The 230089-nt window shown below is 61.0% G+C and carries 202 protein-coding genes, 4 tRNA genes, 2 other RNA genes and 3 pseudogenes (2 of these 211 cut by a window edge); 115 read left to right on the top strand and 96 right to left on the bottom strand.

Going from position 1 to position 230089, the window contains the following annotated elements; genetic code table 11:
* Positions 1 to 1637: the 5' portion of a transcriptional regulator NosR gene (gene nosR / locus BM267_RS04965; RefSeq protein WP_083392356.1), read on the bottom strand. 532 nt of this gene lie to the left of the window's left edge; the window shows 1637 of its 2169 coding nt (coding positions 1-1637); it begins with the start codon at positions 1635 to 1637; the stop codon falls past the left edge of the window.
* Positions 1638 to 1705: 68 nt separating this feature from the next.
* Complete coding sequence (gene norR / locus BM267_RS04960; protein WP_063607982.1) at positions 1706 to 3340, bottom strand: nitric oxide reductase transcriptional regulator NorR; 1635 nt, start codon at positions 3338 to 3340, stop codon at positions 1706 to 1708.
* A 155-nt stretch (positions 3341 to 3495) separates the two neighbouring features.
* Here norR and BM267_RS04955 point away from each other — a divergent pair, with 155 nt between their 5' ends.
* Positions 3496 to 3864 carry a hypothetical protein gene (locus BM267_RS04955; RefSeq protein ID WP_036989211.1) on the top strand — a complete coding sequence of 123 codons (369 nt, stop codon included), beginning with the start codon at positions 3496 to 3498 and terminating at the stop codon, positions 3862 to 3864.
* Here the strand turns inward: BM267_RS04955 and BM267_RS04950 are convergent.
* The 3 genes from BM267_RS04950 to BM267_RS04940 all read right to left on the bottom strand — a co-directional run bounded on the left by BM267_RS04950 (position 3850) and on the right by BM267_RS04940 (position 9124).
* Entirely contained in the window at positions 3850 to 4620 is a 771-nt protein-coding gene (locus BM267_RS04950; RefSeq protein WP_051610772.1) for a phytanoyl-CoA dioxygenase family protein, read from the bottom strand. The two genes, BM267_RS04955 and BM267_RS04950, sit on opposite strands and share 15 nt — an antisense overlap.
* A gap of 323 nt (positions 4621 to 4943) precedes the next feature.
* Positions 4944 to 8021: an efflux RND transporter permease subunit gene (locus tag BM267_RS04945; RefSeq protein WP_036989212.1), complete on the bottom strand. Its 3078-nt coding sequence runs from the start codon at positions 8019 to 8021 to the stop codon at positions 4944 to 4946.
* Positions 8022 to 8023: 2 nt separating this feature from the next.
* Complete coding sequence (locus BM267_RS04940; RefSeq protein WP_036989214.1) at positions 8024 to 9124, bottom strand: efflux RND transporter periplasmic adaptor subunit; 1101 nt, start codon at positions 9122 to 9124, stop codon at positions 8024 to 8026.
* An 85-nt stretch (positions 9125 to 9209) separates the two neighbouring features.
* On the opposite strand from BM267_RS04940, the gene BM267_RS04935 reads away from it, so the two are divergent.
* The 4 genes from BM267_RS04935 (at position 9210) to BM267_RS04920 (ending at position 12582) form a co-directional block, all read left to right on the top strand.
* Positions 9210 to 9854: a TetR/AcrR family transcriptional regulator gene (locus BM267_RS04935; RefSeq protein ID WP_036989215.1), complete on the top strand. Its 645-nt coding sequence runs from the start codon at positions 9210 to 9212 to the stop codon at positions 9852 to 9854.
* Between the two features lie 71 nt (positions 9855 to 9925).
* Positions 9926 to 10153, top strand: coding sequence for a hypothetical protein (locus BM267_RS04930; protein WP_036989216.1), 228 nt, complete (start codon positions 9926 to 9928; stop codon positions 10151 to 10153).
* Positions 10150 to 10419, top strand: coding sequence for a cell division protein ZapA (gene zapA / locus BM267_RS04925; protein ID WP_036989217.1), 270 nt, complete (start codon positions 10150 to 10152; stop codon positions 10417 to 10419). Before BM267_RS04930 ends, zapA begins: the two co-directional genes overlap by 4 nt.
* Positions 10420 to 10707: 288 nt before the next feature.
* Positions 10708 to 12582, top strand: a complete 1875-nt coding sequence (locus tag BM267_RS04920; RefSeq protein WP_074777623.1) for an alpha/beta fold hydrolase — start codon at positions 10708 to 10710, stop codon at positions 12580 to 12582.
* A 28-nt stretch (positions 12583 to 12610) separates the two neighbouring features.
* On the opposite strand, the gene BM267_RS04915 is transcribed toward BM267_RS04920, so the two are convergent.
* Complete coding sequence (locus BM267_RS04915; RefSeq protein WP_036989218.1) at positions 12611 to 12895, bottom strand: hypothetical protein; 285 nt, start codon at positions 12893 to 12895, stop codon at positions 12611 to 12613.
* 104 nt (positions 12896 to 12999) lie between these two features.
* A complete protein-coding gene (locus BM267_RS04910) occupies positions 13000 to 15177 on the bottom strand; it encodes a malate synthase G (protein ID WP_074777625.1) in 2178 nt (725 codons plus the stop codon).
* Between the two features lie 180 nt (positions 15178 to 15357).
* On the opposite strand from BM267_RS04910, the gene bipL reads away from it, so the two are divergent.
* A complete protein-coding gene (bipL, locus tag BM267_RS04905) occupies positions 15358 to 16290 on the top strand; it encodes a phospholipase BipL (RefSeq protein ID WP_036989220.1) in 933 nt (310 codons plus the stop codon).
* Positions 16291 to 16322: 32 nt separating this feature from the next.
* Here bipL and BM267_RS04900 read toward each other — a convergent pair whose 3' ends face one another.
* Complete coding sequence (locus BM267_RS04900) at positions 16323 to 17075, bottom strand: DUF2059 domain-containing protein (RefSeq protein WP_074777627.1); 753 nt, start codon at positions 17073 to 17075, stop codon at positions 16323 to 16325.
* Positions 17076 to 17219: 144 nt separating this feature from the next.
* On the opposite strand from BM267_RS04900, the gene BM267_RS04895 reads away from it, so the two are divergent.
* Entirely contained in the window at positions 17220 to 17864 is a 645-nt protein-coding gene (locus tag BM267_RS04895) for a 2OG-Fe(II) oxygenase (RefSeq protein WP_407920263.1), read from the top strand.
* Positions 17865 to 17870: 6 nt separating this feature from the next.
* Positions 17871 to 18350: a 2-thiouracil desulfurase family protein gene (locus BM267_RS04890; RefSeq protein WP_036989223.1), complete on the top strand. Its 480-nt coding sequence runs from the start codon at positions 17871 to 17873 to the stop codon at positions 18348 to 18350.
* Here BM267_RS04890 and BM267_RS04885 read toward each other — a convergent pair.
* The 3 genes from BM267_RS04885 to BM267_RS04875 form a co-directional block, all read right to left on the bottom strand.
* Entirely contained in the window at positions 18304 to 19236 is a 933-nt protein-coding gene (locus tag BM267_RS04885; RefSeq protein ID WP_051610775.1) for an SdiA-regulated domain-containing protein, read from the bottom strand. The genes BM267_RS04890 and BM267_RS04885 overlap by 47 nt on opposite strands.
* Before the next feature lie 79 nt (positions 19237 to 19315).
* A complete protein-coding gene (locus BM267_RS04880; RefSeq protein ID WP_074777631.1) occupies positions 19316 to 19984 on the bottom strand; it encodes a fumarylacetoacetate hydrolase family protein in 669 nt (222 codons plus the stop codon).
* Positions 19985 to 19993: 9 nt separating this feature from the next.
* Positions 19994 to 21388: an FAD-binding oxidoreductase gene (locus tag BM267_RS04875; protein ID WP_074777633.1), complete on the bottom strand. Its 1395-nt coding sequence runs from the start codon at positions 21386 to 21388 to the stop codon at positions 19994 to 19996.
* 171 nt (positions 21389 to 21559) lie between these two features.
* Here BM267_RS04875 and serA point away from each other — a divergent pair, with 171 nt between their 5' ends.
* The 4 genes from serA (at position 21560) to BM267_RS04855 (ending at position 25729) form a co-directional block, all read left to right on the top strand.
* Positions 21560 to 22789, top strand: a complete 1230-nt coding sequence (gene serA, locus BM267_RS04870; RefSeq protein WP_074777634.1) for a phosphoglycerate dehydrogenase — start codon at positions 21560 to 21562, stop codon at positions 22787 to 22789.
* 224 nt (positions 22790 to 23013) lie between these two features.
* Entirely contained in the window at positions 23014 to 23619 is a 606-nt protein-coding gene (locus BM267_RS04865; RefSeq protein ID WP_074777636.1) for an outer membrane beta-barrel protein, read from the top strand.
* 80 nt (positions 23620 to 23699) lie between these two features.
* A complete protein-coding gene (locus BM267_RS04860; RefSeq protein WP_036989228.1) occupies positions 23700 to 24377 on the top strand; it encodes a response regulator in 678 nt (225 codons plus the stop codon).
* Positions 24374 to 25729 (top strand): ATP-binding protein, encoded by a 1356-nt coding sequence (locus BM267_RS04855; protein ID WP_074777638.1) that lies wholly within the window; start codon positions 24374 to 24376, stop codon positions 25727 to 25729. The genes BM267_RS04860 and BM267_RS04855 overlap by 4 nt, the downstream gene beginning before the upstream one ends.
* A 145-nt stretch (positions 25730 to 25874) precedes the next feature.
* Here the strand turns inward: BM267_RS04855 and rpiA are convergent, their stop codons facing one another.
* Positions 25875 to 26555, bottom strand: coding sequence for a ribose-5-phosphate isomerase RpiA (gene rpiA / locus BM267_RS04850; protein WP_036990183.1), 681 nt, complete (start codon positions 26553 to 26555; stop codon positions 25875 to 25877).
* 127 nt (positions 26556 to 26682) lie between these two features.
* On the opposite strand from rpiA, the gene ilvA reads away from it, so the two are divergent.
* The gene (gene ilvA, locus BM267_RS04845; RefSeq protein ID WP_036989230.1) at positions 26683 to 28203 is read left to right on the top strand and encodes a threonine ammonia-lyase, biosynthetic; all 1521 of its coding nucleotides are present in this window, start codon (positions 26683 to 26685) and stop codon (positions 28201 to 28203) included.
* Positions 28204 to 28546: 343 nt separating this feature from the next.
* Here the strand turns inward: ilvA and BM267_RS04840 are convergent, their stop codons facing one another.
* The 4 genes from BM267_RS04840 to BM267_RS04825 all read right to left on the bottom strand — a co-directional run bounded on the left by BM267_RS04840 (position 28547) and on the right by BM267_RS04825 (position 29887).
* Entirely contained in the window at positions 28547 to 29143 is a 597-nt protein-coding gene (locus tag BM267_RS04840; protein WP_036989231.1) for a 5-formyltetrahydrofolate cyclo-ligase, read from the bottom strand.
* 4 nt (positions 29144 to 29147) lie between these two features.
* A non-coding RNA gene (gene ssrS, locus BM267_RS04835) (6S RNA) lies at positions 29148 to 29326 on the bottom strand.
* A 52-nt stretch (positions 29327 to 29378) separates the two neighbouring features.
* Positions 29379 to 29681, bottom strand: a complete 303-nt coding sequence (locus BM267_RS04830) for a cell division protein ZapA (protein ID WP_036989232.1) — start codon at positions 29679 to 29681, stop codon at positions 29379 to 29381.
* Positions 29678 to 29887, bottom strand: coding sequence for a TIGR02449 family protein (locus tag BM267_RS04825; protein WP_036989233.1), 210 nt, complete (start codon positions 29885 to 29887; stop codon positions 29678 to 29680). Before BM267_RS04825 ends, BM267_RS04830 begins: the two co-directional genes overlap by 4 nt.
* Before the next feature lie 190 nt (positions 29888 to 30077).
* Between BM267_RS04825 and BM267_RS04820 the strand changes: the two genes are divergently transcribed.
* The 10 genes from BM267_RS04820 to mgtE all read left to right on the top strand — a co-directional run bounded on the left by BM267_RS04820 (position 30078) and on the right by mgtE (position 43535).
* Positions 30078 to 30650 carry a UPF0149 family protein gene (locus BM267_RS04820; protein WP_051610776.1) on the top strand — a complete coding sequence of 191 codons (573 nt, stop codon included), beginning with the start codon at positions 30078 to 30080 and terminating at the stop codon, positions 30648 to 30650.
* A gap of 10 nt (positions 30651 to 30660) precedes the next feature.
* Positions 30661 to 32001: a Xaa-Pro aminopeptidase gene (gene pepP / locus BM267_RS04815; protein ID WP_036989234.1), complete on the top strand. Its 1341-nt coding sequence runs from the start codon at positions 30661 to 30663 to the stop codon at positions 31999 to 32001.
* Positions 31998 to 33191: a 2-octaprenyl-6-methoxyphenyl hydroxylase gene (gene ubiH, locus BM267_RS04810; RefSeq protein WP_268873965.1), complete on the top strand. Its 1194-nt coding sequence runs from the start codon at positions 31998 to 32000 to the stop codon at positions 33189 to 33191. Before pepP ends, ubiH begins: the two co-directional genes overlap by 4 nt.
* A gap of 23 nt (positions 33192 to 33214) precedes the next feature.
* Entirely contained in the window at positions 33215 to 34477 is a 1263-nt protein-coding gene (locus tag BM267_RS04805; RefSeq protein WP_074777640.1) for an FAD-dependent monooxygenase, read from the top strand.
* A gap of 87 nt (positions 34478 to 34564) precedes the next feature.
* Positions 34565 to 35566 (top strand): extracellular solute-binding protein, encoded by a 1002-nt coding sequence (locus tag BM267_RS04800; protein WP_074777642.1) that lies wholly within the window; start codon positions 34565 to 34567, stop codon positions 35564 to 35566.
* A gap of 110 nt (positions 35567 to 35676) precedes the next feature.
* Positions 35677 to 37305 (top strand): ABC transporter permease, encoded by a 1629-nt coding sequence (locus BM267_RS04795; protein WP_036989238.1) that lies wholly within the window; start codon positions 35677 to 35679, stop codon positions 37303 to 37305.
* 68 nt (positions 37306 to 37373) lie between these two features.
* The gene (gene gcvT / locus BM267_RS04790; RefSeq protein WP_074777644.1) at positions 37374 to 38459 is read left to right on the top strand and encodes a glycine cleavage system aminomethyltransferase GcvT; all 1086 of its coding nucleotides are present in this window, start codon (positions 37374 to 37376) and stop codon (positions 38457 to 38459) included.
* Between the two features lie 27 nt (positions 38460 to 38486).
* Positions 38487 to 38867, top strand: a complete 381-nt coding sequence (gcvH, locus tag BM267_RS04785) for a glycine cleavage system protein GcvH (RefSeq protein WP_074777646.1) — start codon at positions 38487 to 38489, stop codon at positions 38865 to 38867.
* Positions 38868 to 38907: 40 nt separating this feature from the next.
* Positions 38908 to 41802, top strand: coding sequence for an aminomethyl-transferring glycine dehydrogenase (gene gcvP, locus BM267_RS04780; protein WP_074777649.1), 2895 nt, complete (start codon positions 38908 to 38910; stop codon positions 41800 to 41802).
* Between the two features lie 110 nt (positions 41803 to 41912).
* Positions 41913 to 43535: a magnesium transporter gene (mgtE, locus tag BM267_RS04775; RefSeq protein WP_083392358.1), complete on the top strand. Its 1623-nt coding sequence runs from the start codon at positions 41913 to 41915 to the stop codon at positions 43533 to 43535.
* A gap of 18 nt (positions 43536 to 43553) precedes the next feature.
* Here the strand turns inward: mgtE and BM267_RS04770 are convergent, their stop codons facing one another.
* Positions 43554 to 44108, bottom strand: a complete 555-nt coding sequence (locus BM267_RS04770) for a glycine cleavage system transcriptional repressor (RefSeq protein ID WP_051610777.1) — start codon at positions 44106 to 44108, stop codon at positions 43554 to 43556.
* A 189-nt stretch (positions 44109 to 44297) separates the two neighbouring features.
* Here BM267_RS04770 and BM267_RS04765 point away from each other — a divergent pair, with 189 nt between their 5' ends.
* A complete protein-coding gene (locus tag BM267_RS04765) occupies positions 44298 to 45491 on the top strand; it encodes a class I SAM-dependent rRNA methyltransferase (protein ID WP_036989242.1) in 1194 nt (397 codons plus the stop codon).
* 94 nt (positions 45492 to 45585) lie between these two features.
* On the opposite strand, the gene BM267_RS04760 is transcribed toward BM267_RS04765, so the two are convergent.
* A complete protein-coding gene (locus tag BM267_RS04760; RefSeq protein ID WP_074777651.1) occupies positions 45586 to 46242 on the bottom strand; it encodes a histidinol-phosphatase in 657 nt (218 codons plus the stop codon).
* Positions 46243 to 46387: 145 nt separating this feature from the next.
* Here BM267_RS04760 and rppH point away from each other — a divergent pair, with 145 nt between their 5' ends.
* Together rppH and ptsP are read left to right on the top strand one after the other, a co-directional pair.
* Positions 46388 to 46879 (top strand): RNA pyrophosphohydrolase, encoded by a 492-nt coding sequence (gene rppH, locus BM267_RS04755; protein ID WP_036989244.1) that lies wholly within the window; start codon positions 46388 to 46390, stop codon positions 46877 to 46879.
* Between the two features lie 2 nt (positions 46880 to 46881).
* Entirely contained in the window at positions 46882 to 49149 is a 2268-nt protein-coding gene (gene ptsP / locus BM267_RS04750; protein WP_074777653.1) for a phosphoenolpyruvate--protein phosphotransferase, read from the top strand.
* Positions 49150 to 49161: 12 nt separating this feature from the next.
* On the opposite strand, the gene BM267_RS04745 is transcribed toward ptsP, so the two are convergent.
* A complete protein-coding gene (locus BM267_RS04745; protein ID WP_074777656.1) occupies positions 49162 to 49908 on the bottom strand; it encodes an NRDE family protein in 747 nt (248 codons plus the stop codon).
* Positions 49909 to 50064: 156 nt separating this feature from the next.
* On the opposite strand from BM267_RS04745, the gene BM267_RS04740 reads away from it, so the two are divergent.
* The 6 genes from BM267_RS04740 (at position 50065) to BM267_RS04715 (ending at position 54306) form a co-directional block, all read left to right on the top strand.
* Entirely contained in the window at positions 50065 to 50847 is a 783-nt protein-coding gene (locus BM267_RS04740; protein WP_036989247.1) for a sulfite exporter TauE/SafE family protein, read from the top strand.
* A gap of 13 nt (positions 50848 to 50860) precedes the next feature.
* Positions 50861 to 51667, top strand: coding sequence for a prolipoprotein diacylglyceryl transferase (gene lgt, locus BM267_RS04735; RefSeq protein WP_036989248.1), 807 nt, complete (start codon positions 50861 to 50863; stop codon positions 51665 to 51667).
* Positions 51651 to 52445, top strand: a complete 795-nt coding sequence (locus tag BM267_RS04730) for a thymidylate synthase (RefSeq protein WP_036990189.1) — start codon at positions 51651 to 51653, stop codon at positions 52443 to 52445. Before lgt ends, BM267_RS04730 begins: the two co-directional genes overlap by 17 nt.
* Positions 52446 to 52530: 85 nt before the next feature.
* Positions 52531 to 53304: a ParA family protein gene (locus BM267_RS04725; RefSeq protein WP_074777661.1), complete on the top strand. Its 774-nt coding sequence runs from the start codon at positions 52531 to 52533 to the stop codon at positions 53302 to 53304.
* Between the two features lie 37 nt (positions 53305 to 53341).
* Positions 53342 to 53857: a dihydrofolate reductase gene (locus BM267_RS04720; protein WP_083392359.1), complete on the top strand. Its 516-nt coding sequence runs from the start codon at positions 53342 to 53344 to the stop codon at positions 53855 to 53857.
* A 77-nt stretch (positions 53858 to 53934) separates the two neighbouring features.
* A complete protein-coding gene (locus tag BM267_RS04715) occupies positions 53935 to 54306 on the top strand; it encodes a DUF1090 domain-containing protein (protein ID WP_074778685.1) in 372 nt (123 codons plus the stop codon).
* A gap of 39 nt (positions 54307 to 54345) precedes the next feature.
* Here the strand turns inward: BM267_RS04715 and ilvD are convergent, their stop codons facing one another.
* Both ilvD and argA read right to left on the bottom strand, forming a co-directional pair.
* Positions 54346 to 56184 (bottom strand): dihydroxy-acid dehydratase, encoded by a 1839-nt coding sequence (gene ilvD / locus BM267_RS04710; protein WP_074777665.1) that lies wholly within the window; start codon positions 56182 to 56184, stop codon positions 54346 to 54348.
* A gap of 187 nt (positions 56185 to 56371) precedes the next feature.
* Positions 56372 to 57655: an amino-acid N-acetyltransferase gene (gene argA / locus BM267_RS04705; protein WP_036989252.1), complete on the bottom strand. Its 1284-nt coding sequence runs from the start codon at positions 57653 to 57655 to the stop codon at positions 56372 to 56374.
* Positions 57656 to 57800: 145 nt separating this feature from the next.
* Here argA and amn point away from each other — a divergent pair, with 145 nt between their 5' ends.
* Positions 57801 to 59273 (top strand): AMP nucleosidase, encoded by a 1473-nt coding sequence (gene amn / locus BM267_RS04700; RefSeq protein WP_036989253.1) that lies wholly within the window; start codon positions 57801 to 57803, stop codon positions 59271 to 59273.
* A 63-nt stretch (positions 59274 to 59336) separates the two neighbouring features.
* Here the strand turns inward: amn and argE are convergent, their stop codons facing one another.
* From argE to BM267_RS04685, 3 genes are read right to left on the bottom strand one after another with little or no spacing between them, the layout of a single operon-like run.
* Positions 59337 to 60482 (bottom strand): acetylornithine deacetylase, encoded by a 1146-nt coding sequence (gene argE / locus BM267_RS04695; protein ID WP_074777667.1) that lies wholly within the window; start codon positions 60480 to 60482, stop codon positions 59337 to 59339.
* A 58-nt stretch (positions 60483 to 60540) separates the two neighbouring features.
* Positions 60541 to 61791, bottom strand: a complete 1251-nt coding sequence (locus BM267_RS04690) for an inorganic phosphate transporter (RefSeq protein ID WP_074777670.1) — start codon at positions 61789 to 61791, stop codon at positions 60541 to 60543.
* Positions 61792 to 61829: 38 nt separating this feature from the next.
* Positions 61830 to 62507 carry a TIGR00153 family protein gene (locus tag BM267_RS04685; protein WP_036989256.1) on the bottom strand — a complete coding sequence of 226 codons (678 nt, stop codon included), beginning with the start codon at positions 62505 to 62507 and terminating at the stop codon, positions 61830 to 61832.
* 127 nt (positions 62508 to 62634) lie between these two features.
* On the opposite strand from BM267_RS04685, the gene BM267_RS04680 reads away from it, so the two are divergent.
* The 6 genes from BM267_RS04680 (at position 62635) to BM267_RS04655 (ending at position 67981) form a co-directional block, all read left to right on the top strand.
* Complete coding sequence (locus tag BM267_RS04680; RefSeq protein WP_036989257.1) at positions 62635 to 64038, top strand: CYTH domain-containing protein; 1404 nt, start codon at positions 62635 to 62637, stop codon at positions 64036 to 64038.
* A 45-nt stretch (positions 64039 to 64083) separates the two neighbouring features.
* On the top strand, positions 64084 to 65880 hold the full coding sequence (locus BM267_RS04675; protein WP_143063020.1) for a type IV pilus assembly ATPase TfpB: 1797 nt from the start codon (positions 64084 to 64086) through the stop codon (positions 65878 to 65880).
* Positions 65881 to 65989: 109 nt separating this feature from the next.
* The gene (locus BM267_RS04670) at positions 65990 to 66832 is read left to right on the top strand and encodes a 23S rRNA (adenine(2030)-N(6))-methyltransferase RlmJ (protein ID WP_036989258.1); all 843 of its coding nucleotides are present in this window, start codon (positions 65990 to 65992) and stop codon (positions 66830 to 66832) included.
* Positions 66833 to 66901: 69 nt separating this feature from the next.
* Entirely contained in the window at positions 66902 to 67264 is a 363-nt protein-coding gene (locus BM267_RS04665; RefSeq protein WP_036989259.1) for an ElaB/YgaM/YqjD family protein, read from the top strand.
* Positions 67261 to 67731, top strand: a complete 471-nt coding sequence (locus BM267_RS04660; protein WP_036989260.1) for a phage holin family protein — start codon at positions 67261 to 67263, stop codon at positions 67729 to 67731. The genes BM267_RS04665 and BM267_RS04660 overlap by 4 nt, the downstream gene beginning before the upstream one ends.
* On the top strand, positions 67688 to 67981 hold the full coding sequence (locus BM267_RS04655) for a hypothetical protein (RefSeq protein WP_074992194.1): 294 nt from the start codon (positions 67688 to 67690) through the stop codon (positions 67979 to 67981). The genes BM267_RS04660 and BM267_RS04655 overlap by 44 nt, the downstream gene beginning before the upstream one ends.
* 74 nt (positions 67982 to 68055) lie before the next feature.
* On the opposite strand, the gene BM267_RS04650 is transcribed toward BM267_RS04655, so the two are convergent.
* The 10 genes from BM267_RS04650 to nudE all read right to left on the bottom strand — a co-directional run bounded on the left by BM267_RS04650 (position 68056) and on the right by nudE (position 76854).
* Positions 68056 to 68469, bottom strand: a complete 414-nt coding sequence (locus tag BM267_RS04650; RefSeq protein ID WP_036989261.1) for an HPF/RaiA family ribosome-associated protein — start codon at positions 68467 to 68469, stop codon at positions 68056 to 68058.
* 148 nt (positions 68470 to 68617) lie between these two features.
* Positions 68618 to 69007 carry a monovalent cation/H(+) antiporter subunit G gene (gene mnhG, locus BM267_RS04645; RefSeq protein WP_235818220.1) on the bottom strand — a complete coding sequence of 130 codons (390 nt, stop codon included), beginning with the start codon at positions 69005 to 69007 and terminating at the stop codon, positions 68618 to 68620.
* A complete protein-coding gene (locus BM267_RS04640; RefSeq protein WP_407920267.1) occupies positions 69004 to 69234 on the bottom strand; it encodes a K+/H+ antiporter subunit F in 231 nt (76 codons plus the stop codon). Before BM267_RS04640 ends, mnhG begins: the two co-directional genes overlap by 4 nt.
* A gap of 44 nt (positions 69235 to 69278) precedes the next feature.
* Entirely contained in the window at positions 69279 to 69776 is a 498-nt protein-coding gene (locus tag BM267_RS04635) for a Na+/H+ antiporter subunit E (RefSeq protein WP_074777675.1), read from the bottom strand.
* Positions 69773 to 71410 (bottom strand): monovalent cation/H+ antiporter subunit D, encoded by a 1638-nt coding sequence (locus BM267_RS04630; RefSeq protein ID WP_036989264.1) that lies wholly within the window; start codon positions 71408 to 71410, stop codon positions 69773 to 69775. Before BM267_RS04630 ends, BM267_RS04635 begins: the two co-directional genes overlap by 4 nt.
* Positions 71407 to 71748, bottom strand: a complete 342-nt coding sequence (locus tag BM267_RS04625; protein ID WP_036989265.1) for a Na+/H+ antiporter subunit C — start codon at positions 71746 to 71748, stop codon at positions 71407 to 71409. Before BM267_RS04625 ends, BM267_RS04630 begins: the two co-directional genes overlap by 4 nt.
* Positions 71748 to 74654 carry a monovalent cation/H+ antiporter subunit A gene (locus tag BM267_RS04620; RefSeq protein WP_074777677.1) on the bottom strand — a complete coding sequence of 969 codons (2907 nt, stop codon included), beginning with the start codon at positions 74652 to 74654 and terminating at the stop codon, positions 71748 to 71750. Before BM267_RS04620 ends, BM267_RS04625 begins: the two co-directional genes overlap by 1 nt.
* A gap of 166 nt (positions 74655 to 74820) precedes the next feature.
* Positions 74821 to 75462, bottom strand: a complete 642-nt coding sequence (gene msrA, locus BM267_RS04615; protein ID WP_036989267.1) for a peptide-methionine (S)-S-oxide reductase MsrA — start codon at positions 75460 to 75462, stop codon at positions 74821 to 74823.
* Between the two features lie 25 nt (positions 75463 to 75487).
* On the bottom strand, positions 75488 to 76291 hold the full coding sequence (gene cysQ, locus BM267_RS04610) for a 3'(2'),5'-bisphosphate nucleotidase CysQ (RefSeq protein WP_036989268.1): 804 nt from the start codon (positions 76289 to 76291) through the stop codon (positions 75488 to 75490).
* Positions 76288 to 76854, bottom strand: coding sequence for an ADP compounds hydrolase NudE (gene nudE / locus BM267_RS04605; protein ID WP_036990195.1), 567 nt, complete (start codon positions 76852 to 76854; stop codon positions 76288 to 76290). Before nudE ends, cysQ begins: the two co-directional genes overlap by 4 nt.
* 66 nt (positions 76855 to 76920) lie before the next feature.
* On the opposite strand from nudE, the gene yrfG reads away from it, so the two are divergent.
* Positions 76921 to 77595 (top strand): GMP/IMP nucleotidase, encoded by a 675-nt coding sequence (yrfG, locus tag BM267_RS04600; RefSeq protein ID WP_036989270.1) that lies wholly within the window; start codon positions 76921 to 76923, stop codon positions 77593 to 77595.
* A 42-nt stretch (positions 77596 to 77637) separates the two neighbouring features.
* Here yrfG and rimK read toward each other — a convergent pair whose 3' ends face one another.
* The gene (gene rimK, locus BM267_RS04595) at positions 77638 to 78543 is read right to left on the bottom strand and encodes a 30S ribosomal protein S6--L-glutamate ligase (RefSeq protein WP_036989272.1); all 906 of its coding nucleotides are present in this window, start codon (positions 78541 to 78543) and stop codon (positions 77638 to 77640) included.
* Between the two features lie 10 nt (positions 78544 to 78553).
* On the bottom strand, positions 78554 to 79024 hold the full coding sequence (gene rimB / locus BM267_RS04590; protein ID WP_074777680.1) for a retropepsin-like aspartic endopeptidase RimB: 471 nt from the start codon (positions 79022 to 79024) through the stop codon (positions 78554 to 78556).
* A 192-nt stretch (positions 79025 to 79216) separates the two neighbouring features.
* Between rimB and BM267_RS04585 the strand changes: the two genes are divergently transcribed.
* From BM267_RS04585 to BM267_RS04575, 3 genes are all read left to right on the top strand, one after another.
* A complete protein-coding gene (locus BM267_RS04585; RefSeq protein ID WP_036989278.1) occupies positions 79217 to 79624 on the top strand; it encodes an RNA-binding S4 domain-containing protein in 408 nt (135 codons plus the stop codon).
* Between the two features lie 36 nt (positions 79625 to 79660).
* On the top strand, positions 79661 to 80542 hold the full coding sequence (gene hslO / locus BM267_RS04580; RefSeq protein WP_036990196.1) for an Hsp33 family molecular chaperone HslO: 882 nt from the start codon (positions 79661 to 79663) through the stop codon (positions 80540 to 80542).
* A 163-nt stretch (positions 80543 to 80705) separates the two neighbouring features.
* Positions 80706 to 82250: a phosphoenolpyruvate carboxykinase gene (locus BM267_RS04575; RefSeq protein WP_036989279.1), complete on the top strand. Its 1545-nt coding sequence runs from the start codon at positions 80706 to 80708 to the stop codon at positions 82248 to 82250.
* Between the two features lie 227 nt (positions 82251 to 82477).
* On the opposite strand, the gene BM267_RS04570 is transcribed toward BM267_RS04575, so the two are convergent.
* The 5 genes from BM267_RS04570 to BM267_RS04550 form a co-directional block, all read right to left on the bottom strand.
* Positions 82478 to 82553: transfer RNA gene (locus BM267_RS04570), tRNA-Lys, on the bottom strand.
* Positions 82554 to 82567: 14 nt separating this feature from the next.
* Positions 82568 to 82644 (bottom strand) — tRNA-Pro (locus BM267_RS04565).
* 12 nt (positions 82645 to 82656) lie between these two features.
* Positions 82657 to 82732 (bottom strand) — tRNA-Asn (locus BM267_RS04560).
* A 202-nt stretch (positions 82733 to 82934) separates the two neighbouring features.
* Complete coding sequence (locus tag BM267_RS04555) at positions 82935 to 84251, bottom strand: NAD(P)/FAD-dependent oxidoreductase (RefSeq protein ID WP_036989281.1); 1317 nt, start codon at positions 84249 to 84251, stop codon at positions 82935 to 82937.
* Positions 84252 to 84293: 42 nt separating this feature from the next.
* Positions 84294 to 84470: a DUF3094 family protein gene (locus BM267_RS04550; protein ID WP_036989283.1), complete on the bottom strand. Its 177-nt coding sequence runs from the start codon at positions 84468 to 84470 to the stop codon at positions 84294 to 84296.
* A 181-nt stretch (positions 84471 to 84651) separates the two neighbouring features.
* On the opposite strand from BM267_RS04550, the gene BM267_RS04545 reads away from it, so the two are divergent.
* A complete protein-coding gene (locus BM267_RS04545) occupies positions 84652 to 85332 on the top strand; it encodes an energy-coupling factor ABC transporter permease (RefSeq protein ID WP_074777681.1) in 681 nt (226 codons plus the stop codon).
* 8 nt (positions 85333 to 85340) lie between these two features.
* Here the strand turns inward: BM267_RS04545 and BM267_RS04540 are convergent, their stop codons facing one another.
* Complete coding sequence (locus BM267_RS04540; RefSeq protein ID WP_051610778.1) at positions 85341 to 86039, bottom strand: SIMPL domain-containing protein; 699 nt, start codon at positions 86037 to 86039, stop codon at positions 85341 to 85343.
* 164 nt (positions 86040 to 86203) lie between these two features.
* On the opposite strand from BM267_RS04540, the gene BM267_RS04535 reads away from it, so the two are divergent.
* Entirely contained in the window at positions 86204 to 87466 is a 1263-nt protein-coding gene (locus BM267_RS04535) for an ATP-binding protein (protein WP_074777683.1), read from the top strand.
* A gap of 55 nt (positions 87467 to 87521) precedes the next feature.
* Positions 87522 to 88076 carry a response regulator transcription factor gene (locus BM267_RS04530; RefSeq protein WP_036989287.1) on the top strand — a complete coding sequence of 185 codons (555 nt, stop codon included), beginning with the start codon at positions 87522 to 87524 and terminating at the stop codon, positions 88074 to 88076.
* A 122-nt stretch (positions 88077 to 88198) separates the two neighbouring features.
* Here the strand turns inward: BM267_RS04530 and BM267_RS04525 are convergent, their stop codons facing one another.
* From BM267_RS04525 to BM267_RS04505, 5 genes are all read right to left on the bottom strand, one after another.
* A complete protein-coding gene (locus BM267_RS04525; RefSeq protein WP_074777685.1) occupies positions 88199 to 89062 on the bottom strand; it encodes a Tim44 domain-containing protein in 864 nt (287 codons plus the stop codon).
* 92 nt (positions 89063 to 89154) lie between these two features.
* Positions 89155 to 89985, bottom strand: a complete 831-nt coding sequence (locus BM267_RS04520; RefSeq protein WP_074778689.1) for an SDR family oxidoreductase — start codon at positions 89983 to 89985, stop codon at positions 89155 to 89157.
* Between the two features lie 21 nt (positions 89986 to 90006).
* Complete coding sequence (locus BM267_RS04515; RefSeq protein ID WP_074777687.1) at positions 90007 to 90477, bottom strand: hypothetical protein; 471 nt, start codon at positions 90475 to 90477, stop codon at positions 90007 to 90009.
* A 56-nt stretch (positions 90478 to 90533) separates the two neighbouring features.
* Complete coding sequence (locus BM267_RS04510) at positions 90534 to 91331, bottom strand: TatD family hydrolase (RefSeq protein ID WP_074777689.1); 798 nt, start codon at positions 91329 to 91331, stop codon at positions 90534 to 90536.
* Positions 91332 to 91449: 118 nt separating this feature from the next.
* Positions 91450 to 91908, bottom strand: a complete 459-nt coding sequence (locus tag BM267_RS04505) for an EVE domain-containing protein (RefSeq protein WP_036989296.1) — start codon at positions 91906 to 91908, stop codon at positions 91450 to 91452.
* A 222-nt stretch (positions 91909 to 92130) separates the two neighbouring features.
* On the opposite strand from BM267_RS04505, the gene BM267_RS04500 reads away from it, so the two are divergent.
* Positions 92131 to 93468, top strand: a complete 1338-nt coding sequence (locus BM267_RS04500; RefSeq protein WP_074777690.1) for a DUF1329 domain-containing protein — start codon at positions 92131 to 92133, stop codon at positions 93466 to 93468.
* A gap of 31 nt (positions 93469 to 93499) precedes the next feature.
* Here BM267_RS04500 and BM267_RS04495 read toward each other — a convergent pair whose 3' ends face one another.
* The 5 genes from BM267_RS04495 to nrdA form a co-directional block, all read right to left on the bottom strand.
* Entirely contained in the window at positions 93500 to 94108 is a 609-nt protein-coding gene (locus BM267_RS04495) for a flavodoxin family protein (RefSeq protein WP_036989299.1), read from the bottom strand.
* A gap of 78 nt (positions 94109 to 94186) precedes the next feature.
* Positions 94187 to 94726 carry a DUF3087 domain-containing protein gene (locus tag BM267_RS04490; RefSeq protein WP_074778691.1) on the bottom strand — a complete coding sequence of 180 codons (540 nt, stop codon included), beginning with the start codon at positions 94724 to 94726 and terminating at the stop codon, positions 94187 to 94189.
* Positions 94727 to 94734: 8 nt separating this feature from the next.
* Positions 94735 to 94989: a class I ribonucleotide reductase maintenance protein YfaE gene (yfaE, locus tag BM267_RS04485; protein WP_268873966.1), complete on the bottom strand. Its 255-nt coding sequence runs from the start codon at positions 94987 to 94989 to the stop codon at positions 94735 to 94737.
* Positions 94990 to 94999: 10 nt separating this feature from the next.
* Complete coding sequence (gene nrdB, locus BM267_RS04480) at positions 95000 to 96145, bottom strand: class Ia ribonucleoside-diphosphate reductase subunit beta (protein WP_177173371.1); 1146 nt, start codon at positions 96143 to 96145, stop codon at positions 95000 to 95002.
* Between the two features lie 3 nt (positions 96146 to 96148).
* Positions 96149 to 98425 carry a class 1a ribonucleoside-diphosphate reductase subunit alpha gene (gene nrdA, locus BM267_RS04475; protein WP_036990205.1) on the bottom strand — a complete coding sequence of 759 codons (2277 nt, stop codon included), beginning with the start codon at positions 98423 to 98425 and terminating at the stop codon, positions 96149 to 96151.
* A 132-nt stretch (positions 98426 to 98557) separates the two neighbouring features.
* On the opposite strand from nrdA, the gene BM267_RS04470 reads away from it, so the two are divergent.
* A complete protein-coding gene (locus BM267_RS04470) occupies positions 98558 to 98815 on the top strand; it encodes a DUF1289 domain-containing protein (protein ID WP_036989302.1) in 258 nt (85 codons plus the stop codon).
* Between the two features lie 89 nt (positions 98816 to 98904).
* On the opposite strand, the gene BM267_RS04465 is transcribed toward BM267_RS04470, so the two are convergent.
* The 10 genes from BM267_RS04465 to glpD form a co-directional block, all read right to left on the bottom strand.
* Entirely contained in the window at positions 98905 to 100488 is a 1584-nt protein-coding gene (locus BM267_RS04465; protein WP_074777691.1) for a peptide chain release factor 3, read from the bottom strand.
* Positions 100489 to 100634: 146 nt separating this feature from the next.
* Positions 100635 to 101330 (bottom strand): urea ABC transporter ATP-binding subunit UrtE, encoded by a 696-nt coding sequence (gene urtE / locus BM267_RS04460; protein ID WP_036989304.1) that lies wholly within the window; start codon positions 101328 to 101330, stop codon positions 100635 to 100637.
* A gap of 4 nt (positions 101331 to 101334) precedes the next feature.
* Positions 101335 to 102114: an urea ABC transporter ATP-binding protein UrtD gene (gene urtD, locus BM267_RS04455; protein ID WP_074778693.1), complete on the bottom strand. Its 780-nt coding sequence runs from the start codon at positions 102112 to 102114 to the stop codon at positions 101335 to 101337.
* A gap of 53 nt (positions 102115 to 102167) precedes the next feature.
* Positions 102168 to 103265, bottom strand: coding sequence for an urea ABC transporter permease subunit UrtC (gene urtC, locus BM267_RS04450; protein WP_074777692.1), 1098 nt, complete (start codon positions 103263 to 103265; stop codon positions 102168 to 102170).
* Positions 103266 to 103307: 42 nt separating this feature from the next.
* The gene (gene urtB, locus BM267_RS04445) at positions 103308 to 104975 is read right to left on the bottom strand and encodes an urea ABC transporter permease subunit UrtB (protein ID WP_074777693.1); all 1668 of its coding nucleotides are present in this window, start codon (positions 104973 to 104975) and stop codon (positions 103308 to 103310) included.
* A gap of 102 nt (positions 104976 to 105077) precedes the next feature.
* The gene (urtA, locus tag BM267_RS04440) at positions 105078 to 106373 is read right to left on the bottom strand and encodes an urea ABC transporter substrate-binding protein (protein ID WP_074777694.1); all 1296 of its coding nucleotides are present in this window, start codon (positions 106371 to 106373) and stop codon (positions 105078 to 105080) included.
* Positions 106374 to 106479: 106 nt separating this feature from the next.
* Positions 106480 to 107187 carry a GntR family transcriptional regulator gene (locus BM267_RS04435; protein ID WP_036989310.1) on the bottom strand — a complete coding sequence of 236 codons (708 nt, stop codon included), beginning with the start codon at positions 107185 to 107187 and terminating at the stop codon, positions 106480 to 106482.
* Positions 107184 to 110801, bottom strand: coding sequence for an urea carboxylase (uca, locus tag BM267_RS04430; RefSeq protein WP_074777695.1), 3618 nt, complete (start codon positions 110799 to 110801; stop codon positions 107184 to 107186). Before uca ends, BM267_RS04435 begins: the two co-directional genes overlap by 4 nt.
* 13 nt (positions 110802 to 110814) lie before the next feature.
* Positions 110815 to 112602, bottom strand: a complete 1788-nt coding sequence (atzF, locus tag BM267_RS04425) for an allophanate hydrolase (protein WP_074777696.1) — start codon at positions 112600 to 112602, stop codon at positions 110815 to 110817.
* 267 nt (positions 112603 to 112869) lie between these two features.
* Positions 112870 to 114405: a glycerol-3-phosphate dehydrogenase gene (gene glpD / locus BM267_RS04420; RefSeq protein WP_074777697.1), complete on the bottom strand. Its 1536-nt coding sequence runs from the start codon at positions 114403 to 114405 to the stop codon at positions 112870 to 112872.
* Positions 114406 to 114822: 417 nt separating this feature from the next.
* On the opposite strand from glpD, the gene BM267_RS04415 reads away from it, so the two are divergent.
* Together BM267_RS04415 and BM267_RS04410 are read left to right on the top strand one after the other, a co-directional pair.
* Complete coding sequence (locus tag BM267_RS04415) at positions 114823 to 115986, top strand: type III PLP-dependent enzyme (RefSeq protein WP_036989320.1); 1164 nt, start codon at positions 114823 to 114825, stop codon at positions 115984 to 115986.
* Between the two features lie 78 nt (positions 115987 to 116064).
* Positions 116065 to 116709 (top strand): LysE family translocator, encoded by a 645-nt coding sequence (locus BM267_RS04410; RefSeq protein ID WP_074777698.1) that lies wholly within the window; start codon positions 116065 to 116067, stop codon positions 116707 to 116709.
* A 13-nt stretch (positions 116710 to 116722) separates the two neighbouring features.
* On the opposite strand, the gene nagB is transcribed toward BM267_RS04410, so the two are convergent.
* Positions 116723 to 117445 (bottom strand): glucosamine-6-phosphate deaminase, encoded by a 723-nt coding sequence (gene nagB / locus BM267_RS04405; protein WP_036989327.1) that lies wholly within the window; start codon positions 117443 to 117445, stop codon positions 116723 to 116725.
* Between the two features lie 129 nt (positions 117446 to 117574).
* The gene (locus BM267_RS04400) at positions 117575 to 118480 is read right to left on the bottom strand and encodes an SDR family oxidoreductase (RefSeq protein WP_036989329.1); all 906 of its coding nucleotides are present in this window, start codon (positions 118478 to 118480) and stop codon (positions 117575 to 117577) included.
* Between the two features lie 232 nt (positions 118481 to 118712).
* Here BM267_RS04400 and BM267_RS04395 point away from each other — a divergent pair, with 232 nt between their 5' ends.
* On the top strand, positions 118713 to 119741 hold the full coding sequence (locus BM267_RS04395) for an acyltransferase family protein (RefSeq protein WP_051610781.1): 1029 nt from the start codon (positions 118713 to 118715) through the stop codon (positions 119739 to 119741).
* Between the two features lie 6 nt (positions 119742 to 119747).
* On the opposite strand, the gene BM267_RS04390 is transcribed toward BM267_RS04395, so the two are convergent.
* Together BM267_RS04390 and BM267_RS04385 are read right to left on the bottom strand one after the other, a co-directional pair.
* Complete coding sequence (locus BM267_RS04390; RefSeq protein ID WP_074777700.1) at positions 119748 to 121628, bottom strand: methyl-accepting chemotaxis protein; 1881 nt, start codon at positions 121626 to 121628, stop codon at positions 119748 to 119750.
* Positions 121629 to 121762: 134 nt separating this feature from the next.
* Positions 121763 to 122941, bottom strand: a complete 1179-nt coding sequence (locus tag BM267_RS04385; RefSeq protein ID WP_036989332.1) for an acetyl-CoA C-acyltransferase — start codon at positions 122939 to 122941, stop codon at positions 121763 to 121765.
* Between the two features lie 201 nt (positions 122942 to 123142).
* Between BM267_RS04385 and BM267_RS04380 the strand changes: the two genes are divergently transcribed.
* Both BM267_RS04380 and BM267_RS04375 read left to right on the top strand, forming a co-directional pair.
* Entirely contained in the window at positions 123143 to 124825 is a 1683-nt protein-coding gene (locus tag BM267_RS04380; RefSeq protein WP_074777702.1) for a fatty acid--CoA ligase, read from the top strand.
* Between the two features lie 171 nt (positions 124826 to 124996).
* Positions 124997 to 126241 carry a dicarboxylate/amino acid:cation symporter gene (locus BM267_RS04375; protein WP_083392362.1) on the top strand — a complete coding sequence of 415 codons (1245 nt, stop codon included), beginning with the start codon at positions 124997 to 124999 and terminating at the stop codon, positions 126239 to 126241.
* A 61-nt stretch (positions 126242 to 126302) separates the two neighbouring features.
* On the opposite strand, the gene BM267_RS04370 is transcribed toward BM267_RS04375, so the two are convergent.
* Positions 126303 to 127685 carry an amino acid permease gene (locus BM267_RS04370; protein ID WP_074777704.1) on the bottom strand — a complete coding sequence of 461 codons (1383 nt, stop codon included), beginning with the start codon at positions 127683 to 127685 and terminating at the stop codon, positions 126303 to 126305.
* Positions 127686 to 127862: 177 nt separating this feature from the next.
* Here BM267_RS04370 and BM267_RS04365 point away from each other — a divergent pair, with 177 nt between their 5' ends.
* Positions 127863 to 128507, top strand: coding sequence for an MBL fold metallo-hydrolase (locus tag BM267_RS04365; protein ID WP_036989341.1), 645 nt, complete (start codon positions 127863 to 127865; stop codon positions 128505 to 128507).
* A gap of 118 nt (positions 128508 to 128625) precedes the next feature.
* On the top strand, positions 128626 to 129279 hold the full coding sequence (locus BM267_RS04360) for a YiaD family glycine zipper/OmpA-like lipoprotein (protein ID WP_036989343.1): 654 nt from the start codon (positions 128626 to 128628) through the stop codon (positions 129277 to 129279).
* Positions 129280 to 129477: 198 nt separating this feature from the next.
* Here the strand turns inward: BM267_RS04360 and BM267_RS04355 are convergent, their stop codons facing one another.
* From BM267_RS04355 to BM267_RS04345, 3 genes are all read right to left on the bottom strand, one after another.
* Positions 129478 to 130383, bottom strand: a complete 906-nt coding sequence (locus BM267_RS04355; protein WP_036989345.1) for an acyltransferase — start codon at positions 130381 to 130383, stop codon at positions 129478 to 129480.
* A gap of 76 nt (positions 130384 to 130459) precedes the next feature.
* Positions 130460 to 132595, bottom strand: coding sequence for a phosphate acetyltransferase (pta, locus tag BM267_RS04350; RefSeq protein WP_036989347.1), 2136 nt, complete (start codon positions 132593 to 132595; stop codon positions 130460 to 130462).
* A 3-nt stretch (positions 132596 to 132598) separates the two neighbouring features.
* On the bottom strand, positions 132599 to 133819 hold the full coding sequence (locus BM267_RS04345; RefSeq protein WP_036989349.1) for an acetate kinase: 1221 nt from the start codon (positions 133817 to 133819) through the stop codon (positions 132599 to 132601).
* Between the two features lie 147 nt (positions 133820 to 133966).
* Here BM267_RS04345 and BM267_RS04340 point away from each other — a divergent pair, with 147 nt between their 5' ends.
* Both BM267_RS04340 and BM267_RS04335 read left to right on the top strand, forming a co-directional pair.
* Positions 133967 to 134452, top strand: a complete 486-nt coding sequence (locus tag BM267_RS04340) for an FKBP-type peptidyl-prolyl cis-trans isomerase (protein WP_036989351.1) — start codon at positions 133967 to 133969, stop codon at positions 134450 to 134452.
* A gap of 201 nt (positions 134453 to 134653) precedes the next feature.
* Positions 134654 to 135763 carry an NADH:flavin oxidoreductase gene (locus BM267_RS04335; protein ID WP_036990214.1) on the top strand — a complete coding sequence of 370 codons (1110 nt, stop codon included), beginning with the start codon at positions 134654 to 134656 and terminating at the stop codon, positions 135761 to 135763.
* Between the two features lie 12 nt (positions 135764 to 135775).
* Here the strand turns inward: BM267_RS04335 and BM267_RS04330 are convergent, their stop codons facing one another.
* Together BM267_RS04330 and cysZ are read right to left on the bottom strand one after the other, a co-directional pair.
* Positions 135776 to 136981, bottom strand: a complete 1206-nt coding sequence (locus tag BM267_RS04330; RefSeq protein ID WP_051610782.1) for a glycosyltransferase family 4 protein — start codon at positions 136979 to 136981, stop codon at positions 135776 to 135778.
* Positions 136982 to 137040: 59 nt separating this feature from the next.
* Positions 137041 to 137787 carry a sulfate transporter CysZ gene (cysZ, locus tag BM267_RS04325; RefSeq protein WP_036989353.1) on the bottom strand — a complete coding sequence of 249 codons (747 nt, stop codon included), beginning with the start codon at positions 137785 to 137787 and terminating at the stop codon, positions 137041 to 137043.
* 351 nt (positions 137788 to 138138) lie between these two features.
* Between cysZ and trxB the strand changes: the two genes are divergently transcribed.
* Entirely contained in the window at positions 138139 to 139086 is a 948-nt protein-coding gene (trxB, locus tag BM267_RS04320) for a thioredoxin-disulfide reductase (RefSeq protein WP_036989355.1), read from the top strand.
* A gap of 130 nt (positions 139087 to 139216) precedes the next feature.
* Here trxB and BM267_RS04315 read toward each other — a convergent pair.
* Positions 139217 to 139303, bottom strand: a tRNA-Leu gene (locus BM267_RS04315).
* 121 nt (positions 139304 to 139424) lie between these two features.
* Here BM267_RS04315 and queA point away from each other — a divergent pair.
* Genes queA through secF form a run of 5 tightly spaced genes read left to right on the top strand, consistent with a single transcriptional unit; the run spans position 139425 to position 144854 of the window.
* Positions 139425 to 140474 (top strand): tRNA preQ1(34) S-adenosylmethionine ribosyltransferase-isomerase QueA, encoded by a 1050-nt coding sequence (gene queA / locus BM267_RS04310; RefSeq protein WP_036989357.1) that lies wholly within the window; start codon positions 139425 to 139427, stop codon positions 140472 to 140474.
* A 5-nt stretch (positions 140475 to 140479) separates the two neighbouring features.
* Positions 140480 to 141598, top strand: coding sequence for a tRNA guanosine(34) transglycosylase Tgt (gene tgt / locus BM267_RS04305; RefSeq protein WP_036989359.1), 1119 nt, complete (start codon positions 140480 to 140482; stop codon positions 141596 to 141598).
* 59 nt (positions 141599 to 141657) lie between these two features.
* Positions 141658 to 141993 carry a preprotein translocase subunit YajC gene (gene yajC, locus BM267_RS04300; protein WP_036989361.1) on the top strand — a complete coding sequence of 112 codons (336 nt, stop codon included), beginning with the start codon at positions 141658 to 141660 and terminating at the stop codon, positions 141991 to 141993.
* A gap of 58 nt (positions 141994 to 142051) precedes the next feature.
* Positions 142052 to 143932, top strand: a complete 1881-nt coding sequence (secD, locus tag BM267_RS04295; protein WP_074777707.1) for a protein translocase subunit SecD — start codon at positions 142052 to 142054, stop codon at positions 143930 to 143932.
* Positions 143933 to 143942: 10 nt separating this feature from the next.
* A complete protein-coding gene (secF, locus tag BM267_RS04290; RefSeq protein WP_074777708.1) occupies positions 143943 to 144854 on the top strand; it encodes a protein translocase subunit SecF in 912 nt (303 codons plus the stop codon).
* A 145-nt stretch (positions 144855 to 144999) separates the two neighbouring features.
* Here secF and suhB read toward each other — a convergent pair whose 3' ends face one another.
* Complete coding sequence (suhB, locus tag BM267_RS04285; protein ID WP_036989367.1) at positions 145000 to 145815, bottom strand: type III secretion system regulator SuhB; 816 nt, start codon at positions 145813 to 145815, stop codon at positions 145000 to 145002.
* Between the two features lie 147 nt (positions 145816 to 145962).
* Between suhB and trmJ the strand changes: the two genes are divergently transcribed.
* The 14 genes from trmJ to BM267_RS04215 all read left to right on the top strand — a co-directional run bounded on the left by trmJ (position 145963) and on the right by BM267_RS04215 (position 159671).
* Positions 145963 to 146742 (top strand): tRNA (cytosine(32)/uridine(32)-2'-O)-methyltransferase TrmJ, encoded by a 780-nt coding sequence (gene trmJ / locus BM267_RS04280; protein ID WP_036990218.1) that lies wholly within the window; start codon positions 145963 to 145965, stop codon positions 146740 to 146742.
* Positions 146743 to 146744: 2 nt separating this feature from the next.
* Positions 146745 to 147557, top strand: a complete 813-nt coding sequence (gene cysE, locus BM267_RS04275; protein WP_036989370.1) for a serine O-acetyltransferase — start codon at positions 146745 to 146747, stop codon at positions 147555 to 147557.
* 9 nt (positions 147558 to 147566) lie between these two features.
* On the top strand, positions 147567 to 148721 hold the full coding sequence (locus BM267_RS04270; RefSeq protein WP_074777710.1) for an IscS subfamily cysteine desulfurase: 1155 nt from the start codon (positions 147567 to 147569) through the stop codon (positions 148719 to 148721).
* Between the two features lie 116 nt (positions 148722 to 148837).
* On the top strand, positions 148838 to 149269 hold the full coding sequence (ndk, locus tag BM267_RS04265) for a nucleoside-diphosphate kinase (RefSeq protein ID WP_036989372.1): 432 nt from the start codon (positions 148838 to 148840) through the stop codon (positions 149267 to 149269).
* Between the two features lie 36 nt (positions 149270 to 149305).
* Complete coding sequence (gene rlmN / locus BM267_RS04260; protein WP_036989374.1) at positions 149306 to 150454, top strand: dual-specificity RNA methyltransferase RlmN; 1149 nt, start codon at positions 149306 to 149308, stop codon at positions 150452 to 150454.
* Between the two features lie 23 nt (positions 150455 to 150477).
* The gene (pilW, locus tag BM267_RS04255) at positions 150478 to 151236 is read left to right on the top strand and encodes a type IV pilus biogenesis/stability protein PilW (RefSeq protein ID WP_036989376.1); all 759 of its coding nucleotides are present in this window, start codon (positions 150478 to 150480) and stop codon (positions 151234 to 151236) included.
* The gene (locus BM267_RS04250; RefSeq protein WP_074777712.1) at positions 151236 to 152213 is read left to right on the top strand and encodes a RodZ domain-containing protein; all 978 of its coding nucleotides are present in this window, start codon (positions 151236 to 151238) and stop codon (positions 152211 to 152213) included. Before pilW ends, BM267_RS04250 begins: the two co-directional genes overlap by 1 nt.
* A gap of 11 nt (positions 152214 to 152224) precedes the next feature.
* Positions 152225 to 153337 carry a flavodoxin-dependent (E)-4-hydroxy-3-methylbut-2-enyl-diphosphate synthase gene (gene ispG, locus BM267_RS04245; protein WP_036989380.1) on the top strand — a complete coding sequence of 371 codons (1113 nt, stop codon included), beginning with the start codon at positions 152225 to 152227 and terminating at the stop codon, positions 153335 to 153337.
* 27 nt (positions 153338 to 153364) lie between these two features.
* Positions 153365 to 154648 carry a histidine--tRNA ligase gene (gene hisS / locus BM267_RS04240; protein ID WP_036989382.1) on the top strand — a complete coding sequence of 428 codons (1284 nt, stop codon included), beginning with the start codon at positions 153365 to 153367 and terminating at the stop codon, positions 154646 to 154648.
* A 34-nt stretch (positions 154649 to 154682) separates the two neighbouring features.
* The gene (locus tag BM267_RS04235) at positions 154683 to 155327 is read left to right on the top strand and encodes a YfgM family protein (protein ID WP_074777714.1); all 645 of its coding nucleotides are present in this window, start codon (positions 154683 to 154685) and stop codon (positions 155325 to 155327) included.
* Positions 155328 to 155332: 5 nt separating this feature from the next.
* Positions 155333 to 156469 (top strand): outer membrane protein assembly factor BamB, encoded by a 1137-nt coding sequence (gene bamB / locus BM267_RS04230; RefSeq protein ID WP_036990222.1) that lies wholly within the window; start codon positions 155333 to 155335, stop codon positions 156467 to 156469.
* A gap of 94 nt (positions 156470 to 156563) precedes the next feature.
* Positions 156564 to 158009, top strand: a complete 1446-nt coding sequence (der, locus tag BM267_RS04225; protein WP_036990224.1) for a ribosome biogenesis GTPase Der — start codon at positions 156564 to 156566, stop codon at positions 158007 to 158009.
* 217 nt (positions 158010 to 158226) lie between these two features.
* Positions 158227 to 158667: a nuclear transport factor 2 family protein gene (locus tag BM267_RS04220; protein ID WP_074777716.1), complete on the top strand. Its 441-nt coding sequence runs from the start codon at positions 158227 to 158229 to the stop codon at positions 158665 to 158667.
* 38 nt (positions 158668 to 158705) lie between these two features.
* Positions 158706 to 159671 carry an NAD(P)H-dependent flavin oxidoreductase gene (locus BM267_RS04215; protein WP_036989388.1) on the top strand — a complete coding sequence of 322 codons (966 nt, stop codon included), beginning with the start codon at positions 158706 to 158708 and terminating at the stop codon, positions 159669 to 159671.
* A gap of 124 nt (positions 159672 to 159795) precedes the next feature.
* Here BM267_RS04215 and BM267_RS04210 read toward each other — a convergent pair whose 3' ends face one another.
* From BM267_RS04210 to xseA, 4 genes are all read right to left on the bottom strand, one after another.
* A complete protein-coding gene (locus BM267_RS04210; protein WP_074777718.1) occupies positions 159796 to 160323 on the bottom strand; it encodes a PadR family transcriptional regulator in 528 nt (175 codons plus the stop codon).
* A 109-nt stretch (positions 160324 to 160432) separates the two neighbouring features.
* Positions 160433 to 162103, bottom strand: coding sequence for a 2-isopropylmalate synthase (gene leuA / locus BM267_RS04205; RefSeq protein ID WP_074777720.1), 1671 nt, complete (start codon positions 162101 to 162103; stop codon positions 160433 to 160435).
* A 326-nt stretch (positions 162104 to 162429) separates the two neighbouring features.
* Complete coding sequence (locus BM267_RS04200) at positions 162430 to 163704, bottom strand: mechanosensitive ion channel family protein (RefSeq protein WP_036989393.1); 1275 nt, start codon at positions 163702 to 163704, stop codon at positions 162430 to 162432.
* Between the two features lie 87 nt (positions 163705 to 163791).
* Positions 163792 to 165171 carry an exodeoxyribonuclease VII large subunit gene (xseA, locus tag BM267_RS04195; protein WP_036989395.1) on the bottom strand — a complete coding sequence of 460 codons (1380 nt, stop codon included), beginning with the start codon at positions 165169 to 165171 and terminating at the stop codon, positions 163792 to 163794.
* A 120-nt stretch (positions 165172 to 165291) separates the two neighbouring features.
* Here xseA and guaB point away from each other — a divergent pair, with 120 nt between their 5' ends.
* From guaB to BM267_RS16990, 6 genes and pseudogenes are all read left to right on the top strand, one after another.
* Complete coding sequence (gene guaB, locus BM267_RS04190; RefSeq protein ID WP_036989399.1) at positions 165292 to 166764, top strand: IMP dehydrogenase; 1473 nt, start codon at positions 165292 to 165294, stop codon at positions 166762 to 166764.
* 80 nt (positions 166765 to 166844) lie between these two features.
* Positions 166845 to 168422: a glutamine-hydrolyzing GMP synthase gene (gene guaA, locus BM267_RS04185; protein ID WP_036989401.1), complete on the top strand. Its 1578-nt coding sequence runs from the start codon at positions 166845 to 166847 to the stop codon at positions 168420 to 168422.
* A gap of 277 nt (positions 168423 to 168699) precedes the next feature.
* A pseudogene (locus BM267_RS04180) lies at positions 168700 to 169212 on the top strand (tyrosine-type recombinase/integrase); the annotation flags it as partial.
* Between the two features lie 95 nt (positions 169213 to 169307).
* On the top strand, positions 169308 to 173108 hold the full coding sequence (locus BM267_RS04175) for a hypothetical protein (RefSeq protein WP_074777722.1): 3801 nt from the start codon (positions 169308 to 169310) through the stop codon (positions 173106 to 173108).
* Between the two features lie 55 nt (positions 173109 to 173163).
* Complete coding sequence (locus tag BM267_RS04170) at positions 173164 to 174873, top strand: hypothetical protein (protein ID WP_074777724.1); 1710 nt, start codon at positions 173164 to 173166, stop codon at positions 174871 to 174873.
* 2374 nt (positions 174874 to 177247) lie between these two features.
* Positions 177248 to 177334: pseudogene (locus tag BM267_RS16990) on the top strand (SEC-C metal-binding domain-containing protein); the annotation flags it as partial.
* A 299-nt stretch (positions 177335 to 177633) separates the two neighbouring features.
* Here BM267_RS16990 and BM267_RS16875 read toward each other — a convergent pair.
* From BM267_RS16875 to BM267_RS04155, 3 genes and pseudogenes are all read right to left on the bottom strand, one after another.
* A pseudogene (locus BM267_RS16875) lies at positions 177634 to 177901 on the bottom strand (IS3 family transposase); the annotation flags it as partial.
* 8 nt (positions 177902 to 177909) lie between these two features.
* A complete protein-coding gene (locus BM267_RS04160; protein ID WP_074777728.1) occupies positions 177910 to 180447 on the bottom strand; it encodes a DEAD/DEAH box helicase in 2538 nt (845 codons plus the stop codon).
* Positions 180444 to 182207: a site-specific DNA-methyltransferase gene (locus BM267_RS04155; RefSeq protein WP_074777730.1), complete on the bottom strand. Its 1764-nt coding sequence runs from the start codon at positions 182205 to 182207 to the stop codon at positions 180444 to 180446. Before BM267_RS04155 ends, BM267_RS04160 begins: the two co-directional genes overlap by 4 nt.
* Before the next feature lie 664 nt (positions 182208 to 182871).
* On the opposite strand from BM267_RS04155, the gene BM267_RS04150 reads away from it, so the two are divergent.
* Entirely contained in the window at positions 182872 to 183582 is a 711-nt protein-coding gene (locus BM267_RS04150; RefSeq protein ID WP_074777732.1) for a phosphoribosylaminoimidazolesuccinocarboxamide synthase, read from the top strand.
* A 111-nt stretch (positions 183583 to 183693) separates the two neighbouring features.
* Here BM267_RS04150 and BM267_RS04145 read toward each other — a convergent pair whose 3' ends face one another.
* The 3 genes from BM267_RS04145 to BM267_RS04135 form a co-directional block, all read right to left on the bottom strand.
* Entirely contained in the window at positions 183694 to 184149 is a 456-nt protein-coding gene (locus BM267_RS04145) for a MarR family winged helix-turn-helix transcriptional regulator (RefSeq protein WP_074778695.1), read from the bottom strand.
* Positions 184150 to 184179: 30 nt separating this feature from the next.
* A complete protein-coding gene (locus BM267_RS04140) occupies positions 184180 to 185196 on the bottom strand; it encodes a zinc-dependent alcohol dehydrogenase family protein (protein WP_074777734.1) in 1017 nt (338 codons plus the stop codon).
* A 396-nt stretch (positions 185197 to 185592) separates the two neighbouring features.
* Entirely contained in the window at positions 185593 to 186051 is a 459-nt protein-coding gene (locus BM267_RS04135; protein WP_074777736.1) for an SRPBCC family protein, read from the bottom strand.
* 271 nt (positions 186052 to 186322) lie between these two features.
* On the opposite strand from BM267_RS04135, the gene BM267_RS04130 reads away from it, so the two are divergent.
* Positions 186323 to 187228, top strand: coding sequence for an AEC family transporter (locus tag BM267_RS04130; protein ID WP_074777738.1), 906 nt, complete (start codon positions 186323 to 186325; stop codon positions 187226 to 187228).
* Positions 187229 to 187357: 129 nt separating this feature from the next.
* Here BM267_RS04130 and BM267_RS04125 read toward each other — a convergent pair whose 3' ends face one another.
* The 5 genes from BM267_RS04125 to BM267_RS04105 are packed head-to-tail and all read right to left on the bottom strand — an operon-like array spanning position 187358 to position 191315.
* The gene (locus tag BM267_RS04125; protein ID WP_074777740.1) at positions 187358 to 187975 is read right to left on the bottom strand and encodes an ABC-type transport auxiliary lipoprotein family protein; all 618 of its coding nucleotides are present in this window, start codon (positions 187973 to 187975) and stop codon (positions 187358 to 187360) included.
* Positions 187972 to 188889, bottom strand: a complete 918-nt coding sequence (locus tag BM267_RS04120; protein ID WP_036989409.1) for an MlaD family protein — start codon at positions 188887 to 188889, stop codon at positions 187972 to 187974. The genes BM267_RS04125 and BM267_RS04120 overlap by 4 nt, the downstream gene beginning before the upstream one ends.
* Positions 188889 to 189695 carry an ABC transporter ATP-binding protein gene (locus BM267_RS04115; protein ID WP_235818221.1) on the bottom strand — a complete coding sequence of 269 codons (807 nt, stop codon included), beginning with the start codon at positions 189693 to 189695 and terminating at the stop codon, positions 188889 to 188891. The genes BM267_RS04120 and BM267_RS04115 overlap by 1 nt, the downstream gene beginning before the upstream one ends.
* On the bottom strand, positions 189692 to 190825 hold the full coding sequence (locus BM267_RS04110; RefSeq protein WP_074777744.1) for an MlaE family ABC transporter permease: 1134 nt from the start codon (positions 190823 to 190825) through the stop codon (positions 189692 to 189694). Before BM267_RS04110 ends, BM267_RS04115 begins: the two co-directional genes overlap by 4 nt.
* 37 nt (positions 190826 to 190862) lie before the next feature.
* Positions 190863 to 191315, bottom strand: coding sequence for a Z-ring associated ZapG family protein (locus tag BM267_RS04105; protein WP_036989414.1), 453 nt, complete (start codon positions 191313 to 191315; stop codon positions 190863 to 190865).
* 174 nt (positions 191316 to 191489) lie between these two features.
* Between BM267_RS04105 and BM267_RS04100 the strand changes: the two genes are divergently transcribed.
* Both BM267_RS04100 and zapE read left to right on the top strand, forming a co-directional pair.
* On the top strand, positions 191490 to 192113 hold the full coding sequence (locus BM267_RS04100; RefSeq protein WP_036989415.1) for an alpha/beta hydrolase: 624 nt from the start codon (positions 191490 to 191492) through the stop codon (positions 192111 to 192113).
* 63 nt (positions 192114 to 192176) lie between these two features.
* Positions 192177 to 193271, top strand: a complete 1095-nt coding sequence (zapE, locus tag BM267_RS04095; RefSeq protein WP_074777746.1) for a cell division protein ZapE — start codon at positions 192177 to 192179, stop codon at positions 193269 to 193271.
* Between the two features lie 68 nt (positions 193272 to 193339).
* On the opposite strand, the gene BM267_RS04090 is transcribed toward zapE, so the two are convergent.
* Entirely contained in the window at positions 193340 to 194380 is a 1041-nt protein-coding gene (locus BM267_RS04090) for an NADP(H)-dependent aldo-keto reductase (RefSeq protein ID WP_074778697.1), read from the bottom strand.
* 304 nt (positions 194381 to 194684) lie between these two features.
* Between BM267_RS04090 and rplM the strand changes: the two genes are divergently transcribed.
* From rplM to BM267_RS04055, 7 genes are all read left to right on the top strand, one after another.
* Positions 194685 to 195113 carry a 50S ribosomal protein L13 gene (gene rplM, locus BM267_RS04085; RefSeq protein WP_036989420.1) on the top strand — a complete coding sequence of 143 codons (429 nt, stop codon included), beginning with the start codon at positions 194685 to 194687 and terminating at the stop codon, positions 195111 to 195113.
* A 12-nt stretch (positions 195114 to 195125) separates the two neighbouring features.
* The gene (gene rpsI, locus BM267_RS04080) at positions 195126 to 195518 is read left to right on the top strand and encodes a 30S ribosomal protein S9 (RefSeq protein ID WP_036989423.1); all 393 of its coding nucleotides are present in this window, start codon (positions 195126 to 195128) and stop codon (positions 195516 to 195518) included.
* Between the two features lie 270 nt (positions 195519 to 195788).
* Complete coding sequence (petA, locus tag BM267_RS04075) at positions 195789 to 196382, top strand: ubiquinol-cytochrome c reductase iron-sulfur subunit (RefSeq protein WP_036990232.1); 594 nt, start codon at positions 195789 to 195791, stop codon at positions 196380 to 196382.
* Entirely contained in the window at positions 196382 to 197605 is a 1224-nt protein-coding gene (locus BM267_RS04070) for a cytochrome b (RefSeq protein ID WP_036989427.1), read from the top strand. Before petA ends, BM267_RS04070 begins: the two co-directional genes overlap by 1 nt.
* Entirely contained in the window at positions 197605 to 198387 is a 783-nt protein-coding gene (locus BM267_RS04065) for a cytochrome c1 (RefSeq protein WP_036989431.1), read from the top strand. The genes BM267_RS04070 and BM267_RS04065 overlap by 1 nt, the downstream gene beginning before the upstream one ends.
* 156 nt (positions 198388 to 198543) lie before the next feature.
* The gene (locus BM267_RS04060; protein ID WP_036989432.1) at positions 198544 to 199173 is read left to right on the top strand and encodes a glutathione S-transferase N-terminal domain-containing protein; all 630 of its coding nucleotides are present in this window, start codon (positions 198544 to 198546) and stop codon (positions 199171 to 199173) included.
* A 42-nt stretch (positions 199174 to 199215) separates the two neighbouring features.
* Entirely contained in the window at positions 199216 to 199608 is a 393-nt protein-coding gene (locus BM267_RS04055) for a ClpXP protease specificity-enhancing factor (protein WP_036990234.1), read from the top strand.
* Between the two features lie 54 nt (positions 199609 to 199662).
* Here BM267_RS04055 and BM267_RS04050 read toward each other — a convergent pair whose 3' ends face one another.
* From BM267_RS04050 to BM267_RS04035, 4 genes are read right to left on the bottom strand one after another with little or no spacing between them, the layout of a single operon-like run.
* On the bottom strand, positions 199663 to 200229 hold the full coding sequence (locus BM267_RS04050) for a BON domain-containing protein (RefSeq protein ID WP_074777748.1): 567 nt from the start codon (positions 200227 to 200229) through the stop codon (positions 199663 to 199665).
* Positions 200226 to 200819, bottom strand: coding sequence for a phosphoheptose isomerase (locus BM267_RS04045; protein WP_036989435.1), 594 nt, complete (start codon positions 200817 to 200819; stop codon positions 200226 to 200228). The genes BM267_RS04050 and BM267_RS04045 overlap by 4 nt, the downstream gene beginning before the upstream one ends.
* A 12-nt stretch (positions 200820 to 200831) precedes the next feature.
* Positions 200832 to 201197, bottom strand: coding sequence for a YraN family protein (locus tag BM267_RS04040; protein ID WP_051610941.1), 366 nt, complete (start codon positions 201195 to 201197; stop codon positions 200832 to 200834).
* Positions 201198 to 201202: 5 nt separating this feature from the next.
* Positions 201203 to 203023 carry a penicillin-binding protein activator gene (locus BM267_RS04035; protein WP_177173372.1) on the bottom strand — a complete coding sequence of 607 codons (1821 nt, stop codon included), beginning with the start codon at positions 203021 to 203023 and terminating at the stop codon, positions 201203 to 201205.
* Positions 203024 to 203164: 141 nt separating this feature from the next.
* Here BM267_RS04035 and rsmI point away from each other — a divergent pair, with 141 nt between their 5' ends.
* The 18 genes from rsmI to lpxC all read left to right on the top strand — a co-directional run bounded on the left by rsmI (position 203165) and on the right by lpxC (position 222491).
* Positions 203165 to 204013 (top strand): 16S rRNA (cytidine(1402)-2'-O)-methyltransferase, encoded by an 849-nt coding sequence (gene rsmI / locus BM267_RS04030; RefSeq protein WP_036990238.1) that lies wholly within the window; start codon positions 203165 to 203167, stop codon positions 204011 to 204013.
* Between the two features lie 102 nt (positions 204014 to 204115).
* Positions 204116 to 204466: RNase P RNA component class A (gene rnpB / locus BM267_RS04025), an RNA gene on the top strand.
* A gap of 309 nt (positions 204467 to 204775) precedes the next feature.
* Entirely contained in the window at positions 204776 to 205231 is a 456-nt protein-coding gene (gene mraZ, locus BM267_RS04020) for a division/cell wall cluster transcriptional repressor MraZ (RefSeq protein ID WP_036989437.1), read from the top strand.
* Positions 205228 to 206169, top strand: coding sequence for a 16S rRNA (cytosine(1402)-N(4))-methyltransferase RsmH (gene rsmH, locus BM267_RS04015; RefSeq protein WP_074777752.1), 942 nt, complete (start codon positions 205228 to 205230; stop codon positions 206167 to 206169). The genes mraZ and rsmH overlap by 4 nt, the downstream gene beginning before the upstream one ends.
* Entirely contained in the window at positions 206166 to 206480 is a 315-nt protein-coding gene (gene ftsL / locus BM267_RS04010; RefSeq protein ID WP_036989440.1) for a cell division protein FtsL, read from the top strand. The genes rsmH and ftsL overlap by 4 nt, the downstream gene beginning before the upstream one ends.
* Positions 206477 to 208222, top strand: a complete 1746-nt coding sequence (locus BM267_RS04005) for a peptidoglycan D,D-transpeptidase FtsI family protein (protein ID WP_074777754.1) — start codon at positions 206477 to 206479, stop codon at positions 208220 to 208222. The genes ftsL and BM267_RS04005 overlap by 4 nt, the downstream gene beginning before the upstream one ends.
* Complete coding sequence (locus tag BM267_RS04000) at positions 208222 to 209670, top strand: UDP-N-acetylmuramoyl-L-alanyl-D-glutamate--2,6-diaminopimelate ligase (RefSeq protein ID WP_083392424.1); 1449 nt, start codon at positions 208222 to 208224, stop codon at positions 209668 to 209670. The genes BM267_RS04005 and BM267_RS04000 overlap by 1 nt, the downstream gene beginning before the upstream one ends.
* A complete protein-coding gene (locus BM267_RS03995; RefSeq protein WP_074777758.1) occupies positions 209663 to 211036 on the top strand; it encodes a UDP-N-acetylmuramoyl-tripeptide--D-alanyl-D-alanine ligase in 1374 nt (457 codons plus the stop codon). The genes BM267_RS04000 and BM267_RS03995 overlap by 8 nt, the downstream gene beginning before the upstream one ends.
* A 5-nt stretch (positions 211037 to 211041) precedes the next feature.
* Positions 211042 to 212124 carry a phospho-N-acetylmuramoyl-pentapeptide-transferase gene (gene mraY / locus BM267_RS03990; RefSeq protein WP_036989446.1) on the top strand — a complete coding sequence of 361 codons (1083 nt, stop codon included), beginning with the start codon at positions 211042 to 211044 and terminating at the stop codon, positions 212122 to 212124.
* Between the two features lie 10 nt (positions 212125 to 212134).
* Entirely contained in the window at positions 212135 to 213484 is a 1350-nt protein-coding gene (gene murD / locus BM267_RS03985) for a UDP-N-acetylmuramoyl-L-alanine--D-glutamate ligase (protein ID WP_074777761.1), read from the top strand.
* On the top strand, positions 213481 to 214659 hold the full coding sequence (gene ftsW, locus BM267_RS03980; protein ID WP_083392364.1) for a putative lipid II flippase FtsW: 1179 nt from the start codon (positions 213481 to 213483) through the stop codon (positions 214657 to 214659). The genes murD and ftsW overlap by 4 nt, the downstream gene beginning before the upstream one ends.
* On the top strand, positions 214649 to 215722 hold the full coding sequence (gene murG / locus BM267_RS03975; RefSeq protein WP_074777762.1) for an undecaprenyldiphospho-muramoylpentapeptide beta-N-acetylglucosaminyltransferase: 1074 nt from the start codon (positions 214649 to 214651) through the stop codon (positions 215720 to 215722). Before ftsW ends, murG begins: the two co-directional genes overlap by 11 nt.
* A 22-nt stretch (positions 215723 to 215744) precedes the next feature.
* Positions 215745 to 217163, top strand: a complete 1419-nt coding sequence (murC, locus tag BM267_RS03970; protein ID WP_218144709.1) for a UDP-N-acetylmuramate--L-alanine ligase — start codon at positions 215745 to 215747, stop codon at positions 217161 to 217163.
* Complete coding sequence (locus BM267_RS03965; protein WP_036989450.1) at positions 217163 to 218080, top strand: D-alanine--D-alanine ligase; 918 nt, start codon at positions 217163 to 217165, stop codon at positions 218078 to 218080. Before murC ends, BM267_RS03965 begins: the two co-directional genes overlap by 1 nt.
* Before the next feature lie 12 nt (positions 218081 to 218092).
* Complete coding sequence (locus BM267_RS03960) at positions 218093 to 218956, top strand: cell division protein FtsQ/DivIB (protein ID WP_036990242.1); 864 nt, start codon at positions 218093 to 218095, stop codon at positions 218954 to 218956.
* Positions 218957 to 218958: 2 nt separating this feature from the next.
* On the top strand, positions 218959 to 220191 hold the full coding sequence (gene ftsA, locus BM267_RS03955) for a cell division protein FtsA (RefSeq protein WP_036989452.1): 1233 nt from the start codon (positions 218959 to 218961) through the stop codon (positions 220189 to 220191).
* A gap of 103 nt (positions 220192 to 220294) precedes the next feature.
* The gene (gene ftsZ, locus BM267_RS03950; RefSeq protein WP_036989453.1) at positions 220295 to 221467 is read left to right on the top strand and encodes a cell division protein FtsZ; all 1173 of its coding nucleotides are present in this window, start codon (positions 220295 to 220297) and stop codon (positions 221465 to 221467) included.
* A gap of 112 nt (positions 221468 to 221579) precedes the next feature.
* Positions 221580 to 222491, top strand: coding sequence for a UDP-3-O-acyl-N-acetylglucosamine deacetylase (lpxC, locus tag BM267_RS03945; RefSeq protein WP_036989454.1), 912 nt, complete (start codon positions 221580 to 221582; stop codon positions 222489 to 222491).
* A gap of 42 nt (positions 222492 to 222533) precedes the next feature.
* Here lpxC and BM267_RS03940 read toward each other — a convergent pair whose 3' ends face one another.
* Positions 222534 to 222995: a DUF721 domain-containing protein gene (locus tag BM267_RS03940; protein ID WP_036989455.1), complete on the bottom strand. Its 462-nt coding sequence runs from the start codon at positions 222993 to 222995 to the stop codon at positions 222534 to 222536.
* 72 nt (positions 222996 to 223067) lie between these two features.
* On the opposite strand from BM267_RS03940, the gene BM267_RS03935 reads away from it, so the two are divergent.
* The 3 genes from BM267_RS03935 to argJ all read left to right on the top strand — a co-directional run bounded on the left by BM267_RS03935 (position 223068) and on the right by argJ (position 228304).
* On the top strand, positions 223068 to 224000 hold the full coding sequence (locus BM267_RS03935; RefSeq protein ID WP_036989456.1) for a M23 family metallopeptidase: 933 nt from the start codon (positions 223068 to 223070) through the stop codon (positions 223998 to 224000).
* A 187-nt stretch (positions 224001 to 224187) separates the two neighbouring features.
* On the top strand, positions 224188 to 226935 hold the full coding sequence (secA, locus tag BM267_RS03930; RefSeq protein WP_036990244.1) for a preprotein translocase subunit SecA: 2748 nt from the start codon (positions 224188 to 224190) through the stop codon (positions 226933 to 226935).
* A 151-nt stretch (positions 226936 to 227086) separates the two neighbouring features.
* Positions 227087 to 228304 carry a bifunctional glutamate N-acetyltransferase/amino-acid acetyltransferase ArgJ gene (argJ, locus tag BM267_RS03925; RefSeq protein WP_036989457.1) on the top strand — a complete coding sequence of 406 codons (1218 nt, stop codon included), beginning with the start codon at positions 227087 to 227089 and terminating at the stop codon, positions 228302 to 228304.
* Between the two features lie 42 nt (positions 228305 to 228346).
* Here argJ and BM267_RS03920 read toward each other — a convergent pair whose 3' ends face one another.
* Positions 228347 to 230089, bottom strand: partial view of a DUF6351 family protein gene (locus tag BM267_RS03920; RefSeq protein WP_083392366.1) — the 3' portion only. Its footprint extends 648 nt past the window's final position; the window shows 1743 of its 2391 coding nt (coding positions 649-2391); its start codon lies off the right edge, out of view; its stop codon occupies positions 228347 to 228349.

Genomic DNA, 230089 nt, shown 5'->3' with positions numbered 1-230089 from the left:
TGGGGAATCTTCAGTTTGCGGGCGATCTCGTTGATCAGCTCCTGCAATGCACCGAAGGGGCACAGCCAGCCGCAGAACACCCCGCGACCCCAGAGCAGGATACTGGCAGCGGTGAAGGTCCAGATGATGAAGATGACCGGGTCGCTGAGGAACAGCTCCCAACGGAACTCGGTTACCAGCGCATGGACGAAGGTCAACACGTTGACGATCGACAGCTGGCCCAGGGCGTACCAGCCGATGAACACCACGGTGAAGGTCAGGTAGCCATGACGCAGCCAGCGCAGGAAGTTCGGATGCCGGGCGAAGTTGTCCTGGAAGAACAGGATCACCGTCAACAGCAGCAGGGCGGCCAGGACCACCCCGACCTGGAAGCTTTTCTGATACCAGATGTTGACCCACACCGGCCGATTGGCCTCCTCGATGGCACGCAGCTCCTCGGGCGTGGGTACCGGGCGTTCGATGTAGTGCTCGGGCGTTTCATAGGGCAGCTCGAAGCTGACGAAGATACTGTCCACCGGGCCGGTCTGGCGGCGGACCAGCAACTCCAGGGTCCAGGGCGTGCCGGGATCGAAGCCGGCATCTTCACGGAGGATGAAGATGGCCATTTCCTGGAATGGCGGGGCGCCCTCGGCCATCACGTCATACAGGCGGATATGGTCCAGGTCGCGGAAGCTGTGGATGTTGCCGAACTGACGAATCTGTACCCGGTCGAAGATGCCGCCGCGCACATAGCCCGAGCCCTTGAACGAATACTGGCCGCTGCCCAGCACCGCGAAGGCATGTTCGCCGGGCTTGAGATCGTCCATCAGGAAGCGATACTGGTTGTCGCCCAGCACGGCGCGGCCGATGGTCGGCGCGTTCAGCCAGGTGGTATACAGATCAATGAAGGTTTCCTCGCTGCGTTCCGCCGGAGCCTCGTCGACACCCTCGGCTTCAGTGCCCTGGAAGGCGCGGTTGATATCCGCGTTGCTCAACAGCAGTCGGCGGATCGAGCCGTCGCCGGTCAGCTCAGGCCAGCTGGCCTCCTGGTAGACATCCTCACGGACGGTCGCCGGCTTGCCGCGGGCGGTGAGATTGCCCTTGACCAGGCCCAGCGATGCGGCCACGTCATGCGCCGCGCGCATGACGATCTCGTTGACCACCATCACCGTCACCGTCGCGCCGGACACGGCATCGACGGTAATGGCGTTCTCATCCCTGGAGCGGCCAACCACCACCCGCTGGTCCGCCTTGACGCCGGCATACAGGGCAGTGAAATCATGCAGTTTCTGCTCGGGAATACCGATCAGCAGGATAGGTTCGTGGTGTTCCAGCACGTAGGCGTCCTGAATTACCCCGTCGGTGTCCATCAGCACCAGCATATTGATCGGCTTGCCGGAATAGGCAGGAATGTTGAGCACGTTGATGCTTTCGAAGGCGTAACCGTACACCGTGCCGACGGCATCGCTGAGCGTGCGCACCCCGTAGTCGCCTTCCGGTTCGGAAATGACGGTCGCCTGGGGGAAGAACTGTTCGATCCGTTGATCGATGAGGGATTGATCGGCGGCCAACACGGGTGCCAGTGACAGGGTCGCGAACAACAGGCCGATGGCCAGCATCCATCTGCTGAGAACCGCGGCAACTATCGACAACTTCATAGCAGTTCTTTCCATATCAAGAGTATTTTCATTCTAATAACCCCCAGTTAAAGAAGACTTGATCAGTATCAACATCCTGTCAAATACGGGGCAATTTTCTGATGAGTATCGCTATCACTTCCGGAGCCAGCGCGGCGATCGGGTCTGCCTGTGACTACCAGCCCGAGCCGCCGGACCAGCCGGTGCAGATTGCCGCGATCGATCTGCAGGGCACGGGCAGTCGCCGACAGGTTGCCGTGATTGTGGGTCAGTACGGTTTCGATGAGCTGGCGCTGATAGGCGTCTACCGCCTGGCGCAGCCCGTAATGCGGCAACTGTGCATTGGCGATCTGCGCGGCGACGCTGGCGGGAGCGACAACTGCGGCCAGATCCAGATCCGCCGCAGACAGCTGCAGCGGTAACGGCGCGCCCGCGCCCCTGGCCCGGGCTCGGAGAATGGCCCGACTGACCAGGTGCTCCAGCTCGCGCACATTGCCCGGCCAGTCATAGGCCAGCAGGGCGTCGCGAGCCGCCTGGCTCAACCCCAGCCCGGGAGCCTGGAGCCGGGTGCGGCCCTGTTCCAGAAAGTAGCCGGCCAGCAACAGCACATCGCCGTCGCGCTCACGCAGCGCGGGCACACGCAATGGATAGGCGCCGAGACGGTGGTACAGGTCGGCGCGAAAACGCCCGGCGCGCACTTCCTCTGCCAGATCCCGGTTGGTGGCGGCGATGATGCGCACGTCCACGTGCAGTTGCTGATCCGACCCCAGACGCTGCAACTGGCCGTTCTGCAGTACCCGCAGCAGCTTGGCCTGCACGCTCAGCGGCAGTTCGCCGACCTCATCGAGAAACAGTGTGCCGCCATCGGCCAGCTCGAACTTGCCACCGCGGGTGCCGGTGGCGCCGGAGAATGCGCCGCGCACATGACCGAATAGCTCACTCTCGACCAGCGACTCGGGCAGCGCGGCGCAGTTGAGGCTGATCAACGGCTTGTTGCGGCGCTCGGATCGCTGATGGACCGCCTGGGCGACCAGCTCCTTGCCCACGCCCGTTTCGCCGCTGATCAATACCGAAAGATCACTTCTGGCTACAAGATCGATTTCTTTCAGCAGATGCCGGTGGGCCTGGCTGGCACCGATCAGCTCTCGGGAAGTAGCGCAGCTGGCGACCTGGCGCCAGGTTTCCGCGAGCTTTCGCCCATCCTCGGCCTGACGCGTCAGCCTGTTCATACGCTCGCACGCCTTGACCGTGGCTGCCGCCAGGCGGGTGAATGCTTCCAGGCTGGGAAGATCGATATGGCCAAAGCGGGCTGGGTCCAGCGAATCCAGGCTGAGCAGACCCCAGGGGCGGTCATCAATGGTCAGCGGGCAACCCAGGCAGTCATGGACCTGCAGGCGCCCCGGTGTCCCTTCGACCAGACCGTCATAGGGATCTGGCAGGTCGCAGTCAGCGGCAAAGCGGATGGCACCCCGGCTGCCCAGAACCTGCGCCAGCCGCGGATGCTCGCTCACCCGGAAGCGGCGGCCCAGGGTGTCCGGACTCAGTCCCAGCACTGCCACCGGCACTAGCAGATCACCGTCCAGACGCAACAGCGCCAGCGCATCGCACGGCAGACAGGCGCGCAGCGCCAGCAGCAGGCGCCGGTAGTGTTCGGCCTGGGGCAGATCCCGACTGAGATCATCCAGCAGCGGGAGAAGGGTGGTGAGCACGGGGCTGGGAGTCATGTCCTATCCACAACGCTTGGGTTTTCATTACCTGAAACACGGTTGTGAATATGACCACCCGCGGCGGACAAGTCCTTGATTACGGTCAATTCCGGCGCTGGCACGCTTTGTGAAGGGTGAACTGGGAACATTTACATCCACACGAGGAGCAACCTATGAAATCCCTGATCACTTTTGGCTTGACCCTGGCACTGACCGCAGCGGCCAGTTTGGCAGCGGCCGACGAGATCGTCGGCGAGACCACCGACACCACTGCCGGCGGAGCTCTGGGAGTGAGCACTGGCGTCATGCTCGGTGGCGCTGCCGGTGGACCGCTGGGGGCGTTGGTGGGGGCTGGCGTCGGGCTGTTCGTCGGCAAGGGAATACAGACCGCCAGCGGTCTGGAGGAGCGAGCCTATGCCGTGCGCGATACCGCGGGCGCGGTGCGGGAGGTGCGTTCACCCGCTGCGCAATTTGCTGTCGGGCAGCGGGTCGAGCGCCGCGGTGCTCGGCTGCAGGCGGTCAACCTATCAGAGACTCCCTAAGGGCGGCCGGCTGCGGCGGCGGGCCCGGCGCTCGGTGAGCTTCAGGGTCAGCCGCGTCAACAGGCTGCCGGCATGGGGATCGCCATAATGGAACAGCGCCGTGGCGCGCCGGTGGGTGGGGCTACAGGGCTCATTGGCATGCAAGGTCCGGTAGCCCCAGAACAGGTAGAGGTTGCCAGGTTGCAGGATCAATCGGAGCGGTCGGGCCCAGCTATGGCGAATGGCAAAAACCAGCAGCGCGCGGCTCAGGCGGTTCTGCAACAGCGCCTTTTCCAGCAGGTTGAACAGGACATTGGCGCGCACCGGCCGGATATTGGGGAACATCAGCAGATCGCCGCATTGCTCGGCGTCCTGGGGAATTTCGATGGGTACCAGAGCGGTGACCAGGGTCGCATCATAATGGAACGCGTTGGATTCGCGCCGGCCGGTCTGGCCCTGCACGCAGCGCAGCACCTGACGGATGACCGGATCATGGGCGGGCCGCGTACAACTCAGCTGATGGACGGCGTCGAGCAGCGAGCGGAACTCGGTGGATTCGGCCAACAGACCCAGCAGGCTGCGTTCAACCGTGGAGCCGCCATGGTAGGCGAAATAGTTACCGTGGTGCTGTACGGCCTGCGTCGACAGCTCGCTGCGCAGGCGGGCCAGGTGCTCGGCATTGAGGTAGTCGGGGATGCAGGCGAAGCCCTGCCTGCGAATATCGGCAACCAGCCGGGCATGGGTAGCTGTATCGATGGATTTGAAGGTGGCAGTCAACCGTGGCACTCCTGCGAGGCTTCCTGGCAGTACAACGGGGAAGCGTTAAGGGGATGCCAGCAATACTCGAGAATGGCGCAATGCAAACAAGTATGGTTCTTATCTAAACAAAAACTCCTAACCTTTCACTCACGGAGCGCTTTACCACGCGGTATTCGAGCGTATAGCCGGAACCCGTCGTCCTTCGCCAAGGCGAAGGATCCATCGGCGACACCGGGGCCGGACCGCAAATTCGGGTCTCGGCCTCGGCTTCCTGCGTCGCTCTAATCCCGCCCCGTGTAGTCAAATTCGCCGAAAGTGACAACAAAGGCGGGCCGGGGACATCAGTTCTGCCCTTCGGTTTCGCGCACCCGGAACCAGGCGGCATACAGCGCGGGCAGAAACAGCAGCGTCAGCGCCGTGGCCACGGTCAGACCACCCATGATGGCCACTGCCATCGGCCCGAAAAACTCGCTGCGCGACAGCGGAATCATCGCCAGGATGGCCGCCAGCGCGGTCAATACGATGGGCCTGAAGCGGCGTACTGTGGCATCGATGACGGCATGCCAGCGGTCATGCCCGGCGGCGATATCCTGCTCGATCTGATCGACCAGGATGACCGAGTTGCGCATGATCATGCCGGACAGGGCAATGGTGCCGAGCATGGCGACGAAGCCGAAAGGTTCGCGGAAGGCCAGCAGGAACAGCGTCACACCGATCAGCCCCAGTGGTGCGGTGAGGAACACCATGACCGAGCGCGAGATACTGCGCAGTTGCAACATCAGCAGGGTCATCACCACCAGCAGAAACAGCGGTATGCCCGCGATGATCGACTTCTGCCCCCGCTGCGAGTCTTCTACGGTACCGCCCACTGCGAAGCGGTATCCGGCCGGCAATTCGGCTCGGATCGGGTCGAGGCTGGGCATGATCTGCTGTACCAGGGTGGCCGGCTGTTCGCTGCCATGGATGTCGCCCCTTACGGTCACCGTCGGCAGGCGATCGCGTCGCCAGATGACACCTTCCTCGAAGCCGTATTCCAGGGTCGCCACCTGCTCCAGCGCTACGCTGCGTCCATCGCCGGTGGGAATCGCCAGGCTGGGCAGGTGCTGTAGCGCCTCGCGTTCCTGAACGGTGCCGCGCAGGGCAATCTCGATCAGCTCGTCCCCCTCGCGGAACAGGCTCACGGTGGTACCTGTCAACTGGCTGGAGAGAAAGCCCGAGACGTCGCTGGTGCTCAGGCCCAGCGCCCGGGCGCGTTCCTGATCGATCTGCAGCAGCACCACTTTGCTGGGTGCCTCCCAGTTGAGATGGACGTTGGCCACCCCCGGATTCGCCCGCACCTTGGCAGCGACCTCTCGGGCGATGCGCCGCACTTCGTCGATGTGTTCACCGGATATGCGGAACTGGATCGGATAACCCACCGGCGGGCCGTTCTCCAGGCGAGAGACGCGCGCTCGCACTTCGGGAAACTCCTGATCCAGCAACGTCATCAGCCAGCTGCGCAACTGCTCGCGGTCTGCGATCGAGTGGGTCTTGATGACGAACTGGGTAAAGTTGGTCGCCGGCAATTGCTGATCCAGCGGCAGATAGAAGCGCGGCGAGCCGGTACCGACATAGGCCACGAAGTTGTCGATGCCGGGATGTTCGCGCAGGTGCTCTTCCAGGCGCTCGGCCTGGGCCTGGGTGGCCTTGAGCGATGCCCCCTCGGCCAGGGTGAGATCAACCATCAGTTCGGTGCGCGCCGAGGGCGGGAAGAACTGCTGCGGTACCAGGCGGAACAGCAGTATCGAGCCGATGAACAGCCCCAGGGTCACACCGATCACCAGCCAGCGGTGGACCACGCACCACTGCACCGTGCTGCGGACCCGTTGGTAGAAGCGGGTGGCGTAGGGGTCATGGCCGTCTGGGCTGCCGCCGTGTTTCTTGGCATGCAGTTTTGCCATGTCGGGCAGCAGGTTGTACCCCAGGTAGGGCACGAAGATGACCGCAGCGATCCAGGAAACCAGCAACGCGATAGTCACCACCTGGAAGATCGCCCGAGTATATTCACCGGTCCCCGAAGCAGCGGTGGCAATGGGCAGAAAGCCCGCAGCGGTGATCAGCGTGCCGGTGAGCATCGGGAACGCCGTGCTGGTCCAGGCGAAGCTGGCCGCCTTGAGGCGATCGAAACCCTGCTCCATCTTGATCACCATCATCTCCGCCGCGATGATGGCATCGTCCACCATCAGGCCCAGCGCCAGAACCAGGGCGCCCAGGGAAATCTTGTGCAGGCCGATGTTGAAGTAGTTCATCACCGTGAAGGTCATCGCCAGCACCAGCGGAATCGATAGCGCGACCACCAGGCCGGTGCGCAGACCGAGGGAGAAGAAGCTCACCAGCAACACGATGATGACCGCTTCGGCTAACACCTTGACGAACTCGCCGACGCTCTCGCGTACGGCCTCTGGCTGGTCGGATACCTTGTGCAATTGCAGGCCGACGGGCAGCGTCTGGCGCATGCGTTCGAATTCGGTTTCCAGGGTCTTGCCCAGCGCCAGGATGTCGCCACCGGGCTTCATCGAGACCGCCAGGCCCAGCGCGTCCTGCTCCATGTAGCGCATGCGTGGTGCCATGGGGTCATTGAACCCCCGGTGCACGTCGGCAATGTCATCGATCCGGAAGGTGCGGTCACCGATGCGAATGGGAAACTGGCGGATCTGCTCGACCGTCTCGAACTGTCCGGATACCCGCAGGCGCACCCGCTCATCGGCAGTCTCGAAGAAGCCCGCCTCGTGCAAGGTGTTCTGTTCTTCCAGCGCCTGCTGCACAGCGGCCAGCGGCAGGCCCAGAGTCGCCAGCTTGAGGTTGGACAGCTCGATCCAGATCTTCTCGTTCTGAACGCCGATCAGCTCCACCTTGCCCACATCCCTGACCCGCTGCAGCTGCAATTGCAGGCGTTCGGCATAATCCTTGAGCAGGGCGTAATCGAAACCGTCACCGGTCAGTGCATAGATATTGCCGAATGTCGTGCCGAACTCATCATTGAAGAAGGGGCCGACGACATCCGGTGGCAGGGTGTGGCGAATGTCGCCGATTTTCTTCCGCAGTTGATACCAGAGTTCGGGGATTTCCTTGGAGTCGAGCGTATCCAGCGCGACGAAGGTAAGGGTCGATTCGCCGGGCCGGGAATAGGACACCACCTGCTGGTAGGCACCGGTTTCCATGGCCTTCTGTTCGATCCGGTCGGAGACCTGGCGCGCCACTTCCTCGGCCGTCGCCCCTGGCCAATTGGTGCGTACCACCATGGCCTTGAAGGTGAAGGGCGGGTCCTCGCTCTGGCCCAGCTCACCGTAGGACAGGAACCCGGCCACCGACAGCACCAGCATGAAATACAGAACAATCTGGCGGTTGCGCAGTGCCCAGGCGGAAAGATTGAATGACATGTCTATTCTCCGGCGAGTGTCACGCTGCGATTCTGCCGATCCACCGGCTGCACCTGCTGGCCCTCGACCAGCATATGCACCCCGGCAGCGATGACCCAATCATCAGCCTGCAGCCCATCGAGAATGGTCGCGTGCTCCTGACCATAGTTGCCCATACGCACCGGCGTACGAACCACCGCATGGGTTTGCGGATCGACCACCCAGACAAAGCTCTCACCTTGCTCCGCGCTCACCGCAGACAGGGGGACTGCCAGCGGCACCTGATCGGACTGGCGGATAAAGACGCGGGCGCTCTGACCGACCTCGACTCGCTGCGCATCGGCGTTGAAGCTGACCCGGGCCGCAAAGGTGCGGGTCAGCGGATCGGCGGCCGGCGACAGCTCGCGGATGGTGCCGGCAAAACGGTCCTCGGGGCGGGACCACAGTTGTACGTCCACCGCCTGGCCAATGGCGATATGGCCAATGCTGCTTTCCGGCAGGCTGATCAGCGCCTCGCGCTCACCATCGGCCGCCAGCACGAAAACCTGCTGACCGGCGGCAACCACCTGCCCGACCTCGACCGCGCGCTGGGCGATAACGCCATCCTGTGGCGCCCGCAGCACACTGTAGGTGGCTTGGTTATCCGCCACATCGAACTCGGCCCGGGCCTGCTTTAGCCGCGCTGCGGCCGAGCGATAGGTATTGTCGGCATTATCATATTGCGAAGAGCTGATCATCTGGCGATCCAGCAGAGTGCGATAGCGGTCGCGCTCGGTCCTGGCCAAGTGCACATTGGCCTCGGCGGCTGCCACCTGCGCCCGCGCGGCTTCCAGCTGCAGGCGCACGTCCTCGGGATCGAGTTCGGCCAGCGGTTGATCCTTACGGACCCGATCACCCGCATCCACCATGCGCTTGGTGACCTTGCCCCCGATACGGAATGCCAGCTCCGGCTCGAAGCGCGCCCGTACTTCACCGGGATAACTCTGCACCTGCGCCTCGGCCGGTTGGGGGTGTACCACGACCGCCGGGCGGGGTGGCGTTTCGACGATTTCAGGCTCACGGCAGCCGCTCAGGGCGCTGGTGAGGACGAGAACGATAAAGCCGAGTAGGGCATGGCGGGACATGGGCGGCGACCTGTCACAGAGTTGGAATAATTGAACTGACAGGTATAGTATTAATACCAAACCCGCCAGTCCAGTATTTAAATACATGTCTGAAAAAAAATTACGCCCCAGCGGTCCCGGCCGTCCGAAAGACCCGGCCAAGCGTCAAGCCATCCTGCATGCGGCCCAGGCCTTGTTCCTGCGCAATGGGTACGAGGGCACCAGCATGGAGGCCATCGCGGGGGAAGCTGAAGTCTCCAAGCTCACCGTCTACAGCCATTTCACTGACAAGGACACCCTGTACGCCGCGGCCATCCGGAATGTCTGCGAGAGCCAGATGCCGCAGCTGTTTTTCGAACATCCCGCCGAGACGGATATCCGCATCCTGTTACAGCGTATTGGCGATGCGTTCTGCCTGCTGATCAACGGTCCTGAGTCGCTGGCGCTGCATCGCCTGCTGGTGCGGATGGCCGGGCAGGATGCCAAGCTGGCGCAACTGTTCTACGAAGCCGGGCCGCAGCGGGTATGCGAAGGCATGGTGCAGGTGCTGCAACGGGCGGTGGGCCGTGGCGAGTTGGAGATCGAAACCCCGATCAATGCGGCGCGCCATTTCTTCTGTCTGCTCAAGGGCGATCACAACTTTCGCCTGCTGATCGGCCATGAGCAATCGATGAACGCGGTGGATCGCCAGCAGCATGTCGCCGAAGTGGTGGAGATCTTTCTGCGTATCTATGGCACCCATTCCCGCTGACCGGTGAAGGGCGGCTGGTGGTGCGGGGCGCTTTGGGATATCCTCTGCGCCTTTTTCCCAGGGGGTATGACATGCTGGAAACCACTCTCACCCAGCTCGAACGACTGGTTACCGATCTGCTGGAGCAGAACCGCACGCAGAACGAGAACGTCACTCGCCTCGAACAGGAGTTGCAGCAGGTCAAGGATGAGAACGACAGTCTGCAATTGGCAGCCATGGAGCAGGAAGAGCAATTGAGCTCCACGGTGGGTCGGCTGCAGGCCATTCTGCAGCGCAGTGGCGTCAGCGCTGAGGCATGAGCAACGTGCGGGTAGTCAGTTTTCTGGGGCAGGATTATTCGTTCCGCATCAGCGAGAGCGAGGAACTGCTGTTCCAGCAGGCCACTGAGCTGCTGCAGCAGAAATTGAACGAATCCCGCGAGCAACGTGCCGGTAGCGATGCGCACCAATTGCTGGTGACCACGGCGCTGGCGCTGTGCGTTTCCCAGATCCAGCAGAACGAACAGCTGCAGCAGGCGGAGCACCGCCTGACTGCGCTGGTCGCCCAGTTTCAATCGGTGGACTGATCAGCTTCACCTTTCCCGCCTTCCCTGGTTCCCCTCTTTACCTACTAGTCGAGTCGGTACTTTCTGTCTTGCCTGATGAGTGAATATTCATTCTGTTTATGTGGGCTTGTGTGATCCGCTTCTCATATATGCTCCATGGCGAAACGGTGGGATGGAATGTCTCGTCTGCTGTCTCGGATTGACAATGGTTGCCTCGCTCCAGAGGCGACCCCTGACAATAACTACAAAAACTGAAGGTATGTAATGAACAGGAACAAGAGGTCTCTGCCGTCTGCAAGCGGCTTGCGCATGTCGGCTATAGGTATCGCATCAGTCATGCTGGCGGGGTGTTTTTCCGGCTCGGGTAGTTCCGACTCCCGCTCCGATGAGCTGAGCGAAGGGGTTTTCATTGACAGCGCGGTGAGCGGACTGAGGTTCAGTACAGAGACTCAGCAGGGCAGGACCAGTGCCGAGGGCGCCTTCGTCTACCGCCCAGGAGAAAATATCGATTTTGCCGTGGGCGGTATCCAGCTGGGTTCGGCTGCCGGCCAGAGCGTCATTACCCCGATTAACCTGCTGCCCGACGCGGACCCAGCGGATGCCGCTGTGGTGAACATGGCCCGGCTGCTGCAGAGCCTGGATGCCGATGGCAACCTGGTCAATGGCATCCAGATCTCCGATGAGATCGACCAGCAGGTGACCGAGTATGCGCAGCAGCATCGCCTGGAGAACCTTGACTTCAGCGATGACGAAGCCTTCGAGCAAGCCGTGGCCGGTCTGCTGGACGAGCTCAACCAGGCGGGCGTCTTCGATGAGAACAGCCGTGCCGGTGAGCGTTCATTGCGCGCGCGGCTGCCGGCCTGGCAACATCTGCAGGACTCGTTGGCGCAGCTGGACGGCGCCGAGCTGCAACACGACCGGCTGCCAGTGCTGTTCATCCATGGCGGCGCAGGCTCGGCGTCGCAGTTCGAGTCCCAGGCCCAGCGCCTGCGCGCCAACGGTTACCCGTTGGCGCATATCGGGGTCTATGAATACAACACCGCTACGGGTCAGGACCCGTTCGATCCGGAGCAGGCGGCGGCCCGCAACGCCAGTATCAACCGCATCATCGACCAGCTATTGCTCGCCACAGGAGCGCAGCAGGTCAATCTGATTGGCCATTCCATGGGCACCCGGGTCAGCCTGGTGTATCTCTCCGAACCGGCCAATGCTGCCAAGGTAGCCCGCTATGTCAGTGTCGACGGTGCGGCGGTTGATCATCAGCCCGGCGACGTACCGACGCTGGCGTTGTGGGGGCAATATGTCGACCGTACCGTAGTGGGCGCGCAGAATGTCTATCCTCCGGCAGACGCCCCGGTAGGTCACATCGAGGTCGCCACGTCGGCGGAGTCGTTCGAGCGCATGTACCATTTCTTCAACGGTGAGGCGCCGGCCGAAACTGCCATTCCGCAGGCTGCAGGCCAACAGGTCTGGATCGCCGGCAAGACGCATATCTTCCCCGAGAATATCGGTGCAGAAGGCACCACCCTGGAAATCTACCAGACCGACCCGCATACCGGGGTACGGCTCAGTGACGTGCCGTTGCACACACAGCGAATCGGAGTCAGCGGTGATTGGGGACCGCTGCAGGTCGACCGGGACGCCGTTCTCGAATATGCCCTGCTGCATCCTGAACCAGGCAATGATCAATATTTCTACCGTGAGGGATACCCGCAGGACAGTTTCCTGGTGCGGCTGAATACCTCCCTGCCGGGAACCGGCGTTGGCCAGTATCTGCATCGCAGCGCGGCACATACCAATATCATCATCGGCCGGGACAAGGAGCTGTGGGGTGATCAGGGTGATGATAATGATCGCCTGACCGTCAATGGGACCGATGTGGTAACCGAGCTGACGGCACCCTTGCTGAAGCGATTGAGCAGCTTGTTCCTGCATGATCGCAACAGCGATCAGCGCAGCAACCTGGCGGGGCCTGATCAGCTGTTCCACCTTTTGCCCTTCATGTCCGGGCTGGACCTGTTCCTGCCGGCGTCATCGCATGCTGGCGAGATCATTGCGATCCGCTTGCAGCCGCGCAGTGGGGGCGAGGAGCAGGTAATCAACGTGCCGAACTGGCCGTCCGACAAGGTGCGTTCGGTATCGGTCCAGTTCAGGGATTATGCGACCGGAACCGCGCAGGATTAAGCGTCGTCTGTGAGCGACAATGGGGGCGTCATGATGACGCCCCTTTTTGCGTCAATGTTGTATCGGTCTCTGCCGACTCGGCATTCTTGCGGGTGCCGCGCAGGTTCATCAGAAACAGGCCGATCTGCAGCACGATCAGCGCCCAGGCATGGGTGTGCCAGCCCCAGATGATCCACAGCACATTACTGGCGATGAAACAGACGAAGCCGGCCAGGCGTTTCAGTCGTTGGCGTGATCCCACCAGCCAGGCCGCCACCAGGGTGACGACCATGGCTGGCCATTGCAGCAGATTGATCAGGGTATCGGTATCCATGCAGACTCAGACCCGGCCGGCACTTTCGCGTTCCGTACACGATCAGGCCGCGAAAACAAAAAAGCCCGGCAGGAAACCTGCCGGGCTCGGGGTGCTGCGGTTGTTTATCGTGCCAGCTTGGCCTTCAGCTCGCGGCGGCGGCGATGCAGGACCGGCTCGGTGTAGCCGTTGGGCTGCTTGGTGCCTTCGAGGATCAGTTCCAGCGAGGCCTGGAAGGCGACACTGTCATCGAAGTTCGGCGCCATCGGGCGGTAGGCCGGGTCGCCGGCGTTCTGCCGATCGACCACTTCGGCCATGCGCTGCATGCTGTCGATCACCTGCTGCTCGGTGATGATGCGGTGGCGCAGCCAGTTGGCCAGCAGCTGGCTGGAGATGCGCAGGGTGGCGCGGTCTTCCATCAGGCCGACATCGTTGATGTCCGGCACCTTGGAGCAACCGACGCCCTGATCGATCCAGCGCACCACGTAACCGAGGATGCCCTGGACGTTGTTGTCGATCTCGTTCTGCTTCTCTTCCGCGGTCCAGTTGGTGTCCATGGCCAGCGGGATGGTGAGAATGTCATCCACCGAGGCGAAGGTGCGCTTGGCCAGTTCCTGCTGGCGCTCGAACACATTGACCTTGTGGTAGTGCAGAGCATGCAGCGTAGCGGCGGTGGGCGAGGGTACCCAGGCGGTGTTGGCGCCGGCCATGGGGTGGCCGATCTTCTGCTCCAGCATGCCGGCCATCAGGTCGGGCATGGCCCACATGCCCTTGCCGATCTGCGCGCGGCCGGACAGACCACAGTTCAGACCATGATCGACGTTCCAGTCTTCATAGGCGCCGATCCACTTCTCGGCCTTCATGGCAGCCTTGCGCACCACCGGGCCGGCTTCCATGGAGGTGTGGATCTCGTCACCGGTACGGTCGAGGAAGCCGGTGTTGATGAACACCACGCGCTCGCTGGCAGCCTTGATGCAGGCTTTCAGGTTGACGGTGGTGCGGCGTTCCTCATCCATGATGCCCATTTTCAGGGTATTGCGCGCCATGCCGAGCAGGTCTTCCACGCGGTTGAACAGCTCGTTGGCGAAGGCGACTTCTTCCGGGCCGTGCATCTTTGGCTTGACGATATACATCGAGCCGGTGCGGCTGTTGGCGCGGCTGGTGTTGCCCTTGAGGTTGTGCTGGGCGATCAGTGCGGTGAACACGCAATCAAGGATGCCTTCCGGCGCTTCGAAGCCGTCCTTGTCGATGATCGCATCGTTGGTCATCAGGTGGCCGACGTTGCGGATGAACAGCATCGAGCGGCCATGCAGGGTCAGCTCGGAACCATCTGCCTGGGTATAGATGCGGTCGGCGTTCATGGTGCGGGTAAAGGTGGAGCCCGCTTTGCTGACCTGCTCGGCCAGATCGCCCTTCATCAGACCCAGCCAGCTACCGTAGACCACGGTCTTGTCTTCGGCATCAACGGCGGCGGTGGAGTCTTCGCAGTCCATGATGGTGGTGATGGCGGCTTCCATCAGCACATCCTTCACGCCAGCCGCGTCGGTCTGGCCGATGGGGCTTTCGCGATCGACCTGGATTTCGAAATGCAGGCCGTTGTTCTTCAGCAGCACGGCATGGGGAGCGGCGGCATTGCCCTGGAAGGCAACGAACTTATCGGCTTCCTTGAGACCGGTCTGGCTGCCGTCTTTCAAGGCAACGCGCAATTGACCCTGATCAATGGTATAAGCGGTGGCGTCTACATGGGAACCTTTGGCCAGCGGTGCTGCCTCATCAAGGAACGTGCGCGCAAAGGCAATGACCTTGTCGCCACGTACTTGATTGTAGCCGGGGCCTTTTTCGGCACCGTCGGCTTCGCTGATGGCATCGGTGCCATACAGGGCATCGTACAGCGAACCCCAGCGGGCGTTGGCGGCATTGATCGCGAAACGGGCATTCATGATCGGCACCACCAACTGCGGGCCGGCCATGGTGGCGATTTCATTGTCGACGTTTTCGGTAGTGATCTTGAAATCGGCGGGTTCAGGCAACAGATAGCCGATGTCCTGGAGAAACGCCTTGTAGGCAGCGGCATCGTGGGGCTGGCCGGCACGCTCCTGGTGCCAGGCATCGAGAGTGGCCTGCAGCTCGTCACGCTTGGCCAGCAGGGCGCGGTTCTTGGGCGCCAGGTCATGGAGCAGTGCATCTACGCCGGCCCAGAACGCATCGGCCTGTACACCGGTGCCGGGAATGGCTTGTTCGTTGATGAAATCGAAAAGAACCTTGGCAACCTGGAGATCACCAACCTGGACGCGTTCAGTCATGAAAACCTCTCACTCTGCTGAGATACTGCGCGATAGCGCATAAGGACGTGGCATTTGGAAACGCAGCATGTTACATGATGATCGTTTGCAAATCATGCTCAAAACATGGAATTGTGTCGATATCAGACTAAAGCGGCAGAGATTTACCCGTCTGCTGCCTCAGGACAAGCCGGGATGTTAATGGATCAATCCTTTCTGGATACGCTCGTCGAGCAGTTGCCCGAGCTGGAACCGGGTCAGCCCTTCAACCCGGCCGCCAGGCAGTATGCTGCCTATTACGGTATCGACTTCAGTGCCGAGGTGCAGCAACATCTGGGGCGCATCACCGTGGACGGCTTCGATGTCGCGGTGCAGGTTTGGCGGCCATCGGCGCCGTGCGGCACGCTGGTGCTGCTGCATGGCTATTACGACCATATGGGGCTGTACCGACACCTGATCCGCTGGGCGCTCGGGCAGCGGCTGGCGGTGTTGGCCTTCGATCTGCCGGGGCATGGCCTGTCGAGCGGCGAGCGGGCCAGCATCGATTGTTTTCTGCGTTATCAGCAAGTGCTGGACGGGGTTTTCGAACAGGGGCGGTTGTGGAAGCTGCCAGCGCCCTGGCATTTCCTCGGACAGAGCACCGGCGGGGCGATTCTGATCGACCGGCTGCTGCATGGGCCGATGCCGGAGCAGGCGGGCCAGACCATTCTGATGGCGCCACTGGTGCGGCCACGCCAGTGGGGCGTTTCGCAATTCAGTCTCAAGCTGCTGGGCGGTTTCATCCAGCAGTTGGGGCGGCGCTTCAGCGACAACTCCACGGATGTGGATTTCCTCGAGTTCATTCGCCAGCATGATCCGCTGCAGGCGCAGGTGCTACCCGTCGCCTGGGTGCAGGCACTGGACAAGTGGATCCCGCGCATCGAGACGGCCACTCCGGCCTCCCATCGACCCTTGATCGTGCAGGGTCAGGCTGATGGGACGGTGGATTGGCAACACAACATCAAGGTCCTGCAGGACAAGTTCGACGCCCCGGAGCTGTTCTATCTGCCCGAGGCGCGTCATCACCTGGCCAATGAAAAGCCCAGGTATCGCCGGCAGTATCTCGACTGGCTGGGCGAGCGCCTGGGCCACTGAGCGGGAGCTGCATGGCAGCTCCCAATCCAACATCAGGGATTCAGGGCATCGCGCACGGCTTGCTCCGTGGCGCGGTAGAAGGCTTGCCCACCGGCAGACTCCGTCCATTGCGCAAAGCGCGTCAGCTCATCGTCACTCAGATCGCGATAGACATAAGCCAGGGTATCCGGCAGGTTCGGGCGCATCTGTGAGCGCAGGCGATCACGGCTGTCGCTGCCGCCTTGCTGTGGAATCTTCATCAGCCCGCCGAGCAGATCATTGGCGCTCTGGGCCGCGAGGCCGGTCAACGCCATGGAAACTTCCACGCCCAACTCCAACGCGGGTAACCGGGTGGCCAATCGCTCGATCAGCGCTCGACGCTCAGGACTCAGCTGCTGGACTGGCAGGCCTTGCTGCATGGCTGCGACCGAGGCCGGTGCACTGGCCCGGGTTTCCGCTGAAACTATTTTGCTTCCCAGTGGACTGTTGAAGAAGGTCAGTGCCTGCTGGATGGCGGCCGGCTCCATGGCCAGGGCCAGCCGCGCCTGGGCGCGATCATGCATGCCCTGGGGTTCGAAGCGCTGGCTGCTGTTGCGTACCAGGGTTTCCTGTACTGCCGGCGGAAGTTGCCGGGCATAGCGCTGTTGCGCACTCTGCAGCGCCGCCTGGAAGTGTTGTTGATGTTGCGCCATGCCGGAGCGTTGATACAGCTCGGCTGGGCTGGCGCTGGCATAACCGGCATACAGGCTGCCCAGCAGCATGGCAGCAAAAATGAACCACAGAGAAGACAGGGGGAAGGGGCGCATGGATCCTCGCAATCATGGAGTCAGGGAAGTATCGGGTGCTGTTACGCAAGAGGCGGTCCGTTTACACTATACGGCGCCCGGATCCCCGGGTCTTGTCCGCCGTGCCCCGTCCGTGGCAGGGCGATGCCGCTACCCGATTTGAGTATGAACAGGATGCCCGAGTTCCCTGCCACTGCGCCCGACCGTCTGGTCTGTGTGGCTGATAGCCTTGCTGTGCACGGCTGGTCGATAACCGAGAGCGCATTGCCCGCTGAGCTGCTCGGCGAGCTGGAGCGCAATTGCCGTTCCCTGTGGGCCAGCGAGGCGCTGCAGCCGGCGGCAGTGGGGCGGGCTGGGGAGCAGGTGGTGGTGCCGGAAATCCGCGGCGATCATATCCGCTGGTTGGACGACTGCCCGCCCAATCCTGCCGCCGCGGCCTATCTGCAGGCCATGGAGGACCTGCGCTGGGCGTTGAACCGGACACTGTTCCTCGGTCTGGACAATTTCGAGACGCATTATGCGCTCTATCCGCCCGGGGCCGGCTACCAGCGCCATGTGGACCGGTTCAAGGACAACCCGCTGCGCACCGTCTCGGTAGTTCTCTATCTCAACAGCCAGTGGCAACCGGGCGATGGCGGCGAGCTGCGGCTATATTTGCCCGACGGCGCGATGGATGTACCGCCACGGGCGGGAACCCTGGCAGTGTTCATGAGTGACAGCCTGCCCCATGAAGTACTCCAGGCGCAGCGTGACCGGGCCAGTCTGGTGGGTTGGTTCCGGCGGCGCCCGGACAATCCGTTGATGGTGTGAGCAGATATGCAGAAGATTCTCGTCAGCAGCTGCCTGCTGGGCCAGCCGGTCCGCTATGACGGCGGTGCCCACGGCCCCTATTCCCTGCTGCAGCAATGGCAGGCGCAGGGGCGGGTGGTTGCGCTGTGTCCGGAAGTGAGCGGTGGACTACCCACACCCAGGCCGCCGGCCGAAATTCCAGGCGGGCAGGGCGCGGCGGTACTGGATCGGTTGGTGCCGGTAGTGGATGTCGATGGGCGTGATGTCAGCGCCGCCTTCCTCGCCGGCGCTGCTGCCGCAGTGGAACTGGTCAGTCGTCACAATATCGCATTCGCTGTGCTCAAGGCCCGCAGCCCCTCCTGCGGCAACCATGAAACCTATGACGGCAGCTTCAGCGGCTCCCGCGTCGCCGGCGAGGGCGTCACCACGGCGGCTTTACGCCGCCACGGGGTGCAGGTGTTCAACGAGAGCGAGCTGGAGTCGCTGGCTGCGCTGCTGACGGATTGACGGGTGCAAAACGGTAGAACAGGTTTGGCTCGCTGACGATGTAGATGCGCCGCTGGCTGTCGACGGTCAGCCCTTCCGCCTGGGGGACCGTCCGGCTCAGGCCGCTCATACCGCGCCATAATCCCAGCAGGCTGAGCGGCTGGCCGTCGGCGCTGTATTCCACCACCATGTGCGACTCGTCACTGAGCAGCAGCAACTGGCCGGTGAGGCTGTCTGCCGACAGCGAAGACAGGTCGCTCATGAACAGGTTGTCAGGCTGCAGCGATGGCTCCAGGTGGATGCTGATCGAGGCATCCTCCGGTTGCCCGACAAAGCCGGTGACGACGAATACCCGCATCGGGTCGCGTTCCTTGACCACCATCAGACGCTCGCGCTGGGCATCCCAGGACAGGCCTTCCAGGCCCTTATTGTCCGGCTCTTCGTCCAGGGCCACCGTCAGGCTGGGAGCGTCGGTCACGTCGAGTTCCACGGCATCGTCGGGGATCTCGATTTCCAGCAGTCGCCGCCGACGTTCCTCGGCAACCACATAGCGGTCGCCGGACACATGGGTGAGCCCTTCCATGTCCTCCACGCCCTTGATCAGGATGCTACGCAGAAGCTTGCCGTCCAGGCTCAGCTCGACGATCAGTGGCGTACCATTGAGCAAGCCGAACAGGGTATCGCTGTCGCTGTTGTAGGTCAGTGCGGAGAGGTCGTCCTCCAGCTCGGGAATGGGCAGCGCTTCGATATCGACCTTGTAACGGCCCAGGTCAAAGGCTTGTTCCGGCATCGGCTGACGATTGAGTTTCCAGCTTTGCCACAGCAGGACATCGAGATTATTGGAATGCAGGAAGGTGTAGCCTGCGACCATCAACAGCGTAATGGCGGCCAGCAGATAACGTTTCAAACGGCTGTTCCTTGAGGGAGGTGTAAAGCTGTCAAGACTGCCCGCTGACCGGGAAAGTTCCCGGTGCGGTCAGTGGCGGTCAGCCGATTACCCGGGTGGCCTGTTGCAGGGCTCCGGGAATCGCCAGCTCCAGTTCATCGCCGGTATTCAGCACGCCGACCCCGGCGGGGGTTCCGGTAATCACCACATCACCCGGCAGCAGAGTGAATACACCGGCGATATGCTGCAGCAGGGCAATGATCGGCGTGATCATGTCCGCGCTGTTGCCTTGCTGGCGCAGCTCGCCGTTGATCGTCAGTTGCAGTGGAATGGCATTCAGCGCCGGGGCCTGCTCGAGACGGACAAAGGGCGATAGCGGGCAGGCCGCATCAAACGCCTTGGCCCGTTCCCAGGGATGCCCCTTGGCCTTGAGCTGGTCCTGCAGCTCGCGCAAGGTCAGGTCCAGCGCCAGGCCGACACCGGCAATGGCGCCCGCGGCATCCGCCGGGCTGATGGTGCCGGATAGCGGGGTGCCGATCAGCAGGGCGATTTCGGTCTCGTAATGTACGGCGCCACGGCCGGTCGGCAGGCGGAAACCGTTGGCCAGCGGCACTACCGAGGTGGCCGGTTTGATGAACAGCAGCGGTTCGCTGGGAACCGGGTTGTTCAACTCCCGCGCATGCTCCGCATAGTTGCGGCCTACGCAAACCACCTTGCCCAGGGGTAAATCGATTGGCGTGCCGTCACTGAACTGATGCTGGTAGGTCATGGTTGCCTCTCAGTCTGGAAAGATCTTGCCCGGATTCATGATGCCGTTCGGATCGAATACCGCCTTGACTGCCTTCATCACGGCGATTTCCTCGGGGCTGCGGCTGTAGCCCAGGTAATCGCGTTTGGTCATGCCCATGCCGTGTTCGGCGGAAATCGAACCGTTGTAGCGTTTGACGATATCGAATACCCATTGGTTGACGCTGGCACACTTGGCGAAGAATTCTTCCTTGGGCATGGCGTCGGGCTTGAGGATGTTCAGGTGCAGGTTGCCGTCGCCGATATGGCCAAACCAGACGATCTCGAAATCCGGGTAGTGTTCGCCGACAATGGCGTCGATATCCCGCAGAAACGCCGGTACCTGGCTGATGGTGACCGAGATGTCGTTCTTGTACGGGGTCCAGTGGGAGATGGTCTCGGAGATGAACTCGCGCAGCTTCCACAGGTTCTGCAGCTGCTGCTCGCTCTGACTCATCACGCCGTCCAACACCCAGCGCTGCTCTACGCAATGCTCGAAGGTTTCCAGCGCCTGGTTGGCGATATCTTCGCTCACGGCCTCGAATTCCAGCAGGGCATAGAAGGGGCAGTCGGTCGCGAAGGGCGCGGGCACGTCGCCGCGGGCCATGATCTTGCCCATGGCCTTGTCGGAAAAGAACTCGAAGGCCGTCAGATCCAGCTTGCCCTGGAAAGCATGCAGCACCGGCATGATCGAATCGAAATCCGGGGTGCCAAGCACCATGGCGGTGAGGTTTTTCGGTGCCCGCTCCAGGCGCATGGTCGCCTCGACGACGAAGCCCAGGGTGCCCTCGGCGCCGATGAACAATTGGCGCAGGTCGTAACCGGTGGCGTTCTTCACCAGGCCCTTGTTCAGTTCCAGCAGTTCGCCGGCACCGGTTACCACCTTGAGGCCGGCGACCCAGTTGCGGGTCATGCCGTAGCGAATCACCTTGATGCCGCCAGCGTTGGTGCCGATGTTGCCACCGATCTGGCTGGAGCCGGCCGAGGCGAAGTCCACGGGATAGTACAGCCCCTGGTCTTCGGCGTACTGCTGCAGTTGGGCGGTAACCACGCCCGGCTGGCAGGTCACGGTGCGGTCATAGGGGTTGAAGTCGAGAATCTGGTTCATGTAGTCGAAGGACACCACGATCTCGCCGTTGGCGGCCACGGCGGCAGCCGACAAACCGGTGCGGCCGCCGGAGGGCGTCAGGGCCAGCTTGTGTTCATTGGCGAAGCGCACCACGGCCTGGACCTGCTCGGTGCTCTTGGGAAACACGATGGCCAGCGGCGCCGGCTCGAACTGCTTGGTCCAGTCCCGGCCCCAGGTGTCCAGCGACGCGCTGTCGGTGCGAACCTTGTCGGCATCGACCAACGTTTTCAGGGTTTCGATAATGGCTTCTGGGATCATGGCGGCTCTCAAACAAAATTCATGCGCTGCCTGAACACAATTCATGGGTCGCAGGCATCTGGAAAAGGGAGATTATGCTAGCATAAGCGGCTTCCGAAACAGGTCAGCGACGGAGAAAACGCCGAAAAACCTGCCGGACCATCATACATCAGCATTACGGGTAACTGACACATGGCTAAAACCTCGCTGGACAAAAGCAAGATCAAATTTCTGCTCCTCGAGGGTGTGCACCAGACTGCCGTCGACACTCTGCAGGCAGCCGGTTACACCAATATCGATTATCACACCGGCTCCCTCCCGGAAGAACAACTCAAGGAAGCGATCGCCGATGCGCATTTCATCGGTCTCCGTTCGCGCACCCAGCTGACCGCGGACGTGCTGGCGCATGCGCACAAGCTGGTCGCCATCGGTTGCTTCTGTATCGGTACCAACCAGGTTGACCTGGAAGCCGCCCGGGAGATGGGTGTCGCGGTGTTCAATGCGCCCTATTCCAACACCCGCTCTGTCGCCGAACTGGTGCTGGCCGAGGCCATCCTACTGCTGCGCGGTGTTCCCGAGAAGAACGCGGTGGCACACCGCGGCGGCTGGCTGAAAAGCGCCACCAACTCCTTCGAGATCCGCGGCAAGAAGCTGGGCATCATTGGTTACGGCTCCATCGGCACCCAGCTGTCGGTGCTGGCGGAAAACCTCGGTATGCAGGTGTACTTCTATGACGTGGTGACCAAGTTGCCGCTGGGCAATGCACAACAGGTCGGCTCGCTGACCGAGCTGCTGGGCATGGCTGACATCGTCACCCTGCATGTGCCGGAAACCGCTGCCACCAAGTGGATGATCGGCGAGAAGGAAATCCGTGCCATGAAGCAGGGCAGCTACCTGATCAACGCTGCCCGCGGCACTGTGGTCGATATCGAAGCACTGGCCGCCGCCCTGCGCGACAAGCATCTGCACGGCGCCGCCATCGACGTGTTCCCGGTCGAGCCGCGCTCCAACAATGATGAGTTCATCTCGCCGCTGCGTGAATTCGACAACTGCCTGCTGACCCCGCATGTCGGTGGTTCGACCATGGAAGCCCAGGCCAACATCGGTCTGGAAGTTGCCGAGAAACTGGTGCGCTACAGTGACAACGGCACATCCATCACCTCGGTCAACTTCCCCGAAGTGGCGTTGCCGTCGCATCCGGGCAAGCATCGTCTGCTGCACATCCACCAGAACATCCCCGGGGTGATGAGCGAGATCAACCAGGTGTTCGCCAGCAATGGCATCAACATCTCCGGTCAGTATCTGCAGACCAACGAAAAAGTCGGTTATGTGGTGATCGACGTTGATGCTGCCTACTCCGATCTGGCGCTGGAAAAGCTCAACGAAGTCAACGGCACCATCCGTTGCCGCGTGCTGTTCTGATGTCACGACGTGGCGGGGTTGCACTCCGCCACGTTGCCTTCAGGCATTTCGCACACTACGCGCAGGAGCGCCGCCGCGGCGCGATTTCCTGCGGTCACGCCAACCAATTCTGGCGCGTCTAGATTTCCCCCGCTTCTGTTCAGCTGAGGTTCAGCAAAGGTTCAGGTTGCGTTCAGCTGGCATTTGGCATGCTGTTTCCCGTTGTCATCAAGGAGACGCACCCAATGAAAACCACTCTGAAACTGCTTACCGTTGGTACCACGCTGGCCTTTGCCAGTCTTCCCGCTCTGGCCCAGGATCGCTTCGTCGGCCTCACCTGGGGTGAGACCAGCAACAACATGGACCGCTCCAGCTCGCTGAAAGGCGAACCGGAAGCCCGTCGTCTGGACGATACCATCAACAACTCCGGTACCTGGGGTGTGCGCGCTGGTATCCAGGACGATACCGGTCGTATGTACCTGAGCTACGAGTATGTATCGGATACCTATTCCGGCAGCTACAAGATGCGTCAGCAGAATCTGCTCGGCAGCTATGATCTGTTCCTGCCGGTGGCGGATAACACCCGGCTGTTCGGCGGTGTCACTGCCGGTCTGGTCAAGCTGGAACAGGATTCCCCTGGCTACCACCGTGACAGCGACCTCGGCCTGGCCGGCGGTCTGCAGGTAGGTGTCCTGCATAGCCTGGCTCCGGAATTCTCGATCGAGGGCGGCTATCGCTACCTGCGCACCACCGCTGATGCCAGCCTGAATGCCCGTGACCGCAGCGTTGGCGGCTCATTTGACCTGAAAAGCTCGGATATGGCCTATCTCGGTTTAAACTACCACTTCTGATCCCGGCATGACTCCCAGCCCGCCCGGTCTCGCCAGGCGGGCTTTCATGGTAGCTGCCGGCTGGTTTTTCGGAGGATGGTATGAAACTCCTGTTGGTCGAAGACGAGGCGTTGCTGCGCCATCATCTGTCCACTCGCTTTGCCGAGGTCGGACATATCATCGATGCCGTGGACAGCGCCGAGGAAGGACTGTTCCAGGCCCAGCATTTCAATCACGACATCGCCATCGTCGACCTCGGCTTGCCCGGTATGAGCGGTCTGGATCTGATTCGCCAACTGCGCAGCATGGGCTGCACCTTTCCAATCCTGATTCTCACTGCGCGTGGCAACTGGCAGGACAAGGTCGAAGGCCTGACCTCAGGGGCGGACGATTATGTGGTCAAGCCATTTCAGTTCGAGGAGTTGGAGGCGCGCTTGAATGCACTGGTGCGGCGCTCGTCGGGCTTTGTCCAGGCGCAGATCCGCAGCGGCGAGCTGGTGTTGGACCTGCACCGCAAGCACGCCCTGGTCGGGGATGAACCGCTGCAGCTGACCGCCTTCGAGTACCGGATTCTCGAGTACCTGATGCGTCATCACCAGCAGGTGGTGGCCAAGGATCGCCTTATCGAGCAGCTGTATCCCGATGATGAAGAACGTGACCCCAACGTCATCGAAGTGCTGGTCGGACGCTTGCGCCGCAAGCTGGAAGCCGCCGGCGAGGTGCGACCGATCGAGACCGTACGCGGCCAGGGATATCTGTTCACCGGACAGTGCCAATGATCCGCTCGCTGCGCTCGCGGCTGGTATTCAGCGCGGCCGGCTTTGCCATGTTGTTCATGCTCGCATTGCTGCCGGTGTTGCAGAACGTCTTTGATCAAACCATGGAGCAGATCATTCAGCAGCGCCTGGCCGCCGATGCATCGACCCTGGTGAGCGCGGCCAGTGTGGTCAATGGCCAACTGGTGATGCCCGAGCGCATGCCGGACGAAGAATTCAACCTGCCGGAAGCCAAGCTGCTGGGCTATGTGCATGACATGGATGGCAATCTGATCTGGCATTCGCGCTCCACCGAGGATGAGCAACTCAACTATTCCCCTCACTTCAGTGGTGGGCGCATCGACTTTCTGCGTATTCGTGACCGGAACCAGCAGGAATACTACGTCTATGACGTGGAGGTGCACCTGGCGGGAGATGATGAGTTGCCGCTGAGCTTCGTCACCATGTTGCCGAGCAGCGAGTTTGCCCCCATGCAGCGGGATTTTCGTAACCAGCTGCGCCTGTGGCTGGGTGGGGGCTTGCTGTTGCTGTTGCTGTTGCTATGGCTGGGTTTGACCTGGAGCCTGCGTTCATTCAAGGGGGTGCGCCGCGAACTCAATGAAATCGAGTCGGGCACCAGGGATGCCTTGAGTGACCAGCACCCGAGCGAGCTGGCCCGGTTGACGCGATCATTGAACCGTCTGCTCGATAGCGAGCGACTGCAGCGGGCACGTTACCGCGATTCTTTGGGCGATCTCGCGCATAGCCTGAAGACTCCTCTGGCAGTGTTGCAGACCGTGGCGGAGAACCTGCGCGTGCAGGCGCAGCAACAGGAACAGTCGCGGGTGTTGCAGGATCAGATCGAGCGGATGAGCCAGCAGATCGACTACCAATTGCAGCGCGCCAGCTTGCGGCGCAGTGGGCTGGTTCGGCATCGGGCGCACCTGGCACCACTGGTGCAGCGGCTGAGTGCGGCCTTGAGCAAGGTTTACCGGGACAAGTTCGTTACGCTGGAATGCGTTATAGATGACGAGCTGCGCGTGCCGATGGAGGAGGGTGCCTTGCTCGAATTGCTCGGCAATCTGCTGGAAAATGCCTACCGGCTGTGTATCTCGCACATCCGCGTAAGCGCCTCGGTAACGAACGGGGTATGCGACCTGCTGGTCGAGGATGACGGGCCGGGCGTACCGGAAAGCCAGCGCCAGCGCATCATCGGCCGCGGTGAGCGGCTGGATACCACCCACCCCGGACAGGGAATCGGTTTGTCGGTGGTCAGGGATATCGTCGAAAGCTACAACGGCGAGTTGAGCCTGACAGATTCGCCACTGGGAGGCGCGGCATTTCGCATTCGTCTGAAGGGTGAGGGACGGGAATGAGCAGGGTAGGCATCCAGCGGAGCCATCGCGGCCAAGGCCGCTACCCCAGAACAACTACTCCCACGGAATAGCCGCATTTATCCGTCATGCCGGTAAGCGTCATGCGCTTATTTTTTCCGTGGGAGTGGACTGGCCCGCGAACGGATCAGCCAGCGCTGCGTTCCAGTCGTTGCACGCCCTTGGCAGTACCCAGCAGCAGAATATCCGCCGGCCGCGCAGCAAACAGCCCGTTGCAGACCACACCAACAATGGCGTTGAGCTGCTCTTCCAGTCCGCGTGGATCATGGATCTGCAGGTTATGCACATCGAGAATCACGTTGCCGTTGTCGGTTACCACGCCTTCGCGATAGGCCGGATCGCCGCCGAGCTTGACGATTTCCCGGGCCACGTAGCTGCGTGCCATGGGGATCACTTCCACCGGTAGTGGAAACTCTCCGAGAGTCGCGACCAGCTTGCTCTCATCGGCAATGCAGATGAAGGTGCGCGCCACGGCGGCGACGATCTTTTCGCGGGTCAGGGCGGCGCCGCCGCCCTTGATCAGTTCCAGATGCTTATTGGCCTCATCGGCTCCATCAACATAAAAATCCAGATTGGCCACGCTATTGAGGTCATATACCGGAATGCCATGTTGCTTCAGGCGCTCGGCGGTGGCCTGGGAGCTGGCCACGGCGCCATCGAAGCGGCCCTTGTGTCTGGCCAGCGCATCGATGAAGCAATTGGCGGTCGAGCCGGTGCCGACGCCGATGACACTCTGATCTTCCAGCTGGGGCAGCAGAATATCCACCGCGGCTTGCCCCACGGCCTGCTTGAGTTCGTCCTGGGTCATGCCGGTCACCTCTGTGCTTTGAATAAAGCAGCAATTATACGGCCCTGTCCGGACAGCGTGTAGTCGGATCGGGCCCGATTCGTTTAGACTGGCGCTTTTACCTCACCTATCACCAAGCCGAAACCCGATGCCTACCCTGGAAAGCTACGTCAAGAAGATCCTCTGCTCCCCCGTCTACGATGTCGCCGTCGAAACCCCCATTCACCGCGCGCCCTTCCTTTCCGAGCGGCTCGGCAATACCGTTCTGCTCAAGCGTGAAGACCTGCAGCCGGTGTTCTCCTTCAAGATTCGCGGCGCCTACAACAAGCTCAAGCAGTTGACCGATGAGCAGCGCGCCCGTGGAGTGGTTGCGGCGTCGGCGGGCAACCATGCCCAGGGCCTGGCTTTTGCGGCGCGGCACATGGGGGTGAAGGCAACCATCGTGATGCCCAAGACCACACCCGAGATCAAGGTCAAGGCGGTGCGGGCGCGGGGCGGCAAGGTGGTATTGCATGGCGATGCCTTCGACGAGGCGCTGGCCTATGCGCAGAAGCAGGTAGAAGAAAAGGGGTGGGTGTTCATTCATCCCTACGATGATCCTGACACCATTGCCGGACAGGGCACCGTGGCCATGGAGATTCTGCGTCAGCATCCCGGGCAGCTGGACGCCATCTTCGTGCCGGTTGGCGGCGGCGGCTTGATTGCCGGTATCGCCGCCTATGTGAAGTACCTGCGCCCGGAGATCAAGGTGATCGGTGTCGAACCGCAGGATTCCAACTGTTTGCAGGCTGCGCTGCAGCGGGGCAAGCGGGTGACGCTGAGCCAGGTCGGGCAGTTTGCCGATGGTGTGGCAGTGGCCCAGATCGGCAAGTACACCTTCGATATCTGCAAGAAGTATGTGGATGAGGTGATCACCGTGTCCTCCGACGAGATGTGCGCGGCCATCAAGGACATCTACGATGACACCCGCTCCATCTGCGAGCCGGCGGGCTGTCTCGGTGTGGCGGGTATCAAGAAGTACGTCGAGCGCGAAGGCTGCGCCGGCCAGGTGATGGTCGCCATCGACTCGGGTGCCAACATCAACTTCGACCGCCTGCGTCATGTTGCTGAGCGTGCCGAGATCGGCGAGCAGCGCGAAGCATTGCTGGCAGTGACCATCCCCGAGCGTCCGGGCAGCTTCAAGGCGTTCTGTCAGGCCATCGGCAAGCGCGCCATTACCGAATTCAACTATCGCTATCACGACCAGCAGCAAGCACACATCTTTGTCGGCGTGCAGACCCACCCTGAGCTGGATCCGCGTGAGGCGTTGGTGGCCGGGCTGATCGAGCGCGACTTCCCGGTGCTGGACCTGACCGACAACGAGCTGGCCAAGCTGCATATCCGGCACATGGTTGGCGGGCACTCGGTACAGGTGGAAGACGAGGTGGTGTACCGCTTCGAATTCCCCGAGCGCCCCGGCGCGCTATTCAACTTCCTCAACAAGTTGGGCGGCCGCTGGAACATCTCCATGTTCCACTACCGCAACCACGGTGCCGACTACGGGCGGGTGGTGGTCGGCCTGCAGGTACCCGAGGCTGAGCGGTCGAAGGTGCCGGCAGCGCTGGATGCCATCGGTTATCGTTATTGGGACGAGACTGACAACCCTGCGTACCAGCTCTATCTGGGCTAGGACCTGGTCCGCGGTGCTGGTTTGGCCAATGCATGGAGAAGCATGACGGTGCGGAACAGGGGATGAGGTGCCGGGGAGGTGCTGGTTGACAGGCTGTTCTGGATAGGGTATATCGGTGTCGCTCGATACGTCGGAATGTATTGTCTCGAAATGTGTTTGTGCGCCCGTATGCCGGACGCTCTGATGGACCAGACAAGGTAGTTGGCCAGTATTGGAGGGCAAGTAATGCGCCGTAAGCCGGATTTGATATGGATTCTCGTGTTGGTGTTTACCCTGGGGGTGGTGACCACGGGATACACCCAGAGCTACTTCGATCGCCCCGCTGTCCCGACCGGGATGGAATCTAACGCAACAGAATGATCTGCTGATCGCTGACGATGCCGTCCAGTGGGATATCCCAGCTGGCGGTAGGCAGCTGCGCGACTTTCTGACAATGATGGGCCAGGCCCAGCAGGCGAGGGCCGGTCCAGTGCTGGCGCCGCCGCCGGAAGGCGAAGGTGCGGTCATAGAAACCGCCGCCCATGCCGAGGCGGTTGCCGTTCTCATCGAAACCGACCAGGGGCATCAGGATCAGGTCCAGACGCCAGGGGCGCGCCTGCAGGCCGGGATCAATCAGCGGTTCGCGGATACCAAAGCGGTTGCTGACCCAGCGCTGTCCGGGCACCAGGCGCTGGAAATGCATGCGATCGGCTGGCCAGCCGGTGATCACCGGCAGATAGCAATGCTTACCCAGGCGGCGCGCATGGGCCATCAGCACCGAGGGATCGATTTCACCATCATTGGCCAGATAAAACGCGATATGTCGGCTGCGGCGAAATAGTGGATGTTGCGCCAGTTGCCGCCACAACTGCTGGCTGGCTTGATGTTGCTGCTGGGGGCTGAGGGAGCGTCGCGCGGCGCGCAGTTGCCGGCGCAGGGTGGAGCGGCTTTCGCCATTCATGAAAAGGGACCCCGGAATGCCGCTGTCGGGTTAGCCCTTGAACCCGAAAGTTCAAGGCGGAGGACATGGTACCGTTTTAGGCTTTCCGGCAAGCGGACATGCACACCGACGGCAACGCGTGCCCCCCTTCTACAGGAGTATCGGCTCAGGGACATCACCGACTGGCAAACATCCCAGGGATGTGACCGAGTATACAGAAAACTCACTGCTATTCCAGACCTCGGGCTGTCGGGGGCTATTCCTGGTGGCGCGCCAGAGCTTGATCGAGACGGTTGGTCAGCTCGGTTATCTGTTGCTGTTGATCGCTCATCAGGCGGCCCTTCTGCAGATTGCCGCTGAGCATTTCATGGCTGATGTTGAGGGCGGCCATGACTGCGATCCGTTCCAGTCCGACGACCTTGCCGCGATTGCGGATGTCGCGCATGGTGTTGTCCAGATGCCGGGCGGCTTCTTCCAGGTTGTAACGTTCTTCGGGGGGGCAGGCGACCTGGTATTCCTTGTCGAGAATGCGCAGGGTGACTGTCAGGGGTTGGTTCATGAATCGTGCTCCAGGGATTTCAGACGCAATATCATGGCTTCGACCTTCTGTCGGGCCAAATCGTTCTTCTCGATCAATTGCAATCGTTCGTCACGCCAGGAACGTTCCTGAGCCAGGAGCTGTTGGTTCTGCTGCTGCAGTCGATCACAGGTGGCAATCAACCGGTCAATTTTTTCAATCAGGTCGTTGATGTTGGAATCGTCCATTGTCGCCGTCAGTAGTCATCCCGCTGTTGCCGAACTATAGAGGGGGCAGGGAGGACGGTCAAACCCCGGATGCGGTAATCTGTCGACCGGTCGCTGGTTGTTCCCGGGGCGCTCGGGTCTGTAGGATATGCCAGTTGACTGGAACGCTTCCCAGCCCGATGTCCCCCCTTGTCCGAGAGGCCGGAAAACCATGGCTCTGATGCCCGCCGCTTTTGATTACGACCGAGTCGAGCAACTGTTCAACGAACAGTCTGCCGCCGGCTTCCCCGCTGAACTGCACGGCCACCTGGTTGGCCGGCTCGCCGCTGGTGCGCGGCTCGACCATGGAACCTGGCTGGAGGTGGCCCGCGAGGTCATCGATGGTCGTGGCAGCCTGTCCGAGGCCGACAAGGTGTTTCTGATCCAGCTGTACGATGCCAGCCTGGCGCAACTGGCCGGCAGTGGCTTTGACCTGACCCTGCTGTTGCCCGATGACGAAGCCGCCATCGATCGCCGCACGCTGTCCCTGGGGCAGTGGTGCGAAGGGTTTCTCGGCGGCTTCGGCCTGGTGGGGCGCAAGGGTGAGCTGAGCGAGGAAGCCAGCAGCGTGCTCGCTGACTTCGCCGCCATCGCCCAGGTTCAGACCGATCTGGAAGAGTCCGACGCCAACGAAGCCGATTTCATGGAAGTCATGGAATACGTTCGCATGGCGGTGCTGTTATTGTTCAGCGAATGCCAGCCGGCCGACCAGGCTCCGGACCAACCGCCCGCTTCACTGCACTGAGAGAAAATTCATGTACATCAGCAAGCAGGAATATGCCCGTCGCCGCAAGGCGCTGATGGCGCAGATGGAACCCGACAGCATCGCCATCCTGCCGGCCGCACCGGTCTATATCCGCAACCGCGATGTGGAGCATCAATACCGCCAGGACAGCGACTTTCAGTATCTGACCGGCTTTCCCGAACCCGAAGCGGTGGCAGTGTTGATCCCTGGCCGCGAGCATGGCGAATATGTGCTGTTCTGCCGGGAAAAAGACCCCGAGCGCGAGTTGTGGGATGGCTATCGTGCCGGTCAGGAAGGGGCGGTGGCGGACTTCGGCGCCGATGACGCCTTTCCGATCAGCGATGTGGATGACATCCTGCCCGGTCTGATCGAAGGCCGCGAGCGGGTCTACTACGCGATGGGTGCCAATCAGGAATTCGACATGCGCCTGACCGGCTGGATCAACACCATCCGCAGCAAGGCGCGGCTGGGTGCCGAGCCGCCGAAGGAATTCGTCGCCCTGGATCACCTGCTGCATGACATGCGCCTGTACAAGAGCGCCGCGGAACTGCGGGTCATGCAGGCCGCCGGGGATATCTCTGCCGAAGCGCACACCCGGGCCATGGAGGTCTGCCGTCCCGGTATGTATGAATACCAGCTGGAAGCCGAGCTGCAGCATACCTTCATGCGCCACGGCAGCCGATCGCCGGCCTATGCCTCGATCGTCGCTGCCGGGCGCAACGCCTGCATCCTGCATTACACCGAAAACACCAGCCAGATCCGTGATGGTGATCTGGTGCTGATCGATGCCGGTTGCGAGCTGGACTGCTATGCCAGCGACATCACGCGCACTTTTCCGGCCAATGGGCGCTTCAGCCCGGAACAGCGGGCCATCTACGACATCGTACTCAAGTCCCAGGCCGCTGCCTTTGCCGTCATCGGCCCTGGCCGGGACTGGAACGAGGCCCATGACGCCACCGTGCGGGTAATCACTGCCGGGTTGCTGGAGCTGGGCCTGCTGCGCGGGGAACTGGAAGAGTTGATCGTCAGTGGCGCCTACCGTCCGTTCTACATGCACCGTGCCGGTCACTGGCTGGGCATGGACGTGCACGATGTCGGTGAATACCGGGTCGGCGGCGAATGGCGGGTACTGGAGCCAGGCATGGTGATGACCGTCGAACCGGGTATCTACATCGCGGTGGATAACATGGATGTGCCGGCCAAATGGCGTGGCATTGGTATCCGCATCGAAGATGATGTGGTGGTGACGCGGGACGGCCACGATGTGCTGACCGGCAATGTCCCCCGCGAGGCGGATGAGATCGAGGCGCTGATGGCCCGGGCCCGCGCTGCGATGGACCTGCCCGCGTGAGCACCAGCCTGAACATCGTCGGCGGCGGCATGGTCGGTGCCAGTCTGGCGTTGGGGTTGCAGGATTGCGCCCGCCAGGCCGGCTGGAAGATTCGCCTGATCGAGGCCCAGCCGCCGGTCAAGGGCGGCTGGCAGCCGAGTTACGACAACCGCTCCACGGCGTTGTCCCATGGCAGCCGCCGACTGTTCGAGCGCCTGGGGATCTGGTCCGACCTGGCCCGGCGCGCCGAGCCGATCCGCCAGATTCATGTCTCCGATCAGGGCCATCCCGGCTCGGCGCGCATGCACGCCGCGGATGAAGGCGTGCCGGCACTGGGCTATATCGTCGAGAATGCCTGGCTGGGCGAGGTGCTGCTCGGCTCGCTGGATCATCAGGCCATCGAATGGCTGGCCCCGGCGCGGGTGGCGCATGCCCGGCCGCAGCCAGGTGGTTATGCGCTGGATGTGCAGACCCCCGACGGGCAGCAGCAATTGTCCTCCGATCTGCTGATCATTGCCGATGGCGGACGCTCCGGTCTGCTCGATCAACTGGGCATCCGGCGCAAGGTCAATCCCTATCAGCAGGTCGCAGTGATTGCCAATATCACCTCCGCTGATGGTCACGGCGGGGTGGCCTACGAGCGTTTCACCGACAGTGGGCCGCTGGCGCTATTACCGCTTTCCGGCCAGCGCAGCGCATTGGTCTGGAGCCTGCCGGTGGATGTCGCCGACGCGGTCGCGGCGCTGCCCGACGAGGCGTTTCTGCAGCGTCTGCAGGCGGCCTTCGGTTTTCGCATGGGGGCGCTGACCAAGGTGGGTGAGCGGGCCAGCTATCCGCTGAACCTCATCGAGGCGGAAGAGCAGGTGCGCTCGCATCTGGTGGTGTTGGGTAACGCCGCGCACAGCCTGCATCCCATCGCCGGCCAGGGCTTCAACCTGTCCCTGCGCGACGCCATGGCGCTGGCCGATCACCTGCTGAAGGCTCAGCGCGACCAGCGCGACCCCGGCTCATTGGCAGTATTGCAGGGCTATGTCGATGCCCAGTTCGCCGACCAGGCCGCCACGGTTGCCTTCAGCCATTACCTGACCCAATTGTTCAGCAATCGTAACCCCGCACTGGTGACCGGCCGCAATGCCGGGTTGCTGGCGCTGGACTTGCTGCCACCGCTCAAGAGCCTGTTCGCCCGTCAGGGCATGGGGCTGCGCGGATGAGCAGTGATACTTCCGGAGGCGCCATGGCGCAGCAGTTCGATCTGATTGTTGTCGGCGCCGGTATGGTCGGCGCAACCCTGGCGCGGGCAATGGCCGACAGCTCTCTGCGTGTGGCGCTGCTGGATGCCACTCCGCTGGACCGGCCGGTGCCGGCCCGGGCGACCGAATCGGGGTACGATCCGCGGGTCAGTGCATTGAGCGCTGCTTCGGAAAATATTCTGACCAATCTCGGTGCCTGGCAGCATATCGCGCCAACGCTGCGCAGCCCCTACCGGCATATGTGCGTATGGGATGGCGAGGGCACCGGTGAGATCCGCTTCGATGCCGGTGCGCTGGGTGAAAACCGCCTCGGTCACATCATCGAAAACCGGCGGGTGCAGCAGGCCGTCCTGGACAGCCTGGCCGGCACCGGCGTGGCGCTGTTGGGTGGTCGCCGGGTAACCGACCTGATCCAGGGCGAGGCCGGCTGGCGCCTGGAGCTGGAGGGTGGCGAGGCGCTGCAGGCGCCGCTGATCGTCGCGGCCGACGGCGCCCGTTCCCGGCTGCGGGATCTGGCCGGTTTTGCCATGCGTGAGTGGGATTATCTGCACCATGCGGTGGTCACCACCATCCGCACCGAGCGGCATCACTGCGACACCGCCTGGCAATGCTTCCTGCCCACCGGCCCGCTGGCCTTGCTGCCGCTCAATGACCGCGAAGACGGCCATTACTGCTCCATCGTCTGGTCGCTGCTGCCGGAGGCGGCGCAGCGGATCATGGCGCTGGACGAGGCCGCGTTCGCCGAGGAGCTGGAACGGGCCTTCGAGGGACGCCTGGGTCGTATTCTCCAGGCTGACCAGCGCCACTGCATCCCGCTGCGCCAGCGCCATGCCCGGCGCTACGTGAAGCCCGGGCTGGCGCTGATCGGCGACGCGGCGCACAGCATTCATCCACTGGCAGGGCAGGGGGTGAACCTGGGCCTGCTGGACGTAGCCGAACTGGCCGATGTGCTGGGTGCGGCACTGCGTCGCGGGGAAGATATTGCCAGCCTGCCGGTGCTGCAGCGATACGAGCGGCGACGCATGGCTGCCAACCTGTCGATGATGGCGGCCATGGAAGGCTTCGAGCGACTGTTCCATGCCGACGCCCTGCCGCTGCGCTGGTTGCGCAACACCGGCATGCAGTGGCTGGACGGGCAGGATGCGCTCAAGGCCGGTGTCATTCGACGCGCCATGGGGCTGGGCAGCAAGCTGCCGCCGCTGGCGCAGCCGCCGGAACTGCTCAACGAGGGCGTTATACGCAGCTGATGGAGCGGTTTTTTCAGCTGCGCTCTGGATTGGAAGAATTAAACTCATTATCATCTGGATTCGCTTTTCGACCCAGAGGCTTGTCCGATGTCCTTTACCCGTAACCTCGTTGCCCTGACCCTGGCTGCTACCGCCTTCACCAGCGTTGCCCAAGCCAAGGAGCTGGTGGTGTATTCCTCCCGCCAGGATCACCTGATCAAACCGGTTTTCGATATGTATACCGAAAAGACCGGCGTCGAGATCAATTTCATTACCGATAGGGAAGCGCCGCTGATGGCGCGCCTGCGTGCCGAGGGTGCCAACACCCCGGCGGATATGTTCATGACCGTGGACGCGGGCAACCTGTGGCAAGCGGAAGAGCAGGGGCTGTTCCGGGCTGTTGATTCGGCGACCATCAAGGAAAATATCCCGGCGCACCTGCGCTCCAGTAACGATATGTGGACCGGCCTGTCCCTGCGCGCGCGGACCATTGCCTACTCCACCGAGCGGGTCAATCCGGAAGAGCTGAGCACCTACGAAGCCCTGGCCGACGACAGCTGGAAGGGCCGCGTCTGCCTGCGTACTTCCAAGAAGGTGTACAACCAGTCGCTGGTCGCCACCATGCTTGAGTCCATCGGTGAAGAAAAAACCACCGAGGTTATCCAGGGCTGGTTAGCCAATCTGGCCACCCCGGTATTTTCTGACGACACCGCGCTGCTGAAGGCCATCGACGCCGGCCAATGCGACGTGGGCATTGTCAATTCCTACTACTTTGGTCGTCTGCACAAGGCCGAGCCCGATGTGAAGGTCAAGCTGTTCTGGCCGAACCAGGAAGACCGTGGTGTGCACGTCAACATCTCCGGCGCCGGTGTGACCAAGCATGCCAAGCAGCCGGAAGAAGCCATCAAGCTGCTTGAGTGGATGACTACCGAAGAAGCCCAGCGGGTCTTCGCTGATGTGAACATGGAGTTCCCGGCCAACGCGTCGCTGGAGCCCTCCGCAGAAGTGGCAACCTGGGGTGACTTCAAGGCGGACAACGTCAATATTGAAGTAGCTGGTCGCCGCCAGCCCGAGGCCATCATGCTGATGGATCGTCTGGGCTGGAACTGATACGCAGCGCAGTGCCGCCGAGGTAAACCCGGCGGCCGCTTTTGCTTATATACTGCACGCCCGTCGGTCCCCCGACGGGCGTGTTCGTTTATTACTACAGGACGTTGTCAGTGCCTCTTCAATCCACTGCCAGGAAAACCCGCTGGCAACTTGTTGCCTATCTGTGCGCTGCGTTGGTGCTGATGCCGCTGCTGGTCCTGTTGATCAGCTGGCAGGACATCGATCAGCAGATCTGGGGTCACCTGCTGCAGACGCAGATGCTGCGGTTGATCAGCAATACCCTGTGGTTGATCGCCGGTGTTGCCGCAGGCGTCATTCTGCTGGGAGTGAGCCTGGCCTGGCTGACCAGCCTGTGCGATTTTCCCGGCCGGCGCTGGCTGGATTGGGCGTTAATGCTGCCCTTTGCCGTACCCGCCTATGTACTGGCGTTCGTCATGGTCGGTCTGCTGGATTTCGCCGGGCCGTTGCAGAGTCTGCTGCGCGACTGGTTCGGCAATGATTTCCGGTTGCCGCCGATCCGTTCCACCGGCGGGGTGATCCTGACGCTGGTGCTGGTGTTTTACCCCTACGTCTACATGCTCGCGCGCAGCGCCTTCCTGGCCCAGGGCCGCGGCCTGATGGAAGCCTCACGGATTCTCGGACAAACGCCCTGGCAGGGCTTCTGGCGGGTGGCCATTCCCATGGCGCGGCCAGCCATCAGCGCTGGCACTGCCCTGGCGATAATGGAGACGCTGGCCGATTTCGGCGCGGTCTCGGTGTTCAACTACGACACCTTCACCACCGCCATCTACAAGACCTGGTACGGATTCTTCAGTCTGCAAAGCGCCACTCAGTTGGCCAGCCTGTTGTTGCTGTTCGTATTTCTGGCATTGTTTGCCGAGCGCCGTGCCCAGGGCCGCAACAAGCGCTTTCCAGCCAACGACAAGCCGCGTAAAGGTGCGCTTTACCGGCTCAAGGGGCCGCTGGCCTGGCTGGCCAGCGGCTATTGCCTGCTGGTGCTGGCAATCGCGTTCGTCATTCCGGTGGGGCAATTGCTGTTCTGGTTGTTGAGCAGCGGTATCGCCGATCTGGACAGCCGTTACTGGGGCTTGATTCGCAATACCCTGACGCTCGGCGGTATCGCCGCGGCGCTGACCGTCAGCGTGGCGATCCTGCTGGTGCTGGCCCAGCGTCTGCAGCCGATTCGCCGGGTGCGGAGCGCCGTCGCCCTGGCCAATCTCGGCTATGCCTTGCCCGGCTCGGTGTTGGCGGTGGGCATCATGTTCTTCTTCAGTTACCTGGATAACCATCTGGTGGTGCCGCTGCAAGCCTGGCTCGGCATGGCCAACCCCGCGCCGTTGCTGCTGGGTGGCCTGTTCGCGCTGCTGCTGGCCTACCTGATCCGCTTCATGGCCGTGGCCTATGGGCCGCTGGATACCTCGCTGGCGCGGATTCGGCCATCGCTGCCAGAGGCGGCCCAGAGTCTTGGTCAGCCCGGCTGGGTGGTGTTCTGGCGCATTTACGTGCCGCTGTTGTTGCCGGGCATCCTCAGCGCCGCGCTGCTGGTATTCGTCGATGTACTCAAGGAAATGCCCGCCACCCTGCTGATGCGGCCGTTTGGCTGGGATACCCTGGCGGTGCGCATTCACGCGCTGACTACCGAAGGTGACTGGACCCGCGCCTCGCTGCCGGCATTGACCCTGGTGCTGGTTGGCCTGCTGCCGGTCATTGTGCTGATCAGGCGTTCCGGTCGCCACTGATCCGCTCCCAAAGCCGCATCATTGTGACTACAATCAGACACTGGTCTGATGACAACAAAGGAACAGCCATGGGTTCGCGCACGCCACTTTATGATCACCATCTGGCCGCTGGCGCCAGGATGGTCGACTTCGGCGGCTGGGACATGCCGCTGCACTACGGCTCCCAGATCGAGGAGCATCACCAGGTGCGTCGAGATGTGGGCATGTTCGACGTATCGCACATGGCGGTGGTGGATGTGGCCGGTGCCGATGCCAAGGCCTGGCTGCAGTACTTGCTGGCCAACGATGTGGCGCGCCTGAGCGAAACTGGCAAGGCGCTGTACACCGCCATGCTCAACGACAATGGTGGCATCCTCGACGATCTTATTGTCTACCGCACCGACGATGGCTACCGACTGGTACTCAACGCCGGCACCCGCGACAAGGATCTGGCCTGGATGCGCCAGCAGGTTGGCGAATCTGCGGTCACCATCACCGAACGCACTGAGTTGGCCATGCTCGCCGTGCAGGGGCCGCGCGCCCGTGAGCTGTGCGCCAGTGTGGTCAGCGACAGTCGCGCCGCACTTATCTCCATTCTCAAGCCCTTCGAGGGGCAGCCGGAAGGCACCTGGTTCCTGGCCCGCACCGGCTACACCGGTGAAGATGGCCTGGAAATCATGCTGCCAGCCGACGAGGCTCCCGATCTCTGGCAGGCATTGAACGAGGCCGGTTGCAAGCCCTGCGGTCTGGGCGCCCGCGACACCCTGCGGCTGGAGGCGGGCCTGAACCTGTACGGCGCCGACATCGACGAGCAGACTTCACCCTTGGCCGCCAACATGGGCTGGACCATTGCCTGGGAGCCCGCCGACCGTGACTTCATTGGCCGTCAGGCGCTGGAAGCGCAGCGCCAGGCCGGTGATCAGCCCAGGCAGGTGGGGTTGGTCCTGAATGAGCGCGCGGTACTGCGCGCCCACCAGACCGTCATTGTCGACGGAGTCGGGGCAGGTGAGATCACCAGCGGCAGTTTTTCCCCCACGCTTGGCTGCTCCATCGCCCTGGCGCGGGTGCCGGCGGCTACCGGTAACACAGCCAAGGTCGAGATCCGCGGCAAGCAGCTGGAAGTGCGGGTAATCCGCCCCGGCTTTGTGCGCAACGGCAAACAGATATTCGAATAACCTGACGATCCATCGAGGACAGTTGAAATGAGCGATACCCCCAGCGAACTGCGTTACGCCAGCAGCCATGAATGGAGCCGCCAGGAAGCCGATGGCAGCATCACCGTGGGCATCACCAACCACGCCCAGGATGCCTTGGGCGACGTGGTTTTCGTCGAACTGCCGGACGTCGGCCGCCAGCTCACCGCCGGTGAGGAATGCGCGGTGGTCGAGTCGGTCAAGGCCGCTTCCGATATCTACGCCCCGGTGAGCGGCGAGGTGGTCGCGATCAACGAGGCACTGGCCGACACGCCGGAGCTGGTCAACGAGGACCCGTACGGCGCCGCCTGGTTCTTCCGCATCCAGCCCACCGATAGCAGCGAACTGGACAAGCTGCTGGACGCCGAAGGTTACCAGGCCAGCCTCTGAGGCGCTTTAACGCATAGCCCATGACACAAGAGGTCAGTATATGAGCCATACCCCGAGTCTCCGTGAACTGGAACAGCCTGACGCCTTTATCCGCCGCCATATCGGCCCGGATGCGGCGGAGCAGCAGAGCATGCTCGAGACCCTGGGGGTGGCGTCGCTGGCAGAGCTGATTGAACAGACCCTGCCGCAGAGTATCGCCATGGGCGGAGCGCTGGCGCTGGACGAGCCGCGCACCGAGACCCAGGTATTGGCGTACCTGAAGGGACTGGCCAGCCGCAATCAGATCTTCACCTCCTGTATTGGCATGGGTTATCACGACACCATCACCCCGCCGGTGGTTCTGCGCAACGTGCTGGAAAACCCCGGCTGGTATACCGCCTACACCCCTTACCAGCCGGAAATTTCCCAGGGCCGCCTGGAAGCGCTGCTCAACTTCCAACAGATGACCCTGGACCTGACTGGCATGGAGCTGGCCAACGCCTCCTTGCTCGACGAAGCCACTGCCGCCGCCGAGGCCATGACCCTGGCGCGGCGGGTGGCCAAGAGCAAGAGCAACCTGTTCTTCATCGATGAGGATTGCCACCCACAGACCATTTCGGTGGTACGCACCCGCGCCGAAGCCTTCGGATTCGAGCTGCTGGTCGACTCGGTCGATGCGCTGGCGCAGCATCAGGTCTTCGGGGCGGTGTTCCAGTACACCACTACCTGGGGTGAAATCCGCGACCTGGCGCCACTGATCGCGCAGGTGCAGGCGCAACAGGGGCTGGCCTGCGTGGCGGCGGACCCGCTGAGTCTGGTGCTGCTGACGCCGCCCGGCGAGCTGGGCGCCGATGTGGTGTTCGGCTCCTCCCAGCGCTTCGGCGTACCCATGGGCTATGGTGGCCCCCATGCTGCCTTCTTCGCCACCCGGGATGCCTACAAGCGGGCCATGCCGGGGCGCATCATCGGCGTATCGGTGGATGCCCGCGGTAACCGGGCGCTGCGTATGGCGCTGCAGACCCGCGAGCAGCATATCCGCCGGGAAAAGGCCAACTCCAACATCTGTACCGCTCAGGTATTGCTGGCCAATATCGCCAGTTTCTATGCGGTCTACCATGGCCCGGAAGGGCTGCAGATGATTGCCCGCCGGGTGCATCGGCTGACCGCCATGCTCGCCGCCGGGCTTGAGCGGGGCGGCATTAACCGCAGCAATCATCGATTCTTCGATACCCTGACGCTGAACGTGCCGGGGCAGGCGAATACCATTGTCGGCCGCGCGCGCAGCCAGGGCATCAACCTGCGGCTGATCGACGCTGACCATCTGGGCATCAGCCTGGACGAAACCACCACGGCAGAGACGGTCGAAGCGCTGCTGCGCTGTTTTGTCGGCGATGGCCACAACCAGGATCTGGCCGAGCTGGATCGGTCGGTGGCCGGCAAGGAGTCGGGCATACCCGATCAGTTCTTGCGCCGGTCGGCGATTCTGACGCACCCGGTATTCCACCGGCACCGCTCGGAAACCGCCATGCTGCGCTACATCAAGTCCCTGGAGAACAAGGACCTGGCGCTGAACCACGCGATGATTCCACTGGGCTCCTGCACCATGAAGCTGAATGCCACCAGCGAGATGATTCCCATCACCTGGCCGGAATTCGCTCGCATGCATCCCTTTGCGCCGCTGGCCCAGGCGGCTGGCTACAAGGCCATGATCGGCGAGCTGGAAGCCATGCTGCGAGCGATCACCGGCTTCGATGCCATCAGCATGCAACCCAACTCCGGCGCCCAGGGCGAATATGCCGGGCTGCTGGCGATCCGCAAATACCATGAAGAAACGGGTAACGGACACCGTGATGTCTGCTTGATCCCGACCTCGGCCCACGGCACCAACCCGGCCTCGGCGATGATGGCGGGCATGCGCGTAGTGCTGGTGGCCTGCGACGAACAGGGCAACGTCAATATCGACGATCTGCGCAGCAAGGCTGTGGAGCACACCGCGGACCTGTCCTGCCTGATGATCACCTATCCCTCGACCCACGGCGTGTATGAAGAGGGCATCCGCGAGATCTGCGACATCGTCCATCAGCATGGCGGTCAGGTATACATGGACGGCGCCAACCTCAATGCCCTGGTCGGCTTGGCGCAGCCGGCGGATTTTGGTGCCGATGTCTCGCACATGAATCTGCACAAGACCTTCTGTATTCCCCATGGCGGCGGTGGTCCGGGTATGGGGCCGATCGGCGTCAAGGCGCATCTGGCGCCGTATCTTGCCAATCATATGGTGGTGCCATTGGACGGCCCGAACCCGGAAAACGACGCGGTCAGTGCCGCGCCCTGGGGCAGCGCCAGCATTCTGCCGATCAGCTGGACCTACATCGCACTGATGGGTGCCAGCGGGCTGCGGCAGGCCACCGAGGTGGCGATTCTCAACGCCAACTACATCGCCCAGCGCCTGGGTGAAGCCTACCCGGTGCTCTACAGCGGGCGTAACGGCCGGGTCGCCCATGAGTGCATCATTGATATCCGGCCGATCAAGGCGGCTTCGGGCGTCACCGAGGAAGACATTGCCAAGCGCCTGATGGACTTCGGTTTCCACGCGCCGACCATGTCCTTCCCGGTGCCCGGCACGCTGATGATCGAGCCGACCGAAAGTGAATCCAGGGCCGAACTGGACCGCTTCATCGATGCCATGTTGACCATTCGCAGCGAAATCGCGCGGGTCGAGCGGGTCCAGTGGAGTGCCGAGGACAACCCGCTGCACAACGCGCCGCACACCCTGGCGGATATCACTGGTGACTGGCAGCGCAGCTATTCCCGGCAGGAAGCGGTGTTCCCCCTGGATTGGGTGGCCCATAACAAGTTCTGGCCGGCGGTGAACCGCATCGACAACGTCTATGGTGACCGCAACCTGTTCTGTGCCTGTCCGCCGCTGGAGGCTTGGGCCGACGACGCGCAGTAGGGCGGCCGGGGCGCCGGCCATTGTGGTATTTTAGCGGGCCGGCCGCTGCCGCTTGTATCTCAGGCGTCTGGCTGTGCGTCAATTGAACCACCGCCCGATGGAAGTAAGCCATGAGTGAAGAAGCCCTATCCGCTGTCGAACTCCAGGAAGCCGTTACCGAGGCGCTGGGCAAGGGCAAGCTCAAGCGTGTGCGGCGCATCCTGCGTGATTTGACCGCCCAGGAAGCCGTCGACCTGCTACAGCAGCTGGACGAACAGCAGCAACAGCTGGTCTGGAACCAGATCGGCGACGAGGCCGAGCAGGAGATTCTCCTGTTGCTCGATCCTGCGCTGGCCGAGCACCTGTTGCTGCACAGCAATGACAATCCCGACACCCTGGAGCCGGAGGCGGATGAGGCCGAGGAGGTCAGTCCGATCGCCCAGGTGCGTGAAGCGCTGGAAGGGGGGCGGTTCAAGCGGGCGCTGAAGATCCTCGGCAAACTGCATCCCGCGCAGGCAGCCGGTCTGCTGGAAGCCTTGCCGCCCAGCGAACGCAGCAGTATCTGGTCGCGGCTGGACAGCGCCCGGGCCGGACGCATTCTGGTGCACCTGCGCGAGGAAGTGGGTGCGGGCCTGGCCATGGAAATGGCCGATGGTGAATTGCTTGATGCCGCCCGGCAACTCGACCTCGATGACCTGGTGGATCTGATCCAGGCGCTGCCCTTCGGCCCCGGTCGGCAGCTGCTGCTGTCGATGGACGTGAAGAAGCGCCAGCAACTGGCGGACATGCTGTCCTACCCGGAAGAATCCGCCGGTGGCCTGATGAACATCGACCACATCTCGGTGCGTGCGGATGTGCGGGTGGGGTCGGTATTGCGTTATCTGCGTCTGCTTGAGGACCTGCCCGACCACACCGACAAGCTGATGGTGGTCGACCGTGAGAACCACTATCTCGGTGTGCTGCGCCTCAGCCGGCTGGTCACCAGCATGGCCGATGAGCTGGTCAGTGAAGTAATGGACAGCGAGTTCAAGGCGCTGGACGTGCTCACCAGCAGCCAGGAAGTGGCGCGCCAGTTCGAGGATCTGGACATGCTCTCGGCTGCGGTGACCAGCGAGGATGGCGTCCTGCTAGGACGCATCACCGTGGATGATGTGATGGATAGCATCCGCGAGGATTCCGAGCGGGCCATCATGGGCATGGCCGGTCTGGATGACGAGGCGGATATGTTCGCCCCGGTCCTGACCAGCACCCGCCGCCGCTCGGTCTGGCTGGGCTGTAACCTGATCACCGCCTTTCTCGCGGCCTCGGTGATCGGCCAGTTCCAGGGAGCGCTGGAACAGATAGTCGCGTTGGCGGTATTGATGCCGGTGGTGGCCAGCATGGGCGGGATTGCCGGCAGTCAGACCCTGACGTTGGTGATTCGCGGTCTGGCCCTCGGCCAGGTTGATACCGGTAACCTCAAGGTGCTGTTGGGCAAGGAGCTGGGGATAGGCACGCTCAATGGGCTGCTCTGGGCCGTGCTGGTGGCAGGGGTGGCGATACTCTGGTTCGGCAGCCTGGGTATCGGTTGGGTGATCGGTCTGGCAATCCTGATCAACCTGGTCTGTGCGGTACTCGCCGGGCTGCTGATTCCATTGATCCTGCGACGTTTCGGCATTGATCCGGCGCTAGCTGGCAGCATGGTACTGATGGCGGTCACCGACGTAGTCGGCTTCTCCTCCTTCCTCGGCCTGGCGACGGTATTTTTGCTGTAACCAAGCCCCATGCCCTGGTCATTCATGGCGAGCCATTGCATGGGCGCTAGTATCGGACCCTGCCGTTTCCTCCAGCTCGACCATCAGGTCATCGGCGAGGTTTTCCAGATCGGCGCGCAGCGCGTCGATATCGGTCTGAGGCAGCACGCCCAGGCGGATAGTGGCGCGAAACAGCAGATCGGCGGTCATGGGCGCCGGCTCACGGCAGGTATCCAGTTGTTCCACATTGACGCCATGCCGCGCCAGGATCGCAGAAACCTCGTGGACGATACCGGGGCGGTCATTGCCTACCAGGTTGAGCATCAGCGTCCCCAGGGGTAGCTCCTCTCCCTGACCGCTGGCTGCCAGCTGGATATTGATGCCGGCGCTGCTCATGTTCTCCAGTTCCACCCGCAAGGCTTCGACCTCGCCGGCGGGCACATCCACCCGCAGGATGCCGGCAAATTGCCCGGCCATCCGCGCCATACGGCTGTCCAGCCAGTTGCCGCCATGTCGGTTGATGGCCTGGGCCAGGCTTTCCACCAGCCCGGGCTTGTCGACGGAAATCACGGTGAGAATCAGCGGAATGGTCATGGCATGCTCCTGGCTATCAGTGTGAGGGGGCCGGACTGTTCAGTGTAGCCGGCTCTGGTGATTCTTTAGGTCGAGATTGATCAGTACCTTTCAGCCATCCGCAATAGAGAACCCGCAGGCATCCGGCCTGGCTCCTGTATACTGCCGTCCCGGCGGAATGTTCCAGCCAGCCATATCCAGGAGTTAGTGATGAGTCTGCCCAGCCTGCGCCTCAAGTCCAACAGTGATCGCCGCATCAAGGGCGGCCATCTGTGGGTATTCAGCAATGAAGTCGATATTGCCCAGACTCCGCTCACCGCCCTGGAAGCAGGCCAGGAGGTTCAGCTGGAGACGGCCTCGGGCAAGCTGCTGGGATTGGCTACCGTCAGTCCGGACAATCTGATCTGTGCCCGCCTGCATAGCCGCGATGCCGCCCACGGGCTGGACAAGTCGCTGCTGGTGCACCGGTTGAAAGTCGCCCTGAGCTTGCGTGAGAAGCTGTTCGACAAGCCCTTCTACCGACTGGTGTACGGTGAGTCCGACTTGTTGCCGGGAGTGGTTGTGGACCGTTTCGGCGACTACCTGGTGGTGCAGATCACCACGCCAGGCATGGAGCGCGTACGCAGCGAGATCATCGACGCTCTGGTGCAGGTATTGAAGCCGGCGGGTATCCTGTTCAAGAACGACGGGGCGGCGCGCAAGGCGGAGAAACTGGCTTCCTATGTGGAAGTGGCCTTCGGCGAAGTGCCCGAGCGGGTAGCGCTGGAAGAGAATGGCGTGCGCTTCGAGGCACCGGTACACACCGGGCAGAAGACCGGCTGGTTCTACGATCACCGCATGAACCGTGCGCGCCTGGCGCCTTACGTCCAGGGCAAGCGAGTGCTGGATCTGTACAGCTACATTGGCGGTTGGGGCGTGCAGGCAGCGGTTTTCGGCGCCAGCGAAGTCATGTGCGTGGACAGCTCGGCGGCGGCGCTGGATCTGGTCGAACACAACGCGGCGCTGAACGGCGTGGCGGATAAGATGGCGGTGGTCGAAGGTGACGTGATGGACGCGCTGCGCGAACTCAAGGGCGCGGGCGAGAAGTTCGATGTGGTGATTGCCGATCCGCCGGCCTTCATCAAGAAGCGCAAGGATATCCGCAACGGCGAGAATGCCTATCGCCGCCTCAATGAACAGGCCATGCGCCTGTTGAATCGGGACGGCATCCTGGTGTCGGCATCCTGCTCCATGCACCTGGCCGAAAACAGCCTGCGCGATATCCTGCTGGCTGCCAGCCGGCATCTGGATCGTCATCTGGTGATCGCCGAGCGCGGCTTCCAGGGCGCCGATCATCCGCTGCATCCGGCCATTCCGGAGACCGGCTACATCAAGAGCTACTTCTGCCGGGTGTTGCCGGTCTGATGGAAGGCAGCGCGCCCCGTTGAACTGAGGTTCTTACCAAAAAAGGCTCCGGCAGAATAGATTGCCGGGGCCTTTTTGTTTTGCGGGAGCTGGATCAGTCGCGCAGGCTGATGATCGACCAGCCGTGCTGCTCGGCATGGGCACGCAGCACATCGTCTGGATCGACGGCAACCGGGTTGTCGACCATCGATAGCAGCGGCAGATCGTTGCGCGAGTCGCTGTAGAACCAGGCGCCCGCGAGATCATTGCCGGTCTCTTCGAGCCAGCGCTCCAGGCGGGTGACCTTGCCCTCACGGAAGCAGGGGATGTCGCAGGAGCGACCAGTATAGCGGCCGTCGATTTCCTCGCATTCGGAGGCCAGCATGATATCGATGCCGTAGCGGCGACCGATGGGGCCGGCGACGAAGCGGTTGGTCGCGGTGATGATCATGGTGGTATCACCGGCCTGCTCGTGGCGGGCTATCAACTCCAGCGCCTTGGGCAGGACGAAGGGCTCGATCTTTTCCTGCATGAACTGGGTGTGCCACTGCTCCAGCTGCTCGCGGCTGTGCCGGCCCAGGGGTTCAAGGCAGAAGTCGAGGTAGTCGGTAACGTCGAGCTTGCCATCCAGGTAATCATTGAAGAACTTGGTATTGAGTGCGCCGTATGTCTGCGCATCGACGATATTGTGCGCAACGACGAATTCCCCCCAGGCGTTGTCACTGTCGGTGCCCAGCAGGGTATTGTCGAGGTCGAAGATGGCCAGTGCCACGGAATGCTCCTGTCGTTGGATGTAGCGAAGCTGCAAGGATAATTCAGGCGCGGGAGAAATGCTTGGTCCAGGCGGCATTTATGCAATTGCTGGGGCGCGCGTCTTTATGGAACAATGCATGGGAAAACAGATAAGGATACCGGCAGTGATCGACTCCGACGGCTTTCGTCCCAATGTAGGCATCATCCTGACCAATGGGTTGGGTCAGGTGCTATGGGCCAGGCGTATCGGTCAGGAGGCCTGGCAGTTTCCGCAGGGCGGTATCCAGCGCAATGAAAGCCCCGAGCAGGCACTGTATCGGGAGCTGCATGAAGAAGTCGGCTTGCTGCCGGAGGATGTGGAAATCCTCGCCTGCACCCGTGGCTGGCTGCGCTATCGTCTGCCGCAACGGCTGATTCGCAGCCACTCCCAACCGGTCTGTGTCGGCCAGAAGCAGAAGTGGTTCCTGCTGCGGCTGGCCTGCGAGGATGAGCGGGTCTGCATGACCAGGACCCCCAAGCCCGAGTTTGATGGCTGGCGCTGGGTCAGCTACTGGTATCCGCTGGGTCAGGTGGTGGCCTTCAAGCGGGACGTGTATCGCCGGGCCATGAAGGAGCTGGCACCGCGTCTGCCGCTGAGTGAGCTGACCGGATGTTGAATATGCTCAATACGCTTCGGCGTATCGTCCAGGAAGTCAATTCGGCCAAGGACCTGGCGTCCGCATTGAAGATCATCGTCCGCCGCGTGCGCGAGGCGATGGAAACCCATGTCTGTTCCGTCTATCTGCTCAACCCCGATACCGATCGCTATGAATTGATGGCCACCGAGGGCCTGAACCAGGACGCGGTCGGGGTGGTGAGCCTGGGTAGCAATGAAGGCCTGATCGGCTATGTCGGTATTCGCGAGGAGCCAGTCAACCTCGAGGACGCCGCCGCCCACCCGCGATTCCGCTACTTCGCCGAGACCGGCGAGGAGCGCTATGCCTCCTTCCTCGGCGTGCCCATCATCCACCACCGTCGGGTCATGGGTGTACTGGTGATCCAGCAGAAGGAGCGCCGTCAGTTCGACGAGGTGGAAGAGTCCTTCCTGGTGACCATGAGCGCCCAGCTCGCTGGCGTCATCGCCCATGCCGAGGCGACCGGAGCGATGCGCGGTTTGGGCTGGAGTGGCGAGGTCATTCAGGACACCCGCTTTGATGCGGTGCCCGGCGCGCCGGGTATTGCCATGGGCCGTGCGGTGGTGATGCTGCCGCCCGCTGATCTCAAGGCCGTACCGGACAAGGAAATCAAGGATATCGATGCCGAAATCGCCTTGTATCGCAAGGCGGTGGAGGCGGTGCGGGTCGATATCAAGCGGCTGTCGGCAAAGCTGTCTGCACAGCTGCGCCCCGAAGAGCTGGCGCTGTTTGATGTCTACCTGATGATGTTGGATGACTCATCCCTGGGTAATGAAATCATCAAGGGCATTCGCGAAGGGCAGTGGGCCCAGGGTGCCCTGCGCGATGTCATCAACGCCCATGTGGCGCGTTTCGAGTTGATGGATGATCCCTATCTGCAGGAGCGGGCGTCGGATATCAAGGATCTTGGTCGCCGGCTGCTGGCCTGCCTGCAGGAAGCCGGGCGCCAGCGACTGGTGTTTCCGAAGCGGACCATTCTGGTCGCCGAGGAGCTGACACCGGCGATGCTCGGCGAAGTACCCAAGGATCGACTGGTCGGGCTGGTCTCGGTATTGGGCTCGGGCAGCTCCCATGTGGCCATCCTGGCGCGGGCCATGGGCATCCCCACCGTCATGGGCGCGGTGGACTTGCCGTACCTGCGCATGGACAAGCTGGAACTGATCGTCGACGGCAATGCCGGTGAGGTCTACTCCAACCCTTCCCAGGAGCTGCGGCGGCACTACCGCGAGCTGATCCGCGAGGAAATGGAACTGTCCCATGGGCTGGAGAAACTGCGTGCCGAGCCTTGCATTACCCTGGACGGCCATCGCGTACCGCTGTGGGTGAACACCGGTCTGTTCGCCGATATCGCCCGGTCGCTGGATCGCGGCGCCGAGGGGGTGGGGCTGTACCGTACCGAAGTGCCCTTCATGATCCAGGACCGCTTCCCCAGCGAGAAAGAGCAGCAGGCAACCTATCGGGAGCAGTTGCAGGCCTTTCATCCGTTGCCGGTGACCATGCGCACCCTGGATGTGGGGGGCGACAAGGCGCTGAGCTACTTCCCGATCAAGGAAGACAACCCTTTCCTTGGTTGGCGTGGCATTCGCGTCACCCTGGATCATCCGGAAATCTTTCTGGTGCAGATTCGTGCCATGCTCAAGGCCAGCGAGGGCCTGGATAATCTGCGCATCATGCTACCAATGATCAGCAGCGTCTATGAGGTAGAGGATGCGCTGCACCTGATCCACCGCGCCTATAGCGAAGTGCTGGATGAGGGCGTCAAGGTGCCCATGCCCCCGGTAGGGGTGATGATCGAAGTGCCGGCGGCGGTCTATCAGGCGCGGGAACTGGTACAGCTGGTGGATTTCCTGTCGGTCGGCACCAACGATCTGACCCAGTATCTGCTGGCAGTGGACCGTAACAATCCGCGGGTGGCGGACCTGTACCATTCGCTGCACCCAGCGGTGCTGCAGGCACTGCAGATCGTATCCCGCGCCTGCCGGGAGGCCGGCAAGCCGATGAGCGTGTGTGGGGAAATGGCCGGTGATCCCGCCGCGGCGGTGCTTTTGCTGGCCATGGGCTGCGATATGCTGTCGATGAACGCCACTAACCTGCCGCGGGTCAAATGGCTGCTGCGCCAGATCAGCCTGAGCGATGCCCAGGCCTTGCTGGAAGTAGCGCTGCAGCAGGACAACGCCTACCTGGTGCAGAGTATCCTGCACCTGGCTTTGCGTAACATGGGGCTGGGCAAGGTGTTGATGCCGGTGCGTTGAGCACCGGTTACCTTAGAGCTTCCAGCCCGATTCACCCAGGTCCGCACCTGCCGGACCGAAGCTCCGCTCCACGAAGGTGATGCTGCCATCGGCCTCGATAGTCAGCAGGCTGCTGGCACGCGTGCCGTAGTCGGCGCCAAGGATAAAGGTCGCCGACAATCGGCGCTCCCATTCCAAACTGATGCCGCTATCGGGTAACTGCCCATCCGGGTATTCCTGCGTGTCGCTGAGCAGCGCCAGCAAGCTGTTGCTGTCGCTATCGAGGTTGGCTTCCAATCCTTGGCGCAGGCTCTGCAGCTTCGGCCAGGGACTGTTCAGCGAGGCATTGGAGAGCCCATAGAGACCGGGCGCCAGCGCGCTCGCCGACCCTTCCTGACTGTTGAGATGCCAGAGCTGCTCGGGTGTACCGACCAGCAGATTGAAGCCGGCGTAATCATCCAGATCGCCGGCCAGGCTCTGCAGATAATCGCCCGGACTCATATTCCCGGTCAGATAGTCGAGCACCAGGCTGCCCCGTGAGCGCGGGCCGGGTCCGGCCTGGGGCGAGCGGATATTGGTCAGCGCGGCGAAGCGGCCGCCGCGGGTCACGCCGAGCCAGGTGCCTCCAGCCTGCAGATCCTTGCCCGCCAGCAGTTCGGGGTGGCCTTCCTCGTTCCAGAACGTGGCGGCCCGCGTGGGCCGAGGATGGAATTCGTCGCGGTTGCCGAGCAACACCAACGGTCGGCCCGACAACTGCCAGGCGAAAGCGATCAGACACATGGTCGACTCCTGATGGTTCAGCGTTTTCCTCGGTCCAGTGTACCGGCTCGCACATGGGGCGTCTCCTGCGATCCGGGGCAGCGGGCGGGGGCGGTTTTCGTTACACTAGCGGATTGTGCCGCCGCCCCAAAGCGCGGCGTATCCTGGGGAGCAATGATGGAGTTTGTCATATATCTGGTACTGGGCGCCTGTGCCGGGGTATTGGCCGGTTTGTTCGGCGTCGGCGGCGGCATGATCATCGTCCCGGTACTGGTCTACAGTTTCGCCCTGCAGGGCTTCGCTCCCGAGGTGCTGACCCATATGGCCGTGGGCACCTCCTTGGCGACTATTGCCTTCACCTCGGTCAATTCAGTGCGGGCGCACCACAAGCTGGGCGCGGTGCGCTGGCCATTGTTCCTCTGGTTGGCGCTGGGCATCGTCTTCGGCGCCGTGCTGGGCGCGCTGACCGCCTCGGCCATCACCGGCCCGCTGCTGCAGAAGATCATTGGTGTATTCGCCATCTGCGTGGCCATCCAGATGGCATTCGAACTCAAGCCGAAGGCCGCCCTCGGCGAGCCGGGCAAGCCGGCGCTGACCATCGCCGGCGGCGTGATCGGCTGGGCCTCGAGTATTTTCGGTATCGGCGGCGGTTCGCTGACCGTGCCGTTCCTGGTCTGGCGCAGCGTACCCATGCAGCAGGCGGTGGCTACCTCGGCGGCCTGCGGCATGCCGATTGCCCTGGCGGGCGCCGCGAGTTTCATCTGGACTGGCTGGTCGGCCACGCCCTTGCCGGAATGGAGCCTGGGGTATGTCTACCTGCCGGCACTGGTCGGCATCGCGGCGACCAGTATATTCTTTGCCGGATACGGTGCACGTCTGGCCCACCGGCTGTCTCAACGCCTGCTCAAGCGACTCTTTGCCCTGTTGCTGGTAGTCGTAGGCATCAATTTTCTGCTCTGACCTGGGGAATCCCATGCTGACTTATCCGCAGATCGATCCGGTTGCCCTGTCCCTGGGGCCGCTGCAGATCCATTGGTACGGCTTGATGTATCTGGTTGGTATCGGTGGCGCCTGGTATCTGGCCAGCCGCCGCCTCAAGCGCTTCGATCCGAATTGGACCGGGGACACTCTGTCCGATCTGGTGTTCTGGGTGGCGCTCGGGGTGATCGCCGGGGGGCGCCTGGGATATGTACTGTTCTACGATCTGGCTGCGTATCTGAATGACCCCTCGCTGGTGCTGCAGATCTGGAAGGGCGGCATGTCTTTCCATGGCGGTCTGGTCGGGGTACTGCTGGCGGTGCTGTGGTTTTCCCATCGTCACCACAAGAGCTTCTTCCAGTTGATGGACTTCATTGCGCCGCTGGTGCCTATCGGTCTGGGCGCGGGGCGCATCGGCAACTTCATCAATGCCGAGCTGTGGGGCAGGGCGACGGATGTGCCCTGGGCCATGGTGTTTCCCACTGACCCGGCGCAACTGGCGCGGCACCCGTCTCAGCTGTACCAGTTCGCCCTGGAAGGCGTGGCGCTGTTCACCATCCTGTGGATCTACTCGCGCAAGCCGCGCCCGACCATGGCGGTCAGCGGCTTGTTCGGCATCTGCTACGGCGTGTTTCGCTTCGTCGTCGAATTTGTTCGTGAGCCGGATGCCCACCTCGGCTATCTGGCCTTTGGCTGGCTGACCATGGGTCAGCTGCTGTGTATACCCATGATTCTGGCCGGCGCCGCCCTGATGTGGTGGGCCTACCGCAAAGAGGATGCAAGGCATGAAACAGTATCTTGAGCTGATGCGCCGGGTGCGCGATACCGGCACCTTCAAGAGCGATCGTACCGGCACGGGTACCTGGAGCGTGTTCGGCCATCAGATGCGCTTTGATCTGGTCGACGGCTTTCCCATGGTGACCACCAAGAAATGCCATCTGAAATCCATCGTGCATGAACTGTTGTGGTTCCTGCAGGGCGATACCAATATCCGCTACCTGAAGGAAAACGGCGTCTCCATCTGGGACGAATGGGCCGATGAAAACGGTGATCTGGGGCCGGTCTACGGTTACCAGTGGCGTAGCTGGCCGGCGCCCAACGGCGAGTCGATCGACCAGATCAGCAAGCTGATCCAGATGATCAAGACCAACCCCGATTCCCGCCGGCTGATCGTCTCGGCCTGGAATCCGGCGCTGGTGGACGAGATGGCGCTGCCGCCGTGCCACGCGCTGTTCCAGTTCTACGTGGCCGACGGCAAGCTCAGTTGTCAGTTATATCAGCGCTCGGCGGACATCTTCCTCGGCGTACCCTTCAATATCGCCAGCTACGCTTTGTTGACCCTGATGGTGGCACAGGTCTGCGATCTGCAGCCCGGTGAGTTTATCTGGACCGGCGGCGACTGCCATCTGTATGCCAACCATATCGAGCAGACGGATCTGCAGTTGAGCCGCGAGCCCTATCCGTTGCCGACGATGCGACTCAACCCCGAGGTCAAGGACCTGTTTGCCTTCAGCTTCGATGACTTCACCCTGGAAGGCTATCAATCCCATCCGCACATCAAGGCGCCCGTGGCGGTGTGATGCCGGGGCGGGTGGCACCTGTCATCGTATTGCAACAATTTCGTCATATGCTTAATCGGCTTATATATGGAAATGGGGAGCGGCAATGCGCAGGGTCATCTTCAACCAGAAGGGCGGTGTCGGCAAATCCAGCATTGCCTGCAACCTGGCGGCGATCAGCGCCGCCCAGGGCTATCGAACACTGCTTATTGACCTAGATGCCCAGGCCAACTCCAGCCAGTACCTGACGGGGCTGACCGGCGCTGACATTCCCACCGGCATTGCCGAGTTCTTTCACCTGATCCTCTCCTCGGGCATTGCCGCGAAGAAAGCCAGACCGCAGATCCTGGCAACCGCCTATCCCAATCTGCATCTGATTACCGCATCACCGGAACTGGCAGACCTGCAGCCCAAGCTGGAGGCCAAACACAAGATCAACAAGCTCAACCGGCTGCTGGACAAGCTCGACGGTGACTACGAGCGTATCTATATCGATACCCCGCCAGCGCTGAACTTCTACTCCATCTCGGCGTTGATCGCCGCCGACCGTTGCCTGGCCCCGTTCGACTGCGACAGTTTCTCCCGCCAGGCGCTATATGCCCTGCTGGAAGAAATTGACGATATCCGCGACGATCATAATGAGCGCCTGGAGGTTGAGGGTATTATCGTCAACCAATTCCAGCCGCGGGCGGCGTTGCCACAACAGATGGTTGCCGAGCTACTGGAAGAAGGCCTGCCGATTCTGCCGGTATACCTGTCGAGTTCGGTGAAGATGCGCGAATCGCATCAGGCCTGCTTGCCGCTGGTGCACCTGGACCCCAGGCACAAGCTGACCCAGCAGTTCGTCGCCTTGCATGACCATCTGGAAGCAGCCAGCTGACATTGCCGCCCGGGACGCGGAAAGGTATTCTGCGCCGATGAAAAACCATCTTCCGCTTTCCCTGATTGCCGCCTGCGCACATGATCGTGTAATCGGGCTGGACAACCGCATGCCCTGGCATCTGCCAGCGGACCTCAAACACTTCAAGCAGACCACCCTGGGCAAACCCATCATCATGGGTCGCAAGACCTGGGATTCTCTGGGGCGGCCCTTGCCGGGCCGGCTCAATCTGGTAATCAGCCGTCAGGCCGGTCTGCAGCTCGAGGGCGCGGAGGTGTTCGCCAGTCTGGCCGCTGCCATCGCCCGGGCCGATCAGTGGGCGCGGGAGCAGGGTGTGGATGAAATCATGTTGATTGGTGGGGGCCAGCTCTATGCCGAGGCGTTACCACTGGCCGCACGTATCTACCTGACCCGGATCGACCTGACGGTGGCGGGGGATGCGTTCTTTCCGGAATTCACTGGTTGGCAATTGGTTGAGAGTGAAGCCCACGCCGCTGGGGAAACCACACCCGCTTTCCGCTTCGAAACCTGGGTCCCCTCGACCAGCGACTGATCGCTTGCCTGCAAGGCTCGCGCTGTCGCTGGATTGTCTATGCTGATGGCAGGTGTCATACATACGGAGTAATGCTGATGAAGAAGACCTTACTGGTAGCCCTGTTGCTGTCCTTGCCGGTTCACGCAGGTACCCCGGCGGCGGGTCACGAAACCTGTGCCGACAAGGAACAGCGCATCATGGAGCGCCTGCAGCGGGCTGAAGCCGCGAATAATCAGGGGCAGGTGCGGGGCCTGAACAAGGCGCTGAAGGAAGTGCGCGACCATTGCACCGAGGAAGGGCTGGCTGCCGAGCGAAAACAGCGTATCGCCGAAAGTGAGGCGGAGGTGGCGGAGCGCCGGGAAGATCTGGCCGAAGCCATCCGCGACGGTGATAAGGAAAAGATCGAAAAGCGTGAGGGCAAACTGACCGAAGCGCTGCAGGAACTGAACGAAGCCCGGGCGGAGTAAACGTACTCCCGCCGGGATTCGCTCAGCGTCTTCCAGTGATCAGTCTTCCAGCATCGCCTTGTTACGCACCGCGCCTTTGTCGGCACTGGTAGCGAGCAGGGCGTAGGCCTTGAGCGCTGTGGTCACCTTGCGTGGACGGGTTTCCACGGGCTTCCAGCCCTTCTTGTCCTGCTCGATACGGCGATGTGACAGTTCCTCATCGCTCACCAGCAGATTGATGGTGCGGTTGGGAATATCGATAAGGACCTTGTCGCCGTCGCGTACCAGCCCGATGGCGCCACCCGCCGCGGCTTCCGGCGAGGCATGGCCGATGGACAGGCCGGAGGTACCGCCGGAGAAGCGACCGTCGGTCAGCAAGGCGCATTCCTTGCCCAGGCCCTTGGATTTCAGGTAACTGGTCGGGTAAAGCATTTCCTGCATGCCCGGGCCGCCCTTGGGGCCTTCGTAACGGATGATGACGATATCGCCGGCTTTCACCTCATCGGCGAGAATACCGCGTACCGCGCTGTCCTGACTCTCGAAGATCTTCGCACGCCCTTCGAACACCAGAATCGATTCGTCGACGCCAGCGGTCTTCACCACGCAGCCATCCAGCGCGATGTTGCCATACAGTACGGCCAGACCACCTTCCTGGGAATAGGCATGCTCGACCGAGCGGATGCAGCCGTTTTCCCGGTCATCATCCAGGCTCGGCCAGCGGGTGTTCTGGCTGAAGGCGGTCTGGGTCGGAATGCCGGCCGGACCCGCTTTGAAGAACTCATGCACTTCTGCATCGCTGGTCTGGGTGATATCCCACTGGGCGATAGCCTCGGCCATGCTCGGGCTGTGAACGGTGGGTACTTCGGTGTGCAGCAGACCGCCGCGGGCCAGCGCGCCGAGAATGGAGAACACGCCACCGGCGCGGTGTACATCTTCCATGTGATATTTCTGGATGTTCGGCGCTACCTTGCACAGCTGCGGCACCTTGCGCGACAGGGCATCGATATCACGCAGGTCGAAATCAACCTCGCCCTCCTGGGCTGCGGCCAGCAGGTGCAGGATGGTATTGGTCGAGCCGCCCATGGCGATATCCAGGGTCATGGCATTCTCGAACGCCTTGATATTGGCAACATTGCGCGGCAGAACAGATTCATCATTGTCCTGGTAGTAGCGTTTGCACAGCTCCACCGCCAGGCGGCCGGCGCGCAGGAACAGCTGCTCGCGGTCGGCATGGGTAGCCAGCATCGAGCCGTTGCCGGGCAGCGACAGCCCGAGGGCTTCTGTCAGACAGTTCATCGAGTTGGCGGTGAACATGCCTGAGCAACTGCCGCAGGTCGGGCAGGCGCTGCGCTCGTATGCGGCGACCTTCTCGTCGGAGGCACTGTCATCGGCGGCTACCACCATGGCATCGACCAGATCCAGGCCATGACTGGCCAACTTGGTCTTGCCGGCTTCCATCGGGCCACCGGAGACGAACACCACGGGGATGTTCAGGCGCAGGGCGGCCATCAGCATGCCGGGGGTGATCTTGTCGCAGTTGGAGATGCAGACGATGGCATCAGCGCAATGCGCATTGACCATGTATTCCACCGAGTCGGCGATGATCTCGCGGCTGGGCAGGGAGTACAGCATGCCGTCATGGCCCATGGCGATACCGTCGTCCACCGCGATGGTATTGAATTCCTTGGCTACACCACCGGCCTTCTCGATCTCGCGAGCGACCAACTGACCCATGTCCTTCAGATGCACGTGCCCGGGCACGAACTGGGTGAAGGAGTTGGCGATGGCGATGATCGGCTTCTTGAAGTCTTCATCTTTCATACCGGTAGCGCGCCACAGGGCGCGGGCACCGGCCATGTTGCGACCGTGGGTGGACGTCTTGGAACGATAATCAGGCATGTGATGTTGTCTCGTTATACGGTGATGCAGGATGCGCCTAGCATATCAATTTGCCGTCGCCCCTGCAGCCCCGCCCGCCAGGCGGAGCCCTGGGGACGTCGAGCGCCAGCTCGATGAGCGGGGCCGGTCGGGAGCGCGTAATCTGCAGGTACACAAGGTACGAGCCGATGTTCGGACCGCCCGGGTGTTACAGGCTCTTCTCGAATACCTTCGAATTGCGCTGATAGTTGTACAGCGACGCGCGCTGCTGAGGCAGGCGTGCCACCGAGCTGGGCTCAAAGCCGCGTTCGCGGAACCAGTGTGCGGTACGGGTGGTGAGCACGAACAGCGTGGTCAGCGACCGCGCCCGGGCCTGGGTCTCGATATGTTCGAGCAACTGATCACCCCGCCCGCCATGGCGGTAGTCCGGGTGAATGGCGACGCAGGCCAGTTCGGCGCTGTGTTCATCCAGCGGGTACAGGGCGGCGCAACCAATGATGGTGCCGTCGCGCTCGACCAGAGTGAACTGGTTGATCTCGGTCTCCAGCACCTCGCGGGAGCGGCGCACCAGAACGCCGGCTTCTTCCAGCGGGTGCAGCAATTCCAGCAGGCCGGCCACATCCTCGATGGTTGCGGTACGGATTTTCTCGAACGGCTCCTGGGTGACCAGGGTGCCACCGCCGTCACGGGTGAACAGCTCGGTGAGCATGGCGCCATCTTCGGCATAACTGATGATATGGCTACGCCGCAGGCCAGCGTTGCAGGCCTTGCAGGCAGCCGTCAGCAACGAGCCCGGTAGGCTGTTGCCGAGCGCGGCCAGTAATGACTGGGCGCGGCTGGGCTTGAGTTCACGCAGCAGCCGCCCTTCGGCATCGAAAATGCCGGTATCGGGGCCGAACAGAATGAGCTTGTCAGCCTCCAGGGCACTGGCGGCGCTGGTGGCCACGTCCTCGCAGGCCAGATTGAATACTTCGCCGGTCGGTGAATAGCCAATGGAGGACAGCAGCACGATGGATTCGTCGTCCAGATGGCGGCTGATCGCCTTGCGATCGATCCGGCGTACTTCGCCGGTATGGTGCAGGTCCACACCGTCAATCACGCCGATCGGCTTGGCGGTGACGAAGTTGCCACTGACCACGCGCAGGCGACTACCCTGACCGGCAAGCGTGCACAGTCGAGCCTCGATGGCGATGCGCAGGCTGCCCACGGCGTCCATCACGCAGCCCAGGGTGTCGCTGTCGGTGATCCGCAGATCCTGGTGATAGCGTGAACTGAGTCCCCGCGCGCCAAGCCGGTCCTCGATCTGGGGGCGTGAACCGTGCACCAGCACCAGCCGCACCCCAAGACTGTTGAGCAGCATGATGTCGTTGACTATGTTGTTGAAGTTCGGGTGCGCGATGGCCTCACCCGGCAACAACACGACGAAGGTGCGATCGCGGTGGGTGTTGATGTAGGGTGTGGAGTGGCGGAACCATTTGACGTAATCGGACATGCGACTGTTCCGTGAAAAACGCCAGTTTGAGATATTCAGCCCTGCTCTTCAATAGCGCGGGGCCGGAATTGCCGTTGCGAATGGAATGCGGGCAAGATGTCGGGGCTCAGCCCCTACCTGACAGTGAGACAAAAGAGAGAAAGCCGTGCATCCAGGTACCGAAAAATTCATCGTTGTGCAGACCCCCGAAGAGGCTGTCGACCAGCTGTCCGCTCTGTACGAGCAGGCGGTAGGCGCATTGAGCCGTTCATTGAAAGAGTATCTGCGGGACCGCACCCGGCCGACCGCGGAGCAGCTGCGGTTGTTCCGCTATCCCGAGCTGCGCCTGACCTGGACCGGCAGCGATCCGGCGCCGACCAGCGTCCGTGCCTGGGCCAAGGTGCAGGTGCCGGGCACCTACAGCGCGACCATCACCCACCCCAAGGCCTTTCGCAGTTATTTGTTGCAGCAACTGCGCCCGCTGACCAGCGAGTTCAACGTGCAGTTGGAAGTAGGCGTCAGTCTGCAGGCGATTCCCTATCCCTATGTGGTAGAGCAGGGCGATGAGTTGGCCGGCTCGGGTGTGACGGCCGCCGAGCTGGCGCGGGTATTTCCCAGCACCGACCTGGCTGCCGCCACCGATGGTATCGCTGACGGTCTGGTCGACTGGGAGCGGAGCGATCCGCTGCCACTGGCGCTGTTCGACGCGGCGCGGACAGATTTCTCCCTGCGCCGGCTGGTGCATTACACGGGCAGCGACTGGCGTGACGTGCAGCCCTGGATTCTGCTGACCAACTACCACCGCTATGTGGATCAGTTCATCCGCCACGGGCTGGATATGCTGCTCGCCGACTCGCGGTTCTGTCGTATGGTGCTGCCGGGTAACGTGGTGGTCGAACGCGGCATGGCCGAAGGGGAAATGCAGTCGGTACTCGACAGCGTGGTCTGGCACAAATACCAGATGCCCGCCTATCACCTGCAGGCAGCCGATGGGGACGGCATTACGCTGGTCAATATTGGTGTCGGCCCGTCCAACGCCAAGAACATCACCGACCATTTGGCGGTGCTGCGTCCGCATTGCTGGCTGATGATCGGCCATTGCGGGGGGCTGCGCCAATCGCAGACCATTGGCGACTATGTACTGGCCCACGCCTATATGCGCCGCGACGGTATTCTCGACCGGGTGTTGCCGCCGAACATACCGCTGCCAGCGCTGGCCGAGGTGCAGCAGGCCCTGCAGGATGCCGCCGCGCAGGTCACCGGTGACAAGGGCGATGCGCTGAAACGGCGCCTGCGCACTGGCACCATCCTCACCTATGACGACCGCAACTGGGAATTGCGCTGGGCCCAGGAGCGCCCACTGATCAATCTGTCCCGCGCTGTTGCCGTGGACATGGAAAGCGGCACCATCGCCGCCCAGGGCTACCGTCTGCGGGTGCCCTACGGCACGCTGCTGTGCGTCTCGGACAAGCCATTGCACAGCGAACTCAAGCTTCCCGGCGCCGCCGGCGCCTTCTACGAGCGCGCCGTCACCCAGCACCTGCACATCGGCATCGCCGCGCTGGATCTGCTGCGTGGCCAACTGCACAGCCTGCATTCGCGCAAGCTGCGCAGTTTTGATGAGCCGTTGTTTCGGTAGGTAAGGGTTCCCCTCTCCCTTGAGGGAGAGGGTCGGGGCGCGGCGAGGGAGAGGGAAAGCTGCCTACAGACAAAACCGTCCAATCAACTGCTTCAACAACTCCACCGTCGGTGCGATCCGGTCCATCGCCAGGAACTCATCCGGCTGATGCGCCTGGGCGATGTCACCGGGGCCGAGGATGATGGTCTGCAGGCCGAGCTGGTTCAGGTAGGGGCCTTCAGTGGCAAAGGCGACACTGCCAGCGCTGTAGCCGGTGAGTTGCTCACAGGCGCGGACGATCTCGGCAGTGGCGGGCGTGTCCATCGGCGGGACGCCGGGAAACAGCGGCTGGTAATCGATCTGCACCTGGTGGGCTTCGGCGACGGTCTTCAGGCGCTGATCGATGGTGGCGCGCAAGGCATCCGGGTCCATGCCGGGCAGCGGGCGCAGGTCGAACTCCAGGGCGCAGCGGCCACAGATGCGGTTGGGATTGTCACCACCGTGAATGCAACCCAGATTCAGGGTCGGCGTGGGTACGCTGAACAGCGGGTTGGTCCACTGTTGCTGCCAGCTGCTGCGCAGTGCCAGCAACTCGTTGATCACCTGATGCATGGCCTCGATGGCATTGCGTCCCAAAGATGGATCGGAGGAATGCCCGGCCTGGCCGATGATATCCACGCGCTCCATCAGTATGCCCTTGTGCACGCGGATCGGTTTCAGCCCGGTTGGCTCGCCGATCAGTGCGTGGCGGGCGCCGAGCAGGTCATCCGCCACCAGCGCCTGGGCCCCACCCATGGCGCTTTCCTCGTCGGCGGTGGCCAGGATGATCAAGGGGCGTTGCAGCGGCTGCTCCAGCAGCGAACGAACCGCCTCGATAATCAGCGGGAAAAAACCTTTCATGTCACAGCTGCCCAGCCCGTACCAGCGTCCGTCCGCTTCGGTCAGGGCAAAGGGATCATACTGCCAGCGCTCGGGATTGCAGGGCACGGTGTCGGTATGCCCGGCCAGCACCAGTCCGCCCGGCCCGCTACCCAGACTGGCGATCAGGTTGGCCTTGTCCGGCGCGCCGGCGACTGGCTGAATGGTGCACTCGAAGCCAAGCTCGCTCAGCCATTCGCTGAGCAGATGGATCACCGCCAGGTTGGACTGGTCATGTTCTGGCTGGGTGCAACTGATGGAGGGGGTTTGCAGCAGGGCGGCAAATTGCGCCTTGAGCGAGGGGAGGGGCATGACAGACTCCTGGCTGACGTCAGCTGAATGGACAGCTTACGTCAGCCAGGCAGGGGCGTCAGCTGAAAATGGCCGAGAAGATCAGGAAGTAAATGATCGACAGAATAGCCCCGGCAGGCAGGGTCACGACCCAAGAGGTAAAGATGGTGCCGATCACACGCAGGTTGAGGGCGGCGATACCGCGCGCCATGCCAACCCCGAGAATCGCACCGACCAGGGTGTGGGTAGTTGATACCGGCAGGCCGAGGCCGGAAGCGCCGACGACGGTGGAGGCCGCGGCCAGTTCGGCGGCAAACCCGCGGCTGGGTGTCAGCTCGGTGATGTGCCTGCCGATGGTGGCGATCACCCGGTAGCCGTAGGTCGCCAGACCCACCACGATGCCGAGCGCACCCAACAACAGCACCCAGCCGGGCACAGTCGATTGCGCATGAATCTCACCCGATTGCAGCACGCCAGCAATGGCGGCCAGCGGACCTACGGCATTGGCCACGTCATTGGAGCCGTGGGCGAAAGCCATGGCGCAGGCGGTGAAGATCATCAGGATGGCGAAGACCCGCTCAACGCTGTTGAGGTGGGACTTGCCGGAAGACTCATCCTTGATACGGCTCATCAGCGCCACACCGATAACGGTGACCATGACACCCGACAGTACTGCCAGGCCAAAGCTCTCCAGGACCGAGAGGTTCAGACCGACATGCTTGAGGCCCTTGGTCAGGGTCATCATCGCGATGATGAAGCCCACCGCGAACATGTAAAGCGGGATATAGCGCTTGGCGTTGGCGAATGGTTCGTCGGTATCCAGGATCAGCTTATGCACGGTGACGAAGATCATGAAGGAGATGCTACCGGCCAGCAGCGGGGAAATAATCCAGCTGGATACGATAGGCACTACCCCAGCCCAGTGTACCGCTTCCACGGACACACCCACCGCCGCAAAGCCAATCACCGCGCCGATGATTGAGTGGGTGGTGGAGACCGGCCAGCCCTTGAGGGAGGCAATCAGCAGCCAGGTGCCGGCGGCCAGCAGGGCGGCCAGCATGCCGAAGATCATCTGGTCCGGCGTAATCATTGAGGAATCGACAATACCGCTGCGAATCGTCTGGGTAACCGAGCCGCCAGCCAGATAGGCTCCCAGGAACTCGAAGACCATGGCAATGATGATGGCCTGCTTGATCGTCAGGGCGCGGGAGCCCACCGAGGTGCCCATGGCATTGGCCACGTCGTTGGCGCCCACGCCCCAAGCCATGAAAAAGCCGAATAGACAGGCCAGCACCAGCAAAATGGTGCCATATTCTGCGATAAGAGTCATAAGAGAAGCTCTGTTGGATGTTGACAGATGATGGCCCGTCAACGGGCCATGAGGATTTCCAGGCGATTGCCTACACGTTCGGCCCGGTCAGCCACATCACCGATCCATTCGATGATCTGGTAGGTGAACATGACGTCGACAGGGGGTAATACGGACTCGCGTTTATACAGCTCGGCCCGCAATTTGATCTGCATTTCATCCGTGTCATGCTCGATGTGCTCCAGCTCGGTGATCAGCTTCTCCATGAGCTTCCTCTCGCGGCCGGCGAAACTGGTTTCCATCAGGTCGCTCAACTCCTCCATGGCCCGCAGGGCCTGGGTGGCGGCTTCGACGGAACGTTCGACGAAGCGACGGAACTGCGGCTGCACCTCGGGATGAATCTTCATCTTGCGGCCCAGCATCAAACCGGCCACATCCTTGGCGCGGTTGGCGACTTTGTCCTGTACACTCAGCAACTCCAGCAGATCCGAGCGCGGAACCGAGAGAAACAGGCTGTTGGGCAGATGAACCCGGACATCCTTCTTCATCTGGTCGGCTTCTCGCTCCAGCTCGCAGATCTTTTGCTGGACGCGCTCTGCTTCGACCCAGTCTTCCGCCATCAGGGCATCGACGAAGGGGATAAGACAGGACGCGCACTCATGTGCCTTCACCATGTGCCGTTGCATCGGGCCGATGGGTGAACGACCGAACAGATTCATGAAAGGATTGTTGGGCATGGGAAAACTCCGAGGCATGTCTGGGAGCGGATTATAATCATGGCAGAGCAAGTGGTCACCCAATTGACACATATTTGCCGCAATTAGCCTCCCAGCGGTCACAAGGCAACATCATCAGAGACAGAGTATGGCTCAGGAAACAGAAATCAAACTGCGCATCAGTCCCGACGCGCTGTCGGCGCTGCGCAATCATCCCCTGTTGCAGGAACGTCTGCAGGGCGAATGGACCACCAGTACCCTGTACAACCAGTACTATGACACCGCCAGCCGGGAGCTGGCGGCAGCGCGTGTGGCGTTGCGGGTGCGCCGTGATGGCGAGCAGTTTATCCAGACCTTGAAAAGCAGCGGCCAGAGTGTTGCCGGGTTGTCCGAGCGCAGCGAATGGGACTGGACCGTGGGGGCAGCGGCGCTTGACCTGACTCTGCTCGATGACAGCTGCTGGCCGGCCAGTCTCGCCCCGCTGGACAAGCTGAATCTGCTACCGGTATTCACTACCGACTTCAAGCGCACCAAGGCCATGCTGCACTGGGAGCGTGACGGTGAAAGCGTGGAGGTGGAAGCCGCGCTGGATCAGGGTATGGTCATCGCGGACGGTCGTGAAGAGCCGATCTGCGAGCTGGAACTGGAGCTGCGCAGCGGCCCGGCGGCGGCACTGCTGGAGCTGGCCGCTGCCCTGGCGGAGGATATCGCCCTGATGCCTTGCGATATCAGCAAGGCCGAGCGCGGTTACCGACTGTTTGACCCGGCCAGCTACGACCTGCGACTCGATGCCCATGACTGGTCGGCCGATACCCCGGTAGACCAGGTAATCGCCGTTGCCGGCTGGCAGTTGCTTGGACACACTCAGCGGCTGGCTGAGCAGTACCGGTTCAGTGGTCAATGGAAGCTGTTCCGTGAATTGCTGACCAACCTGACCAGTCTGCGCGCCTTCTTTGGTGTATTCGATCTGGCGCTGCCACGCAGCACGGCTCAGCCCTTCACGCCGGCATTGGATCAGCTCATCAGCCATTGGCGGCCCCTGGTTCTGTCGGGCTGGGCAGATGACGAGGATGGCCGCAATGCACGGGAGCAGGCGCCCCAGGCATTCGAGCAGGCGGTGGCCGATCCTCAGTGGGGGCAGTTGTTCATCGGTCTGGCCCTGTGGCTGCACACCGCCGGGTGGAAGACCAACCGCCCGCCGCGTGGTGAGCGGGTCGGCGACCTGGCGCTGCCGCGCTGGCTGTTGGCGGCGGTGGCGCGGGAGATTCAGGAGTTGCGCGTACCGCATCACAATGACCCGGATTCGGATGTCAGCGAGTGGATGGATCAACAGCCGCGGCTGAATCGGCTGCACTTTCTGCTGGCGCACTTTCGTGATCAACTGGAGACGCCGGAGCCGGATCGGCTGTTCGGTGAACTGAACAAGTTGCAGGCGTTGCTGGAGCAATACCCGCTAGTCGATGAGGAACTACGCCCGGCGCTACTTACGGCTCTGCGCAAGCAGGGGCAGCGGCTGCGCAAACTGAATGCCTGGCGCGAGCTCAATAGCTGAGACGGTACCGGCAACGATAGAACGACAGGGAGATGAACAGGGATGATGCATCTGGCCGATCTGGCAATCCCCGGTAACGATCGACTGCTGGATCTGACGGATATTCTCAAGGCGCTGGCGGCGCAGGGGCGGTTGGGGCTGGACAGCGCCGAGCACCTGAGCAGCCTGCGCCGGGCGGCAACCGGCGACACTGCCCGGCTGCACCCGCTGGAGTTCATCGCCAGCCAGGCGCCGGATGACCTGCTGCGCCCCGGCAAACCGCTGGATCTGGATTCGCTGACTCGCTGGCTGGCCGGCGAATCGGGCCAAGCCTTCTATCGCATCGATCCGTTGAAGATCAATGTCTCGGCCGTCACCCCGCTGATGTCCTTTGCCTTCGCCCGGCGCCACGGCATTCTCGCCGTGGACATCAACGAGCGGGAGGTCACCGTGGCCAGCGCCCAGCCGTTCATGCGCGGCTGGGAAGCGGATCTGGTACATGTCCTCAAGCGCGATATCCGTCGGGTGGTCGCCAGCCCGGCGGATATCCAGCGCTATTCAGCGGAATTCTATCGGTTGGCCCGCTCGGTCCACGGTGCCAATGCCACCGATCAGAAGAACAGCTCGATCGGCAACTTCGAGCAGCTGCTCAATCTGGGCAACATGAGCCAGGAGCCGGACGCCAACGACGCCCACGTGGTCAACATCGTCGACTGGCTGTTCCAGTACGCCTTCGAGCAGCGGGCCAGTGATATCCATATCGAGCCGCGCCGCGAGAACGGCAGCGTGCGGCTGCGCATCGATGGTGTGCTGCATACGGTCTATCAGTTTCCGCTGCAGGTCGCGGTAGCGGTGGTCAGCCGGCTGAAAACCCTGGGCCGGATGAACGTGGCGGAGAAGCGCAAGCCGCAGGACGGCCGGGTCAAGACCAAGTCACCCCAGGGCAACGAGATTGAACTGCGACTGTCCACCCTGCCAACCGCCTTCGGCGAGAAGATGGTGATGCGTATCTTCGATCCCGACGTGCTGCTGCGCAGTTTCGATCAGTTGGGTTTTTCCGCCGAGGACCAGCGCCGTTGGCAGGGCATGGTGCAACAGCCCAACGGCATCGTGCTGGTCACCGGGCCGACCGGGTCGGGCAAGACCACCACGCTGTACACCACCCTCAAGCAGTTGGCCACGCCGGAGGTGAATGTCTGCACCATCGAAGATCCGATCGAGATGGTCGAGGACAGCTTCAACCAGATGCAGGTGCAGCACAACATCGAGCTGACCTTTGCCAGCGGTGTACGGGCACTGATGCGCCAGGACCCGGACATCATCATGATTGGCGAGATCCGTGATCTGGAGACCGCGGAAATGGCGATCCAGGCGGCGCTGACCGGTCACCTGGTGTTGTCCACCCTGCATACCAATGATGCACCCAGCTCGGTGAGCCGGCTGGTCGAGCTGGGTGTGCCGGCCTACCTGATCAAGGCCACGGTGCTGGGGGTCATGGCCCAGCGGCTGGTACGTACGCTGTGTCCGCATTGCAAGGAGCCGGTGGAGATCGACGAGACGGATTGGCAGGAACTGACCAAACCCTGGAACTCGCCATTGCCGACCCGGGCGCATCGGCCCGTGGGCTGCCCGGAATGCCGGGAAACCGGCTATCGTGGACGGGCCGGGGTATATGAGCTGATGCCGCTGACCGATAGCCTCAAACCCCTGGTGCAGACCGACATCGACCTCAACGCCCTGCGCCGCCAGGCCTACCGGGAGGGTATGCACAGCCTGCGTCTGTCGGGAGCGCAGAAAGTGGCGGCGGGGCTGACCACCATCGAAGAGGTGCTGCGGGTAACGCCCACCAGTCAGCAGGGGTAGGTTTTGTGCAAGCCCTGCCGGTAAGCACAGGCACTCCTCCGCCTTGCCGGACACGCCTTTCATTTCACATTCCGCTAAGATGCGCGTTCTGCCGTTCAGGAACCCCCTCATGAATTACCGTCACAGCTTCCACGCCGGCAACCATGCCGATGTCCTCAAACATGCCATTCTGCTGCGCATGGTCACCCTGATGCAGCGCAAAGACGCGCCGTTGTGCTATCTGGACAGCCACGCCGGGACGGCGTTGTACGATCTGCAGGGCGAAGCGGCGGAGCGTACCGGGGAATATCGCGATGGCATCGGCCGGCTGTGGGCACAGGATGACCTGCCCGGGCTGCTCGCCGATTACCGGGATGCCGTAGCGCGGCACAATCCAGACGGTGAGCTGCGTTTGTACCCTGGTTCACCGCAGTTGGTAGCCGATACCCTGCGCGAGCACGACCGGATGATCCTCAGTGAGCTGCATCCCGAGGATGCCCAGACCCTGAAGGCGCACTTTGCCGAGGAGCCGCGTATCGCAGTGCACCAGCGTGACGGTTACGAATTGGCCAAGGCTTTCCTGCCGGTGGCGGAGAAACGTGCGCTGTGGCTGCTCGACCCGCCCTTCGAGAAAGGCGATGACCTGCAGCGCTGTCTGCAAGCCATGGAGCAGGGCATCCAGCGCATGCGCCAGACGGTCATCGCGCTCTGGTATCCGATCAAGGACCAGCGCCTGTTACGCGACTTCTATCGGCAGATCGGCACCGCTCAGTTGCCCAAGGTGTTGCGGGTCGAGCTCAATGTGCGGCCCGCCGACACCTCCCTGGGGCTCAACGGCTCGGGATTGATGCTGGTCAACCCGCCCTGGCCGCTATGGGAGGAGCTGGAGCAGGTGCTGCCGCAGATGGCAGGTCAGTTCGCCCAGTCCGGCGCCGGTGACTGGCGCATGGATTGGCTGGTTGGCGAACCCTGAGCGTCTGATAGCGAAACCGTAAAAAAGGGGGAACAAGCCGCCGGGCCCCGGGTCAAGTATTGTGTCGGTGTGCTGAACATCGACTTATCCGAAGCTATCAAGGAGCACACGAATATGACTGCTGTTGACAAAAACGGACCCGTTTCAAATCAGGACCAAGTCAGCAAGAAACAGGAAATCGACTCCGGCAAGGAAGCGGTAGCAGCCGCTTACAGCAAGCTGATGGAAGCCAAGGAACACTTCAAGCATGCCGCCGAATCCGCCGGGATGGATTGGAAGCATGATGCTGAAGGTCAGCTCATGAAAGGCAAGGACAAGGCCGGTGAGCTATGCGATCACGCCAACAGTTACCTTCATGACAAGCCGCTGGCTACCTTGGGTATCGCCTTCGCAGCGGGCTTTCTCGTATCCCAGATGATGTCCAGAAAATGACGGGCACTCCCGGAGAGAACCGTCCGGAAAGCGGCGATGCCGGGGGGCAGGAGCAGCCCCGGCAGCCGCTCAAGGATGAACTGAAATCCTCTCTGGCGTGGCTGGAACACGCGGCCCTGGCGGGTGGCGATCTGGTTCGGCTGGCGGCGCTCGAATTACGGCTTGCTGCTGCTGATTCGGGCAAGCTGGTGGGGCTGGCGTTGGCCATGGTGCCCTTGCTGTTGCTTGCCTGGATCGGGCTGTCCGTGTTGCTGGGCTGGCTGGTGTTCGCCTGGAGTGGCTCGGTCGCCTGGGGGATAGTAATGTTCATCATCGTGCAGCTGGCGGCCTTGGGGATCATGGCGATCAATTGCAAGAAGTACTCGAAGAGCCTGTCATTTCCAGCGACCAGCCGACAGCTGAAAACACTGAAGGAGGAAGCCAGTGGACCGCAAGAAGCTGATAAGTCAGATTCAAGAACTGGATGAGCAGCTCGCCGTCGAGTTCAGCCTGCTCAAGCTGGATGCCCGGGAACGACGCGCAGCCATACGGCGCGTTTCACCGCTATGGTGGGTGGCCGGCTCGGCAGTGGCGGGGTTGATCCTTGGCAAGCTGGCGGCGGGCCACGGTGGCCCGATGGCGGTGGCGCGACAGGGCATGAACATATTCCGCTTCGCCAGTCTGGTGATGCCGGGCATGGCCATTGCAGCCAGTCCTACGGTGGAAGATACTCTCTGATACTCTGAGGTTCCGTGCTGCGGCGCCGACTCAGGCGCCGCCGTGTGGAATCGATGATCGTACTGCCGATAATCTCAGACGTTCCGCGCCTGCTCGTCTTCGTCGAAGTCCTCTTCCATCAGCGCGTCCTGGACATCCGGATCGGCTGTGGCGGGTGCGGTCTGTAGCCCCGCGCGTTTGCTGCGCAGCTTGCCGAACAGACTGGTGAGAGAGGCGTGCAGTTTTTCGACGGCACCGTCGACGGCGAGGTTTATCGAGTCGGCCTTGTGGCTGACCGAAATGGGTTGCTGCCCCTTTGGCCGCGCCTCGATCTGGCAGCGCTTGTCATGGGCGCCGGCCTTTTCGCCGTTCTCATCGTTGATATGCACCACAATGCGGGTCAAGTTTTCATCAAAGCGCCCCAGCTTGCTGGTTACGCTGTCCGTTACCCATTCCACCAACCGGGCGCTGCCTTCGGTATGGTTGTCACAATGAACTTGAATTTGCATAAGCCTGTTCCTCTTCATTGACTCGGATATCCGCAAGAGCTGCATGGCGGCAAGTCCAGACTACGCCATCTGATCGAGCTTTTGGCAAAATCCTGCAGGCTTTTTCATTGGAGCGGCGCCGGGATGATGGTGCCCACGGGTCGTGGTGTTACTCATCATCCGGGAATTGGTAGGCATCAGTCGAACTGGCGCCGTTGCGTGCATTGCGGGCGCGCAGGTTGCGATACACCGCGGCGCGCATCAACAGCATCGAGGTGACCGGCGCGGTGAGCAGTACGAAGGCGGTGATCAGCAGTTCATGAACGACCGGCCGTTCCTCGGTGCCACTGAAGTAGAGCATGGAGGCGATCAGGAAGCAGCCGGTCCCCACGGTAATGAACACCGCCGGGCCATGGATCCGCTGAAAGAAATTCGGCAGGCGCAGCAATCCCAGGGCGCCGATAAGGGTGATCAGTCCGCCGAGGACTAGCAGCAGTGCCACGGGTATCGCTAGCCAGGGGCTCAGATCGGTCATGGAGGCGGTCAGTAATTCGCTCACTCGATGATCTCCCCGCGAATGAGGAACTTGGCCAGGGCGATAGACGACACGAAGCCGAGCAGCGCGATCACCAGTGCCGCCTCGAAATACACCATGCTGGAAAAGCGGATACCCAGCAGCAGAATAAACAGCATGGCGGCCATCCACAGCGAATCCAGGGCCAGGATCCGGTCCTGCGCCGTGGGCCCGAGCAGCAGCCGAATGGCGCAGAACGCCAGGGCCAGCATGACGCACAACTGAGCAAAGCCGAGAGCCAGGGCGAGAACGACGGTCATGGCGCCTCCTGTTCAAAAATATCGATCAAGGGCTTTTCCAGGCGGGTCTTGATCATGTTCACCCACCAATGGGCATCATGCAGATCGAATACATGCAACGCCAGGTCGTTGCTGCCCGGAATGATCTCCACCCAGACCGTACCCGGTGTGGAGTTGATGATGCACGCCAGCACCGCCAGGCCATGGGGGTCACGCAGGTCGAGCGGGATGCGGATGAACTGGGAATTGAGCCGGCCGCCGCCGAACACGATCAGCGTGCAGACGTTGAAGCAGGACCGGAATATTTCAATCAGGGCATAGATGATGAGACGGATGATGGTGAAGGGGCGGGAAATCCGCACCGGTGTCGGCCGCAGCGGTGCGACCAGCAACGGCACGGCTATCGCCAGGATGGCACCGAGCAGCAGGTGCGCCGGCTCGATGCTCTGGTTGAGCATCAGCCAGAGCAGCAGCAGAAAGGCCGACAGCAGAGGCGAGGGCAGCCAGCGTTTCATGGTGTGGCTCCTTCGTTGATGACGACGCCAGGTACCGCTGTGATGGACATGACGCGGTCGATATACAGGCTCGGCTGGTGCAGCGCGCTGGCGGTACGGTCGAGATAGGCACTGACCGGGCCAGCCAGCACGGTCATGGAGATACAGAGTGCCAGCAAAAGGGATACCGGCATGGCCTCGGTCAATTGCAGGCGCGGTGCGGTGGCGTCGGTGGACCAGAAGGTGCGCACACCGAAACGCATCAGCGAAATAATGGCGGCCAGGCCGGACAGAATGATCAGGGCCAGCATGGTCCAGGCCAGCGGGCCGGCGGTGTACAGATTATCGATGAACATGCCGGCTGGGTTGAGCAATGCATGGAACAGGGTGAACTTGGCGACGAAGCCGGATAGGGGTGGCAGACCGGCGATGATCAGTGCACAGGCAACGAAGGCCAACCCGAGAAAGGCCATGGCCGCTGGAATGATCACCCCCGCGGATTCTTCCGGGTCATTGTCGATGGCGAAGGCCTCCATGGTCAGCGCCAGCATCGCCGCACTGGGTTTGCGGATGCGTTCGATCAGCTCGATCAACAGCATGAAGGCGGCCACTGCCAGGGTCGAGCTGAGCAAATAGAACAGCGCGGCGCTGACCACCTGTTGCTCGCCGTAGCCCACCGCGGCCAGCAGCGTGCCGGAGGAAATGATCGCGCTGAAGCCGGCCATGCGGCCCAGTTCCTGGCTACCCAGCAGACCGATGGTACCGAACGCCAGGGTGAGCAAGCCGGCGACCACCAGCGCTGTGCCGGAAATGGCCTGCAGCGAGGTCTCCTGGTCGGCAAAGACCAGCAGCCACAGGCGCAGCAGCACATAGACGCCAACCTTGGTCATCAACACCAGCATGGCGCCCACTGGCGGAGCGGCGGCCGCATAGGTGGTCGGCAGCCAGAAACCCAGTGGCCACATGGCGCTCTTGGTGAGGAAGGCAATGGCCAGGATCGCTGCTCCCACTTCCAGCAATAGTCGTTCGCTGTCATCCATACTGGCGGCGCGCACCGCCAGATCGGCCATGTTCAGCGTGCCGGCGGCAGCGTAAATGAGAGCGACGCCGATCAGGAAGAATGACGAGGCGAGCAGGTTGATGACCACGTACTGCATGCTGGCGCGGATGCGGTTGGGTTGCAGGCCGAGCAGCAGCAGGCCGTAGGATGCCGCCAGCATGATCTCGAAGAACACGAACAGATTGAACAGGTCGCCAGTGATGAACGCGCCGTTGATCCCTGCCAGCAGGAACTGGAACAGTGAATGGAAATGCACACCGGAGCGGCTCCAGCGTCGATAGGAGAACACCAGTGCCGCCGTGGCGATCACTGCGCACAGCGTCAGCATCAGTGCCGCCAGCCGGTCCACCACCAGCACGATACCGAAGGGTGCTACCCAGTTGGCGGCCAGATAGGCGCCCACACCATTCGGCCAGACCTCGCTGTCGGTCAACCAGAATAGGGCGATGGCGGTTACCAGCAGAGCCAGGGTGCCGGTCAGGTTGATGGCGAACTTCAATTGCTGGCGACGGCCGTTGAGCAAGACCAACAGTGCGGCGAACAGCAATGGCAGCAGTATGGGCAACAGAATCAATTGGTCGGCCCAGAACCTCATTGGCGCGGTTCCTTACCATCCACATGGTCGGTACCGGTCAGGCCGCGCGAAGTCAGCAACAGCACCAGATAGAGGGCCGAGGTGGCGAAACCGATGACGATGGCGGTAAGCACCAATGCCTGGGTGACCGGATCGGCGAACATGCCGACTTCGACCGGGCTGTCCAGGGTCAGCGGTGGCTTGTTGATCGACAGCCGGCCCATGATGAAGATGAACATATTGACCGCATAGGAAATCAGCAGCAGGCCAATGATGACCTGGAAGGTCCGCGGCCGGAGGATCAGCCAGACCCCGGAGGCAAACATGACGCCGATGGCGATGGCAATGACGGCTTCCATCAGTGTTTCTCCTTGTCAGTGGAATCGGCAACGTCAGCAGCAGACAGCGGCAGACGGTGACTGCGGATCGATTGGTGGGCCAGGGCCACCAGGATCAGCATGGTGGAGCCGACGACGACGCAGAACACGCCGAGATCAAAAAAGAAGGCGCTGGGCAGATGCAATGCACCTAGTACCGGCAGGTCAATATGCGCGGTATGAGTGGTCAGGAACGGGTAGCCCAGCAGCAATGCGCCCAGCCCGGTAAGTACCGCCAGGATCAACCCCAGGGCCAGCCAGCGGTGCGGTTGCAGGTGCAGGCGCGACTCGACCCAGAGGGTGCCGGCCAGCATGTACTGCAGAATGATCGCCACCGCGAAGATCAACCCGGCGACAAAGCCGCCGCCGGGCAGGTTGTGTCCACGCATGAAAAAGTAGACGGCGCACACCAGGATGATCGGCAGCAGCAGGCGCAGATAGATGCCCGGCACCATGAGATATCCGCTTTGCGCCTGTTCGGCCGGTGGCTGCTGGGCCGCTGGGTCGACGAAATTGGTCTGCTGGGGCGGCAGCGACATGCTTTCCGCCGCAGGGCGGAACCGCCGCAGCAGACCGTAGACCGTCAGCGCCACGATGCTCAGTACGGCGATCTCGCCCAGGGTATCGAAGCTGCGGAAATCTACCAATAACACATTGACCACGTTGCTGCCGCCGCCTTCTAACAATGCCCGTTCCAGGAAGAAACTGCCGATACCACTGCCGGCGGGCAGCATCAATACCAGGTAGCTGATGGCCGCCATGCCCAGGCCGGCCAGTGCCGCGACGATGAAATCACGCATGCGTCGTGCCCGGGCCCGGCGGTTTTCCTTCCGGTCCTGCTCGATCGACAGAATGCGCGGCGGCAGCCAGCGCAGGCCCAGCAGAATGAGGATGGTGGTCACGGTTTCCACCATCAGCTGGGTCAGGGCCAGGTCCGGCGCGGACAACCAGAGGAACGTCAGGCACACCACCAGGCCGGCTCCGCCGACCAGGCTCAGGGAGGCCAGGCGATGATACTTGGCCTGCCAGGCGGCGGCGACGGCGCAGCCGCCACCGATGATCCAGAGCAGGGTGAAGGGCAGGTGAGGATCGCTCGGTTGCAGGGCCGACCAGACCTGGGGTGCCGTCGCGGCGGCAGCAACGGCCGCGCCCAGACCCACCAGTATCATCAGTAGCAGCTGAGGTTGCAGGCGCCGGGTGCCGAGCAGTTTCTCCAGCCGCGAGGCACTGCTGCGTAACTCCAGCATGGTGCTTTCATAGGCCTGCTTGCCATTGAAGCGGTACAGCAGCGGCACCTGGTCACGATAGGTGAGATTGAACCGGGTGCGCAGGATGACGTACAGCAGCACTCCGCCACCCAGGGCGACAAAGCTCATCAACAGAGGGATATTGAAGCCATGCCACAGTGCCAGGCTGTAATACGGCGTTTTCTCTCCGAGAACGGCTTCCACGCCGTTGTGCAGCAGCGGGCCGACGCTCAGGCTGGGCACAATGCCGACAATCAGGCAGAACAACACCAGCACTTCCACCGGAAAGCGCATCCAGCGCGGCGGCTCGTGGGGCGTTTTCGGCAGGTCGGTGGCCGGCCTGCCGAAGAAGACATAGATAAAGCGCAGCGAGTAGGCCACGCTGAATACACCCATGGTGACTGCGGCCAGCGGCATCCACCAGTTGCTGGCGCTGCCCACCAGCAGCGCCTCGGCAAAGAACATTTCCTTGGACAGGAAGCCATTGAGGAACGGCACCCCGGCCATGGCCGCCGAGGCGACGATCGCCAGGGTCGCGGTTTGCGGCATCATCCGGTACAGGCCGCGCAGTTTGCGCATGTCACGGGTGCCGCTCTCATGGTCGATGATGCCCACCGCCATGAACAGCGAGGCCTTGAAGGTGGCATGGTTCATGGTGTGGAAGATGGCGGCGACCATTGCCAGCGGCGTGCCGATGCCGAGCAGGGCGGTGATCAGACCCAGATGACTGATCGTGGAATAGGCCAACAGACCCTTGAGATCATGCTGGAAGATCGCGATGAAGGAGCCGATCAGCAGGGTGCAGACCCCAGCGCCGCCGATGATCCAGGTCCATTCCGGCGTGCCGGACAGCACCGGCCACAGGCGCATGAGCAGGAAGATACCGGCCTTGACCATGGTCGCCGAGTGCAGATAGGCCGATACCGGCGTCGGCGCGGCCATGGCATGGGGCAGCCAGAAGTGGAAGGGGAACTGGGCGCTCTTGGTCAAGGCGCCCAGTGCGATCAGGATCAGCGTGGGCAGGTACCACGCGTGCTCGCGCAGGGTTTCGCCTGAGGCCAGCACCACATCGAGATCGTAGCTGCCGATGATATGACCAAGCATCAGCACCCCGGCCAGCAGGCACAGGCCGCCGGTGGCGGTCACGGTGAACGCCATGCGCGCACCGCGCCGGGCCTCGGCCCGGTGGTGCCAGTAGCCGATCAGCAGGAAGGACGACAGACTGGTCAACTCCCAGAACAGCACCAATTGCACCAGGTTTCCCGACAGCACTATGCCGAGCATCGAGCCCATGAAGGCCAGCAGGAAGGAGAAAAAGCGCGGTACCGGATCTTCCGGTGACATGTAGTAGCGGGCATAGACCACCACCAGCAGGAAGATACCGATGATCAACATGCTGAACAGCCAGGCCAGGCCATCCATGCGCAGGACCAGATTCAGCCCGTACTCGGGCATCCAGTCGAGTTGATAGCGCAGTACCTCACCGTTATTGATCTGGGGAAACTGGATGCCGATGATGATCAGGCCGGCCAGGGCAATGGCTGCGGCCAACCAGGCTTCACGGTTACGAGCGTTTGCCGGCAGGAAGGCCGCAAGAAAGCTCCCGATGAAGGGGGTCAGGATCAGGATCAGTAACAGCATGAGCTCCCAGGAGATGGTCAGAGGTTAGTGGGTTTGCGTTCGAGCCTCGATCAATGGCAGCGGCAACATGGTCGCGCCGGCACTCCGGGCATGCTTGATGCCGATGAGATATTCCGCAAAGCGGATGTTTTATTAGTAATTACCTGAATCTGCAAGCAAAAAGATATTACTGCATGCAAACTCCGGTCCCGGCGAGGCCGCAGTAGCCACCCGGATTCTTGTGTAGATACTGCTGATGATAAGGCTCTGCATAATAGAACGTTGTCGCGGGCAGGATCTCGGTGGTGACGACACCCTTGCCGGCTGCCTGCAGGGCCTCGGCGAAGCGGGCTTTGCTGACTTCCACCTGGGCCCGCTGCGCCATATCACTGACGTAGATTCCCGAGCGATATTGCGTGCCCATATCATTACCCTGGCGCATGCCCTGGGTTGGGTCGTGACTCTCCCAGAACACCCGCAGCAACTCGTCCAGCGCCAAAACCTCGGGATCGAATACCACCAGCACCACTTCGTTATGGCCGGTCAGTCCGGAACAGACTTCCTCATAGGTCGGATTGGGCGTCAGGCCGGCGCTGTAGCCGACCGCGGTGGTATAAACCCCATCCAGTTGCCAGAACAGCCGCTCGGCACCCCAGAAACAGCCCATGCCGACAATGATTTGCTGCATGCCTGCTGGGAACGGTGGCTTGAGCGGCGCACCCAGCACCGCATGGGTGCTGCTGGTGTGAACTGGTTCGGCGCGTCCGGGCAAGGCTTCGCTGGCGGTCGGCATGCGCAGTTTGTGTTCCGGCGGTGATTGGAAAAACATGGCAGGCTCCTGCAATGGTTGATGATTACCCCAGCAGCAGGCGCAGCAGGGCGTCGTCGGGCTGGCCGGTGGCGATGAAATGGGGGTTCAGCCAGTCAGCCCGATGGGGATAGGTGAAGCGCTCGCCATCGAGCCCGAGTACGCGGCCACCGGCTCCTTCCAGCACTGCCTGGGCGGCGGCGGTATCCCACTGACTGGTGGGGGCAAAGCGCGGATACAGGTCCGCTGCGCCTTCGGCCAGTACGCAGAATTTCAGTGAACTGCCAACGCCGGCCAGCTCGGTGCCATGGGCCTGCTGCAAACGATCGAGCAGAGCTTCCTGTTCCGGACTGGTATGTCGGCGACTGGCGACGATACGCAACGGCATGGAGGGTGCTCGGCAATGGATGGGCTGGGGTGCATCGCTGCCTTGCTGGCGCCAGCTGCCCAGCCCGGCACCGCCCCAGTAGAGGGTATCACGCGCGGGTACGCCGACCAGACCAAAACGTACCTGGCCATGCTCGATCAGCGCGATATTGACGGTGAACTCCTCTGATCCGGCGATGAATTCCTTGGTGCCGTCCAGCGGATCGACGAGCCAGAAACGATCCCAGTGCTGGCGCTGATCAAGTGGCACGTCAGCTGCCTCTTCGGACAACACCGGGATTTCCGGCGTCAGTGCGTGCAGGCCGTCCATGATCACCTGGTTGGCCGCCAGATCGGCGGCGGTAACCGGCGAATCGTCGGCTTTGGTAATGACCTCGGGATTATGCTGCCACCAGGGCAGGGCGGCTCGACCGGCATCGCGGGTCAGCTGGCACAGCCGCTCGGCGGCAACCGGCAGACTCATCGCTGCAGCTCCCCGCGTTGCTCCAGCAGATCGCGGACCAAATACAGCGCGGCCAGTGCCCGGCCCTCGGAAAAGCTCGGCCGGGTCATCAGCTCGCTCAAGGCATAGAGATCGACGCTGTCCACCCGGATCGGCTCGGGCTCGTCACCGGGCAGGCGCTTCTCATAGAGATTGCGCGCCAGCACCACCGAGATGCTCTGGCTCATGTAACCGGGCGACAGGGCCAGCTTGCCCAGCAATTCCAGGCGCTCGGCACCGAAGCCGGCTTCTTCCATCAGTTCGCGGTTGGCCGCATCCAGCACATCTTCGCCGGGCTCGACCAGGCCCTTGGGCAGGGACAGCTGATAATCCTGGGTGCCGCCGCAATACTCTTCGATCAGCAGGGCGGTACGTGCATCCTTGAGCGCCACCACCATTACCGCCCCGTAGCCCACGCCCGAGCCGACCAGGCGTTCATAGGTGCGCTCGGTGCCGTTGCTGAAGCGCAGCTGCACCTGCTCAACGGTGAACAGGCGGCTCTTGGCGACAACGCGGGCATCGAGAATCTCTGGCTTCTGCGGCATGCTGGCTCCGTGATCAATGAATGGTTTGTTATCATAGCCGTCCATTTCAGCAAAGCCCAATCATCCATGCTCAACTGGAACACCATCGACACCGTCCTGCTGGATATGGACGGCACGCTGCTCGACCTGCATTTCGACAACCATTTCTGGGTCGAATACCTGCCCCAGCGCTATGCCGAGCACCACGGTCAGTCACTGGCCTGGGCGAAACGGGAAATCCATCCGCTGATGCAGCGCATCCAGGGCAAGCTGGACTGGTATTGTCTGGATTTCTGGACCCGCGAGCTGGGCCTGCCGATCGTCGAGCTCAAGCGCGAGGTAGCCCACCTGATCGGTTTGCGCCCGGACGCCGACACCTTTCTCCAGGCCTTGCAGCAGAGCGGTCGGCAGGTGATCCTGATTACCAATGCGCACCGCGACTCGCTGTCGCTGAAGATGGAACGGGTCGAGCTGCGCACCTATTTCCAGCGGCTGATCAGCTCCCACGATTTCGGCTATCCCAAGGAAGAGCAAGCCTTCTGGCACGCCTTGCGCAGCGAAGTGGAGTTCGATCCGGAGCGTACCCTGTTCATCGACGACGGCCTGAGCATCCTGCGCGCTGCCCGCGAGTTTGGCGTTGCCCAGCTGTTGGCCGTCCGTCAGCCGGACAGCCGCGGCGAGCTGCGTGATACCGAGGAGTTCGACGCGGTAGAGGACTATGCCACCCTGGTGGCGGCGATCACCGCCGCGCAGAACGCCTGAGCATCGGCACTCTGATCAGGCGGCGACCGGGCTGACCCGCAATCAGCCCTTGCCCTTGGTACGGGTCTGATTGGGTCGGGCGTTTTTCTCGATGTACGCGATGATCAGTCCGGCAATATCCTTGCCGGTAGTTGATTCGATACCTTCCAGCCCCGGCGAGGAGTTGACCTCCATGACCACCGGGCCGTGATTGGAGCGCAGGATATCCACCCCGGCCACGTTCAGCCCCATGACCCTCGCCGCGCGCACGGCGGTCATGCGTTCCTCGGGCGTGATCTTGATCAGGCTGGCACTGCCGCCGCGATGCAGATTGGAGCGGAACTCTCCTGGCTTGGCCTGGCGCTTCATCGCCGCGATCACCTTGTCGCCGACCACCAGGCAGCGGATATCCGCGCCACCGGCCTCGCGAATATATTCCTGCACCATGATATTGGCTTTCAGACCCATGAAGGCCTCCAGCACCGACTCGGCGGCCTGTTCGGTCTCGCACATCACCACGCCGATGCCCTGGGTGCCTTCCAGCAGTTTGATCACCAGCGGTGCGCCGCCAACCATATTGATCAGGTCGGGAATATCATCCGGCGAGTGAGCAAAACCAGTGACCGGCAGCCCTACCCCCTTGCGCGACAGCAGTTGCAGCGAGCGCAACTTGTCGCGGGAGCGACTAATGGCCACCGACTCGTTCAACGGGAACACGCCCATCATCTCGAACTGGCGCAGGACCGCCGCGCCATAGAAGGTGATCGAAGCGCCGATCCGCGGGATCACTGCATCGAAGGGCTCAAGCTCCGAGCCCTTGTAATGGATGCTCGGCTTGTGACTGGCGATGTTCATGTAGGCACGCAGGGTATCGATTACCTTTACCTCGTGGCCGCGCTCCCGTCCGGCTTCAACCAGGCGGCGGGTAGAGTAGAGATTGGGGTTGCGCGACAATACCGCAATTTTCATGGTGTTTTTTTCAGCCTTCTGAATGAAAGAGGTTGGTCTGAGGTTGGTCCTGCACAAAGCGTAGCCCAGGATTGATGACCAGTTGACCGTCCAGCATCGCGGTGCAGCCGAGCAGCACCCGGTAGCGCATCGACTTACGGCAGGTGAGGGAGAAATCCACCCACCAGCATTTGTCGCCCAGCACCATGGGGGTACGGATGACATGACGTTCCTGCAGGTGACCGTTGGAGCTTTTGATCCGCTTGAAGCTGACCAGCCGGGCCTCGCAATCGATATCCTGCGGCTTGCGCGGCGTACCGACATGCGCTTTGAAGCGCACCCAGGTCTCGTCGTCACGCTCGAAGGTCTCGATGTCGGTGGCATGCAGCGCAGAGGTTTTGGCGCCGCTGTCAACCTTGGCCCTGACCTTGGCTATCCCCAGCCCGGGCAGCCCGATCCACTCACGCAGGCCGATCACGGTCAGATGATCGAAGGTCTTCATCCTGTGGTCTCTCCAGGTCCGCTGCAATGGCGCGCATCATGGGCCAAGATCATTGTTTCAACAAGCGGGAAAAACGTCAGTACGGGCGCCATTCATCCTCCGTCACAGTTGCTCTGCAGCCGGGCCGAAATGCTGCGGTGCTGTCCTTGATACACTGGCGGCATCAACCCGGTTCACAGGAGTACAGACTCGATGGGCGATGATGGCAAGGCGCGGCTGGATAAATGGCTGTGGGCAGCTCGGTTTTTCAAGACCCGTGCATTGGCCAAGGCGGCGATAGAAGGCGGCAAGGTGCACTGCCGGGGCGAGCGCTGCAAGCCCAGCAAGGAGCCGAAAGTGGGCGATGAACTGCAGATTCGCCAGGGGCATGACACCCGTGTGGTAGTGGTTCGGGAGCTGTCCATGGTCCGCCGTGGGGCGGTCGAGGCGCAGCTGTTGTACGAAGAAACCGCCGCCAGCGTTGCCCAGCGTGAAGCGGCGGCAGCCCAGCGACGGGCGGCCGGTCCGGGCCTGCTGATCAGCGAGCATCGCCCGACCAAGAAGCAGCGCCGACAGATCCACCGCTTTCGCGACGAGCGCAATGCGCCTTCCGATGACTGATTGGGTATAATCAAGGTTTTTTCCAAGGTGCAAGCCATGTCCTCCCAGGATGTCACCCAGCGTTTTCTGTTCGAGCATGCCGACGTGCGCGGCGAGCTGGTGTCGTTGAACCAGAGCTATAACGAGATTCTTGCCAAGCATACCTATCCCGAGCCGGTGAAGGCGCTGCTGGGCGAGATGCTGGCCGCCGCGGTGTTGTTGTCCACTGCGATCAAATTCGATGGGCTGCTGATCATGCAGGCTCGTTCTTCCGGTCCGCTGTCGACCCTGATGGTCGAATGTTCCAGCCAGCAGGAAGTCCGCGCCATTGCCAGATACAGTGACGACCTGAGTGGCGAAGGATTGGCCGAACTCATGCCCGATGGTGTACTGGCGATCACCATTGATCCCGATCAGGGGCAGCGATATCAGGGTGTGGTCGCGCTGGACGGGGACTCGCTGGCCGACGCGCTGGCCGGTTACTTCGATAGCTCCGAACAATTACCCAGCCGTTTCCGCCTGCTGGCTGACGGGCGCACCGCCCGGGGCTTCATGTTGCAGGCGCTGCCCGCCAATCGTCAGACCGACCCGGACGAGCGCAAGGAAACCTGGAATCGCCTGAGTGTGCTGGCCGACACCCTCACCGTCGAGGAGCTGATGGCACTGGATAACCAGACCATTCTGCATCGTCTTTATCACGAAGAAGATGTCCGGCTGTTTGATGAGCGATCCGTTAGCTTCCGGTGCAGCTGCTCGGCGGAACGATCCGGCAACGCGCTGGTCAGTCTGGGGCGGGAGGATGCATTCCTGTTGCTGGAGGAGCGGGGCGGCGAAATCGAGGTCGATTGCGAGTTCTGCAATACCCGCTATCTGTTTGACCGCGCAGCATTGGTCGAGCTGTTCGAAAAGGCCCGGGATCACGCCCAGAGTCTGCATTGATGCCCATGGCGTCCGCTGTTTAGCGCCACGGCCAAAACTTTGGCATAATGCCGGGCTTGCGCGGTGATGGCGCTTTTTCATGAGCTGTAAAAAAACCTAGGTGCTGAGGCCGAATCCATCGGTCTTGTGGATATTTCGGTCAAGCCGAAGAGGACGAAGTTTGATGACGCAAGCTACCAACACAGTATTTAACGACCTGAGTATTGCCGAGCTGATCGAGTTGGCGGTCCAGCGCAACGAAGGTCGACTGGCCGATACCGGCGCCCTGGTGGTCAAGACCGGCGCACGCACCGGCCGCTCGCCGATGGACCGCTTCATCGTTGATGAGCCATCGACCAGCTCCGCCATCGCCTGGGGTCCGATCAACCGCCCGTTCCCGGCGGACAAGTTCGACGCCCTGTGGACCCGGGTCGAGGATTACCTCGCCGAAGGCCCAAGTTATCTGTCCCACGTTCATGTCGGCGCCAGCCCGGAGCATTACCTGCCGGTGGTCATGGAAACCGAAACTGCGTGGCACAATCTGTTCGGTCGTACCCTGTTCATCAATCCGCAGCAGTACAACCCCGCCGGCAAGGATCACTGGCAGATCCTCAATGCGCCGCATTTCGTCTGCGAGCCCGAGCGTGATGGCACCAACAGTGACGGCTGCGTGATTATCAACTTCGCCCAGCGCAAAGTGCTGCTGGCTGGCATGCAGTACGCTGGCGAAATGAAGAAGGCCATGTTCTCGGTACAGAACTTCCTGCTGCCGGCCAAGGACGTGCTGCCGATGCACTGTGCTGCCAACGTCGGTGACGATGGTGACACCACCTTGTTCTTCGGTCTGTCCGGCACCGGCAAGACCACCCTGTCCGCTGACCCGGCGCGCAACCTGATCGGCGACGATGAGCATGGCTGGGGCGAGGGTGTCGTATTCAATATCGAAGGCGGCTGCTACGCCAAGTGCATCGACCTGTCGCAGAAGAACGAGCCCATTATCTGGGATGCGATCAAGTTTGGCTCGGTGCTGGAAAACGTCATCATCGATGAGGACAACCGCAAGGCGGATTACACCGACGTCTCTCTGACGCAGAACACCCGTGCGGCCTATCCGCTGGAGCATGTCGAGAAGCGCGTCGAGGCCAACCTGGCTGGTGAGCCGAACGCGATCATCTTCCTGACCTGCGACCTGACCGGGGTGCTGCCGCCGGTATCCATCCTGAATAACGAACAGGCTGCGTACCACTTCCTGTCCGGTTACACCGCGCTGGTTGGCTCCACTGAAATGGGTTCTGGTGGCGGCATCAAGTCCACTTTCTCTACCTGCTTCGGTGCGCCGTTCTTCCCGCGTCCGGCTGGTGAGTATGCGGAACTGCTGATCAAGCGCATCAACGCCTTCGGCAGCAAGGTCTATCTGGTCAACACCGGCTGGACCGGCGGTGGCTATGGTGTCGGCAGCCGCTTCAGCATCCCGACCACCCGTGCCATTATTGCCGCCATTCAGTCCGGTGCACTGGTCGGTGCCGAGACCGAGCACGTCCCGGTCATCAACCTCGATGTGCCCAAGGCCGTGCCGGGCGTCGAGACCAAGTTGCTGAACCCGCGCAATACCTGGTCCGATGCTGCCGCCTACGATGCCGCTGCTCGTGATCTGGCTGGCCTGTTCATCGAGAACTTCAAGAAGTTCGACGTGGCTGATGCCATTACCAGCGCCGGTCCGCAGCTGTAAGCGCCATCCGGTAAACAACAAACCCGCCTTCTGGCGGGTTTGTTGTTTTTGGAGTGGGCATAGCTTTTGATAGTCCGTTATCGGGGTGTTCCGCCGCTATAGCAGGTGCTCGGAAGGCATCAGAGTAGGGTGGGCGGACAGCACTTGGCCCCGACAAGACAGTTTCTGTCCCGGGCTGGAAGTAAGGTGTGATTTTGAAAGGTGTTGCGAACAGAAGAGGTTTTGAGTGGTGGGTCGTGTAGGATTCGAACCTACGACCAATTGGTTAAAAGCCAACTGCTCTACCAACTGAGCTAACGACCCAATGCTCAAAAAAATGGTCGGGGTAGGGGGATTCGAACTCCCGACATCCTGCTCCCAAAGCAGGCGCGCTACCAGACTGCGCTATACCCCGATATTTACAAGATGGCTCCGCGACCAGGACTCGAACCTGGGACCCAATGATTAACAGTCATTTGCTCTACCAACTGAGCTATCGCGGAATTATCTTGAAAACTCTCAACAAGTTACTGTGGGTTGGTGCCACATATCCCCTGCTGAGGCGCGCCATTTTACCGGCAACGGCGGGGGTGTCAAGCCCGAATTTGAGCTTCCTGTGCAATAGATGGAAGAATGGTCGAAACCCGGCGCTAGGAGAAGTGAAGGATGCAGCGAAGAGCGCTTTGCTGCATCCTTCTGGCGGCCTCAGTGCAGCTTCAGGCGCGGTTCAGTGCTGCGACCCATGCGGTCGCTGAGCATCAACATGATGGTCCGTGGCAGGCCGTATAGAGCCATCTGGTGCATGCGGTACAGAGAGATATAGAACATGCGGGCCAGCCAGCCTTCCAGCGTGATGCTGCCGGTCAGGTTGCCCATCAGGTTGCCCACGGCACTGAAGCTGGACAGGGAAATCAGCGAGCCGTGATCGCGGTAGCGATATTCCTTGAGCGGCTTGCCCTCCAGCAGCTGGCTCAGGTTCTTACTCAACAGGGTCGCCTGCTGGTGGGCGGATTGGGCGCGGGGTGGGACGAAGGTGCCAGGCTCGTCCATCGGGCAGGCGGCGCAGTCGCCAAAGGCGAAGATCCGCTCATCCGCGGTGCGCAAGGTCTTGTCGACCAGCAGCTGGTTGATACGGTTGGTTTCCAGTCCGAGCCCGGCGAGAAAGGCCGGTGCGCGGATACCGGCCGCCCAGACCTTGAGCGAGGCAGGGATGAACTGCCCATCCGCCAGCAGCAGGCCGTCAGCCTGTACTTCCTTGACCGGCGAGCCGGTGCGGATATGCACCCCGAGCCCGTTCAGGGTAGCCGCCGCCTTGCTGGCAAGCCGCTCGGGCAGGGCGGGCAATATGCGCGGTCCGGCCTCCACCAGGCTGATGTTCAGGTCCTCGGCTCGCACCCGGTCCAATCCGTAGGAGCGCAGCATCAGCGCCGCGTGGTGCAGCTCCGCGGCCAGCTCCACCCCGGTCGCCCCTGCGCCGATGATCGCCACGTTGATGGATTCGTCAGGGACCATCTCGCCACGTACCTGGGCTTTCAGATACTGATTGATCAGGCGGGTATGAAAGCGTTCGGCCTGGGCCCGGGTATCGAGAAAGATGCAGTGCTCTGCGGCACCGGTAGTATTGAAATCATTGGTATTGCTGCCCACCGCCACCACCAGATAGTCATAATCCAGCTGCCGCGCGGGGATCAGCGCATCACCGTTCTCGTCATTGATTGGCGCCAGCTGAACCTGACGCTGCTCCCGGTCGACGCCAATCATGCTGCCAAGCTGGAAGTTGAAATGGTTCCATTTGGCCTGGGCGACGTAGTTCAGCTCCTCCTCGGTGGCATTGAGCGAGCCGGCGGCCACTTCATGTAGCAGCGGCTTCCAGATGTGGGTCATATTGCCATCGATCAGGGTAATGCGGGCGCGCTTGCGCTTGCCCAGGGTGCGGCCGAGGCGGGTGACCAGCTCAAGGCCGCCCGCCCCACCGCCGACCACGACAATATGGGGTAGTGATGAAACGCCAGACTGTGACATTGTAAAGCTCTCTAAGTGACAGGAATCAGGCGCCTGTCAGAGTCATGCAATAACCAGAGCAGCAAGAAAGCGGGCCAGCAGGCCGAGGCCGGTAATCACTGCAACGATGGCGAGCAGCAGCCACCAGACCCTGAAGGGCTTGCGTTCAACCTGGTGCAGAGGGGAGTTGAGATATTCTTCGACGCGTTTCTGATCTTCAGGATACAGACGGCTGGCCATGGGTCACCTTGCGTTATTTTTATGGTGGAATTTCGTATTGCATATGAGTCTGACTGACTATGTGGTTATTCTATGCTTCATGGCTGGATATTGCACCTCCGGGAGGTGACCTGCAGGAAGCCGGGCGGCCTGCTATGATTGCCGCGCCAACCGCCCCCATACCATCTGCCCGGGAGATCACATGCTGTCAGCCAGCCTGTTAACCACCACCCAGATTCTTCTCGGCTTGTTGTTGTACGGTGGCAGTCTGTTGTGGGCGCTGGCGCGGATATCCTGGGTGGAACTGGTGGCGGACAGCCGTCGTCAGCATCTGTTCTATGGCAGCGTTTTTGCCCTGTTTGTGCTGTGGCTGCTGCGCAAGGAGTTCGATAATGGACTGACCTTCCATTTTCTCGGGCTGACGGTAGTGACGCTGATGCTGGATTGGTCATTGGCTCTGGTTGCCGGGACGCTGGCGCAACTGGGCATGGTGGCGCTGGGGTTGGATGACGCGGCCGCGCTGGGGATCAACGGACTGCTGCGGATCCTGATTCCGGTGGTAGTGACGGTGGCAGCGAGCCGTTTCCTGGAGCGCTTCAAGCCCACCAATCTCTTTCTGTATATATTCATCAGTGGGTTCTTCGCCGCGTCCTTCGCGGCGGTAGGCACCATGCTGGCCGGCATGGGGCTGCTGGCCTGGTCAGGCCAGCTGACGCCACCCGGCTCACTGCTCGAACTGCTCGGTTACATGATCATGGTGATGTTCCCCGAGGGGTTCATCAACGGGATGGGGGTGGCTGCACTGGTGGTATTCCATCCGGAATGGGTGGAAACCTTCGATACCGATCGCTATCTGCAGGAGCCCTTTGACGAGGATCCCTGAGCCGAGGCTCAGGGCATCTGCACTTCGATCACGCCGTCGGCGTTCACGCTGACATCAGCCTCGCCACCTTCAACGGCGGGGGCGGCCATCTCTGCATCGGCGGCCATGGCCATCTTGCTGCTGCGCATGAATGGGCGGGGCGACATGAACTGGGTGTTCAGGTTCAGGTTCACTATCTTGTAGCCTGAGCCGCCCAGGGTTTCGGTGGCGATATCGGCGCGTTGGCGGAATGCCTCGATGGCCTCCTTGATCAGACCATCCTCAGTGGTGCTGCGGCCGGCCGGTGACAGGCTGAACTCCATGCTGCCCAGGTTGAGCGTACCGAGCAGCTCACCGGTGACGCTGGAGACCTGAGCAAAATCGGTGCCTTCCAGGCGAATCTCGCCGCGTTCGCGCCAAGCCACGATGTTCTCGCGCTTTTCATCGTACACCGGCTGACTGTAGCGGCTGCCGCTGCTCACCTTGATCGCGGTGTTCTGTCGCGCGGTTTCCAGGCCCTGGTTCAGGGTCTCGGTAATGCGGTTGGCCAACTTGGCCGGGTCCTTGTCCTGCGCTTCAGTAAACAGCACCACGGTCAGGGTGTCGTTGTTCACCGAGCGCTGCACGTCGGCTCGCAATGAAATCTGGTTGTAGTTCAACGGTTCGGCGAGTGCCTGGCCGGCAAATGCCAGGCTGACTACCAGCGGGAACATCAGAAATGAACGCATATGACTTCTCCTTAAGCCGCTCCGGCTATGAGATTCTGTGACCCCAAGTCTGGCATGACGGTTCCCGAGATGCCGACATGGGCGTGTTTATGCGACCCTATGTCACATCAGGCCCGGTTTCGGTCGATTCTATACTGGAGCGAACCTTGCAACAGCGATTTTTGATGAACCCAAACGCACTGGCACTTTCCCCTTCCCGGCAGAATCTCTGGCGCCTGATTTTCATCCGGTTACTGGTGCTTCTGGCCCAAGCCGTATCGGTATTGGGTGCCTGGCTCAGCGGCTGGTTCGCACTGGAATGGACGCCGCTGCTGCTGACGTTGAGCGTATCGGGTGTAGTCAGTCTGTTGTCGCTGCTGCGGCTGTTGCGCGATTGGCCGGTGACGGATGTGGAATACGGCTCGCAGCTGTTGTTCGATATCCTCGTGCACAGCGTATTGCTGTACTACGCTGGCGGCCCGACGAACCCGTTCGCGTCCTACTTTCTGGTGCCACTGACGATTGCCGCGGCCACCCTGTCCTGGAAGCACACGGCATTTCTGGCCAGCGTGGCGATGGTGGCCTACAGTCTGCTGCTGTTCTGGTATCACCCGTTGCCGCTGTTCGAGATGCCGGTGCGTGCCAGCCAGATCGATATCCGGGTGATCGGCATGTGGCTGAACTTTGCCATGAGTGCCGGCCTGATCACGCTGTTCGTTGTGCATATGGCCGAAGCCCTGCGCCGGCACGCCGAGCGCCTGGCCGAGCGGCGTGAGCAAAGTATGCGCGATTCCCAGCTGCTCGGCATTGCCAGTGTGGCGGCCGGGGCTGCCCATGAGCTGTCCACGCCCTTGTCGACCATGAGCGTACTTCTCAAGGACCTGCGGGCGGACTATGCCGATCCGCAGATTCAGGAAGACCTGGAACTGCTTCAGGAGCAGGTGCGTCAATGCAAGGAAAGCCTGCAGCAGATGGTCCGCAGCGCCGAGCTCAACCGCAGCCAGCCGCATAGTAACCAGCCAGCCGATGCCTGGCTCAAGGACTTGCTGGCGCGCTGGCAACTGATGCGCCCGGAAGCCTCCTGGCAACTCAAAGCCTTACCCGTGGGCGAGGTGCCCATGGTGCGTGCCAGCCCCGAGCTGAGCCAGTCGATACTCAATCTGTTGAATAACGCCGCCGATGCGTGTCCCGACAATATTACGGTGGCCCTGCAATGGAATGCCCAGCGGCTGCGCTTGAGCATTCGAGATAACGGGCCGGGAGTACCACTGCATATCGCTGAACAATTGGGTACTGCCTTTGTTACCACCAAGGGCAAGAAGGGTTTTGGGCTGGGGTTGTTTCTCAGTCAGGCGGCCGTCGAGCGTATCGGCGGCAGTGTGAAACTGTTCAACCAGGATGGCGGGGGGACACTCACCGAGGTAATCTTGCCGATAGGACATCAATGAAATCGGCTGCGTTGGCAGCGCTTTTCAGCGACTCCATTGCTATTAAGGAGCAGGCATGACTGAAGAATTCAATCAGGACGAGCAGCCGCTATTGTTGTTGGTGGACGACGACCCGACTTTTACCCGTGTAATGGCCCGGGCGCTGACCCGCCGCGGTCTGCAGGTCAGTACTGCCGGCGATGCGGAGGAGGCCATGGTCGTGGCGCAGCGGCAGAAGCCTGATTATGCGGTGCTGGATCTGAAAATGGAGGGCGACTCGGGGCTGGTCCTGCTGCCGCGGTTGCTGGAGTTGTATCCGGACCTGCGGGTGGTCATCCTGACCGGTTATTCCAGCATCACCACCGCTGTGGAAGCGATCAAGCGGGGCGCCTGCAATTACCTGTGCAAGCCGGCCGATGCCGATGACGTACTGACTGCGCTGCTGTCGGACCAGGCCGACCCGGAAAGCCTGGTGCCCGAGCACCCCATGTCGGTGGACCGGCTGCAATGGGAGCATATCCAGCGGGTGCTGGCCGAGCACGACGGCAATATCTCCGCCACCGCGCGCGCCCTGGGCATGCATCGCCGCACGCTGCAGCGCAAACTGCAGAAGCGCCCGGTACGGCGCTGAGCAATAGGCAATAAATCAACGTCCCGGCTGGCAGGCCGAGCGCTCTTCCCAGCCTGCCCCGTGGTAACCATAAAAAACCCTCGGTCCGAAAACCGAGGGTTTTTACTTGTTGCTGCTTCGCCTTAGTTCTGGCGGATACCGCAGATCACCCACGGTTGGTTCTCGCCATCGGCACGTTCCAGACGCCAGCTTTCATCGAAGCGCTCGCCTTCATCCTGCGGGAACTCGCGATCCAGGCCAGTGAAACCGACAGTGGCGATGGTCCGACCGTCACGCTGTTCGATCCCTTCCAGGCGTACCTCCAGCTCTTCAACGAAACCGTTGGTGCTCGGCGGGTTGTCGACGCGTTCGATCATCATTTGTTGCAGCAGGGCCGGGTCCAGGTACTCGGCCATGCCGGCGCTGTCACCGTCGCGCCAATGGCGCTGCAGTGTATAGAAGTGCTCTTCTGCACCCTTGAGGAAGCTGTCGGCATTGAACCAGGCCGGGGCATCCATGGTGAGCGGCGGGGCCGCCACCGGCTGGACTGCCGGCTGCGCTGCGGCGCCGCCTTGTGGCGACCAGCTTTGCGGTGCTTGCGGCTGTTCAATCGGGCCGCCGGCCGGATGTGGCTGGCGCTGCATGGCTGGCGCGTTGCGGCGGGAGAACAGCTTGAACAGCACGAAGGCGATCAGGCCGAAGATCAGGATGTCGAACAGCTGCAGACCCTGAAAACCGTCACCGAACAGCATGGAGGCCAGCAGACCGCCAGCGGCGATACCAGCCAACGGGCCAAGCCAGCGGCTGGCGCCGGAAGTGGCTGCCGGGTTCTGCTGCTGGTTGCGCGGGTTGGCTTGCTGCTGTGGGGTCTGACGCTGAGCCGGCTGGCTCTTGTGCATCGGCGCGGCGCCGAAGCTCTTGCCGCCGCCCATGCGCCGGGCTTCGGCATCGGGGACGGCCAGACCGACCATCAGAAATACGGTGAAAAGGGGTAACAGCCAGCGCATGGGCAGGTCTCCAGAATTATTAATCGAGCGATAGTGCCAAACATGTGCGACGCTCGCCAGCGCTAAAATGTTTCGGTGGTTTGCCGCTGGCCTTAACCGGGCTTGCGATCCAGACCAAACCGCTTGCGCATTTGCGCCTCGCGCACCGAGGCCGGTAGCCAGCGTTTCAAGCGCAGCATGCTGCGGCTGCCGGAGCCGATCACGGCGGTTTCCGGGCGTAGCGGGTTCTTGATGTAGCCCATCAGTTCCATGGCGAATTCCCGGGCGGAAGTGGAGCTGGCTTTCTGCGAGGCATTGGCCCGCGCCTGCACGGCCTTTTCCCAGGGCTTGAACCAGGAGCCCTCGGCCAAGGTAATGGCTGCGGTGGCATTGTTGCCGAAATCCGAGGCGATGGCGCCGGGCTGTACCGTCAGCACCTCGATACCAAAGGGCGCCAGTTCCATGCGCATGGCCTCGGACAATGCATGTAGCGCCGCCTTGGAGGCGCAATACACGCCGGAGAATGGTGTGGTGGTCACGCCCGATACGCTGCCGATATTGACGATCAGTCCGCCGCTGTCACGCAGCAGATCGGCGGTGGCGCGCACCAACTGCACGGGAGCGAAGACATTGGTGTCGAACTGCCGCAACAGCGTCTCGCGGTCGGCATCCAGTATTGGCCCCATGGCGCCGTAGCCAGCGTTGTTGACCAGCAGATCCAATCGGCCAGATTCGCTGGACAACCGCTCGCGGCAGGCGGCGATCTGCGCAGCATCATTCACATCCAGCGTTACTGCCGTCGCGCCCCGCGCGGTAAGGGGGGCTAAGGTGGCGGGGTTGCGGGCGGCGGCGAACACCGCATAGCCTTCATCCAGGCAGATATGAGCCAGGGCCTGGCCGATGCCGCTGGAGCAGCCGGTAATCAGTGCGACGGGTTTACTCATGGTCATCCCTTTTTCTTGTGTTTATTCGGTCTTGATGAAGTCGGCGCGCACCTTGTCGGCCAGGTATTCCAGGTCTGCCGGGTGATACCCGCTGCGCAGACGCGGTACGCTGTAACACTGCTGCCAGTGCTCGCCGGCGGCCAGTGGCTGACTGGTCTGATAGATGCCTTCGGTCACCCCGGTATCCAGCAGGTTGGTGTTATACCCCGGCTGGCGGGCCAGCAGTCGCCAGCTGATATGGCTGGCGGTGCGGTCTGCCTGATTATGGATACGCACCTGCAACGGCTTGCCGAAGTCGCACGCGTCGGGCATATGCTGAATACTGATATCCAGGCGCTGGACATCCTTGCCGTACTGCCATTGCCAGATACCGACGCCGGCCGCCAGGACTACGGTCAGGCCGACGATGATCGCGCTGGCCGGCAACATGATGCGCGGAAAGCGCACCAGTAGTACCAGCCAGATCAGCAGTAGTGCTATGCCCAGTGCCATCCTGTCTCCTTGCAGTGATTTCCGCTTGATGGTCCGACTCTACCAGAGTCATGGGTTTACGACACCGCAGTGGCAGACCAGCCGAACAATTCACAGGTGTTATGCAGGCATTGGCGGGCCAGTTGTTCAGCAGTTTCACCGCGCAGTTCAGCCAGCTCGGCGCAGATCTGCGGCAGGTTCTGCGGCCTGTTGCGCTGATAGGGGCGGAACGCCGGCGCCATATCGGGGCAGTCAGTCTCCAGCACCAGGCTCTCGGCCGGCAGCTGTGCGATGACCCGATGCATACGCTTGGCCTGGGGCCAGGTGGCCGCGCCGCCCATGCCCAGCTTGAAGCCCAGGCGGATATATTCACGGGCCTCTTCATAACTGCCGGAAAACGCATGGATGATGCCGGCACGGCGCAGCTGGTAGCGTTTCAGTGCGGCGATCACCGGGGCGTGGGCGCGGCGCACATGCAGCAACACCGGCAGATCGACATCCGCGGCGATCTGCAGTTGGGCTTCGAACAGCTGCTGCTGGCGTTCCCGGTCGGGCTCCTCGATATAGTAGTCCAGGCCGAACTCGCCAACCGCGCAGCAGCGCGGGTCTGCCGCATGCTGTTCCAAGCGCTCACGCAGGTGTTGCAGATCCTCCGGCTGATGTTCATCGAGGAACACCGGGTGCATTCCGAAAGCGGCGTACAGCCTGGGATCATTCTCTACCAAATCCCAGAGCGTATCCCAATTGCTGCGAGCCACCCCCATGACCAGCAGACGACGCACACCCAGACGGCCGCTGTCGGCAAGCACCGCGTCGCGATCATCGTCGAAGTCGGAAAAGTCCAGATGGGTGTGGGTATCGATATAGATGGTCATGGGTATAGCTTCGCCGCTGATGAGCCAAGGAGCAAGTGCAGCGGGGAAGCTGGGCCTGTCGGCTATTGAGGCGCTCGACATGCCAGCTGAGATCGGGATGATTCTGAGCGCACCTGCGCTACTGGTGTGGCCCGAGCAGTATCCGCCACTGCTCGGTGCTCACCGGCATCACCGACAGCCGGCTGCCGCGCTGCACCAGCGCCAGCCCCTCCAGGCCCGCCAGCGCCTTGATCTCGTCCAGCGGCAGCAACCGCGGTAGCTGGCGTTCGAAGACCAGATCGACCGCCTGCCAGCGCGGCTTGTCGTGGGTACTTCGGGCATCGAAATAAGGCGAGTTGGGGTCGAACTGGCTCGGATCGGCATAAGCGCTGGTGCTCACCCGCGCGATGCCGGCGATGCCGATATGGCGGCAACTGGAATGGTAGATCAGCACCAGATCATCGACTGCCATCTGCATGAGAAAGTTGCGCGCCTGGAAGTTGCGCACGCCATCCCAGCGAACCGGGGTATCCGGTGCGCGGGCAAAATCCTCGATGCCGCATTCGGCAGGTTCGGTCTTCACCAGCCAGTAGGCCATGCTGCTATTTCCATTGGACTGAAGGGTGTCATGTCATGCGCAATGATGCCTCAGGCAGGGGGCATATGTCATCGAAGGCTCACTGAACTGTGTCATTTTGTAGCGGAGTGGAGCGGGCTCGGCGTTTCGCGTTACAATTCCGCGATTTTGACGCTTTGATTCAATCGGATTCCCGGTCGGCTTCAGTGATAAGCAGCGAGTCGGTCTCTCAAGGAGTGGTGCATGTACAGGAAGTTCGGCGTTGTCATTCTGGCCGCTTTGGCGTGCCAGGTTCAGGCCAAGGTGGACCCCGCCCAGGCAGCACGTCTGGGGGCCGATCTGACCCCATTGGGGGCCGAGCGTGCCGGCAATGCCGCCGGTACCATTCCCGCCTGGACCGGCGGCGTGCAGCCGCCAGCACACTACCAGCCGGGCATGCACCATCCCGATCCGTTTGCCGATGATGCCATGCTGTATCGCGTCGACGGTGCCGATCTGGCCCAGCATCGGGAATTGCTGCCGGCTGGCCTGGCCGATTTGCTGGAGCGAAATCCCGACTACTATCTGCAGGTCTATCCGACCCGGCGTAGCGCCGCAGCGCCGCAGCGCATCTACGATGCCACGCGGGCCAACGCCGAACGTGCCGAGCTGATCTCCAACGGCAATGGTGTCTCCGGCGCCGTGGCGGGCATCCCTTTCCCGATTCCGCAGGGTGGCATGGAAGTCATCTGGAACCACATCCTGCACTACAAGGGCGAGCAGACCCGCTTCATCAACAATCAGGCAGTGGTGATCAATGGTCGCAGCAACCTGATCAAACGTGACCGCTATATTTACTATGTCTACAACCGCGAGGGTATGACCCTTGAGGAAATGGACAACACCCTGCTGTACTACCGCTATCAGGTGACGGCGCCGGCCAAACTGTCCGGTACTTCGCTGGTGGTGCAGGACCCGCTGGATCAGGTGTTGACCACACGCCGTGCCTGGCGCTACAGCCCGAGTGACCGCCGCGTCCGGCGCCTGCCGTCGCTGGCCTACGATTCGGTGCAGCCGGATACCAGTGGTCTGGCCACCGCCGATGTGGTGGATTCCTACAACGGCGCGCCGGATCGTTATGAGTGGTCATTGGTTGGCAAGCAGGAAATGCTGGTGCCCTACAACAGCTACGCGGTGCATCAGCAGGGCATCGATTACGACCGCATCGTGCTGCCCAAGACCTTGAATCCCGAGCTGCTGCGCTACGAGCTGCACCGGGTCTGGGTAGTGGAGGCCAACCTGCGGACCGGCTATTCCCATCCCTATCACACGCGGCGTTTCTATGTGGACGAGGACAGCTGGCAGATCCTGGCGGTGGACCTGCGTGATGACAAGGGCGAGCTGGTCGGGCTGCAGGAAACCCACCCGATCAGCTACTACGAGCTGCCGATGTTCAACAGCACCCTGGAAACGCTCTACTACCTGAAGACCGGTAATTACTTCGTCGACGGCCTGGACAACAACGAGCCGATGTACGATTTCAACTACGAGATGTCTCCCCGGGACTTCTCGCCCCAGGCGCTGCGCCGCGCCGGCAACTGACACCACTCGATGAGCCGCTCCCAGCGGCTCATCATTTTTGCGCTGGGTACTGCTGCTGTTTCAGCAGCCTGGCCAGGTGCACGCAGTTTTGTGCCAGCACGCGGGTGGTCTGCACCACCTTGTCCGGTGTCGCTGGCAGATCCTTGAAATCGATCGAACCCATGGCCTCGCCAACCCAGTAGGTACAGCTATTGGCGGGCAGAGTGAAACCGACGTCATTCAGCCCCTGATAGACCTGCGCCACGATGTGATGAGCACCGTCCTCGTTGCCCACCACGGCGACGCCGGCGACCTTGCCATAGGACAGCATGCGGCCCTGATCATCGGTTTCGCTGAGCAGGGCATCCAGTCGTTCCAGCACCCGCTGACACAGGCTGGACGGATGGCCGAGCCAGACTGGTGTGCCCAGGATGAGGATATCGGCGGCCAGCATCTTCTGGCGAATCATCGGCCAGTCATCGCCGTCGCCTTCATCCGAGGTGACGCCGGGTTTGATGTTGTAATCGACGACTCGCAGCAACTCGCCTTGCGCGCCCTGCTCCTGCAGCGCGGCGAGGGTCTGCTTGAGCAGCAGGTCGCAGGAAGAGTCGGCAGGGGAGGGTTTCAGGGTGCAGTTCAGGGCTAGGGCGGTGAGTGACATCAGGTCTCTCCGAACGATGGCTTCAGAGAATTGGTCCTGGCAGTCGCGCTATTGGTTCAGGCTGTTTTACCTGCCTGCTTAGTCCTTGCCGCCGCGCCAGCGCTCACTGACAGCGCTGAGCCAGGCCGGGTCGAGACGTTCCTGCTCTGGCGTCAATCCTTGCGCCAGCATGCGCTCGCGATGCTCGTCGACCTGCCGGACCATATCGCTGAGAGCACTGGTGTTGCCATCCAGCTGGTACATCTGCGTCACCCCGAGATGATAGAACCGCAGCACCCGCATGGCGGTAGGATCGTTGGCGGCGACGCCGGCTTCGACCTGATGCATGATGTTGGTCACTTTCATCAGGTTGCGCTTGAGCCGAAAGCCGTAGACCGCCGACGCCATCCAGGGTTGTTGCCAGCAATAGAAACGCACGATGGCGATGGCCAGCAGCAGGCCGGCAAGCACGCCACCCAGGTTCCAGCGGAAGTTATTACCACCGGGCGTGCCGAACAGGGCGATGGACAGGGTCGCCATGCCAATGCACGATACTGCCAGCAGGGCGACGATGATCAGTGTGCTGCGGCGTGTCTGTTCGCGGTAACGTTCCGGGTCCATCGGTTGTATCTCGAACATGGCGGCACTCACAGTTTGCTTTTGAGGGGCACGTTGATGACGATCGGCTCGGTGACCAGGCAGCAGCAGGGCAGGATCTCGTCGCGTTTGACAAAGGCCAGCGGTGGTTTGGGATAGACCACGCTGCCAACCTTGAGTTTGATCCGGCAGGCGCCGCAGTAGCCACTGCGGCACTGATACTCGACATGGTGACCGGTACGTTCCAGCCCTTCGAGCAGGGTTTCTCCTTCCGCCAGTTCGAACAGGGTATCCCGGGTAATCACCTGCACTGCTTTACAGCTCGAACTCGCCGAGATCTTCCAGGGATACTTCAGAGTCGATCTGACCGACCAGGTAGGAACTGACCTCCACTTCCTGCGGCGCGACCTGGACGTTGTCCGACACCAGCCAGGCGTTGATCCAGGGAATCGGATTCTGATTGGCGCCCGGGAAGATCGGCTCCAGTCCCACCGCACTCATGCGCAGATTGGTGATGTATTCCACGTACTGGCTGAGAATGCTGTAGTTCAGGCCGATCATGGAGCCGTCCTTGAACAGGTACTCGGCCCACTGCTTCTCCTGCTCGGCGGCATGGCGGAATATCTCGATACTCTGTTCATGGCAGGCCCGGGCCACCTCGGCCATCTGCGGGTCGTCATCACCTTCCTGCATGATGTTGATGATGTGCTGGGTGCCCGTCAGATGCAGCGCCTCGTCACGGGCGATCAGCCGGATGATCTTGGCATTGCCCTCCATCAACCGGCGTTCGGCGAAGGCGAAGGAGCAGGCGAAGCTGACATAGAAGCGGATCGCCTCCAGCACGTTCACCGACATCATGCACAGGTACAGCTTCTTCTTCAGCTCGAACAGGTCGATAGTGATAGTTTCACCATTGAGCTGATGCGTGCCCTCACCGAACTGGTTGTACAGGTTGGCGTACTGGATCAGCTCATCGTAATAGGTGGAAATATCGCCGGCCCGCTCGATGATGTGGCGGTTGCGCACGATATCGTCGAACACCACCGCTGGATCGTTGACGATATTACGGATGATATGGGTGTAGGACCGGCTGTGGATGGTCTCGGAAAACGACCAGGTCTCGATCCAGGTTTCCAGCTCGGGGATGGACACCAGCGGTAGAAAGGCCACGTTCGGGCTGCGTCCCTGGATCGAATCCAGCAGCGTCTGGTATTTCAGGTTGCCGAGGAATATGTGCTTTTCATGATCCGGCAGGTTGCGGAAATCGATGCGATCCTGGGATACGTCCACTTCCTCGGGGCGCCAGAAGAACGACAGCTGCTTCTCGATCAGCTTCTCGAAAATCGGGTACTTCTGCTGATCATAGCGCGCCACGTTGACCGGCTGGCCGAAGAACATCGGCTCGCCCATCTGGTTATTGTCGGCCTGGGAAAAAGTGCTGTATTTCATTTTCATGGTCATATCTCAGATCTTGCACGCGCCGCCAGCGCAATCGTCGGCCATATCGCTCTGGGCGTCGTCGGCGCCGTCGCGGGTGTTCTGATAATACAGAGTCTTGAGACCGAATTTGTAGGCCGTCAGCAGGTCCTTGAGCAACTGCCGCATCGGCACGCGACCACCATCGAAGCGCTGCGGATCGTAGTTGGTATTGGCCGAGATCGCCTGGTCGACGAATTTCTGCATGATGCCGACCAGTTGCAGGTAGCCGTCGTTGCTCGGCATTTGCCACAGCAGTTCATAGGCGCCCTTGAGTTCCTCGTAGTCCGGCACTACCTGCTTGAGGATGCCGTCCTTGGACTGCTTGACGGTGACCAGGCCGCGCGGCGGCTCGATGCCGTTGGTGGCGTTGGAGATCTGGCTGGAGGTCTCCGACGGCATCAGTGAGGACAGGGTCGAGTTGCGCAGGCCGTGGGCGACGATATCCGCGCGCAGTGCTTCCCAGTCCAGGTGCAGAGGCTCGGAGCAGACCGCATCCAGCTCCTTCTTGTAGGTGTCGATCGGCAGTACGCCCTTGGCATAGGTGGTTTCATCGAAACCGGAGCAAGCGCCGCGCTCACGAGCCAGCTGGTTGGAGGCCTTGAGCAGGTAGTACTGGATGGCCTCGAAGGTCCGGTGGGTCAGATTGTTGCCCGAGCCGTCGGAATACTTCGCGCCATTTTTTGCCAGGTAGTTGGCAAAGTTGATTACGCCGATGCCGAGGGTGCGACGCTTCATGGAAGCCTTGCGCGCCGCTTCGATCGGGTAGTCCTGGTAATCAAGCAGCGAATCCAGTGCACGTACCGCCAGGTCGGCCAGTTCTTCCAGCTCGTCGAGGCTGTTGATCGCGCCCAGGTTCAATGCCGACAGGGTGCACAGGGCAATTTCGCCGCTGTCATCGTTCATGTCATTCAGCGGGCTGGTCGGCAGAGCGATTTCCAGGCACAGGTTGGACTGGCGCACCGGCGCGACCTTCGGATCGAAGGGGCTGTGGGTATTGCAGTGGTCAACGTTCTGGATGTAGATACGGCCGGTGCTGGAGCGCTCCTGCATCATCAGCGAGAACAGCTCGACCGCCGGCATGCTGCGCTTGCGAATCGCCGGGTCCTGCTCGTATTTCTCGTACAGGCGCTCGAACTCGTCCTGATCGGCGAAGAATGCCTCGTACAGGCCGGGCACTTCATGGGGGGAGAACAGGGTAATATTGCCGTTCTTGATCAGGCGCTGGTACAGGGTGCGGTTGATCTGCACGCCGTAATCCATATGCCGTACGCGGTTTTCCTCCACGCCACGGTTGTTCTTCAGTACCAGCAGCGACTCCACTTCCAGGTGCCACAGGGGGTAGAACAGGGTAGCGGCACCGCCACGCACGCCGCCTTGGGAGCAGGATTTGACCGCCGCCTGGAACAGCTTGAAGAACGGGATACAGCCGGTGTGCTGGGCCTCGCCGCCACGGATCGGGCTGCCCACGGCGCGGATGCGACCGGCGTTGATGCCGATGCCGGCGCGCAGCGAGACGTATTTTACGATCGCCGAGGTGGTGGCGTTGATCGAGTCCAGGCTGTCACCGCACTCGATCAGCACGCAGGAGCTGAACTGCCGCGACGGCGAGCGCACGCCGGACATGATTGGTGTCGGCAAGGAAATCTTGAACAGCGAGATGGCGTCATAGAAGCGCTTGATGTAACCCAGCCGCGTGTCCTGCGGGTAATCGGCGAACAGGCACATGCCGATCAGCATGTAGAGCATCTGCGGGCTTTCATAGACCCGGCGGCTGACCCGGTCCTGGATCAGGTATTTGCCTTCCAGCTGCTTGACCGCTGCGTAGGAGAAATTCAGATCGCGGCTGTGGTCGATATAGTCATTGAGGGTGTCGAACTCGTCGCGGCTGTAGTCACGCAGGATATGCTGATCGTAGCGATTCATTTCGGTCAGTGTGGTGACATGGTCGAACAGGTGTGGCGGTTCGAACTGACCATAGGCTATCTTGCGCAGATGGAAGATCGCCAGGCGGGCGGCCATGTACTGATAATCCGGTGTGTCCTGGGAAATCAGATCGGCGGCGGCCTTGATGATGGTTTCGTGAATGTCCTGGCTGCGGATGCCATCATACAGCTGGATCTGGGATTTCAGCTCCACCTGGGAAACCGATACATTGTCCAGGCCCTCGGCGGCCCAATCGAGCACTCGGTGGATTTTGTCCAGATTGATGGATTCCTGGCGGCCGTTGCGTTTGGTTACCTTGAGGGACTGGAAATCGGTCATGTGCAAATCCTGGGACATTGAGGCTTGAATATACGGTGATTTCATTGTATGGGTGAAATCACTATATGTAGTGATATGGGTTGGAATGAACGCAATATAGAGTGTGAAATGGCTGGGGTCAAATTGAAAAACATGAAAAATCAGCTTGAGTTTTTTGAAATACCCAGTCCCTGTGTCGGTGTCTGCGAAGTCAACAGCAAGGGCTTCTGCAAGGGCTGCTTCCGCTCGCGGGATGAGCGCCTGTATTGGCTGGAATTATCCACCGAGCAGAAACGACAGGTGGTACGTCTGTGCCAGTCGCGCAAGGCAAGAGTATTGCGGGCCAGACAGGAGGCCGCCGCCCAGCGGGATGCGGCGGGCGATGACCCGGTACAGTCCGGTCTGTTCTGAATAATGGAAAGCGGGGCGACTTTGCCGCCCCGCCGTCGATCACTCGACGAGCAGGCTCTGTTCAACGGGCCGCATTCAGTACGGGCAGATCAGTGGTGTTCGCGGGTGGCGTTGAACCGGATTTCCGGCCAGCGCTCCTCGGTCAGGCTGAGGTTCACCCGGGTCGGTGCCAGATAGGTCAGGTGCCCGCCGCCGTCCACGGCCAGGTTGTCCGTGGCCTTGCTGCTGAATTCCGCGAGCTTCTTCTTGTCGGTGGACTCGATCCAGCGGGCCGACCAGACGTTGATCGGCTCATACATGCATTCCACCTTGTATTCTTCTTTCAGGCGGCTGGCCACCACATCGAACTGCAGCACACCGACGGCGCCGAGGATGATGTCGTTGTTGCGCTCGGGGAAGAACACCTGGGTCGCGCCTTCCTCGGCCAACTCCTGCAGGCCCTGGCGCAGCTGCTTGGACTTGAGCGGGTCCTTCAGGCGCACGCGGCGGAACAGTTCCGGCGCGAAGTGCGGAATGCCGGTAAAGCTGACGTTCTCGCCGGCGGTGAAGGTGTCCCCGATCTGGATGGTGCCGTGGTTGTGCAGGCCGATGATATCGCCGCCCCAGGCTTCCTCCAGGCGTTCCCGGTCGCTGGAGAAGAAGGTCAGGGCGTCGGCGATCTTGATGTCCTTGCCGATTCGCACATGGCGCATCTTCATGCCTTGCTCGTACTTGCCCGAGCACACGCGCATGAAGGCGATCCGGTCGCGGTGGCGCGGGTCCATGTTCGCCTGGATCTTGAATACGAAACCGCTGAAGGTTTCCTCGGTGGGCTTGACCTCACGCTCCTGGCTCATGCGCGGCAGTGGTGCCGGCGCCCAGTCAACAAAGGCATCCAGCACATGGCTGACGCCGAAGTTGCCCAGCGCGGTACCGAAGAACACGGGGGTCAACTTGCCCGCCATGAATTCCTCCGGATCGAAGTCGTGGCACGCGCCTTGGACCAGCTCCAGTTCTTCCACGAAGTTGTCATACATGTCACCGAGCAGGGCGCGGGCTTCGTCGCTGTCCAGACCCTGGATGATCTTGTCCTCGGTACGTTCGTGGCCATGGCCGGGGGTGTAGACATGGATGCGATCGTTGGCCAAGTGGTAGACGCCCTTGAACTCCCGATAGCAGCCGATCGGCCAGGTGATGGGCGCGGCCTTGATGCTGAGCACCTCTTCGATCTCGTCGAGCAGTTCGATCGGGTCGCGGATATCCCGGTCGAGCTTGTTGACGAAGCTGATGATGGGCGTGTCGCGCAGGCGGCAGACGTTCATCAGGGCGATGGTACGGGGCTCCACGCCCTTACCGCCGTCGATCATCATCAGGGCACTGTCCACCGCGGTCAGGGTACGGTAGGTGTCTTCCGAGAAGTCCTCGTGGCCGGGGGTATCGAGCAGGTTGATCATATGGTCCCGGTAGGGGAACTGCATGACCGAGGTGGTAATGGAGATGCCACGCTGCTGCTCCATCGCCATCCAGTCCGAGGTTGCATGCCGGTCGGACTTGCGCGACTTGACCGTGCCGGCCACCTCGATCGCCTTGCCCATCAGCAGCAAGCGTTCGGTAATGGTGGTCTTACCCGCATCGGGGTGGGAAATAATGGCAAAGGTGCGGCGCTTGGCGACTTCTTTCTCGATATTGGACATGTTGCCTGTTCGGTTCGTGCTGGGGCGGGGAGGCGGCGGCGTGCCGGTCGGCTCCGGGCGAGGGTCATGGGATCGGCGCATATTGTGGCCGATTAGTCGGAGCAAGACAAAATTTAAATCCGCCATGGCCTCGCCGCGGAATCAGTTCACACCGTCAGATACCGCTGGATCAGTTCGTCATCCAGCGTCGCCATCGGTCCGGTTGCCACCGCGCGCCCGCGCTCCATGATGAAGAAATCATCGGCGGCGCGGCGCGCGAAGGGCAATTTCTGCTCCACCAGCAACACGGTCAAACCCAGTTCGCTATTCAGCTTGCGGATCACATCGCTGATGTCGCGGACAATATTCGGCTGGATGCCTTCGGTCGGCTCGTCGAGGATCAGCAGCTTGGGGTCGAGCACCAGCGCACGGCCGATGGCCAACTGTTGCTGCTGGCCGCCAGAGAGATCACCGCCGCGGCGATGCTTCATTTCCCTGAGCACCGGGAACAGTTGGTAGATCTGTTCCGGAATCTGCCTGGCCCGGTCGGGGCGGGCGCCGAGGGATATCTTCAGGTTTTCCTCGACGCTCAGCAGCGGGAATATCTCGCGGCCCTGGGGCACGTAGCCGATGCCGGCGCGGGCGCGGTTCTCGGTGCTCAGGCGAGTGATGTCCTGGCCATTGAACAGGATCTGCCCGTCCTTTACCGGCAACAGGCCGGTGATGCATTTGAGCAGCGTGGTCTTGCCGACGCCGTTGCGGCCCAGCAGGCAGCCGCAGGTGCCTTCCTTCAGTTCCAGGTCCAGATCCCAGAGGATATGGCTCTGGTTGTAGAACTGGTTGATGCCTTGAATGCTCAGCACGATGTCACTCCCCCAGATAGACTTCGATGACCCGCGGGTCGTTCTGTACCTGATCCATGCTGCCCTCGGCCAGCACCGAACCCTGATGCAGTACGGTGACTTTGCGCGCGATGGAGCGCACGAAAGCCATGTCGTGCTCGACCACGATCACCGAATGCCGGCCAGCCAGCGAGGTCAGCAGTCGGGCGGTGTGCTCGACTTCCTCGCCAGTCATGCCAGCCACCGGTTCGTCGACCAGCAGCACCCGCGGGTTCTGCACCAGCAGCATGCCGATTTCCAGCCACTGCTTCTGGCCATGGGACAGGGCGCCTGCGTCCTGGTGTGCTTGCGGGGTCAGACCGATCAGCGTCAGTACCTCATCGAGGCGGTCGCGCTGCTCTGCGCTCAGGTCGTGGTTCAGGGTGTACCAGACATGCTTGTCCGAAGCCGTGGCCAGCTCCAGGTTCTCGAATACCGACAGCGCTTCGAAGATAGTTGGCTTCTGGAACTTGCGGCCGATGCCGCCCCGGGCGATCTCATGCTCGGGCAGCTTCAGCAGATCGATGCGCTGGCCGAAGTACACGCTGCCGGTATCCGGCCGGGTCTTGCCGGTGATCACATCCATCATGGTGGTCTTGCCGGCGCCGTTGGGGCCGATGATGCACCGCAGCTCACCGTCGTCGATATATAGGTTGAGGTTATTTAACGCTTTGAAGCCATCGAAGCTGACGCTGACATCCTCGACATAAAGAATCGGGCCGTGACTGGTATCCACCGCCTTGCCGAATTCCGGCTTGGGGAGCATGAAGTCGAAGATCTGGTCGCGGCGCCAGGTTTCCCGCAGGCGATCGAGTGGGGTCATGACTTGTCTCCCTTGCGGCGTACATGGCCGAGCAGGCCGACTATTCCTTTTGGCAGCACCAGCGTCACCAGCACGAACAGGGCGCCGAGGATGAACAGCCAGGTTTCCGGCGAGAAGGTGGTGAAGAAGGTCTTGGCGTAGTTCACCGAGAAAGCGCCGACGATGGCACCGAACAGGGTGCCGCGCCCGCCGGTGGCGACCCACACGACCATCTCGATGGAGTTCAGCGGTGAGAATTCGCCGGGATTGATAATGCCTACCTGCGGTACATAGAGGGCGCCGGCAATAGCCGCCAGCATCGACGAGAAGACGAACAGCCAGAGTTTGTAGGATTCCACCTGGTAGCCGCAGAAACGGGTGCGGCTTTCGGCGTCGCGGATCGAGACGATCACCCGGCCCATACGCGAGGTGACGATATAGCGGCAGGCCAGGTAGCCGAGCACAAGGGCAATGGCCGAGGCGACGAACAGGCCGACACGGGTGGTCTTGGCAGCTAGGTCGAAGCCAAGGATTTCCTTGAAGTCATTGAGGCCGTTATTGCCGCCAAAGCCCATCTCGTTGCGGAAAAACGCCAGCATCAGCGCATAGGTCAGGGCCTGGGTGATGATCGCGAAATACACCCCGGTCACCCGCGAGCGAAACGCCAGCCAGCCGAACACCAGGGCCAGCAACCCAGGCACCAGCAGGATCATCAGTAGGGAAAACCAGAACATGTCGAAGCCCTGCCAGTACCAGGGCAGCGACTCCCAGTTGAGCACCACCATGAAATCCATCAGTTCCGGGTGGCCGTATACGCCCCGATCGCCAATCTGGCGCATCAGGTACATGCCCATGCCATAGCCGCCGAGGCTGAAGAAGGCGCCGTGGCCGAGCGAGAGAATTCCGCAGTAGCCCCAGATCAGGTCCACCGACAGGGCCAGCAGGGCGAAGCAGAGAAACTTGCCGAGCAGCGCCACGGTGAAGTTGGACACGTAGAACGGTGAGCTGGTGGGCACCACCAGATTGAGGATCGGCACCAGAATGGCAGTGAGGACGACCAGTCCGAGCACCACCATGCCGCCGCGATCACTGAGTAATAGACGTTGGGTTAGCATACTTCCCTCTCGATATCATTGGCTGTGGATGGCAGGCGAGCCTCAGTCCGCCGCCGCCCGCCCTTTCTGTGGGAAGAGTCCCTTGGGCTTCTTCTGGATGAACAGGATCAGCATGATCAGCACCAGTACCTTGGCCAGCATGGCGCCAGCATAGGGCTCCAGGAAATTGTTGATCAGCCCCAGGCTCATGGCGCTGACCAGGGTGCCCCAGAGGTTGCCGACGCCGCCGAACACCACCACCATGAAAGAGTCGATGATGTAGGCCTGACCGAGGTTGGGGCCGACGTTGGTGAGCTGCGACAGCGCGACCCCGGCGACCCCGGCGATGCCGGAACCGAGGCCGAAGGTCAGTGCATCGACCCAGCTGGAACGCACTCCAACGGCGCGCGCCATGGCGCGGTTCTGCGAGACGGCGCGGACCTTCAGGCCGAGCGCGGTGCGTTTCATCACCAGCATCAGGGCGAAGAACACCAGCAGGCCGAAGATCAGGATGTACAGCCGGGTATAGGTGATCGATAGCACCGGGTTGATGGTTAGCGTGCCGCTGATCCACTCGGGTGAACTCACCGAACGGTTGAGCGGGCTGAACAGGCTGCGCACCGCCTGTTGCAGCACCAGGCTGAGACCGAAGGTGGCCAGCAGGGTTTCCAGCGGCCGTCCATAGAGGAAGCGGATCACCCCACGCTCGATGGCGATGCCGACCAGGGCAGTGATCAAAAAAGCCGCGGGAATGGCGATCAGCAGGCTCCACTCGATCAGGTTGGGAAATAGCACTTGCACGCCCCAGGTGGTGTAGGCGCCGATCATGATCAACTCGCCATGGGCCATGTTAATCACGCCCATCACGCCAAAGGTGATGGCCAGTCCGATCGCCGCCAGCAGTAGTACCGAGCCGAGGCTGAGGCCGAAGAACAGATTTTCTACGAAGCGGTAGAAACCGATGCGTCCCTGAATGGACTCGATGGCCTCCGCTGCGGCGGCGCGCAGCTCGGGATCGGCGTCATTCGCGGCAATCCCGCGCAGGGCGTTGCGCGCTTCCTGCTCCAGCGAGCCGCTGAGCTCATTGATGGCGGCCTGGCGAATACCGCTGTCGGCCGATTGCAGCCGGTACACCGCCAGTGCGGTAGTGATCGCACCCTGCACTCGATCGGACTCTTCAAGCTCCTGATGCGCGTGCAGCAGCGCAGCGGTGTCGGCATTGACGCCATCACGAATAAAGCGCTGCACGGCGGCGTAGCGCTTGTCGGTATCGGAGTGGTTGAGGTGCAGCTGCGCCACCTGGCCGCGCAGCTGGGTGCGCAGGTTGTTGTTGACCGGAATCCGGCGCAAGCCGGTGCTATCGCTCAGCGCGGTACCGGTCAGTGCATCGGTCAGCTGTTCGCCGCTGCGTATGGCAATGGTGGGCGGGGTATCCTTGTCGGCCAGCAGCTCACCGGCCAGCAGGGCATTGAAAATGTCGGCCAGGCGTTCGTCGCGCTGGTTGGACAGCTGGTTGATGGTGGCGGTGCGGTCGCGCAGGCTACCGCCAGGCAGTTGTTGGACCAGTTGCTCGAAGCTCGGCTGCGCGGCAGGCACGGCACCCGTCCGGGCTTCGGCGGGGGCCGCGGGGGATTGCGCGCTGGCGTGCAGGGGCAGGGCGCTGAAGCACATCAGCCAGAGCAGCACGGCGTGCAGGGTATGCCGGGGTGTGAAGCGGCAAGGAGGGTTCATAGCGGCGGTCCTGGTATGGTTCGGAGTAATCAAACGCAGCGGCGATGGGCTGCTGCTGCGGATTCCGCTGGCGATAGTGCCGCCAGCGGTTCGGTCTGCTGGTTACTCGGGCTGGGCGCCCAGGCAGGTTTTGCTGGCGGTGTTGTAGTTGCCGCAGTTGATCGGTGCGGTCCAATCGGCTTCCAGGTTCTTGCTGCCTTCCAGGTAGTCGGACCAGGCATCGCCGGGCACCAGTTCATCTGTGCTCGACACGGTGAGGAACTGGCCGTCGTTCTGGATTTCACCGATCAGCACCGGCTTGGTGATATGGTGGTTGGGCAGCATCTTGCTGACACCACCGGTCAGGTTCGGCACTTCCACGCCAACCAGGGCGTCGATCACCTTGTCGCTGTCGGTGGTGCCAGCCGCTTCGACTGCTTTTACCCACATGTTGAAACCGATGTAATGGGCTTCCATTGGGTCGTTGGTGACGCGCTCGGTGTCGCCGATGAAATCGTGCCAGGTCTTGATAAAGGCGGCGTTCTCCGGGGTTTCCTCGCTCATGAAATAGTTCCAGGCGGCCATGTGGCCGACCAGCGGAGCGGTGTCGATACCGGACAGCTCCTCTTCACCGACCGAGAAGGCGATCACCGGGATGTCTTCGGCGGACACGCCCTGATTACCCAGTTCGCGGTAGAAGGGGACGTTGGCGTCACCGTTGATGGTGGATACCACGGCGGTCTTCTTGCCGGTGCTGCCGAAGCGCTTGATCTCGGCGACGATGTTCTGCCAGTCGGCATGACCGAACGGGGTGTAGTTGATCAGGATGTCTTCGTCGGCCACGCCATTGGCTTTCAGGTAGGCTTCAAGGATGCGGTTGGTGGTGCGTGGATAAACGTAGTCGGTGCCGGCCAGTACCCAGCGCTCGATCTCCAGTTCATCCTTCAGATAGTCGACGGCCGGGATCGCCTGCTGGTTCGGCGCGGCGCCGGTGTAGAATACGTTGCGCGAGGATTCTTCGCCCTCGTACTGCACCGGGTAGAACAGGATGCCGTTGAGTTCCTCGATGACCGGCAGTACCGCCTTGCGTGATACCGAGGTCCAGCAGCCGAAAATTGCATCGACCTGATGCTGCTCAAGCAGATCACGGGTGCGTTCGGCGAACAGCGGCCAGTTGGAGGCAGGATCGACCACCACGGGCTCCAGTTTCTTGCCGAGCAGACCGCCTTTCTTGTTCTGCTCTTCGATCAGCATCAGCATGGTATCTTTCAGGGTGGTTTCCGAAATTGCCATAGTGCCGGACAGCGAATGCAGTACGCCGACCTTGATGGTGTCCGCCTGCGCCGCCAGAGCGGTCAGGGCCATGCTACAGGCAACGCCGAGCGCCCCGGCCTGTTTGACCATTTTCTTCAGTTTCATGTGTCCATCTCCATTGTCGTGATCGTGTCCAACAGCTGTGAAAATCGATTTCGAACAGCGGGTGCAGCACTCCGGGCCCGGTCGTCCTGCGCCGGGCCTTCTGGTTTCAGCTATTTGCCTGCAGTGGCGGGTAGCTGTTGTTCGGTTGGTGTCGTGCCTGGAAAATCATGTGCAGGGTGATCCGCCGGACCTCTGCCTTGCTGTCCTCGATATGGCTTTTCAGCAGCCATTGCGCCTCGTCGCTGCGGCGCTCGATGATGTGGCGCAGGATGTTGGCGTGCTCCACATAGGTGGCCTCGATCCGGGGGCGCTTGGTGAAGTCGATGCGCCGTACGATGCGCAGGCGTTCGGTCACGTCGTGGTGAATGCGCGCCATTTCCGTATTGCCGCAGGCTTCCACCAGCTGTTCATGGAAGCGCTCATCCAGGCTGCAGACCGTCGGGCCATGCTCCAAACGGTCTTCCGCTGCTACCAGCCAGATGCGCTCGAGCGCGCTCAAGTCGGGGGCTGGTTCCATTGCACAAAGGCGCTTGACGGCAGCCATTTCCAGCACGATGCGCACGTCATACAGCTGCTCGAACTGCTGGAAATCCAGGGGGTTGACCTGCCAGCCGCTGCGAAACGACACCTCGACGAAGCCCTCCCGCTGCAGGCGGCTCAGCGCCTCGCGCACCGGCGTGCGGCTGGCCTGCATGCGCGCGGCAATTTCGCTTTCGGTAAAGCGATCACCGGGCAGTAGCTGGAAATCGAAAATGCTCTGCTTCAACTGCTGGTAGATCCGCTCGGTCAGGTTCTGCCTGCGCACGGTGCTCATTCCTCGAGAACCAGCAATAGGTCCCCGGCGTTCACCTGCCGGCCTGCCGCGCAGTGAATGGCGCCGACCCGGGCATTGCGATCGGCATGCACGGCGAATTCCATTTTCATCGCCTCGACGATCAGCAGCGGCTGGTCCGCTTCCACGCGTTGGCCAGGCTCCACTAGCAGCTTCCAGATATTGCCGCTGATATCGGCGGTGACCGCATGGCCGTCCACCTCGATCGGCCCGCTCTGGATATTCACCTGCAGGGCGGCGTCGACCTGGGCCTCTTCGTCGGACCGCCACAGCGCCACCTCCCGGGTGAATGCCGCTTGCTGGCTGGCCTTGAAGGCGGCGATGCTGTCAGCGTTGTGGTGCAGAAACTCCTGGTGCTCGGCCAGATCGAACCAGCCCTCATCGATACGCAGGCTCAGGCGGCCTTCGCGGAAGGCGTCGCGCTGCTCGTCCAGTTCGGCTTCGCTGACCGGGTAATAGCGCACCTGATCGAAGAATTTCAGCAACCAGGGCTCGCCGTTGATGAACGCCGGGCTCTTGAGGAAGGTATTCCAGATCGGCAGGGTGCGTCCGACCAACTGGTAGCCGCCTGGTGAGTCCATGCCGTAGATGCACATGTACACACCGCCGATGCCCACCGTGCCCTCGGCGGTATGGGTGCGCGCCGGGTTGTACTTGGAGGTCAGCAGGCGGTGGCGTGGATCGACCGGCACCGCGCAGGGCGCGCCGAGGTAGACGTCGCCCAGACCGAGCACCATATAGCTGGCGCTGAACAGGATGTCGCGTACCTGATTGACACTGTCCAGACCATTGATGCGGCGCATGAATTCGGTATTGCTTGGCAACCAGGGCGCGGTGTCGCGCACCGATTGGCGATAGCGGACCACGGCATCCAGGGTGGCGGAGTCCTCGAAGGCCATGGGCAGGTGGATGATGCGGCTGGGCACGCGCAGGCTGGCGGCATCCGGCAACTGGGTTTCCAGCACTACCAACTGGTCGATCAGCGTATCTTGGTGAATGATCCGACTATCGTAGTTCAACTGCAGGGAGCGCACCCCGGGGGATAGCTCGATGATGCCGTCAATGGGCTGGGCCTTGAGCGCTTCCATCAGCGCATGCACACGCAGGCGCAGGCTCAGGTCCAGTACGTTGGCGCCATACTCGAGCAGAATGTATTTATCGCCGGCCTGCCGGTAGGTGACGCTTGGTCGGTCGCCGTGCTCGGCCAGGCTGGCCAGGATGCAATCGGGCAGACCGGTTGCCGACGGGGGTTGCACTGCCTGCGCGAGCATCGGCTGCTCGGCCAATTGCTCGATGGCGCGGTCGGTTGCCCGTTCCATCGCCAGGGCCTGGTCGAAACTCAGGGGCTTGAAGCGGATGCGGTCTCCTGGCTTGACCTGGCCGACCTTCCACAACTCGGCCTTGGCGATGGTCACAGGGCAGACGAAGCCGCCAAGACTGGGGCCGTCCTTGGTCAGGATCACCGGCATATCGCCGGTGAAGTTGATCGAGCCGACGGCGTACTCGGTGTCGTGGATATTGGACGGGTGCAACCCGGCTTCGCCGCCGTCGCTGCGGGCCCAGGTCGGCTTCGGCCCGTTCAGGCGAATGCCCAGGCGATTGGAGTTGTAGTGCACTTCCCAGGCGGTGGCGAAGAACATCTCGATGGCGTCTTCGGTGAAGAAGTCTGGGGCGCCGTGCGGGCCGTAGAGCACGCCGATTTCCCACTCGCTGGGATAGTCGGGAACCAGTGCTGCTGGCGCGGCAGCGGGTGGATACAGCGGCGCTGGCGTGGTGCAGGCGACGATCTGCGGATTGCTGATCGGCAGCATGTCGGTGGCCCGCAGCGTACGGCCGGCGTGGCCGCCGAACTGGCCGAGGACGAAGGTCGAACGGCTGCCCAGATACACCGGCACATCGAAGCCGTTACGCACCGCGAGGTAACCGCGGCAGCCTGTCTCGGCCTTGCCGACGACCAGCACCTGTCCGGCCTTGACCGCAACCGGCACCCAGAAGGGCACGCTTTCGCCGTCCAGCCGGGCATCCGAGCGGGCTCCAGTGAGGGCGATCAGCGTATCGCTGTGAAAGCGCAGGGTCGGGCCGATCAGGGTGCATTCCAGCCCTGCGGCGCCGGCATGGTTGCCGACGATGCGGTTGGCCAGTCGGAAGGCATAGTCGTCCATCGGCCCGGACGGGGGCACGCCGACGCTCCAGTAACCGGCGCGGCCGGGATAATCCTGCACGCTGGTATAGGTGCCGGGCTGGATGACTTCCACCACCGGCGGGCGGTAAGTGAAGGTGGCCAGCCGGTTAGTGGCTACGTCGCCCTGGGCGAAGAACTCGGTGGCGATGATCTGCCGTAGGTAATCCAGATTGCTGGCGATGCCGGCCACGCGGGTGGCGTCGAGCGCCTCGCGCATCTTACCGAGCGCCTCGGCGCGGTCGCGGCCATGCACGATGATCTTGGCGATCATCGGGTCGTAATAGGGTGACACTTCGGTGCCGGTGGCGACCCAGGTATCGATGCGGGCGCTGGTGGGAAAGCTGACGTCGCTTAACACTCCCGGCGAGGGCTGGAAGTCGCGGACCGGGTCCTCGGCATACAGGCGTACTTCGATGGCAGCGCCGCTGGGCTGGATGTCGATGTCCAGCGTCGGCGGTTGGCCGCTGGCGGTGCGGATCATCCATTCGACCAGGTCGACGCCGGTGCAGGCTTCGGTGATCGGATGCTCTACTTGCAGGCGGGTGTTCACCTCGAGAAAGTAGAAGGCGTCGCGGGCGGCATCGTAGATGTACTCCACTGTGCCGGCGGAGCGGTAGTTGACCGCCTTGCCGAGGTTCACCGAGGCGTCCAGTAATTGCTGGCGGGTGGCGGCCGGCAGCTGCGGCGCCGGGGTTTCCTCAACCACTTTCTGGTTGCGCCGCTGCAGCGAGCAGTCGCGCTCGCCGAGGGCTATTACGCTGCCCTGGCCATCACCGAAGATCTGTACTTCGACATGCCGGGCGTTGTCGACAAAGCGTTCGAGGAATACGCCACTGTCACTGAAGAAGTTCTTTCCCAGGCGCTTGACGCTGTCATAGGCGTCGATCAGCGTCGCCTGGTCGTCGCAGCGGGTCAGGCCTATACCGCCGCCGCCGGCGGTGCTTTTCAGCATCACCGGGTAGCCCAGCCGCTCGGCGGCGCTGAGCGCCTCGTCCAGCGAGCCAAGCAGGCCGGTGCCGGGCGTCAGCGGCACGCCGGCCTGTTCGGCGATTTCGCGCGAGCTGTGCTTGAGGCCGAACTGGCGAATCTGCTCCGGTGTCGGGCCGCAGAAGGCGATACCGGCGGCTTCGCACTGTTCGGCGAAGGCGGCGTTTTCGGAGAGAAAACCATAGCCGGGAATGATTGCCTGCGCGCCACTGTCGCGGGCGGCGGCGAGAATCAGGTCGGTGCGCAGGTAGCTTTCGGCAGCGCTGTTGCCGCCCAGGCTGATGGTCTGATCGCAGGCGCTGACATGGGCGCTGTTGCGGTCGGCGTCGGAATGCACCGCGACCGATTTGATGCCCATGCGCTTCAGGGTGCGGGCGATCCGCACGGCGATCTCGCCGCGGTTGGCTATGAGTACGGTATGCAGCATTGGAGTCATTCCTTTACCAACCGCGCGAGGCGATATAGGCGCGCCAGCCGCCCAGGTGAGTGATATCGGTTGCGCCCTCGACAGCGGCACCCTCGCAAATGAAGCCCTTGACCTCGCGGCCGTCTTGCAGGGTCAGTGTGCCGATGCCCAGCGGGGCGGGAATCAGCGCGACGAAGCTGCCGAACAGATGGGTCGGCATGTCCCACAGCTCCACTTCGATCGGTGCGCCGTTGGCCGAGCGGACCAAGCCGGGCTTGGGCGGTGTGGTGTCGGGCAGGGCGAACAGGCGGTAGTTGTCTGCACTGAACGTGGCTTCGACGAAGCGTGCATGGCGCTCGGTCAGTTGCCCGTTGAGCGGCATGCCGCTCAGGTGAGCGCCGACCACGGCCAGGCGTATATGGCCGTCGGGTACCTGGTTGCTGACCGGTGGTGTCGGCAGGCGGCGATCGGTGGCGCCGAGTGCCCAGGGCGCGTGGGCCTGCCAGCGCCGGCCGAATTCGGCCAGGGCGGCATCCTGCCAGGCGGCGCCGACCAGGGTGATGCCAAAGGGCAGGCCATCGGCGCGGATACCGGCGGGCAAGGCCAGGGCCGAGCAGTCGGCCAGATTGACGAAGTTGGTCCAGATGCCCAACTGGCTGTTGCCGTCTACCGGGTTGCTGGCCAGGGTGGCGAGGGTCGGCAGGGTCGGCGCAGTGGGCACTAGCAAGGCATCCACCGATTGCATCAGGGTCTGGATCTGGCGCGCCAGATCGGCGCGGCGGTATTCGGCGCGGAAGCTGTCGGTGGCGCTGAAATGGCCAGCCTGCTCGATGATGCCGCGTACCACGGGGTTCATCTGCTCGGCATGCCCGCCGATGAATTCCTGGATGGCGACGTAGCGCTCGGCTACCCAAGGCCCGCCGTAGAGTAGCTGCGCCAATTCCTGCATGGGGCTGAAGTCCAGCTCCAGCAATTCCACGCCAATCTCACCCAGCTGGGCCAGGGCGGCTGCCCAGGCTGCTTCGGCCTGGCTGTCGCCAAACCATTCCGGCCTGGCGGGAATACCGAAGCGCGGGTGTTCGCCCATGGGGCTGGCCGGCAGCGTCGCGCTGCGCGAATAGCTGTCGCTAGGATCGAAGCCTTCGAGTATTGCGGCCACCGCCTCGGTGTCCGCCACGTTCAGCGCGAATACCGAGACGCAGTCCAGGCTGCGGCAGGCGGGAATCACACCGTTGGTGCTGAAGCGCCCGCGGGTAGGCTTCAGCCCGACGATATTGTTGAAGCCGGCGGGCACCCGGCCAGAGCCGGCGGTATCGGTGCCTAGGCTGAACGGCACTAGGCCACGGGCGACCGCGACGGCCGAACCGGAGCTGGAGCCACCGGATACATAGTCCGGGTTAAAGCTGTTGGGCACCGCACCGTAGGGTGAACGGGTACCGACCAGGCCAGTGGCGAACTGGTCGAGGTTGGTCTTGGCCAGCACGATGGCCCCGGCCGCGCGCAACCGGGCGACACTGGTGGCATCTTGGCTGGGGGTATAGGCGAAGGCCGGGCAGGCGGCGGTGGTCGGCAGTCCGGCCACGTCGATGTTGTCCTTGGCCACGAAGGGAATACCGTACAGCGGTAGATTGATCGCATCGGGCAGGGCGTCGAGCTCATTGAGCTGGGCATCGAGTTCGGCGCCGGAGACCACGTGAATCCATGCCGGGTCCCCACTATGCAGCTGAGCGCGCAGATTGTGCAGGGCGCCAGAGGGGGTTATGGATCTATTTCGATAGGCCTGGCGCCATTCTTCGAGCGTCCATCCGGTTTGCTGCGACATTGAACCTCCCGTGCGTCTGAATACCGTCTTGTATGCAAGAGGTGTTCAGCAGGGAGCGTGCCAACCGCGGAAAATAATTTTATGGGTTAAAAAATATTAATAAAAATCAATGCATAGCAGCGGGTTAGATAACCTGATTACCGGGTCGTCTGGAGTGGGTGGACAGGCTGGCTGCGCGCCCTTTCAGTGCCAGCGGGTGATGGGGCGAGTGGATTTGGTGCGCCCGCGCTGGCCCGTAGGTGTCGGGCAGGGCGGCATGCGGCGCCCTCAGGTGGGGCGCCACTTGCTGCGAATATCCATGAAATCCTGCAACACCGCGGCCTCGCTGGAGCGGATATGCAGGCCCAGCTTGGAGCGGCGCCAGAGCACATCCTGGGCCGTGGTGGCCCACTCGGTCTGGATCAGATAATGCACTTCCCGGGCGTACAGATCGGCACCGAAATGGCGGCCCATGTCATCCATGCTGCGGCAGCCGTTCAGCAGTTCATGGGTGAGCGTACCGTAGCTGCGGGTGAAGCGTCGGGCCGTCGCGTCGGGTAGCCAGGGATAGAGCTTCTGCAGGTCGGCCAGCAATGTCTGCTGATCCCGGAAGTCGCCGCCGGGCAGGGTCGCTTCGCGGGTCCATGCCCGCGCCGGGCTGTGCAGCAGCTCGCAGAGCTGGTCGGTGGCTTCCTCCGCCAGCCGGCGGTAGGTGGTGATCTTGCCGCCGAGTACCGACAGCAATGGCGGGTGGCCGTGCTGGGCATGCACATCCAGCAGGTAATCCCGGGACGCAGCCTGGGCCGCACCATCCTCACCGTCGAACAGCGCCCGGACGCCGGCATAGCTCCAGAGGATATTGCGCCGGGTCAGTTGCTGGCGGAAGTGGTTGTTCACCACATGCAGTAGGTAATTGCCTTCTTCAGTTGAAAGCTCAGCTGCAGCGGGGTCGCCCTGGTAGTCCACGTCGGTGGTGCCGATCAGGGAGTAATTCTGTTCATAGGGAATGACGAAAACGATGCGGTTATCTTCATTCTGTAGGATGTAGGATTCCTCTCCGGCATGCAGGCGCGGCACCACGATGTGGCTGCCCTTGACCAGACGCAGGGGACGCCGGATCGGTGTATCGATGACCGACTCCAGCAGGTCAGCCGCCCAGGGGCCGCCGGCATTGACCAGTGCCCGGCTGCGGTAGCTGCGGCGCTGACCGCTCTGGCGGTCCTCCAGTGTCACCTGCCAGAGGTCGTCGACGCGCCGGGCATCGACGCAGGCGGTACGGGGCAGAATGCGGGCGCCCCGCTGGGCAGCGGCCCGCGCGGTCAGCACCACCAACCGGGCATCATCGACCCAGGCATCGGAATACTCGAAGCCGCGAACAATTTCCGGTTTCAGCGGGCTGGTCTGGTCGAAGCGCAGGCCGCGGGAGCCGGACAGGGTTTCGCGGCGAGCCAGATGATCATAGAGGAACAATCCGAGGCGGATCATCCAGGCCGGGCGCAAGTGCGGCCGATGGGGCAGGCGAAAACGCATCGGCCAGATGATATGCGGCGCATTGCGCAGGAGCGCCTCACGTTCGGCCAGGGCCTTGCCGACCAGGCGGAACTGGTAGAACTCCAGATAGCGCAGCCCGCCGTGGATCAGTTTGCTGCTGCGCGAGGAGGTGGCCGAGGCCAGGTCATCCTGTTCGCACAACAATACCTTCAGACCGCGCCCGGCAGCATCCATGGCGATGCCGCAGCCATTGATGCCCCCTCCGATGATGATTACATCATGAATGTCATCATCTGCTGCCAGGCTTGGACTGTGAACGGGTGCGTCCCGCATGTCGGAAATTCCTCTGCTGAGTGGGCCACGAACATCACCCACGATGGATTATTGCATAAGAGCAGCCTCAACCTATTGACCGCGAACTCGCTTGGTTTTATGGTGCGCACCGAACGTTGAGGCTGGCACGATCCATACGGCTCAAGTACTGACGACGAGACAGCAAGACCGGTTCCCCAGGGGAGCGGACTTATTGCTTTCGGCGCACGCCTTGGGAAGTAGGCGAACCAAAGTGGGGATACTGATCAGACGTTCGCACCCCCGGGTTGTGTGTTGGCTATGCGTTCAGAGTCGCTTACGGAAGGCGTCCCTCGTCCTGGTTCCTGACCAGGGGATAGGTACGCCTGTCTGCCCTGCAGCTGATCCCAATGTCCCCACGCGGCCCGACACCAGACCTTATGCTTTGGAGCCGACGCCATGACCATCAAGCTCGACGAATATTTTGACCGCGATACCTTCAGCCGTATCCGTGCCTGTGCTGATCAGCATGAAACCCCCTTTCTGGTCGTGGACCTGAAAACCATCGACCGCGCCTATGACGAGCTGGTCGAGGGCTTTCCCTACGGCAAGATCTACTATGCTGTCAAAGCCAACCCAGCCAACGAAGTGCTGAGCCTGTTGAAGAACAAGGGCTCGAATTTCGATATCGCCTCCATCTATGAGCTGGAGAAGGTGATGGCGCTGGGCGTCAAGCCGGAACAGATCAGCTTCGGCAACACCATCAAGAAATCGGCACACATCCGCGCGTTCTATGAGAAGGGCGTACGCCTGTATGCCACCGACTCCGAAGCTGACCTGCGCAACATCGCCAAGGCCGCGCCGGGCTCGAAGATCTATGTACGCATCCTGACCGAAGGATCCACCACCGCCGACTGGCCGCTGTCGCGCAAGTTCGGCTGCCAGACCGACATGGCCATGGATCTGCTGGTACTGGCCAAGGAGCTGGGCCTGGACCCCTATGGCGTTTCCTTCCATGTCGGCTCGCAGCAGCGCGACATCGGCGCCTGGGATGCGGCTATCGCCAAGGTCAAGGTAATCTTCGAGCGCCTGAAGGAAGAAGACGGCATCGTATTGAAGATGATCAACATGGGCGGCGGCTTCCCGGCCAACTACCTGACCAAGACCAATACCTTGCAGACCTATGCTGAGGAAATCACCCGTTTCCTGCAGGAAGATTTCGGTGACGAACTGCCGGAAATCATTCTGGAGCCAGGGCGTTCGCTGATTGCCAACGCCGGTATCCTGGTCAGCGAGGTGGTGCTGGTCTCGCGCAAATCCCATACTGCGCTGGAGCGTTGGGTATTCACCGACGTGGGCAAGTTCTCCGGCCTGGTGGAAACCATGGACGAGGCGATCAAGTTCCCGATCTGGACCGACAAGCGCGGCGAGCTGGAAGAAGCCGTCATTGCCGGCCCGACCTGTGACAGCGCCGACATCATGTATGAGAATTACAAATACGGCCTGCCGCTGAATCTGGCGATCGGCGACCGGCTGTACTGGCTGTCCACCGGTGCCTACACCACCAGCTACAGCTCGATCGAGTTCAATGGCTTCCCGCCGTTGGAGGCGTTTTACGTCTGAGAAGGTGGCGACGGGGGCGGGGCGCGCTCGACCGGGTCGCGCCCGACCTCCCAGCCATGATGCGGGGATGGAAACTGCATGAATTACCCGCTGTTACTGATGTACCTGGCGTCTATCACGCTGCTGATTTCGACGCCCGGCCCGGTTGTTGCGCTGGTCATCAGCGATGCTTCCCGGTTTGGGTTTCGTCACGCCTTGCGTACCGTGCTGGGCACCAACCTGGCGTCGTTGCTGCTCATCGGCAGTGCGGCGCTGGTGATTTCCGGGCTGCTATCGATCAATGATCTCTGGTTGCGCTGGGTCAGTCTGCTGGGTTGTGTCTTTATTGGCTGGGTCGCCTGCGCAACATTGCGCAGCGAATTTGCCGTGACGCCAGCAGTAGCGGATAGCGTTGCCACCCCTGCTGCCAGCCGGCGGCAATATCCCATGCTGAACGGTTTTCTGGTCGGGATCTCGAATCCGAAGGACATTGTGTTCTTCATTGCCTTTTTTCCACAGTTCATCGGCATCACCGCTGGCGCGGGATTGAGCCTGACGATTCTTACTGCCTTGTGGATCGTTTTCGATCTGCTGATTCTGGTGGCCTACATTGCGGTAATGAAGGGTGGGATCTTCCAGCGCAATCGGCGAATCATCTCGATCCTCTCCGCCGGGTTTCTGCTGGTTATCGCTGTAGTCGGTGCCGGTTTTTCGCTGCTGGAACTTGCCGGGTCGTTGCGGTAGAACCGTCTGGCGACTACAGCAGGGCGGCGGCTTCTTCGTCGAGAATAATGGTCGTATCCGGATGACGCTGCAGGGCTGAGGCCGGGACAGCTTCGGTGACCGGGCCGTTGACCATCTGGCTGATACATTCGGCCTTGGCCTTGCCGCTGGCGATCAGCAGGATGGAGCGTGCTTCCAGGATGTTCTTGATGCCCATGGTGATGGCCGTGGTGGGCACCTCCTCCAGGGAATTGAAGAAGCGCTGATTATCCTGTCGGGTTTTCTCGGCCAGTTGGGTGAGAAAGGTTTCCCGTTCGAAGGGCGTGCCCGGCTCGCAGAAGCCGATATGGCCATTGCTGCCGATGCCGAGTAGCTGCAGGTCGACTGTCGCCTGGCGCAGCAGGGCGTTGTAGGCGTCGCACTGGCTCTGCAGATCGCCCCCTTCGGCGCAGGGGATATGCCGGTTTTCCGGCTGGATATCGATGTGACTGAACAGATTGTCGTGCATGAAGCGGAAGTAGCTTTCCGGATGGCTGCGCGGCAGACCGCAATATTCATCCAGATTGAAGGTCTGTACTTCCTTGAAGGAAATCTCACCTGCCCGGTAGCGTTCGACCAGATACTGGTAGGTACCTTGTGGTGTGCTGCCGGTGGCCAGCCCCAGGGTGCAGCGGGGTTTGCTGCTTACCAGGTCTGCGATGATCCGGCCGGCGGTGGTACTGAGCTCGTTGTAGTTCTTGACGGTGATGATCTTCATGCGCTCGGGTCCTGGGCCGGTGGCCAGAGATAAAGCGCTGGATTCTACTCCGCGAACGCAACGGGTTGAAAGCGAAATGCCCATTTTTGCCCCAAAATGGGGCAAAAATGGGTCAGAGGCAGGACGTACTCAGCTGAACTTCTGGATATTCTGCATCAGTTCTTTCAGCGCTTCGATGTTGTCCTTCGGATGCACGGCATTCTCGAAGCTGCACAGCTGGTCGAAATTGGCCTGTACATCTTCCGGGCTGAAGCCTTCATCCGGATTGAAGCCGATGCCCAGCGAACGCTCCCAACGCACCTTGCCCATCCAGCCGCCGCCGACTTCGAACAGGCTGGAGGTTTCCTGGCACTGCTCGGAGCACAGGTAGACCACCAGCGGACTGACCAGCTCGGGCTTGAGCTTCTCGAACGCACCGGGCGGGAACAGGCCTTCGGTCATGCGCGTACCACCGGTCGGGGCGATGGCGTTGACGAAGATGTTGTTCTTGCGGCCTTCGATGGCCAGGGTGCGGGTCAGACCATACAGCCCCAGCTTGGCCATGCCGTAGTTGGCTTGACCGAAGTTGCCATAGATGCCGGAAGTGGACGCGGTGAAGATGATACGGCCGAAGTTCTGCTCTTTCATGTGGTTCCAGGCGGCATGGGTCACCTTGTAGGCCCCTTCGACATGCACCTTGTACACCAGGTCCCAATCGGCATCGGACATCTTGGCGAAGCTCTTGTCGCGCAGGATACCGGCATTGTTGACTACCACATCGACCCGGCCGAAGTTGTCCATGGCGCACTGTACGATCTTGTCGCCGTCCACCACGCTGTCCGGGTTGGCGATCGCGGTACCGCCGGCGGCCTTGATTTCCTCGACCACTTTCAGCGCCGCTTCACTGTTGGCGCCTTCTCCCTGGGTGCTGCCACCCAGATCGTTGACGATAACCTTGGCGCCATGCTTGGCGAACAGCAGTGCGTGAGCGCGGCCGATGCCACCACCGGCGCCGGTGACGATGACCACCTTGTCTTCAAAACGGATGTCGCTCATGGAGATCTCCTTGGCAGGAATGCATTGCGGAACCCTAAGGCACCACGGAAAAGTTGCCGCACAGTGTCATGCAGTTGCCGAGAACCGGCAAGCCGTTCCGGGCTGGTGAATGGTCTGACATAAATAATCTGCCCACCCCGAATAAAGCATTAGCCATTCGATAGGTGGCCGATCGGCGCGCGGCGCTATGCTCGGCTGGCTGCGACATTTATGCGCCTGATGGGAGACGGTGATGGAGAATCGGGACCTCTGGGTGGATCACGCCAAGGCACTGGGTATCGTCCTGGTGGTATACGGGCATGTATTGCGTGGGCTGCACAGCGCCGGAATTCCCATGCCGGAAACCTTCTATCAACTGTCGGACAGCATTGTCTACAGCTTTCACATGCCGTTGTTCTTCTTTCTGGCGGGGCTATTCTTCCGGCAATCGCTGGCGGCAAAGGGCGCCCGTGGGATGGTGTTCAGCAAGCTCGACAGCATCTTCTACCCCTATGTGCTGTGGTCCATTCTCCAGGGGCTGATCGAGGCTGCTCTGGCCGATTACACCAACGGCGCGGTCACCTATGCGGAGGTGTTTGCGCTGCTATGGGCGCCGCGGGCGCAATTCTGGTTCCTGTATGCCTTGCTGCTGTGCTTTCTGCTGGCCGTTGCGGTGTTCAGCCTGTCCCGGCGCTCGATCTTGCCAGTAGTCGTGATCGCGGCGCTGCTTTATCTATTCCCGCCGCTGCTGCCAGAAGTCGTGGCATTGCGCTATATCGCGGATAATTTCGTGTTTTTCGCGTTGGGTATCCTCTATGCGGACCAGGTGCGTGGAATGGTTGCGTCTGGCTGGCAGGTATTGTTCATGCTGGGGTTGTTCGCGGCCGCCCAATACGGCTTCCATGGTCTGCTGGAACTGCATTATGCCGATCGGGGAATGTTGTCGCTGCTGCTGGCGCTGCTCTCGATCGCGGCTGTGGTAACGCTCTGCTGCTGGTCCGCCCGCCGGCCGTTGGGATTTGTCGCCTATCTGGGTACGGCTTCCATGGCGATCTATCTGATGCATATCCTGGCCGGCAGCGGCGTGCGTGTGTTGCTCAAGGTCGGTGGTGTGGATTCGTTCCTGCTGCACGCCGTGGCGGGGGTGGCCGGCGGCCTGTTGCTGCCGCTGCTCGCGCTGGCCATCGCCCAGCGGCTGCAGTTGCGCTATCTGTTTTCCGCACCTATCAGCCGCTGGCTGACCCTGCCCGTCAATTGGAATCAGCCGCGGGCAGGGCGCTGAGCTGGCTCAGATCTTGAAGCTGTCCACCAACTGCTTGAGCCTGCCGGCCTGATGGGACAGGGCATCACAATCGCCGAGGGTTTCCTGAAGGTTCGCCACGCCTTGCTGGTTGAGCAGGTTGATCTGGCTGATATCCATGTTCAGCGCTTCGACCACGGTGGTCTGCTCCTCGGTGGCGGCTGCCACCGACTGGTTCATGGCGTCGATCTCGACGATCCGCTCCATCACGGTGCCCAGCCGTTCGCCGGCCTGGTTGGCCACATCGACACTCTCGACGCTGGATGCCTGGCTGGCGTGCATGGTATTCACCGCTTCCTGGGAGCCCTGCTGCAGGGTGGTGATCATGCGGTGAATCTCCTCGGCGGACTCTTGGGTGCGGTGGGCCAGATTACGTACTTCATCGGCCACCACGGCAAACCCGCGACCCGCATCGCCGGCTCGGGCAGCTTCGATTGCGGCGTTGAGTGCCAGCAGGTTGGTCTGCTCGGAAATGCCCTTGATCACATCGAGGATATGGCTGATGTCCTCGGTACTGGTATTCAGGGTCTCGATCTGTTCCCGCGAGGTATTGATGGTATCGGACAGGGCAGTCATCGCCTGAATGGTCCTGGCCATGACCTGCCGCCCATCTTCCGCTTGCTCGCTGGCGTTGCTGGCCTGGTTGGAGGCGTCGGCCGCGTTGCGGGCAATTTCCTGAGCGGCGGCGCCCAGCTCGTTGATGGCTGCGGCCACGCTTTCGGTGCGAGCGCTCTGTTCGTTGGAGCCGGCAATGGACGAGTTAGACGCGTTCATTACCCGCACCGCCAGGTCATGCACCTGACCTGTAGCAGAGGCCACTTCGCTGATGGAGGCATGGATGCGTTCGACGAACTGATTGAACGAGGCGCTCAGCTCACCGAATTCGTCGCGGCTTTCGACCGCCAGCCGGCGGGTCAGATCACCTTCACCGTCGGCGATATCCGCCATCGCCCGGCCCATGTTCTGCAGCGGACGCATCAGTATTTTGATCAGCAGGCTCAGCAGCATGGCAATGGCGACTACTGCGACCAGCATGGCGATGATCGCCGAGGTGCGGAACTGCGCCAGCGGGGCGTAGGCCTGGTCCCGATCGATGGATAGGCCGATGTACCAGTTCACCGAGGGCAGGCCGGCGACCGGGGTAAAGGCCAGCAATCGCTGGCGGCCATCGAGCTGCACGCTCTGCAGGCCTGACTCGATGCGCAGCCTATCGCCGGTGTAGATATCACTGAGGTTCTTCATCAACTGATCCGGCTCGGGCGTGACCAGTACCCGACCGTCACCGTTAACCAGAAAAGCGTGGCCCAGGCCGCCAAAATCCACCGAGTTGATGAGATTGACCAATGTTGCAAGGCTTAAGTCGCCGCCGGCTACGCCAACCGGTTGGCCATGGCGTTCTACTGGTGTAGCCAGGGTTACCATCAGATCACCGGTAGGGGCCATATAAGGTTCCGTCAGAATTGATCGGCCAGCGCTTGCCGCATCGGTGTACCACTGCCGATCGCGCGGGTCGTAATCTTCGGGTAACTCTGTCTCCGGACGTTGAATGAAGAGGCCGTCAGCGGCACCCAGATAGGTGAACATGAAATTGGAAGTAAAGGTCGACTGACCGATCAGTTCGGCCTGGGCGTCTGGCAAGTTCTGGGCAGCGATATTTTCGGCCAGGTTTTCCATCAGCAACACGCGGCCACTTACCCAGTTTTCCACGCTGCCGGCGGTGAGCGTGCCCGCCTGGCTTATTGAGAATTCGAGATTGGTCTGAATGCTGTTGCGTTGCAGATAATCGTTGTACAGCGCGAATAGAGAGAACGCCAGAATGACGATGCCGCAGCCGGCAAGCAGGATTTTATGACTGAATTTGAGGTTCATGGCCGCCTGTACCTTGGAAAACGGAAAGCCGGGCCAGAAGGTGCCCGGTCGGTTACGTCAAGGTCGTATCGGCAGCGAGACAGGGAGCTTGAGGGCGAAAGACGCCCGCCCAGCGGGCAGGCGTCAGCCATTGGTCACACCAGTTCGATGGCTACCGCAGTCGCTTCACCGCCACCGATGCACAACGAGGCCACGCCACGCTGGCCGCCGGTCTGTTGCAGGGCGTTGATCAGCGTCACGATCAGCCGCGAGCCGGTGGAGCCCACCGGGTGACCCTGGGCGCAGGCGCCGCCAAAGATGTTGACCTTGCTGTGATCCAGCCCGTGTTCGCGCATGGCCAGCATGGTGACCATGGCGAAGGCTTCGTTGATCTCGAACAGATCGACATCATCCTTGCTCCAGCCGATCTTGTTGAACAGGTTGGTCATGGCACCGACCGGGGCGAGGGTGAACTCGCTCGGGTCCTGGCTCTGGGTGGCGTGGCCGACGATCCGGGCCAGCGGCTGGAGGCCGCGACGCTTGGCTTCGGACTCGGTCATCAGCAGCAGGGCACTGGCACCATCGGAGATCGAGCTGGCGTTGGCAGCGGTGATGGTGCCGTCCTTGGCGAAGGCCGGACGCAGGCCGGGAATCTTCTCGATATTGGCGTTGTGCGGCTGTTCATCATCCTTGACTACCACGTCGCCCTTGCGCGAGGCCACGGTCACCGGAATGATTTCGCTGTTCAGGGCGCCACTGTCAATGGCCTTCTTGGCCCGGGTCAGGGACTCGATGGCGTAGGCATCCATATCTTCGCGGGTCAGACCGTACTTGGTCGCGGTTTCCTGGGCGAAGGAGCCCATCAGCCGACCGGTCTGCGCATCTTCCAGGCCGTCGAGGAACATGTGGTCCTTGATTTCGCCATGGCCCATGCGCAGCCCGCCGCGCGCTTTCTCGATCACGTAAGGGGCATTGGACATGCTTTCCATACCGCCGGCGAGCATGATCTGATTGGAGCCAGCCTTGAGCATGTCAGTCGCCATCATCACTGCCTTCATGCCTGAACCGCAGAGCTTGTTGATGGTGGTGCAGCCGGTGGCGCTGGGTAGCCCGGCCTTGAGACTGGCCTGGCGGGCGGGACCCTGCTTGAGGCCGGCTGGCAATACGCAACCCATGATCACCTCTTCGACATCCGCCGGGGCGATGCCGGCCCGTGCCACCGCCTCGCGGATGACCAGAGCGCCAAGATCTACCGCCGATACGCTCGACAGGCTTCCCTGAAAACCACCCATGGGCGTACGGACGCCGCTGACAATGACAATGCTTTCGGACATGGTGACTCCTGAAAATATGACTGATTGTTTATTTATGGTCATCAAGCGACTTTATACGCGCTTTAAACCCTTATTGTCGACTGCAAACCTTTGTATGATCGGGATACACAAGAGCCATGGTTGTCCTGCTCCGCTGTCGCTATATTAAATGCAGAACCGCGGGGCAGGCCCCGGCAAGCCAACAACAAGAAAGGTCGCATCATGTTGAATACACGGATTTTACCGCCCACCGAGCAGGCTCACTCCACGCCGTTGCTGATCAAGAACCTGTTGCTGTCGGGGGTGCGCTATGAAGCCTCGCAGGAAATTGTCTATCGGGACATCAGCCGTTACGACTATGCCACCTTCAACCAGCGTATCTGCCGGCTGGCCAATGCGCTGACCCAGGCGGGGGTCAAGGCCGGGGATACCGTGGCGGTACTGGATTGGGACAGCCACCGTTATCTGGAATGCATGTTTGCCATTCCGATGATTGGCGCTGTGCTGCACACCGTGAATGTGCGGCTGTCGCCGGAGCAGATCGTGTACACCATGAATCACGCTGACGACATCATGGTGTTGGTCAACAGCGAATTCCTGCCGCTGTACCAAGCCATTGAGCCGCAACTGACCACAGTGACGTCGACCATTTTGCTCACCGACGGTGAAGACAAGGCTGCCGAACTGCGCGGGTTCGCCGGTGAGTATGAGCAGTTGCTGGCTGCGGCGGACAGCACCTATGAATTCGCCGATTTCGACGAGAACTCGGTCGCCACCACCTTCTACACCACCGGCACCACCGGCAACCCCAAGGGTGTGTATTTCACCCACCGGCAATTGGTGCTTCACACCCTGACCCAGGCCGGCATGCTCAATGGCCTGGGGCATGAGCAACTGCTCAGTAACCGTGACGTCTACATGCCGATCACGCCGATGTTCCATGTGCATGCCTGGGGCATGCCCTACACCGCGACCATGCTCGGTGTAAAACAGGTCTATCCCGGCCGTTACGATCCGGAGCTGCTGGTCAAGCTGATCCAGCAGGAGCAGGTGACCTACTCGCATTGCGTACCGACCATTCTGCAGATGCTGCTCAATGCCAAGGCAGCCGAGGGACACGATTTCGGTGGGATGAAAATCATCATCGGCGGCAGCGCCCTGACCCGCGGTTTGTACAAGACGGCTGGCGCCCGGGGCATTCGCCTGTCCGGTGCCTACGGCATGTCGGAAACCTGCCCGCTTATTTCCGCCGGCTACAATAACCTGCAGATCGAGGCCGGCAGCGAAGAGGAGCAGATCACCTACAAGATCAAGGCCGGCGTGCCGGTGCCCCTGGTCGAAGCGCGGATCATGGATACCGAGGGTCATTTCCTGCCCCATGACGGGCATACTCAAGGCGAGCTGGTATTACGCGCGCCTTGGCTCACCCAGGGCTATTTCAAGGAGCCGGAAAAGAGCCGCGAGCTATGGGAACATGGCTGGATGCATACCGGCGACGTGGCGACCATCGACCCTACCGGCAGCATCGACATCCGCGACCGGATCAAGGACGTGATCAAGACTGGCGGCGAATGGTTGTCGTCCCTGGAGCTGGAAAGCCTGATCAGCTTGCATCCGGCGATCCGGGATGTGGCGGTGGTCGGTGTTCCGGACCCGCGCTGGGACGAGCGGCCCTTCGCCCTGGTGGTGGTTGCCGCGGGGCAGGAGATGGACGCCAGGCGCCTCGCTGAACATCTGCAGCCCTTCGTGGATGATGGCCGCATCAACAAGTGGGCGGTGCCCACACAGATTGCCGTTATCGACGAGATCCCCAAGACCAGTGTCGGTAAGCTCGACAAGAAGCGTATTCGCGTGGAAATTGCCGACTGGCTGGAGCAGCAGGCACCCTGCATTTCCTCGCTCTGACACCGGAGTCCTGGGAGGGACGAGCGCCCGCTCGTTCAAGGTGCCGTGGCGCAGTTCCTTTCATCGAGCTGGTGCTCGACGTTCCCAGGGAAACCGCCTTCGGCATGTTTGCGGGTGCGGGTCTGCTGTTTGAAAGGTATTCTTCTGCATAAATAAACAAGGAGAATGCCCGTGCCCAGCCTGAATCGCCTGATCTTCATTGCCGCCGGCCTTGGTGTGCTTATCGGCTGGCTGCTCGGTGGCATGCCGGAAGAGACCGCCCTGCGTACAGGCGTGCTTTATGGCAGTACGCTGGTGGGCGGCGTGTTCATCGGTCTGCTGAAGATGGTGCTGATTCCGCTGGTTTTCACCTCCATTGTTGTAGGGGTGGCGAGCCTGCAGGCGCATCATCAGGTGCACCGGGTGTGGATCAGCACCGTGCTGTATTTCATGCTGACTACTGCCCTGGCGATGCTATTGGCATTGGTAGTGGCCAATGTGTTCAAGCCGGGCGCCGGGCTGTCGCTGGATATGTTCGCCGATGCGATGGAATCATTCGAAGCGCGGCAGATGACCATGCCCGAGTTCTTCCAGTATTTCTTCAGCGGGCTGTTCAAGAACCCCTTCGAAGCCTTCGCCAACGGCGACATTCTCTCGGTGCTGATGTTTGCCATCTTCGTCGGTGTCGCCCTGGTCGCGGGCGGCGAGCGTTATCGCTCGGTGCTGCAAGTGATGCAGGAGTTTCTCGATCTGCTGCTGCGCATCATCGGCTGGATCATGTGGTTGGCACCGCTGGGTATTCTTGCGCTGCTGATCCGGTTGGTCGCCGAGCAGGATGTCGCGCTGTTGGTCACCATGCTCGGTTTTATTGTGCTGGTTTTCGGCACGACGCTGTTTCATGGCATGGTCACGCTGCCCAGCATCCTCTACGCCGTGACACGCAAGTCACCGCTGTGGTTCTGGCGCGGTGCGCGCGAGGCCATCATCACGGCCTTCGCTACCAGTTCCAGCTCGGCGGCATTACCGATCTCCCTGCGCTGCGCCCAGGATAATCTCGGCGTGAAGCGGCCGATCGCCGGCTTCGTTCTGCCCCTAGGGGCAACCATGAACATGGACGGCACCGCGCTCTACGAGGCGGCCGCGGCCCTGTTCGTCGCCAACCTGATCGGCGTCGAACTGTCACTCGCCCAGCAGCTGGTGGTCTTTCTCACGGCGATGATCGCCTCGTCGGGTGCACCAGGCATTCCCAGCGCGGGCATGGTAACCATGGTCATGGTGCTGCAGGCGGTGGGACTGCCAGCGGAGGCGATTGCCATCCTGCTACCCATCGATCGCCTGCTTGATACCGTGCGTACGGCGGTCAACGTGGAAGGGGATATCATCGGCAGTCTGGTGGTTCAGAAGCTCGCCGAGGATGAGGTGGAGCAGGGGGCGTAGCGCCCGCTCCCCCAGTTGCTTATGCGGGAGCGGCCTGCTCGGGCCCGTTTTCTGCGCAAGGTCAGCCGGTCTTGCGGTTCTTGAGTAGATAGCACAGACCGATCACTGCAACCCATGCCGGCAGCGCAAAGACCGACATGCGGGTGCCGGCATCCAGCAGCAACACCAGCAGAATAAAACCGACAAAGGCCAGGCAGAGGTAATTGCCGAAGGGTGACCACAGCGCCTTGAAGCTCGGCTCCACCCCTCGCTCACGCAAGGCGCGGCGAAATTTCAGGTGGGACAGGCTGATCATTGCCCAGTTCAGCACCAGTGCGGCGACCACCAGTGACATCAGGATGATCAGCGCACCCTCCGGCAGCACATAGTTCAAGGCCACACACAGCAGGGTAACAGCGCCGGACACCACAATCCCCCGCACCGGCACCCCGTTGCGACTCAATTTGAGGAATGCCCGCGGTGCGTTGCCCTGTTCGGCCAGGCCATACAGCATCCGGCTGTTGCAGTAGACGCCGCTGTTATAGACCGACAGCGCCGCAGTCAGCACCACGAAGTTCAGCACATGGGCCGCCGTGTCGCTGCCGATCAGCGAAAAGATCTGCACGAAGGGGCTGCGCGCGTAGGGGTCAGTGCCGCTGGTGAGCGTCTCCACCAGGCTATCCCAGGGGTACAGCGACAGCAGGATGCCCAGGGCGAAGATATAGAACAGCAGAATCCGGTAGACCACCTGATTGATCGCTTTCGGGATCACCTTGCTTGGATTTTCCGCTTCGGCGGCGGTAATGCCCACCAGCTCCAGGCCGCCAAAGGAGAACATGATCACCGCCATCACCACCACCAGCCCGCCGATGCCATTGGGGAAGAATCCACCATGGGCCCACAGGTTGCTGACACTGGCCTGCTCACCCCCGGCGCCGGATACCAGCAGATACAGGCCCAGCGCGATCATACCGAGAATAGCGCCCACCTTGATGATCGCGAACCAGAACTCCGCCTCGCCGAAGGCCTTCACGTTGGACAGGTTGATCAGGTTGATCAGCGCAAAGAACGCCAGCGCCGTGGCCCATGTCGGGATGTCCGGATACCAGTACTGGACGTACTTGCCCACCGCCGTCAGCTCGGCCATGCCCACCAGCACGTAGAGCACCCAGTAGTTCCAGCCCGACAGGAAGCCGGCGAAGGGCCCCCAGTACTTGTGGGCGAAATGACTGAAGGACCCCGCCACTGGTTCCTCGACAATCATCTCACCCAACTGGCGCATGATCAGAAAGGCAACGAAGCCACCAATCGCATACCCCAGCAGCATCGAAGGACCAGCGCTTTTCATCACCCCGGCGGAGCCGAGAAACAGACCGGTACCAATGGCACCGCCCAGGGCGATCAGCTGAATATGACGATTGGTCAGGCCGCGCTTGAGCTGGCCTTGGGGTGCTGGTTCGGTCATGGAGAATCCGTGGCGGGGGAGCTGGCTGTAAAAAAGTGGCAAATTGTACACAGATTGGCGCCTGTTCGCAGGCTATCGGTCTATTTGACGCAGGCTGGCTCTGCTGCGGCCAGGGTGGAGGCTTTCTTCGTCTCGATTTGTCATACTTCGGCCATGCAAACAGCTACAAGGACTCCCATGGAAGCCACCCAACCTGCCCTGATCCGCGAAACCTTTCCCGTCGGTCCGTTGCAGTGCAACTGCACCATCATCGGCGACCCCATCACCAAGAAAGCCGTCGTAGTCGATCCTGGCGGCAATCATCAGTTGATACTGGACCGTCTCGATCAGCTCGGCCTGAAGGTGGTGAGCATCATCCATACCCATGCTCATCTGGACCACTTCCTTGCCTCGGGAGAGATGAAGAAGGCCACCGGGGCGACCTTGCACCTGCACAAGGAAGACCAATTCCTATGGGACAACCTGGAAATGCAGTGCAAGATGTTCGGTGTGCCTTACACACCGGTGCCAGCGCCGGATCAGTGGCTGCAGGACGATGAGGAATTGGCCTGCGGTTGTGGGGTGGCCTTGCATACGCCGGGACACACGCCGGGCTCGATGAGCTTCTGGTTTCCCCAGGCCAAGCTGTTGATTGCCGGAGACACTCTGTTTCGCCGGGGGATCGGCCGTACCGACCTGTGGGGCGGTGATCATGCCAAGATCGAAACCTCGATTCGGACCCGTCTGTACACTCTGGATGAAGACGCGGTGGTGGTGACGGGGCACGGTCCGGATACCCGGATCGGCGAAGAGATCCGCGAGAACCCTTTCATTCGCGGATAAAGTGATCATAATTGCACTATTGAGGGATAAAAGGCCAAGCGTAACGGTCTATGTTCCGGACGCATCCCGGCTGGGGTGCCGCGCTGCGATGATGAAGAAGCCAATTAAGGAAAAAAGCATGAAAATCAAAGCACTTATTGCCGCCTCTGCCTGTGCGGCACTGCTGGCAGGTTGTACCAACAATCCCTATACCGGTGAGCGGGAAGCTGGCAAGGCCGGTGTCTATGGCGGCGGTGGCGCTGCGGCCGGTGCGTTGATTGGCGCCGCTACCTCAAGCAAGAAGGACCGTGGCAAGGGCGCCTTGATCGGTGCGGTCGTTGGTGGCGCTGCGGGTGCGGGTTACGGCTACTACGCTGACCGCCAGGAGCAACGTCTGCGCCAGGAGCTGACCGGTACGGGTGTGCAGGTCGTTCGCAATGGTGACAATCTGCAGTTGATCATGCCGGGCAATATCACCTTCGCCAGCAGCTCTTCGGACATCTCCAGCAGCTTCTACCCGACCCTGAATTCGCTGGTCAAGGTCTTCAAGGAGTTCGACAAGAACGGGATCGACATCGTTGGCCATACCGACAGCACTGGTTCGCTGGAGCTGAACATGCGCCTGTCCCAGGAGCGCGCCACCAGTGTGGCGTCCTACCTGACCGGCCAGGGCGTATCTGGCGCGCGCATCAGCAGCCGTGGGGTCGGCCCGAGCCAGCCGATCGCCAGCAACGACACTTCCGCCGGCAAGGCGCAGAACCGTCGCGTGGAGATCAACCTGCGTCCGCTGTAATTGGAACCTGGTTGATGTGAAAACGGGACGCCTTGGCGTCCCGTTTCTGTTGGGAAGTCGGTTACCTGGGAGATTCGAGCACCAGCTCGTATCCTGCGAGTTGGCTGGACAGGCCCGATGTTCCTGGCTGAGCGCGCTCATCGAGCTGGTGCTCGACGGCTCCCAGGCCGGGTATCGGCGCGCCAACCCGAGGAAAGCCTACGTCTGCGGTGGATAATCCCGGTGCAGTTGCGCGAGCAGGGCGTCCTTCTCTTCCCACAGACCGTTGACCCAGGCCTGGAATTCCGCCCGAAAAGCCGCATCGTTCTGATAGTCCTTGCCGAGGAACTCGGCGGGAATCGGCCGGGTCTCACAGCGCATCACGACCTTGCGAATCCGACCGCTGAGCAGGTCCCAGAAGGTCGGGCTGCCATCGGGATAATGGATGGTGATATCGACCAGCGAGCGCAGCTGCTCACCCATGGCATCCAGAACGAAGGCGATACCGCCGGACTTTGGCCTGAGCAGGTGGCGATAGGGTGAGTTCTGTTCGGCATGCTTTTCCGGTGTCAGCCGGGTGCCTTCCAGAAAGTTGAACACCGCCACCGGGGTGGTCTTGAACTTCTCGCAGGCGCGTTGAGTGGCCAGGAGGTCCTGGCCGGCCTTTTCCGGATGCTTGGCCAGATAGGCCTTGCTGTAGCGCTTCATGAAAGGAAAATCCAACGCCCACCAGCAGATGCCGATGACCGGTACCCAGATCAGCTCCTGCTTGAGGAAGAATTTCAGCATGGGCATGCGACGGTTGAGGTTGTGCTGCAGCACCAGAATGTCGACCCAACTCTGGTGATTGCTGCTCACCAGGTACCAGCCGTCGTGGTCCAGTTGCTCATGGCCCTGGACATCCCATTGGGTACGACCTGCCAGCCGCATCCAGCCACTGTTGCAGCGTATCCAGCTTTCGGCGATACGGATCATGACCCGCGTGAGAAAGGCCTGTAGCGCAGGAATGGGCAGCAGCTTGATCAAGGCGCAGGGAAACAGCAGGCTGAACCAGAACAGCGTGTTGAGGATCAGCAACAGGAGCGAGAGGCTCCCGCGCAGGAAAGCAGGCAAGAAATACAGCATTATCTGATGAACTCGTCCATGGGGCTTGGCAGCCTGTGGGGTTTCGCTGACCACACAGGCTGCCAGCGCACGTCAATCAGCTATCGTCCGCATCGGCCTGTATGGCGGTCAGTGCGATAGTAAACACGATATCGTCCACCAGGGCACCCCGGGACAGGTCATTCACCGGTTTGCGCAGGCCTTGCAACATGGGACCGACGCTGATCACGTTGGCACTACGCTGTACGGCCTTGTAGGTGGTATTACCGGTGTTCAGGTCCGGGAAGATGAAGACCGTCGCCTTGCCGGCAACCGGGCTGTCCGGTGCTTTCTGCCGACCGACGCTGGCTATCGCGGCGGCATCATACTGGAGCGGGCCATCGATCAACAGCCCCGGCTGACGCTCGCGGGCCAGGCGGGTCGCTTCGCGGACCTTTTCCACATCCTCACCCGTACCGGAGCTGCCGGTGGAATAGCTGATCATGGCCACCCGCGGCGGGATGCCGAAGGCCTCCGCCGAGCGGGCACTTTGAATGGCAATTTCGGCCAGGTCGGACGCGTTGGGGTCCGGATTAACTGCGCAGTCGCCATAGACCAGCACCTGGTCGGGCAGCAGCATGAAAAAGATCGAGGAGACCAGGCTGTATTCCGGCGCGGTCTTGATCAGCTGGAACGCCGGGCGAATGGTATTGGCGGTGGTGTGAATCGCGCCGGATACCAGGCCGTCGACTTCGTCCAGAGCCAGCATCATGGTGCCGAGCACCACATTGTCTTCCAACTGTTGCAGCGCGACCGGCGCAGTCATGCCACGATCCTTGCGCAGCTCGACCATCGGTGCGACATAGTCCTCGCGCACCTCATCCGGATCGATTATCTGCAGCCCGTCCGGCAGGGTGATGTGGTGCGCGCGGGCCACTGCTTCGACCGCTTCTGGCTTGGCCAGCAACACGCATTGGGCAATACCGCGGCGCTGACAGATCGCCGCTGCCTGTACGGTGCGTGGCTCGTCGCCTTCGGGCAATACGATGCGTTTGTCTGCCTGCTGCGCCCGGTTGACCAGATCGTAGCGGAACGCGGGCGGAGACATGCGTAGCTCGCGGGGCATGCCGCAGCGGTGCTGCAGCCAGCTGTGGTCGATATGCGAGGCGACGAAGTCGGTCACCAGCATGGCCCGTTCGTGGTCGTCGATCGGAATCTCCCGGTTCATCCGGTCCAGCAGCGAAGAGGTCTTGAAGCTGCCGGTGCCAACCAGAAAGATCGGCAGGCCATTGTCCAGCGCCGGCTGGCACAGCTGCATGACGCGCTCATCGGGCATGATGTCGCCGGTCAGCAGCAGGCCGGCCAAGGGCGTGCCGGACAACGAAGCCAGACTACTGGAAATGATGATGTCGTCGCGGTCACCGGGCACCACCAGCAGCGTGCCGGGGCGGAACAGGTGCAGCGTATTGGGCACGGTGCGGGCGCACAGTACGATATCCAGCACCCGGCGTTGCTGCATCTCGCCGGGGTGCAGGATCTTCGCGTTCAGGATGGCCGCTACGTCGGCGCTGCGCGGCGCGCTCAGCTCGCTCTGCCAGGGGATGCAGCCGATCAGCCGGAAGCCTTCGGTATCCAGCACCCGCGAATGCTGTTTCAGCGCGGCGGCATACTCCTTCAAGGTGCGCTTGAGTTGGCCGCGGTCATGGGGTACGTCACCGCCCAGGTCCAGATCCTGAACCTTGTTGATGATGACGCCCAGCACCTTGGGGTCCTGGGGGCCGCCGAAGCCGTGGGCGTGCACTTCGATGCGGTGGGCCAGGGTGGCCAGATCGTTGTCGTCCGGCGCGGAGACCAGGATTACATCGGCATCCAGGCTCTTGGCCAGATGCTGGTTGATGCGCGCGGCATAGGCGGCCTGGCGTGTCGGCACCATGCCTTCGACCACTACCACATCGGCATCCCGGGCCGCTTCGCGGTAGCGGCTGACGATGTCTTCCAGCACCTCGTCCAGTTCGCCATTGGCCAGCCGCCGCTCTACTTCTGGCAGTTCCAGCGGCGTCGGCGGAGCCAGCCCCATGGTGCCGCTGATCAGCGCAGTGGAGCGCTCGGGGCCGTCATCGCCGGGGTGCGGTTGGGCAATGGGTTTGAGAAAGTGGACGCGCAGGCCATTGCGCTCCAGGGCACGGATCAGACCCAGGCTGACCGAGGTCAGGCCGACGCCGAATCCGGATGGGGCAAGAAAAAAAGTATGCATCGATCAGGCTTCCTGTTCCACGGGCTGGGTGGCGGCGAGGTCGAGCAATGCCAGACACTCTTCGGTGATCTGCCGCTCCTCGTCTGTCGGTATCACCAGAATGGCGGGGGAGTTGCCCGCCTGAATCTGCCGGGCCGGATTGCCCGGTGGGGTAGCATTGGCCGCCGGATCGATGGCCAGGCCGAACAGCGCCAGATGACGTACCGTCAGCTCGCGCACCAGCGGTGAGTTTTCACCGATGCCGCCGGTGAAGATCACGCCGTCGATCCGCGGCAGCGCCACGGCCAGGCCAGCCAGCGAGCGGGCCAGACGGTAGCAAAACACCTCCACCGCCAGGCTGGCGCCGGCATGGCCCTCGGCGCGGGCGGCGACCAACGTGCGCATGTCGTTGGACAGCCCCTCGGAAAGGCCCAGCAGGCCGCTTTCGCGGTTGAGCATGTTGTCGATGCGCTCCAGGTCCCAGCCCAGGGTGCGGGCCAGGTGCGAATGCAGGTTGGGGTCCACGTCCCCGCTGCGGGTGCCCATGACCAGGCCTTCCAGTGGTGTCATGCCCATGCTGGTATCGAGGCTCTTGCCGTCGAGCACGGCGCAGGTCGAGCAGCCATTGCCCAGGTGTGCAGTGAGCCAGGCGCCGTGGCCCGGCTCCAGGCCCATCAGCAGGCTGGCCTGGGTCGATACGAAGCGGTGACTGGTGCCATGGAAACCATACCGGCGCACGCCATGCTGGCTGTACAGCGCCTCGGGCAAAGCGTAACGGTAGGCGTGGGGTGGCATGCTCTGGTGAAAGGCGGTATCGAAGATGGCGATGTGCGGGATGTCGGTGAATACCTGTCGTGCCTCGCTGATGCCGGTCAACTGCGCTGGGTTGTGCAGCGGCGCCAGGGGCGCGCTGTCCTCGATGGCAGCGAGCACTTCGTCGTCAATGAGGCTGGCGCCGGTGAAGTGTTCGCCGCCATGGACTACGCGGTGACCGACGGCGGTCAGCGGACGATGAGCGAAGCGCTCGATCAGCGGCAGCAGACTGGCCATGGCGGTGCTGTGTTTGCCATCGGTAATCGCGACGTGCTCGCGGATATCGCCGGCTTTCCAGTTCATCACACCATCGGCGGTGCCGAGGCGCTCAGCCAGGCCACTGAGCAGCGGCTTCTGCTCGGATTCGCTGCGCAGCGCGAACTTGAGGGACGAACTTCCACAATTTATGACAAGTACCAATCGATCAGTCATGGTGCTCCATTCTTATCAGTCAGGAAGGCGCGGGGTGTCGGCGTGCGCCTCTTCGATTAACCCAACTTATACCTTAGCTGGCCGTGCGTTTCCGGTCATTTATGCGTAAACTGACCACTTCAGAGCCCGAAAACACAGGATTTTTTTATGCAGATTGCTGCCAACAAAGCCGTATCGATTGAATATACACTGACCAACGATGCCGGCGAAACGCTGGATACCTCCGCTGGCGGCGAGCCGCTGGTGTATCTGCACGGCGCGGGTAACATCATTCCGGGTCTCGAACAGGCGTTGGCTGGCAAGCAGGTCGGCGACGAGCTGAAAGTGACTATCGATCCGGAAAATGCCTATGGCGAATTCAGTGCTGAGCTGGTGGCGGTACTGGGTCGCAACATGTTTGAAGGTGTCGATGAGCTGGAAGTGGGCATGCAGTTTCATGCCTCCGCTCCGGATGGCGGCATGCAGATCGTCACCATCACCGCTTTGGATGGCGATGAAGTCACCGTCGATGGAAACCACCCGCTGGCCGGTCAGCGCCTGACTTTCGAAGTCAAGGTCGCCGACATCCGCGATGCTACCGAAGACGAGCTGGCCCATGGTCATATCCATGGCGAAGGCGGCGTGCACCACTGAGGCCTGAGGCTTCACTGAGTAGCACCGAAAGCCGGCCCTTGTGGCCGGCTTTTTCATGCCTGCCATTCAAACTCTGCAGCGATTGTGATCGGGCTTTGATGGCAACAGCTTCTATCCTGCCATCAATGTCATCAATTGAACTCCTGAACGACTATTCTGCATTTATAGTGGCGGCCCGAAACATTTTCGCAGGAGTGCATGATGTCGACCGATGCCGGTTCCCTGTTCCAGCCCGTTGTGCTGGGTTCGCTGAATCTCCCCAGTCGCCTGGTCATGGCGCCCATGACACGCAACTTCTCGCCCGGTGGCGTGCCGACCGAGCAGGTGGTGGAGTATTACCGTCGCCGCGCCGCGGAGGGTGTGGGCCTGATCATCAGCGAAGGCACCACGGTGAACCATTGCGCCGCCAATGGCTATCCCGATGTACCGCGCTTTCACGATGAAGATGCCTTGGCTGGCTGGCGGAAGGTGGTGGATGCCGTACACGAGGCTGGCGGCAAATTCGCCCCGCAATTGTGGCACGTTGGGAATGTGCGCCGCCTGGGTTCCGGACCCGATGGCAACGTGCCGGGCTATGGCCCGATGGAAAAGCGCAAGGATGACAAGGTCATTGTGCACGGCATGACCCGTGACGATATCCAGGATGTGGTCAATGCTTTTGCCCAGGCCGCGAAGGACGCCAAGGCCATTGGCTGCGATGCGGTGGAACTGCATGGCGCCCACGGTTACCTGATTGATCAGTTCTTCTGGGAAGGCAGCAACCAGCGCGACGATGAATACGGCGGCAACATGGACAACCGCGGCCGCTTCGCAGTCGAGATCATCCGTGCGGTACGTCAGGCAGTGGGGCCGGACTTTCCGATCATCTTCCGCTTCTCCCAATGGAAGCAGCAGGACTACAGCGCCCGCCTGGCACCCACGCCGGAGCTGCTGGAGCAATTCCTCGCTCCGCTGGCTGACGCTGGTGTGGATATCTTCCATTGCTCGCAGCGCCGTTACTGGGAGCCGGAGTTCGAAGGCTCGCCGCTGAACCTGGCTGGCTGGACCCGTCAGATCACCGGCAAACCCTGCATTACCGTGGGTAGCGTCGGGCTGGACAGTGAGTTCCTGGAATACATGGTCAAGACCGACAAAGTGGCCGAGACTGCCAATATCGATGATCTGCTGCAGCGGCTGGACAACAACGAATTCGACCTGGTTGCGCTGGGTCGGGTGTTGATCGTCGACCCGGCCTGGCCGGCGAAGCTGCGCGAAGGGCGTTTCGACGAAGTGCTGCCCTACAGCCGCGAAGCGCTGAAGCAGCTGGTGTAAAGCTGGCGGAGGCTATCCCTGTTTGCTGGGGATAGCCCCCATCACCCGTCGGGACGACAGACTGGCCCGCCGCAGGTAATCCTCGAAGCGTTGCAGTATCAAAGGCCAACCGAGCTGGCAGGCGCGATGCCGGGCATGTAACCGGACACTGCGTCGACCTTCGCTGTCGCTTATCAGCCAGCGCAGATTGCTCAGAAACACCTCCTCATTGGCCGCTGGTGCCAAGCCGCCGCTGTAGCGGTCGCGAAGGTGCTGATGCGCCGCAGCCAGATCGAAGGCGTTGACCGCCAGGCCGGAGGCCATGGCTTCGGTCACCACATTGCCGAAGGTTTCGGTAAGGCTGGGAAACACGAAGATGTCCGCACTGGCATAGGCTCGCGCCAGCTCCACTCCGGCCAGCGCGCCGGTGAATATGGCGTCGGGCATATCCCGCTCCAGAGTCTCGCGCAACGGGCCATCGCCAATCACCACCATCCGCAGGCGCCCTTCATAACCCGGCATGTCGCGCAATGCTGTCCAGCTGCGTTTGAGCAGTTGCAGGTTCTTCTCCGCGGCCAGGCGACCGACGTGCAACAACACCAGGTCCTGCTCACCCACGCCCCAGCTGGCGCGCAAGATCTGATCACGGCGCGCGGGATGGAACAGCTCGCAGTCCACCCCACGGCCGAGCAGCATCAGATTGGTGATGCCCATACGCGACAGCTCGCGTTGCTGGCTGCTGCTGGCCGCTAGCGTCAGTACTGATTGGTTGTGAAACCAGCGCAACCAGGCCACTGCCGGACGGTAGAACAGCCCAAGCCCATAGCATTCGCTGTACTGCTGGAAATTGGTGTGAAAGCCGCTCACGATGGGAATGCCCAGCTGCCGGGCGGCCCGCAGCGCCGACCAGCCCAGCGGTCCTTCCGTAGCCAGATAAATGGCATCGGGCCGATTGCTTTGCCAGTGCGCCTTCAGCCGGCGCGTTGCTGGCAGGCCGAACTGCAGTTGGGGGTAGCCGGGGATCGGCATGCCGCGCACCAGGACTTCCTGGGCCAGGCCATGGTCGATCAGCCCTGTTGCTTCCCCGGACTGGGCGGGACGCACCAGCTGGATCCGGTTATTGTTCTGCAACAGCCCGTCGAACAGGCGGCCAAGGGTATTGGCCACGCCGTTGATCTGTGGTCTCCAGGTTTCGGTAACCAGGGCGTAGTGCTGATGCTGCGAAGGAATAGTGGTCATGGGCACCAGTATGGTGCCTGTCGGTGATCGGCATGTGACGAATACATGACTAATTCATGTCAGCGCAAGCTGTCCTTCGGCCCTTCCCGCACCCATAGCAGCGTCGAGCCAGCCACCGCCGAGGGCATGACCAGCAGATTGATCAACGGAATCAGCATGCCCACATACACCGGTAGCCCGAAACCGAGCGACAGCGCCCGACGACCGCGCATCCAGCGCAGCATATCGCGGAAATCCACCTGGTCGTTGTCGGCCTGATAGTCAATATACTGCACTGCCATCATCCACACGCCAAATGCCAGCAGCAGGGGCGAGGCAGCCAGGTTCACCACCGGAATCAGTGTCAGCAGCAACAGGCCGATCAGGCGCGGCAGATAATAGGCGATCTTGCGAAATTCCCGTCCCAGGCTGCGCGGCACCACCATGAGAATCTCCTGCCAGCCGGTCGGCGGGCTGACCAGTCCGCGTTCCTGTTCAGCCACCTTCTCGGCCAGAAAGCCGTAAAACGGCGAGGCGATCAGGTTGGCGAGGATGCTGAAGCCGAAGAACAGCACCAGCAACACCACCAGCGCGAATAGCGGCCACAGCAACCATTCGACAAAGGCAGCCCACTCTGGCAGATGCGGCATCAGCCGATCCATCCAGTAGTTGAATTGCCGAACGCCCCAGCCAATCAGCGCCATGAACAGCGTCAGATTCAATATCAGCGGGATGATCAGAAAGCGCCGCAATCCCGGCTGGCGAATGCGTTGCCAACCTTCTCTCAGATATTCGGTACCCCGTAACGGGGCCAGGGCGTTTGCCATTGCGGTTTCCTTCATGGGAATGATGCCTGGAGACTATAGAGATAGACTATCCGGCTGATATAGTGACAGCAGTTTCGATCATCGGGTAGGGTGCTCAACCATACACCGCCTGCCGCTGTGACCGATGTCTACGCGACGGCAACGCCAGCCGATCCCTTGACCGGTCCTGAATGGCGCTATCGTAGGAGTTTGAACAGCAAATCGCTGCACTGGATTATCTACCGCCACGGTTGCAGGGCACAGTGCCGACCCGCCGGCCGCCAGGGTTGTTGGTCAGCGTTGCGCAGCGCTGGTTCGAAGATTTTCTTTTTTTGACTATAACGCTGCTCCGGCAGCGATCTGGAGGAATCAATGTCTGAAGCACGCCACTCCCGTCTGATCATCCTGGGCTCCGGCCCGGCCGGCTACAGCGCCGCTGTATACGCTGCTCGGGCCAACCTCAAGCCGGTGCTGATCACCGGCATGCAGATGGGCGGTCAGCTCACCACCACCACCGAAGTGGATAACTGGCCCGGTGACGTGGAAGGGCTGCAGGGACCGGACCTGATGGAGCGCATGCGCAAACATGCCGAGCGCTTCGAGACCGAGATCGTCTTCGATCACATCAACAAGGTCGAACTGAACCAGCGTCCCTTCGTCCTGACCGGCGACCAGGGCGAATACACCTGTGACGCGCTGATCATTGCCACTGGCGCATCGGCCCGTTATCTCGGTCTGCCATCCGAAGAAGCCTTCATGGGCAAGGGTGTTTCCGCCTGCGCCACCTGTGACGGTTTCTTCTACCGCAACCAGGACGTGGCTGTGGTCGGCGGTGGTAACACCGCCGTGGAAGAGGCGCTGTACCTTGCCAATATCGCCAAGAAAGTCACCTTGGTACACCGCCGCGATACCTTCCGCGCCGAGAAGATCCTGGTCGACAAGCTGATGGCCAAGGTGGCCGAAGGCAAGATCGAGCTGAAACTCAACGCCACCCTGGATGAAGTGCTGGGTGATGACAGCGGCGTGACCGGCATGCGTCTGGCGCTTAACAGCGGCGGTACGGAAGAAGTGGCTCTGGCGGGCGTCTTCATCGCCATCGGCCACACGCCGAACACCGGCCTGTTCGAAGGTCAGCTGACGATGAAAGACGGCTACCTGAAGATCAACAGTGGCACCGAAGGCAACGCCACTGCCACCAACATCCCGGGTGTGTTCGCCGCGGGTGATGTGGCTGACCACGTCTACCGTCAGGCAATCACTTCGGCAGGTGCCGGGTGTATGGCGGCGCTGGATGCGGAGCGGTTTCTGGATCAGCAGTAAGGCGGAATAAACGGAGCTCCCTCGGCGAAGGCCGGGGAGCCTCTTGCAAATCACACGCACAAAAAAACCGGCTCAGGGCCGGTTCTTGTCATGCTTGCTGCCGTTGTATCGCACCATTCGTATCGTCGAATGGTGCCTCGGGGGAGAATCGAACTCCCACTCTGTCACCAGAAGCGGATTTTGAATCCGCCGCGTCTACCAATTCCGCCACCGAGGCTTTCTGCAAGCCGCGCGGAGTATACGAACCGTTGAGCGTCCAGGTCAATGCTTTGCGTGGTCGAAAATGCAGATTTCCGCTACCATATGCGCCCTTTTGATCATCTCCGGATTTCCTTTGTATGCGCGTCAGCGATTTTCAATTCGACCTGCCTGACCGGCTGATTGCCCGGCATCCGCTGGCCGAGCGCCGTGCCAGCCGGCTGTTATGCCTGGATGGGCCGAGCGACGAGCTGGCGCATCGGCAATTCGCCGACCTGCTGGAGTATCTGCGCCCCGGCGACCTGATGGTGTTCAACAACACCCGGGTTATTCCGGCGCGCCTGTTCGGCCGCAAGGAAACCGGCGGGCAGCTGGAGATCCTGGTGGAGCGGGTGCTGGACAACCGGCGGGTGCTGGCCCATGTACGCTCGAGCAAATCGCCAAAGCCCGGCAGCCGCATTCTGTTGGAAGGCGATAGCGCAGCGACCATGCTGGCGCGGCATGATGCATTGTTCGAGCTGGAGTTCGATGAGCCGGTGCTGCCGCTGCTGGATCGCGTCGGGCACATGCCATTGCCGCCCTATATCGATCGGCCCGACGAAACGGCTGATCGGGAGCGCTACCAGACGGTATACGCCCAGAAAGCGGGTGCGGTCGCGGCGCCGACGGCGGGTCTCCACTTTGATAATGAACTGCTGCAGGCCATTGAAGCCCGGGGTGTGGCTACTGCCCAGGTTACCTTGCATGTGGGGGCGGGTACGTTCCAGCCAGTGCGGGTCGAGCGCATCGAAGATCACCATATGCACAGCGAGTGGCTGGAAGTCAGCCAGCAGGTGGTCGATGCGGTCAACGCCTGCAAGGCGCGTGGCGGTCGGGTGATCGCTGTTGGCACCACCAGTGTGCGCTCACTGGAAAGCGCCGCACGGGACGGCCAGCTCAAGGCATTCAGCGGCGATACCGACATCTTTATCTATCCGGGGCGGCCATTTCATGTGGTGGACGCACTGGTGACCAACTTCCATTTGCCCGAATCGACCTTGCTGATGCTGGTGTCGGCCTTTGCCGGATATCGCCAGACCATGGCGGCTTACCGGGCGGCAGTGGATAACGACTATCGATTCTTCAGTTACGGTGATGCCATGTTCATCACCCGCAATCCGGCTGCCTGCGGGCCCGAGGACATGCAATGAGTCATATGCAGTTTGAATTACTGGCTACCGACGGCAAGGCCCGTCGTGGTCGGCTGACTTTCCCCCGTGGTGTGGTGGAAACCCCGGCCTTCATGCCGGTAGGTACCTACGGTACGGTCAAAGGCATGCTGCCGCGCGATGTTGAGGACATCGGCGCACAGATCATTCTGGGCAACACCTTCCACCTGTGGCTGCGGCCCGGCACCGAGGTGATCCGCAAGCACGGCGACCTGCATGATTTCATGCAGTGGCAAGGGCCGATCCTGACCGACTCCGGCGGTTTTCAGGTGTTCAGCCTGGGCGCCATGCGCAAGATCAAGGAGGAGGGCGTGTACTTCTCTTCACCGGTTGATGGTGCCAAGGTGTTCATGGGGCCGGAAGAGTCGATGCAGGTGCAGCGCGATCTGGGTTCGGACATCGTGATGATCTTCGATGAATGCACCCCGTACCCGGCGGATGTGGACACCGCCCGCCGTTCGATGGAATTGTCGCTGCGCTGGGCACAGCGCTCGAAGGATGCCCACGAGGGTAACCCCTCGGCGCTATTCGGTATTGTCCAGGGTGGCATGCATGAAGAGCTGCGCGCCCGTTCGCTGGATGGTCTGTGCGAGATCGGCTTTGATGGTCTGGCCATCGGCGGGCTGTCGGTCGGCGAGCCCAAGGAAGACATGATCCGCATCCTTGATTACCTGCCGCCGTTGATGCCGCCGGAAAAACCCCGTTACCTGATGGGCGTGGGCAAGCCGGAGGATCTGGTCGAGGGCGTGCGCCGGGGTGTCGATATGTTCGATTGCGTGATGCCCACGCGCAACGCGCGTAACGGTCATCTGTTCACCGACACCGGTGTGGTGAAGATCCGCAACGCGGTCCATCGCCATGATGATTCGCCGCTGGACCCAGGTTGTGATTGCTACACCTGCCGCCACTTCACCCGCGCCTATCTGCACCATCTGGACAAGTGCGGCGAGATGCTCGGCAGCATGCTCAATACCATCCATAACCTGCGGCATTATCAGCGGGTAATGCATGGTTTGCGCGGTGCGATTCAACAGGGTACATTGACCGCCTTTGTGGATAACTTCTATGCGCGTCTCGGCCAACCGGTACCTCCTCTGGAGGCTTGAATAACGGTCAGGAAGCCCCATTATTCTTTTCTTGCGACTATATAAAACAGGAGTTCTACATGAGTTTTTTCATCTCCGAGGCCATGGCTCAAACTGCACCTGGCGCTGCTCCGGCAGGCTTTGACCCGATGAGCATGATCTTTCTGGTTGGTTTTGTGGTCATTTTCTATCTGATGATCTGGCGTCCACAGTCCAAGCGGGCCAAGGAACACAAGAACCTGATCGGTGGCCTGAGCGTGGGTGATGAGGTCGTGACCGGTGGTGGCATTCTGGGCAAGGTCAAGAAAGTCACTGACGAGTTCATCGTGTTGGAAGTGAGTGAAGGTCAGGAACTCAAGTTCCAGAAGGGAGCTGTCGTCGCGGCGCTGCCCAAAGGCACATTGAAAGCCATCTAACCCTTCCAGACATTGCATCCGGGCGCTTTCTGCGCCCGGATCGTTATCGGGCTCTCACATGCTCAACCGTTATCCCCTGTGGAAATATCTGCTTATCGTGGCTGTGCTCGCGCTCGGCCTGATCTATGCCACACCTAATCTCTATCCCGACGATCCGGCCATCCAGATCTCTGGTGCCAGCTCTACCCAAACCATCCAGCAGGCTGACCTGCAGCGCATCGAGCAAGCCCTGAACGAGGCCGGGATCGAGACCAAAGGCGCGGAGCTGAGCTCCAATGCCAGCTCCGGTCTGGTGCGACTGATCCGGATGTCAGACCAGCTGCCGGCTCAAGACATTGTACGCCGTACCCTGGGGCATGACTTCGTCGTCGCCCAGAATCTGGCGGCCACTACCCCTGACTGGTTGCTGAATATCGGCGCTGGCCCCATGAAGCTTGGCCTGGACTTGGCTGGTGGTGTGCACTTCCTTCTGGAAGTGGACATGGACAAGGCCATTGAAGCCCGTATGAACGTTTATGACAGCGAGTTGCGTACGCTGTTTCGCGGCGAGCGCATCCGCTATCGCAGCTTGCCCCACCAGGGCACTGCGCTGCAGTTTGGCTTCACCGATGCAGCAGAGCTGAGTGCCGCACAACGCGCCATTGCCGGCAAGTACAACGAATTTCAGGTCACTACGACCAGTCGTGACAATATGGAAGTGCTGCGCCTGGCACTGACCGACGCCAAGCAAAGTGAAATCCGTAATTACGCGGTAAGCCAGAACCTGACCACGGTGCGCAACCGGGTCAATGAGCTGGGTGTGGCGGAGCCGCTGGTACAGCGCCAGGGTGCCAATCGCATCGTGGTTGAGCTGCCCGGGGTACAGGACACCGCTGAAGCCAAGCGAATCCTGGGCAAGACTGCCAACCTGGAATTCCGTCTGGCGGCCGAACCAAATGCACCGCGGGCCACCGTGGAAACCTTCGAATTCCGTGACGGCATGGGCCGTCCGCCGGCGGATATCGAGCGCAGCATCATCCTCACCGGTGATCAGGTCACCGATGCCCAGTCCAACTTCGACGAAAACGGACAGCCTCAGGTCAATATCCGTCTGGATGGCCATGGCGGCGAGCTGATGACCCGGGCGACCCGCAATAACGTCGGCCGCGGCATGGCGGTACTGTTCATCGAGCAGCGCGAAGTGCCCCGTACGGTGCGCCAGGAAGTGGATGGCGTGATGCAGGAAGTGTCGGTGCCGACCTTCGTTGAAGACAAGTCCATCATCAGCCTGGCGACTATTCAGAGCACCCTGGGCAACCAGTTCCGCATCACTGGCCTGGGTTCCCCGGCCGAAGCGTCCGAACTGGCCCTGCTGCTGCGTGCTGGTGGTCTGGCTGCGCCCATGTATTTCGCCGAAGAGCGCACCATTGGCCCGAGCCTGGGGGCGGAGAATATCTCCAGCGGTATCACCGCTACCCAGATCGGCTTCCTGCTGGTCGTGCTGTTCATGGTGGTGGTGTACCGCGGCTTTGGTGTGCTGGCGAGCATCGCGCTGAGCTTCAACCTGGTGTTGTTGCTGGCCTTGATGTCGCTGCTGGGCGCCACGCTGACGTTGCCGGGGATCGCCGGTATCGTGTTGACCCTGGGGATGGCGGTGGATGCCAACGTGCTGATCTTCTCGCGGATCCGCGAGGAAATCGCCAATGGCGCCTCCATTCAGCGAGCAGTACATGAAGGTTTCGACAAGGCCTTCTCGGCCATCATCGACGGCAACCTGACCACCTTGCTGGTGGGCGTGATCCTGTTCGCCATGGGCACCGGGCCGATCAAGGGCTTCGCAGTCACCCTGTCGCTGGGTATCGTTACCTCCATGTTCAGCGCCATCCTGGTCACTCGCGCACTGGTCAACCTGTCTGTCGGCGGGCGCGACCTCAAGAAGTCCTGGAAGCTATGGCTGTGAGGAGCAGATCATGAACAATCTTAAAACCATCAATTTCATGCGGCTGCGCAAGGCGTCTTACGTTCTTGCCGTCATCCTGATGATCGGCTCCATTGCATCGCTGGCAGTCAAGCAGCTCAATTTCGGATTGGATTTCACTGGCGGCGCGCTGGTTGAACTCAATTACAGTGAGCCGGCTGATCTGGATTCGGTGCGTACCACCCTGCGTGAGGGCGGCTGGGATGATGCCATTGTGCAGAACTTCGGTGCCAGCACAGATGTGATCATCCGCCTGTCCAGTGATGATTCCGAGCTGGGCAACGAAATCGCCCGCGTGGTGAAGCAGCAGGACGGCAGCGAGGTATCGGTCAAGCGGGTCGAGTTCATCGGCCCGCAGGTCGGTGAAGAGCTGCGCGACCAGGGCGGCCTGGGTATGTTGCTGGCGATGGCGGGGATTCTGGTTTACGTCGGTTTGCGTTTCCAGTTGAAATTTGCCGTGGGTGCGCTCGCTGCGTTGGTGCACGACGTGATCTTCGTGCTGGGGTTCTTTTCCCTGCTGGGTCTGTCGTTCGATCTCACGGTGCTGGCGGCAGTGCTGGCGGTCATCGGTTATTCGTTGAACGATACCATCGTGGTATTTGACCGAGTGCGAGAGAATCTGCGGCTGATGCGCAATGCGGATCTGGAGCACGTGATCAACGTATCCACTACCCAGACTCTGGCCCGTACCCTGGCGACATCGGTCACTACTTTGCTGGTATTGTCGGCACTGTACTGGTTCGGCGGGGAGAGCATTCGGGGCTTCGCCCTGGCGTTGATCGTCGGCATCGTTGTCGGTACCTACTCGTCCATCTACGTCTCCAACGGTCTGCTGGTCAATCTCAAGCTGACCCGGGAAGATCTGATCCCGACGCAGCTCGAAGAGGTCGACGACCGGCCCTGAGTCGACAGCCGGAGCTGAAAAACCCGACCACGTTCGCGTGTGTCGGGTTTTTTAATGGCTGCATGGAGTGGCGAAAGAGGTTGTTTGGGAATGAAAAAGGCCGGCCCCGCATGCGGGGCCGGCCTTCTGCATTGCTGGAATGGCTTCAGCGCTTCATCGACGCCGGCAGGTGCGGCTGGATGGCCGTCAGTACCGCTTTGAAGCATTTCGGGTTGCCGGCCACGATGTGGCCCTTGTCCAGAAAATGGTTGTCACCGGTGAAGTCGCTCAGCAGTCCGCCGGCTTCCTGAATCAGCAGGCTGCCTGCGGCCATGTCCCATTCAGCCAGACCGAATTCCCAGAAGGCGTCATAGCGGCCGGCGGCGACGTAGGCCAGATCGAGGCTGGCGGCGCCGCAGCGGCGAATGCCGGCGGTCTGGCCGACCAGGCTGCGGAACATGCCCAGGTAGTTGTCCAGCGACTCGGTCTGGTCTTCACGGAACGGGAAGCCGGTGCCGAGCAGGGCGCCTTCCAGGCTCTTGCGGGCACTGACGCGCAGGCGCTTGCCGTTCAGTGCGGCGCCGCGGCCACGGCTGGCGGTGAATTCTTCCTGGCGTACCGGGTCCAGAACCACGGCATGCTCGATGCGGCCCTTGATGCGGCAGGCAATGCTGACGGCGAAATGCGGTACGCCGCGCAGGAAGTTGGTGGTACCGTCCAATGGATCGATGATCCAGACGATGTCAGCGCCCTCGCCGTGGCCGGGCTGGAAGCCCGATTCCTCGGCATGGATGCCGTGATCCGGATAAGTCTTGCGGAGTTGCTGGATGATGACCTGTTCCGCAGCCCGATCCACTTCGCTGACGTAGTCGTTAGCTTCTTTCTCGCTGACGGTCAGGACATCCAGCCTTTCCATGGAGCGATAAATCAATTCTCCGGCGCTGCGCGCGGCGCGCAGGGCGATGTTCAACATGGGCTGCATACGGGGGCATCTCTGAATGGAAGTACGAAAAGCCGGACATTATAGCAGGGTTGCCGGGCAAACTGAAAAAAAGCGTCGTAGTCAGTAGGGGGCGGATTTTAGTAAGATGCAGGGCTCTTCTATTTGCAGTGCAACCCTGGAGTGTCCGTGTTCGACAAAATTCGCGTGGTTCTGGTCAACACCAGTCATCCGGGTAACATCGGCGGCGCTGCGCGCGCCATGAAAAATATGGGCCTGCGCCAGCTGGTGCTGGTCGACCCGCAGCGTTTTCCCGATCCCGACGCCACCTCCCGTGCCTCCGGCGCCGATGATGTGCTGGCCAATGCACGGGTGGTCGCTACCCTGGAAGAGGCATTGGCCGACTGCGTACTGGTGCTCGGCACCAGCGCTCGGGACCGGCGCATCCCCTGGCCGGTGGTCGACCCGCGGGAGGCGGCCGACAAGGTGCTGGATCAACTGGAAGGTCCGGCTGCCGGCCCGATTGCCCTGGTCTTCGGCCGTGAGGATTCGGGTCTGACCAGCGACGAGCTACAGCGCTGTCAGTTCCATGTGCATATTCCCTCGGACCCGGCCTTCAGCTCGCTGAACCTGGCCACCGCTGTACAGGTGCTGGCCTATGAGCTGCGCATGCAAAGCCTGCAGCGTCAGGGGCAGCCGACCAAGATGCACAAGATAGAAACCACCGCGCTGGACAACGAAGTGCCGGCCACCGCCGAGCAGATGGAGCAATTCTATGCGCATCTTGAGCAGGTGCTGGTTGAAATCGGCTTCCTCGACCCCCAGCATCCCAGGAAGCTGATGCCCCGTTTGCGTCGTCTGTACGGGCGTATCCATCCCAATCTCGTCGAGATGAACATTCTGCGCGGCATCTTGACCGAAACCCAGAAAGCCATCGGCGTCCAGGCGTCCGGTGCGCGGAGACGTTAAGCATGTTCGACAGAATGAAAGAAGATATCGCCAGCGTATTCCATCGCGATCCCGCGGCCCGCAACAAGCTTGAAGTGCTGTTCTGCTATCCCGGCCTGCATGCCATCTGGTTCCACCGCCTGGCCCATTGCCTGTGGGTGCGCGATGCGCGGTTGCTGGCGCGCATGGTGTCCAACCTCGGGCGCTGGCTGACGGGTATCGAGATCCATCCCGGCGCCACGGTGGGCCGCCGGTTCTTCATCGACCACGGCATGGGCGTGGTGATCGGCGAGACCGCCGAGATCGGTAATGACGTGACCCTGTATCAGGGCGTGACTCTGGGCGGCACCAGCTGGAACAAGGGCAAACGCCACCCGACCTTGGAAGACGGTGTGGTGGTGGGTGCCGGCGCCAAGGTGCTGGGGCCATTCACCGTCGGCAAAGGCGCCAAGATCGGTTCCAACGCGGTGGTCACCAAGGCGGTGCCGGCCGGTGCCACCGCGGTGGGGATTCCCGGACGCATCATCGTCAGGGAGGAAGCCGTCACGGAGCAGCAGGTCAAGCGCCAGGCGATGGCCGAGAAGATCGGCTTCGATGCCTATGGCGAGACCCGCGACATGCCTGACCCGGTCGCCCGTTCCATCGGGTTGATGCTCGATCACATGCATGCGGTCGATGGTCGTATCGAGAGCATGTGCGAGGCCCTGAAGGAGCTGGGCAGTGATTACTGCGCCCGCGACCTGCCGAAACTGGATACCGAGGATTTTGAAGCGCTCATGGATGATGCGGAGCCCGAGCCGTCCAAGCCGGACGCTGACTCGTCTGCACCGCGCTGAGGTGTTGCCATGAAACTGCCGATTTATCTGGACTATGCTGCCACCACGCCGGTCGACCCGTTGGTGGCAGAAAAAATGTGCGCCTGTCTGACCATGGATGGCAACTTTGCCAACCCGGCCTCGCGCTCGCATCTGTATGGCTGGCAAGCCGAGGAAGCAGCCGAGCTGGCACGGCGTCAGGTCGCCGACCTGGTCGGCGCCGATCCGCGGGAAATCGTCTGGACCTCTGGTGCCACCGAATCCGACAATCTGGCAATCAAGGGCGCCGCCCGGGCCTTTGCCGAGCGTGGCCGCCACATCATTACCTCGCAGATCGAACACAAGGCGGTGATCGACAGCTGTCGGCAATTGGAGCGGGAAGGCTTCGAGGTCACTTATCTCAAGCCGGATAGCGACGGTCTGATCGGCGTTGAACAGCTGCAGGCCGCGCTGCGTGAAGACACCATCCTGGTGTCGCTGATGCACGTCAACAACGAGATTGGGGTGGTCAACGATATTGCGGCGCTGGGCGCGCTGGTGCGCGAGCGGGGGATTCTGTTCCATGTCGATGCGGCGCAGTCCACTGGCAAGCTACCGATCAACCTCAAGCAGCTGCCGGTTGATTTGATGTCGTTCAGCGCCCACAAGAGCTATGGCCCCAAGGGTATTGGTGCGCTCTACGTGCGCCGTTCACCGGATGTGCGCATCGAGGCGCTGATCCATGGCGGCGGTCACGAGCGCGGCATGCGCTCGGGCACCCTGGCGCCCCATCAGTTGGTCGGCATGGGCGAGGCCTTTGCCCTGGCCGGTGCACAAATGAAAGCCGAGAACGAGCGCATTTCCGCGTTACGTGACCAACTGCTCGAAGGGCTGGCAAGCCTGGACGGGGTGTCGCTCAACGGCTCCGCGCAGCAGCGGGTGCCGCACAACCTGAACCTGGCCTTTACCGGTGTGGACGGGGAACTGCTGTTGCTGGCTCTGCGCGATCTGGCGCTGTCCACTGGTTCGGCCTGCACATCGGCCTCGGTCGAGCCATCCTATGTGCTGCGTGCCATTGGCCTGGCGGATGAGCTGGCGCACAGCTCCATCCGTCTGTCGCTGGGTCGGTTCACTACCGAAGCAGAGGTCCAGCACGCCGCCGAGGTGCTGTGCAAAGCGGTATCGCGCCTGCGTCAGAGCAGGTAAATACGGCGTTGCAACTCGATTGCAGCGCCTGTTACGTATTTGCAGTCAACCTGCGTATAATCTGCGGGTTGACACCCCTTTATTTATCATCCAACCCCATTTCTCTGGAGAGTTTCATGGCCGTAGAACGTACCCTGTCCATTATCAAGCCCGATGCCGTTGCCAAGAACGTGATTGGTCAGATCCTGAGCCGCTTCGAGCAGGCTGGTCTGAGCATCGTTGCGGCCAAGATGGTTCAACTGTCCCAGGCTGATGCCGAAGGTTTCTACGCCGAGCACAAGGAGCGTCCGTTCTTCAAGGATCTGGTCAGCTTCATGACTTCCGGCCCGGTGGTCGTTCAGGTGCTGGAAGGCGAAGGCGCGGTACTGAAGAACCGTGACCTGATGGGCGCTACCAACCCGAAGGAAGCCGCTGCTGGCACCATTCGCGCTGACTTCGCCGAGTCCATCGATGCCAACGCCGTTCACGGTTCGGACTCCACGACCTCCGCTGCCCGCGAAATCGGCTACTTCTTCGCCGAAACCGAGCTGTGCCAGCGCACCCGCTGAGCCCTGCCAAAGACACCAACTGAGTGATGGATTGCAATGACTGAGACCACCGGCAAGATCAACCTGCTGGGCCTGACACAGCCGAAACTGGAAGCTTTTTTCGAAGAGCTCGGGGAGAAGCGTTTTCGTGCCGGGCAGGTCATGAAGTGGATCCATCACTTCGGTGTCGACAATTTTGATGACATGACCAATGTCGGCAAGGCCCTGCGCGACAAGCTCAAGGCCCGCGCCGAAATTCGCGGCCCGGAAGTGGTCAGCGAGGATATTTCCAAGGATGGCACGCGCAAGTGGGTCGTGCGCGTGGCATCGGGCAGTTGCGTCGAGACTGTGTACATTCCGCAGAATGGCCGCGGCACCTTGTGTGTCTCGTCCCAGGCGGGGTGTGCCCTGGATTGCAGTTTCTGCTCCACCGGCAAGCAGGGCTTCAACAGCGATCTGACCGCTGCCGAAATCATCGGCCAGGTGTGGATCGCCAACAAATCCTTCGGCACCGTGCCGGCCAAGGTCGATCGGGCCATCACCAACGTGGTGATGATGGGCATGGGTGAACCGCTGCTCAACTTCGACAATGTCGTCGATGCCATGACGCTGATGATGGACGACCTGGGCTATGGTATTTCCAAGCGCAAGGTGACTCTGTCCACCTCGGGCGTAGTGCCGATGATCGAGAAGCTGGGTAAGGTCACCGATGTGGCGCTTGCCCTGTCGCTGCATGCGCCCAACGACGAACTGCGCAATCAACTGGTGCCGCTGAACAAGAAGTACCCGTTAGCGGTATTGCTGCCGGCCTGCAACAATTACATCGCCGGGCTGGGTGAAAAGCGCTATCTGACCATCGAGTACACCTTGCTCAAGGACGTCAATGACCAGCCGGAGCACGCTCGCCAGATGATCGAGCTGCTGCGCGAGACGCCTTGCAAGATCAACCTGATTCCCTTCAACCCCTTTCCCCATTCCGGCTACGAGCGGCCGAGCAACAATGCCATCCGCCGTTTCCAGGACCTGCTGCACAACGCCGGCTACAACGTCACGGTGCGCACCACGCGGGGTGAGGATATCGATGCAGCATGCGGACAGCTGGTCGGCCAGGTCATGGACAGGACCCGGCGCAGTGAACGCTATATTGCGGTACGCCAGCTTGCCGAAGAGCAAGTTGAGATTACGCCGTCGACAAATCGCCGATAACATCCAGCCGAGGAACGATTGTGATGAGCAAGCATATTGTCGTGATCTGGTTATTGAGCCTGGTGCTCAGTGGCTGTGTGACCACCACCGACCAGCCGACCCGCAAGACCGATCCCGCCGAAGCGCGGGACGCTTATATCCAGCTGGGGCTGGGTTATCTGCAGAAAGGTGAGACCGAACGAGCCAAGGCGCCCCTGAGTGAAGCGTTGAAGATCGATCCGCGCTCTGAGTCGGCCAACGTTGCCCTCGCTCTGGTCTTCCAGCAGGAAGGGGAAGCTCCGCTGGCGGACAAGCATTTTCGCGCGGCGCTGGCCAGCGCACCGAACAATGCCCGCATACTGAACAACTACGGCGCCTTTCTTCTGGAACAGCAGCGTAACGATGAGGCGCTCAAGTACTTCCAGCGCGCCGCGGAAGACACCTTCTACGTCGAACGCTCGCGGGTATTCGAGAATCTGGGGTTGACCTACAAGCGTCTGCAGCAACCTGAAGAAGCCAAGGCGGCCTTCGAGCGGGCGCTGCGGCTGAACAGCCGCCAGCCGCTGGCTTTGCTTGAGCTGGCCCGGCTGGAATTCGCCGAGCAGAATTTCGTGCCGGCATGGAACCACTATCTGAACTTCAGTCAGATATCGGCGCAGAACGCACCGAGTCTGTGGCTGGGCGTTCAGTTGGCGCGGCGCTTCAATGATCATAACCGCGCCGCCAGTTACGCACTGCAGCTGCGCCGGCTGTACCCGGCCAGCCCGGAAGCCCGTGCCCTGCTTGAGTCGGAGCAGTCCTGATGACCGACGAAATGGAAACCGCAACGGGCGCTCAGAACGCCGCACGGATCAATCCCGGCGAACTGCTGCGCGATGAGCGCGAGCGGGTCGGCTTTACCGCCGATGAGGTGGCAACCCACCTGCGTCTGACCCGCGCCACCTTGGGCTATCTGGAAGACGGCAAGTTTGATCGCCTGCCAGGAGATACCTTCGCCCGCGGCTACGTGCGGGCCTACGCGCGTTTGCTGAAACTCGACCCGAGCCGGTTCGTTGAGCACTACGACCGCTATGTTGGCATCGACGCCCGGGAAAGCCGCGTGAGTACCATCGATAAGGTGGACGTCAATCCCAAGCGTGGCGCGCGGCTGGTCATGACGCTCAGCACGGTGCTGATCGTGGTCATTATGCTGGCGTTGGGTCTGTGGTGGTGGAACGTGAGCCGTGAAGCGACTACCCAGGTGCGGGAAACCGGCGCCATGGACGACGTGCAGGTGGACTCGATGGTGCTGCCGGACAGCTTCAGCCAGCCGGACGGCAATGAGCTGGCCATAAGCGGCCCGACGATTGAGATCCCGGCGGCAGATGCTCCTGCTGCAAACGCCGAATACCAGCCTGACGAAGCGGCGGCAACCGCGCCGCAGGTGGATGCGGATCAGGCAGCCAGCACGGCGACTGACGAGGCAGCCCAATCATCACCGGCTCCTGCTGCTGAGCCCGCTGAGCCTGTTGCGCCGGAAGCGCCTGCAGCAGTCAGTCAGAATGGCCTGGTGATGAGTTTCTCCGGCAACTGCTGGGTGCAGGTCAGCACCACCGATGGGCGAGTGTTGCACAGCGGCCAGATGCAGCAGGGTCAGACGCTGAATATCGACCGCGAGGGTCCGCTGGATCTGGTGATAGGAGCAGCCAGTGCGGTGTCGAGGATGGAATATAATGGGCAGCCAGTCGAGCTCACGAGCAATGCCAGTTCCGGCGTTGCGCGACTTCGCCTGGGCCAGTAAGAGGTAACGCAATGCATCAGCAATCCCCGGTCAAACGCAGAAAATCACGCCAGATCCGCGTAGGCTCGGTGCTGGTGGGCGGCGACGCGCCCATCTCCGTACAGAGCATGACCAACACCGAAACCTGCGATGTGGCAGCTACTGTGGGCCAGATTCGCCAGCTTGAAGCGGTTGGCGCCGATATCGTGCGCGTGTCCGTGCCGAGCATGGAAGCCGCCGAAGCCTTCGGCGAAATCCGCAAGCAGGTGAGCATGCCGCTGGTGGCCGATATCCATTTCGACTACAAGATCGCACTGCGGGTGGCCGAGTTGGGTGTTGACTGTCTGCGCATCAACCCGGGCAACATCGGTCGCGAAGACCGGATTCGCGCCGTGGTCGATGCCGCGCGCCACCACGGCATTCCGATCCGCATCGGCGTCAACGCCGGTTCGCTGGAAAAGGACCTGCAGAAGAAGTATGGCGAACCGACCCCGGAAGCTTTGCTGGAGTCCGCGCTGCGCCATGTCGATCATTTCGACAAGCTGGACTTTCAGGACTTCAAGGTCAGCGTGAAAGCCTCCGACGTGTTCATGGCCGTTGGCGCCTACCGCTTGCTGGCCGCGCAGATCGAGCAACCGCTGCACCTGGGCATCACCGAGGCCGGTGGCCTGCGCTCGGGCACAGTGAAGTCCTCGGTCGGCCTGGGCATGCTGCTGGCTGAAGGCATCGGCGACACCATCCGTATTTCCCTGGCGGCCGATCCGGTCCAGGAAATCAAGGTCGGCTTCGACATTCTCAAGTCTCTGCGCCTGCGCTCACGTGGCATCAACTTCATCGCCTGCCCCAGCTGCTCGCGGCAGAATTTTGATGTGGTCAAGACCATGAACGAGCTGGAAGCACGCTTGGACGACGTGGTCGTGCCGCTGGACGTGGCGGTTATCGGTTGCGTAGTCAATGGCCCGGGCGAAGCCAAGGAAGCCGATATCGGCCTGGCCGGTGGCTCGCCGAACAATCTGGTCTATGTCGACGGGGCGCCGAGCCAGAAGGTGACCAACGACGACATGGTGGACCGCCTGGAAAAACTGATTCGCGACAAGATTGCTGCCAAGCAGGCGTTGGATGACAACACCATCGCCCGCGGTTGAGCAGTTGGTAGCAGACAAGGAATAACGATTTTGAAGAACTTGCAAGCCGTGCGCGGCATGAACGACATCCTGCCCGCCGACAGTGCGCTGTGGCAATATTTTGAAGCTACCGTGGGCAAGGTCCTGGCCGGTTACGGCTATCAGCAGATCCGTCTGCCGATCGTCGAGCCCACCGAGCTGTTCAAACGCTCCATCGGCGAGGTCACTGACATCGTCGAAAAGGAAATGTACACCTTCGCCGACCGTAACGGCGACTCGTTGACTCTGCGCCCCGAAGGTACCGCCGGGTGTGTGCGTGCGATGCTCGAACACGGCCTGCTCGGTGGCGGCGTCAGTCACAAGGTCTGGTACACCGGGCCGATGTTCCGCCATGAGCGGCCGCAGAAAGGCCGTTATCGGCAGTTCCATCAGGTGGGAGTGGAAACCTTCAACCTGGGTGGCCCCGATATCGATGCCGAACTGATCATCCTGAGCTGGCGCCTGTGGCGTATGCTCGGGCTGGACGAGGCGGTGACTCTGGAGCTCAACAGTCTCGGCTCCAGCGCCGACCGGGCCCGTTATCGGGACGATCTGGTCGCCTACCTGCGCGAGCGCTTCGAGCAACTGGATGAAGACAGCCAGCGCCGCCTCGACAGCAATCCACTGCGGGTACTGGACAGCAAGAACCCCGATACCCAGGCTCTGTTGGCCGACGCGCCGAAGCTCGCCGATTACCTGAATGATGAGGCTCGCGCTCATTTCGAGGGCCTGCGCGCGCTGCTGGACGCTGCCGGCATTCCCTATGTAATCAATCCCCGGCTGGTCCGCGGACTGGATTACTACGGACTGACAGTGTTTGAATGGGTCACTGACCGGCTCGGGGCCCAGGGCACCGTCTGTGCTGGCGGCCGTTATGATGGCCTGGTCGAGCAGCTCGGCGGCAAGCCGGCGCCGGCGGTAGGCTTTGCCATGGGCATCGAACGCCTGCTGCTGCTGATCGAGACCCTTGGCAAGGTGCCCGCCGAACTGTCCCGGCAGGTTGATGTCTATCTGGTCACTCTGGGCACTGAAACACAGCAGCCGGCTATCCGTCTGGCTGAACAGCTGCGCGACGCCTTGCCCGGCATACGTCTGGTAGTGCATTGTGGCGGCGGCAGTTTCAAGAGCCAGTTCAAGAAGGCCGACAAATCCGGCGCACTGTACGCGCTGATTCTCGGTGAAGAAGAAGCAGCAGCGGGGCAGGTTGGCTTCAAGCCCCTGCGTGGCGACGGCGAGCAGCTGACGCTGGCCTGGGATGCGGTGCCTGAACAACTGCGCAAGGTTTTGCAGTAATAGCGATTAATCGGATGCGGTAAAGGAGAGCAGGGTGAGTAACCAGACAGAAGAAGAACAGGTAGAGCGGATCAAGGAAGTCTGGCATCGCCATGGTGTGCCTGTGCTGACCGGCGTGGTATTGGCGCTGGCCGGCGTGTTCGGCTGGAATGGCTGGACCAACTACCAGGAAAACAAGGCCAGTAATGCCTCAGCCGTCTACCAGAGCATGCTGGAGAACGTACTGCAGGATGACAGCGAGGCGAGCCGCACACGTGGTGCCGAGTTGGCCGAGACCTTGCGCAAGGATTATCCCGGTACCCGCTACGCCAGCTTTGCCGCGCTGATGCAGGCGCGTCTGGCGGTGGAGGCTGGTGATTTCGATTCCGCCGAAGCCCTGCTGCGCGATGTAGCCAAAGATGGCGACGACCTGGCCCTGCAGGAAGTGGCTCGTCAGCGTCTGGCCCGTGTGCTGGGTCAATTGGAGCGCGCCGAGGAAGGCCTCGAACTGTTCACTGTGCCGGTGACCGGCGAGCTGTTGGCCGGCCGCGAGGAAGTGCGCGGTGACTTGCTACTGAGCCTGGATCGCGTGGCGGATGCGCGTCAGGCCTATCAGGCGGCGCTGGAAGCCACTCCTGACCCACGTACTCGGCCGCAACTGCAGCTGAAACTGGATGACCTGACGGAGGAAGCCTCTTGAAGCTGATGTCCCGAACTCTGGCCGCCGGGCTTGCTGCCCTGCTGCTGGTCGGCTGTGGTAGTTCCGGCAAGAAGGAATTGCCCCCGGCAGAACTGGAAAAATTCGATGCTGAGGTCCAACTGGAGCGCAGCTGGAAACGCAATATTGGCGTTGGACAGGGCGAACTGTTCAACCAGCTGCAGCCGAGCATCGACGGATTGACTCTGTACGCCGCCGATGCCAAGGGCCGGGTAGTGGCCATGGATCGCGATACTGGCTCGGTCAACTGGCAGGTCAAGCTCAAGGAGCCGCTGTCCGGTGCGGTGGGCGCTGGCGGTGGCCGCGTCATGCTGGGTACGCTCAATGGCGTGGTGATTGTTCTTGATGAAGCCGATGGCAGCGAACTCTGGCGCGCGCAGGTGTCCAGCGAAGTGCTGGCCCCGCCGCAGACCAACGGCGACGTGGTAGTGGTGCAGACCCAGGACGACAAGCTGGTGGCCCTGGATATCGGTACCGGCGAGCAGCGCTGGCTCTATGAGTCCAGCCTGCCAGTGCTGACCGTGCGCGGGCACAGTGAGCCGATCGTATCCTTGCATCGCGTCTACGCAGGCCTGGCCAGCGGTCGTGTAGTGGCACTGGATGCGCAGAACGGCATTCCCTTGTGGGAACAGCGTATCGCCCAGCCGGTTGGTCGTTCGGAGCTGGAGCGCATGGTAGACATCGATGGCCGGCTGTTGCTGGATGATCAGACCCTCTACGCAGCCACCTACCAGGGTAACCTTGTGGCGCTGGATGCAGAATCCGGCTCCATTCGCTGGCAGCGCCCGAGCTCCAGCCACGCCGGTGCCGCCATTGGTTTTGGCAGCGTCTATCTGAGTCAGGCCGGCGGCACCGTCGAAGCCTATGATCAGAATCGTGCTACGCCGCTGTGGACCAATGACAGCCTGCAACGTCGCCAGCTTACCGGGCCGGTGGCCTTCAGCAGCTATGTGGCGGTGGCCGACTTCGAAGGCTATGTGCATCTGCTGGCCCAGACCGATGGCCGCCTGGTAGGGCGCGTGCGGGTCGACCGCAAGGGTGTGCGGGTAACACCGATCGTGCAGGGCGACACCCTGTATGTGTATGGCAACAGCGGCGATCTGGCGGCTTACCAACTGCGCTGACGCCGAAACAGGTTATACTTTCCGGCCGCTGCCCAAAGAAGGAGCAGCGGCCTTTTTGTTTTTGTTTGGCACCAATAAGGTGCGCGGAGTAATCATGGTTCCTGTCATTGCCCTGGTGGGCCGGCCGAATGTCGGCAAATCCACGTTGTTCAACCGTCTGACCAAAAGTCGTGACGCCATAGTCGCCGACGTGGCGGGGTTGACCCGTGACCGCCAATACGGCGAAGCGGTCTGGCAGGGGCAGCCCTATATCCTCGTGGATACCGGTGGGTTGACCGGTGACGAGCACGGCATCGATACCATCATGGCCGGGCAGTCCCTGCAGGCCATCGAGGAAGCCGATGCGGTACTGTTCCTGGTCGACGCGCGCGCCGGTCGTACCGCTGGCGATGAGATGATTGCCGAACACCTGCGCAAGCGTGACAAGCACACCTTCCTGATTGCCAACAAGGTCGATGGTGCTGACCAGGATTCGATCCTCGGTGAGTTTGCTCCCTTGGGTCTGGGTACTCCAATTGGTATCGCCGCGGCTCATGGACGCAATATCAACCCCATGCTCGAAGCCGTACTGGTCAAGGGCGACATCCAGGCCGAGCCGGAGCTGGACGAAGAGGGTAACCCCGTCGAACGCCTGCCGGTGACGCCCATCGGCACCAAGATCGCGGTGATCGGCCGGCCCAACGTGGGCAAGTCCACCCTGGTCAACCGCATGTTGGGCGAGGAGCGGGTGGTCGTGTTCGACCAGGCCGGTACCACCCGCGACAGCATCTATATTCCCTATGAGCGCCATGACAAGCCCTACACCTTGATCGATACCGCTGGTGTGCGGCGCCGCGGCAAGGTCTTCGAGGCCATCGAGAAGTTCTCGGTGATCAAGACGCTGCAGGCGATTCAGGACGCCAACGTGGTGATCTTCGTGGTCGACGCCCGGGAAGGCATCGTGGAACAGGATCTGCACCTGCTGGGCTTCGTGCTGGAGTCCGGCCGTGCCCTGGTGGTCGCCATCAACAAGTGGGATGGCATGGAGCAGGGCGAGAAGGAGTACGTGAAGAAGGAGCTGGAGCGTCGGTTGATCTTCACCCAGTTTGCCGATCAGCATTTCATTTCCGCGCTGCACGGTAGTGGCGTCGGGCTGCTCTACAAGTCGGTTGATCAGGCCTTTGAAAGTGCCATGGCCAAGATTCCCACCAAGCGCATGACCGAGATCCTCGAAGCCGCGGTATCCGAGCACCAGCCGCCGCTGGTCAATGGGCGCCGGATCAAGCTGCGCTATGCCCACCTGGGTGGTTCCAACCCGCCGATCATCGTTATCCATGGCAACCAGGTGGACGCGGTACCGCGCTCCTATACCCGGTATCTGGAAAACACCTTCCGCAAGGTGCTCAAGCTGTCCGGTACGCCGATCCGCATTGAATACAAGGGTGGCGACAACCCCTTCGCGGAGAAGAAGAACAAGCTGTCCGAGCGTCAGGTGAACAAGAAACGCCGCCTGATGAGCCACCACAAGAAGGCCGAGAAAAAGCGTAGAGACAAGCGCTGATCGAGCCAGCCATTCAGTTCACGACAATCCCGCCACGTAGGCGGGATTGTCGTTTATGGGGTTGCTGCATCCAATTCGCGCCACATAATATGCAACTAGTTGCATTGGTTGGCTGGAGTTTGCTAATTTCATTCCGGTGTTATCTGCCAACGGGTCACCTGAATGCTGGTCAATCGGTCAGGCGGCTGCCCTTTTTGCCAAACACGGAAATGCAATCATGCAAGAACAACAATTATCCGCCGCAGCGCAGCGCACACTGGCCGCCTGGCATGAGATTCTCGAGCGCAATGCCATGGAAGAACTTGATCCCTGGTTGGCCGATGACATCGTGTTCCGCTCGCCGGTCGCGCATCAACCTTATCCAGGTAAAGCTGCCATCAAATTGGTATTGAAGAACGTCAATCAGGTGTTCGAGAACTTCACCTACCACCGCAGTTTCGTCAGCGATGACGGCACCAGCGCGGTGTTGGAGTTCAGTGCCACCGTCAAGGGCAAGCAGCTCAAGGGTATCGATATGCTGCGTTTTGATGCTGAGGGCCGGATCCTCGAGTTCGAAGTCATGGTGCGTCCGCTCAACGGCCTGCAGGCGCTGGCCGAGGAAATGGGCAAGCGGATGGCGCCCCATATCGCGATTCTCAAAGGCCAGGCCGGCGCCTGACCCCTTATTTCAACAATCTGATTGTATGTGGAGTGACAATGTCTTTACCTGATCTTCTCAAGGGCCGGTTATCCATTCCGGTAGTTGGCTCGCCATTGTTCATCATCTCCAACCCCGATCTGGTCATTGCCCAGTGCAAGGCTGGCGTGGTGGGGGCTTTTCCATCGCTGAACGCCCGTCCGATAGAAGTATTCGAGCAATGGCTGCAGCGTATTACCAGCGAGCTGGCTGAATATAATGCCCAGAATCCGGAGCGGCCCGCGGCGCCCTTCGCGGTCAACCAGATCGTGCATAAGTCCAATGACCGGCTGGAGCAGGATCTGGCGTTGTGTGTGAAGTATGAGGTGCCGATCATCATCACGTCGCTGGGGGCCCGCGAGGATGTGAACGAGGCCATTCACTCCTATGGCGGCATCGTATTGCATGATGTCATCAACAACTTCTATGCGAAGAAGGCCATCGAGAAAGGCGCCGACGGCCTGATCGCCGTGGCGGCAGGCGCCGGTGGACATGCTGGTACCCTGTCACCCTTCGCCCTGATTCACGAGATCCGCGAGTGGTTCGATGGACCTCTGCTGTTGTCCGGGGCTATTTCCAATGGCAACGCCATCCTTGCCGCCCAGGCAGCGGGCGCGGATCTGGCCTATATCGGCTCGGCGTTCATCGCCACCGCCGAGGCCAACGCAGAACAGGCCTACAAGGACATGATCGTCGACAGCACTGCGTCGGATATTACCTACTCCAACCTGTTTACCGGTGTGCATGGCAACTATCTGAAAAAGAGCATCGTCAACAGTGGCCTGGACCCGGAAGCGCTGCCTGAGTCCGACCCGTCGAAAATGAACTTTGGCTCTGGCGGCAGCAGCAAGGCCAAGGCCTGGCGGGATATATGGGGTGCGGGGCAGGGCGTTGGTGCGGTGAAGCAGGTGGTGCCCGCAGCGGAGCTGATCGAGCGCTTGCGGACAGAGTACCAGGCCGCCCGCGAACGCTTGTCGAGCCTGTAACTGCATCGAGGGAACTCGGACTTCTGGAAGATCGAGTTCCCTCTTGACCGGTGGAGCGGGGCTCAACGCCGCTGCGGTGACGCTTGTCTCCCGGACCAGTGCGGGGAGCCGCTGTTAGCCGGTATCACTCCACCAGCGGCAAGGTTTCCTTGGCCCAGGCCAACCAGTTTTCTTCAGTCTTGATGCCCATGCGCAAGACGGCATACTGCAGTTTCTGCGCATGGCTCATCGTGGGGTTGGAAAAGTCGCGCTGTTCGATATCGCGATACATTTGCAGGCGTTGCTGGTGCTGCTCGACCAGGCGCCGCAACTCCCTGTCCACTCCCAGCGGCCCCATGACCGCTTCGGCGCGCAGCTTGATCAGCAGGGCCTGATCATTTCTGCCCGGGCCCCCGCTGTCACCCACCCAGCGCGCCAGCTCCTGGCGACCAGCATCGAGCACGTGATAGATCTTTTTCCGCCGGCCGGTACCGGTAGGGTTATGCTCGACCAGCAGCCAGCCAGCCTCGGTCATGCGTCCCAGCTCTCGGTAGATCTGCTGGTGGGTCGCCTGCCAGAAATAGCCGATCGAATGATCGAAGCGGTTAGCCAGCTCGTAGCCGGAGGAGGGTTTTTCCAGAAGTGAGGTAAGCAGCGCATGTTGAATGGACATGCGCTGATTCTAGGTGCTGTTGGCGTTCTATCACAAGCCTGCCGGTTCGGTTTGGGAGTAAGCCTCGCCGCCAACTGGTGAAGGGCTTGTATCCCGCCTAATGCCGAACTCAGGCGGCCTGGGCTGCGGCCTGTTGCTTGGCCCGGTTCAATGCGCTGAACAGCGCCCGGAAACTGGCCGCAGTCAGGTTTTCATCGATGCCAATACCGTGCAAGGGGCGGCCATTATCCAGGCGGACCTCGATATACGCTGCTGCCTTGGCATCGCTGCCCGAGCCGATGGCATGTTCATGGTAGTCGATGATCTCCACGGCTTCCGGCAGGCCGGCGACCAATGCCTCCAGCGGGCCTTTGCCAATGCCGCGCCAATGCTGGGTAGTGCCAGCGTTGATTACCTCGACATCCACCGCGCTGGTGCCATTCTCTTCCTGCAGCCGGTGGCGAACCAGGGCATAGGGGGTGGTGGCCTGCAGATATTCGCGCTGCAGCAGTTGGTGGATCTGCTCGGCGGTCATTTCCAGACCGAGGCGATCGGTTTCACCTTGTACCACCTGGCTGAACTCGATCTGCAAGCGCCGCGGCAGGGCGATTCCATACTCCTGCTCCAGCAGGTAGGTGATGCCGCCTTTGCCGGACTGGCTGTTGACGCGGATCACCGCCTCGTAGCTGCGACCGATATCCGCCGGGTCGATCGGCAGGTAGGGTACTTCCCAGACGGCGTTCGGGTCCTGCTGGGCGAAGCCCTTGCGGATCGCATCCTGGTGCGAGCCGGAGAAGGCGGTGTGCACCAGGTCGCCGGCATAGGGGTGGCGCGGGTGAACCGGCAACTGATTGCAATCCTCGACTACCTTGCGTACCGCGTCGATATCGGAAAAGTCCAGCTGCGGATCGACGCCCTGGGTATAGAGGTTCAGCGCCAGGGTGACCAGGCAGACGTTGCCGGTGCGTTCGCCATTGCCGAACAGGCAACCTTCGACGCGATCAGCGCCGGCCATTACCGCCAACTCCGAGGCGGCAACGCCAGTGCCGCGATCATTGTGGGTATGCACGCTGATCAGCACGCTGTCACGCCGGTCGATATGCCGACCGAACCACTCGATCTGGTCGGCATAGTTGTTCGGCGTAGCGCATTCGATAGTCGCGGGCAGGTTGAGGATCAGCTTGCGCTGTGGGGTCGGCTCGAACACGCCAATCACGGCGTTGCATACCTCGACGGCAAAATCGGTCTCGGTCGAGCTGAACACCTCAGGGGAGTACTCGAAGCCCCAGTTGGTTTCCGGCGCGGCTTCAGCCAGGCGCCGGATGGTTTTGCCCGCGGCGATGGCAATGGCTTTCACCCCGGCTTTGTCCTGATTGAAAACAATCTTGCGGAAGGCGGGGGCACAGGCATTGTAGTAGTGCACGATGGCCTGCTTGGCGCCTTTGACCGACTCGAACGTCCGCTCGATCAGATCGTCACGGGCCTGGGTCAGTACCTGGATGGTGACGTCATCGGGAATATGCCCGCCCTCGATCAACTCGCGCACGAAGTCGAATTCGGTCTGGGAGGCGGATGGGAAGCCGACTTCGATTTCCTTCACGCCGATCGCGACCAGGCACTTGAAAAAGCGCATCTTCTTTTCCGCATCCATCGGTTCGATCAGCGACTGATTGCCATCGCGCAGGTCGGTGGACAGCCAGATCGGTGCCTGGTTGATGACCTTGTCCGGCCAGGTGCGATCAGGCAGCGCGATGGGAGTGAACGGACGGTACTTGCTGGACGGATCGGTGAGCATGGTCATGATGAAAATCCTGTTCTGTATTCTGGGCGGGCTAGCGGTGGGGGACCACGGCGGGCCTTAGTGCATCGGGCAGGGAAAAGCGCGTCAGTGACGCAGTCGCCGGCTGACCAGGCAGAGGCAGGCATGCTGCCGAAGGGTGATGAGTGTTTGTGGTGTTTTCATGCTGAAAACTTTACGACTATGTAGGTTTGATGGCAATAAGGGCGAAGAAAAAGCAATATTCTGCTGATTCAGGAGTGGATTCGGCTTTCTGGTTGCTCGGAAGTGTCGTTTTTCCGCTTCCTACGCCAGAATCCGGCGCGCCCGGTCAGGCGCGCCGGTGATCCTCAGCCCAGCGACGTGACGCCAGCCTCCGAGGAAGTACGCTGGGGCAGATTCATGTGCCGCAGATCATCGCCGCTCGGATGCTGGAATACACGCAAGCCGAATTCCGGAAGGATCGCCAGCAGATGATCGAAGATATCCGACTGGATTCCCTCATAGGCGACCCAGGCCACGGTATTGGTGAAACAATACAGTTCCATCGGCAGGCCGTCGGGTGTGGGCGCGAGCTGGCGGACCATCAGCGTCATTTCCTGATGAATGCCTGGGTGGCTGCGCAGGTAGCGATCAACATAGGCGCGGAAGGTGCCGATATTGGTGATTCGACGCGTGTTCACCGGCTCCTGGCCTTGTTCCTGCAACTGGCGGTTCCAATCATCGATATCGGTCTGTTTGTCCTTGAGGTAATCGCTCAGTAACCGGAAGCGGTGCAGATGTTGGCACTCGTCATCGTCCAGGAAATGCACGCTCTGCTGATCAAGCATGAGGCTGCGCTTGATGCGCCGACCGCCGGACTCCTGCATGCCCCGCCAGTTCTTGAACGGGTCGCTGATCAGGCGCTTGGTCGGAATGGTCGTGATGGTCTTGTCCCAATTCTGCACCTTGACGGTGTGCAGGGAGATATCAATCACATCACCATCGGCGCTCAGCGCGGGCATTTCCACCCAGTCGCCCACCCGCACGATATCGTTGGAGCTGATCTGCACACTGGCGACCAGCGATAGCAAAGTGTCCTGGAAGATCAACATCAACACGGCTGCCATGGCACCCAGACCGGAGAGCAGAATCAGCGGCGAGCGGTCGATCAGCGTGGCGATGATCAGGATGGTGGCGATCGAATAGATGACAATGTTGATCACCTGAATGTAGCCCTTGATGGGCTTCATCCGTGCCTTGGGACGACGTTCGTAAATGGTGTTGACGAGCGTCAGCGCACTGGCGATAGCCAGGGCGATAGTGAGAATGATGAACGCGCCACATACGTTGCGCACGATGGTGATCAGCGTCTCGGACAGGCCGGGAATCACGCCGATACCGATGGACAGAATCAGCGCCGGGACAATATTGGCCAGCCGGGAAATGACATGGGAATCATGTAGCGCTCGGTCGTTGCCCACTGGCGTGGAGCGCAGTAGGTGCATGAGGCCGCGGATCAGGATGCGCTTGACGATCCAGTTGGCGATCCAGGCGCCGAGGATCAGGGCGGTGAGCGCGAGCAGGGTATAGAGCTGGGGATAATCTTCCAGCCAGTTGATGACGTCGTTGTATTGCGATTCCATGACATTCCCAATTATGGAGTGGGTTTGGCGCCGCAGGGTGCGGCGCCGGCCATCCTAGCAAAGACGGATGACGATTGCTGTGCCGACTCAGTCCAGCAGTGGCAGGGTATGTGGTTGCTCTTCCTCGACGCGCAGGGTCAATTGGCCGTCGTGGAGCCGCGCCTTCAGCTGCTGGCCGGGGCGGGTTTCATTGCGACTGCGAATTGCCTGGCCGCGCTCGTCCAGCAGGATGCTGTAACCGCGGCCCAGGGTGGCCAGGGGGCTGACCAGCTGCAGGGTCTGCGCGGCGTTACCCAACTGCTGGCGATGCTGCTGCAGGCGCTGTTGCATGCTGCGCGGCAGGCGCAGCTGCAGTTGTTCGAGGCGTTCGCCGAGCAGCGCCAGGCGCCGGCCGGGATGCTGGTGCTGCAAGCGACCCTGCAGATGCTCCAGCCGCTGGCGGCGGTGTTGCAGGCGGTGGTGCAGGGCGCGTTGCATGCGCATTTCCAGTTCGTCCAGCCGCTGGGCCTGCTGCGCCAGGCGCTCGCCGGGATGGCGCAGACGCCGGCGCAGGTTATCCAGGCGCAGGTTGTCGCGGGCCAATCTTACCTTCATGCATTGTTGCAGCTGACGGTGGCTGCGCTGCAGCTGGGCCAGCATGGCCTGGGTGTCAGGGCTCAGCAGTTCTGCTGCCGCCGATGGGGTGGGTGCGCGCAGGTCGGCGACGAAGTCACTGATCGATACATCGGTTTCATGCCCTACCGCGCTGATGATCGGTGTACGGCAGGCGGCAACGGCGCGGGCGACCAGCTCTTCATTGAAGGGCCAGAGATCTTCCAGCGAGCCGCCGCCGCGGGCTAGGATCAGCGCATCGAAACCACCCCGGTCAGCCCGTTCCAGCGCACGCACGATCTGCGGCGCGGCATCGCGGCCCTGTACCGCGGTAGGGCTGATGACCAGCTCGATGAAAGGCGCACGGCGGCCGAATACGCTGATGATGTCCCGTACCGCTGCGCCGCTGGGCGAGGTGATGATGCCGATGCGAGTGGGATGGGTCGGCATCGGACGCTTGCCTTCGGCGGCGAACAACCCTTCGCCCTGCAACTTGGCCTTGAGTGCCTCGAAAGCCTGGCGCAGAGCACCATCGCCGGCTGGCTCCAGGCTGTCGATGATCATCTGATAATCGCCGCGGCCTTCATACAGACTCACCCGGCCGCGGGCCTGTACCAGTAAGCCGTCGCGCAGATCGAGCCGAATGCGCGCGGCATTCTGTCGGAACAGGGCGCAACGCACCTGGGCGCCGCTATCCTTCAGGGTAAAGTACAGATGACCGGAGGAAGGGCGGGCGAGGTTCGACAATTCGCCTTCCACCCAGACCCGTGGAAAAACGTCTTCCAGCAGGCTGCGTGCCCGGGCATTGAGTTGGCTGACGGTGAGTACCTCGCGCTCTGTGCCCAGCCGTCGGAAAATAGCGTCATCATTGTTCATGTGCGCATCTTAACAGCTCGCGGCCGGCGGAATACTGCATTGTGATGATTCCAATTGAGTACCGCAGGCTGCATGGGTATAATGACGCGCTTCCATTTTTCCCGCTCGGGAGCCCCTGCTATGCTGCGTATTCGCCAAGAAGCCCTTACTTTCGATGATGTTCTGCTGGTGCCCGGTTACTCCGAAGTGCTGCCCAAGGATGTCTGTCTCAAAACGCGTCTGACCCGAGGGATCGAGCTGAGCATTCCGCTGGTGTCTGCGGCCATGGACACCGTGACCGAAGCTCGCCTGGCCATTTCCATGGCCCAGGAAGGCGGCATCGGCATCATTCACAAGAACATGACCATCGACCAGCAGGCCAACGAAGTACGCAAGGTCAAGAAGTTCGAAGCCGGCGTAGTCAAGGATCCGATCACCATCGGCGCCGATGCAACCGTAGCCGACCTGTTCGACTTGACCCACCAGAACAACATCTCCGGTGTGCCGGTGCTGTACAACGACGATCTGGTCGGCATCGTTACCTCCCGTGATATCCGTTTCGAGACCCGTCTGGACGCGAAAGTGCGGGACGTGATGACGCCCAAGGAACGCCTGGTCACTGTCAAGGAAGGCTCTTCCACCGGCGAAGTACGCAAGCTGCTGCACAAGCATCGCATCGAGCGGGTGCTGGTCGTTGATGATGCTTTCCGCCTGAAAGGCATGATGACGGTCAACGACATCGAGAAAGCCAAGGCCTATCCGCTGGCCAGCAAGGATGAGCAGGGCCGGCTGCGAGTTGGTGCGGCTGTCGGCACGGGCGCTGATACCGAGGAGCGGGTAACTGCTCTGGCCAAGGCCGGGGTTGACGTGATCATCGTCGATACCGCCCACGGCCATTCCAAGGGCGTGATCGAGCGGGTTCGCTGGGTCAAGCAGGCATTTCCGGACATTCAGGTGGTCGGCGGCAACATTGCTACCGGTGCCGCTGCTCTGGCGTTGGCTGCCGCTGGCGCCGATGCGGTCAAGGTGGGTATCGGCCCGGGCTCCATCTGCACCACCCGCATCGTTGCCGGGGTTGGCGTGCCGCAGATCTCCGCGATTGCCGACGTTGCCGCGGCTCTGAAGGATACCGGTGTGCCACTGATTGCTGATGGTGGTATCCGCTTCTCCGGCGACCTGGCCAAGGCCATTGCCGCTGGCGCATCGGTAGTGATGATGGGCTCGATGTTTGCCGGTACCGAAGAGGCCCCGGGTGAGGTCGAATTGTTCCAGGGTCGTTCCTACAAAGCCTACCGCGGCATGGGTTCGCTGGGTGCGATGGCCAATGCCAGCGGTGGCTCGGCAGACCGTTACTTCCAGGACGCCGGCGCCGGTGCCGAGAAATTGGTACCCGAAGGCATCGAAGGCCGCGTCCCCTACAAGGGTGCGCTGGCGGCGATACTGCACCAGTTGATGGGGGGGCTGCGTGCTTCCATGGGCTACACCGGCTGCGGCAGCATCGAAGAGATGCGCACCAAGCCCGAATTTGTCCGCATCACCGGGGCCGGCATGAGCGAATCCCACGTGCATGACGTGCAGATCACCAAGGAAGCGCCGAATTACCGGGTCAGCTGATCCGGTTCAGTCATCAGCCACAAGTGGCGTCTTCGGGCGCCGCTTGTAACTCGCAGCTCTTACTTTATCGAGAACACACCATGTCCCATGACATTCACGCTCACCGCATCCTGATCCTGGATTTCGGTTCCCAGTACACTCAACTGATTGCACGGCGCGTACGTGAAATCGGCGTTTACTGTGAAATCCACGCCTGGGATATGGACGAAGCGGCTATCCGCGAGTTCGCACCCAAGGGCATCATCCTGGCCGGCGGTCCCGAGTCCGTTACCGAGAACGGCAGCCCGCGCGCGCCTCAGGTCGTGTTCGAGCTGGCGGTGCCGGTGTTGGGTATCTGCTACGGCATGCAGACCATGGCTGCCCAGCTGGGTGGCGCGGTGCAGGGTTCCGAAGAGCGCGAGTTCGGTTATGCGCGGGTTGATCTGGTTGGCAAGAGCAGTTTCCTCGATGGAATCGAGGATGCGGTAGCCGATGACGGTGTGCTGAACCTGGACGTCTGGATGAGCCATGGCGACAAGGTCATCGAACTGCCGGACGGTTTCAAGGTATTGGCCAGCACGCCGAGCTGCGCCATCGCAGCGATGGGTGACGACGCTCGTCATTTCTACGGCGTGCAGTTCCACCCGGAAGTGACCCACACCAAGCAGGGGCTGCGGATCCTGTCCCGGTTCATTCTCGAGCTGTGCGGCTGCGAAGCGCTGTGGACGCCGGCCAACATCGTTGAAGATGCCATCGCCACCGTGCGTGCCCAGGTGGGCGACGCCAAGGTGCTGCTTGGCCTGTCTGGCGGTGTCGATTCCTCGGTGGTTGCCGCGCTGCTGCACCGCGCCATCGGCGATCAGCTGACCTGCGTCTTTGTCGACAACGGCTTGCTGCGTCTGCACGAAGGCGAGCAGGTCATGGCCATGTTCGCCGAGAACATGGGCGTCAAGGTGATTCGCGCCAATGCCGAAGAGAAATTCCTGTCCCGCCTGCTCGGCGTGACCGATCCGGAGGCCAAGCGCAAGGTCATCGGCCGCACCTTCATCGAAGTGTTCGACGAGGAAGCGACCAAGCTACAGGATGTCCGGTTCCTGGCCCAAGGCACCATCTATCCTGACGTGATCGAATCGGCCGGCGCTAAGACGGGCAAGGCCCATGTGATCAAGTCTCACCACAACGTTGGCGGCTTGCCGGAAGACATGGCCTTCGAACTGGTCGAGCCGCTGCGTGAACTGTTCAAGGACGAAGTGCGCAAGATCGGTCTGGAACTGGGCTTGCCCTACGACATGGTCTACCGTCACCCGTTCCCCGGTCCGGGCCTGGGCGTGCGTATCCTCGCTGAAGTGCGCAAGGAATACGCCGACATCCTGCGCCGCGCCGACCACATCTTCATCGAAGAGCTGCGCAAGGCTGACCTGTACCACAAGACCAGCCAGGCCTTCGCCGTATTCCTGCCGGTCAGGTCGGTCGGTGTGGTCGGTGACGCCCGCCGCTACGAATGGGTCATCGCCCTGCGTGCGGTGGAAACCATCGACTTCATGACCGCTCGCTGGGCGCACCTGCCCTACGAGTTCCTGGAAACCGTTTCCAACCGCATCATCAACGAAATCAGCGGTGTGTCACGGGTCACCTACGATATCTCCAGCAAGCCGCCGGCGACGATTGAGTGGGAGTGATCCCGCGTCTGGCACAGCGAGACACCTGATGGGCATAAAATGCTCTGAAGCCCGCGTAATTGCGGGCTTTTTTGTTTTTATGTCTGGCAACAAGCGGAAGCGCCAAGCATCGTTTGAGCGTGGCATTAAAGCTGGTACTATCGGCTTCGATACCATGTGATGTTTTCCTATGATCGCATGGTATTAGATTTGATTAACATGCTCGTTTTTTTGGGAAATTAAGCTATTTATCTGGTTTCTTTCAACTTGGTATCAAAGCCGGTAAAGGACAAGGTATATGCTGACCGATACCAAGCTGCGCAATCTCAAGCCTAGGGACAAGCTCTATAAGGTGAATGACCGAGATGGCCTCTATGTGGCTGTCACTCCGGCCGGTTCCATTTCGTTCCGCTACAACTACTCGGTTAATGGTAGGCAGGAGACCATCACCTTGGCCGAAGCCCGAGAACAATTAGGGGACGCCAAGAAGATGGTCGCGGCGGGCAAGTCACCGGCCAAGGAGAAGGCCGGTGACAAGGCACGGGTGAAAGATGCAGAGGCGTTTGGTGCCTGGGCGGAGAAGTGGTTGCGGGGGTACCAGATGGCCGGCTCCACCCGCGGCATGCGTCGCTCAGTCTATGCACGCGAGCTAAAACCGAAATTTGCCAATCAGAAGCTGGCCGAAATTACCCATGAGGACTTGCGGGCACTGACCGATACCATCGTTGAGCGGGGCGCACCGGCCACCGCCGTTCACGTGCGCGAAATCGTATTAAACGTGTATCGCTGGGCAATCGAGCGCGGCCAGAAGGGGAAAATATGCGCTGCGGCGCTAATATTACCTCAGCGCGCGGTAAGAGCCAGAACTCGCCAGCAGGTGAGCCTTGAAAAGACCAAGGAGGTCTTTTGGGCAGAAAATCAAGAGAGAAGCGTGAGCGCCGACTTGCCGAGAGCGGGGGGGAGCTTGATATCCTGCTCAGTCAGATGATGAGCAGGCACGACCAGTTTGGCGAACGCAAACAGCTGAAGGACGCCTTCCTTGTCCAAGTGAGGCAGACCCGCGCTCTCCTCAGCCAGTACGACGCCTCAGATGTAGCGCTTGCGATTGGCGTGTCCGAGCTCTGGCCGGCAAATGCAGGCAGTCACGTCAAAAATGCGTTCGCATGGTGCGTATTCCTGGACACCCCGCTCCAAGGCCGAGGTGGTAGAAGAATCAAGAGCTATGCTGACTTCCAACTGTTCGTCGCAGCTCTTTATGCAATCTGGCCCCACTTTCCTACGCTTGAAGACTTCTCTCCTGAAGCGGATTGGGGGCAGACCAGGGTGGACCTCGGCGGCCGGTTTGTACCGGTCTTCTACGGCAGTAGCATTGAGCGAGTGCCAGACTTCATTGAGGCCTTTCGAATCACCTACGCTGATGTGCCCGACGCCCTGGCCCAGATGGACTTGGTCGTCGCGCTGCAGGCACTGATCATTGAAGCCACTCCACACCTCGCGCAGCTCCCTGTCGTCGATGCGGAATGTGGCCATGTAGAGCCTCCCCCCGAAGATTTCTGGCTCTCGTGTATGAATGTGCTGCAGAACATCGATCAACAGAGTGCCGTTTGGCGGCAACGTGCGGGAAGCGCTCTCGACGGGGAAGTCGGTGGCTATAAGGCGCCGCTGACGTGGGAGTCGTTCGGCAACGCAGCATTTGCTGGCGATGCAGTTCCCTTCTTAGGCGTTCATGTCGCCGGGACCTGGTATCCGATGGCAGTACGGAGTGCTGCTGGGACGGTCGTAGATCATTGGGCAAAGAAGAGCGCAGCGAGTGTTAGCCATGAAGTGCACCGTAGGCTGGGCCGGTTTGTCTTCGAGCGCTTTGATGGCACGCTGCAAGGCCCGGTGATGTTGGTTCTTGACAGCGATGTATGCAGAGAGCTTCCCATCAGCAGTGTGACCTCCGCGGCGGCAGGTGTGTATCTTGTTTGCGCTTGCGATCATGATCTGCTCGACAAGCAGTCGGCGATCGCCGTCGCCGTTTTAGCCAAGGCCCGACAGGCAAAGAACATTCGTTTCAAGATCGTTGGAGGCCCAGAGATCCTGCTCTCGAAGGATGGTATTAATGGCCCATCAGCTGATGAACTGCACATCATCCTCGCTCCTACTTTGGCGGGCACCTCTGCAGGAATGCTCAACCTTCCTGAAAAACCCCTGCGACTCCTGCCGCTAGCGGATTTGATCACCATCTTCGACAGCCTGACGGATCTGGAGGATCTGCAGCGTTACTGGGCTTTTTGCGATAGGCAACGATCGGTCTTAACTCCCTTTTCCAGCGGACCTGCCGATCTATTCGCTTCATTCAAGGACACTGACGAGGTGCTGGTTGATGGCGCCATTGAGCCTACGATGATTTGTCTTGACCCAAGCTGGGGCACATCCTGGCGGTTCAAGTTACTAGCGGATTTCTGGTCGCGTGCCCCTCGCATCTTTCCCGACCGCACATCCGGCTGGCTACTAAGTGGAGGGACGGAAGGCGTCATAGAGATGAAATCGCGCAGCCGCAAGCTCATCGCCTACTCCACCCTGATCGGTAATTGCACTGTTCAAGCTTTGCTGGAAATCAAGGACGACCTAGACCTAGAAGATGGGCGCATGATCGACCTGTTCATCCAGATCCTCGCCGACAGCTCTTTTCGATGCAGTGGGCTACTGGCTACCGCGCCACTGTTCCAGTTGGACCAAGTTCTGTTCGTCTGCAAACGCAGCGCATCCAGCACCGTCATCGGCAATGACGACGGGGACTTTGGCACGCCTAAGAGTGTGGGTCCGGTCGTAACTGCTGCCGAAGGGAGTTTGGGCAGAGCTGCAGTCATTTACCTCGATGTTGATCTTCGTGCGGTGCTTGCTGGCTTGACCGGCGCTACCGACGGGAGTTTTGAGGTGCAGTGCCTTGCGGAAACGATACGCAAGAGCCATGACGCCCTCGACATGACACTCCCGGCGGGCCTGGAGGAAGAGGTTCTTTCAACGTGGGGGAAGCTCGCTCGGTACACGCTGCGAGTTGCCACTCGGCGCGTCGATGTTCCCGCCCACCCACCGGTCGTCATTCCGAGGATGTCAGACTACAAGCTGGCTCGCAAGCAACTCGCAGAGGTAATCCGAGACCTGGGGCTGGAACCTGGCCGATACGCGCTGTCGAAAGCAAAAGAGAAAATTGACCTGGCCAGCGCTCAGTTCAGGCTTCGCATCGAAGGACGGCTCGCACAGATCGACCGACTTCAGCTGATTCGAGCGTGCATCGAACAACACGATGCGCTGCTAGCCACCGAGCGTGGAAGGATTGAAAGAGCCCGCCAGAGCCTGTCTCACGAGGTGGAATACGATCGAGTTGATGCTGTTGAAAAGGCGCGCGAGCAATACGGCACTTTAGCCCGTCACTACCGATACCTGTTGGAGAAGGCTGTCAGCAATACGGTATCTGGGCCCGGCGAGGTCACTCCCAATGTGTTGCGTGAGCTGCTCGGTAAAACTGACTGGCTCATGTCGCTTGCAGGAGCTAGCGACGTCCTCCACAACGGGGTCGATGTTGCAGGCGTCGCCATCAACGATTCGTTCATCCCGGAGGTCTTCTACTCCGACAGCTCCAACGACCGGGAGGCTCGGTTCGCACGCGAGTACGCTAAGACACGCCTTGGCCAGGGTGAAAACCCCAAGGACGCGGTTGAGGGAGAGTCGGAGGCCCTGTCGGAGTCAACCGATTTCAACTACGCTTTTGAGACCGACCTTGGATTCAACCTGTCGGACCTGATCACCTCCCTGTCCGTGCTGGCCCAAGCTCAGCACCACGGTTTCGCCAAGGAGCTATCGCTTTCTTACGGCGCCAGTCCAGACAAACTGGCAGGGAAGCTTGTCGCCGAGATCAAGGACCTTGAACAGGAAAAGGCAGAGCGCATCGTTGCATTCCTGACCCTCTCAGAGACTGGGCTTCTGCGCCTCGCCGGCCGAGATGTCCAAGAGGCGGAGGTGCCCTACTGGGAACACAGCAAGCGTGTTCACCGATACGCCATCCGGCCACTGGTGCAGGTCGGTGATGAGCTGAGATGGGGCGCGGAGACGGCGAGTCGCTGCATGTTCAATTGGATGTCCTCGGTTCGCGATGGCTACTTGCCTGCCGATTTCGGTTGGCCTAACATCGAGCCCGTCGTTCGGCAGGTGAAGGCCGGCATCGAGAGGCGGCTGGAATTCCGCAATGAAGAGATCTTCCGCCGGCATACCCCGTTTGTCGCGCGGGGCATCGACTTCTACCGGAAGTTTCGAACCGAAGGATTCGAAGATGTTGGCGACTTCGACGCCCTCGCGTATTGGCCCGGCCACAATCTCATGGTCGCGGTCGAGTGCAAGTACAACCAGCCGTTCTATACAATGAAGGACGGTCGCCGGATTCGCGACAAGATCTTTGGGCGCAAGGAGGGGGACAAGGGCCAGATCGGAAAGGTACTCCGCAGAGGTGCCTTCTTGGAGCAGCACCGAACCCGGATATTGGAGCTCCTCGGATGGCCAAAGCCCGCCAACGCTCCAGAGCGCTATGTCGAACTCTACGTCAGCAGGGACATCTACTACTGGATGGTTCACCCTCCCTACCCTGTGTCGACCCACTTTGTGAGAATTTCGACGTTGGATTCTTGGCTAAAGACCGAGCTATTCATGGTCGCAGGCCTGCCTTGAGCCTGTCAAATCCAAGCAATCCCACCGTACTCCTGACTGCAAAGGCTGCTTCCATATGACCCATCGACTCATGGCGAGGCTAAAAGCCCTCGCGCAGGCTCCAGCTGGCACAGCCGCCAACTGGCTCGTCGGCGCAGAAGATTCGGTCGCGTTCCTCAAGGCGAATGCGCAGAGCGAGGAAATCGTCATCTACGCAAGTGGCCCGGCCGTCTTGATACACGGTGTGCTCGCTCCTGCTAAGCAGGTGACGCCTGCAGACCAGGAAGACTTGATGCGCGGCTTTGTCCAGACTGACGAGAGCTGGGTAATCCAGAAGAGCTACGGAGGCGGTGAAGGTCACAAGGTTTACCTTGATCCGCCGCTGAGGCATGCGGGCAAGTCGCTCTCTGGTGGCGAGAAGCTGATCTTCCGCCGAACGTTTCACGGCGTGCAAAAGGGAGAGAGTCCCCTCGAGTTGAACCAGAAACTGGTACATTCCCTCGGCCTACACTTCGTATCCGAGCGCAATGCCTACTGCCGGCTCGATGGCCACGGCGATATCGAGGATGTGATCCGCGTCCTGCGAGCTGACCTCGGAAACGGCCGCGAAAGCCTCACGGCCGTCACAATTCTCGCTAGAGATCTCTCGACGTACATGACGCTGGCGGACATGGCGTTGGTGTTCCTGTTCGACTTCACGCGCTTTGTCCCGGGCAGCTTCAACGGCTGGGGCGATCACGACCGAATTGACCGACGGACTCCTGACCTCTTCTATCACGGTGGTGGCATCGCCAATGCCAGCTACGTAAACGGCCGGATGATCGTCCGCTCCGCTATCCCACTGCAGCAACTGATCGACGAGTGGAAGGAAGAGTCGAACCCGACCAAGCGCGAATACGCGATCTTTAAGATCTTTGATCGCAAGAATTGCGTAGAGGTTGAGACGTCCTGCGCTCCCGAGTTCCTCTCAAACTACTTTCAGGAATCGGACCTTCCGTGGGAAATTTCACCCGCTTTCTTCCGAGCGGATGTCCTGCATCGCTTCAAGTCTGACCCCGAGAAGTATACCCTCAATGACCGCACGATCAGCTGCCGCAACGCGTGGCATCTGAAGGGTTACGACATCAACGAAGCAGGGCAGGTGCACGCCTACATCGGGGATCTCGCACGCCTGCCGATTGAAGAGCAGCGCTACTGGCAGTCGTTCAACGAGTGGCCGAAGGGCCCCATCTCGAAGCGCGCCCATGAAAACGACATCATGGGCGAGTTCAGCTTGGAGTACGACCCGCTCCACCTTTTGAAATACAAGATCGGAAAACTCAACGACGCGCCGCCCGCATGGTGGCTGCCCCGGAGCCCCGAGCATCTCGATGCCACCCGCTATCCGGCAACCGATTCGACGTTCGAGTGGGCCAACGAGATCATGGCTCTTGACCAGTTGGTGGTCGAGGGGTTCCTACTCAAGCCATTGCGCAAGGTCCTGGAAGACAAGGGCGCAAAAGCGGAGTCCAGTTGGGCGTCGCTTCGGGTTCTGGGGGCGATTCTGGTTGCCACCGGACTGTCCGAGGGCCAGGCCATGACCACGCTCACGCCGTTTTCAAGGTTGCACGGACTGCGGAGCACGCTCCGGGCTCACAGTTCGGTCATTGAGAAGGACAAAGAGGAAAGGCTAGCACGATCCACCCACGGGACGCTGCGCGCTCACTTCAAGTGGTTGGTGGGTGAGTGCGACAAGGCTTTCGACGCCGTACTACTGGCTCTGGATGTGGAAGCTCTCAATCCTTGAAAGTCTGCGCATCGGCGCGTCCTAGGCTAACCGCGACTCTACAAACAAGTGGGTGCGTTTTGTGCCCCCGCGGGTTCGGCCCCTCCCGGCCGACTGGCGGATTCAGAAACATCAGGCATAAGTAGCTATGTACGATAAAAAACAGAAAGAGGTCGCTGCTTCCCTGTTGAAGGACATGGAAGCCATATCCGCCTCCATGCGCGAGCTGATAGTCGCGATGCCTCCGCATGATCTGCTCGGCTACATTTACGCCCAGCATATGATGAAAGCGCTGGCAGACCAAAGCGCTGCCGAGGAGCAACGCGCAGAAGACGGTCCGAACGACTTGATCAATGAAAACCAGTTCCTGCTGGAGTATGTGCATGCGGTGCTCGCGTCAGATGCTGATCCTGTAAACGTAACGTTCGACGAAGCCCGATGCACCGAGCTGTATGAGCTTGGTCGAAAACTTCGAGAGAAGGCCATGTTTTTTGCCATGGTCACGTCTGCCAATACCAAAGACGGAGTCTTTGGTCCGGATACGGCCGACATTGAATTCCGCGTGAAATCCACTTGGGTTATGCTCCGTGGCAACCGCTACCAAGTTTTGGAAGGTGAGTTCTACCGCTACGTGTTGATGCCACACGATGATGTCTTGAAAGAAGTGTACGGTGTCGGTGCCGCTGATATCGCGGAAGGTTTCCAAGCTATGGCCGACGCCACGCGCACGGGGCACTCCGAGGCTGTTCGGGAGATTATGGCGCAGTTTGAGGCAGCTCAGGCTTTCGCTGCTGCGGAGAGCAAGCCTCTTGAAAACGTCATGGAGGCATGGATGGCGACCAATGCAGAACAGTCGAAAACCGTTGGGCGAGCAATAGATGACATGTTTCGCGGCGGCGTTGCCAATGTAAGTCGTCACACGAGGCTGCCACCGACCCTACTGGCTGATCTGGCCTATCAGCGCGGAGAAGAAACCGAGTTCTTCGCTGTGGGGGATTTTTCGGGGACCCCCTATCGGACACTGCCCGCTCGGAAGAAGCCTCTTATCCAGCTGGGATCGGACTACTACGCCGTCGACCCTTGTTTTACCCGCGACGCGGGGTATCGTGCGCTTCTTTATAATTTACTTCAGCGAAAGCCGGATTATAGGAAGACCTTCGAGGATAGACAGAAGCAGATGAGTGAAGCTGCCTTTTCCGACATTCTGGCCGCTCAGCTTCCCGGTGCCAAGGTTTTCCAGGAAGTTTATTATAAAGATCCCACCAGCAAGCAATGGTCCGAAAATGACACCCTCATCTTGATTGATGATGTGCTGTTTCTTGTTGAAGCCAAAGCGGGTGCTGCTGCGACCATCGCATCACCAGCGCTTGATTTCGGCCGCCACGCTCAGTCCGTGCAGGACCTGGTACTCAAAGCCTACAAGCAATGTGAGCGCTTCTTCAATTATCTGAATTCAGAGGATGAAGTGCCGCTCTACTACCGGACAGGCGGCAGATACGAAGAATGTGCTCGTGTCTGCCGCTCCGTCTACCGAGTGATGGTGCCGATTGGGCTGACGGTCGAGTCCTTCTCTCCTTTTTCTACATACTGCAAGGAGCTACCGCAGGTTGAGCCGCTACTTGGACAGCACGCCTTCGTTTCGCTGTCCATCGATGAGTTATTTGTTCTCAAGCGTTTTCTACCTACACCCGGCGAGTTCATCCACTACATGGAAGTACGGCAGGCTGTGGCCGGCATGCGTAGAGCTCATCTCTTTGATGAATTCGACCACTTGGGTGCGTATCTGAAAAAGAACCGATTTGATCAGGACATCGCTGATGAATTGAAGGACGATAAGGTTAATATGCTTATCTGGGATGGCATGAGTGACATCATTGACAGAAGCTTCGAGGGTGAAGACTGGGAAAGTGGACCGTTTCCCACACAGGACTTCCCGGAAGAGGTGTTGAAGTTGCTTGGGGCACTCGACGGCAACAGAGCGAGTGGGTGGCTTTTAGCTGAGAGCTCTATCCGTAACTTAGGAGGGGAGGGTCGGAATGATTTGGCCAAGATGCTGTCCGATCTTCGCCAAACCCTGAACCTGCATCCTGCTCGCTACTTTACTCTGTCTGGAGATAGCGAGTCGCTCTTCATTTGGCTTCAACGACACGGTCGGCTGATTGACTGGACCAAGGTGAATGACAAGGCCAGCGCGGCTGCGCTGAGCCTCAAGGTTTCTAATGTTATCGGCATCGTGGCAGAAGTTAGCGGCGATGGTATTTATCACCGAGCGCAGTCTTTCTCAGTCCACATACCGAAAGAGCGAACAGAGGAAAACGCCCACATTTACGAAGGCGCTGCGCGAGTAGCTAACCGTGCGCGTTCAGTCAATCTTGGCCTGCAAGAAAAAGTAATGCCTGTTGTCGGGGACAAAAAAATCGGCCGAAATGAGCCCTGTCCGTGCGGTGGTGGCAAAAAATATAAGAGGTGTCATGGCCGATAGGTATAGTTAGCGCAGATGGCTGGAACCCGTTCAGGGATAGAGCTTGTTTTTAGCCGCTAAAATTTTCCTTGGCGTTTCTAATCCTTCAACTGGAGCATCCGAGGGATTGACGTCAGTGACTTCAGAGCCTTCGAAACGGCCTGCCGTTCGACACCCAGTTTTCGCACTATCTCCGACTGATTGAGTCCATCCCAAGCATTGAGGTGAAGGGCGGCAGCAATCAGCGGTCAGCATTCGCCGAGGCGGCGGGGTTGTACTGGTAGGAGCACCGGGCGGGCCGGTAACCCGCCCAGTACTTAACGCTCGAGATGATTCGGAGAGGCCATTGGAGGCTTGCCATCATAACTGCCTGGACGACGCCGATAACCCGTCTGCGGTCCGTCCAGACGCATTAGTTGAGCAACAATATGTTTGCCACAGAGCTCACTGATCTCACGCAGGTTGTGAAAGATTTTGCGGTAGCCATAGGCACCGCCGCGCTTCTAGCCAGAAGTGTGTGATCAGGCCGGGCAACCCCGAGAGATTCTCGGGTCGCGCTGACTTCGGCTCGGCCCACCAAGTGTAGTGACGGGTAGTCATTCCAAGAAAACCATTTCACTTATCGCGAACATATCCTTCGGCACTATTCGGTGCAGACCTTCCGCATACCTTGCCCGCACCCATCTGCCATTGTCTCGATACGTCCAGAACACATTCTTGTACTCACGGTGTTGCACCCTGATCTTATCGAGATTTCGGTCGGAATGTAGACGCCCGGTTTCACCGTCATCTTTAATTTCGACGAGCGCGATCGCATCCGGTGTTGCTCGTCCCGCGACCCCAACTACAAAGTCTGGAAAGAAGTTTTTCCCGCTTGGTAGAACGATCCTGGTCGCCCAGCGTTCGTTTTCAGGATTGCGCATCCACCAGAGAACGGTGCCAGTTCCATCTGCTTCAAGGAGTTCTAAGAATTTTTGCTCCTCCTTATTCAGCCGCGCAGGAAATACGCCGTAGGCCGCCTTTTGGGCTGCAGGTAATCCTTCCGGACCAAAGTAGCTGGAAGGAATCGGCTCCGCATTGGATAGCCTAACGTTGCGCCCTTGGGCCGTCTTCATTGCATTCTTAAGCTTTTCCGGCTCAGCCATGACTGCTAAGTCTAACGCGCGCCTAAGATCATTCTCTTCGGCATCAATGCCTTCATCATCGACAACACGACGCAGCTCCTTAATCAAAGCGCGTTTGAGCAAGCGCGGATCAATGGTATCGTTGAAGTTGAAGGCCATCTGCGCCTTCTCAGCAACCCGCGCGTTTGACAGGCTTAAGCGCAGCTCTACCTCTTCTGTCATATTCGCGATAAACAAGTCCCGTAGGCTCATCTTTGCCTTGGTTTTCCGTTTTTGTAGTAAAGAAGCGATATTCGAGCTGCTGCAGAAAAGCTTCGCAATGTCATCGACCAGCTGATCCGCACTGCCGGGGTCCGGGGGCAACTCCCGCCAAAGCCCTTTAGGAAGGGCGATATCCCTGCGCAATGGATAGGAGCGAAGGTTGGGCTTGGCCGAGGCGCTGGCCAAAGATGCAGGGCGTGTGACTTCCGGCAAATTTCCGAACAGCGGCGTTTGGCTCATCTGCTGCCAAGCTTCGCCTACCAAGATGGCACGATCCTGCTCAGTTTCAGTTAGCTTCGCCACTTCCGGGTTTACAAAGCCACTTTCAATTAAATCTGCGAGTCGAATCTGGCGATCTTCTGTGCTGGATGGTAGAGACGGCTGGTACTGAGATGGTGCGATAGCCTCCGAACATCCGAGTGGTTTCGCGCCATTGCCGTACTCCACAACGTCCAGCCGATCTGTGATCAGTTCGATGCTCTGGCGCACTGCCTTGACCTCTTCGACAGCTGCATCGATGCCCGCTTGCATCTCGGGATCGGTCAAGAAAACGTAACCGCGATCCAGCAAGCTATCCTGCCCATGAAAGGGGCGAATTAGCGGATGCACACGCATGATACGACCCACGATCTGGAGGCCAAATTCCTTGCCCCTGTTTGGGCGCACAGATACCAGGGTCCAAGCACGGGGTGCATCGAAACCGGTCGCAACCGCGACCTTAAAGATCAGTACCTCTTTTTGAGGATCGTAAGCAAGCGTATGGAAGTCTGGGTCTGGCTGGCCAGAGGTGTGTGTTGCAATGGCAGACTCAGACACGCCAATCTCGATCAGCTTTTCGTGTACTCGAGCTACCGGATCGTCGCCGCCCTTCTCTTGGTCCTCGACTTGCACCAGCATGAGCGGTGTTAGGGCAATGTCTCGCTCAGCTAGTCGTTTCTTGACGCGCAGATGCTGGGTCCATCCGGCGGTCAAGGTGGCCTGCTCGTGGTCGACCAGCTCGCGGTCTGCGTCAGATATCCTGATCACGCCCATCATCAGGCCTTCCTTGTTCAGACCCGCCGAGACTACATCGGCGCGCGGGACGATCACGCGGCTGGCGACTTCAATCCCGGCTTGAGCCTCAAACGCTTCAAGTTTGTCATCATTGGGTGTTGCCGTCGCCAAAACCGTAAAATCGGGCTTCAAAACATTCAGATAAAAATCTGCTGCCGCCTTCGCCGACGCCCCAAAATTCAGATGTGCCTCATCGATCACCACACCCACGAAGAAACCATCGCTGCGCAAGGTTTTGATCATGTCATCAAGGGAGAGTGCGCTTTCCTTGGTACGGCGTACTTTTCGAGCGTCCTTGTCGTTGGAAGCCACAGCGCCCCAAGTCTGCACAAACACATCACCATCCCGTGTGCCCATGGGTACGCGGTCCTTGAAAATAGAACGCACTCGTAGCGTGCTGCATTGATCAGCAATCGCATTGCGGGTTTGTGTAACTAGCCCTGAATAGGGTGCGAACCAGAACCAAACGACGGGACGCGATAGCGACCCTCGTAACTCTTCTAGAGCGCGCCCTAGCATCAGCGTTTTTCCCGATCCAGTCGGTGCCTGCAGCAGCGTTACGCCGCTTTTGAGCGCAATCTTATCGCGATGTTCCGGGTATTCATCATGGTATTCCGCGACCCTGCGGATCACCCCAGTCAGCGCTTCGACCGCGCGTGTTTGGTAGCCTGCTAATGCGTAGCGCGCGTCACTCATTGCTGGAAACTCCGCACAAGCGTGTCACGGACAGAGCGGATTTCCACCTCGATACCGGCCAGCTCTCGGGCCAATTGACCCGGTGCCCAAGCGTAGACGAATACGTTCTTGCGTGACTGGTCGCGCAGCCAGTCGAGTAGTGCGGTCTCATAGCGATCGACCAGGACCAATGTTACGGCCTCACCAGCGTGCATATTCCAAGCGGCTTTGTCGTCATAGATTGTCAGCGGTAAGCCGTGTAAGGTTTCTAAAGCCGTCCAGGCATCTTTTGGGTGCAGATCGTAATCCAGATCCTCGAAGGCTATTTTGCGGGTACGGAGATAAGCGAAAGGCGCGTATAATTCGGCGCATTTCGGATCGTCGCTAGCATTAAGCCGCCGAACCCGTTCAGCCGTTACTTCTTGGCAGAGATTCTTGTTAGGCTCTTTTTCTGTCGCTTCAGTGGACGAAACCATAATAAAGCGCCTGTCACCGCCGTCCTCGGCGTTGAGTTCCATTACCGCCTGCGCTGTGGTTGCGGAGCCCGCGAAGAAATCGAGAACAATATCACCTGGTCTTGTGGACTGCTCAACCAGCTTTTTGATCAGAGAAGGTGGCTTCGGATATTCAAATGCATCACCACCAAAGATTGTCCGGATTGCACGGGTTCCTTCAGCCGTTTTGCCCGGCTCGAATGAGTACGACTCCTCATTGACAATTCCATCAAGCAGGCTTGAGAGAGGATTGGGCGTCTCCTTTCGATCCTTCAAGAACTTCTTGATGCGAACGCTTCCGACCCCAATTTTCTTTCCGACCCAGTCTGCAAGGTTTGGAAGATCTAATCGAGCGAACTTATGGGCGGTTTTATCTTTAATTGCCTGTTGAAGCTCTTCTAGGGTTTCGTATCGTACGAACTCACCTTTCTTTTTGAAAATTATGAGTTTCTTTTCAAGTAGCTCTTCGATTGAATCCTCGCGGAGTTTCTTGTCTCCCTTTTGGCCAACTGACCAGACTCGGTTGGGATTCGGAGGGTAGTAAACGTCCGTTTCCGGGTCACGGATTAGGTAAACTCCTCCCTCGCGCTGCTTATAGTTTTTTGGCTGCTGTAACGGGTCATCGGTCCAATCACCGCGCGGATCACCATCAGGGTTGGAGAAGTCGTCGCGCTGCTTCGCCGATCCAGCAAAAGCGAACTTTGGATTGCAGTAGATCATTACGAAATCGTGATCTTTCGAAAAGTTGCCACTGTCATAGCCACCTTTGCGAGTCCGCCAAACGAAGCATCCAAGCTTCATCCCGGGCATAGCCTCATCCATCATCAGTTCCAGTAGCGCCCGCTGCTCGTCATTCATCGATACCAGCATCACCCCATTCGGGGCAAGCAGGTCGCGGGCCAATATAAAGCGCCGATAGAGGAATTCGAGCCAGGTGGATTGACGGAACCGATCCTCGGGATCAAGGTAGCGGTCGTTATAGACCCAGGTCTGGTTGCCGGTGTTGTAGGGCGGGTCAACATATATGCACTGGACTTGCCCTGCTAAAGTCATTCGCAACCACCGCAGGGCGTCGAAATTGTCGCCCTCGATTACGAGGTTCGACCATGGTGCAGGTTTCTCCGACAGGCCTGGTACGATCTCGCAGGCGATGAAATTCTCGTCGATGGCCTTATCTGCCGCGATCTCGTCACGTTCCCAAACTAGCCCGAGCCTCTTGCTTCGATCACGCTTTTCTAATAGCTCGACCAGTTGGTTTTTGCTCAGGTGGTCGTATTTTCCCGTCATATGCGAACATTTTCCTGCAGTTTTTTAATTTCTATACATGGCGTGGACGATTGTGGCCTGCATCCATTTTTTCAGCTATGCCTTGGAGTATTCAGGTGGTTCTGCCGCTCCGAGCGCTGTCCAATTAGTACTCTGAGGGTTGCCGCTCAGTATTGCTGGGGATTTTAGGAGGGCTAAGCGTCTCGAGCAACATAGCGGCTGTCTCATCGTTCAGGCCGGCCTTCATGCGGCAGGGATGCCTCTTGTCGCCGTATCTACGGCATGATGGTATAGCACTGCTCCCTGCTGATGCGGGGATTCCTGTCCTTTGCCTGCGCATCACGCGCGAAATTACGAATGTAAGCTCATCTGTCTGATGGTATGGTAAGTGCTGTCAGCATAAAATGGTACAGCCCGTGACATCCCTTTCTCATAGTCCGCTCGGCGAGAGCTGCTGGCCGGGATCGTTCGCGATGGCCAGAAAGGGTAATCCGGCTCTTTCACCATTTTTACGGTGCATGGCATTTTTCATGGTCTTTCCATTCGACCATGTCTGGGTGCCTTTATTTATCAGGCCTTGCTTGGTTAATTGATAATAGAGTGGGAGTGAGGTGCAGCAGCGGGGCGCTCTGGTGCCCCGTTTTTTCCCCCGAAGGGGATATTGGAACTACCAGCGAGTAAACCGATGAACACCAGCGAAAAGATCTATTCCGGCAAGACCAAGGACCTGTACGCCCTGCCGAATGACAACATCCTCCTCGTCTTCAAGGACGACGTCACCGGCGAGGACGGTGTCATCGACCCGGGTGCTAACACCGTCATCGGTCAGGTCGAAGGCAAGGGCCGAAAGTCCCTCGCCATGACCGACCATTTCTTCAAGTGCCTTCACGCCGCCGGCATCCCCACCCACCTGGTGCGTCTCGACCTCGAACAGGCCAGCATGGAAGTTCGTCGCGCCGAGCCCCTGGGCAAGGATATCAGCGGCAAGGGCGGCCTCGAGTTCATCTGCCGCACCCGGCCCTGGGGCAGCTTCCAGCGTCGTTACCAGAACTACATCGGCGACACCGCGAGTACGTTCGACTACCTCGTCGAGATCACCATCAAGGACGATGAACGCGGTGATCCTCTCATCAACGACGACACCATCGTGGCCCTCGGCCTGCTTACCCAGCAGCACCTCGAGCAGGCCAAGGACCTCACCCGCCGGGTGTGTCGTATCGTCGAAGCCGACCTGCGTGACAAGGGCCTCACTCTGATCGACATGAAGATCGAAATCGGCTTTGTCGACGGCGAGGTCGTGGTCATCGACGAGGTCTCGGCGGATGCGATGCGGGTCATGGACGATGAGGGCAGGGTGCTGGAACACGGGATACTGTACGAACAGCTGATCCGCTAGGGTGCTGGGGCACAGCTGACAGCATCAACCCCACGAAGCCCGCAGTTCATAACTGCGGGCTTTTTTGCGGGCTTTGAAAGTACGGCATTCACGAATGCTGTTATGCGCGCCTCAGTGTTCAAGCGCCGAGATGAGTTGAGCCAAGCTGCTTGCGAGGGTTTCAGTCTCGGCCGCTGAGAAGGAGACTCCTTCCCGGAAAGTTTCAGTAATCTGGCGTGCGGGCGCGCGTAGCGTGTGTCCGTGCGTCGTGAGGGAGATCAACACCCGTCGCTCATCGGTGTCATCACGTCGCCGCACCACAAATCCGTTAGTTTCCAAACGTTTGAGAAGCGGTGTCAGTGTGCCGCTGTCCAGGTGGAGGCGTTCACCGATAGCGCTAACGGTTTGAGGTTCGGACTCCCACAGCACCAGCATCACCAAATACTGCGGGAATGTGAGCCCCAGCTCTGCCAGCAACGGCCGGTATTGACGGATGACGAGGTTGGATGCCGCATAGAGACCGAAACACACTTGTCGGTCGAGCGACATCAGGTCGTTATATGTCGGCGGTGCTTTACTCTGTGGCATCTGGTTTTTTGTCTCGAAAAGTTGCTGCAACTATTGCGTCAGGTCGATCACGACCTTGCCGAAATGCGCGCCTGACTCAAGGTAACGGTAGGCCTCTTTTGCCTTGGCAAATGGGAACACGCGGTCGACCACCGGCGCTATGCCAGCTCCAGCAGCTAGCGCGGCTGATTGCTCCAGCATCGCCCGGCTACCAACGTAGATGCCAATCAGTCGCTTGGCGCCGATGGCAAGGGTGCTGGGGTTCACCCCGCCACCAAAACCACTGACACCGCCGATGGTAGCAATGGTGCCGCCCACGGCTGTAGCAGTAACAGAGCGGGTGATGGTTCCTTCCCCACCGACTTCCAGCACTACATCGACCCCCTTGCCGCCGGTCATACGCAGTACTTCGTCCTGCCACTCCGGGTTTGCATGGTAATTGGTTGTCTCGTCGGCACCAAGGCCGCGAGCGCGCTTCAATTTTTCATCGCTGGATGATGTGATGATCGTTCGCAGGCCCGCCGCCTTTGCCATTTGCAGGCCCAGGATCGAAACGCCGCCAGTGCCAAGCAGGATAACGGTGTCGCCCGGCTTTACGTCAGATGACTCGAATATGCCATTCCACGCTGTGACGCCTGCACACGGAAGCGTGGATGCCGCCACATAGCTCAATTGCTCAGGGATTTTCACAAGCGTGTCTTCATGCAGTACGACTGCCTCGGCAAGCATTCCATCGGTATCACCGCCGAGTGCGCTGCGGACCTTGGCTTGGTCGGCCTGGCCTTCGAGCCAGTGGGGAAAGAAGGAGGCTGCGACCCGATCACCAGGTTGAACACGGGTGACCATGGAGCCGACAGCAACCACGTCTCCGGCACCGTCGGAACAGGGAATGATCGGAATATCTATTTTTACAGGGTACGCACCATTGGCAACCATGAGATCGCGGTAGTTCAGCGACACGGCTCTCACCTCGATCCGTACTTCGTATGGGGCGAGAGGACGCTCGACAAGGCTCTCCAGCTGCAGGCCATCAATAGTTCCACCGTGCGAGATACGATACGCTTTCATGATTGCTCCTCAAAATTAGCCGTTAGCGCGTGGCCCCCAATGGGGCTGCAGATAATCATTGTACGCAATATAATTGCATGCAACCAAATTTGCTTGTTTCGATGCTTGAGTTGCCGACTTGATGCAGTAGAGCGTGGCCGCGCTCCAAGCTTCGCGTCAAAGGGGCTACTCGGCTTATGGCTGCTTCCAGCACTTTTGAAGAACAAATAATAGGTATGGTTTTTTATGTCATTGCTTGGGTGCTTCGTTTAATCAACTGATTTTTAAGGTGAAACTTTGTCTGTTGACGATCGAGTGGGAGTGAGCGGCTAGCGCTAGCCGCCGTTCTTGGTCACAGTACCCAAAAGCCCGCTTATGCGGGCTTTTGTTGTTTTGCCATGATGGTATTCATCATTTTCAGCCATGATCGGGAATATCCGGCACAACCAGCCGGGCTAGCTGCTCCAGTGATTCCTGCCATCCCAGATAACAGCTATCAACGGGAATGACCGAAGGAATGCCTTCCTGAACTATGCGTATCTCTGTGCCACTGGATACGGCTTTCAGTTCGATGACAACTTGCATTTCGCCGGGGAGGTTTTCATCGTCAAAGCGATCCGTATGGCGAATACGTTCGTTAGGTGTCAGTTCGATATACTCAACGGTAAACGAATGACTGACGCCAGTGCCGAAATTGGTGAAAGACATACGGTAGCCGCCACCCACGCGGATATCCATTTCATGGATCGTACCGGTAAAGCCGTAGGGCGGTAGCCAGTATTCCAATGCCTGTTTATCGGTAAACGCTTTGTAAACTCGCTCAACGGGTGCTGCCAACACGCGGTGTAGGCGGACGGTGCCGGTTTCGCTAGACATAATCATCTCCTGCTTATTGTGGTTACCTGATAGTCGGTTCCCAGACAATGATTTCGACAGCCTTCAAAAAAAATACTGTCGTAGTGAGCTCGGGCGTCTTGGTAGATAACAGATCACCTTCACCGTAGACCCCCAACGAGCACCTGGCTTAATGACTGGCAGCGCCGCCGCATCAAGGGGCGGCAAGGTATTGTGCTACGTCGGGCTGGCCGGACATGACCTTCGTCAGGTAACCTGCCTGCCGCGTCTCCTGATCTGGATATATCCTCGAATGACCCAGTTACTCGCCTCCCTCTGGCCGCTGTTCGCCCTGATTTTGGGCGGTTATGTCTTGCGCCGGGCGGGCTTTCCCAATGCAGAATTCTGGCCCGGTGCCGAGCGCATCAATTACTTTGTACTGTTCCCGGCGCTGCTGTTCAGCAGCCTGGCCGGAGCGCCGTTGAACAGCCCGGCGCTGGCGCGGGTGGCGCTGTGTGTGGGTGTGGTTCTCGGCGTGGCATGGCTGGGGCTGATCGTGCTGCGGCGCTGGCTGCGCTGGCCGGCGGCACGGTTTGGTGTGTTCGTGCAGAGTACGTTGCGGTTCAATACCTACATCGGCCTGGCTACCGTTGGCGCGTTATTTGGTGGTGAGGGGCTGACGCTCATGGCGCTGTTGCTGGCGATCACGGTGCCGGCGGTCAATATCCTGTCGGTGCAGGCGCTGACGTCGGGGGGGAGTCTGAACCGGCGCGCGCAGTTGCTGATCCTGTTGAAGAACCCGCTGATCCTGGCCTGCTTGCTCGGGGTGGCGGCAAATCTCTCCGGCCTGCGGTTGGGCGGAGGGATGGATAATCTACTGACGCTGCTGGCGGCGAGCAGTCTGCCCCTGGGGCTCCTGTGTGTAGGCGCTGCGTTGCAGCCTCAGAATCTGCACGGCGAGACACGTGCGCTGTTGATCAGCACTCTGGTGCGGTTGGCATTGATGCCGCTGGCGGCCTGGCTGCTGGTCGGGCTGCTGGGCATGCCGACGATGGAGCGGGTCACCTTGGTGCTGTTCTTTGCGCTGCCCTGCGCGCCCACCGCCTATGTGCTGGCACGGCAATACGGCGGCGATGCGCATCTGATGGCGGGTGTCATTACCCTGCAGACACTACTGGCGATGCTGACCTTGCCGGTGCTGTTGCTGCTGGTGCTGTGATGTGCGGCAGCCCCTCAACCTGATGACGGGAGCTCCAGCGCAGCTTGTTGTTGTGTGCCGAAGCATGCAACAGGGTGCGCTAGTATGACTCCGTATCACTAAGTGTCATGCTGCGGCGAGGCAACGGCCTCAGTCGTGGGATAGCGGCGCCAATTGCTGTCGGGTCCAAGCCAGCAATTGCTGGGTCAGATCCCCAGTCGCCTGGCCATATCCCTGGACCACGTCGGTGATCTGGGTGCTGGTGACCGGCTGCTGAACCAGGAAGCTGTGGTTGACATAGATGCGCCGACTTTCCGGATTGACCAGGCGGGCATCCAGCTCGATGACGATCCGGGGGGTGCCGTCGGTGTTCAGTTGGAAGCGGCGCAGGTTGGTATCCAGATGGACATCGGCATGCAGTGCGTGCTCATCGGTGGTGACGCTGCTCAGCGCGCCGGAGCGCTGCAGGGACACCGCCAGGTATTCGCGCAGCAGCTGGGGCGAGGGATCGCTCCAGCGGACGCCCTTGTAGCTTTGCAGTTGGTTATCGGCGGTGACCACCATGATGCGCGGCCCGCTGAAAGCGTAGCCGGCCTGTGGCGTATTCACCCGCAGTGACAACGGCAATCGCGGCTCGCTGCTGACGCTGCCGGCTGGCGGCGACGGGAATTGGTAGACGCTCAGGGCTTCGGATTCGGGCAGTACGGTGCAGGCACCAAGCCCCAGCAGAGCGGTAAACAGCGCAACGGATGTCAGGCGGCGGATCATGGCTGGTATTCCTCGAAGGTATCACGGCCCAGCAGGAAGCGTGCGGGGTTGTCTTCCAGGCGGCGGGTGATCGAGCGCAGCGCGTTGAGACTGCCACGCAATTCATTGATTGCCGGCTCCAACTGGCCGAGGCCCTGCATGCCGTTGGTGAAGGCTTCACTGTTGTCCTGCAGCATGTTCTCCAGGGTTTCGCTGGCGCGGGCGATGGATTCCAGGGTCTGCTCGGCGCTGTTCAGCGTCTGGCTGCCCTGATTGTTGACCAGGGTGTTGATGCTGCCCATCAGCTCGCCGGCCTGCTGGCTGGCAAGCGTCAACTCGCCGACCAGGGCTTTTACATCATCTCCCTGGCTGGACAGGCTACTGGCGGCGGTATCGATAGACTCCAGGGTGCTGGCGATACGCTCGGCGTTTTCATCCGACAGCAGGTTGCGCGCACTGATCACCAACTGATTGATATTGGTCATCAGATCCTCGCCGTTGGCCAGCAGGCTGGAGAGTGGGGAGGGCACGGCATAGATGCGTGGCTCTTCACCATCGATGCTCTCCAGAGATGGGCTTTGCGGGTCGCCGGGCACCAGCTCGATCACTGAGTTGCCGGTGATACCGGTGAAGGTCAGTCTGGCCTTGGTATCCTGGGTGACCGGGGCGGTGGCGCTCACCCGTACGCGGGCCAGCACCTGGCCTGGGTCGCTCGGGTCGAGGGTCAGCTCGCTGATGTCACCTACCGGAATGCCACTGTATTGCACGGCGCTGCCGCGGGACAGGCCGGTGACCGTTTCGCGGAAGACCACCGTGTAATAGCGGTAGTCCTTGCTGGTGGTGGCGTTGCTGATCCAGATGGCAAAGAAAATCGCACCGACACCAGCGAGCAGGGTGAACAGTCCGATCATGACGTGGTGAGCGCGTGTTTCCATTAGCGGAACTCCGGCTGATGGCTGGATTGATTGGCGGTGGCCGCTACTGCGGCGCGTCCGCGGGGACCGTGGAAATACTCCTGGATCCAGTCGTTCTCGGTAGCCGCGACGCGCTCCAGGGTATCGGCGACCAGGACGCGCTTCTCCGCCAGTACCGCCACCCGGTCGCAGATAGCGTACAGGGTATCCAGGTCGTGGGTGACCAGAAATACGCTCAGCCCGAGGGCGTCGCGCAGGGTGAGAATCAACTGGTCGAAGGCGGCGGCGCCGATGGGGTCCAGGCCGGCGGTCGGTTCGTCAAGGAACAGGATGTCCGGGTCCAGGGCCAGTGCGCGCGCCAGGGCTGCGCGCTTGACCATGCCACCGGAGAGCTCGGAGGGAAACTTGTCGCCGGCACCGGGCGGCAAACCGGCCAGCGCCAGTTTCATGCAGGCCAGATGTTCAGCGTCGTCGCGGCTGAGCCCGGCATGTTCGATCAGCGGCAGGGCGACGTTCTCGGTCACTGTCAGCGAGGAGAACAGTGCGCCGCGTTGAAACAGTACGCCAAAGCGTCGCTCGACCTGGGAACGCTGCTGTTCATCCAGTTGCTGCAGGTCTTCGCCGAAAACCCTGACGCTACCGGCATTGGGCCGCCGCAGGCCGACGATGGAGCGCAGCAGTACCGACTTGCCGGTGCCCGAGCCGCCCACCACGCCGAGAATCTCTCCGGGGTGGATATCCAGGTCCAGATTGTCATGTACGGTCTGTTTGCCGAAGCGATTGACCAGGCCGCGTATCTCCACCAATGGTGTTTGCTTGTCGGTCACCAGTTCATCTCCATGAAGAACAGCGCGGCCAGTGCATCCATGAGGATGACCACGAAGATCGACTGCACCACGCTGGACGTGGTGTGCTCGCCGACCGACTCGGCGCTGCCGCTGACCTTGAAGCCTTCCATGCAGCCGATGATGGCAATCAGGAACGCGAACAATGGCGCCTTGACCATGCCCAGGTAGAAATGCTGCACCGCCACGTTCTGCTGCAGGATGCTGAGAAACATGGTCGGGGATATATCCAGCGCCAGCGAGCAGACCACGGCGCCGCCGAGCAGGCCGGACAGCATGCCGATAAAGGTGAGGATCGGCAGCGAAATCATCATGGCAATGACGCGGGGGATGACCAGAATCTGCAGCGGATTGAGGCCGAGCGTGCGAATTGCATCGATCTCCTCGTTGGCCTTCATCGAACCGATCTGCGCGGTGAAGGCACTGGCGGTACGCCCGGCCATGAGGATTGCGGTCAAGAGTACGGCAAACTCACGCAGGAAAGAGAACGCGATCAGGTCGACGGTATAGATGGTCGCGCCGAAGTCTGCCAGCACGGTGGCGCCTAGGAAGGCGATGACCGCGCCAACCATGAAGGTAAGCAGAGCGACGATGCCGACGGCATTCAGGGCAATCTGTTCGACCTGGGCAACCACGGAGGTCAGCCGCCAGGTCGAAGGGCGCAGCAAACCGAAGGCCAGCCCGGCGAGGGTGAGGCCGACAAAGCCCAGCAGAGTGCGCACATGGTCATGAAACGCCAGCGTGCCCTTGCCTATATTGCCGAGCAGTTCGAATACGGCGCCATGGTGCGGTTGCGGTTGCGGCTCCCGCTGCAGGCTATGGGCGATACGGCGCAGCAATACCCGGCGCTCCTCGGGCAGGCCGGCGCCCTCATCGGTCAGGGCCTGGATGCGCTCGCTGCCGAGCAGCTCGGTCAGCAGTTGGCCGCCAGCGGTATCCAGTCTGCCGATCTGGCTCAGGTCCGCCTCGGCGTCGGCAGATTGCTCGTTGCGCAGCCGGCCAACCAACTGACGCAGTTCGGCGTAGTGCTCCAGGACCCAGTCACCACGTATGACGAGATGGGACGGGTCGTCCGATGATCTGGTTACAAAGCGTTGTTCGGCATCGGGCATGGAGGAATCCGTTTAGCGCCACCGGCGAGGGCGGGCTTTATTTGCGTTTTACGCCGAATTCTTCGGATAGCATGCCGGGGTCTTCGTCCGCTTTGGTGGCATAGTCACGGGGCGGTTCGAGCGTGTCGAACACTGGCTCGATACGGTCGCGGGAGGAGACCGGATCATTCTCCTGCTCCAGCGCGGCCAACAGACGTTGCCGGGTCATGTCGTCAGGCGCGAGATCTACGGCAGCCTGGCCCAGATGCTCCTGGATATCCTGATAGCTGCGGTTCAGGCGGGTGACCAGATTGGCAGTGGTGTTGAAATGGCTGGCGACTTCCTGCTGGTATTCTTCGAAGCGCAGCTGCAGGCTCTCCAGTTGGGCTTGAGTGCTGGATGACTGTCCGCCGCTGATACGTGGCGCCAGACGGGCTACAATGATGCCGACGATGAAGCCCACTGCCAGGGCGATAGCTATTGCAATCCACAGGTTTTCGCTTGTTTCCACCTTGGGTCCCTCATTGAACTGAAACGTGCGGCGCCAACGCGCTGCTTGGGTCTGCTGCTACGGTAACGGCATTTCGCAAACAAGGCTAGCGCCTGTTGCTGCGGGCCGGAACTGACTAGCTTCAGTGTAGGTTATGCGACGCAGGTGGGAATACAGCAGTCACGGAGAAACTGAATGAAGCACAACGCTGAAGACAAATTACTGATCGATGGTCCCGCTGGGGCGCTGGAGCTGCTGGTGACCCGTGCCGAGCAGGCGCAGGCGGTGGCGATCATCTGTCATCCGCACCCGCTGCATGGCGGGACCATGCACAACAAGGTGGTCTCCACATTGATGCGCGCGGCGCGGGACCTCAACGCCAATACAGTGCGTTTCAATTTCCGTGGGGTGGGGGAGAGCGGCGGTGAGCATGCCGCCGGGGTAGGTGAAACCGACGACTGCAAGGCGGTGATCGAGTGGGCGGCGCGGGAGTTCGGTGATCTGCCCCTGTGGCTCATGGGCTTTTCCTTTGGCGGTTATGTGGCCGCTGCGGCTGCCTGCGAGCAGGCTGACTGGCCGGCTCGGGTAGTGCTGGTAGCCCCCTCGGTTGAGCGCATGCCCTTCGCCGATCTGCTGCCGTTGCCGGGGCCGACCACGGTGCTGATGGGGGAGGCAGATGAAGTGGTCGCGTCGGAGGCGGTGTTCGGGCTGTTCGAGGATCAGGCTGATGTTGAGGTGGTACGCTTCGCCGATACCAGTCACTTCTTCCACGGCAAGCTGGTGGAGCTGAAAGCGGCGGCGGAGCAGGCGCTTGGCTGATTGCCAAGTGGCGGCATGGCAGGTAGAGTACGGGCCCCTGTTTTTCACTGGACCCCACCCAGCATGACGCCTCTTGAACGCTATCAGGCGGACCTCAAGCGTCCGGACTTTTTCCATGATCCTGCGCAGGAAAATGCAGTCAGGCATCTGCAGCGGCTCTACGACGAGATTCTCGAAGCGGGTCCGCCGCGCAGCGTCGGCCTGTTCGGCAAGTTTCGTCCCAAGCGCAGCATACCGGTAAAGGGCCTGTATTTCTGGGGGGGCGTCGGCCGGGGCAAGACCTATCTGGTCGATACCTTCTTCGATGCCTTGCCGATCAAGCGCAAGATGCGTACGCACTTTCACCGCTTCATGCAGCGGGTCCATCAGGAGCTGCGTGAGCTCAAGGGCGAGAAGAATCCGCTGAAGCTCATCGCCCGCAAGTTCGCCGATGAGGCGCGGGTGATCTGTTTCGATGAGTTCTTCGTCACTGACATCACGGATGCCATGATCCTCGGCACACTGATGGAAGAGCTCTTCGATCACGGTGTCATCCTGGTCGCTACTTCCAACATCGTACCTGATGGCCTGTACAAGGACGGCCTGCAGCGGGCGCGTTTCCTGCCAGCCATTGCGCTGCTGAAGGAACATACCGAGGTGGTGAACGTGGACAACGGCGTGGACTATCGTCTGCGCGCGCTGGAGCAGGCCGATCTGTATCACTGGCCGCTGGGTCAGGAAGCGGACTCCAGTCTGCAGTGCAGCTTCGACAGCCTGGTGCTGGAGCCGGAGCATGTGCAGCATAATGCCGAGTTGACTATCGAGAGTCGCGCGGTCAAAGCGGTGCGGATGTACGAAAACGTCGCCTGGTTCGAATTCCGCGAGCTCTGTGACGGACCGCGCAGCCAGAACGACTATATCGCCCTGGGCAAGATCTTCCAGGCGGTGCTGATTTCCAATATTGAGCAGATGAATCTGGCCAAGGACGACATGGCGCGACGCTTCATCAATTTGGTTGACGAGTTCTATGATCGCAACGTCAAGTTGATCGTCTCGGCAGAGGTGCCACTCAAGGATCTGTATGCCGGTGGCCGGCTGGAGTTCGAATTCCAGCGTACCCTCAGCCGCCTGCTGGAAATGCAGTCTCACGATTTTCTGGCTCGGCCGCACAAGCCTTGAGCTGGTGATGTCGCGGCGTAACGAAGAGGGCAGCCCGAGTGGCTGCCCTTTGTCGTTATGGAAGACGCTTAAGGTGCGGGATTGGGTTGGCTGCGGTGAATTTCCTCGATGCTTTCCAGGATCTTGTCCGTCAGCCCCATATTGATGCTGCTGAGGTTGCGGTTCAGCTGGTCCATATTGGTCGCACCGATGATATTGCTGGTAACGAAGGGTTGCCGGGTGACAAAGGCCAGCGCCATCTGTGCCGGGTCCATGCCATGGTCCCGAGCCAGCTGTACGTAGCGGGCGCAGGCCTTCTGGGCCTGTGGGTTGGTATAGCGGCTGAAGCGGCTGAACAGCGTGAGGCGTGCTTTCTCCGGTCGCAGGCCATTCAGGTACTTGCCCGTGAGAGTACCGAAGGCCAGTGGCGAGTAGGCGAGCAGGCCGACCTGCTCGCGTATCGATATTTCGGCCATCCCGACCTCATAGCTGCGATTGAGCAGATTGTAGGGGTTCTGGATTGACACGATCCGCGGCCAGCCGCGGGCTTCTGCCAACTGCAGAAAGCGACTGGTGCCCCAAGGGGTTTCGTTGGACAGCCCGATATAGCGGATCTTGCCAGCCCGCACCAACTCGTCCAGCACCTCCAGCGATTCTTCAATCGGCGTGATCTGTTCCTCCAGATCATGCTGATAGCCGAGCTTGCCGAAGAAGTTGGTGTTGCGGTCGGGCCAGTGCAATTGATAAAGATCCAGATAATCAGTCTGTAAACGCTGCAGGCTGGCATCCAGGGCGGCGGTGATATGGTGGCGATTGAAGCGGGTCTGGCCGCCGCGGATATGCTGCATGTCGCGGCTCGGGCCGGCAATCTTGCTGGCCAGCACCCAGTTGTCACGCTGGCCTCGTTCGCACAGGTACTGGCCGATGATGGTTTCGGTCGAGCCATAAGTCTCGCCGCGCGGCGGTACCGGATACATCTCGGCGCAGTCGATGAAATTGACGCCGGCGTCCCGTGCCCGGTCGATCTGGGCGAAGGCGTCGCGCTGGGTGTTCTGTTCGCCCCAGGTCATGGTGCCCAGGCACAGGGCGCTCACTTTCAGGGGGCTGCTGCCGAGGGGGCGGTATAGCATGTGATGGCTCCCGATCAGGAAATGAACCGCCATTATTGGTCATGTGGCCAATAATGCCAGGAATGTCTGGTGCGGCTGGTGATGGTTCAACATTAAGGGTTGTAATTTTCTACCACGTTGGCATAATGCCCGCCACTTTCGACAGGATGCCTAGCCTGTCGTTGTTGTTACAGCGCAGATGCCACCCAGACCCACAGAGCCCCCACTGAGTGTCTGTCTAGGCTTTGTTGGCTTGTAAAAACACATATCATTCTGTAAGATTCGCCCTCTTCAATATAAGAGCGGCCTCTGAGGCTAGGATTTAATGAAAACCTTCAGCGCCAAACCGGAAACAGTAAAACGCGACTGGTACGTAGTAGATGCCACTGGTCTGACCCTTGGTCGTCTGGCTACCGAAGTTGCTTCCCGCCTGCGCGGCAAGCACAAGCCTGAGTACACCCCGCACGTGGACACTGGCGATTACATCGTGATCGTCAATGCCGAAAAAATCCACGTGACCGGCAACAAGGCTCAGGACAAGATCTACTACAGCCACTCCGGTTTCCCGGGCGGTATCAAGTCGATCAATTTCGAGAAGCTCAACCTGCGCGCTCCTGAGCGTATCATCGAGATCGCAGTCAAGGGCATGCTGCCCAAGAATCCTCTGGGTCGTGCGATGTATCGCAAGATGAAAGTGTATGCCGGTGCTGCTCACCCGCATACTGCTCAGCAACCCCAAGAACTGAAGATCTAACAGGAGCTCACTATGTCGGTTACACAGAACTACGGCACTGGCCGCCGTAAAACCGCTACCGCTCGGGTCTTCCTGCGTCCGGGTACTGGCAACATCTCCATCAACAACCGCAGCATCGAGACCTTCTTCGGTCGCGAAACTGCCCGCATGGTGGTTCGTCAGCCGCTCGAGCTGACCGACAGCACCGAGAAGTTTGACGTCTACGTCACCGTTCAAGGTGGTGGTATTTCCGGTCAGGCTGGTGCTATCCGTCACGGTATCACCCGTGCGCTGATGGATTATGACGAGACTCTGCGTAGCGAGCTGCGCAAAGCCGGCTTCGTAACCCGTGATGCACGTGAAGTCGAGCGTAAGAAAGTGGGTCTGCGTAAAGCGCGTAAGCGTCCGCAATACTCCAAGCGCTAAGTCTTCAGGCTGCGGCCTCGAAAACGCCCGGTTTCCTTCACAGGAACCCGGGCGTTTCTGTATCTGCGACAAGGTGTCACGTATTCAGGGGCGCATCCGGAACGCCCGTCGCGCCTCGCTTGGGGTAAACTTCGCAGATGCCTGGTTAATGGAGATCGCCTTGTCATGATGGGGCTTTTTCATTACCATCTGTTTCATTTTGTGCAGGCAGTTAAAAACTTGAAAAGCCCTTGTTTCAAAGGGCTGAATTAGCTGATGGGAGACGACTGGATGAGTAATGACGGCGTAAATAACGGCCGGCGTCGCTTCCTGGTGGCAGCCACGAGTGTGGTGGGTGCTGCTGGTGTAGTGGGGGTTGCTGTGCCCTTTGTGGGGTCATGGTTCCCAAGCGCAAGAGCCAAGGCGGCAGGTGCGCCGGTTAAGGTGAATGTGAGTAAGATCGAGCCGGGCCAACAGATTGTTGCCGAGTGGCGCGGCCAGCCGATCTTCATCTCGCGCAGAACACCGGAAGCCCTGGCGTTGCTGGATGAAATGGACAGCGTCGTAGCCGACCCCAATTCCGAGTCGTCCGATCAGCCGGAGTATGTAGACGGCAAGACCCGTGCCATCAAGCCCGAGCTGCTGGTTGTGCTGGGTATCTGCACACACCTGGGCTGCTCGCCGTTGTTCAAGCCGGAAGTTGGCGCCGCTGACATGGGAGCTGACTGGAAAGGTGGCTACTTCTGTCCCTGCCATGGCTCGTTCTACGATATGTCCGGTCGTGTGTTCAAGGGTATGCCTGCCCCGCTGAACCTCCCCGTGCCACCGCATACCTATGAGTCCGATGACGTCATCATCATCGGTGTGGATGAGGAGACAGCCTGATGAGCAAGCTGCTTAACTGGGTCAACGAACGTTTGCCCGTCACTCAGGTCTGGGAAGACCACCTGAGCAAGTATTACGCACCGAAGAACTTCAACTTCTTCTACTTCTTCGGCTCGCTTGCGCTGCTGGTGCTGGTCAACCAGATCATCACCGGTATCTGGCTGACGATGAGCTACGAGCCCTCCGGCGCAGGCGCCTTCGCCTCGGTCGAATACATCATGCGTGATGTGGAGTACGGCTGGCTGCTGCGCTATCTGCACTCCACCGGCGCTTCCGCGTTCTTTGTGGTGGTCTATCTGCACATGCTGCGCGGCATCATGTATGGCTCCTACCGCAAGCCCCGTGAGCTGGTCTGGACCTTCGGCATGCTGATCTATCTGGCGCTGATGGCCGAAGCCTTCATGGGTTACCTGCTGCCCTGGGGGCAGATGTCCTACTGGGGTGCCCAGGTGATCATCTCGTTGTTCGGTGCGATCCCCTTCATTGGTCCGGATCTGGCTCAATGGGTGCGCGGCGACTACCTGATTTCCGGGATCACCCTGAACCGCTTCTTCGCGCTGCATGTGATCGCTGTGCCGATCGTGCTGCTGGGCCTGGTGGTCCTGCATATCATCGCGCTGCATGAAGTCGGCTCCAACAACCCCGATGGCATCGAAATCAAGAAGCTGAAGGATGAAAACGGTATCCCGCTGGATGGTATCCCGTTCCACCCTTACTACACCGTCAAGGACATCGTCGGCGTGGTGGTCTTCCTGTTCGTGTTCTGCACCGTGGTGTTCTTCTTCCCGGAAATGGGTGGTTATTTCCTGGAGAAACCGAACTTTGAAATCTCCAACCCGCTGAAAACGCCTGACCACATTGCACCGGTCTGGTACTTCACTCCCTTCTACGCCATCCTGCGCGCCGTGCCTGCTATTGCTGGTTCCGCATTCCCGGGTGTGTTGGCGATGGGCGGCGCGATTGCCGTGCTGTTCGTATTGCCCTGGCTTGATCGCAGCCCGGTCAAATCGATCCGCTACAAGGGCTGGATGAGCAAGCTGTGGCTGGTGATTTTCTGTGTCAGCTTCGTGATCCTGGGTGTGCTGGGTGCCATTCCCGCAACACCGGGTCGTACCTTGCTGTCGCAGGTGTGCACCGTTCTGTATTTTGCCTTCTTCATCCTTATGCCGTTCTACACCCGTATGGAGAAGACCAAACCGGTTCCGGAGAGGGTTACTGGCTGATGAAAAAACAATTGATTGCTTTGATGTTTGCGTTGCTGCCGGGCTTTGCTTTGGCTGCCGGCCCCAGCGTGCCGCTGGATAAAGCCAATATCGACCTGTCGGACAAGGCGTCCCTGCAAGATGGTGCCCGCACTTTCGTCAACTACTGCATGGGTTGCCACTCGACCCAGTACCAGCGTTACGAGCGTGTTGCGACCGATCTGGGTATTCCTGAAGAGTTGATGATGGAAAACCTGGTGTTCAGCGAAGGCACTCTGTATGGCGAGCACATGACAATCGGCATGCGTCCGGAAGATTCCAAGGTGTGGTTCGGTGCCGCGCCGCCGGATCTGACCATGGTTGCCCGTGTGCGTGGCGAGGATTGGTTGTACTCCTATATGCGCGGCTTCTATGAGGATCCGTCCCGTCCGCTGGGTTGGAACAATACTGTCTTCGCCAACGTGGGGATGCCGAACGTTCTGGCTGAACTGCAGGGTCGCCAGGTCAAGGGCTGCAAGCCGATGCCGGTCAAGGATGGCAACAGCATCGTGCGTGACACCCTGACTGGTGAGCCGATGCTGGAAGAGCAGTGTGATGTTCTGACCGTGGTTGAAGATACCGGTACGCAAACCGAGGAAGAGTTCGATACCACGGTGCGCAATCTGGTCGCCTTCCTCAGCTATTCAGCTGACCCGATCAAGGAAACCCGTCATCGCATCGGTGTATACGTGCTGCTGTATCTGGCCATCCTGTTCGTCTTCGCCTATTTGCTGAAGCGCGAATTCTGGAGAGATGTGCACTGATTCCGGTCTGTCCGAAGCAAAACACGCGCCCCCTTTGGGGCGCGTTGTTGTTTCTGGGGTATAATGCTCGCTTTCGATAAAGGCCTGGCCAGCGTTTCGCTATGCTGACCATCCGCGGGCGCTTTACCGTAATCGCCACAGGATGAGGGTTGATATATGAGTGTTACCGCCAACAAGCGTTCTTCGATGGCTTTCTTTTCCGATCCGACCGACCAGTATTGTCATCGGGTGCGCATTGTGCTGGCAGAAAAAGGGGTGACCGTCGACATCGTCAATGTCGAGCCGGACAACCATCCGCAGGAGCTGGCGGAGGCCAACCCCTATAATACGGTGCCTACGCTGCTTGATCGGGATCTTGTGTTGTACGAGCCGAACATCATGATGGAATATCTTGATGAGCGCTTTCCCCATCCGCCGCTGTTGCCGGTATACCCGGTGGCGCGAGCTAACAGCCGTCTGCTGATGTACCGTATCCAGCGTGACTGGAGCGTGCTGGTGGATGTCCTCAGCAACCCGAAAAGCCCTGCCGCAGCTGTCACCAAGGCGCGCAAGGAGCTGCGGGAAAGTCTCACAGGCGTGGCGCCGGTATTTGCCGAGATGCCCTTCTTCATGAGTGACGAATTCAGTCTGGTCGATTGCTGTCTGGCGCCGATCCTCTGGCGTCTGCCCATGCTGGGGATTGAACTGCCGCGCCAGGCCAAACCGCTGCAGGACTACATGGAGCGTATCTTCCAGCGTGAAGGTTTTATCGGCAGCCTGTCTGCCGCTGAACGGGATATGCAGTAACCCGCCATTCATCTTTACAGCACAGGAGTGAGCATGGTGCGCATGAGCTCAAGCCGTCCCTATCTGGTCCGGGCACTGTACGAGTGGATTCTGGATAACGACAGCACTCCCTACGTGCTGGTCAACGCTGATTATCCGGGCACCGTGGTGCCAGAAGGCTTCGTGGAAGGGGGGCAGATTGTGCTCAATCTGTCGCCCAGTGCTATCCGGCATCTGGACATGGACAACGAGAGGGTCTGTTTCGATGGACGTTTCGGTGGGGTGGCCCAGCAGGTCTGGATCCCCATGGGCGCGGTCATGGCAATTTATGCCAGGGAGAACGGCCAGGGCATGGTCTTCGAGATCGAGACCGAAACGCCGCCGCCGGATGGCGATACTCCGCCGGAAGACTCGCCGAAGCCAGCTGGTCGGCCGTCATTGAAGGTGGTCAAGTAAGCAATAGCTGATAAATACAGCGGCGATGCCCCAAAAGGCATCGCCGTTTTTCATTCAGTCGATATATTCGAACAGTTTGACTATGCGCTGCACGCCGCCGACCTGCTGCACCGCAGCCACTGCGGCATTGGCCTCCGCATGGGTGACCAGGCCCATCAGATAGACCGCACCGGCCTCGGTGACGACCTTGACGCGGCGCCCGGGTATGTTGCTGTCGGCCAGCATGCGGGTCTTGCTGCTGGAGGTGATCAGGGCGTCATTGTTGCGCGCCAGCAATGACAGTTTGGGCCCCACTGTCAGCTCGTTATGCACCACCTTGACTCGTTGCACCTGTTTCACTGCATTGCCTGCCAATTCACGCAGCTCGGCCCGGGGAACCTGGCCGGTGAGCAGGGCCACGCCGTTGTAGCTGACTACATCGAAGCGGGCCTGGCTTTCCAGGTCGGGGTGAGCCTTGGCGACATTGACGCGGGCTTTGGTTTCGATCAACTGGTCATCGATACTGCTACCCAAAGTGCGGGTGCCGTAATTGTGATTGATGGGGTTCTCCCGGGTCGCAGTCAGCACGCCACTGCAGCCAGTCAGGGTCACCGCCAGGATCACGGCGGTCAGGCGGATCATTCTTCGCTCCCGAACAGTTGCCGATCGATCAGATCACACAGGCAGTGGATCGCCAACAGGTGGACTTCCTGGATACGCGCGGTGGAGCGGGCTGGTACGCGGATTTCCACATCTTCGGGCAGCAGCAGCGATGCCATGCCGCCGCCATCACGCCCGGTCAGTGCCACTACCAGCATGTCGCGGTCATGGGCTGCCTGGATGGCCTGCAGGACGTTGCCGGAATTGCCGCTGGTGGAGATCGCCAGCAGCACGTCGCCGGGCTGTCCCAGGGCGCGAATCTGCTTGGAAAAGACTTCGTCGTAACTGTAATCGTTGGCGATCGAGGTAATGGTCGAGCTATCGGTGGTCAGGGCGATGGCCGGCAGGCTGGGACGCTCGCGCTCGAAGCGATTGAGCAGCTCGGAAGAAAAGTGCTGGGCATCGCCGGCGGAACCGCCGTTACCACAGGTAAGGATCTTGCGCTCACTCAGCAGGCAGCTGACCATCAGCTGGCTGGCTTGCTCGATGCTTGGCCCCAGTACATCCATGGCACGGGTCTTGGTTTCAATGCTGTCGGTGAACAGCTGTCTGATACGGTGTTGCATGTCCATAAGAAGAACTCGCTAGCAGGTGAAGGCTTCTCGGATCCATCGGTATGAGGCCGGGTCCGCGGGATCGCCGGTAGCCGCGACAACGTCGAAGCGACAGGACTGGTTGACCAGGTGGGGATGGGTCAGCAGGTAGTGATGGGCGGCAGCAATCAGGCGTTTCTGCTTGCGCCAGTCCACGGTCTCTACCGCATCGCCCCACTGGTTTCGTCGCCGGTAGCGCACTTCGACGAATACTACTGTATCCGCATCGCGCATGACCAGATCCAGCTCGCCCTGTTTGCAGCGGTAATTACGGGCGAGCAGGCGCAGCCCGGCGCTGATCAGCAGTCGTTCGCTGGCGCGCTCGGCCTGGTTGCCGGTGCGCTGCTTGTCGGTCAGTTGAGTCATTGCAGCAGTAACGGGGATTCCATTATCGGTTGCAGCTGGCCATCGACCATCTCGCCCCAGGGCAGGACCCGGAGAACCCGGCCATTGCCATCCAGAGACAGGGTGCCGGTGGCGCCATCGATACGCGTGTCAGGCTGCTCCTGCATCTGCAGCAGGCGACTGAAAATGCGCTGGGCATCCACGCCCATGGCATACAACCGGCCCATGGGACCGGCCGCCGTCGGCCAGTTGTCTACCACCGGCTGGTAGAGCGGGTCGGCGCGGGTCAGTAGCCAGGGGATTTCGGCAATCATGATGCCGTCGATATCGGGGTTCGGCTCGCCATTGAGAGATAGCCGATAGGCGCGGGAGGCGGCGTACACCGGGAGGTCGCCGGCATACTGGAATACCAGGGTCGGCTTGATCTGGCGGGCCTGCAGTGGGTCGGCGGCCAGGAACAGGGCGTCCAGGTCCGGCCGTGGTGCGGGTTGTGTCACCCCGACGTCGCCGAGGCCGCCCTGCGCGTCCTGATTGGTTTGTTGCCTTTCGCGCACTTGCAGCAGCTCGGCGATCTGCCCGGAGATGCGTGCCGGTTCGTCGATGGTTTCGTGGCCAACCAGCAGGCCGCCCAGTTCTTGCCAGTGGTCGGCGAAGGCACGCGCCGAGCGCTGGCTCCAGTCATCGCGGTTGGCCAGAATTGCCATCTGTCGATGTCCATCCTGCCAGGCCTGCAACGCAGCGGAACGGGCTTCATCTTCCGGGGCCAGGCCGAACTGGAACAATCCGGGCGGTGGCGTGGCGGTGGAGTCGGCATAATTCAACGCCAGGGTCGGCAGCGGCAGTTCGGGTAGGGCGGCCAGGGCTCCGACCTGCTGGCGATCCAGCGGGCCGACGACCCATTGCACGCCATCGGCCTGGGCCCGCTGGTAGAACTGCAGCAGATTGCCGTAGGCGCCGCTGTCATACAGGCTGATCCGGGGCTGGGTCAGACCTTCGCTGTAAGCATGGTACTGGGCGGAGAGAAAGCCGTCACGCAGAGCATCGGCGGCGGCGGCCAATCCGCCCGCGAAGGGTAGCAGCAGAGCGATGTGTTGTGGGCGCTCGGCGTGCAGTTCGAGCAGCCGGCTGATGGCTTCGGGTGGTGTGACCGCCGCCGGATGGCTGGCATGCCGGTCCTGCCATTGCTGCATGGCATGGACCTGCAAATCCAGATTGCCATGGTCGCGTACGATCAGCGCCAGCTCCAGCCAGCCAGCCAGATCGCCACTGGCGGCAGTGGAAGCCTCGCGCAATTGCTCGGTCGGTGCCTGATTCAGACTGGTCCAGATCTGCGCCAGGTTGTCCTGCTGGGCATGGGCAGGCAGCAGATTGTGAATAAATACGCGCTCCTGAGCCGCGTTCAAATGCTCACCGGCGGCGGCCATGGTTTGCGCGCGCAGCAGCTGGATATCCAGTTGCGCTTCGGGCGTCAGGCTGTCGAGCTGTTGCAGCGACGGGTGACGCAGGGCACGCAGCGCGGCAGCCGGTTGGTCCAGCGCCAGTTCGCTGCGCGCCTGCAGTTCACTGAAGCGCTGTTGCTGGTCCAGTGGCAGGTCACTCTGCGGGATCATTGCGAGAATGCTGCGCACCTGATCGAATTGATTGCGGTTCAGAGCGGTCTGGGCCGCATGCAGGCGCAGCAGGTGTGCTTCGGCACCGGAGCGGCGTTCGGCCTGGCGGAGAATGTCCTCGATAGGGGAGTCGGTGGTAGCGGGCAGTTCCGACAACTGACGGGGAGTCGAGGAGCAGCCGGCAATCAGCGAAGCCAGCAGCAGGCCGGCAAGCGGCAGACGATTCATGCGGAGCATCAGGCAGGGTACCTTGTGGCGCGTGAGCAATTGACCTGCATTGTAACCAAGGCCCGTGCTCCCCGCCATGCGCTTGGGTGGAACCTGGTCACGTCCTGTACAATGTGCGACAAACTCGTCACAGGATTCGTCATGGCTGTCACTACCGGTACCTTGTATATCGTCGCAACCCCGATCGGCAATCTGCAGGACATGACGCCACGGGCGCTGGATATCCTCAATGCGGTCAGCCTGATCGCCGCGGAGGATACCCGGCACAGCGGCCGGCTGCTGCAGCATTTCAATATCCAGACGCCGACCACCGCCTGCCATGATCATAATGAGCGGGGCAAGAGCCAGCGGCTGGTCGAGCGCCTGCTGGCCGGCGAAGACCTGGCGCTGATTTCCGATGCTGGCACGCCGCTGATCTCCGATCCTGGCTTTCATCTGGTGCGCCTGGCGCGGGAGGCGGGGGTGCGGATCTGCCCGGTGCCCGGCGCTTGTGCCTTGATCGCCGGGTTGAGTGCAGCGGGCCTGCCATCGGACCGTTTTGCCTTTGAAGGCTTTCTGCCGGCCAAGTCCCATGGTCGCCGCCAGCGTATTCAGGCGTTGGCGGCGGAGCAGCGCACCTGGATGCTCTATGAAGCACCGCATCGGCTGCTCGAATGCCTGGAAGATCTGCTGGAGCTGCTGGGGCCGGAGCGTCAGGTGGTGTTGGCGCGGGAGCTGACCAAGACCTTCGAGACCATCAAGGGTGCGCCGCTGGCCGAGCTGGTGGAGTGGGTGCGCGCCGATGCCGACCAGCAGCGGGGGGAATGTGTGCTGATTGTCGAAGGTGCGCCGCAGCCGGACGACGGCGATGCGCTGGACCCGGCTGCCGAACGGGTGCTGGATATCCTGCTGGCAGAGTTGCCGGTGAAACAGGCGGCGGCACTGGCGGCGCAGATCACCGGGCTGAAGAAGAACCGGCTGTATCAGCTGGCTCTGGGCAAGAACGCCTGACCTGAACGGCTTGGTTTGGTGGCGTCGAGGCCGCGGGAAAATCCCCGTTCTTGAGCGATCAGCGCTTGCTGTCAGCCAGCAACCGGGCTAATCTTGCGCCCAGGAGTTGGCCGAACAGTCGCTGTATCGCTTTGGCGGTATGGAGGAAAGTCCGGGCTCCACAGGGCAGAGTGCCAGGTAACGCCTGGGAGGCGTGAGCCTACGGAAAGTGCAGCAGAGAGTAGACCGCCTAAGCGCGCAAGCGCCGGTAAGGGTGAAAGGGTGCGGTAAGAGCGCACCGCGCGACTGGCAACAGTTCGTGGCATGGTAAACCCCACTCGGAGCAAGACCAAATAGGAACCCTATGGTGCGGCCCGCACTGGGTTCGGGTAGGTTGCTACAGGCAGTCAGTGATGGCTGTCGCAGAGGAATGACTGTTCTCGACAGAACCCGGCTTACAGGCCAACTCCTATTTTTTCCCGCAGCAAGATTTTTCTTCTCTTCTGAAAAACACCTCCGCAAACCTCATGTTCAACATTAAGTTGCATGAGCATGTCTTTGTTATTTCTTCTCTTATCTCTGAATAGTTCTGTCCCGACGGACGGTTTTCCTTCCTTATTGCCGCTAAACCCTCGCCATATAAGGCTTTTTCTCTGAATTGGTGACTTGACGCTGTTTGGACGCCTTTCTATAGTGTGCGAAAGTGGGGTGAAGTGGGTGAAAGTGGATTTTTTTGGGTTTGGCGTTGTCACAACAGTGGTCTCATCAGAGGAATAACAAAACGTGTTTCGTGGAGCGAACGCCATCAATCTGGACGCCAAGGGGCGACTCGCGATGCCTGCCCGGTATCGTGACCGTCTGCTGGACTCCTGTGGCGGTCAATTGGTCGCGACCATTGCCCTCGAAGAACGTTGCCTGTGGATCTACCCGATGCACGAGTGGGAAGCCGTCGAGCAGCAGTTGCGCAAGGCGCCGAACATGCATCCGGCAGTCAAGCGGCTCAACCGCCTGCTGATCGGTAATGCCAACGAAATAGAACTGGACAGCCATGGCCGCTTTGTCGTGCCGCCGCTGTTACGCGATCACGCCGGCCTGGACAAGAAAGTCATGCTGGTAGGTCAATTGAGCAAATTCGAGCTGTGGAGTGAAGAGGTCTGGCAGGCCACCACCGCAGCTTATCTGGAAGAAGAGCAGGATGTCGGCGAGCTGCCGGCAGAACTGCATTCACTGAGCCTATGAATCAGCAGACCGAATTGAAACATGTCAGTGTACTGCTGAACGAAGCGCTGGAAGGACTGGCGGTTCGACCGGAAGGCACCTATATAGATGGCACTTTCGGCCGCGGCGGGCACAGCCGCGCCATTCTACAGCAGCTGGCCAAAGGGGGGCGGCTGCTCGGCTTCGACAAGGACCCGGAGGCAATACGGGTCGGGAAACAGCTTGCGGCCGAAGATGGCCGCTTTGTCGTTGTACAACGTTCATTTGCCGATATGGCCGAAGAGCTGCGCGAGCGCGGCTTGCATGGCCGTATCGATGGCGTGTTGCTGGACCTGGGCGTGTCCTCGCCGCAGCTGGATGACCCGCTGCGCGGCTTCAGTTTTCTCAACGACGGCCCGCTCGACATGCGCATGAATCCTGATGTCGGCCAGAGCGCCGCCGACTGGATCAACAGTGCCGACGAAGCCGACATTGCCACCGTGCTCTGGGAATATGGTGAGGAGCGTTTCTCCCGCCGCATGGCCCGGGCCATCGTCAATCGTCGTGCCGAGCAGCCGTTCACCCGTACCGCGGACCTGGCTGAAGTGATCAAGGTTGCCAACCCCGCCTGGGAAAAACACAAGCATCCGGCTACCCGCGCTTTCCAGGGGATCCGCATCTTCATCAACCGCGAGTTGGAGGATCTGGCTGACGGCCTGCGCGCCGCCCTCGAGGTGCTGGCGCCGGGCGGCCGTCTGGCCGTCATCAGTTTCCATTCGCTGGAGGATCGTCAGGTCAAGCAGTTCATGCGTCGCGAAGCCAAAGGTGCGCCACTGCCCCGTGGACTGCCGGTGCGTGATGCAGATATTCACACCAGTCTGAAACTGATCGGCAAAGCCATCAAACCATCGGCTGATGAGATCGCCGCCAACCCACGCGCCCGCAGTGCGGTATTGCGCGTGGCGGAGAAACACAGATGAGCGAACAGACCCAGTCCGCCACCAACCAGACCCGTTCCGGCCTCCCCGCCGGCAGCGGCTGGTTGCTTACGGTCTGGATCCTGATTCTGGGCAGTGCGCTGGCGGTACCCTACAGCGCACATTGGAGCCGTCAGTTGCTTAATGAACTGGCAGCCGAGATGACCCAGCGCGAGAAGGCGCAGGCAGAGTGGGGTCGGTTGATCCTGGAGCAGAGCACCTGGACGGCGCACAGCCGGGTCGAGACGATTGCGACCCGCCAGCTGGGCATGCGGGTTCCCGAGCCCAACGAAGTGATTCTGGTGCAGCCATGAAGAAATTTGCCTTCAAGCCCAATGGCAGCCTCTATCCCTGGCGTTTTCGGCTGGTCATCGCGTTGCTCGGACTGTGCTGCGTGGCGGTGACCTGGCGCATTGTCGAACTGCATGTATTGGACGAGGGCTTCCTCAAGAACCAGGGCGACAAGCGCAGCGTGCGCCACGTACCCATTCCCGCCCACCGCGGGCAGATCACCGACCGCAATGGTGAGCCGCTGGCAGTGAGCACGCCGGTCTTGACCATTTGGGCCAATCCATCCCAGTTGATCAACCAGCAGCAACAGTGGCCTGCGCTGGCCGAGGCGCTGGGTACTGACCTGTCCACCTTCAGTCAGCGCCTGCAGAGCAATGCCGACAAGGAGTTCATCTACCTGCGTCGGCGCATGGTGCCGGCGGCTGGCGAAGCGGTCATGGCGCTCAAGGTACCGGGTGTCTACAGCATCGAGGAATATCGACGCTTTTATCCGGCGGGAGAAGTGGCCGCCCATCTGGTCGGCTTCACCAACGTTGATGAGAAGGGACAGGAAGGTGTCGAGCTGGCTTATGACCATTGGCTGGAAGGCCTGCCGGGCAAGCGCCAGGTGTTGCAGGACCGGCGCGGCCGGCTGATCAAGGACGTGCAGGTGGTCAAGAATGCCCGTCCGGGCAATGACCTGGCGCTGTCCATTGACCTGCGCCTGCAGTATCTGGCGCACCGTCAACTGCGCGAAGCGCTGCAGGAATTCGAGGCGCGGGCCGGCTCCATCGTCATGCTCGACGTGCGCACTGGCGAAGTGCTGGCGATGGTCAACCATCCCACCTACAACCCCAACAACCGCGCCCACCTCAAGCCGGACATGATGCGTAATCGCGCGCTGATCGATGTGTTCGAGCCCGGTTCCACGGTCAAGCCGATCTCCATGAGCGCCGCGCTGGCATCCGGTCGCTGGTCGCCCACCGATCAGGTCAATGTCTACCCCGGCACTCTGCGTATCGGGCGCTATACCATTCGTGACGTGTCCCGGGCGCCGGGCGGCGTACTCGATCTGACCGGTATTCTGCTCAAGTCCAGCAACGTTGGCATGAGCAAGATCGCCTTCGATATCGGCGGCCCCGCGCTGCGCGAAACCATGCAGAATGTCGGTTTCGGCCAGTATACCGGGTTGGGCTTCCCCGGCGAGCGGGTCGGCAACCTGCCGAGCTACCGCGAGTGGCGCCAGGCTGAGACCGCCGCGCTGTCCTACGGTTACGGCCTCTCGGTGACCACCATGCAGATGGCCCAGGCCTATGCGATTCTCGCCAATGATGGACGCAAGGCGCCAATGTCGCTGCTGCGCATCAACGAGAAGCCGGGCACCCAGCAGATGATTCCCGAGGACGTGGCCCTGACTGTACAGGGCATGCTGCAGCAGGTGATCGAATTGCCGGGCGGTACGTTCAGAGCCCAGGTGCCTGGTTACCACGTGTCCGGCAAGAGTGGTACGGCGCGCAAGACCAGCGTTGGCAGCAAGGGCTACAAGGAAGACTCCTACCGTTCGCTGTTTGCCGGCTTCGCCCCCAGTACCGATCCGCGCATCGCCATTGCCGTGGTCATCGATGAGCCGACCAAGGGCGGCTATTACGGAGGCCTGGTCGCGGCACCGGTGTTCAGCGGCTTGATGTCCAACGCCCTGCGCCTGCTGAATATCGCTCCGGACAATCTGGCGGAGATGCAACAGGTCGAGTTGCCGACTGTGGATGCCGGGGAGGAGCGCGGATGATGCAGCTCCAGCACCTCATTCCCCAGTGGCAGGGCGCACCGGTAGAGATTGCCGGCCTGACGCTGGATAGTCGCAAGGTGGCGCCGGGCTTCCTGTTCCTGGCCATGCCGGGGCAACGCCACGACGGCCGTCAGCATATCCAGCAAGCCATTGCTGCTGGTGCCGCCGCGGTGGCCTATGAGGCCGGCGATGGCTTTAGCTGCGACGCCGATATTCCCACGCTGCCGGTTGTACAACTGGCGAATGAGCTGTCCGCCATTGCCGGACGATTCTACGGTCAACCGGCGGACAGCCTGGGATTGATCGGTATTACCGGCACCAATGGCAAGACCAGTGTCAGCCAGATGCTGGCCCAGGCATTGAACCGTCTGGGCCAGCCGTGCGGTGTCATCGGCACCCTCGGCAGTGGCCTGCCGGGAGCCTTGCTCGACCATGGCATGACCACTCCCGATGCGCTGGCGGTGCAACAGCAGCTGGCATCGCTGCGTGATCAGGGCGCTCAGCGGGTCAGTATGGAAGTGTCGTCCCATGCATTGCAGCAGGGCCGGGTGGCTGCATTGCAGTTCGAGGTCGGTGTGTTCACCAACCTGAGTCGCGATCATCTGGATTATCACGGCGACATGGCCAGCTACGGTGCGGCCAAGGCCCGCTTGTTCGGTCAGTCGCGGACTGCTGTCATCAACCTCGATGACGACTTCGGCCGACAACTGGCGGTCAATTGCCCGGTACCGGTTGCTACCTACAGCGTGAGCGACGAGGCGGCCGACCTGCATTGCAGCGATATCCGCTTCGACGCCGAAGGTATCAAGGCGCGGCTGCATACTCCCGCCGGTAGCATCGACCTGTGCAGCCCGCTGCTCGGTACATTCAACCTGTCGAACCTGCTGGCGGTAGCTGGCGCTTTGCTGGCCCTGCGGATATCCCTGGACCAGGTTGTCGAGCTGCTCGGCGAGCTGCTGCCGCCGGATGGCCGCATGCAACGCCTGGGTGGCAACGGCCAGCCGTTGGTAGTGATTGACTATGCCCATACCCCGGACGCCCTGGAAAAGGCACTTGCTGCTTTGCGCGCCCATGTGGCCGGGCGGCTGATCTGCGTGTTTGGCTGTGGTGGTGACCGTGATCGCGGCAAGCGTCCGCTGATGGGCCGCATCGCCGAGCAGGGCGCGGACCAGGTGGTGGTGACCGATGATAATCCGCGTACCGAGCCATCCGTCGCGATCATCGAGGAAATCCGCGCCGGTATTGAACAACCACAGCAGGTCACAGTCATAGCCAACCGTGCCGAGGCCATCAGCCAGATCATCGCCCGTGCCGAGCCGGGGGACGTGATCCTGCTGGCTGGCAAGGGGCACGAAACCTATCAGGAGATCCATGGGGTGCGTCACCCTTTCAGTGATATCGAACAGGCCGAACGCGCCTTGCAGTACCGGGAGGGCCAACATGCTTGAAGCAATGCGCCTCTCGGATTTGCTCAAACCGCTCAACGCGGCACTCAATGGCAGCGATGCCAGTTTCGACAGTGTCAGTATCGATGCCCGCGCCGTGCGTCCTGGCGCGCTGTTCGTGGCCCTGGCCGGCAGCCGGGTGGATGGTCATGACTTCCTCGCCCAGGCCCGCGCCAACGGTGCTGCCGCCGCGCTGGTTGAACGTGCTGTGGACGACCCGCTGCCGCAACTGATAGTGCATGACGGGGCCTACGCGCTGGGCCAGCTTGGCGCCTTGAACCGTGCCGCCTTCGCCGGTCCGCTGGTAGCCGTTACCGGCTCCAGCGGCAAGACCACGGTCAAGGAAATGCTGGCATCCATTCTGGGCGAATGCGGCCCGGTACTGGCCACCCGCGGCAATCTGAATAACGAACTGGGCGTACCGTTGACGCTGCTGGAACTGGCGCCTGAGCATCAGTATGCGGTGGTGGAGATGGGTGCGGCCGCGATCGGCGACATCGCCTACAGCATGCGCCTGGCCAAGCCCAGCGTGAGTGTGCTGACCAACGCGGGTGTGGCCCATATCGGCCGCTTCGGCAGCGAGCAGGCGATCGCTGAGGCCAAGGGCGAGATCTTCGCCGGGCTGGACAGCGAAGGTCAGGGCGTGATCAATCTCGACAGTCCCTGGTTCGAGAAGTGGTATCAGGCACTGGGCCAGCGCAAGAAGCATGTGTTCAGTACCCAGAACCCGACCGCTGAACTGCGTGCCGAGGATATCCGCCTCGACGACCTGGGTTGCGCCCAGTTCACACTGGTGGCGCCCGCCGGCCAGATCGCTATCCAGCTGCAACTGGCGGGGCGGCACAATGTTGCCAATGCGCTGGCGGCAGCGGGTGCGGCATTGGCGTTGAACGTGCCGCTGGATGCTGTCGTTCGTGGCCTGGGTAAACTCCAGCCAATGGCCGGTCGCGGCCAGCGTCTGGCGGGCCATAACGGCGCGATCATCATTGATGACAGCTACAACGCCAACCCGGCGTCGGTACGCGCGGCGATCGACCTGCTGGCCAGCTTGGCAGGCCAGCGTGTGCTGGTGCTGGGAGATATGGGTGAACTGGGCCAGCTGGAAGACCAGGCCCATGCCGACATCGGGGCCTATGCCCGGGAACAGGGGCTTGATGGTCTCTACGCCACGGGCCGACTGTCAGCGCTGGCGGCAACCGAGTTCGGTGATGGCGGCCAGGTATTTGCTGACCGCACCGCACTGGCAGCGGCACTCAACACACGGCTGGACTCGACTACCCGGGTATTGGTCAAAGGCTCGCGTAGTGCGGGCATGGAAGAAGTCGTCGCCGCTCTGGTGGCAGGCTCGCAAATCACGGACGAGGGCTAGCCGACATGCTGCTGATACTTGCTCAATATCTCCAACAGTTCTACACCGGTTTCGGCGTATTCCAGTACCTCACCCTGCGCGGCATCCTGGGTGTGCTCACTGCGCTGGGACTGGCGCTGTTCCTCGGTCCCTGGATGATCCGTACCCTGCAACTGCGCCAGATCGGCCAGGCTGTGCGCAACGACGGTCCGCAATCGCACCTGTCGAAAAAAGGCACGCCGACCATGGGTGGCGCGCTGATCCTGATGGCCATCACCGTCAGTACTCTGCTCTGGGCCGACCTGAGCAACCTCTACGTCTGGGTAGTGCTGGGCGTCACCGTCAGCTTCGGCGCCATCGGCTGGGTTGATGACTACCGCAAGGTGGTGGAAAAGAATTCCCGCGGCTTGCCGTCGCGCTGGAAGTATTTCTGGCAGTCGGTATTCGGCCTGGTGGCGGCGGTGGTGCTGTACCTGGCGGCGGAAACCCCATTGGAAACCACCCTGATCGTGCCGTTCTTCAAGAACCTCGAGTTCCAGTTGGGCATCTTCTTCGTGGTGCTGACCTATTTCGTCATCGTTGGCTCCAGCAATGCCGTCAACCTGACCGATGGGTTGGATGGCCTGGCAATTCTGCCGACGGTGATGGTGGGCGGCGCGCTGGGCATCTTTGCCTACCTGTCGGGTAACTTCCAGTTCTCCCAGTATCTGCTGATTCCCTATGTGCAGGGCTCTGGCGAGCTGCTGATCTTCTGCGGCGCGTTGATTGGTGCCGGCCTCGGTTTCCTCTGGTTCAACACCTATCCGGCCCAGGTATTCATGGGCGATGTGGGCGCATTGGCCCTGGGTGCGGCGCTGGGCGTGATCGCAGTGATCGTCCGTCAGGAGATCGTGCTGTTCATCATGGGCGGCATCTTCGTGGTCGAGACCCTATCGGTGATCGTCCAGGTGGCCTCGTTCAAGCTGACCGGCCGCCGGGTGTTCCGTATGGCGCCCATTCACCACCATTTCGAACTGAAGGGTTGGCCCGAGCCGCGGGTCATCGTGCGTTTCTGGATCATCACCGTGGTACTGGTGCTGATCGGTCTGTCCACGCTCAAGTTGCGTTGAGGAAAACAAGGTGTCACTGATCACTACGGACAAACAGCGGATCATAGTCGGACTCGGGGCGACCGGCCTGTCGGTTGCCCGGTACCTGGCTGGCCGTGATTTGCCGTTTGCCGTCTGCGACACCCGTGCCAACCCGCCGGGGCTGGACAAGCTCAAGCGCTTTGCGCCCATGGCCGACCTGCATTTGGGTGAGCTGGACGCCGCGTTGTTGAGCAGTGCCGGCGAATTGATCGTCAATCCGGGGATCGCCTTGGCCACGCCAGCGATCAAGGCAGCCATGGATGCGGGCGTGAGTGTGGTCGGCGACATCGAATTGTTCGCCCGCGAGGCGGATGCACCGATCGTTGCGATCACCGGTTCCAACGCCAAGAGCACCGTGACCACCCTGGTTGGCGCCATGGCCGAGAAGGCCGGCCGGCAGGTAGCGGTAGGCGGCAATATCGGTACCCCGGCGCTGGATCTACTGGATCAGCGTGCCGACCTCTATGTGTTGGAGCTGTCCAGCTTTCAGCTCGAGACCACCCAGGCGCTGAACGCCGAAGTGGCCACCGTGTTGAACGTCAGCGAAGACCATATGGATCGCTACAGCGGCCTGGCGGCCTATCACCTGGCCAAGCACCGCATCTTCCGCGGTGCCCGGCAGGTGGTGATCAATCGGGACGATGACCTGACCCGCCCGCTGGTGGCCGATCAGTTGCCGTGCTGGAGCTTCGGCCTGTCCCGCCCCGACTTCAAGGGGTTTGGTCTGGTGGAAAAGAATGGCGAAAACTGGCTGGCCTTTGAATTCCAGGCGCTGATGCCTACCGCTGAACTGAAGATCCGCGGCGGGCACAATCAGGCTAACGCTCTGGCGGCACTGGCGCTGGGGCACGCCATCGGCCTGCCGATGGCAGCCATGCTGGATGCCCTGCGCGAGTTCGCCGGTCTGCCGCATCGCTGCCAATGGCTCGGCCAGCACGGCGGGGTGGATTACTACGACGATTCCAAGGCGACCAACGTCGGTGCGGCGCTGGCGGCCATCGAAGGCTTCGGCGCTGACTTGCAGGGCAAGCAGGTGCTGATTGCCGGCGGCGACGGCAAGGGGGCTGACTTCTCGGCGCTTATCGAACCGGTAAGCCGTTACTGCCGGGCGGTGGTTCTGCTCGGTCGGGATGCACCGGTACTGGAGCAACTGCTGACCGGTCATGTGCCGGTGCAGCGGGTGACTACCCTGGACGAAGCGGTTGCGGCAGCTGCTGCGGTAGCCGAGCCGGGCGATGCGGTGCTGTTGTCACCGGCCTGCGCCAGCCTGGACATGTTCCGCAATTTTGAAGAACGCGGCCGGCTGTTTGCCGACGCGGTCGGGAGGTTGCCGGTATGATCTTCACCGACGCCATGCAACGCTCACTTGCTCCGCTGATCGGCGAGCGCCGCTTCGACCTGGATATGCCGCTGCTGGTAGGTGGTCTGGCCTTGCTCGGACTGGGATTGGTAATGGTCACGTCCGCGTCCATGGAAGTGGCCGCCGGGCAGCTGGGCAACCCTCTCTACTATATGAACCGTCAGCTGGTGTACATGCTGATCGGTGTGATGGCGCTGCTGGCCACCCTGGCGGTGCCGGTCGGATTATGGGAGCAGTTCCGCTTCCCGCTGTTGTTCCTCGGCTTTGCCCTGTTGATCGCGGTACTGATTCCGGGTATCGGGCGGGAGGTCAATGGCAGCTGGCGCTGGATTGCCGTCGGGCCGATCAACGTGCAACCGTCGGAGCTGGCCAAGCTGTTTGCGGTGGTCTTCCTGGCCGGTTACCTGGTCCATCGCCGGGATGAGGTCAAGGAACAATGGTTCGGTTTCATCAAGCCGTTCATGGTGCTGGGGCCGATGGCCTGGCTGCTGATCATTGAGCCGGACTTCGGTGCCACCGTGGTACTCATGGGCGCGGCCACCGGCATGCTGTTTCTCGGTGGCGTCGGGCTGTTCCGCTTCACCTTGCTGTTCGGCTCGCTAGGCGGGCTGGCGGCGTTGCTGGTGTTGTTCGAACCCTATCGTCTGCAGCGCCTGACCAGCTTCCTCAATCCCTGGAATGACCCCTATGGCACCGGCTACCAGTTGACCCAGGCACTGATCGCCTTCGGCCGCGGCGAATGGCTGGGCACCGGGCTGGGCAACAGTATTCAGAAGCAGTTCTATCTGCCCGAGGCTCATACCGACTTCGTGTTTGCGGTGCTGGCCGAGGAGCTGGGGCTGATCGGCGCGCTGGCCGCCTTTGCGCTGCTGATCTTCGTCGCAGTGCGGGCCCTGTATATCGGTCTCTGGGCCGAGAAAGCCGGACGTTATTTTTCCGCTTACCTGGCCTATGGCCTGGCGATCATGTGGTGTGGCCAGGTACTGATCAACGTCGGTGTGAACATCGGCCTGCTGCCGACCAAGGGGTTGACCCTGCCGTTCCTCAGTTACGGAGGCAGCTCACTGGTGGTCTGCTGTATCAGTCTGGGGTTGCTGCTGCGTATCGACTGGGAGCGCCGGCAGGCGCTGCGGGAGGCTGCCAATGACCAGTAAGGTATTGATCATGGCGGGCGGTACCGGTGGACACGTATTCCCGGCGCTGGCCTGCGCCCGGCAGTTGCAGGCGCAGGGCTATGAAGTGCACTGGCTGGGCACTCGCCGTGGCATCGAAGCCGAGCTGATTCCGGCGGCCGGGATTCCCGTGCATTACATCGATATCCAGGGGCTGCGCGGCAAGGGCAAGGCTGGCCTGTTGAAGGCGCCGGTGCGGCTGCTGCGGGCCCTGAGCCAATCCCTCAAGGTGGTACGCCAGCTGCAACCGGTTTGTGTACTGGGTGCTGGCGGCTATGTCACCGGTCCCGGCGGTGTGGCGGCCTGGTTACGGCGCATTCCCCTGGTGATTCACGAACAGAACGCCGTGGTCGGTACCACCAACCGGCTGCTGGCAAACATCGCCGCGCGTCGTTGCGAAGGATTTGATGGCAGTTTTGCGCCGAGTGCCAAGCGGCGCAGCACCGGCAACCCGGTGCGTGAAGATATCTTTGCCGTGCCGCCAATGAGCTGGGACGGCAGTCGCTCGCCGCGCTTGCTGGTACTCGGCGGCAGCCTTGGCGCATTGCCGTTGAACCGACTATTGCCCGACGCGCTGGCGCAGCTGCCTGCCGATCAGCGGCCGCAGGTGCGCCACCAGTGCGGCAAACAGCATGTGGAAGCGGCCCGTGAGGCCTATACCAGTGCCGGTGTGGAGGCCGCAGTTGAACCCTTCATCGCCGATATGGCCGAGGCTTACGCCTGGGCCGACCTGGTGGTGTGTCGCGCTGGGGCGCTGACAGTCGCCGAACTGGCGGCTGCCGGGCGCCCGGCGCTGCTGATCCCGTTGCCCCACGCTATTGATGACCACCAGAGCGCCAACGCCCGTTATCTGGCTGATCGCGGTGCAGCCGAGCTGCTGCCGCAGAACACCTTGACCGCCGCGCAGCTGGCGCAGCGGCTGAACACCCTGTTTACCCAACCGGAGACGTTACAACAGATGGCAGAACATGCCCGCAAGCAGGCCAAACCCGACGCCACAGCGGATGTGGTCCGCGCCTGCCTGGAGGTCGCCCGTGAACACTAAGGCCACCTATAGCCTCCCGGCCATGCGCCGTATCCGTTGTATTCATTTCGTCGGGATCGGCGGTGCGGGCATGTGTGGTATTGCCGAAGTGCTGTTGAACCTGGGCTATGAGGTATCCGGCTCCGATCTCAAGCGCTCGGCGGTGACCGCACGCCTGGAAAGCTTCGGCGCCCGGGTGGATATCGGTCATCGCGCCGAGAACGTGCAGAGCGCCGATGTGCTGGTGGTGTCCAGCGCGATCAATCCGAGCAACCCGGAAGTGGCCGCGGCGATGGAAAAGCGCATCCCGGTGGTGCCCCGTGCGGAAATGCTCGCCGAACTGATGCGCTATCGCCACGGTATCGCCGTGGCCGGTACCCATGGCAAAACCACCACTACCAGCCTGGTGGCCTCGGTGCTGGCTGCCGAAGGTCTGAGTCCGACCTTCGTCATCGGTGGCCGGCTGACCAGTGCCGGCACCAATGCCCAGCTGGGCGAAAGCCGCTATCTGGTGGCCGAAGCCGATGAAAGCGATGCCTCCTTCCTGCACCTGCAGCCGATGACCGCCATCGTTACCAACATCGATTTCGATCACATGGCGACCTATGAAGGCGACTTCAATCGCCTCAAGCGCACCTTTGTCGATTTTCTGCACAACCTGCCGTTCTATGGGCTGGCAGTGCTGTGCATCGATGATCCAGTGGTGCGCGAGATCCTGCCGCAGATCAACCGCCAGGTCATCACCTACGGCCAGTCCGAGGATGCCGACATTCGCGCGGTGGATATCGAACAGCGGGGTATGCAAACCCATTTCACCGTGCTGCGTGAGGGTCATGAGCCGCTGCGGGTGTTCGTCAACATGCCGGGTGTGCACAACGTGCTCAATGCCCTGGCCACCATTGCCGTCACCGCCGATGAGGGGGTCAGCGACGAGGCCATCGTCAAGGGGCTGACTGGCTTTGAGGGTGTCGGTCGCCGCTTCCAGGTGCATGGAGATTTCCCGCTGGGCGACGAGGGCGAGGTAATGCTGGTGGATGATTACGGCCACCACCCTCGCGAAGTGGCTGCAGTGATCAAGGCTGTGCGTGGCGGCTGGCCTGACCGCCGGCTGGTGATGATCTATCAGCCCCATCGCTATTCACGTACCCGTGATCTGTACGAAGACTTCGTGCAGGTGCTGGGCGATACCAATGTGTTGTTGTTGATGGAAGTCTATCCCGCTGGCGAGGAGCCGGTACCGGGTGCGGACAGCAAGCACCTGTGCCGCAGTATCCGTCTGCGCGGGCAGATCGACCCGCTGTATGTCGAGCGTGATGCGGATCTCATGCCGCTGCTCCGGGCCGTGCTGCAGCCGGGCGACATCCTGCTGACCCAGGGCGCCGGCGATATTGGCGGTTTGGCACCGCAGCTGGCGCAGGCATTGACCCAGCTGGGCAATGAACGAAAAGGAGATAAGGCGTAATGGTCGACGTAGAAGCCTTTGGTCGAGTGGCGGTGCTGTACGGCGGCACATCAGCTGAACGTGAAGTTTCGCTGAAGTCCGGTGCTGCGGTACTGGCCGCGCTGCAGGGCGCCGGGGTGAACGCTTTCGGCATCGACGCCGGGGCTGACCTGGCCGAGCGCCTGATCGCCGAGCGTCCTGACCGGGTATTCATTGCGCTGCACGGCCGCGGTGGTGAGGACGGTAGCCTGCAGGGGCTGCTTGAATGCCTGCAGCTGCCCTATACCGGCAGCGGCGTCATGGCCTCGGCACTGGGTATGGACAAGCTGCGCACCAAACAGGTGTGGCAGAGCCTGGGCCTGCCGACGCCGGCTTACGCCGTGTTGCGCGACGAGCAGGAGTGCGCCGCGGTAGTCGAGCGCCTCGGCACGCCGTTGATCATCAAGCCGATCCATGAAGGGTCGAGCATCGGCATGGCCAAGGTGCACTCGCTGGACGAACTCAAGGCTGCCTGGCAACAGGCACTGAAGTACGACGACGTTGCGCTGGTCGAGCAGTGGGTAACCGGCGCCGAGTTCACCGTCGGTATTCTTGACGGCCAGGCGCTGCCGGCGATTCGCCTGAGCACACCAAACACCTTTTATGACTACCAGGCCAAATACCTGGCCAATGATACCCAGTACCAGTGCCCCTGCGGCCTGCCGCCGGAGCGCGAGGCCGAACTCGCCGAACTTTGCCTGCAGGCCTTCAGTGCCGTCGGCTGTCGCGGTTGGGGACGGGTGGATCTGATGCAGGACAGCGATGGCAACTTCTACCTGCTCGAGGTCAATACCTCGCCGGGGATGACTGACCATAGCCTGGTGCCCATGGCCGCAGCCGCGGCGGGTCTGAGTTTCACCGATCTGGTGCTGGCGATTCTCGCCAGTGCCCGTTACTGAGGACTGCACATGTTGCTGGGGCTGATGATCCGGGACCAACGCGCAGGCAGGACTGCCGGGCGGCGCAATGCGCCGAACCGGGGCGCCGTGCGCGTGACCCCGCCGGCCCCACGCAGCTGGCCGCGGTTGAGCATGCCGTCTGTCAATGACGCCGCACGCCGCATGCAGCAGCTGCTCTGGCCGCTATTGCTGGTGGTGCTGGGCATGGGGCTGTACGAGCTGGCCAACCGCCTGCAGCCATTGGCGCAGCGGCCTATCAGTCTGATCAATGTCGAGGGCGATCTGCAGTACATCGACCGCGAGTCGGTGCATCAGAGCATCGAGCCGTATCTGGAAGAAAGCCTGCTGACCATCGATCTGGAGGCGCTGCGCGCCGACCTTATCGCCATGCCCTGGGTTGCCAGCGCAGCGGTCACGCGGGTCTGGCCGGACCAGTTGGTGATCACGCTGGACGAGCACCTGCCGGTGGCGCGGTGGGGGGATTCGGCACTATTGAACAACGCTGGACGGGCCTTTGTGCCAGAGCATATCGACAGCTTTGAAGGTTTGCCCCTGTTGAACGGGCCGGAACGGACCAAGCGCCGGGTGATGCAGACCTACCAGCAGTTCAACCGGCTACTGCGGCCCTACGGGCATCGCGTGGCGCAACTGGAATTACGGGACCGCGGCAGCTGGTTCCTGACCACCCGCGAAGGAATCGAGATCCTGCTGGGGCAGGGGGATGTGGTGGAAAAAATGCAGCGCTTTCTGACCATCGACAAGCTGATGCTGTCGGACCGCCGCGAACTCATTGCGCGGGTCGATCTGCGCTACAGCAACGGCATGGCAGTGGCATGGCGCGAGCCTGCAACGATTCAATCGGGGAGTAACGAGTAATCATGGCAAGCAAGCAGGGTAGCAGGATGATCGTCGGACTGGATATCGGCACCTCCAAGGTAGTCGCTCTGGTCGGCGAGTTCGGCGCAGACGGTGAGCTGGAAATCGTCGGCATCGGCTCGCATCCGTCCCGCGGCATGAAGAAGGGCGTGGTGGTGAATATCGAATCCACCGTGCAGTCCATTCAGCGCGCCATCGAAGAGGCCGAGCTGATGGCTGGCTGCCAGATTCATTCGGTGTTCGCCGGCATCGCCGGCAACCACATCCGCAGCATGAACTCCCATGGCATCGTGGCCATTCGCGAGGGCGAGGTGGTGCAGGCGGACATTGAACGTGTGTTGGATGCAGCCCAGGCGGTGGCCATTCCCGCTGATCAGAAAGTGCTGCACATCCTGCCGCAGGAATACGTGATCGATAACCAGGAAGGCGTCCGCGAGCCCCGTGGCATGTCCGGCGTGCGGCTGGAGGCCAAGGTGCATCTGGTCACCTGCGCCATGAATGCAGTGCAGAACATCGAGAAATGCATCCGTCGCTGCGGCCTGGAAGTCGAGGATGTGATCCTCGAACAACTGGCCTCCAGCTACTCGGTGCTGACCGAGGATGAGAAAGAGCTGGGCGTGTGCATGGTGGATGTCGGCGGTGGCACCACTGACATCGCCATCTTCACCGAGGGCGCGATCCGCCATACCGCGGTGATTCCGATTGCCGGCGATCAGGTGACCAATGATATCGCCATGGCCCTGCGCACCCCGACCCAGCACGCTGAAGAGATCAAGATCCGCTACGCCTGCGCACTGGCCAAACTGGCCGGCCCGGAGGAGACCATCAAGGTTCCGAGCGTGGGTGAACGCCCGCCGCGGGACCTGTCACGCCAGGCGCTGGCGGAGGTGGTCGAGCCGCGGTACGACGAACTGTTCACCCTGATCCAGGCCGAACTGCGCCGGTCCGGGTACGAAGACATGATTCCGGCCGGCATCGTACTGACTGGCGGCACCGCCAAGATGGAAGGTGCTGTCGAGCTGGCCGAAGAGATATTCCATATGCCGGTGCGCCTGGGCGTACCGCAGGAATTCAAGGGACTGGCTGACGTGGTGCGCAACCCCATCTACTCAACGGGGGTGGGGCTGTTGCACTACGGCATGAAGCACCATGCCGATGGCAATCAAAGTAGCTCGGAGCAGAGCAGGGAGTCGCCGCTGATCAAAGTGAAGCGGTGGTTCAAGGGGAATTTTTAACAGACCCGCACAAGCGGGCAGCCGGGGGTAACCCGGCAAGCGGTACCAAACGAAACGAAACCAGATGAAACAAGACGAGTGTCAGACTCGAGGAGATGGGACCATGTTTGAATTAATTGATAACCTCCCGCAAAACGCAGTGATCAAGGTCGTCGGTGTCGGCGGTGGCGGTGGCAACGCCCTGCAGCACATGGTGGTCAACAATGTTGAAGGTGTGGATTTCATCTGCGCCAATACCGATGCTCAAGCCCTGAAAAACATGACCGCGCGCACCGTGCTGCAACTGGGCTCGGCCGTGACCAAGGGGCTGGGTGCCGGCGCTAACCCGCTGGTCGGCCGCGAAGCCGCGATGGAAGATCGCGAGCGTATCGCAGAAGTGCTGCAGGGTGCTGATATGGTATTCATTACCGCCGGCATGGGCGGTGGTACCGGTACCGGCGCGGCGCCGATCGTGGCCGAGGTCGCCCGTGAAATGGGTATCCTGACCGTGGCCGTAGTGACCAAGCCGTTCCCGTTCGAAGGCCGCAAGCGTCTGCAGATCGCCGAAGAAGGTATCCGCGAGCTGGGTCAACACGTCGACTCGCTGATCACCATCCCCAACGAGAAGCTGCTGACCGTTCTGGGCAAGGACGCCAGCCTGCTGTCGGCCTTCAGCAAAGCCAACGATGTACTGTTGGGCGCGGTACAGGGCATCGCTGACCTGATCATCCGCCCCGGCATGATCAACGTCGACTTCGCCGACGTGAAGACCGTGATGAGCGAAATGGGTATGGCAATGATGGGTACCGGCCACGCCAGCGGCCCGAACCGTGCCCGTGAAGCTGCCGAAGCGGCAATCCGCAGCCCGCTGCTGGAAGATGTCAACCTGATGGGTGCCCGCGGTATCCTGGTCAATATTACCGCTGGTCCGGACCTGTCCCTGGGCGAGTTCTCGGAAGTGGGTAATACCGTTGAGGAATTCGCCTCGGAAACCGCCACTGTAGTGGTCGGCACCGTGATCGATCCCGAGCTGCGCGACGAGCTGCGGGTCACCGTGGTCGCCACCGGTCTGGGCGCGCGCATGGAGAAACCAGTGAAGGTGGTAGATAATACTCCGGCACCGGCAGCAGCCCGTCAGTCGGATGCGACCGCGCCGAACTACCGCGATCTGGACCGCCCGACCGTCATGCGCAATTCCAACGCGGGCGGCAGTGCAGCCGCGGCACGTCTGACCCAGCCGGCTGAAGACCTGGATTATCTGGACATCCCGGCCTTCCTGCGTCGTCAGGCAGATTGATTTGATCAATCGATGGAATAGGGCTGATTAGTGTTCAACGAAGGCGGGTTTTGCTATGATGTGCGCCACTTATTGAAAATTATTCGCAACTAGAGCGGAAGCCAGTTCAAGCATGATCAGACAACGCACACTGAAGAACATCATCCGGGCCACCGGTGTTGGCCTGCATTCGGGTGAGAAGGTTTACCTCACGCTGAAACCGGCGCCGGTGGATACCGGCATCGTGTTCCTCCGGACCGATCTCGACCCTGTGGTCGAGATCCCGGCGCGTGCGGAATTCGTGGGCGAAACCACCATGTCTACCACCCTGATCAAGGATGGTGTCAAGGTGGACACTGTCGAGCACCTGCTGTCAGCCATGGCCGGTCTGGGTATCGATAACGCCGTGGTAGAGCTCAGTGCCCCCGAAGTGCCGATCATGGATGGCAGCGCCGGTCCTTTCGTATTCCTGATTCAGTCAGCAGGCATCGAGGAACAGGAAGCTCCGAAACAGTTCATTCGCATCAAGCGTGAAATCACGGTTGAAGAAGAGGGCAAGACGGCTACCTTCGTTCCTTTCGAGGGATTCAAGGTATCGTTCGGCATCGACTTCGATCATCCGGTCTTCCGTGGCCGGAGCCAGTTTGCCAGCGTGGACTTCTCCAGCACGTCTTTCGTCAAGGAAGTCAGCCGCGCCCGGACTTTCGGGTTCATGCGGGATATCGAGTACCTGCGCTCGCAGAACCTGGCGCTGGGTGGCAGCGTGGATAACGCCATCGTGGTGGATGAGTATCGCGTACTCAACGAAGACGGCCTGCGGTACGAGGACGAATTCGTCAAGCACAAGATTCTCGATGCCATCGGCGATCTTTATCTGCTGGGCAAGAGCCTGGTGGGCGAATTCCGCGGCTTCAAGTCGGGGCATGCGCTCAACAACAAGCTGCTGCGCGCGCTGCTGGCCAATGCCGATGCTTGGGAAATAGTCACCTTTGAAGATGCCGGAACCGCGCCCATCTCCTTCATGCGCCCGGCCGCTGCGGTCTGATTTTTTCTCGTTTCGTTTGACGGCCACCTCGGTGGCCGTTTTTTATTCGTCTGATTCGCCGCGATGGTGGCGCGCCAGGCGTTCCAATGCCGAGCGCAGATTCGGGTCGCTGATATGGCCTGCGGTCTCGCTCAGACTATCCGCTGCCACCGCCGATCGCCTCATTTTGCGAACTGGTGGTGCTTTTTTGACCAATGGAGGTTGTACCTTGCAGTGGATTTTCGTTAAGGTGGCGAATTCCGCGTAAGCCTGAAGTTGTCGGATGAGGCGTCGTTGCTGATATCGGACCCGGGTTGCCCACTGACTGTCGGCCACCAGCAACCGAAGCACGCCATCACGATAGGATGCTGCGCGGCAATGCTCTCTGGCGGCGGGTTCGAGTACGGATTCGAGCAGAATCTGCAATCGTTCAACGGCCCTTGCCTGATTGAAAAGGCCCTTCAGGGTGGAGTGGGTTCTTAGCAGGTCGCCCGGGCGACGGGCATGCAGAGGATGAAAAGACATCGTGTCGTCCGGAGTGGCTGAATCAGCGGTCATCGTACCAGAACCGCAGGAAGATTTTGGGGATCTACAATATTGAACATCATCATTCTTACCGGGCGCGAGGGTGCTACCAAGGCACTGACGCTCGGCTCGCCCTGGGTCATTTCCGGCATCATGGCGGTACTCGCCATGCCGATTGCCGCCGCAGTGATAACCTGGCAGTTAAGCGGGGCCGGCAAGGCCATTGAAGAATCCAGTGCCGCGCTGGATTATGAACAGATCTGGGAGCAGTCTCTCGAAGGGTATGAGCTTGAGAGCGACTATATAAAGGAAGAATCCCAGGTACAGCTGGAGCACATGACTCAGCAGCTGAGTCGGTTGCAGACCCGGCTGTCGCGTCTTGACGCCCTGAGTGAGCGACTTACCGAACTGGCCGACCTGTCTGACGGCGAATTCAACTTCAGTACCGACCCTGGCATGGGTGGTCCGGAGTTGCCGAGCCACAGCGATTCCTATGAGGGTGCTGACATTCAGACGGTGCTTGATCGCCTGTCTGCCCGGATCGACGATCGCACCCAGCAATTGCGGCTGCTGGAAGAGTTGATGCTCAATCGGCACAACGACGCCAATGCCATGCTGGATTTCATTCCAGTGCAGACCGGTTATATTTCCTCCGGCTTCGGTCGGCGCACCGACCCCATCACCCGTCGCTCGGCCATGCATTCGGGGCTGGATTTCGCTGCTCCGCGAGGTACGGAGATTCATGCTCTGGGAGCGGGCGTGGTGACGTTCTCCGGCCGTCGTGGCGCCTATGGCAACATGATTGAGATCAGTCATGCGGGTGGCTACAAGACCCGTTATGCTCACGCCCAGGACTTGCTGGTCAAGAAAGGTGAGTTGGTGAAGAAGGGGCAGCAGGTCGCAACCGTCGGCTCGACAGGTCGCTCAACCGGACCGCATCTGCATCTGGAGGTCTACCACAACGGCATGGCCATCAATCCGGCACGCTTTCTCGCCCTGAAATAACTCCCTGCCTTGCTCACCCAAACCCGGCTTATGCCGGGTCTTCGGGTCTTCCCCTTTGCTCGCCGCCATCTGCTCTGCCGCAACGGCGGTTTATTGTCTCCAGACTTTCAGAGTAGAATGGTTTTTTCGGTGAATGGCCTGCGCACGGGCCAGCCTTGCCATCATCACATGGATATCGAAGTCGATTATGTTTGCGCCTTTATTGAAGAAGATGTTTGGAAGCAAGAACGAGCGTGAGTTGAAACGCATGAACAAGATCGTTCATGCCATCAATGCACTCGAGGAAGGCTTGAACGGTCTGAGCGATGACGAGCTCAAAGCCCGGACCGTTGAATACAGGGAACGGGTAAGCAAAGGCGAAAGTCTCGACTCCATCCTCCCCGAAGCTTTCGCCCTGGTGCGTGAAGCGAGCAAGCGGGTGATGGGCATGCGGCACTTCGATGTGCAGCTCATCGGTGGCCTGGTCCTGCATGAAGGCAAGATCGCCGAGATGAAGACCGGTGAGGGCAAGACGCTGGTCTCCACCCTGCCAGCCTATCTGAACGCGCTGTCCGGCAAGGGTGTGCATGTGGTTACGGTGAACGACTACCTGGCCCGCCGCGACGCCAACCTGATGCGTCCGCTGCATGAGTTCCTTGGCCTCAGCGTCGGGGTGGTCGTGCCTTTCCAGGACCCGGCGGAAAAGCGGGCTGCCTACCGTTGCGACATCACCTACGGCACCAACAACGAATTCGGCTTCGACTACCTGCGTGACAACATGGCGTTCCGCCTGGAAGACAAATTCCAGCGCGAGCTGAACTTTGCCATTGTCGACGAAGTGGACTCCATTCTGATCGACGAAGCGCGGACTCCGTTGATCATTTCCGGTCCTGCGCAGGACAGCTCCAAGCTCTACACCGCCATCAACAAACTGATCCCGCTGCTCAAGCGCGGCGTCAGGGCGGAAGAGGGCGAAGAGGGCGTGGATGGTCATTACTTCATCGATGAGAAGACCCGTCAGGTCGAGCTCAACGAAGACGGCCATCAGTACGTCGAGGAGTTGCTCACCCGCGAAGGCCTGCTGGCCGAAGGCGACAGCCTGTACCAGGCGCAGAATCTCAACCTGCTGCACCATGTACACTCGGGCCTGCGCGCGCACACCCTGTTCCACCGCGACGTCGAGTACATCGTGCAGGATGGTCAGGTGTTGCTGGTTGATGAGCACACCGGCCGCACCATGCCGGGTCGCCGCCTCTCCGAGGGGCTGCATCAGGCCATCGAGGCCAAGGAAGGATTGAATATCCAGGCTGAGAGTCAGACCCTGGCCTCGACCACCTTCCAGAACTATTTCCGGTTGTACAACAAGCTGGCCGGCATGACCGGTACCGCTGACACCGAAGCCTTCGAGTTCCGCCAGATCTACAATCTGGACGTGGTGGTTATTCCTACCAACCAGCCGATGATCCGCAAGGATTACAACGACCTGGTGTACCTGACCATCGGTGAGAAGTTCGCCGCCATTGCCGCCGACATCAAGGGATGCCAGGAGAGCGGGCGTCCGGTGCTGGTGGGTACCGCCTCGATCGAATCCTCCGAGGTGGTGTCCCAACTGCTGAACAAGGAAGGCATCGCGCACCAGGTACTCAACGCCAAGTATCACGAGAAGGAAGCTGAGATTATTGCCCAGGCCGGTCGGCCGGGCGCGGTAACCATCGCCACCAACATGGCTGGTCGTGGTACCGACATCATCCTCGGCGGTAGCTGGGAAGCGGAAATCGCCAGCCTGGAAGACCCCACCCCCGAGCAAATTGATCAGATCAAGGCCGAATGGCAGGAACGCCACCAGCAGGTACTGGATGCTGGCGGTCTGCATATCATCGCCTGCGAGCGCCACGAATCTCGCCGTATCGACAACCAGCTCCGTGGTCGTTCCGGCCGTCAGGGTGACCCGGGGTCCAGCCGCTTCTACCTGTCGCTGGAAGACAACCTCATGCGTATTTTCGCCTCGGATCGGGTGAAGAACTTCATGAAGGCGCTGGGGATGGAGAAGGGCGAGGCTATCGAGCATCGCATGGTCACCAACGCCATCGAGAAGGCCCAGCGCAAAGTCGAAGGCCGCAACTTTGATATCCGCAAGCAGCTGCTGGAATATGATGACGTGGCCAACGAGCAGCGCAAGGTGATCTATACCCAGCGCAACGAGATTCTCGCCGCGGACTCCGTGGAAGAGACGATCAAGGCCATCCGTGCGGATGTGGTGAATAATACGATCAGCCAATACATGCCGCCGCAGAGCGTACCCGAGCAGTGGGATATCCCCGGCCTGGAGCAGCACCTGCGTACCGAACTGGCGCTGGACCTACCCATTCAGCAGTGGTTGGATGAGGACGACACCCTGCACGAAGAAGGCGTTCGTCAGCGCGTGCAGGATGAGCTGAACAACGCCTACGCCGAGAAGGAAGAACTGACCGGACCGGAAGCGCTGCGTTCGTTCGAGAAGCAGATGCTGCTGCGGGTACTGGACGATCTGTGGAAGGAACACCTGGCGACAATGGACCATTTGCGTCAGGGCATCCATCTGCGCGGCTACGCCCAGAAAAACCCGAAGCAGGAATACAAGCGCGAGGCCTTCAATCTGTTCGAGGAAATGCTCGAATCGATCAAGAACGATACCATTCGTGTGCTCAGCCACGTGCAGGTACGTCGGGAAGACCCGGCCGCGGAAGAAGCCCGGCTGCGTCAGCAGGCCGAGGAACTGGCCAAGCGTATGCAGTTCAAGCATGAGGAGCTGCCTGGAGTCGGCGAAGAAGCGCAGGCCGAGGAGCAGACCGGTGAACCGGCAACCTCAATGCCCGGTACGCCGATCACCCGCGACGGCCCCAAGATCGGCCGGAACGACCCGTGCCCCTGTGGCTCGGGCAAGAAATACAAGCAGTGTCACGGCAAGATCGGCTGATTACCACATCCCGTCCTGTCGGGAGTAGACCCTCAACCCCGTCATCCTCGGCCTGCGCCAAGGACGGCGGGGTGTGGTGGAATGTCGATTGTAAAAAATCTTAAGTAAGTGCCATTCAGTTTCTATCTATTCTATTTCTGGAGTTCTTTTCATGTCCGTCGGACTCGGTCCTCTTCCCACTCTGCACCCGGTTCCCGGGTTTCGTCTCGGTATTACCTCTGCTGGTATCAAGAAGCCTGGGCGCCGAGATGTAGTGGTGATGGAGGCGGTGCCGGGCACGGCGATCGCCGGGGTGTTTACCACCAATGCCTTCTGCGCCGCACCGGTTACTCTGTGCAAGCAGCACCTGACCCAGGCGCCACGCTATCTGCTGGTCAATACCGGTAATGCCAATGCCGGCTCCGGCAAACCCGGTATGGCCGCAGCGCTGAAGACCTGTGCTGCCCTGGCCGAACTGACCGGTGTCGAGCCGGACCAGGTTCTGCCTTTCAGTACCGGGGTCATCGGCGAGCTGTTGCCAGCGGACAAGATCATTGCGGTATTGCCCCAGGCGCTGGCGAACCTGGCTGAGGATAACTGGGCCATGGCCGCCGAAGGCATCATGACCACCGACACCCAGCCCAAAGGTGCCAGCCGGCAGATCAAACTGGCAGGCCAGACGGTGACCATTACCGGCATCTCCAAGGGCGCCGGCATGATTCGCCCGAACATGGCGACCATGCTCGGCTACGTGGCGACTGATGCCAAGGTGGCGCAGCCGGTACTGCAACAATTGCTGCGTCAGGCCGCCGACCTGTCTTTCAATCGCATCACCATCGACGGTGACACCAGCACCAACGACTCCTGCATGCTGATCGCCACCGGTCAGGCGGCGATGGCAGAAATCACCGATCCGGCGAGCAGCGAATATGCCCAACTGGCCGAAGCGGTAAATGCCGTCATGCTGGAGCTGGCGCAGGCGATCGTGCGCGATGGCGAAGGCGCCACCAAGTTCGTTACCGTGCAGGTCAACGGTGGAGGTAACCGCAACGAGTGTCTGGATGTGGCCTATGCCGTGGCTCATTCACCGCTGATCAAGACTGCGCTGTTTGCCTCCGATCCGAACTGGGGTCGAATTCTGGCTGCGGTTGGTTACGCCGGAGTGCCGGATCTGGATGTGGAGCGCATCGACGTATATCTCGATGAGGTCTGCATTACCCGCAATGGTGGCCGCGCCGCGGAATACACCGAAGAGCAGGGCGCTCGGGTGATGGCCCAGGCTGAAATCACCATCCGCATCGAGCTGGGGCGGGGCGAATTCAGCGAGACCATCTGGACCACCGACCTGTCTCACGAGTACGTACGTATCAACGCCGAATACCGTACCTGAGACGGCAGTGCCGGTACGCCCGCAGGGCGTACCGGCTCGGCTTCAGCTGCCGGGTCTGCCTTGATCCGGTTGAGCGTAATCACAAACGCCTTGCGGGAAGATGGCATTGAGCTCAGCTACCTGCTCGGTGGTGGGGTTCCAGCTGCCATAGGTGCCGTCCGTGAGCGCAGTGCTGACCGGTTTCAGTGCGCACTTGAAGATGCTTCCCTCGATCGGCCCGCCGGCGATCATCCGTGACGTGGTGTAGGTCGGGAACTGGTTAGTACAGGCCCCGGCGGGGCTGTTATCCAGTATGCCGTCCCATACATCCTGTCCCGCAGCTTTCAGGTCACCATTGGTTTCGAAACAACTGTCCACTGCCGCGGCAGGTTTGTTGCCGGCGATGCCGTCCTCCGGGTTGGCGCGGATATTCATCAGCCACTCATGCAATACGTCCAGAGCCATCCAGGTCTGGTCGAAATCCTCCCGCGGCTGCGGCTCGTCGGGATCGCTCAGGTCGGTTGGCCGGGCATCAGTGAACCAGATCACCTGGCTGTCCGAGTTGCCCATCCGGTTGCGGATACGCTGGCGGGCGGAGAAGGACTGATGGCTGTTGTGCATATCCAGCACTTCTTCCAGATAATGCCGCCAGTCGATAACCGGCATGTTCAGCTGCCCATCGAATACCATGCCCGATTCATAGGCGGCATTGATGGCCTGCAGGTCACCCTCGGTACGTGGAGCCGGGCTGTTGCCATCCGGGCTCAAGCGCATGTTGCGACTGCTCCAGGGGTCGAACCGGGAAGGGTCCTCCAGGACGTCAGCCTCGGTGCCGATGAACGGGAAGCCCTCTTGGACCATCTCGTTGGGATGCTTCCAGCCACCGATCTGGCTGTTCAGCTTGAGGAACTCGGCAGGGGTAATATCTCCGCCGTTCAGTGCCTTCAACCCATATTGCACGCCCACGTTGTCGAACAGGGTGCGTGGATTGCCATTGTCATCGACCCCGTAGATGTTGCGCAGGTCATCATAATGGGTCCATTGCACATCGTTCATCACACCGGGCGGCTGCATCTGCCCCTGGTTTGTGGCCTGGCCGTAGTGCGGATTCATCACCAGTGGCGTCAAGCCACGCCAAGCGGGGATGCATTCGGTCATGCCGGGTGCGGTGCTATAGCCCAGCATGCTTTTTGCGCCAGCAAAGGGGTCCGGGTAGGCGTCGGTCGAGTTCAACCCGACCAGCAGGCTACGGTTGGCGGTAGTGCGCCAGAACGGGTTGTTGCGGTCGGTAGCGTCCATATAGTATTCGAGCAGCTCGCAGTCGCCGATGTGGATTGTCTGGGTGACCATGTCGGGATAGGAGTATTGCGGCACACCAGCATCCAGCAGATCCGGGTGGTTCTGTGAATAGACATATTGTTGGATACCGCCACCCGATCCGCCGATGGCAACGGTGTAATCCGGGGTGCCGAAGCGCTTGATGAAATGCTCCTTGACCATCAGCGCGGTCTCGCCACCCACCTGCAGGTTGTAATGGGCGTTGGTACGGGTGCCCGACGAGTAAATGACCGCGTAGCCTTTGCCCAGCACTTCCGGCGCCAGGGCCCTACCGCTTACTCGCCCCTGCGTATGGCCAATGGCGACGCCACCTTCGAAGTGGAACAGCAGACGCCCGTTCCATTTGTCCGTTGCTGCGGCATCGGCGGCGTCCCCCAGCGTAGCGAGGGTAGCGAAACTGTAGAGGAAGCGGTTGATGGTGCCGCGCTCCTGGCGGACTATGAAGTCCACTACCCGACCATCGGTGAG

This window comes from Halopseudomonas bauzanensis, from assembly GCF_900114735.1.
Lineage (GTDB): Bacteria > Pseudomonadota > Gammaproteobacteria > Pseudomonadales > Pseudomonadaceae > Halopseudomonas > Halopseudomonas bauzanensis.
This window is presented reverse-complemented; position numbering and strand designations above follow the sequence as displayed.

Bases quoted from the DNA above. Each gene is read 5' to 3' on its own strand.
- norR (WP_063607982.1), bottom strand. From the start codon at position 3,340: ATGACTCCCAGCCCCGTGCTCACCACCCTTCTCCCGCTGCTGGATGAT.
- BM267_RS04955 (WP_036989211.1), top strand. From the start codon at position 3,496: ATGAAATCCCTGATCACTTTTGGCTTGACCCTGGCACTGACCGCAGCG.
- BM267_RS04945 (WP_036989212.1), bottom strand. From the start codon at position 8,021: ATGTCATTCAATCTTTCCGCCTGGGCACTGCGCAACCGCCAGATTGTT.
- BM267_RS04940 (WP_036989214.1), bottom strand. From the start codon at position 9,124: ATGTCCCGCCATGCCCTACTCGGCTTTATCGTTCTCGTCCTCACCAGC.
- BM267_RS04935 (WP_036989215.1), top strand. From the start codon at position 9,210: ATGTCTGAAAAAAAATTACGCCCCAGCGGTCCCGGCCGTCCGAAAGAC.
- BM267_RS04930 (WP_036989216.1), top strand. From the start codon at position 9,926: ATGCTGGAAACCACTCTCACCCAGCTCGAACGACTGGTTACCGATCTG.
- zapA (WP_036989217.1), top strand. From the start codon at position 10,150: ATGAGCAACGTGCGGGTAGTCAGTTTTCTGGGGCAGGATTATTCGTTC.
- BM267_RS04920 (WP_074777623.1), top strand. From the start codon at position 10,708: ATGTCGGCTATAGGTATCGCATCAGTCATGCTGGCGGGGTGTTTTTCC.
- BM267_RS04915 (WP_036989218.1), bottom strand. From the start codon at position 12,895: ATGGATACCGATACCCTGATCAATCTGCTGCAATGGCCAGCCATGGTC.
- BM267_RS04910 (WP_074777625.1), bottom strand. From the start codon at position 15,177: ATGACTGAACGCGTCCAGGTTGGTGATCTCCAGGTTGCCAAGGTTCTT.
- bipL (WP_036989220.1), top strand. From the start codon at position 15,358: ATGGATCAATCCTTTCTGGATACGCTCGTCGAGCAGTTGCCCGAGCTG.
- BM267_RS04900 (WP_074777627.1), bottom strand. From the start codon at position 17,075: ATGCGCCCCTTCCCCCTGTCTTCTCTGTGGTTCATTTTTGCTGCCATG.
- BM267_RS04895 (WP_407920263.1), top strand. From the start codon at position 17,220: ATGAACAGGATGCCCGAGTTCCCTGCCACTGCGCCCGACCGTCTGGTC.
- BM267_RS04890 (WP_036989223.1), top strand. From the start codon at position 17,871: ATGCAGAAGATTCTCGTCAGCAGCTGCCTGCTGGGCCAGCCGGTCCGC.
- BM267_RS04880 (WP_074777631.1), bottom strand. From the start codon at position 19,984: ATGACCTACCAGCATCAGTTCAGTGACGGCACGCCAATCGATTTACCC.
- BM267_RS04875 (WP_074777633.1), bottom strand. From the start codon at position 21,388: ATGATCCCAGAAGCCATTATCGAAACCCTGAAAACGTTGGTCGATGCC.
- serA (WP_074777634.1), top strand. From the start codon at position 21,560: ATGGCTAAAACCTCGCTGGACAAAAGCAAGATCAAATTTCTGCTCCTC.
- BM267_RS04865 (WP_074777636.1), top strand. From the start codon at position 23,014: ATGAAAACCACTCTGAAACTGCTTACCGTTGGTACCACGCTGGCCTTT.
- BM267_RS04860 (WP_036989228.1), top strand. From the start codon at position 23,700: ATGAAACTCCTGTTGGTCGAAGACGAGGCGTTGCTGCGCCATCATCTG.
- BM267_RS04855 (WP_074777638.1), top strand. From the start codon at position 24,374: ATGATCCGCTCGCTGCGCTCGCGGCTGGTATTCAGCGCGGCCGGCTTT.
- rpiA (WP_036990183.1), bottom strand. From the start codon at position 26,555: ATGACCCAGGACGAACTCAAGCAGGCCGTGGGGCAAGCCGCGGTGGAT.
- ilvA (WP_036989230.1), top strand. From the start codon at position 26,683: ATGCCTACCCTGGAAAGCTACGTCAAGAAGATCCTCTGCTCCCCCGTC.
- BM267_RS04840 (WP_036989231.1), bottom strand. From the start codon at position 29,143: ATGAATGGCGAAAGCCGCTCCACCCTGCGCCGGCAACTGCGCGCCGCG.
- BM267_RS04830 (WP_036989232.1), bottom strand. From the start codon at position 29,681: ATGAACCAACCCCTGACAGTCACCCTGCGCATTCTCGACAAGGAATAC.
- BM267_RS04825 (WP_036989233.1), bottom strand. From the start codon at position 29,887: ATGGACGATTCCAACATCAACGACCTGATTGAAAAAATTGACCGGTTG.
- BM267_RS04820 (WP_051610776.1), top strand. From the start codon at position 30,078: ATGGCTCTGATGCCCGCCGCTTTTGATTACGACCGAGTCGAGCAACTG.
- pepP (WP_036989234.1), top strand. From the start codon at position 30,661: ATGTACATCAGCAAGCAGGAATATGCCCGTCGCCGCAAGGCGCTGATG.
- BM267_RS04805 (WP_074777640.1), top strand. From the start codon at position 33,215: ATGGCGCAGCAGTTCGATCTGATTGTTGTCGGCGCCGGTATGGTCGGC.
- BM267_RS04800 (WP_074777642.1), top strand. From the start codon at position 34,565: ATGTCCTTTACCCGTAACCTCGTTGCCCTGACCCTGGCTGCTACCGCC.
- gcvT (WP_074777644.1), top strand. From the start codon at position 37,374: ATGGGTTCGCGCACGCCACTTTATGATCACCATCTGGCCGCTGGCGCC.
- gcvH (WP_074777646.1), top strand. From the start codon at position 38,487: ATGAGCGATACCCCCAGCGAACTGCGTTACGCCAGCAGCCATGAATGG.
- gcvP (WP_074777649.1), top strand. From the start codon at position 38,908: ATGAGCCATACCCCGAGTCTCCGTGAACTGGAACAGCCTGACGCCTTT.
- mgtE (WP_083392358.1), top strand. From the start codon at position 41,913: ATGAGTGAAGAAGCCCTATCCGCTGTCGAACTCCAGGAAGCCGTTACC.
- BM267_RS04770 (WP_051610777.1), bottom strand. From the start codon at position 44,108: ATGACCATTCCGCTGATTCTCACCGTGATTTCCGTCGACAAGCCCGGG.
- BM267_RS04765 (WP_036989242.1), top strand. From the start codon at position 44,298: ATGAGTCTGCCCAGCCTGCGCCTCAAGTCCAACAGTGATCGCCGCATC.
- ptsP (WP_074777653.1), top strand. From the start codon at position 46,882: ATGCTCAATACGCTTCGGCGTATCGTCCAGGAAGTCAATTCGGCCAAG.
- BM267_RS04745 (WP_074777656.1), bottom strand. From the start codon at position 49,908: ATGTGTCTGATCGCTTTCGCCTGGCAGTTGTCGGGCCGACCGTTGGTG.
- BM267_RS04740 (WP_036989247.1), top strand. From the start codon at position 50,065: ATGGAGTTTGTCATATATCTGGTACTGGGCGCCTGTGCCGGGGTATTG.
- lgt (WP_036989248.1), top strand. From the start codon at position 50,861: ATGCTGACTTATCCGCAGATCGATCCGGTTGCCCTGTCCCTGGGGCCG.
- BM267_RS04730 (WP_036990189.1), top strand. From the start codon at position 51,651: ATGAAACAGTATCTTGAGCTGATGCGCCGGGTGCGCGATACCGGCACC.
- BM267_RS04725 (WP_074777661.1), top strand. From the start codon at position 52,531: ATGCGCAGGGTCATCTTCAACCAGAAGGGCGGTGTCGGCAAATCCAGC.
- BM267_RS04720 (WP_083392359.1), top strand. From the start codon at position 53,342: ATGAAAAACCATCTTCCGCTTTCCCTGATTGCCGCCTGCGCACATGAT.
- BM267_RS04715 (WP_074778685.1), top strand. From the start codon at position 53,935: ATGAAGAAGACCTTACTGGTAGCCCTGTTGCTGTCCTTGCCGGTTCAC.
- ilvD (WP_074777665.1), bottom strand. From the start codon at position 56,184: ATGCCTGATTATCGTTCCAAGACGTCCACCCACGGTCGCAACATGGCC.
- argA (WP_036989252.1), bottom strand. From the start codon at position 57,655: ATGTCCGATTACGTCAAATGGTTCCGCCACTCCACACCCTACATCAAC.
- argE (WP_074777667.1), bottom strand. From the start codon at position 60,482: ATGCCCCTCCCCTCGCTCAAGGCGCAATTTGCCGCCCTGCTGCAAACC.
- BM267_RS04690 (WP_074777670.1), bottom strand. From the start codon at position 61,791: ATGACTCTTATCGCAGAATATGGCACCATTTTGCTGGTGCTGGCCTGT.
- BM267_RS04685 (WP_036989256.1), bottom strand. From the start codon at position 62,507: ATGCCCAACAATCCTTTCATGAATCTGTTCGGTCGTTCACCCATCGGC.
- BM267_RS04680 (WP_036989257.1), top strand. From the start codon at position 62,635: ATGGCTCAGGAAACAGAAATCAAACTGCGCATCAGTCCCGACGCGCTG.
- BM267_RS04675 (WP_143063020.1), top strand. From the start codon at position 64,084: ATGCATCTGGCCGATCTGGCAATCCCCGGTAACGATCGACTGCTGGAT.
- BM267_RS04670 (WP_036989258.1), top strand. From the start codon at position 65,990: ATGAATTACCGTCACAGCTTCCACGCCGGCAACCATGCCGATGTCCTC.
- BM267_RS04660 (WP_036989260.1), top strand. From the start codon at position 67,261: ATGACGGGCACTCCCGGAGAGAACCGTCCGGAAAGCGGCGATGCCGGG.
- BM267_RS04650 (WP_036989261.1), bottom strand. From the start codon at position 68,469: ATGCAAATTCAAGTTCATTGTGACAACCATACCGAAGGCAGCGCCCGG.
- BM267_RS04640 (WP_407920267.1), bottom strand. From the start codon at position 69,234: ATGCTGGCCCTGGCGTTCTGCGCCATTCGGCTGCTGCTCGGGCCCACG.
- BM267_RS04635 (WP_074777675.1), bottom strand. From the start codon at position 69,776: ATGAAACGCTGGCTGCCCTCGCCTCTGCTGTCGGCCTTTCTGCTGCTG.
- BM267_RS04630 (WP_036989264.1), bottom strand. From the start codon at position 71,410: ATGAGGTTCTGGGCCGACCAATTGATTCTGTTGCCCATACTGCTGCCA.
- BM267_RS04625 (WP_036989265.1), bottom strand. From the start codon at position 71,748: ATGGAAGCCGTCATTGCCATCGCCATCGGCGTCATGTTTGCCTCCGGG.
- BM267_RS04620 (WP_074777677.1), bottom strand. From the start codon at position 74,654: ATGCTGTTACTGATCCTGATCCTGACCCCCTTCATCGGGAGCTTTCTT.
- msrA (WP_036989267.1), bottom strand. From the start codon at position 75,462: ATGTTTTTCCAATCACCGCCGGAACACAAACTGCGCATGCCGACCGCC.
- cysQ (WP_036989268.1), bottom strand. From the start codon at position 76,291: ATGAGTCTGCCGGTTGCCGCCGAGCGGCTGTGCCAGCTGACCCGCGAT.
- nudE (WP_036990195.1), bottom strand. From the start codon at position 76,854: ATGCCGCAGAAGCCAGAGATTCTCGATGCCCGCGTTGTCGCCAAGAGC.
- yrfG (WP_036989270.1), top strand. From the start codon at position 76,921: ATGCTCAACTGGAACACCATCGACACCGTCCTGCTGGATATGGACGGC.
- rimK (WP_036989272.1), bottom strand. From the start codon at position 78,543: ATGAAAATTGCGGTATTGTCGCGCAACCCCAATCTCTACTCTACCCGC.
- rimB (WP_074777680.1), bottom strand. From the start codon at position 79,024: ATGAAGACCTTCGATCATCTGACCGTGATCGGCCTGCGTGAGTGGATC.
- BM267_RS04585 (WP_036989278.1), top strand. From the start codon at position 79,217: ATGGGCGATGATGGCAAGGCGCGGCTGGATAAATGGCTGTGGGCAGCT.
- hslO (WP_036990196.1), top strand. From the start codon at position 79,661: ATGTCCTCCCAGGATGTCACCCAGCGTTTTCTGTTCGAGCATGCCGAC.
- BM267_RS04575 (WP_036989279.1), top strand. From the start codon at position 80,706: ATGACGCAAGCTACCAACACAGTATTTAACGACCTGAGTATTGCCGAG.
- BM267_RS04555 (WP_036989281.1), bottom strand. From the start codon at position 84,251: ATGTCACAGTCTGGCGTTTCATCACTACCCCATATTGTCGTGGTCGGC.
- BM267_RS04550 (WP_036989283.1), bottom strand. From the start codon at position 84,470: ATGGCCAGCCGTCTGTATCCTGAAGATCAGAAACGCGTCGAAGAATAT.
- BM267_RS04545 (WP_074777681.1), top strand. From the start codon at position 84,652: ATGCTGTCAGCCAGCCTGTTAACCACCACCCAGATTCTTCTCGGCTTG.
- BM267_RS04540 (WP_051610778.1), bottom strand. From the start codon at position 86,039: ATGCGTTCATTTCTGATGTTCCCGCTGGTAGTCAGCCTGGCATTTGCC.
- BM267_RS04535 (WP_074777683.1), top strand. From the start codon at position 86,204: ATGAACCCAAACGCACTGGCACTTTCCCCTTCCCGGCAGAATCTCTGG.
- BM267_RS04530 (WP_036989287.1), top strand. From the start codon at position 87,522: ATGACTGAAGAATTCAATCAGGACGAGCAGCCGCTATTGTTGTTGGTG.
- BM267_RS04525 (WP_074777685.1), bottom strand. From the start codon at position 89,062: ATGCGCTGGCTGTTACCCCTTTTCACCGTATTTCTGATGGTCGGTCTG.
- BM267_RS04520 (WP_074778689.1), bottom strand. From the start codon at position 89,985: ATGAGTAAACCCGTCGCACTGATTACCGGCTGCTCCAGCGGCATCGGC.
- BM267_RS04515 (WP_074777687.1), bottom strand. From the start codon at position 90,477: ATGGCACTGGGCATAGCACTACTGCTGATCTGGCTGGTACTACTGGTG.
- BM267_RS04510 (WP_074777689.1), bottom strand. From the start codon at position 91,331: ATGACCATCTATATCGATACCCACACCCATCTGGACTTTTCCGACTTC.
- BM267_RS04505 (WP_036989296.1), bottom strand. From the start codon at position 91,908: ATGGCCTACTGGCTGGTGAAGACCGAACCTGCCGAATGCGGCATCGAG.
- BM267_RS04500 (WP_074777690.1), top strand. From the start codon at position 92,131: ATGTACAGGAAGTTCGGCGTTGTCATTCTGGCCGCTTTGGCGTGCCAG.
- BM267_RS04495 (WP_036989299.1), bottom strand. From the start codon at position 94,108: ATGTCACTCACCGCCCTAGCCCTGAACTGCACCCTGAAACCCTCCCCT.
- BM267_RS04490 (WP_074778691.1), bottom strand. From the start codon at position 94,726: ATGTTCGAGATACAACCGATGGACCCGGAACGTTACCGCGAACAGACA.
- nrdB (WP_177173371.1), bottom strand. From the start codon at position 96,145: ATGACCATGAAAATGAAATACAGCACTTTTTCCCAGGCCGACAATAAC.
- nrdA (WP_036990205.1), bottom strand. From the start codon at position 98,425: ATGACCGATTTCCAGTCCCTCAAGGTAACCAAACGCAACGGCCGCCAG.
- BM267_RS04470 (WP_036989302.1), top strand. From the start codon at position 98,558: ATGAAAAATCAGCTTGAGTTTTTTGAAATACCCAGTCCCTGTGTCGGT.
- BM267_RS04465 (WP_074777691.1), bottom strand. From the start codon at position 100,488: ATGTCCAATATCGAGAAAGAAGTCGCCAAGCGCCGCACCTTTGCCATT.
- urtD (WP_074778693.1), bottom strand. From the start codon at position 102,114: ATGCTCCCCAAGCCGGAATTCGGCAAGGCGGTGGATACCAGTCACGGC.
- urtC (WP_074777692.1), bottom strand. From the start codon at position 103,265: ATGCTAACCCAACGTCTATTACTCAGTGATCGCGGCGGCATGGTGGTG.
- urtB (WP_074777693.1), bottom strand. From the start codon at position 104,975: ATGAACCCTCCTTGCCGCTTCACACCCCGGCATACCCTGCACGCCGTG.
- urtA (WP_074777694.1), bottom strand. From the start codon at position 106,373: ATGAAACTGAAGAAAATGGTCAAACAGGCCGGGGCGCTCGGCGTTGCC.
- BM267_RS04435 (WP_036989310.1), bottom strand. From the start codon at position 107,187: ATGAGCACCGTGCGCAGGCAGAACCTGACCGAGCGGATCTACCAGCAG.
- uca (WP_074777695.1), bottom strand. From the start codon at position 110,801: ATGCTGCATACCGTACTCATAGCCAACCGCGGCGAGATCGCCGTGCGG.
- atzF (WP_074777696.1), bottom strand. From the start codon at position 112,602: ATGTCGCAGCAAACCGGATGGACGCTCGAAGAATGGCGCCAGGCCTAT.
- glpD (WP_074777697.1), bottom strand. From the start codon at position 114,405: ATGCGGGACGCACCCGTTCACAGTCCAAGCCTGGCAGCAGATGATGAC.
- BM267_RS04415 (WP_036989320.1), top strand. From the start codon at position 114,823: ATGACCATCAAGCTCGACGAATATTTTGACCGCGATACCTTCAGCCGT.
- BM267_RS04410 (WP_074777698.1), top strand. From the start codon at position 116,065: ATGAATTACCCGCTGTTACTGATGTACCTGGCGTCTATCACGCTGCTG.
- nagB (WP_036989327.1), bottom strand. From the start codon at position 117,445: ATGAAGATCATCACCGTCAAGAACTACAACGAGCTCAGTACCACCGCC.
- BM267_RS04400 (WP_036989329.1), bottom strand. From the start codon at position 118,480: ATGAGCGACATCCGTTTTGAAGACAAGGTGGTCATCGTCACCGGCGCC.
- BM267_RS04395 (WP_051610781.1), top strand. From the start codon at position 118,713: ATGGAGAATCGGGACCTCTGGGTGGATCACGCCAAGGCACTGGGTATC.
- BM267_RS04390 (WP_074777700.1), bottom strand. From the start codon at position 121,628: ATGAACCTCAAATTCAGTCATAAAATCCTGCTTGCCGGCTGCGGCATC.
- BM267_RS04385 (WP_036989332.1), bottom strand. From the start codon at position 122,941: ATGTCCGAAAGCATTGTCATTGTCAGCGGCGTCCGTACGCCCATGGGT.
- BM267_RS04380 (WP_074777702.1), top strand. From the start codon at position 123,143: ATGTTGAATACACGGATTTTACCGCCCACCGAGCAGGCTCACTCCACG.
- BM267_RS04370 (WP_074777704.1), bottom strand. From the start codon at position 127,685: ATGACCGAACCAGCACCCCAAGGCCAGCTCAAGCGCGGCCTGACCAAT.
- BM267_RS04365 (WP_036989341.1), top strand. From the start codon at position 127,863: ATGGAAGCCACCCAACCTGCCCTGATCCGCGAAACCTTTCCCGTCGGT.
- BM267_RS04360 (WP_036989343.1), top strand. From the start codon at position 128,626: ATGAAAATCAAAGCACTTATTGCCGCCTCTGCCTGTGCGGCACTGCTG.
- BM267_RS04355 (WP_036989345.1), bottom strand. From the start codon at position 130,383: ATGCTGTATTTCTTGCCTGCTTTCCTGCGCGGGAGCCTCTCGCTCCTG.
- pta (WP_036989347.1), bottom strand. From the start codon at position 132,595: ATGCATACTTTTTTTCTTGCCCCATCCGGATTCGGCGTCGGCCTGACC.
- BM267_RS04345 (WP_036989349.1), bottom strand. From the start codon at position 133,819: ATGACTGATCGATTGGTACTTGTCATAAATTGTGGAAGTTCGTCCCTC.
- BM267_RS04340 (WP_036989351.1), top strand. From the start codon at position 133,967: ATGCAGATTGCTGCCAACAAAGCCGTATCGATTGAATATACACTGACC.
- BM267_RS04335 (WP_036990214.1), top strand. From the start codon at position 134,654: ATGTCGACCGATGCCGGTTCCCTGTTCCAGCCCGTTGTGCTGGGTTCG.
- BM267_RS04330 (WP_051610782.1), bottom strand. From the start codon at position 136,981: ATGACCACTATTCCTTCGCAGCATCAGCACTACGCCCTGGTTACCGAA.
- cysZ (WP_036989353.1), bottom strand. From the start codon at position 137,787: ATGGCAAACGCCCTGGCCCCGTTACGGGGTACCGAATATCTGAGAGAA.
- trxB (WP_036989355.1), top strand. From the start codon at position 138,139: ATGTCTGAAGCACGCCACTCCCGTCTGATCATCCTGGGCTCCGGCCCG.
- queA (WP_036989357.1), top strand. From the start codon at position 139,425: ATGCGCGTCAGCGATTTTCAATTCGACCTGCCTGACCGGCTGATTGCC.
- tgt (WP_036989359.1), top strand. From the start codon at position 140,480: ATGCAGTTTGAATTACTGGCTACCGACGGCAAGGCCCGTCGTGGTCGG.
- yajC (WP_036989361.1), top strand. From the start codon at position 141,658: ATGAGTTTTTTCATCTCCGAGGCCATGGCTCAAACTGCACCTGGCGCT.
- secD (WP_074777707.1), top strand. From the start codon at position 142,052: ATGCTCAACCGTTATCCCCTGTGGAAATATCTGCTTATCGTGGCTGTG.
- secF (WP_074777708.1), top strand. From the start codon at position 143,943: ATGAACAATCTTAAAACCATCAATTTCATGCGGCTGCGCAAGGCGTCT.
- suhB (WP_036989367.1), bottom strand. From the start codon at position 145,815: ATGCAGCCCATGTTGAACATCGCCCTGCGCGCCGCGCGCAGCGCCGGA.
- cysE (WP_036989370.1), top strand. From the start codon at position 146,745: ATGTTCGACAGAATGAAAGAAGATATCGCCAGCGTATTCCATCGCGAT.
- BM267_RS04270 (WP_074777710.1), top strand. From the start codon at position 147,567: ATGAAACTGCCGATTTATCTGGACTATGCTGCCACCACGCCGGTCGAC.
- ndk (WP_036989372.1), top strand. From the start codon at position 148,838: ATGGCCGTAGAACGTACCCTGTCCATTATCAAGCCCGATGCCGTTGCC.
- rlmN (WP_036989374.1), top strand. From the start codon at position 149,306: ATGACTGAGACCACCGGCAAGATCAACCTGCTGGGCCTGACACAGCCG.
- pilW (WP_036989376.1), top strand. From the start codon at position 150,478: ATGAGCAAGCATATTGTCGTGATCTGGTTATTGAGCCTGGTGCTCAGT.
- BM267_RS04250 (WP_074777712.1), top strand. From the start codon at position 151,236: ATGACCGACGAAATGGAAACCGCAACGGGCGCTCAGAACGCCGCACGG.
- ispG (WP_036989380.1), top strand. From the start codon at position 152,225: ATGCATCAGCAATCCCCGGTCAAACGCAGAAAATCACGCCAGATCCGC.
- bamB (WP_036990222.1), top strand. From the start codon at position 155,333: ATGTCCCGAACTCTGGCCGCCGGGCTTGCTGCCCTGCTGCTGGTCGGC.
- der (WP_036990224.1), top strand. From the start codon at position 156,564: ATGGTTCCTGTCATTGCCCTGGTGGGCCGGCCGAATGTCGGCAAATCC.
- BM267_RS04220 (WP_074777716.1), top strand. From the start codon at position 158,227: ATGCAAGAACAACAATTATCCGCCGCAGCGCAGCGCACACTGGCCGCC.
- BM267_RS04215 (WP_036989388.1), top strand. From the start codon at position 158,706: ATGTCTTTACCTGATCTTCTCAAGGGCCGGTTATCCATTCCGGTAGTT.
- BM267_RS04210 (WP_074777718.1), bottom strand. From the start codon at position 160,323: ATGTCCATTCAACATGCGCTGCTTACCTCACTTCTGGAAAAACCCTCC.
- leuA (WP_074777720.1), bottom strand. From the start codon at position 162,103: ATGACCATGCTCACCGATCCGTCCAGCAAGTACCGTCCGTTCACTCCC.
- BM267_RS04200 (WP_036989393.1), bottom strand. From the start codon at position 163,704: ATGGAATCGCAATACAACGACGTCATCAACTGGCTGGAAGATTATCCC.
- xseA (WP_036989395.1), bottom strand. From the start codon at position 165,171: ATGAACAATGATGACGCTATTTTCCGACGGCTGGGCACAGAGCGCGAG.
- guaB (WP_036989399.1), top strand. From the start codon at position 165,292: ATGCTGCGTATTCGCCAAGAAGCCCTTACTTTCGATGATGTTCTGCTG.
- guaA (WP_036989401.1), top strand. From the start codon at position 166,845: ATGTCCCATGACATTCACGCTCACCGCATCCTGATCCTGGATTTCGGT.
- BM267_RS04170 (WP_074777724.1), top strand. From the start codon at position 173,164: ATGACCCATCGACTCATGGCGAGGCTAAAAGCCCTCGCGCAGGCTCCA.
- BM267_RS04160 (WP_074777728.1), bottom strand. From the start codon at position 180,447: ATGAGTGACGCGCGCTACGCATTAGCAGGCTACCAAACACGCGCGGTC.
- BM267_RS04155 (WP_074777730.1), bottom strand. From the start codon at position 182,207: ATGACGGGAAAATACGACCACCTGAGCAAAAACCAACTGGTCGAGCTA.
- BM267_RS04150 (WP_074777732.1), top strand. From the start codon at position 182,872: ATGAACACCAGCGAAAAGATCTATTCCGGCAAGACCAAGGACCTGTAC.
- BM267_RS04145 (WP_074778695.1), bottom strand. From the start codon at position 184,149: ATGCCACAGAGTAAAGCACCGCCGACATATAACGACCTGATGTCGCTC.
- BM267_RS04140 (WP_074777734.1), bottom strand. From the start codon at position 185,196: ATGAAAGCGTATCGTATCTCGCACGGTGGAACTATTGATGGCCTGCAG.
- BM267_RS04135 (WP_074777736.1), bottom strand. From the start codon at position 186,051: ATGTCTAGCGAAACCGGCACCGTCCGCCTACACCGCGTGTTGGCAGCA.
- BM267_RS04130 (WP_074777738.1), top strand. From the start codon at position 186,323: ATGACCCAGTTACTCGCCTCCCTCTGGCCGCTGTTCGCCCTGATTTTG.
- BM267_RS04125 (WP_074777740.1), bottom strand. From the start codon at position 187,975: ATGATCCGCCGCCTGACATCCGTTGCGCTGTTTACCGCTCTGCTGGGG.
- BM267_RS04120 (WP_036989409.1), bottom strand. From the start codon at position 188,889: ATGGAAACACGCGCTCACCACGTCATGATCGGACTGTTCACCCTGCTC.
- BM267_RS04110 (WP_074777744.1), bottom strand. From the start codon at position 190,825: ATGCCCGATGCCGAACAACGCTTTGTAACCAGATCATCGGACGACCCG.
- BM267_RS04100 (WP_036989415.1), top strand. From the start codon at position 191,490: ATGAAGCACAACGCTGAAGACAAATTACTGATCGATGGTCCCGCTGGG.
- zapE (WP_074777746.1), top strand. From the start codon at position 192,177: ATGACGCCTCTTGAACGCTATCAGGCGGACCTCAAGCGTCCGGACTTT.
- BM267_RS04090 (WP_074778697.1), bottom strand. From the start codon at position 194,380: ATGCTATACCGCCCCCTCGGCAGCAGCCCCCTGAAAGTGAGCGCCCTG.
- rplM (WP_036989420.1), top strand. From the start codon at position 194,685: ATGAAAACCTTCAGCGCCAAACCGGAAACAGTAAAACGCGACTGGTAC.
- rpsI (WP_036989423.1), top strand. From the start codon at position 195,126: ATGTCGGTTACACAGAACTACGGCACTGGCCGCCGTAAAACCGCTACC.
- petA (WP_036990232.1), top strand. From the start codon at position 195,789: ATGAGTAATGACGGCGTAAATAACGGCCGGCGTCGCTTCCTGGTGGCA.
- BM267_RS04070 (WP_036989427.1), top strand. From the start codon at position 196,382: ATGAGCAAGCTGCTTAACTGGGTCAACGAACGTTTGCCCGTCACTCAG.
- BM267_RS04065 (WP_036989431.1), top strand. From the start codon at position 197,605: ATGAAAAAACAATTGATTGCTTTGATGTTTGCGTTGCTGCCGGGCTTT.
- BM267_RS04060 (WP_036989432.1), top strand. From the start codon at position 198,544: ATGAGTGTTACCGCCAACAAGCGTTCTTCGATGGCTTTCTTTTCCGAT.
- BM267_RS04055 (WP_036990234.1), top strand. From the start codon at position 199,216: ATGAGCTCAAGCCGTCCCTATCTGGTCCGGGCACTGTACGAGTGGATT.
- BM267_RS04050 (WP_074777748.1), bottom strand. From the start codon at position 200,229: ATGATCCGCCTGACCGCCGTGATCCTGGCGGTGACCCTGACTGGCTGC.
- BM267_RS04045 (WP_036989435.1), bottom strand. From the start codon at position 200,819: ATGGACATGCAACACCGTATCAGACAGCTGTTCACCGACAGCATTGAA.
- BM267_RS04035 (WP_177173372.1), bottom strand. From the start codon at position 203,023: ATGAATCGTCTGCCGCTTGCCGGCCTGCTGCTGGCTTCGCTGATTGCC.
- rsmI (WP_036990238.1), top strand. From the start codon at position 203,165: ATGGCTGTCACTACCGGTACCTTGTATATCGTCGCAACCCCGATCGGC.
- rsmH (WP_074777752.1), top strand. From the start codon at position 205,228: ATGAATCAGCAGACCGAATTGAAACATGTCAGTGTACTGCTGAACGAA.
- ftsL (WP_036989440.1), top strand. From the start codon at position 206,166: ATGAGCGAACAGACCCAGTCCGCCACCAACCAGACCCGTTCCGGCCTC.
- BM267_RS04005 (WP_074777754.1), top strand. From the start codon at position 206,477: ATGAAGAAATTTGCCTTCAAGCCCAATGGCAGCCTCTATCCCTGGCGT.
- BM267_RS04000 (WP_083392424.1), top strand. From the start codon at position 208,222: ATGCAGCTCCAGCACCTCATTCCCCAGTGGCAGGGCGCACCGGTAGAG.
- BM267_RS03995 (WP_074777758.1), top strand. From the start codon at position 209,663: ATGCTTGAAGCAATGCGCCTCTCGGATTTGCTCAAACCGCTCAACGCG.
- mraY (WP_036989446.1), top strand. From the start codon at position 211,042: ATGCTGCTGATACTTGCTCAATATCTCCAACAGTTCTACACCGGTTTC.
- ftsW (WP_083392364.1), top strand. From the start codon at position 213,481: ATGATCTTCACCGACGCCATGCAACGCTCACTTGCTCCGCTGATCGGC.
- murG (WP_074777762.1), top strand. From the start codon at position 214,649: ATGACCAGTAAGGTATTGATCATGGCGGGCGGTACCGGTGGACACGTA.
- murC (WP_218144709.1), top strand. From the start codon at position 215,745: ATGCGCCGTATCCGTTGTATTCATTTCGTCGGGATCGGCGGTGCGGGC.
- BM267_RS03965 (WP_036989450.1), top strand. From the start codon at position 217,163: ATGGTCGACGTAGAAGCCTTTGGTCGAGTGGCGGTGCTGTACGGCGGC.
- ftsA (WP_036989452.1), top strand. From the start codon at position 218,959: ATGGCAAGCAAGCAGGGTAGCAGGATGATCGTCGGACTGGATATCGGC.
- ftsZ (WP_036989453.1), top strand. From the start codon at position 220,295: ATGTTTGAATTAATTGATAACCTCCCGCAAAACGCAGTGATCAAGGTC.
- lpxC (WP_036989454.1), top strand. From the start codon at position 221,580: ATGATCAGACAACGCACACTGAAGAACATCATCCGGGCCACCGGTGTT.
- BM267_RS03940 (WP_036989455.1), bottom strand. From the start codon at position 222,995: ATGTCTTTTCATCCTCTGCATGCCCGTCGCCCGGGCGACCTGCTAAGA.
- secA (WP_036990244.1), top strand. From the start codon at position 224,188: ATGTTTGCGCCTTTATTGAAGAAGATGTTTGGAAGCAAGAACGAGCGT.
- argJ (WP_036989457.1), top strand. From the start codon at position 227,087: ATGTCCGTCGGACTCGGTCCTCTTCCCACTCTGCACCCGGTTCCCGGG.